This window comes from Sphingobacterium sp. MYb388, assembly GCF_037479535.1.
GTDB classification, from domain to species: domain Bacteria; phylum Bacteroidota; class Bacteroidia; order Sphingobacteriales; family Sphingobacteriaceae; genus Sphingobacterium; species Sphingobacterium anhuiense.
This window is the reverse complement of record NZ_JBBGYV010000002.1, coordinates 519,042-749,727: the sequence shown is the minus strand read 5'-3', so window position 1 is coordinate 749,727 and position 230,686 is coordinate 519,042. Positions and strand designations below refer to the sequence as shown.

General features: G+C 38.3%; 200 protein-coding genes and 4 pseudogenes (2 of these 204 only partly in view). 93 read left to right on the top strand and 111 right to left on the bottom strand.

The window, feature by feature from the left end; translation table 11 throughout:
- The 7 genes from WH188_RS09100 to WH188_RS09070 form a co-directional block, all read right to left on the bottom strand.
- A protein-coding gene (locus WH188_RS09100; RefSeq protein WP_168127337.1) for a beta-carotene 15,15'-monooxygenase crosses the window boundary here: on the bottom strand, positions 1-598 show its start. Its footprint begins 734 nt before the window's first position; the window shows 598 of its 1,332 coding nt (coding positions 1-598); it begins with the start codon at positions 596-598; its stop codon lies off the left edge, out of view.
- An 8-nt stretch (positions 599-606) separates the two neighbouring features.
- Positions 607-1,968, bottom strand: a complete 1,362-nt coding sequence (locus WH188_RS09095) for a RagB/SusD family nutrient uptake outer membrane protein (RefSeq protein ID WP_168127336.1) — start codon at positions 1,966-1,968, stop codon at positions 607-609.
- 24 nt (positions 1,969-1,992) lie between these two features.
- Positions 1,993-5,064: a SusC/RagA family TonB-linked outer membrane protein gene (locus WH188_RS09090; RefSeq protein ID WP_168127335.1), complete on the bottom strand. Its 3,072-nt coding sequence runs from the start codon at positions 5,062-5,064 to the stop codon at positions 1,993-1,995.
- A 782-nt stretch (positions 5,065-5,846) separates the two neighbouring features.
- On the bottom strand, positions 5,847-7,739 hold the full coding sequence (locus WH188_RS09085; protein WP_168127334.1) for a RagB/SusD family nutrient uptake outer membrane protein: 1,893 nt from the start codon (positions 7,737-7,739) through the stop codon (positions 5,847-5,849).
- A gap of 27 nt (positions 7,740-7,766) precedes the next feature.
- Positions 7,767-11,306, bottom strand: a complete 3,540-nt coding sequence (locus WH188_RS09080; RefSeq protein WP_339423876.1) for a TonB-dependent receptor — start codon at positions 11,304-11,306, stop codon at positions 7,767-7,769.
- A 255-nt stretch (positions 11,307-11,561) separates the two neighbouring features.
- Positions 11,562-12,767: a FecR family protein gene (locus WH188_RS09075; protein ID WP_168127333.1), complete on the bottom strand. Its 1,206-nt coding sequence runs from the start codon at positions 12,765-12,767 to the stop codon at positions 11,562-11,564.
- 56 nt (positions 12,768-12,823) lie between these two features.
- On the bottom strand, positions 12,824-13,393 hold the full coding sequence (locus tag WH188_RS09070; RefSeq protein ID WP_168127332.1) for an RNA polymerase sigma factor: 570 nt from the start codon (positions 13,391-13,393) through the stop codon (positions 12,824-12,826).
- 389 nt (positions 13,394-13,782) lie between these two features.
- On the opposite strand from WH188_RS09070, the gene WH188_RS09065 reads away from it, so the two are divergent.
- The 6 genes from WH188_RS09065 (at position 13,783) to WH188_RS09040 (ending at position 17,619) form a co-directional block, all read left to right on the top strand.
- Positions 13,783-14,007: a hypothetical protein gene (locus tag WH188_RS09065; protein ID WP_132770364.1), complete on the top strand. Its 225-nt coding sequence runs from the start codon at positions 13,783-13,785 to the stop codon at positions 14,005-14,007.
- A gap of 21 nt (positions 14,008-14,028) precedes the next feature.
- The gene (locus tag WH188_RS09060; protein WP_021190273.1) at positions 14,029-14,241 is read left to right on the top strand and encodes a PLDc N-terminal domain-containing protein; all 213 of its coding nucleotides are present in this window, start codon (positions 14,029-14,031) and stop codon (positions 14,239-14,241) included.
- Positions 14,242-14,637: 396 nt separating this feature from the next.
- The gene (locus WH188_RS09055; protein WP_339423875.1) at positions 14,638-14,784 is read left to right on the top strand and encodes a hypothetical protein; all 147 of its coding nucleotides are present in this window, start codon (positions 14,638-14,640) and stop codon (positions 14,782-14,784) included.
- A 193-nt stretch (positions 14,785-14,977) separates the two neighbouring features.
- Positions 14,978-16,033 carry a 3-oxoacyl-ACP synthase III family protein gene (locus WH188_RS09050; protein WP_132841875.1) on the top strand — a complete coding sequence of 352 codons (1,056 nt, stop codon included), beginning with the start codon at positions 14,978-14,980 and terminating at the stop codon, positions 16,031-16,033.
- 199 nt (positions 16,034-16,232) lie between these two features.
- Positions 16,233-16,808, top strand: a complete 576-nt coding sequence (locus WH188_RS09045; RefSeq protein ID WP_132841873.1) for a Crp/Fnr family transcriptional regulator — start codon at positions 16,233-16,235, stop codon at positions 16,806-16,808.
- A gap of 115 nt (positions 16,809-16,923) precedes the next feature.
- A complete protein-coding gene (locus tag WH188_RS09040; protein WP_132841871.1) occupies positions 16,924-17,619 on the top strand; it encodes a type 1 glutamine amidotransferase domain-containing protein in 696 nt (231 codons plus the stop codon).
- Between the two features lie 205 nt (positions 17,620-17,824).
- Here WH188_RS09040 and WH188_RS09035 read toward each other — a convergent pair whose 3' ends face one another.
- Positions 17,825-18,283 carry a GNAT family N-acetyltransferase gene (locus tag WH188_RS09035; RefSeq protein WP_206368455.1) on the bottom strand — a complete coding sequence of 153 codons (459 nt, stop codon included), beginning with the start codon at positions 18,281-18,283 and terminating at the stop codon, positions 17,825-17,827.
- A 162-nt stretch (positions 18,284-18,445) separates the two neighbouring features.
- On the opposite strand from WH188_RS09035, the gene WH188_RS09030 reads away from it, so the two are divergent.
- From WH188_RS09030 to WH188_RS09015, 4 genes are all read left to right on the top strand, one after another.
- Entirely contained in the window at positions 18,446-19,207 is a 762-nt protein-coding gene (locus tag WH188_RS09030) for a response regulator transcription factor (protein ID WP_168127331.1), read from the top strand.
- Between the two features lie 301 nt (positions 19,208-19,508).
- Entirely contained in the window at positions 19,509-20,225 is a 717-nt protein-coding gene (locus WH188_RS09025) for a DUF3667 domain-containing protein (RefSeq protein WP_132841867.1), read from the top strand.
- A 4-nt stretch (positions 20,226-20,229) separates the two neighbouring features.
- Positions 20,230-20,421: a hypothetical protein gene (locus WH188_RS09020; RefSeq protein ID WP_132841866.1), complete on the top strand. Its 192-nt coding sequence runs from the start codon at positions 20,230-20,232 to the stop codon at positions 20,419-20,421.
- 1,263 nt (positions 20,422-21,684) lie between these two features.
- The gene (locus WH188_RS09015) at positions 21,685-23,121 is read left to right on the top strand and encodes a glycosyltransferase (RefSeq protein ID WP_021190265.1); all 1,437 of its coding nucleotides are present in this window, start codon (positions 21,685-21,687) and stop codon (positions 23,119-23,121) included.
- Between the two features lie 619 nt (positions 23,122-23,740).
- Here WH188_RS09015 and WH188_RS09010 read toward each other — a convergent pair.
- Positions 23,741-24,262: a hypothetical protein gene (locus WH188_RS09010; RefSeq protein ID WP_021191673.1), complete on the bottom strand. Its 522-nt coding sequence runs from the start codon at positions 24,260-24,262 to the stop codon at positions 23,741-23,743.
- 438 nt (positions 24,263-24,700) lie between these two features.
- Positions 24,701-27,382, bottom strand: a complete 2,682-nt coding sequence (locus WH188_RS09005) for a DUF7133 domain-containing protein (RefSeq protein ID WP_132770374.1) — start codon at positions 27,380-27,382, stop codon at positions 24,701-24,703.
- 202 nt (positions 27,383-27,584) lie between these two features.
- On the opposite strand from WH188_RS09005, the gene WH188_RS09000 reads away from it, so the two are divergent.
- Both WH188_RS09000 and WH188_RS08995 read left to right on the top strand, forming a co-directional pair.
- Positions 27,585-28,724 carry an acyltransferase family protein gene (locus tag WH188_RS09000; RefSeq protein WP_168127330.1) on the top strand — a complete coding sequence of 380 codons (1,140 nt, stop codon included), beginning with the start codon at positions 27,585-27,587 and terminating at the stop codon, positions 28,722-28,724.
- 117 nt (positions 28,725-28,841) lie between these two features.
- Positions 28,842-29,114 carry a redox-active disulfide protein 2 gene (locus WH188_RS08995; protein WP_132841860.1) on the top strand — a complete coding sequence of 91 codons (273 nt, stop codon included), beginning with the start codon at positions 28,842-28,844 and terminating at the stop codon, positions 29,112-29,114.
- Between the two features lie 43 nt (positions 29,115-29,157).
- On the opposite strand, the gene WH188_RS08990 is transcribed toward WH188_RS08995, so the two are convergent.
- Positions 29,158-30,072, bottom strand: coding sequence for an AEC family transporter (locus WH188_RS08990; protein WP_168127329.1), 915 nt, complete (start codon positions 30,070-30,072; stop codon positions 29,158-29,160).
- A gap of 216 nt (positions 30,073-30,288) precedes the next feature.
- Here WH188_RS08990 and WH188_RS08985 point away from each other — a divergent pair, with 216 nt between their 5' ends.
- Positions 30,289-31,128 (top strand): AraC family transcriptional regulator, encoded by an 840-nt coding sequence (locus WH188_RS08985; protein WP_132770380.1) that lies wholly within the window; start codon positions 30,289-30,291, stop codon positions 31,126-31,128.
- 120 nt (positions 31,129-31,248) lie between these two features.
- On the opposite strand, the gene WH188_RS08980 is transcribed toward WH188_RS08985, so the two are convergent.
- The gene (locus WH188_RS08980; protein WP_108158845.1) at positions 31,249-31,401 is read right to left on the bottom strand and encodes a lmo0937 family membrane protein; all 153 of its coding nucleotides are present in this window, start codon (positions 31,399-31,401) and stop codon (positions 31,249-31,251) included.
- Between the two features lie 320 nt (positions 31,402-31,721).
- Here WH188_RS08980 and WH188_RS08975 point away from each other — a divergent pair, with 320 nt between their 5' ends.
- Positions 31,722-33,365, top strand: coding sequence for a DUF3472 domain-containing protein (locus tag WH188_RS08975; protein ID WP_168127328.1), 1,644 nt, complete (start codon positions 31,722-31,724; stop codon positions 33,363-33,365).
- Between the two features lie 209 nt (positions 33,366-33,574).
- Here the strand turns inward: WH188_RS08975 and WH188_RS08970 are convergent, their stop codons facing one another.
- The gene (locus WH188_RS08970; protein WP_168127327.1) at positions 33,575-35,647 is read right to left on the bottom strand and encodes an endonuclease/exonuclease/phosphatase family protein; all 2,073 of its coding nucleotides are present in this window, start codon (positions 35,645-35,647) and stop codon (positions 33,575-33,577) included.
- Positions 35,648-36,028: 381 nt separating this feature from the next.
- The gene (locus WH188_RS08965; RefSeq protein WP_168127326.1) at positions 36,029-36,691 is read right to left on the bottom strand and encodes a metal-dependent transcriptional regulator; all 663 of its coding nucleotides are present in this window, start codon (positions 36,689-36,691) and stop codon (positions 36,029-36,031) included.
- A 109-nt stretch (positions 36,692-36,800) separates the two neighbouring features.
- Between WH188_RS08965 and WH188_RS08960 the strand changes: the two genes are divergently transcribed.
- Positions 36,801-39,086 (top strand): TonB-dependent receptor, encoded by a 2,286-nt coding sequence (locus WH188_RS08960; protein ID WP_168127325.1) that lies wholly within the window; start codon positions 36,801-36,803, stop codon positions 39,084-39,086.
- Between the two features lie 105 nt (positions 39,087-39,191).
- On the opposite strand, the gene atpB is transcribed toward WH188_RS08960, so the two are convergent.
- From atpB to WH188_RS08940, 4 genes are all read right to left on the bottom strand, one after another.
- A complete protein-coding gene (atpB, locus tag WH188_RS08955; protein ID WP_132770388.1) occupies positions 39,192-40,253 on the bottom strand; it encodes a F0F1 ATP synthase subunit A in 1,062 nt (353 codons plus the stop codon).
- A gap of 69 nt (positions 40,254-40,322) precedes the next feature.
- A complete protein-coding gene (locus WH188_RS08950) occupies positions 40,323-41,303 on the bottom strand; it encodes a deoxyhypusine synthase family protein (RefSeq protein ID WP_132770389.1) in 981 nt (326 codons plus the stop codon).
- Positions 41,304-41,556: 253 nt separating this feature from the next.
- On the bottom strand, positions 41,557-42,117 hold the full coding sequence (locus tag WH188_RS08945; protein WP_132770391.1) for a Crp/Fnr family transcriptional regulator: 561 nt from the start codon (positions 42,115-42,117) through the stop codon (positions 41,557-41,559).
- Positions 42,118-42,276: 159 nt separating this feature from the next.
- Complete coding sequence (locus WH188_RS08940; protein ID WP_132770393.1) at positions 42,277-43,431, bottom strand: 2-isopropylmalate synthase; 1,155 nt, start codon at positions 43,429-43,431, stop codon at positions 42,277-42,279.
- A gap of 75 nt (positions 43,432-43,506) precedes the next feature.
- Between WH188_RS08940 and WH188_RS08935 the strand changes: the two genes are divergently transcribed.
- The 5 genes from WH188_RS08935 to WH188_RS08915 all read left to right on the top strand — a co-directional run bounded on the left by WH188_RS08935 (position 43,507) and on the right by WH188_RS08915 (position 48,492).
- Positions 43,507-44,295: a helix-turn-helix domain-containing protein gene (locus tag WH188_RS08935; protein WP_132770394.1), complete on the top strand. Its 789-nt coding sequence runs from the start codon at positions 43,507-43,509 to the stop codon at positions 44,293-44,295.
- Positions 44,296-44,537: 242 nt separating this feature from the next.
- Positions 44,538-45,101, top strand: coding sequence for an AraC family transcriptional regulator (locus WH188_RS08930; protein WP_132770396.1), 564 nt, complete (start codon positions 44,538-44,540; stop codon positions 45,099-45,101).
- Between the two features lie 85 nt (positions 45,102-45,186).
- Positions 45,187-47,601 carry a heavy metal translocating P-type ATPase gene (locus WH188_RS08925; protein ID WP_132770398.1) on the top strand — a complete coding sequence of 805 codons (2,415 nt, stop codon included), beginning with the start codon at positions 45,187-45,189 and terminating at the stop codon, positions 47,599-47,601.
- 43 nt (positions 47,602-47,644) lie between these two features.
- Positions 47,645-48,025 (top strand): hypothetical protein, encoded by a 381-nt coding sequence (locus WH188_RS08920; RefSeq protein WP_132770399.1) that lies wholly within the window; start codon positions 47,645-47,647, stop codon positions 48,023-48,025.
- A gap of 221 nt (positions 48,026-48,246) precedes the next feature.
- Positions 48,247-48,492, top strand: a complete 246-nt coding sequence (locus WH188_RS08915; protein WP_168127324.1) for a heavy-metal-associated domain-containing protein — start codon at positions 48,247-48,249, stop codon at positions 48,490-48,492.
- A gap of 148 nt (positions 48,493-48,640) precedes the next feature.
- Here WH188_RS08915 and WH188_RS08910 read toward each other — a convergent pair whose 3' ends face one another.
- Positions 48,641-48,907: a transposase gene (locus WH188_RS08910; protein WP_132841837.1), complete on the bottom strand. Its 267-nt coding sequence runs from the start codon at positions 48,905-48,907 to the stop codon at positions 48,641-48,643.
- A gap of 224 nt (positions 48,908-49,131) precedes the next feature.
- On the opposite strand from WH188_RS08910, the gene WH188_RS08905 reads away from it, so the two are divergent.
- The 11 genes from WH188_RS08905 to WH188_RS08855 all read left to right on the top strand — a co-directional run bounded on the left by WH188_RS08905 (position 49,132) and on the right by WH188_RS08855 (position 62,302).
- On the top strand, positions 49,132-49,716 hold the full coding sequence (locus tag WH188_RS08905; protein WP_021191689.1) for a helix-turn-helix domain-containing protein: 585 nt from the start codon (positions 49,132-49,134) through the stop codon (positions 49,714-49,716).
- Between the two features lie 265 nt (positions 49,717-49,981).
- Entirely contained in the window at positions 49,982-51,052 is a 1,071-nt protein-coding gene (locus WH188_RS08900; protein WP_168127323.1) for an efflux RND transporter periplasmic adaptor subunit, read from the top strand.
- Between the two features lie 21 nt (positions 51,053-51,073).
- A complete protein-coding gene (locus WH188_RS08895) occupies positions 51,074-54,175 on the top strand; it encodes an efflux RND transporter permease subunit (RefSeq protein WP_132770404.1) in 3,102 nt (1,033 codons plus the stop codon).
- A gap of 212 nt (positions 54,176-54,387) precedes the next feature.
- Positions 54,388-55,737 carry a TolC family protein gene (locus tag WH188_RS08890; protein ID WP_021191691.1) on the top strand — a complete coding sequence of 450 codons (1,350 nt, stop codon included), beginning with the start codon at positions 54,388-54,390 and terminating at the stop codon, positions 55,735-55,737.
- 25 nt (positions 55,738-55,762) lie between these two features.
- Complete coding sequence (locus tag WH188_RS08885; RefSeq protein ID WP_339423874.1) at positions 55,763-57,190, top strand: MFS transporter; 1,428 nt, start codon at positions 55,763-55,765, stop codon at positions 57,188-57,190.
- Positions 57,191-57,203: 13 nt separating this feature from the next.
- Positions 57,204-58,274 carry a flavin reductase family protein gene (locus tag WH188_RS08880; protein ID WP_339423873.1) on the top strand — a complete coding sequence of 357 codons (1,071 nt, stop codon included), beginning with the start codon at positions 57,204-57,206 and terminating at the stop codon, positions 58,272-58,274.
- A gap of 197 nt (positions 58,275-58,471) precedes the next feature.
- Positions 58,472-58,699, top strand: coding sequence for a heavy-metal-associated domain-containing protein (locus tag WH188_RS08875; protein ID WP_021191694.1), 228 nt, complete (start codon positions 58,472-58,474; stop codon positions 58,697-58,699).
- 101 nt (positions 58,700-58,800) lie between these two features.
- On the top strand, positions 58,801-59,658 hold the full coding sequence (locus WH188_RS08870) for a heavy metal-binding domain-containing protein (RefSeq protein ID WP_339423872.1): 858 nt from the start codon (positions 58,801-58,803) through the stop codon (positions 59,656-59,658).
- A gap of 127 nt (positions 59,659-59,785) precedes the next feature.
- A complete protein-coding gene (locus tag WH188_RS08865) occupies positions 59,786-60,229 on the top strand; it encodes a DUF3347 domain-containing protein (protein ID WP_021190746.1) in 444 nt (147 codons plus the stop codon).
- A 142-nt stretch (positions 60,230-60,371) separates the two neighbouring features.
- Entirely contained in the window at positions 60,372-60,677 is a 306-nt protein-coding gene (locus WH188_RS08860; RefSeq protein WP_021190747.1) for a hypothetical protein, read from the top strand.
- Positions 60,678-60,958: 281 nt separating this feature from the next.
- Entirely contained in the window at positions 60,959-62,302 is a 1,344-nt protein-coding gene (locus tag WH188_RS08855; RefSeq protein WP_339423871.1) for a GH1 family beta-glucosidase, read from the top strand.
- A 61-nt stretch (positions 62,303-62,363) separates the two neighbouring features.
- Here the strand turns inward: WH188_RS08855 and WH188_RS08850 are convergent, their stop codons facing one another.
- Both WH188_RS08850 and WH188_RS08845 read right to left on the bottom strand, forming a co-directional pair.
- Positions 62,364-63,116, bottom strand: coding sequence for a DUF72 domain-containing protein (locus WH188_RS08850; protein WP_339423870.1), 753 nt, complete (start codon positions 63,114-63,116; stop codon positions 62,364-62,366).
- A gap of 96 nt (positions 63,117-63,212) precedes the next feature.
- Positions 63,213-64,721, bottom strand: a complete 1,509-nt coding sequence (locus WH188_RS08845; protein WP_339423869.1) for a hypothetical protein — start codon at positions 64,719-64,721, stop codon at positions 63,213-63,215.
- 133 nt (positions 64,722-64,854) lie between these two features.
- Between WH188_RS08845 and yiaA the strand changes: the two genes are divergently transcribed.
- The 3 genes from yiaA (at position 64,855) to WH188_RS08830 (ending at position 67,904) form a co-directional block, all read left to right on the top strand.
- Entirely contained in the window at positions 64,855-65,322 is a 468-nt protein-coding gene (gene yiaA / locus WH188_RS08840) for an inner membrane protein YiaA (protein WP_132770422.1), read from the top strand.
- A 67-nt stretch (positions 65,323-65,389) separates the two neighbouring features.
- Entirely contained in the window at positions 65,390-65,860 is a 471-nt protein-coding gene (locus tag WH188_RS08835) for a hypothetical protein (RefSeq protein ID WP_339423868.1), read from the top strand.
- A gap of 244 nt (positions 65,861-66,104) precedes the next feature.
- Positions 66,105-67,904 (top strand): mechanosensitive ion channel family protein, encoded by a 1,800-nt coding sequence (locus tag WH188_RS08830; RefSeq protein WP_132770425.1) that lies wholly within the window; start codon positions 66,105-66,107, stop codon positions 67,902-67,904.
- A 95-nt stretch (positions 67,905-67,999) separates the two neighbouring features.
- Here WH188_RS08830 and WH188_RS08825 read toward each other — a convergent pair whose 3' ends face one another.
- The 3 genes from WH188_RS08825 to WH188_RS08815 all read right to left on the bottom strand — a co-directional run bounded on the left by WH188_RS08825 (position 68,000) and on the right by WH188_RS08815 (position 70,550).
- Positions 68,000-68,524: a GNAT family N-acetyltransferase gene (locus tag WH188_RS08825; RefSeq protein WP_339423867.1), complete on the bottom strand. Its 525-nt coding sequence runs from the start codon at positions 68,522-68,524 to the stop codon at positions 68,000-68,002.
- Positions 68,525-68,641: 117 nt separating this feature from the next.
- Positions 68,642-69,064 carry a DUF3995 domain-containing protein gene (locus WH188_RS08820; protein WP_339423866.1) on the bottom strand — a complete coding sequence of 141 codons (423 nt, stop codon included), beginning with the start codon at positions 69,062-69,064 and terminating at the stop codon, positions 68,642-68,644.
- A 37-nt stretch (positions 69,065-69,101) separates the two neighbouring features.
- Positions 69,102-70,550 carry an exonuclease domain-containing protein gene (locus tag WH188_RS08815; RefSeq protein ID WP_339423865.1) on the bottom strand — a complete coding sequence of 483 codons (1,449 nt, stop codon included), beginning with the start codon at positions 70,548-70,550 and terminating at the stop codon, positions 69,102-69,104.
- 205 nt (positions 70,551-70,755) lie between these two features.
- Between WH188_RS08815 and WH188_RS08810 the strand changes: the two genes are divergently transcribed.
- On the top strand, positions 70,756-71,562 hold the full coding sequence (locus WH188_RS08810; RefSeq protein WP_339423864.1) for an XRE family transcriptional regulator: 807 nt from the start codon (positions 70,756-70,758) through the stop codon (positions 71,560-71,562).
- Here WH188_RS08810 and WH188_RS08805 read toward each other — a convergent pair.
- The 7 genes and pseudogenes from WH188_RS08805 to WH188_RS08775 form a co-directional block, all read right to left on the bottom strand.
- On the bottom strand, positions 71,559-72,332 hold the full coding sequence (locus tag WH188_RS08805; protein ID WP_339423863.1) for a glucose 1-dehydrogenase: 774 nt from the start codon (positions 72,330-72,332) through the stop codon (positions 71,559-71,561). The genes WH188_RS08810 and WH188_RS08805 overlap by 4 nt on opposite strands.
- A 123-nt stretch (positions 72,333-72,455) precedes the next feature.
- Positions 72,456-72,986 (bottom strand): annotated as a pseudogene (locus tag WH188_RS08800) (hypothetical protein); the annotation flags it as partial.
- A gap of 18 nt (positions 72,987-73,004) precedes the next feature.
- Positions 73,005-73,703: a PQQ-binding-like beta-propeller repeat protein gene (locus tag WH188_RS08795; protein WP_339423862.1), complete on the bottom strand. Its 699-nt coding sequence runs from the start codon at positions 73,701-73,703 to the stop codon at positions 73,005-73,007.
- A 166-nt stretch (positions 73,704-73,869) separates the two neighbouring features.
- Entirely contained in the window at positions 73,870-75,216 is a 1,347-nt protein-coding gene (locus tag WH188_RS08790; RefSeq protein WP_339423861.1) for an anaerobic C4-dicarboxylate transporter, read from the bottom strand.
- Positions 75,213-76,622, bottom strand: coding sequence for an aspartate ammonia-lyase (gene aspA, locus WH188_RS08785; RefSeq protein ID WP_339423860.1), 1,410 nt, complete (start codon positions 76,620-76,622; stop codon positions 75,213-75,215). The genes WH188_RS08790 and aspA overlap by 4 nt, the downstream gene beginning before the upstream one ends.
- Positions 76,623-76,661: 39 nt before the next feature.
- Positions 76,662-77,708 (bottom strand): type II asparaginase, encoded by a 1,047-nt coding sequence (locus WH188_RS08780; protein ID WP_132846082.1) that lies wholly within the window; start codon positions 77,706-77,708, stop codon positions 76,662-76,664.
- A gap of 19 nt (positions 77,709-77,727) precedes the next feature.
- Positions 77,728-78,981, bottom strand: a complete 1,254-nt coding sequence (locus WH188_RS08775; RefSeq protein WP_339423859.1) for a hypothetical protein — start codon at positions 78,979-78,981, stop codon at positions 77,728-77,730.
- Between the two features lie 395 nt (positions 78,982-79,376).
- Between WH188_RS08775 and WH188_RS08770 the strand changes: the two genes are divergently transcribed.
- The 5 genes from WH188_RS08770 (at position 79,377) to WH188_RS08750 (ending at position 84,776) form a co-directional block, all read left to right on the top strand.
- Complete coding sequence (locus WH188_RS08770; RefSeq protein ID WP_168127309.1) at positions 79,377-79,814, top strand: MarR family winged helix-turn-helix transcriptional regulator; 438 nt, start codon at positions 79,377-79,379, stop codon at positions 79,812-79,814.
- Positions 79,815-79,918: 104 nt separating this feature from the next.
- Positions 79,919-80,551, top strand: coding sequence for an NAD(P)H-dependent oxidoreductase (locus WH188_RS08765; protein WP_132846078.1), 633 nt, complete (start codon positions 79,919-79,921; stop codon positions 80,549-80,551).
- A 277-nt stretch (positions 80,552-80,828) separates the two neighbouring features.
- A complete protein-coding gene (locus WH188_RS08760) occupies positions 80,829-81,695 on the top strand; it encodes a helix-turn-helix domain-containing protein (RefSeq protein ID WP_183911782.1) in 867 nt (288 codons plus the stop codon).
- 278 nt (positions 81,696-81,973) lie between these two features.
- The gene (locus WH188_RS08755; RefSeq protein WP_339423858.1) at positions 81,974-83,497 is read left to right on the top strand and encodes an acyl-CoA dehydrogenase family protein; all 1,524 of its coding nucleotides are present in this window, start codon (positions 81,974-81,976) and stop codon (positions 83,495-83,497) included.
- Positions 83,498-84,056: 559 nt separating this feature from the next.
- Positions 84,057-84,776 (top strand): outer membrane beta-barrel protein, encoded by a 720-nt coding sequence (locus WH188_RS08750; RefSeq protein ID WP_021188242.1) that lies wholly within the window; start codon positions 84,057-84,059, stop codon positions 84,774-84,776.
- 96 nt (positions 84,777-84,872) lie between these two features.
- Here WH188_RS08750 and WH188_RS08745 read toward each other — a convergent pair whose 3' ends face one another.
- The 3 genes from WH188_RS08745 to WH188_RS08735 all read right to left on the bottom strand — a co-directional run bounded on the left by WH188_RS08745 (position 84,873) and on the right by WH188_RS08735 (position 87,485).
- Entirely contained in the window at positions 84,873-85,538 is a 666-nt protein-coding gene (locus WH188_RS08745; RefSeq protein ID WP_021188241.1) for a response regulator, read from the bottom strand.
- 14 nt (positions 85,539-85,552) lie between these two features.
- The gene (locus WH188_RS08740; protein ID WP_168127305.1) at positions 85,553-87,238 is read right to left on the bottom strand and encodes a tetratricopeptide repeat-containing sensor histidine kinase; all 1,686 of its coding nucleotides are present in this window, start codon (positions 87,236-87,238) and stop codon (positions 85,553-85,555) included.
- 115 nt (positions 87,239-87,353) lie between these two features.
- Positions 87,354-87,485: a hypothetical protein gene (locus WH188_RS08735; protein ID WP_021188240.1), complete on the bottom strand. Its 132-nt coding sequence runs from the start codon at positions 87,483-87,485 to the stop codon at positions 87,354-87,356.
- Between the two features lie 415 nt (positions 87,486-87,900).
- Between WH188_RS08735 and WH188_RS08730 the strand changes: the two genes are divergently transcribed.
- Positions 87,901-88,962: a hypothetical protein gene (locus tag WH188_RS08730; RefSeq protein WP_339423857.1), complete on the top strand. Its 1,062-nt coding sequence runs from the start codon at positions 87,901-87,903 to the stop codon at positions 88,960-88,962.
- Positions 88,963-88,970: 8 nt separating this feature from the next.
- Here the strand turns inward: WH188_RS08730 and punC are convergent, their stop codons facing one another.
- The 15 genes from punC to WH188_RS08660 all read right to left on the bottom strand — a co-directional run bounded on the left by punC (position 88,971) and on the right by WH188_RS08660 (position 105,383).
- On the bottom strand, positions 88,971-90,179 hold the full coding sequence (gene punC, locus WH188_RS08725; RefSeq protein WP_339423856.1) for a purine nucleoside transporter PunC: 1,209 nt from the start codon (positions 90,177-90,179) through the stop codon (positions 88,971-88,973).
- Between the two features lie 438 nt (positions 90,180-90,617).
- Positions 90,618-91,199 carry a DUF3267 domain-containing protein gene (locus WH188_RS08720; RefSeq protein WP_339423855.1) on the bottom strand — a complete coding sequence of 194 codons (582 nt, stop codon included), beginning with the start codon at positions 91,197-91,199 and terminating at the stop codon, positions 90,618-90,620.
- Positions 91,200-92,137: 938 nt separating this feature from the next.
- On the bottom strand, positions 92,138-95,782 hold the full coding sequence (locus WH188_RS08715; RefSeq protein ID WP_339423854.1) for an ABC transporter permease/M1 family aminopeptidase: 3,645 nt from the start codon (positions 95,780-95,782) through the stop codon (positions 92,138-92,140).
- Positions 95,775-96,659, bottom strand: a complete 885-nt coding sequence (locus WH188_RS08710) for an ABC transporter ATP-binding protein (protein WP_339423853.1) — start codon at positions 96,657-96,659, stop codon at positions 95,775-95,777. Before WH188_RS08710 ends, WH188_RS08715 begins: the two co-directional genes overlap by 8 nt.
- Positions 96,660-97,239: 580 nt before the next feature.
- Positions 97,240-97,683 (bottom strand): CPBP family glutamic-type intramembrane protease, encoded by a 444-nt coding sequence (locus WH188_RS08705; RefSeq protein ID WP_339423852.1) that lies wholly within the window; start codon positions 97,681-97,683, stop codon positions 97,240-97,242.
- Positions 97,684-97,742: 59 nt separating this feature from the next.
- Complete coding sequence (locus tag WH188_RS08700) at positions 97,743-97,898, bottom strand: hypothetical protein (RefSeq protein WP_339423851.1); 156 nt, start codon at positions 97,896-97,898, stop codon at positions 97,743-97,745.
- 49 nt (positions 97,899-97,947) lie between these two features.
- Positions 97,948-98,130 (bottom strand): hypothetical protein, encoded by a 183-nt coding sequence (locus WH188_RS08695; RefSeq protein ID WP_339423850.1) that lies wholly within the window; start codon positions 98,128-98,130, stop codon positions 97,948-97,950.
- A 347-nt stretch (positions 98,131-98,477) separates the two neighbouring features.
- Positions 98,478-98,795 (bottom strand): CPBP family glutamic-type intramembrane protease, encoded by a 318-nt coding sequence (locus WH188_RS26320; protein ID WP_445265589.1) that lies wholly within the window; start codon positions 98,793-98,795, stop codon positions 98,478-98,480.
- Between the two features lie 299 nt (positions 98,796-99,094).
- Positions 99,095-99,721 carry a CPBP family intramembrane glutamic endopeptidase gene (locus tag WH188_RS08690; RefSeq protein WP_170114511.1) on the bottom strand — a complete coding sequence of 209 codons (627 nt, stop codon included), beginning with the start codon at positions 99,719-99,721 and terminating at the stop codon, positions 99,095-99,097.
- Between the two features lie 70 nt (positions 99,722-99,791).
- Positions 99,792-99,965 carry a hypothetical protein gene (locus WH188_RS08685; protein WP_170114510.1) on the bottom strand — a complete coding sequence of 58 codons (174 nt, stop codon included), beginning with the start codon at positions 99,963-99,965 and terminating at the stop codon, positions 99,792-99,794.
- Positions 99,966-99,985: 20 nt separating this feature from the next.
- Entirely contained in the window at positions 99,986-100,159 is a 174-nt protein-coding gene (locus WH188_RS08680; protein ID WP_339423849.1) for a hypothetical protein, read from the bottom strand.
- Between the two features lie 89 nt (positions 100,160-100,248).
- Positions 100,249-100,566 (bottom strand): hypothetical protein, encoded by a 318-nt coding sequence (locus tag WH188_RS08675; RefSeq protein WP_156169493.1) that lies wholly within the window; start codon positions 100,564-100,566, stop codon positions 100,249-100,251.
- Between the two features lie 10 nt (positions 100,567-100,576).
- The gene (locus tag WH188_RS08670) at positions 100,577-101,920 is read right to left on the bottom strand and encodes a TolC family protein (RefSeq protein WP_339423848.1); all 1,344 of its coding nucleotides are present in this window, start codon (positions 101,918-101,920) and stop codon (positions 100,577-100,579) included.
- Positions 101,920-104,082, bottom strand: coding sequence for a peptidase domain-containing ABC transporter (locus tag WH188_RS08665; protein ID WP_339423847.1), 2,163 nt, complete (start codon positions 104,080-104,082; stop codon positions 101,920-101,922). Before WH188_RS08665 ends, WH188_RS08670 begins: the two co-directional genes overlap by 1 nt.
- Before the next feature lie 206 nt (positions 104,083-104,288).
- Positions 104,289-105,383, bottom strand: coding sequence for an HlyD family secretion protein (locus WH188_RS08660; protein WP_021191290.1), 1,095 nt, complete (start codon positions 105,381-105,383; stop codon positions 104,289-104,291).
- Between the two features lie 109 nt (positions 105,384-105,492).
- Here WH188_RS08660 and WH188_RS08655 point away from each other — a divergent pair, with 109 nt between their 5' ends.
- Positions 105,493-106,143 (top strand): rhomboid family intramembrane serine protease, encoded by a 651-nt coding sequence (locus WH188_RS08655; RefSeq protein WP_339423846.1) that lies wholly within the window; start codon positions 105,493-105,495, stop codon positions 106,141-106,143.
- Between the two features lie 4 nt (positions 106,144-106,147).
- On the opposite strand, the gene WH188_RS08650 is transcribed toward WH188_RS08655, so the two are convergent.
- Positions 106,148-106,285 (bottom strand): hypothetical protein, encoded by a 138-nt coding sequence (locus tag WH188_RS08650; protein WP_339423845.1) that lies wholly within the window; start codon positions 106,283-106,285, stop codon positions 106,148-106,150.
- A gap of 155 nt (positions 106,286-106,440) precedes the next feature.
- On the opposite strand from WH188_RS08650, the gene WH188_RS08645 reads away from it, so the two are divergent.
- Positions 106,441-106,737: a helix-turn-helix domain-containing protein gene (locus WH188_RS08645; protein WP_021191287.1), complete on the top strand. Its 297-nt coding sequence runs from the start codon at positions 106,441-106,443 to the stop codon at positions 106,735-106,737.
- A gap of 71 nt (positions 106,738-106,808) precedes the next feature.
- Here WH188_RS08645 and WH188_RS08640 read toward each other — a convergent pair whose 3' ends face one another.
- The 3 genes and pseudogenes from WH188_RS08640 to WH188_RS08635 form a co-directional block, all read right to left on the bottom strand.
- Positions 106,809-107,915 (bottom strand): hypothetical protein, encoded by a 1,107-nt coding sequence (locus WH188_RS08640; RefSeq protein ID WP_339423844.1) that lies wholly within the window; start codon positions 107,913-107,915, stop codon positions 106,809-106,811.
- 248 nt (positions 107,916-108,163) lie between these two features.
- Positions 108,164-108,397, bottom strand: a pseudogene (locus WH188_RS26315) (CPBP family glutamic-type intramembrane protease); the annotation flags it as partial.
- 296 nt (positions 108,398-108,693) lie between these two features.
- The gene (locus WH188_RS08635; RefSeq protein WP_339423843.1) at positions 108,694-109,764 is read right to left on the bottom strand and encodes a hypothetical protein; all 1,071 of its coding nucleotides are present in this window, start codon (positions 109,762-109,764) and stop codon (positions 108,694-108,696) included.
- Between the two features lie 269 nt (positions 109,765-110,033).
- On the opposite strand from WH188_RS08635, the gene WH188_RS08630 reads away from it, so the two are divergent.
- A complete protein-coding gene (locus WH188_RS08630; RefSeq protein ID WP_339423842.1) occupies positions 110,034-110,429 on the top strand; it encodes a hypothetical protein in 396 nt (131 codons plus the stop codon).
- Positions 110,430-110,726: 297 nt separating this feature from the next.
- Here WH188_RS08630 and WH188_RS08625 read toward each other — a convergent pair whose 3' ends face one another.
- The 6 genes from WH188_RS08625 to WH188_RS08600 all read right to left on the bottom strand — a co-directional run bounded on the left by WH188_RS08625 (position 110,727) and on the right by WH188_RS08600 (position 120,145).
- Complete coding sequence (locus WH188_RS08625) at positions 110,727-112,295, bottom strand: M28 family peptidase (protein WP_339423841.1); 1,569 nt, start codon at positions 112,293-112,295, stop codon at positions 110,727-110,729.
- 1,046 nt (positions 112,296-113,341) lie between these two features.
- Positions 113,342-115,030, bottom strand: coding sequence for a dihydroxy-acid dehydratase (ilvD, locus tag WH188_RS08620; RefSeq protein ID WP_339423840.1), 1,689 nt, complete (start codon positions 115,028-115,030; stop codon positions 113,342-113,344).
- 72 nt (positions 115,031-115,102) lie between these two features.
- Positions 115,103-115,666, bottom strand: a complete 564-nt coding sequence (locus WH188_RS08615) for a Crp/Fnr family transcriptional regulator (protein WP_339423839.1) — start codon at positions 115,664-115,666, stop codon at positions 115,103-115,105.
- A gap of 868 nt (positions 115,667-116,534) precedes the next feature.
- Entirely contained in the window at positions 116,535-117,140 is a 606-nt protein-coding gene (locus WH188_RS08610) for a nucleotidyl transferase AbiEii/AbiGii toxin family protein (RefSeq protein WP_339423838.1), read from the bottom strand.
- 40 nt (positions 117,141-117,180) lie between these two features.
- The gene (locus WH188_RS08605; protein ID WP_339423837.1) at positions 117,181-118,035 is read right to left on the bottom strand and encodes a helix-turn-helix transcriptional regulator; all 855 of its coding nucleotides are present in this window, start codon (positions 118,033-118,035) and stop codon (positions 117,181-117,183) included.
- Between the two features lie 280 nt (positions 118,036-118,315).
- Positions 118,316-120,145: a hypothetical protein gene (locus WH188_RS08600; protein ID WP_339423836.1), complete on the bottom strand. Its 1,830-nt coding sequence runs from the start codon at positions 120,143-120,145 to the stop codon at positions 118,316-118,318.
- Positions 120,146-120,349: 204 nt separating this feature from the next.
- On the opposite strand from WH188_RS08600, the gene WH188_RS08595 reads away from it, so the two are divergent.
- Positions 120,350-120,610, top strand: coding sequence for a hypothetical protein (locus WH188_RS08595; RefSeq protein ID WP_339423835.1), 261 nt, complete (start codon positions 120,350-120,352; stop codon positions 120,608-120,610).
- Between the two features lie 88 nt (positions 120,611-120,698).
- Here WH188_RS08595 and WH188_RS08590 read toward each other — a convergent pair whose 3' ends face one another.
- The 10 genes from WH188_RS08590 to WH188_RS08545 all read right to left on the bottom strand — a co-directional run bounded on the left by WH188_RS08590 (position 120,699) and on the right by WH188_RS08545 (position 132,089).
- On the bottom strand, positions 120,699-120,971 hold the full coding sequence (locus WH188_RS08590) for a hypothetical protein (RefSeq protein WP_339423834.1): 273 nt from the start codon (positions 120,969-120,971) through the stop codon (positions 120,699-120,701).
- Positions 120,972-121,112: 141 nt separating this feature from the next.
- Positions 121,113-123,629, bottom strand: coding sequence for a phosphocholine-specific phospholipase C (locus WH188_RS08585; protein WP_339423833.1), 2,517 nt, complete (start codon positions 123,627-123,629; stop codon positions 121,113-121,115).
- Between the two features lie 13 nt (positions 123,630-123,642).
- Positions 123,643-126,807, bottom strand: coding sequence for a TonB-dependent receptor (locus WH188_RS08580; protein WP_339423832.1), 3,165 nt, complete (start codon positions 126,805-126,807; stop codon positions 123,643-123,645).
- A 220-nt stretch (positions 126,808-127,027) separates the two neighbouring features.
- Entirely contained in the window at positions 127,028-127,279 is a 252-nt protein-coding gene (locus tag WH188_RS08575) for a hypothetical protein (RefSeq protein WP_339423831.1), read from the bottom strand.
- 8 nt (positions 127,280-127,287) lie between these two features.
- Positions 127,288-127,959: a hypothetical protein gene (locus tag WH188_RS08570; protein ID WP_339423830.1), complete on the bottom strand. Its 672-nt coding sequence runs from the start codon at positions 127,957-127,959 to the stop codon at positions 127,288-127,290.
- 599 nt (positions 127,960-128,558) lie between these two features.
- Positions 128,559-128,726 carry a hypothetical protein gene (locus WH188_RS08565; protein ID WP_339423829.1) on the bottom strand — a complete coding sequence of 56 codons (168 nt, stop codon included), beginning with the start codon at positions 128,724-128,726 and terminating at the stop codon, positions 128,559-128,561.
- A complete protein-coding gene (locus WH188_RS08560) occupies positions 128,713-128,937 on the bottom strand; it encodes a hypothetical protein (protein WP_339423828.1) in 225 nt (74 codons plus the stop codon). The genes WH188_RS08565 and WH188_RS08560 overlap by 14 nt, the downstream gene beginning before the upstream one ends.
- Before the next feature lie 77 nt (positions 128,938-129,014).
- On the bottom strand, positions 129,015-129,419 hold the full coding sequence (locus WH188_RS08555; protein WP_339423827.1) for a DUF5675 family protein: 405 nt from the start codon (positions 129,417-129,419) through the stop codon (positions 129,015-129,017).
- Between the two features lie 9 nt (positions 129,420-129,428).
- Positions 129,429-130,211 (bottom strand): hypothetical protein, encoded by a 783-nt coding sequence (locus tag WH188_RS08550; protein WP_339423826.1) that lies wholly within the window; start codon positions 130,209-130,211, stop codon positions 129,429-129,431.
- A 798-nt stretch (positions 130,212-131,009) separates the two neighbouring features.
- Entirely contained in the window at positions 131,010-132,089 is a 1,080-nt protein-coding gene (locus WH188_RS08545) for a hypothetical protein (RefSeq protein ID WP_339423825.1), read from the bottom strand.
- Between the two features lie 427 nt (positions 132,090-132,516).
- Here WH188_RS08545 and WH188_RS08540 point away from each other — a divergent pair, with 427 nt between their 5' ends.
- The 4 genes from WH188_RS08540 (at position 132,517) to WH188_RS08525 (ending at position 135,400) form a co-directional block, all read left to right on the top strand.
- Positions 132,517-132,948 (top strand): hypothetical protein, encoded by a 432-nt coding sequence (locus WH188_RS08540; RefSeq protein ID WP_168127278.1) that lies wholly within the window; start codon positions 132,517-132,519, stop codon positions 132,946-132,948.
- A gap of 310 nt (positions 132,949-133,258) precedes the next feature.
- The gene (locus WH188_RS08535) at positions 133,259-133,459 is read left to right on the top strand and encodes a hypothetical protein (RefSeq protein WP_339423824.1); all 201 of its coding nucleotides are present in this window, start codon (positions 133,259-133,261) and stop codon (positions 133,457-133,459) included.
- Between the two features lie 84 nt (positions 133,460-133,543).
- Complete coding sequence (locus WH188_RS08530) at positions 133,544-134,149, top strand: hypothetical protein (RefSeq protein WP_339423823.1); 606 nt, start codon at positions 133,544-133,546, stop codon at positions 134,147-134,149.
- A 1,023-nt stretch (positions 134,150-135,172) separates the two neighbouring features.
- Positions 135,173-135,400, top strand: coding sequence for a hypothetical protein (locus tag WH188_RS08525; RefSeq protein WP_339423822.1), 228 nt, complete (start codon positions 135,173-135,175; stop codon positions 135,398-135,400).
- A 57-nt stretch (positions 135,401-135,457) separates the two neighbouring features.
- On the opposite strand, the gene WH188_RS08520 is transcribed toward WH188_RS08525, so the two are convergent.
- The 4 genes from WH188_RS08520 to WH188_RS08505 all read right to left on the bottom strand — a co-directional run bounded on the left by WH188_RS08520 (position 135,458) and on the right by WH188_RS08505 (position 142,266).
- The gene (locus tag WH188_RS08520) at positions 135,458-136,723 is read right to left on the bottom strand and encodes a TlpA family protein disulfide reductase (RefSeq protein ID WP_339423821.1); all 1,266 of its coding nucleotides are present in this window, start codon (positions 136,721-136,723) and stop codon (positions 135,458-135,460) included.
- 17 nt (positions 136,724-136,740) lie between these two features.
- A complete protein-coding gene (locus WH188_RS08515; RefSeq protein WP_339423820.1) occupies positions 136,741-138,099 on the bottom strand; it encodes a RagB/SusD family nutrient uptake outer membrane protein in 1,359 nt (452 codons plus the stop codon).
- Between the two features lie 11 nt (positions 138,100-138,110).
- Positions 138,111-141,455 carry a SusC/RagA family TonB-linked outer membrane protein gene (locus WH188_RS08510; protein WP_339423819.1) on the bottom strand — a complete coding sequence of 1,115 codons (3,345 nt, stop codon included), beginning with the start codon at positions 141,453-141,455 and terminating at the stop codon, positions 138,111-138,113.
- A 112-nt stretch (positions 141,456-141,567) separates the two neighbouring features.
- Positions 141,568-142,266, bottom strand: coding sequence for a hypothetical protein (locus tag WH188_RS08505; RefSeq protein WP_339423818.1), 699 nt, complete (start codon positions 142,264-142,266; stop codon positions 141,568-141,570).
- 1,000 nt (positions 142,267-143,266) lie between these two features.
- On the opposite strand from WH188_RS08505, the gene WH188_RS08500 reads away from it, so the two are divergent.
- From WH188_RS08500 to WH188_RS08475, 6 genes are all read left to right on the top strand, one after another.
- Complete coding sequence (locus WH188_RS08500) at positions 143,267-143,734, top strand: hypothetical protein (RefSeq protein ID WP_339423817.1); 468 nt, start codon at positions 143,267-143,269, stop codon at positions 143,732-143,734.
- 371 nt (positions 143,735-144,105) lie between these two features.
- Positions 144,106-144,696 carry a hypothetical protein gene (locus WH188_RS08495; RefSeq protein WP_339423816.1) on the top strand — a complete coding sequence of 197 codons (591 nt, stop codon included), beginning with the start codon at positions 144,106-144,108 and terminating at the stop codon, positions 144,694-144,696.
- Between the two features lie 336 nt (positions 144,697-145,032).
- A complete protein-coding gene (locus WH188_RS08490) occupies positions 145,033-145,170 on the top strand; it encodes a hypothetical protein (RefSeq protein ID WP_339423815.1) in 138 nt (45 codons plus the stop codon).
- Positions 145,171-145,196: 26 nt separating this feature from the next.
- Positions 145,197-145,670: a hypothetical protein gene (locus WH188_RS08485; protein WP_339423814.1), complete on the top strand. Its 474-nt coding sequence runs from the start codon at positions 145,197-145,199 to the stop codon at positions 145,668-145,670.
- A gap of 14 nt (positions 145,671-145,684) precedes the next feature.
- The gene (locus WH188_RS08480; RefSeq protein WP_339423813.1) at positions 145,685-146,158 is read left to right on the top strand and encodes a hypothetical protein; all 474 of its coding nucleotides are present in this window, start codon (positions 145,685-145,687) and stop codon (positions 146,156-146,158) included.
- Positions 146,159-146,202: 44 nt separating this feature from the next.
- Positions 146,203-146,784 (top strand): hypothetical protein, encoded by a 582-nt coding sequence (locus WH188_RS08475; RefSeq protein ID WP_168127267.1) that lies wholly within the window; start codon positions 146,203-146,205, stop codon positions 146,782-146,784.
- A gap of 334 nt (positions 146,785-147,118) precedes the next feature.
- Here WH188_RS08475 and WH188_RS08470 read toward each other — a convergent pair whose 3' ends face one another.
- Positions 147,119-147,820, bottom strand: a complete 702-nt coding sequence (locus WH188_RS08470; RefSeq protein WP_339423811.1) for a hypothetical protein — start codon at positions 147,818-147,820, stop codon at positions 147,119-147,121.
- 560 nt (positions 147,821-148,380) lie between these two features.
- Between WH188_RS08470 and WH188_RS08465 the strand changes: the two genes are divergently transcribed.
- The 4 genes from WH188_RS08465 (at position 148,381) to WH188_RS08450 (ending at position 150,090) form a co-directional block, all read left to right on the top strand.
- Positions 148,381-148,800 carry a MauE/DoxX family redox-associated membrane protein gene (locus WH188_RS08465; protein ID WP_339423810.1) on the top strand — a complete coding sequence of 140 codons (420 nt, stop codon included), beginning with the start codon at positions 148,381-148,383 and terminating at the stop codon, positions 148,798-148,800.
- A gap of 40 nt (positions 148,801-148,840) precedes the next feature.
- Positions 148,841-149,098, top strand: a complete 258-nt coding sequence (locus tag WH188_RS08460) for a hypothetical protein (protein ID WP_168127264.1) — start codon at positions 148,841-148,843, stop codon at positions 149,096-149,098.
- Positions 149,099-149,482: 384 nt separating this feature from the next.
- Entirely contained in the window at positions 149,483-149,776 is a 294-nt protein-coding gene (locus WH188_RS08455; RefSeq protein ID WP_339423809.1) for a hypothetical protein, read from the top strand.
- 92 nt (positions 149,777-149,868) lie between these two features.
- Positions 149,869-150,090, top strand: a complete 222-nt coding sequence (locus tag WH188_RS08450) for a hypothetical protein (protein WP_339423808.1) — start codon at positions 149,869-149,871, stop codon at positions 150,088-150,090.
- A gap of 139 nt (positions 150,091-150,229) precedes the next feature.
- Here WH188_RS08450 and WH188_RS08445 read toward each other — a convergent pair whose 3' ends face one another.
- A complete protein-coding gene (locus WH188_RS08445; RefSeq protein WP_339423807.1) occupies positions 150,230-150,499 on the bottom strand; it encodes a hypothetical protein in 270 nt (89 codons plus the stop codon).
- A gap of 74 nt (positions 150,500-150,573) precedes the next feature.
- Between WH188_RS08445 and WH188_RS08440 the strand changes: the two genes are divergently transcribed.
- The 3 genes from WH188_RS08440 (at position 150,574) to WH188_RS08430 (ending at position 152,088) form a co-directional block, all read left to right on the top strand.
- Positions 150,574-150,807, top strand: a complete 234-nt coding sequence (locus WH188_RS08440) for a hypothetical protein (protein WP_339423806.1) — start codon at positions 150,574-150,576, stop codon at positions 150,805-150,807.
- Between the two features lie 435 nt (positions 150,808-151,242).
- Positions 151,243-151,470 (top strand): hypothetical protein, encoded by a 228-nt coding sequence (locus WH188_RS08435; RefSeq protein WP_339423805.1) that lies wholly within the window; start codon positions 151,243-151,245, stop codon positions 151,468-151,470.
- Between the two features lie 387 nt (positions 151,471-151,857).
- Positions 151,858-152,088 (top strand): hypothetical protein, encoded by a 231-nt coding sequence (locus WH188_RS08430; protein WP_339423804.1) that lies wholly within the window; start codon positions 151,858-151,860, stop codon positions 152,086-152,088.
- Positions 152,089-152,258: 170 nt separating this feature from the next.
- On the opposite strand, the gene WH188_RS08425 is transcribed toward WH188_RS08430, so the two are convergent.
- The 7 genes from WH188_RS08425 to WH188_RS08395 all read right to left on the bottom strand — a co-directional run bounded on the left by WH188_RS08425 (position 152,259) and on the right by WH188_RS08395 (position 165,097).
- Positions 152,259-153,602 (bottom strand): TlpA family protein disulfide reductase, encoded by a 1,344-nt coding sequence (locus WH188_RS08425; protein WP_339423803.1) that lies wholly within the window; start codon positions 153,600-153,602, stop codon positions 152,259-152,261.
- A gap of 160 nt (positions 153,603-153,762) precedes the next feature.
- A complete protein-coding gene (locus WH188_RS08420) occupies positions 153,763-154,539 on the bottom strand; it encodes a hypothetical protein (RefSeq protein WP_339423802.1) in 777 nt (258 codons plus the stop codon).
- Between the two features lie 39 nt (positions 154,540-154,578).
- Positions 154,579-155,991, bottom strand: coding sequence for a RagB/SusD family nutrient uptake outer membrane protein (locus WH188_RS08415; RefSeq protein ID WP_339423801.1), 1,413 nt, complete (start codon positions 155,989-155,991; stop codon positions 154,579-154,581).
- Positions 155,992-156,013: 22 nt separating this feature from the next.
- Entirely contained in the window at positions 156,014-159,697 is a 3,684-nt protein-coding gene (locus WH188_RS08410) for a SusC/RagA family TonB-linked outer membrane protein (protein WP_339423800.1), read from the bottom strand.
- 230 nt (positions 159,698-159,927) lie between these two features.
- Complete coding sequence (locus tag WH188_RS08405; protein ID WP_339423799.1) at positions 159,928-162,564, bottom strand: outer membrane beta-barrel protein; 2,637 nt, start codon at positions 162,562-162,564, stop codon at positions 159,928-159,930.
- Between the two features lie 650 nt (positions 162,565-163,214).
- Positions 163,215-164,366: a FecR family protein gene (locus WH188_RS08400; protein ID WP_339423798.1), complete on the bottom strand. Its 1,152-nt coding sequence runs from the start codon at positions 164,364-164,366 to the stop codon at positions 163,215-163,217.
- Between the two features lie 155 nt (positions 164,367-164,521).
- Complete coding sequence (locus WH188_RS08395; protein ID WP_168127252.1) at positions 164,522-165,097, bottom strand: RNA polymerase sigma-70 factor; 576 nt, start codon at positions 165,095-165,097, stop codon at positions 164,522-164,524.
- Positions 165,098-166,229: 1,132 nt separating this feature from the next.
- Between WH188_RS08395 and WH188_RS26310 the strand changes: the two genes are divergently transcribed.
- Positions 166,230-166,718: a DDE-type integrase/transposase/recombinase gene (locus WH188_RS26310; protein ID WP_445265588.1), complete on the top strand. Its 489-nt coding sequence runs from the start codon at positions 166,230-166,232 to the stop codon at positions 166,716-166,718.
- A 36-nt stretch (positions 166,719-166,754) separates the two neighbouring features.
- A complete protein-coding gene (locus tag WH188_RS26305) occupies positions 166,755-167,036 on the top strand; it encodes an integrase core domain-containing protein (protein ID WP_445265587.1) in 282 nt (93 codons plus the stop codon).
- Between the two features lie 162 nt (positions 167,037-167,198).
- Here the strand turns inward: WH188_RS26305 and WH188_RS08385 are convergent, their stop codons facing one another.
- From WH188_RS08385 to WH188_RS08365, 5 genes are all read right to left on the bottom strand, one after another.
- Entirely contained in the window at positions 167,199-167,408 is a 210-nt protein-coding gene (locus WH188_RS08385) for a hypothetical protein (protein ID WP_339423797.1), read from the bottom strand.
- A gap of 3 nt (positions 167,409-167,411) precedes the next feature.
- Positions 167,412-167,585, bottom strand: coding sequence for a hypothetical protein (locus WH188_RS08380; protein WP_339423796.1), 174 nt, complete (start codon positions 167,583-167,585; stop codon positions 167,412-167,414).
- 536 nt (positions 167,586-168,121) lie between these two features.
- Positions 168,122-169,798, bottom strand: a complete 1,677-nt coding sequence (locus tag WH188_RS08375; protein ID WP_339423795.1) for a KGGVGR-motif variant AAA ATPase — start codon at positions 169,796-169,798, stop codon at positions 168,122-168,124.
- A gap of 1 nt (position 169,799) precedes the next feature.
- A complete protein-coding gene (locus WH188_RS08370) occupies positions 169,800-170,315 on the bottom strand; it encodes a helix-turn-helix domain-containing protein (protein WP_339423794.1) in 516 nt (171 codons plus the stop codon).
- A 9-nt stretch (positions 170,316-170,324) separates the two neighbouring features.
- On the bottom strand, positions 170,325-170,690 hold the full coding sequence (locus tag WH188_RS08365; RefSeq protein WP_021191255.1) for a type II toxin-antitoxin system HigB family toxin: 366 nt from the start codon (positions 170,688-170,690) through the stop codon (positions 170,325-170,327).
- A 470-nt stretch (positions 170,691-171,160) separates the two neighbouring features.
- On the opposite strand from WH188_RS08365, the gene WH188_RS08360 reads away from it, so the two are divergent.
- The gene (locus WH188_RS08360; protein WP_339423793.1) at positions 171,161-172,075 is read left to right on the top strand and encodes a helix-turn-helix domain-containing protein; all 915 of its coding nucleotides are present in this window, start codon (positions 171,161-171,163) and stop codon (positions 172,073-172,075) included.
- 185 nt (positions 172,076-172,260) lie between these two features.
- On the top strand, positions 172,261-173,508 hold the full coding sequence (locus WH188_RS08355) for an MFS transporter (RefSeq protein WP_339423792.1): 1,248 nt from the start codon (positions 172,261-172,263) through the stop codon (positions 173,506-173,508).
- A 522-nt stretch (positions 173,509-174,030) separates the two neighbouring features.
- On the opposite strand, the gene WH188_RS08350 is transcribed toward WH188_RS08355, so the two are convergent.
- The 3 genes from WH188_RS08350 to WH188_RS08340 form a co-directional block, all read right to left on the bottom strand.
- A complete protein-coding gene (locus WH188_RS08350) occupies positions 174,031-174,480 on the bottom strand; it encodes a protein-disulfide reductase DsbD N-terminal domain-containing protein (protein ID WP_339423791.1) in 450 nt (149 codons plus the stop codon).
- A gap of 492 nt (positions 174,481-174,972) precedes the next feature.
- Positions 174,973-175,578, bottom strand: coding sequence for an NAD(P)H-dependent oxidoreductase (locus WH188_RS08345; protein ID WP_339423790.1), 606 nt, complete (start codon positions 175,576-175,578; stop codon positions 174,973-174,975).
- A 21-nt stretch (positions 175,579-175,599) separates the two neighbouring features.
- Positions 175,600-176,121: an NAD(P)H-dependent oxidoreductase gene (locus WH188_RS08340; protein WP_339423789.1), complete on the bottom strand. Its 522-nt coding sequence runs from the start codon at positions 176,119-176,121 to the stop codon at positions 175,600-175,602.
- A 239-nt stretch (positions 176,122-176,360) separates the two neighbouring features.
- On the opposite strand from WH188_RS08340, the gene WH188_RS08335 reads away from it, so the two are divergent.
- On the top strand, positions 176,361-177,062 hold the full coding sequence (locus WH188_RS08335; protein ID WP_339423788.1) for a phage integrase SAM-like domain and Arm DNA-binding domain-containing protein: 702 nt from the start codon (positions 176,361-176,363) through the stop codon (positions 177,060-177,062).
- 101 nt (positions 177,063-177,163) lie between these two features.
- Here the strand turns inward: WH188_RS08335 and istB are convergent, their stop codons facing one another.
- Entirely contained in the window at positions 177,164-177,913 is a 750-nt protein-coding gene (gene istB / locus WH188_RS08330) for an IS21-like element helper ATPase IstB (RefSeq protein ID WP_339423787.1), read from the bottom strand.
- 19 nt (positions 177,914-177,932) lie between these two features.
- Positions 177,933-179,462, bottom strand: a complete 1,530-nt coding sequence (gene istA, locus WH188_RS08325; protein WP_339423786.1) for an IS21 family transposase — start codon at positions 179,460-179,462, stop codon at positions 177,933-177,935.
- Here istA and WH188_RS08320 point away from each other — a divergent pair.
- Positions 179,461-179,661 carry a hypothetical protein gene (locus WH188_RS08320; protein ID WP_339423785.1) on the top strand — a complete coding sequence of 67 codons (201 nt, stop codon included), beginning with the start codon at positions 179,461-179,463 and terminating at the stop codon, positions 179,659-179,661. The two genes, istA and WH188_RS08320, sit on opposite strands and share 2 nt — an antisense overlap.
- Positions 179,643-180,140, top strand: a pseudogene (locus WH188_RS08315) (conjugal transfer protein TraG); the annotation flags it as partial. The gene WH188_RS08320 and the pseudogene WH188_RS08315, both read left to right, overlap by 19 nt.
- Before the next feature lie 372 nt (positions 180,141-180,512).
- Here WH188_RS08315 and WH188_RS08310 read toward each other — a convergent pair.
- The gene (locus WH188_RS08310) at positions 180,513-181,409 is read right to left on the bottom strand and encodes a helix-turn-helix domain-containing protein (RefSeq protein WP_339423784.1); all 897 of its coding nucleotides are present in this window, start codon (positions 181,407-181,409) and stop codon (positions 180,513-180,515) included.
- Positions 181,410-181,958: 549 nt separating this feature from the next.
- Here WH188_RS08310 and WH188_RS08305 point away from each other — a divergent pair.
- The 13 genes and pseudogenes from WH188_RS08305 (at position 181,959) to WH188_RS08245 (ending at position 197,872) form a co-directional block, all read left to right on the top strand.
- On the top strand, positions 181,959-182,888 hold the full coding sequence (locus WH188_RS08305; RefSeq protein ID WP_339423783.1) for an aldo/keto reductase: 930 nt from the start codon (positions 181,959-181,961) through the stop codon (positions 182,886-182,888).
- Between the two features lie 93 nt (positions 182,889-182,981).
- Positions 182,982-184,124 (top strand): aldo/keto reductase, encoded by a 1,143-nt coding sequence (locus WH188_RS08300; RefSeq protein WP_339423782.1) that lies wholly within the window; start codon positions 182,982-182,984, stop codon positions 184,122-184,124.
- Positions 184,125-184,202: 78 nt separating this feature from the next.
- Positions 184,203-184,781, top strand: coding sequence for an NAD(P)H-binding protein (locus tag WH188_RS08295; RefSeq protein WP_339423781.1), 579 nt, complete (start codon positions 184,203-184,205; stop codon positions 184,779-184,781).
- Positions 184,747-185,850, top strand: a complete 1,104-nt coding sequence (locus tag WH188_RS08290) for a zinc-binding dehydrogenase (protein WP_339423780.1) — start codon at positions 184,747-184,749, stop codon at positions 185,848-185,850. Before WH188_RS08295 ends, WH188_RS08290 begins: the two co-directional genes overlap by 35 nt.
- A gap of 44 nt (positions 185,851-185,894) precedes the next feature.
- Positions 185,895-186,944, top strand: coding sequence for an NAD(P)-dependent alcohol dehydrogenase (locus WH188_RS08285; RefSeq protein ID WP_339423779.1), 1,050 nt, complete (start codon positions 185,895-185,897; stop codon positions 186,942-186,944).
- 270 nt (positions 186,945-187,214) lie between these two features.
- Entirely contained in the window at positions 187,215-188,060 is an 846-nt protein-coding gene (locus WH188_RS08280; RefSeq protein ID WP_339423778.1) for an aldo/keto reductase, read from the top strand.
- Between the two features lie 23 nt (positions 188,061-188,083).
- Positions 188,084-189,268: pseudogene (locus WH188_RS08275) on the top strand (aldo/keto reductase).
- An 86-nt stretch (positions 189,269-189,354) separates the two neighbouring features.
- Positions 189,355-190,029 (top strand): carboxymuconolactone decarboxylase family protein, encoded by a 675-nt coding sequence (locus WH188_RS08270; protein ID WP_339423777.1) that lies wholly within the window; start codon positions 189,355-189,357, stop codon positions 190,027-190,029.
- A gap of 12 nt (positions 190,030-190,041) precedes the next feature.
- Positions 190,042-190,812 carry an SDR family oxidoreductase gene (locus WH188_RS08265; RefSeq protein WP_339423776.1) on the top strand — a complete coding sequence of 257 codons (771 nt, stop codon included), beginning with the start codon at positions 190,042-190,044 and terminating at the stop codon, positions 190,810-190,812.
- A 49-nt stretch (positions 190,813-190,861) separates the two neighbouring features.
- Positions 190,862-191,845, top strand: coding sequence for an aldo/keto reductase (locus WH188_RS08260; RefSeq protein WP_339423775.1), 984 nt, complete (start codon positions 190,862-190,864; stop codon positions 191,843-191,845).
- A 239-nt stretch (positions 191,846-192,084) separates the two neighbouring features.
- Entirely contained in the window at positions 192,085-193,479 is a 1,395-nt protein-coding gene (locus WH188_RS08255) for a TolC family protein (RefSeq protein ID WP_339423774.1), read from the top strand.
- A 33-nt stretch (positions 193,480-193,512) separates the two neighbouring features.
- A complete protein-coding gene (locus tag WH188_RS08250) occupies positions 193,513-196,737 on the top strand; it encodes an efflux RND transporter permease subunit (RefSeq protein ID WP_339423773.1) in 3,225 nt (1,074 codons plus the stop codon).
- Positions 196,738-196,762: 25 nt separating this feature from the next.
- Complete coding sequence (locus WH188_RS08245) at positions 196,763-197,872, top strand: efflux RND transporter periplasmic adaptor subunit (protein WP_339423772.1); 1,110 nt, start codon at positions 196,763-196,765, stop codon at positions 197,870-197,872.
- A gap of 128 nt (positions 197,873-198,000) precedes the next feature.
- On the opposite strand, the gene WH188_RS08240 is transcribed toward WH188_RS08245, so the two are convergent.
- Both WH188_RS08240 and WH188_RS08235 read right to left on the bottom strand, forming a co-directional pair.
- Positions 198,001-198,177 (bottom strand): SDR family oxidoreductase, encoded by a 177-nt coding sequence (locus tag WH188_RS08240; protein WP_339423771.1) that lies wholly within the window; start codon positions 198,175-198,177, stop codon positions 198,001-198,003.
- Positions 198,178-198,179: 2 nt separating this feature from the next.
- Positions 198,180-198,926, bottom strand: a complete 747-nt coding sequence (locus WH188_RS08235) for an NADPH-dependent F420 reductase (RefSeq protein ID WP_339423770.1) — start codon at positions 198,924-198,926, stop codon at positions 198,180-198,182.
- Between the two features lie 78 nt (positions 198,927-199,004).
- Here WH188_RS08235 and WH188_RS08230 point away from each other — a divergent pair, with 78 nt between their 5' ends.
- A complete protein-coding gene (locus WH188_RS08230; protein WP_339423769.1) occupies positions 199,005-199,358 on the top strand; it encodes a winged helix-turn-helix transcriptional regulator in 354 nt (117 codons plus the stop codon).
- 106 nt (positions 199,359-199,464) lie between these two features.
- Here WH188_RS08230 and WH188_RS08225 read toward each other — a convergent pair whose 3' ends face one another.
- Entirely contained in the window at positions 199,465-200,139 is a 675-nt protein-coding gene (locus tag WH188_RS08225) for a nitroreductase (protein WP_339423768.1), read from the bottom strand.
- A gap of 365 nt (positions 200,140-200,504) precedes the next feature.
- Between WH188_RS08225 and WH188_RS08220 the strand changes: the two genes are divergently transcribed.
- From WH188_RS08220 to WH188_RS08190, 7 genes are all read left to right on the top strand, one after another.
- On the top strand, positions 200,505-201,035 hold the full coding sequence (locus WH188_RS08220) for a sigma-70 family RNA polymerase sigma factor (protein WP_339423767.1): 531 nt from the start codon (positions 200,505-200,507) through the stop codon (positions 201,033-201,035).
- 121 nt (positions 201,036-201,156) lie between these two features.
- On the top strand, positions 201,157-202,152 hold the full coding sequence (locus tag WH188_RS08215) for a FecR family protein (protein WP_339423766.1): 996 nt from the start codon (positions 201,157-201,159) through the stop codon (positions 202,150-202,152).
- A gap of 133 nt (positions 202,153-202,285) precedes the next feature.
- Positions 202,286-205,687, top strand: a complete 3,402-nt coding sequence (locus tag WH188_RS08210; protein WP_339423765.1) for a SusC/RagA family TonB-linked outer membrane protein — start codon at positions 202,286-202,288, stop codon at positions 205,685-205,687.
- A 12-nt stretch (positions 205,688-205,699) separates the two neighbouring features.
- Complete coding sequence (locus WH188_RS08205) at positions 205,700-207,094, top strand: RagB/SusD family nutrient uptake outer membrane protein (protein ID WP_339423764.1); 1,395 nt, start codon at positions 205,700-205,702, stop codon at positions 207,092-207,094.
- A 77-nt stretch (positions 207,095-207,171) separates the two neighbouring features.
- Entirely contained in the window at positions 207,172-208,110 is a 939-nt protein-coding gene (locus tag WH188_RS08200; protein ID WP_339423763.1) for an ABC transporter ATP-binding protein, read from the top strand.
- Positions 208,107-210,392, top strand: coding sequence for a Gldg family protein (locus WH188_RS08195; protein WP_339423762.1), 2,286 nt, complete (start codon positions 208,107-208,109; stop codon positions 210,390-210,392). Before WH188_RS08200 ends, WH188_RS08195 begins: the two co-directional genes overlap by 4 nt.
- A gap of 1 nt (position 210,393) precedes the next feature.
- Positions 210,394-213,183 carry a M16 family metallopeptidase gene (locus WH188_RS08190; protein ID WP_339423761.1) on the top strand — a complete coding sequence of 930 codons (2,790 nt, stop codon included), beginning with the start codon at positions 210,394-210,396 and terminating at the stop codon, positions 213,181-213,183.
- 154 nt (positions 213,184-213,337) lie between these two features.
- Here WH188_RS08190 and WH188_RS08185 read toward each other — a convergent pair whose 3' ends face one another.
- A complete protein-coding gene (locus WH188_RS08185) occupies positions 213,338-214,243 on the bottom strand; it encodes a helix-turn-helix domain-containing protein (RefSeq protein ID WP_339423760.1) in 906 nt (301 codons plus the stop codon).
- Between the two features lie 220 nt (positions 214,244-214,463).
- Between WH188_RS08185 and WH188_RS08180 the strand changes: the two genes are divergently transcribed.
- The 3 genes from WH188_RS08180 to WH188_RS08170 all read left to right on the top strand — a co-directional run bounded on the left by WH188_RS08180 (position 214,464) and on the right by WH188_RS08170 (position 217,186).
- Positions 214,464-215,411 (top strand): aldo/keto reductase, encoded by a 948-nt coding sequence (locus tag WH188_RS08180; RefSeq protein WP_339423759.1) that lies wholly within the window; start codon positions 214,464-214,466, stop codon positions 215,409-215,411.
- A gap of 114 nt (positions 215,412-215,525) precedes the next feature.
- A complete protein-coding gene (locus WH188_RS08175; protein WP_339423758.1) occupies positions 215,526-216,566 on the top strand; it encodes an alpha/beta hydrolase in 1,041 nt (346 codons plus the stop codon).
- A gap of 17 nt (positions 216,567-216,583) precedes the next feature.
- Positions 216,584-217,186, top strand: coding sequence for a flavodoxin family protein (locus WH188_RS08170; RefSeq protein ID WP_339423757.1), 603 nt, complete (start codon positions 216,584-216,586; stop codon positions 217,184-217,186).
- 132 nt (positions 217,187-217,318) lie between these two features.
- Here the strand turns inward: WH188_RS08170 and WH188_RS08165 are convergent, their stop codons facing one another.
- The 14 genes from WH188_RS08165 to WH188_RS08100 form a co-directional block, all read right to left on the bottom strand.
- The gene (locus WH188_RS08165; RefSeq protein WP_339423756.1) at positions 217,319-217,681 is read right to left on the bottom strand and encodes a DUF6122 family protein; all 363 of its coding nucleotides are present in this window, start codon (positions 217,679-217,681) and stop codon (positions 217,319-217,321) included.
- A 53-nt stretch (positions 217,682-217,734) separates the two neighbouring features.
- Positions 217,735-218,736 (bottom strand): zinc-dependent alcohol dehydrogenase family protein, encoded by a 1,002-nt coding sequence (locus WH188_RS08160; protein WP_339423755.1) that lies wholly within the window; start codon positions 218,734-218,736, stop codon positions 217,735-217,737.
- Positions 218,737-218,745: 9 nt separating this feature from the next.
- Positions 218,746-219,387: an NAD(P)H-dependent oxidoreductase gene (locus tag WH188_RS08155; RefSeq protein WP_339423754.1), complete on the bottom strand. Its 642-nt coding sequence runs from the start codon at positions 219,385-219,387 to the stop codon at positions 218,746-218,748.
- 36 nt (positions 219,388-219,423) lie between these two features.
- Positions 219,424-220,116: an NAD(P)H-dependent oxidoreductase gene (locus WH188_RS08150; protein ID WP_339423753.1), complete on the bottom strand. Its 693-nt coding sequence runs from the start codon at positions 220,114-220,116 to the stop codon at positions 219,424-219,426.
- 149 nt (positions 220,117-220,265) lie between these two features.
- Complete coding sequence (locus WH188_RS08145; protein ID WP_339423752.1) at positions 220,266-221,267, bottom strand: alpha/beta hydrolase family protein; 1,002 nt, start codon at positions 221,265-221,267, stop codon at positions 220,266-220,268.
- A gap of 85 nt (positions 221,268-221,352) precedes the next feature.
- Positions 221,353-222,099: a DUF1330 domain-containing protein gene (locus WH188_RS08140; protein ID WP_339423751.1), complete on the bottom strand. Its 747-nt coding sequence runs from the start codon at positions 222,097-222,099 to the stop codon at positions 221,353-221,355.
- Positions 222,100-222,229: 130 nt separating this feature from the next.
- Positions 222,230-223,090 (bottom strand): helix-turn-helix domain-containing protein, encoded by an 861-nt coding sequence (locus WH188_RS08135; RefSeq protein WP_339423750.1) that lies wholly within the window; start codon positions 223,088-223,090, stop codon positions 222,230-222,232.
- Positions 223,091-223,298: 208 nt separating this feature from the next.
- Positions 223,299-223,535, bottom strand: coding sequence for a hypothetical protein (locus WH188_RS08130; RefSeq protein ID WP_339423749.1), 237 nt, complete (start codon positions 223,533-223,535; stop codon positions 223,299-223,301).
- A 132-nt stretch (positions 223,536-223,667) separates the two neighbouring features.
- Positions 223,668-224,525, bottom strand: a complete 858-nt coding sequence (locus WH188_RS08125) for a helix-turn-helix domain-containing protein (protein ID WP_339423748.1) — start codon at positions 224,523-224,525, stop codon at positions 223,668-223,670.
- 19 nt (positions 224,526-224,544) lie between these two features.
- A complete protein-coding gene (locus tag WH188_RS08120; RefSeq protein WP_339423747.1) occupies positions 224,545-224,877 on the bottom strand; it encodes a DUF6122 family protein in 333 nt (110 codons plus the stop codon).
- 115 nt (positions 224,878-224,992) lie between these two features.
- Complete coding sequence (locus WH188_RS08115; RefSeq protein ID WP_339423746.1) at positions 224,993-226,375, bottom strand: TlpA family protein disulfide reductase; 1,383 nt, start codon at positions 226,373-226,375, stop codon at positions 224,993-224,995.
- 3 nt (positions 226,376-226,378) lie between these two features.
- Positions 226,379-227,479, bottom strand: coding sequence for a thioredoxin domain-containing protein (locus WH188_RS08110; RefSeq protein ID WP_339423745.1), 1,101 nt, complete (start codon positions 227,477-227,479; stop codon positions 226,379-226,381).
- 45 nt (positions 227,480-227,524) lie between these two features.
- A complete protein-coding gene (locus tag WH188_RS08105) occupies positions 227,525-228,934 on the bottom strand; it encodes a RagB/SusD family nutrient uptake outer membrane protein (RefSeq protein ID WP_339423744.1) in 1,410 nt (469 codons plus the stop codon).
- Positions 228,935-228,948: 14 nt separating this feature from the next.
- Positions 228,949-230,686: the 3' end of a SusC/RagA family TonB-linked outer membrane protein gene (locus WH188_RS08100; protein WP_339423743.1), read on the bottom strand. It continues 1,850 nt past the right edge of the window; the window shows 1,738 of its 3,588 coding nt (coding positions 1,851-3,588); the start codon falls outside the window, past its right edge — the gene reads right to left on this strand; it ends in the stop codon at positions 228,949-228,951.

The following is a 230,686-nucleotide window of genomic DNA, read 5'->3' as shown; positions in this document are numbered from 1 at the left end:
TGACAATGACAATATTGGCTAAAAGAGCAATTAACACACCTGCCCCTACTGCTACTGTTTTTCGGAATACCAAGAGTACACCCGCAGTTATCTCTAAAACTCCTATGCCCGGAACATACCCAGCTTTAGTGATTGCAGTACTTAAGTAATAAATCTTCCATAATAAAAAATCGCCGTATTCGGTATTATAATCACTAAGCGTTGGAGCTGGAAACTGAACCGGTACCAGCTTAACTATTCCTGAAGCAATAATGGCAAAAGCCAAACGATAACGTAAAAGTACCCTAAGCCAATAGTAGAGCTCATGTTCTTGACTCTTCCGCTTTTTAGTCCATATAACAGCACCAAAAAAAGCAATAACTAAAGCTATGAGCCAATTATAAAATCCCTCAAAATGATTCCCCACATAATCGCTTTCAGCTATAAACGATGTTCTGAAAGTCGCTAACTGATATGCAGATTCAAAGCTGAAGTGCCGAAGAGCGTGATACAAATGAACATCATATGGGAGTGTCAAAATAATAAAAAAGATAAATAAAAGCCGGATGGAGAAACTCTCAGCTGAACTCCATTTTTTAGTTGAAATAGCTATTTCCATAAAAATATTTATTTATATTGAGGATTTTGTTCTAGATTTTTATCGATCAGAATCTGCGCATACGGAATTGGTAAAAGAAGTCGAAAATCTTCATCTATTCCAAGAACTGTTTTTGCACGTCTTGTGCGCACTAGGTCATACCAGCGATGATTTTCAAATGCAAACTCAATCCGGTTCTCCTGTTCTATGGCTAATAATAATGTTGCTTTATCAGCTATATTAAGTTCCTGAATATCGGCACGTTTTCTGATTACATTTAAGTCTGCAAGAGATTTGGCAATATCATTATCCTGCGCATATGCCTCCGCACGGATCAAGTATAGTTCAGCTATTCGGATCAGATATGCTGGATCTGTTCCATTAGTTCTATAATAGAGATTGCCGAACCAATTGTCCACACCATTTAATACTACTTTAGAAATTAAAGATTGACGCGTTCCCGCGATCGATTTATTATTTAATAAATTAACAATTCCCATTGAAGGTCGGATCCAGCCAACACCTCCCTTTGTACTGGGTTGCCATTGATAAGCCTGGGTATTAACGACATTGGTTGTATAATATAATTCCAATATGGATTCATTTGTTCCTGAAGCATTGTCTGCAAAAAATGAAGAGTAAGGTGTTAAAAGATTATAATTACTTTTATCATCAATTAATTTGCTGGCATAAGTAATTGCTTCTTTCCATTCCTCCCGATATAGATGGTAGCGTGCGCGAAGTGCCCAAACTGTTTTACGGGTTGCACGGATACGATTGGTACTATTGGGTAAAAGTTCTTCTGCTTTTATCAAATCTGCCAGTACTTGCCGGTAGGTATCTGCTAAAGAAGATCTTTTTAAATTCTCTAGATTGCTGGAAGAAGATGTTGGGACTAAGACAAGCTGTACCCCACCCCAGGTTCTACCTAGATCAAAGTAAGACAATGCCCGAAGAAAATAGGCTTCTCCGACCAGTTGATTTCTTACCGCATCTGTAAAAGTTGGAGTAACCGATAGGGCCGGTACTTTAGCAATCACATTATTCGCACGGTTGATCGTATTGTATATCGCAGTCCATGCTGTGGCTAAAGCGGGTAAATCTGCTCTTACACTGTGATTGGTTAAAGATTGGTTCACAATCTGGCTTCCTGTATATTCAATATTATCGCCGGAGAAAAAACCGATAGTCTGAAATGTATACCCGTAATATCCGTCTGACTGCAACTGATTGTATATCCCTCTAACGGCAGTGTGTGCAGAATTTTCATCATTGATTGTCACCTGATCAGAGGTAGAAATCCGAGGATCTATTTCCAAAAATTTCTCGCATGAGGACAGTGTAAACGTCACGGCCAAAGTCCATATATAGCTATATTTAAGAATTTTCATCTGTTATTTTTATCTTAGGTGAAATTATAGTGTTAGGTTAAATCCAAGCTGAAAGCTTCTGGGCTGAGGTGGAGTTCCGAATGATCCAAGTCCCTGTGCATTCGGATTTGAGGTAACATTAGATTCAGGATCTCCTGTATATTTTGTCCAAAGGAACAAATTCGAGCCTAGAAAATATATCCGAGCATTACTAATTCCAGCTTTACTCAAGAAAGATTTCGGCAGTGTATACCCTATCGACAATTGTTTAAGCCTTACAAAGGATGCGTCCTCTAAATAACGGCTGTTCTGATCAATGGTATAGTTATTCCCTATCGATGTTAATCTGGGCACATCGGTAATATCACCATCTTTTTGCCAACGGTTTAGCACATTTTCAAATACTCCCCCGCTAGTAGGGTTACGTTCTCTAAAATAGCGCTCCAGATTTAAAGTGTAGTTACCAAATTGATAAGACAGCGCTGCGCTGAGATCAAAGCTTTTATAGCTGAACGAATTATTTAAACCCCCATAAAATTTAGGAGATGCATTATGCATAATTTTGCGGGCATTTACTGGAACTGTTCCATCTTCCAGCTGACCATCAAATATGGCATTTCCGGTTTTAGGATCAACAGATAACTGCTCATAGAGCCAGAATGAATTCAAAGATTGTCCTTCTTTTAAAATCACCCAATCACGTGTATACTGCGTAATTTGGGTCGGTAGTTTTTCTATTTTGTTTTTATTTCCTGAGATATTGAAACTACTTTTCCACGTAAAATTTTGATTTTGAATATTAACACTATTAATAGTCAACTCATAACCTTTGTTACTCACTTCGCCAACATTGGCCCAATACTGGGAAAAACCAGAAGAAGTCTTAATCGGTTGTTGCAGTAAAATATTGGAAGTATATTTATCGTAAACATCCAGGGTAATAGATAATCTATTTTTAAATAACTCTGCATCAAAACCGATATTATACTGTGCTGTTGTCTCCCATTTCAAGTCATCATTACCAAGTTGCTGAGGCCCTATACCTGGTAAAGGAGAACCGATAACATCGGCATACGAACTACCTCCGGACCAAAGTCCCCGTGAAGCGAAATTGCTGATCCCTGACTGATTACCTGTAATTCCATAGGATGTTCTAATTTTCAGGTCATTTAACCAGTTTACATCTTTCAAAAAGTCCTCTTGCTTCAGTCGCCAAGCAAGCGCGAAAGCTGGAAAATATCCCCAACGATTATTTTTTCCAAATTTGGAGGAAGCATCAGCTCTTAATGTCGCTTCTGCAAAATATTTATCGGAATACTGATATCCTGCTCTTCCGAAAAAAGAAGCAATAGAGTAAGCTGTCCAGTCCTGAGATGAAGTACGGGTAGAAGCTGAAGAAATTAATTTATAACTATTGTTGGCAAATCCATTACCTTCTGCGTACAAATAATTCAAAGTATTATGCTGCAAGGTATTGCCCACTAAAGCCGTAATTTTGTGAACGCTATTGAATTGTTTTTGATAGTTTAAGGTCTGCTCATTAATCCAAGTGGTATTTTCAGAAATTCCTGACGTTGCTTGTCCATTGTTAGCTCTTCCAATACTAGTATTGGTATTCCAGTACTGATTTTCATCATATTTGTTGTAATCAGCACTAAAACTGCTCCTGAATTTTAAACCGGGAAGTATATCTGCTTCAGCGAAAACACTTCCGATATAACGTAAACTTAATGTATTGACATCATAATTATCAACTAATACATAAGTATTATCAGATCCTGTAGCCACCCCTTCCTGATCGTGTGTCGCTGTATAGGTAGCCGAAGAAACTGCAGAATTCCACAAACTGACCTGCGGACCGTCACCTGTACGTGCTTGATTTCTTTTTGTTCTAGCAATATTACTTGTAATTCCGATCTTAATGCGTTCATTTAGCTGTTGATCAAAATTAAACTTAAAATTTGCTCGTGAGAAATCGATAACTTTAAAAAATGCTTCTTGATCTGTATACCCAGTACCTATATAATATCGGGACTTATTTCCTCCACCTTGAATACCTAAACTATAATCTTGCACACGTCCATTTCTTAGAATAAAATCTAAACGATCATAGGTCTGCTGCTCCTCAGGTAGGCCACGACCTCCTTCGTTAACCGGTCGAAAAGGTCTGTTAGAAAAGTTTTGATTTAATGATGGTTTATCGATCCCCGAATTAATCCACCATTCATTCGCTAATGCCGCGGTTTCTGGTCCAGATGCCAAATGTGGCAAAGTCGATTTATCCGCTTGAACAAAACCATTGGAAAGATTAAAATCAATTTTTGTTTTTGCACCATAACTTCCCTGCTTAGTCGTTACAATAACAACACCATTAGCTCCCCTAGATCCATAAATTGCTGTTGCTGAAGCGTCTTTTAGTACTTCTATCGATTCAATATCTGCCGGATTTATATCGGCTAATGGGGATGTAGTACGACCTCCTAAATTTGCATTTTGTAAGCTTGTATTGTTTAGAAAGACTCCATCAATAATATAGAGCGGATCACTGCTTGAATTAATAGAAGTCGTACCTCTGACACGGACAAATATACCTTCTCCCGGAACTCCAGAATTGGCTACGACCTGTAATCCAGCTGCCTTCCCCTGTAACTGAGCATCAAAACTGGCTACAGGTATTTTATTGACTTCCCCTGCATTAATCTTTGTGATGGCACCAACTACATCCTGTTTTTTTGTTGTTCCATAACCGATAACGACAACCTCATCCAAATTAGAAGCTGTGGGCAATAATTTTATGATACTTTTGGGTGATGTGATTTCTACAGTTTGCGATTGATAACCCAGAAAAGAAACGATGACTGTAGCTGGTAATTTTTGTCCCGTAATAAATTGAAAATTTCCATGACTATCTGTTTGGACAGAATGTGTCACACCTTGCAGCTTTACAGTCGCCCCCACTATTGGGTTTCCATTAACCTGGTCAACAACTTTCCCTTCAAAAGCCGCATTAACAATAGGAGTAGATTTACTTTGTGCATGGGAATAGGTTGGTTGCCCTAAATGCACAGTTAGGACAAAGAGTACCTGAAAAATCAGATACTTTTGATTTTTTTTCATATTCTTGTAGAAAATTAAGGTAAAAAAAGGTTTCTGACGACAACGCCAATTGGGAATCAGAACCTCATCTAATTTTTAAAATGGGGGAAGCTTGCTTCCCCTTTTTGTTAGTTTGTCGTTTTAACAACAGATTCGAGAATCGTAATCCAGGTATTCGGAATGGAATAGGATGGTGAAAAAATTTAAGGAAGAAATTAAAACATCATCTTCATAATGTCCAAAAAGGTTTGAGTCATCAAGCGTAGAATAATATTTCATACTGCTGTTTTTTAGTTAGGTGATTGATCCTGACTGTCTCTAATCAGGGTTTAGTGTGCTTATTCTTTAAAACACTTTGCAAATATAATTTTTTATTCCAATAAAAACTACTAATCCTATAGATTTTATTACACTCATAAATAAAATAGATTTCACGCTAATAAAAGGGACACTAAAAAACTAAAGTATAGGCTTACTTAGCTTATTTTTATTCTCATACTAATGTTCCTGTTTTATCATACATGAATGATTTTTTCCTCATATTTGCTACGGGCAAAATCTGAAATTTCTATTGATCCTGCTAAAATCGAGAACTGAGTGCTATGATAGTCAAAAGATTAAAAAATAAATCGTTGTTCACAAATTAAAATATTTATCAGTTTAAATAAACCCTCTTTAGTTGGCTGTTACAACGGTAATGTTTGTTTCGTAGTAAGCTCGTAATAAAAAAACATCTGAACATATGTTCAGATGTTTTAAAATTTAGGAATATGTATTTCAGTTTTAATTCTTAAAACAATCTATTACTCCACGTACCCTGGATTTTGTACAAGCAATGGATTTTTCCGAATTTCATCCCGTGATAGCGGAAGAAAATAAACTTGATTTTTCCAAACCCGGTTTTCTTTTGTATTGAATTCTTGCGGTGTGTAGGTATAATTATAAATTGACTCGTCATATTTATAAACATTTGCTAATGACTTACCTGGCTTGAAAGTAGCATCAATTTTAACAATAGTGACCTTTCGTCCTATGGTTTCATTAGCAATAAGCCATCTTCGGGCATCAAAAAAACGTTGCTGTTCATAAGCCATTTCTATACGTCTTTCTTGACGGTATATTGTCCTCAGCGTATTTTGATCTGTGGCAGTGATAGCTGGCATACCTGCTCTAAACCTAATTTTATTCAGCCAGGTTTTTGCTGTTTCTAATTCCCCTAGTTCAATACTTGCTTCCACATAATTAAAAACTGCTTCTGTATATCTAAAATAAGGCCAAGGTACAAACTGTCTTGCTTGAGCATCTACAATATTTGGATCTGGGTCAATAAACTTTTGAATGTAATATCCTGTCCAAGTTCCGTTGTGTGCCTCTTTAGGTCCTTGTTTTGTATCCAATCCTGAAAATTTTGTCAACTTACCGGCTAAAATTAGATCGTAAGCACCTGTTTGTATCTGATTAGCTGGATCGATCGGATTATTTCTCGGTTTCCAATCAGCACCGTCATATAATATGGATGCATAAAAACGAGGATCTCTGTTTTTATAAGGACTGGCTTTATGAATGGGATTGTTCCAGTCAAATTTTGTTCCATCATTCATTTCATAATCATCCACCAAAAGACCTATAGGTTGATTTCCCCCCCAGTTATTATAACCATTGGGACCATTATCTCTAGCATGTGAAGAACTCTGCTCCGTGATAAAATAACGGGCATATAGTATATCTGATGCTGCCGTGATATCCATATCTGGCGCTTTACTTCCCCCTCCCATGGCAATACTTTTGTAATTTAATCTTCCTTGTGCTGGAGTAACAGGTGCTGTAAGATTTAACTTATATCCTGTTCCTGCATCTAGAACCGCTTTTGCTGCTGCTTGTGCCAAACGGTAGCGATCTTGTTGCGATCCTGCGGCATATGCCAATAAGGGTAGTTTTTCAGATAGGTCATTTAGATCTGTTACCTTAGAAGTAAGTTTAGCTCGATCATGTAAATCACTTGCTGCATAAATTAAAGTTCTTGATTTGAGCGCTAAAATAGTTAACGAATTAATCCTGCCTTTTTCAAGTTTACCATCCCCCAAACGCTTGTAAGCCTCATCACAGTCCTTTAAAATCTGATTTGTACAGGCTTCATAAGTTGCCCGTTCTTTTTGATAGATAATCGGGTCTTCAGAGTATGGATAACTATTTAGAATAAGAGGCACACCGCCATAATACCTTAACAATTGGTGATAACAATAAGCACGGATAAAGAAAGCTTGTGCTAATAATTCATTTTTTACTTTTATATCGCTAATACCATTTTTGGTGTCATCTCCCAGTCTTTCTATGGCAATATTACTGAATCTGATATAGGTGTACATACGCTCCCACCATCTTGATGTACCACCCCAGCCTTCATTAGCACCGTTGATCGCTCCTGTGTTCAACAAAAGAAAAGCATCGGTATGGTTCCATAATGATTCGTCAGTTGCAGAAGCCTGCATCTGTTCTGTGAAACCGGAATTACTTGCTTCAAATACGTTGTAAATATCACTAACAAACTTTTCAGCCAACACTGGATCTTGCCATACGGTGGCATCTGAAAAATCATTTCGAGGTGTTACATTTAGAAAATCTGTACTGCATGCTGTCATAAACAATAGCATAACTGCTAGCATATAAAGAATTCTATTTTTGATCAATGTCTTCATTTTATTATTTTATTATTTATGATTTGATTAAAATATAGCCTTTACGCCAAAACTGATAATTTTCGATTGCGGATAGAATTGACCCGTACTATTATCAGATTCAGGATCCCAAATTTTGATTTTATCAAAGGTTAACAGATTAATGCCATTGGTATAAAAACGAATGGAGCTCATCCCTATTCTACTGACCAAATTGCTGGAAAGACTATATCCCAACTCTACATTCTTTAATCTGATATAATTGGTGCTCCGTATCCAGTAGGTATTATCGGTTGTTGTATAATAAGTATCCGAACGGTTGGTAAGTCGAGGATCAACATCACTCGGATTATCAATACTCCAACGGTTATCATAATTCCACTCCAGGTAGTTCCCTATTAATCCCGATTCTGTAGGGCCCATTCGTCGCATACCACCAGTAGCCCCCTGTACCAGTATACTGAAATCAAAACCTTTATAATCACCGCCTAATACAAGACCTCCTGTAAAAGTTGGGGTACCATTTTTGTCCAATCGCACACGATCGTCACTTGTAATTTTACCATCGCCATTATAATCGACATATTTCATATCACCAGGCAATAGCTTGCCATTTTTCAATCCTAAAGCTGTGTAATCTACAGTATTCGCATCAATAGCAGCCTGATCTTTGAAAACACCATCATATTGATACACTAGCCAAGAGTCTGTTACTCTTCCGATCTGTTGCTGATAGGGTAAGGTGTTGACAACATCGCTGGAGTATTGCACATTGTTTTTTGCATAACCACCATTAACGCCTACATTAAAAGAAAGATTACCGATTTTATCGGTATAAGTCAATTTAAACTCATACCCCTTATTGATCAGATTGCCAAGGTTGGCAATTGGCAGATTACCCGAAATACCCGAACTGATAGGTACAACTCCAGGATTCTTTGTCAAAACATTGGTCCGTTTATTATAAAAGAAGTCCAGTTCTAGCGCCAGTTTATGATTTAAAAAAGAAGCATCCAATCCAACATTGCTATTATTAGCTACTTCCCATGTGAAATTAGGGTTAGGAATGGTACTCTCATATAAAGTCTGATAGAGTTTATCACTGAATACCCCCTGCCCGGTATTCATCAATGCTAAGTATTTATATTCTTGAAAAGAACCACCATAATAAGCTTCTGCCCCCATTTGGCCCCAAGATGCTCTCAACTTCAGGTTATTAACAAACCTAACATTATCTTTGAAAAAACCTTCTTCGGATACCCGCCATCCCGCTGAAACTCCAGGGAAGAAACCAAATCTTTTATTAAGTGGAAAAACATAAGAACCGTCCACTCTCCAATTAAATTCAAAAAGATACTTTTCCTGAAAATTATAGTTGACCCTTCCATAGTAGCTTAAACGTGCACGATCGTAAGTATTCTCATTTCCCAAGGTCTGCCGTTCGCGATCACCAAAATTTAACTGTTCTATTAATGTCGAGGCGAAATCCTTACGATCTGCGTAAAAACCATTATTGGTGACAGTCTCACGAGTTAACCCTGCTATCGCGGAGATATTATGCCCTCCTGTTAATGTCTTTTCATAGGATAACAAAGCAGATAAATTGATTGCTAATTGATCCTCCGCCGCTTCACGAAGCTGAGCTTTAGGCTCTATACCTTTTGGTACATACCCTACCAGTGATGGCGTTACTCCATCGGCCTCAAAACTTACCTTATCCCAATCATAAAGAGTCCACGGGGTCTCCCATCTTTTCGATCTTCCCCAATATTTATCAATTGAAGCTGTTCCAGTTAATTTAAGTCCCTCAACACCTGGTATTCTAAAATCAATGGCACCTGTGTTCTGCAAATAATCTCTTGTATTTCTGTCATAGCCCGTTGCACCAGTGGTTATTACAACCGGATTGGCACCATTTTCTAAATCTGGGCCAGGAAGACCATTGGGCCAGGTCGCAATTTCAGTTGGCAGACCGCGAATCAAAGATCTAAAGATCGTGCCCGCTCCGCGTGTAGGGAAATTACGGGATTCTTCACGACCTGTTATGCCAAGTCTAGCGGTAACATATTTGCCCAACTTAAATTCTAGGTTTGCGCGCAAATCGTACTGTTTATAATATGTTGCTGAATTTTTGTAGATCGCATCCTGATTTAAATAACCTAATGAAATCAGATATTTGGTAGTTTCGGTACCTCCATTGATCTGTAAATTATGTCGCTGCTGTGGCGACCAATCTTTTATCGTAGAAGCAAACCAGTCTGTATTTGGATAACGTAAAGGATCTGAACCATCAGCATATTTTTGTCTCTCTTCTGGCGTAAATGCAGCCTCAATCACTCCTGTAGGAGAAGTATATTTTCCATCACCTGTATTTATTGCTTTCCAAATTTCTCCCCACTTATCACTATCTTGGGGATAAACTGTCGTTACCTCGTTTATAATAGAAGTATACTGCTCAGAATTGGCCATTTTAGGTGTACGTGTCGGACGTTGTATACCGTAAGTAAAATCGTAAGAAAACTGCGTTTTACCAACTTTACCCTGCTTCGTTGTAATGAGGATAACACCATTACCTGCACGGGAGCCATAGATGGCTGCTGATGCATCTTTCAGCACCGACACACTCTCTACATCGTTAGGATTAATACGGTCAAAACCTCCTGCGCGCTGTGGAACTCCATCAATTACAATCAATGGGCTCGTATTTCCTCCCGGTAGGGAATTGATACCACGAACACGAATAGAAGAACCATCTCCACCAGGCTCGCCACTACTTTGCATGGCGGTTACTCCAGGCAATCTTCCTGCAAAAGAATTAGAAAGATTGACTGACGATGATTTAGCAAGATCTTCTCCCTTTACAGTAGCAATAGCGCCTGAAACTACAGTTTTCTTCTGAGAACCATATCCCACTACAACTACCTCATCCATCGCCATAATGGTCTGTTCTAGCTTAACCTGTAAAAACTCGTTATTCCCAATTTGGATATCCTTATTTTTGTAACCTACCATGCTAAAATGGAGCAATGTCGCTTCACCACTCACCGAAAGACTAAACGAACCCGTCGCATCGGAGGATGTTTTATTATTTGTACCTACCTCACTTATGGTAACATTGGCCAAAGGTTGATCATTTTGATCCGAAACTTTTCCTTTGATCTGTTTTTGTATCATCTTGTCAACCACTGCAGGAGTACTTTGAACTTTTGCCGTAGTACTTTGACTCAACACAATATTATTATCAATCAATTTGTAAGTAATCTGATATTTTCCCAACAAATCATTAAGTGCTAATTCAAGTGGGATATTTTGAAATTTCACATCTATTTTTCGAATGTGAGCAATCAAAGACTCTTTATATAATATATTATAGCCGCTTTGCTTCTGTATATCCTTCAATAAAGTTTCCAGATTCACATTTTTCTTATTAAGATTGATCTTCTGACCGTAAGAATTAGCACTAACATGAAAACTTGTAGCAAATAGTAGCGGGATCGCAATCGACAACTTCATAGCCAATGGTTTAAGGGAGGAAATCTGTTTAAACTCCATAGGGATTCCCCACCGATTTTTTTTGTATTTTTGCATTCGGTTGATTTAATTTAATTTTTGTAATAAGTTGATTTGTCAGCTGTCTTATAAAGGACAAAAACTTCAGGGGCGGTCGCAACGCTCCTGAAATTTTTTTTAAAAGTTTGTATCGTTATTTTTCCATATATACTTTCCTCCCTTCAATTTTGAAATGTATACCCCTTTCCAATTCTTTTGTATTATTAATGTTCGACTTATACATTCGTCCCTTCAATAGCGATATGTATAGTTCCGATTGGTTATTTTATTACTTTAATTTTTGACATATACCTTTCTTCCTTCAATTTCAAAATGTATACCTCCTACCAATTCGATGGTCTTTAACAGTTTTCGAAAATCTTCGTATCTAGATATTGTGCCTGAAAATTCAAAATTTTCAATTTTAGTATTATAAATGACATCCACATCATACCACCGACTGATGATCCCCATTACATCTTGAATGGAGGTTTTGCTAAAAGCAAATTTCCCATCTTTCCAGGCTGTAAAATAATAGGGATCAACGGTATTTTTAATCACTTTATTTGCTTTGGTATAAAAAATAGACTGTTCCGCTGGTGCTAGATATTGATCATCAAGACGACTGTCCACAAAATTTAGTTTTACTTTACCTTCAACTAAGGTTGTTACAATGTCCTGTCCATAATTTTGAAGGTTAAATTCTGTCCCAAGCACTTCAAGCGCCTGACCACCAGTATGAATAACAAAAGGGATTCGCCGACCATCTTCCTGCTGCGCCATTACATCAAAATATGCTTCTCCCTGCAGATAAATTTCCCGCTTTATTTTATCAAACACAATGGGATACCTAAGGGTGGTCATTGCATTTAACCATACTCTGGTTCCATCTGGTAATTTCAGATTATACTCACCGCCACGGGGAGTAACAATTGTATTGTAGGCAATTTTTTTTTCATTATGATCACCCTTTTTCATGCGATATGAAATTGAACCGTCCGCCAATTTTAGGATTTCGAATGCACCATTATCAATAACCGTATCACCTGTAATTTTATCAAGGTCGATAACCTGACCGTTTTCTAGAATAATTTGAGCTCTTTCTTTTCCAGGAACAACCCAGTCTTTAGTATTACTCACCAGAGTCGGGTTGCTTTTACGATTGATATTCCAAATTAAAAAACTGCCCACAGTTGTGCACAGGATTAAGGATGCGATAGCAATTTTGAAAACTTTTGTGGAAATGAGTTTTTTACGCAGAGGTACTGTCGTTAAATATTCCTTAATTCGGGAATCGAATTTTATTTTATCAAATAATTGATCATCGTCTGGTTCTGAGGATGAAGCACGATCTAATTCATCATCATCGATCAACTGCTCCCATGCTTCTAAGAACTCAGGATCTTCTAAATACTGGGCAAAATGGGCTTTCGAATCCTCGGGGACAGACTTCGCATAAAACTGGCGAATCAAATTTTTATATGCTTCTACTTTGGACATCTTTTATTTCCCTTGCTCTATTATACTAATCGCACTAGGTAGAAAGGATGTACTAGTCAGAAAATAATTTTTATAAAAAAAAGTAGGTAAAGAATCTTATCCAATTTTAATCGTACAAAATTACAAGCTGTAGCTAGATGATTTCGTACTGTATGTTTTGATACACCAATTTCAGCAGCGATTTCCTTATAACTAAGTTCATCAAGTTTATTCATACGAAAAATTTTCTGCTGCTGCGTTGGAAGGTCTTTAATAATAGATTCTAGAATATCGGATAGATCCTTAGTTTCAATGTGGGTTTCCAGGCAGTCATATGCTTCATTAAATTGCGATTGATTTTTTAGCATATATTGTTCCCTTACCACTGCTTTCCTGAAGTAAGATATGGACATCCGCTTTCCAACTATATACAAAAAAGGAAAAATCGATTGAATATCTGGAATCTGCTGTCTTTTTAAGAATAATTGTACAAACACTTCCTGCAATACTTCTTCCACCTCGACATTGGAAGAACAAAATTGGTTAAATTTCCGAAACAGGAAAGGCTTATAAAACACAAATATCTTATGAAATACAGCTTCATCACCCAATTGGAAGCGATTAAACTCTTCTATATTGCAAGGCATTCCCTTCAAGTTCATTGTAGTATTGTGCTTAGGTTTTTCTTAAAAAAGAAATATAATTGAAGATAAATCTATAGAAATATTACAGTATATCAAAATGAAATTATCAAGAAGCCATCTGCATTTTAAGAATCGTAGACTTTTTATCTCGTCTACAGTTAATTTCAGCTTCTTGCTCAGTATATCCTTTTGCATGGGAAAATAGGTTGTTATTCTCTTTAATTATAGAACAGCAATGATGGCAAATCTGAATATACAACAACAATTATTTGCCCTGGTCACATAAATGTTGTAATTTTAGTTAGCTAGAGCGAAAGCTTATCACTCAAAAAAAAACAGGAATACACTTTGTCCCATATAACACCGGAATTAAAACCTAAAGGCGCATTATTATGAAAAAACTAACCTTACTTATATTCCTACTATCAATCACTTCATTTGTTTTTGGACAGGATTTTACAGAAAACACCACACAAATCGTTACTAAATCGGGAATTGGCTTAGGTTCGGTGATAGCAGTTGTTACTTCTTGGGATCGAAACAAATCAATACTCTGGGCCATATTCCATGGTATCTGTAGCTGGTTCTATGTCATATATTTTGCGATCACGCGATAGTAAACGAACATTTTCTACGCTATGAACTTATCATTTATCAATATCGGAACCACAGAAATGCTTTATCTTCTTGTTCCCATTCTTTTGGTCGTGTACACGATTTATCACATCATCACCAATGATAATATACCCGGTGACAAGAGGATACTGTGGATAGTAGCTGTTGTACTATTCAATGTAATTGGATGCATTTTCTATTGGTGGTTTGGAAAAGATAAATCAAATAATATATAAAGAAGATCAGTGCAATCAAAGAGATGAAATGAGTAAGTTTTAGGAAAATCGCTGTTACACTAAGTGAAAAACAACGCAGTTAATCCGATTCTAAAAAATCCATGTACCGCATTTCCAGAAGAAAGCTAGTTTCTATAGAAGCCTCAAACGAAGTTGGAATATGGCAAGAATACGAGTTAAAATTCAAAACCAGAACTGATCCTACGGTAAGCACTATAGACAAAAAACATACGATTACATGATAAATCACTTCCCGGAACACCTGATATCGTCATAAAAAAAATGGAAACTGGCTATTTTTGTCGATGGTGAATTTTGGCACGGCTTTGACTGGAAAAGAACCGAAACCGTATTAAATCTAACCGTTTATTCTGGATACCGAAAATCGAACGTAATATGCAAAAAGACGTACGCACTAATCTTGCTCTTCGTGAACTAGAATATACGATATTCCGGTTCTGGACTCAGGATATCATTAAAAAACTCCCAATTGTAATCAATCAGATTGAATTGTTTATAGAATCCCGAACGTTTTGGAAGTAAATTGACTAAATCTACCTCCTTGCCAGTACAAGAAGTGGATATTCATTTCTTGTCCAAAGTACTGGAGAATTAACTATCGAGGCTTGTTTGAAGCTGGTTGGTCAGTTACAAATAAAATATTTATTCCCTCTTCAATAACTAAGATTTGCTGGTCTCAGTAATTATCGCTAAATTAATTAAGTAATATAAGAAAATGAGTAGCAAAATTATAGGTACTGGACATTATACTCCATCCCACATCGTTAAAAATACATTTTTTCAAGATTCCACATTTTTTGATGAAAATGAACAGCCTCTAAAACAGTCCAATGAGATAATCACACAAAAACTAAAAGAGATTACTGGAATCGAAGAAAGACGATATGCAATGGATGATCAAGTGGCATCCGATCTAGGATTTCAGGCTGCACAAAAGGCGATAACAAATGCGCAGATCGACCCTGAAACTTTGGATTATATCATCTTTGCCCATAATTTCGGCGATGTTAAGCACGGCTCTATCCAATCTGATATGGTACCAAGCCTTGCTTCACGTGTAAAACATCTTTTAAAAATTAAAAATAACTTCTGCGTAGCTTATGATCTGCTTTTTGGTTGTCCAGGATGGGTGGAAGGTGTTATTCAGGCAAACGCCTTTATCAAAGCAGGGCTTGCTAAAAAGTGCCTGATCATAGGTGCTGAAACGCTTTCCCGCGTCATAGATCCTCATGATAGAGATAGTATGATCTATGCGGACGGTGCGGGAGCAGTGATAATGGAATGTAGCGATGATGATTCTGGGCTTAAATCCCATATTTCGGCTTCTTTTACACTCAATGAGATTGATTATTTATATTTTGGCCCCTCCTATTTTAATCAAGATTCTGACACAAAATACTTGAAAATGAAAGGCCGAAAAATATATGAGTTTGCATTGACTAATGTTTCAAAAGCGATGAAAAAATGCTTTGACGAGAGTGGATATGACATAAAAGATCTTGCTAAGATCATCATACACCAAGCTAATGAAAAAATGGATGAAGCTATTGTGCATAGATTCTACCAACTGTACAATACACCACAACCACCCGACATTATGCCTATGATCATTCAGAAATTGGGCAATAATAGCGTTGCAACCATACCAACTTTATTAGCGATGATCCTTCAAGGGGAATTGCCTCAACACAAGATCAACAAAGGAGACATCACGCTATTTGCTTCCGTAGGTGCTGGTATGAATATCAATGCATTTGTTTATAAATTTTAAAGCTTTTAACGAAATGCAAATAAAATTATGAAGATTAATTTCTAATAACTTTCATAACCAAATAGAACTGAATATAACATTACAATAGCAAATAAGATTCAGATCTAAACAAACAATTAGTGATTGAAAATCGCTCCTAATCTTAAATAATAATACTTATTTTTAGGTACTACTTTCTATACAAATCCATACGTTACACATGTCCGATCGTGAAATTCTTAGAAATCATATAGAACAAACTGTCCAGCTTAGCGATGAACAGTTTGATTACTTTTTCTCATTTTTAAAGCCTGTATCCTTTAAAAGAAAACAATCTGTTATAAATATAGGGGATCGTGTATTATGTGAATATTTTGTTCTAAATGGTTGCCTAAAAACTTTTTTTGTCAACGATGAACAAAAGATGCATATTCTACAGTTTGCGACAAAAACCTGGTGGGCATCTGATTATGATGCACTTCATAATAATAAAAAGGCGACTGTCAATCTAGACTGTGTTATCGACACCAATGCTCTTTGCCTATTTAGTGAAGACCGGGAAAAAGTCTGCAAAGAAATTCACGAGATAGAAACATTTCTAAGATGGCGTTCAAATAAAGGATATATAGGTTTACAAAAAAGAATTCTCTCTTTGCTTAACAATGACGCTAGAAGCCGTTATGAGCAACTCATGCAACAATATCCCGATCTTTATAACCTGGTACCAAAGCATTTAATTGCGGCATATCTCGGAGTTTCGCGCGAAACATTAAGCAGACTTTATCAGGTCAAATAATCTGACATATATCACTAAAACAAACTTTCTTTAAAATGTGATGTATATCACATAAAGGTCTAATGATTTATGCCCTATTTTGTGATATCATTTTAAACATTTAAAATTTTCAAAGATGGAAAAAAAGAATTTAAAAGTATTGGTTGTACTGACATCGCATGACCAACTTGGAGATACAGGTAATAAAACAGGATTTTGGGTTGAAGAATTTGCCGCTCCCTATTATGTTTTGGCCGATGCAGGTGTAAATGTAACAATTGCTTCTCCTAAAGGCGGACAACCACCCATAGACCCCAAAAGTGCGCTTCCAGAATTTCAGACAGAAGCAACAAAACGATTTGATGAAGATAAAGAACTGAAAATTAAACTAGCAAACAGCATTCCATTAAAGGAAATAAGTGAGCAAGATTATGATGCCATTTTTTATCCGGGAGGACACGGTCCTCTTTGGGATCTAACAAATGATAAAACGTCTATCGCACTTATTGAAGCATTCTGGAGGAACAATAAACCAGTTGCCGCAGTATGTCATGCTCCTGGAGTATTGCGCTTCGTAAAAGATACTAATGGTTCGTCATTAGTTAAAGGGAAAAAAGTTACAGGATTTTCGAACTCTGAAGAAGAAGCTGTGCAATTGACCAATGTTGTTCCCTTTTTAGTAGAAGATGAACTGGTAAAACTTGGAGGGATATACAGTAAAGGAGAGGACTGGAACAGCTATGTTTTAAAAGATGGTAACCTAATTACTGGACAGAACCCAGGTTCTTCAGAAGAAACAGCGAAAGAATTACTCGCGCTATTAGCGAATTAAAAGTCTTCATAAGAATAATTACAATCAAGGTATACGGACTGGATCTTACTACATCAGTTCGTATACCTTGGTTACCTTAGCTATCCCGACTTTATCTATTAAATATCTGATGTAAAACATTTAATAAGATAAGATTCAAGACAAAAACTTGCACACGATCACTTTTATTAAGTGACATAGCTATAAATTTACAATGTAAAAGGATTTACAAGTCTAAACGCATTTTCAATAAATGGGGTTTAAATCCCGCTTTTAGATAGGCATTTTTAGCAATTACATTTGCATCATAAACATCCAATTTAACTTCCGTTAAGCCACGGCTTTTAGCCCATTCCATAAGTTTTTGTAAAATTACACCGTTAATACCCTGACCTCTAAATGTGGGATTCACATACATAAAACCCAAATACGCGTATTCCTTATGTTTTTGAAACGGTTTCGCCTCCAAAATTTTACCATAGCCTGAACCTACAATTTCATTATTAACAACAGCCACCAATAACGCTGCTCGCTCACTTCGAATGAGATCCATTAAATCATAGTAGTGAATCTCCCCTTCTTTTAAACTGTCATCAAAGGGTCTTTCAGCATCTACTATTCCTTTTTCAAAATTTAATAATATCTCAATATCAGATTCAATCGCATTCCGTATTTCTACCATCATTTAATTAACTAATTTAATCTATGTACAACTAATTTTTACATTTCAAGATACATAAAAATGATCCAAAGTCACATTAAATTTAAGGTTCGATTTTCCTTCATTTTTCATTACTTTGTAAAATAGATTAGGAGATAACCATTTTATACCTACTAACCTTACTTTATGAATATAAATATTGATGATTTTTTTGAGCCCGTACATTTTAAAGATACTCTTAATGAGCTGGATTATAATATAACCAAACCTCTCGTAGATTTTGCGAGATCACTCAGTCAATTAACTTATCAAAGTGTGTATTTGATTGATTATTATAAAAAGGGATTTCTTTTTGTGTCCGACAATCCAATATTTCTTTGTGGTCGTACAGCTGATGAGGTTTTGAAAAATGGTTATCAGCATTATCTTGATAATGTACCTGAAGAAGATCTTCTACTATTAAAAAAAATTAATGATAGTGGCTTTGATTTCCTCAAAAATCTATCGGAAGAAGATCGGATGCAACATTCCATTTCATATGACTTCCACCTTAAGCAACCAATAGGAAAACCAATTCTGATCAATCACAAGCTAAAGCCTCTCCTACTAGACAACTCCTCAAACCTTTGGATAGCACTTTGTTTGGTGTCCATATCGTCTCATGCTAAAGCGGGAAATATTAGAATAAAGAATGAATTTGACAAATCTTATTTCGAATATGATCTGATCAATAATATTTGGTCAGAAAAACCTGCAATATTATTAAAAAAAAGAGAAAAAGATGTTCTAAGATACTCTGCCCAAGGATTAACAATGGAGCAAATAGCTGAAATCCTTTTTGTTTCTATCGATACTATTAAATTCTACAAAAAGCAAATATTCTCCAAGTTAAAAGTAAAAAGTATTACAGAAGCTACAACCATAGCAATTGAACTGTCACTTTTCTAATTCATAATAAGATGCACTTATGCTCATCAATTATAAAAATTAACAATCAATTTCGCAATATCATTCAATAGCTTCTGTATATTCAATTTGATTGCAAAATGAGTATTGATTTTATTCCTACACAAAAGTGTAGATTTAATAGGAACGATGCGTACTAACGATTAAACTTAATACATTTGACTCATGGATAATGACAAACTGTTTCATCCATATACATTTCAATATTTATATCAAAAATGGAAGTTGCTACCGATCTAACCATTTGTAAATAAATACTAGCCAAATTATTAAATGAAGAGAGATGAATTGTAAAAGTTGCAACAACGAAGTATATCAGAATTACTGTCCAAACTGCGGACAACCTTCAAAACTAAAGAGAATAGATGGGCATTATATTGCACACGAGATCGAACATGTATTACATTTTGAAAGAGGTATCCTATATACCATCAAGGAATTAATAACTAGCCCTGGGGACAATGTGAGACGTTATATTTCAGAAAATAGAGCTCGACTTGTAAAACCTATTATTTTTATCATCATCACTTCCCTTCTATATACAATTGTTAACGGATTTTTCCATATTGAGGAAGGTTATGTAAAATATGACGGAATCTCAACCACCACCACAGGCAGAATTTTCAGCTGGGTACAAAGTCACTATGGCTATGCCAACATCATACTGGGAGTATTTACTGCTTTTTGGGTTAAAATATTTTTCAAAAAATATGACTATAATTTTTTTGAAATTTTAATATTACTATGTTTTGTTACAGGTATAGAGATGCTTATATATGCATTTTTTGCTTGCTTATATGGTTTGATACAAATTGACTTAATGCAATTTGGAGGCATGATTGGTATTGCCTATTGTAGTTGGGCTATTGGTCATTTCTTTGACAAAAAGAAGACTATAAACTATTTAAAAGCATTCGCCGCATTCGTGTTAGGAATATTAACTTCTGTAACAATTGCATTAACAATAGGAACACTAATCGACTTACTTATAAAACATTAAAAATATGGAAAATAGAAAACCAATATCATTTGTATTTAGCATTATCGCTATTATACTCGGAGTGACCTTGTTTAAGCAGTTCGACTTTGAAAATTTTACATTTGAAAAACCCGCATTAGCAGCTGTCTATTTTACCGTCTTTGCATTCTCAATATACATCCTTGTAAAAAAACCTAAAAAGCAATCTGAAAAATAAAGTAAGGAAAATCCTATAGACGAGATATAAAGGCCTGGTCGTTTCAATGAAATAACACCCCATCTCAATATGTTGATTTCATATTAAACCTCATACTATACACATTCTTTTTCCCTCATATAAGCAGGGAAAAAGAATAAATACTCTTATCCGCATGCTATTACTGCACCTTACCGGAATCTTTTTTCTGAATAGCCTTTCTCCAGAGGGCTAAGGATCTGCAATTTATTTCTTAAACTGTAGAACAAATATACGACCAATTAGCCACGCAAGACTGACTCCTTTAAGCACTACTTATAAGCACTACTTATACATAAAAAGAAGTAAACACCCGTTCAATATATCAATTTTTCACACCCGTTCATTATTCCTTTACTAAAAATCCATAACAGCAGTGAATATCTAAGCAAGTATGAATCTGTACATAAGACGCATTCATAAATTCGGTAATCCATTCTGTGCGAGCACCACAAAGCGGACAGCAAGCTGGTTTCTTTTCCATAATCAAACTACAAAGTATACTAATATTAATAGTACTAATATAACTATAATTTATTACATCTAAAAATATTAGCATATTATTTTTAGATATTAGAATTCTCCACTATATTAAAAGCAACATCACACCTCTGGAGGTCGATATACTTACTTTTAATAAGCAAATCGTTATTATAGCGGATAGACAAAATCAAGGGTAAAATATTTAAGTTTCATCATTATATAATTGAATTATTTATAATCTATCATCCTTCGAGCAAGATTTGGATTTACGCATATACTCCAAGAAATTAAATTCAACCTTAATTGAATAATTAGTGCCAAAATTTTAACATAGACCCTATCATAACTTCTGTACAAATTTAGTTGCTTAATTTTCCAGATGGTAACAGTAAATCATCAGCCAATGAGATAATTTTGGTTATTTACTGTCTTCAAGTGACAACAAAAAAGAATAAATAACATAGGACAACATGTCCGAAATGTTAAAAAACCTTAAATATCTAATTATCTAACAGATATTTAACAAGTATACCAAAGCATCAAAAAACGACGATAACACCACTATAAATCAGTTGTTTATGATACCAATAATTATATCAAGTTTGTTACAATCAGCAATTAACATATTTTTTAAATGGTTATTAGGGCATGTGTTTTGTAAATAGTCAATCGTAATATTCTTATTACAAAAGATAGTTTATCATTTGATAGCAAAATCAAATGCATTAGCACACACTCATAATAAAGAAGAATATGAATTACATGGAAGAAGTTCTCACTCCCTCATCGGAGGTTAAGATGCAAGTCAAGCCAGCAGTATTTAATTCAAAAGAGCTGGAATCGAAACAACAAAAAAATAATTTGTTACGTAAAACAATGCAATATGGTCTCAAAGAATATAGCATTTGGGGCTTTACATTTTTGATCTTACTAACATCGGTTTTCGGTTTGTATATGCTTCAAACAGAATTTGAAGCATTAAGATTTGAACGATTAAACAGTATAGGTGGAACATTGCTTGTTGGATTTGGTATTTTTTTACTTTTAACTAGCGTAAGCTTTTTAGTTTATCTAATTGTTTTACATATGAAGTATAAACCGATAGCTTCGGTTTCAAATGAGGAGCTGCCTTCATGTACCATTATAGTACCCGCATATAATGAAGGTCATCTGGTATATGATACCTTACACAGTCTCGCTAATAGTGATTACCCAGAAAAGAAACTTCAGATAATTGCTATTGATGATGGAAGTAAAGATGATACGTTTACCTGGATACAGCGTGCCAAAGCAGAATTGGGTGACCGTGTGGAAATCTATAAGCAACCTAAGAATATGGGTAAACGACATGCATTATATCGTGGATTCAAATTAGGAAAAGGCGATGTATTTATTACAGTTGATAGTGATTCTATTGTAAAAAAAGACACTTTGCGTAATATGGTTTCTCCTTTTGTAAAAAATGAGAATTGTGGAGCAGTTGCAGGAAATGTACGTGTTTTAAACAATAAGAAAGCAATTATTCCACGTATGCTCAGTGTTAGTTTTATATTTAGTTTTGAATTTGTACGCTCTGCACAAAGTGTATTAGGTTCAGTAATGTGTACACCTGGAGCCTTATCTGCATACAGAAAAGAATCGGTCATGAATTGTCTTGAAGATTGGATTAACCAGACCTTTATGGATCAACCATCAGATATTGGGGAAGATCGTGCTATGACAAATATGATTCTAAAACAAGGATATCACGTACTATTTCAGTCCAATGCTTATGTATATACTGATACTCCTGTACGATACAAAAATCTATATAAAATGTATATCCGTTGGGAGAGAAGTAATGTACGCGAAAACATCATGATGAGCCGTTTTGCTTTTACCAACTTCCGAGAAGGTAAAAAATTGGGTACGCGTATCTTATTGCTTATGCAGTGGAAAAAAGTCTTACTTTCTTATCCTTTGCTTGTATTAATGCTATGGACAATATTTCATTATCCACTAATGTTTCTGAGTGCTACTTTTGTCGGTATATTGATTTTTTCAAGCGTCCAAGCATTCTTTTTTGCTTCAAAAAGTGATAATAAGAAGGAAGCAATCTGGGCATATACATATAGTATTTTTTACGCACTTTCACTATTCTGGATCACACCTTATGCAATTGCAACTGCGGGAAGAAGTGGTTGGTTAACCAGAGGATAATTTAACGTATAATACTTCCATGTATTAGTTACAGTAAATATAAATGCACTTAATGGGCAAGAACTAAGTAAACTTCACTTAGTTCTTGCCCATTAATCATTACAAGATGCATTAGATTATTCTAGACTTCATTGATAATGCAAATACTTTAGACTTCAATCTTCTCAATTTTCGTAAATTATATAAATTCGGGTACTTACAGCTGTAGTGAATAAGTACGATAATTATTTAAACAATTTATTGCAATACATTGAAATCGATATTCTGTCGGATTACAGGGGTTTCTATTTGTTAGGATAGGAAATTAATCATTCCTATATAGTAAGTATGGTGATCAGCTTAACCTTTATAATTCAACTTAATCTCTTAAAAAATTATTTATATAAACCAAAAAGGATAGAAATAATTTTATAGAGCTATACCTAGATAGACTACATGTCCAGATCATTTAATTAATTTCAAAAATAAAAAACAAGTAATTGCAGAAGTAAGAATCAAAAAAAAAAATCTCATTTTTAAAACATTCAATAACTATTAAAGTATGTTCTAAAAACAAGAAATTAAAATAGTAAGTAATCTTTCTTACAAACTATACGGAACCATTTATAAAATTAAGCTACTATTTTGAAAGTTCAGCAAGCTCAGCTTTTGAGAATGCATGATCTCCCTTAAGATAGCTGTTGGCTTCGCTCAGATATTTATAAATTATTTTTTTTCCTTCCTGACTCGGTAGTTTTTTTAGATTATGCACCAAAAACTCTTTATCATCTATTCGATCTTTACTATAATTGAGAAATGAGGGTGCATGGGTTTGCACAGACCAACGGATAAAACGCAGATCGATATTGTCTTTTTGTTTGACAATAACAGATTCTAATAAGTTTTTACCCTTCTTAAACTGGCTTAATTTGGTAAATGGATTGTTTTTATGTTTTGCCCAAAGAATCTCATATGCGGCAAGATATCCTTTTTCGGTTACTGTATTTGCTCCCTCATCTAAGATTTTAAGATTCGTTTCACAGAGCTTTTTATCTTTTACAGCTAAAGCATAATCTGAGCGCATCTTATCAATATTGATTTGACCAAAACATGTGATCGAGCTTACCACGAAAAAAAGACAGACATAAAAACGTATTCCCATACTCAATTTAATTAAAAAAATGATACTCAATGATATAACCTCAAAAACCTGTTATATATTATATTATTCAACAAAATAGTTCCACAAGTACAACTCATAAGCTGTCTTTGACCGAACATATTTTTATTATATAACAACACAGAACGGCTTTAAGTTTGTTTGTTTTTTACTCTTCTCGATTAGTCTAAGTAGCTGTAGACTATAATCCCGAGCAAATTATAAAAAAACGATCCGTTAAAAATCATGAATCTTTTTCTATATGTTAAATTATCTATTTTATATTATTTTGTCAAGTCCAAATCAAAGATCAATTTTCTTTTCGATTATTATAGCAAAAGATATCCATAAATAATTTATCATTAGGCTGACAAGAAACATAAAAAGGCCGCCAACTTAAATGTAGCTGACGGCCTCTAATGATATAAATGTTAAGACTTCTTATTTTTGTTTTGCTAGAAACGCAACTAGTGAAGCAAATTCTTCAACTGTTAATGAATTTGCCAATCCAGCGGGCATCATCGAGTTACCCATTTCCGTACGTTTTGCAATATTAGCTTTTTTGATTGTCGTAACAGATCCAGCAATATCTCTCAATACAACTTTATCAGCAGTTTCCTGTGTCACAAAACCCATAAAACTCTTTTTGTCTTTAGTGCTGATCAAAACTGTTGCAAATCCTTGAGAAATTGAAGCATTTGGTTTTAAAATTGATTCGGCAATTTGTTCACGATTCATGATTGCACCAATTTGTCCCATAAATGGTCCTTTCATCGTTTCACTTTTACTAAGACTATGACATGCAAAACATCCTTGTTTTGTAAATAGCGCTTTTCCTTTTACCGGATCACCTTTTATTTTAGCTAATGCTAACATAATATCCTCAATGGATGTTTTTCCTACTTGCCCTTTTTGGTTTTTGATTTTTTCTAAATCAACTTTTTTCTCCTTAACTTCTTTTACAGCAACCTCTTTCTTAGCAACATTAAAAGAAGCAATTTCCATACGGAATTTCTCATTCAGATCCGAAAAAAATTGTTTTTTCGTCGCTCCAGCTTTTACGCTCTCTGCCTTCAGGAATTTCTCAATGACCGGTGAAGATTCCCAAACAACTCCTTTATAGTATGGCCCGTGCGAATCAGGACGAGTTCCCCACCACCACGAAGCATCATAAGCATCTTCTTTCTTATATAAGCGAGCTAAGGTTACTAGAATCTTATCTTTAAATTTTTGATCTTTTGATTTTCCATAAGCAGCGATTAAGCCATCAACTGCTCTGGCATCGTGCATATAACGCATAGCCCATAAAGCTAGATCAGGATTTTCTGTTCCCAAAAAACCTACACTTGCATTAACTGCATTTAAGCGAACTAACGCTTTAACCGCTAGATGTGCAGGTATAATGGCGGCATTAGGTTTATCGTGTGGCCCCTCCACTCCTTTAGCGGGAGCAACAAAAGATGCCGGCACCTTTGTCTGCAATAATGCATTAGCAGCTTCTACTCGGCCCAAGCGACCCAAACCAACCATTGAAGCCGTTTGTACACGTACGGAAGCATCTTTCAATCCATCAATGAATGGATCAATTGGCACTTGCTCTAATGATCCCATACGGTCAGCCAAAGCACGTAACGCAAATTCACGGATCTGATCCTCCTTTGTAAGTTCAACCAAAACCGGAATTGCTTTTTCCTTTGCCAACTGTGCATAAGTATATATTGCGGCAACACGAGCACTGAGCCCTAAACTCTTGTCTTTAGCAATACTAATAGCAGCTGCTGTTGCTTCATCTGATGATCTGGAAACAAGTTCTTGTGACGCGTAAAGCCTAGTTGTTGCACTACCCGATTTCAAAAGATTAGTTAACTCGCCAATAGATGCTTTCTTCGTATTAGGAAAAGCTTTGTATGTCCATCCTTTTGGTACTACGCGCGCAACATAACCTTTATCCGGGTTACCTGAGTAACCAGCTCCATCCCAAGCTGCTAGATATAACCTGCCGGAACCATCCACATCTAAATCTGTAATTTGTGGCAATTGGATAAATTCTTCTTCTTTTTGTGTAAAACTTGGTCCATCTGGTGTAACATGATGCATATATAAGAAACTTCTGCCCCAATCCGCCATCATCGGTACCTTATTATATTTTTCAGGCCAAGTATCCTCGTCCATATATAAAGATCCTGTACCCGATCCACCACCTAACATGGCCAAAGCAGGAATAATCTCTTCTGTAAAATTTTGGAATAACAAAGGATAGCCGTACTCTCCAGATTGAATCTGATGCGAAAAACGAATGTCCCAACCGCCACCATCATTGGTATTATCACGGGTAAAGATATTCATATATGGATCAATAGCGACATCATAGATATTACGTAATCCATGTGTATATATTTCCATTTCTTTTCCATCAGGACGCACACGTAAAATTCCTCCCCCCAGCATGGTCAATTTCTTGCCATCTGTACCTGTTGCATTATGAAATCCAAAATCACCAACTGCAATATACATCCAACCATCAATACCCATCCTTATTCCATTAGTAGCATGATCCGTACCACGCTCTTGAATATATTTGGTATTACTTAGACCCACTATAAGTGGTTTAGCTACCCCATCCGCAACCCCATCTTGATTTTTATCTTCAAATACAACTAAATCCATTCCTGTTGCTTTTCCAGTCGATGCATCAAACGTCGTATGCAAAACGAAAACTTGATCACCTAAAACAAAAATACCACGGGGATTATCAACACGTGCAAAATCAGTATGCTTATCCATTTTCCCGTCGTTGTCCGTGTCAACAAATCTGCGGATAAACCCTTTACCCATATCTTTTCCTAAAGATCCGATCATATCAACCCCAACGTAAACTTCACCCGTAGGCGCCACAGCTAAACAAGCTGGACTAGGAGTAAGATCCGCAGCTGTAAAAGAGGTCATAATCAGGTCTGCCGGAGCTCCTGATAAAGTTTTTAAGCTATCCTGAGCATGTAATGTAGCTGTCGTTGAATAATGTACATTTTCATTTTTTACTTTTTGATGTACTGGCTTTTCAATATTATTGGTAAATCCCAATAATATAGGAAAGAGAAATAATAGGTTTAGTTTCCTTTTCATTGTAAGGTATTATAATTGCATAAATATTGAGCAAATTACAACTAATGAATCTAATAACTATAATAATAGCAAAAATATTACGAAAATTGAAAGAAATTTCCATTTTTTAAGATCATAATTATTTCAAAAACTGTAATTAATTCCTATATTCACGGTCTTTTGGCTATTCAATAAAAATATACTACTAATCAAATTTGTCTGCATGCTAAACACACAAACCAATTCGCTCACACACGATCTTAATAAACCACATTACAACGTACTGGATGGACTTCGGGGTGTAGCAGCAATTACTGTGGTATGTTTTCACATTTTTGAAGCATTTGCGACCAGTCATTTGGATCAACGTATCAATCATGGTTACCTAGCTGTTGATTTTTTCTTCATTTTATCTGGATTTGTTATCGGTTATGCTTATGATGATCGCTGGTCAAAAATGTCTACAAAAGATTTTATCAGACGCAGAATCATACGGCTACACCCGATGGTTGTAATGGGAGCTGTTATAGGTGCAATTATGTTTTACTTTCAAGGATGTTCAGTATGGGATGTATCATCCGTAACTGTAATGGCTTTACTTGGAGCAACATTATTAAATGCATTACTTATTCCGGCCATGCCGGGACATGAAGTTAGGGGTCTAGGTGAGATGTTTCCGCTAAACGGACCGAGCTGGTCATTATTCTTTGAATATATTGGAAATATTCTTTATGCCTTAATTATTCGAAAATTTTCAACCAAGATTCTAGCATTATTAGTTTTTATTGCAGGTTGTGGTTTAGCAACATTTGCCATTGCAGGACCGTATGGGGACATTTGTGCCGGTTTCTCGTTAACTGAAATAGAATTTACAGCAGGATTTTTACGCGTTCTATTTTCTTTCTCTGCCGGCTTATTGCTCTCCCGAATTTTCAGACCCGCTAATATTAAGGGAGCCTTTTGGATATGCAGTATCACTATAGTGACCCTATTAGCCCTACCCCGCCTAGGTGGAGCAGAGCACTTATGGATAAATGGGCTATATGACACCATTTGTTGCGTAGTAATATTCCCTATTCTTGTCTATCTAGGCGCTTCAGGCAAAAGCACAGATAAATATACAACTCGATTATGTCGATTCTTAGGAGACATTTCTTACCCATTATATACTGTACATTATCCTTTTATTTATCTTTACTATGCCTGGGTAAAAAATAATAAACTCACTTTCGAGCAATCCTTACCTGGCGCGGCAGCTGTAGTCATAGGAAGTATTATTTTGGCTTATATCTGTTTAAAATTATATGATATTCCTGTTAGAAATTACCTAGCAAAACGATTTGCAAAGTCGAAAAAAGGTTAAGTTTAAAACTTATAAATAACAGATAAAAACAATTAAACTAACCTTTGCTTTTCACTGTAGTAAAATCGACAAAAAATTAGCGATATTAAATTTAAATTATTAAAACGGAACCTATTTATGAATAAGAAACCACTCAGTGAATACAGTAATGAAGAATTGCTGCAAGCAAAAAAAACAACGGCAGTCATAGCCATTACGTTAACCTCAATGTTGGTACTGCTATTAGCAATGGGGATTTATATTTCCATAACCAAAAAGTTCAGTGCCCTTTTAGCGATACCTTTTTCACTATCAACGATCGCAATCATTCTTTTCAAAAAGCTAAAGGAAATTACAGCGGAACTCAAAAATAGAGAAACAAATGAATTCAAAAACAAAACTGAAATCTAACCTTTAAGAATTGTCATACATTAAGATTGAAAATTAAAACTTTTTAAATCATGAAATAATCCATTATTCCATTCCAACATGCAGTCGTTATAAATCCTACTAAAATACTGATCCCTATGATCAGATTCACTAACCGGGCATTTAACCGAAACTGCTCTGCAATAATGCCCGAGGTAATTAATGTTGGCATAGCGGCTTCAAATATACTGATGCGGGCGATATCCCCTTTAATACCCATAATAACCGCAATAAACAGTACCAAAGCAGGAGCAATCATGAGTTTATATAACATCGCCATTGAAAGTTGTGAAATTTGCTGTTTCCACCCTTTAAACTTGAGCTGTAGACCTACAGAAAACAAAGCAAGCGGACCAACAGTAGCTGCTAATTTATTGATAAACGGTTCTGCTACCTGCAAATCGATAAATTTGGACAAAAAAAGAGCGCTAACACAAGCGATAAAAGGAGGAAAAGTAAATAAGCGTTTAATTAATAAAGAAACTTTAACTCCCCCTGTATCGGAAGGATTTCCTTTAACTGCCGCAATAATTCCAATAGTAGACAAAAGAACAAACATCACCTGATCACAAATAATAGCAATACTCAGATCATGTTCTCCAAAATAGGCCGTAATTAAGGGAAATCCAATAAAAGAAGTATTACTATAACCGCTAGATAATTCTAAAGTACTGCGGGTACGTTGCCCATACTTTTTATAACGACAGTAGAATTCCATAAATACCCAACTTCCTGCCCAGACAATAATGGGAGAGATTGCAGGAAAAACCATCTGATTACTCCATGTGATATGTGGAATATACTTAAATGATACAGCTGGTAAAGCTAAATACAATATCCAGATATTAATACCTCTATGTGCATCATGAGGCATGAATTTGGCATGCTGAAAGATCATTCCTGCACTAATACAGAAAGCGATCATTACAAAATTGTCCATGTGAAAATTTGCTATTTTATGACAGCAAAATTATCACCCTGTTAATCCCTATCGCATGTATAAAAACAACATTAGTATGTATATTTGTTTTAAACAAAAAATAAATAAGTTATAATAATGATGGTAATCAACGGTATTTAGAACAATTTTTGAGTATTGGAAGAGATGTATCACGAAGTTTAACAAAGAGAAGTACTACATAAAGCAGCCTCGCATATGACCAAACTCAAGCAATTTGATGCGTTGAAATTATTTGACTTTGAGGAATCCAACTTCCACCTAACCGTTCATGGACAGAACTACTATGAGCTGGTATATATTTATAAAGGGTCGGGAATTCATGAGATCAACAACAACAGCTTAGCCTATAACGCAGGAGATCTCTTTGTAATATCACCTGAAGATGAACATAATTTCAAAATTGAAAAAAGGACAAGGGTAATAGCAATCAAATTCACTGACGATTATTTCAGTAATAGCAATCATTGGACGCAACAGAATCAAACACTAAATAAGCCTATTGCGATCATGAATAATAAAATATTGAAAGAAATAAAACTAGAATTCAATCCAGAGATAAGGAAAATATTAAGGAATACAATAGATAATATCTTACTTTATAATAGTGTTGGATCACTTTCCACATCTCCACTTGTTTTCCATCAGATTCTTTCCATATTCGGGATAATCATAGAAACGATGACAAAAATGTTATTATTTGGAATAAATAATTTCCCGGCAAAGGAACTTCTTGTTTCTTATATTCACCAACATATTTATGAACCAAAGCAAATACAAATTAAACAAATTGCAGCCCACTTTAATATTGCACCTACTTACTTCAGCACCTATTTTAAAAGAAACTTCGACATGGGTTATCGCGACTATCTAACAGCATATAAAATAACATTGATCGATAAACGATTAGCGTCAGGACTTTTTACTTTCAGACAGATTGCTGACGAATTTGGATTCAACGACGAAAGTCATTTCTCTCATTTCTATAAAAATAGCAAAGGCGTCAGTCCATCTGCTTATTCCAGATCAAAAAAGTAGGAATTAGATTACGCATTTGCAACTTATTCAGATCCTGTATAATAAAAAAGAGACTTTTAAAAAGTCTCTTTTCAACCTACCCTCTTGAAATATCCTGAATGTTTATCAGTAAGTTAAAGTTTATGCATTTCCTCTAATAACGCGCAACAATACTACAATAATTGCAATGACTAATAAAGCGTGGATAATACCGCCACTGTAGAAACCTCCTAAAAAACTGATCGCCCAGATAATGACTAAAATGACTGCGATTATATATAATAAATTTCCCATAATATATGTTATTTTAATGTTTTTAATATTTAGCAACTTAATAATATAACAATAGTAACCGAGCATAAGTTTGTTTGTCTAAACAAAAAACTGATGATTTTTTTTTAATCATTTAAACAGCGTTCCGAATAAAACTGAAAATCAACATCTTAAACAACTCACTATCTGTCCCACATTCTTTTATTACACTAAAAATTGCGCAATCGATTTCATTAAAATCAGCTGCTAATTATACAAAGAAAACTTCCTACCTTAATACCATTGCGTCAAGAATACGCAATAATAACCCATTATAAACAGATCCTTTTATAAGAAAATTAATGATTCACAGCGTATTTCTCGCTGCATTGAGCACAATAGCGTGTTCAAAGGAAATTGTAAAATCGGGATTAGAAAAGCCTTCAAATCTAATCTCACAGAGTGACAAAGATTTACTTAACCTCACATTGACAGGTAGTAATGCAGCTCCTTCACAACATCTTGTTTACAATTTCACTTCTGATGCAATATTGAAAATGAGCAAAATAAAGATCACAAATACGGCAAAAACGGAATACTTTTCTGTCCTAAATTATAACGGCGGTTATATGGGACTTCAAGATACACCAGACCTGCGCTATGGCACTTCCAATATTATGCTCGCATCACTGTGGGACAAAAATACTGCAACAAATAATTTAGCGTTTTACTCTTATCTCGATAGCAAAACAATTGCCAGCCGATTTGGTGGTGAAGGCGATGGGCAAAAGACATTAAATCCTTATAATTGGACGCTCAACACTTGGTATAATATGGTCATTCGTTCCTGGAAGGAAAATGGAAAAATATATATTGCCAATTTCGTTCAAGATTTATCTACAGGAAAATGGTTGCATACCTCTACAATTGGCCGTGAAGCAAGCGCAGGATATCTGGGGTCAGGTACTGGAACATTTTTAGAAAATTGGGTCGGAGATAATCCAAATTATGATGGTAGATTTCACCGTAAAGCATTTCTTAAAGACAATTGGAATTTAAGTATCAATAACGTTTGGGAAAAATCAAGTAGCCGATATTTCTCTGCCAATGACAATGATTCAGTACGTAATGGTCAATTTGATCGCGCCTTTAATGTCAAATACAACAGTACAGAAGACGCATATTTCATGGAACACGGTGGTTCCACCACGCCAGATCCAGCCTTTGGTACAGGGCGGGTACTAAATTTACCAGCACAGGCAGGTCAAGGTAATGCACCGGAATTAACGACCATAGAAAACAGCTATAGTACTGTACGTTACCACAACAACAAGCTGATTGTATCCTGGGGAATAAATGAAAACAAATCACCGCAGCTTAGTTATAAACTTGAGCTTTTAAATGCTTCAGGGTCTGTAATACAAACGCAGGAGAAAATTAAACCCGAAAAAAGAGTGGACACGTTATCAAGCAGTTTAACATCAGGAAATTATACAGTCCGCATAACATTAACAGATATTTTTAATCAACAAGCAGCCTCAAAATTAATTCCGCTCACCATTTTCAGTGCGAATGATACCTACAAAATAAAAAATGTAAGCAGCGGTAAATACCTCACTGTTCGCGATAATAGTACCGCTAATGCAGCTCAGATCGTACAGTATAGCAATAGCATAAGTGATTCACAAAAATGGAAAATCGTTGCCGGAAGCGCTGGGTATGCTTTAGTAAACGTTGCTAGTTCCAAATCTATCGATATTCCAGGAAGTATAGATGACATCAACACAGGATTAATTCAATATACCAATTCGACAAACCAAAATCAACAATGGACCATCAATTTTCTGGAAAGCAATAATACAGTTTACATTAAAACCATTCTCAGCAAAGGATACATCATCGACAATCCCGGAAGTAGCACGAGTGATAATACACAACTTGTATTATACAGTATCAATAATAATATTGGGACTAATAATCAAAAATGGGTTCTAGAAAAGCAATAAATTAAAATCTCCAGTAGTAGATCCAATTCTGGTACTACTGGAGATACCTTGAGAAAATCAAATCGCAGATTGATTATTTTTTTTCAAAAACTTTTACTTTTTTGCGCGATACACTGTTCCCGAATTTTGGTTTCAGAACAATTAGTAAAGTATAGATCAAATAAACAATTGCTAATAACTTTAATTCTTCATGAAAGTACGATCGAGATCTATTTATTAATATTTTTACCTAACGTAGTTTCAAAAATCGTCATCACAGCAGCATGATCAGAAGCCCAAACGTCATCAATTTCCGGACTTGTCCTAATGATTTTTGATGAGATCGCCTGAATAGCCCCCTTATAGTAAATAAAATCTATTCTGGCATCAGGCATTTGACCATATATAGGTGCAAAAGTTCCGCCCTGATTACCTAATTCGTCAGGATTAATTTCACGAAAAGAATCCTTAAAACCGTTTTCTATCATAAACTTCGATGTCGGAAATGGTACAGCACCATAACCAAAATGCAGATCTTTAGTTTTCTCTGTCCAGTCCAGGTGACTATAAGAATTGAAATCTCCGCCTATTATAATAGGTTGATCTACAGATTCAACATAAGGATCAACATCCTTTTCTAATAAATTTCTCACATCCACCAAAGAAAGTATAGCGTCTTCTGCAACCCAGGTTTTAGGTTCCATACCAAAGTTTTGATAACCACTTGTATATTCAGGTCGATACGCATATCTAAGCCAGCAGCCATTCACTATAATATCACGTCCATTAGGTAGTTTGATCGTTGCAGGATTAGATTTAAACGGTTCACTTGATTGGATCTTCTTGATAGGATATCTACTGAACAATGCCAGATTGTCCTTTGAAGATTTGGTTTGTAAATAAAATCCCAAAGTTTTTGCGATCGTATCCTGTGCACCATACCCTTCCTGCATGGTAATAATATCCGCATTAGAAGTTTGGATCAAATCAATAATGCGTTCTCGGCCTTTATCTTTACCCAAATGCACTCCACCATGCCAGATATTCCATTGTAGCACTTTAACAAAATTATTCTTGTCTTTAGGAGTAACAAACTGTTTCACCTTTGATTCCTCGATCTCAGGTTTATATTTTTTTCCAGACAAAACGAAATGAGTAATGAGCGCACCCAGTTGATGCCCGACTTCCGCTTTATCTTGAACAGCAGCACTGACGAGAAAATAATTAACACCTGGTTTTAAGTAAAATTTATCCTTTACATCCTTATTCCTAAAAATCATCTTCCCTTCGAGATGCTGTGTACCATCGAAAATAGGCTGTTTAATATTCGATTTAGGATACTGCCCCGTATAATACAATTTTATACCATTGAGATCTTTCAAAGAAGAGTTTTGCGTGAGATCAAGCTTAATTTCGTCCAAGCTAAGCGCTTTTTGATCACCCTGTACCACAATCCTCAATTTTAACAGCTGGCCATCTACAGTACCTTGTTCTAAATCCCACTCATTCTGTACAACGACCGCATTAAACAATTGCTGTTTCTTATTAAAATTCTGAAAAGAAACATTGGTATTTTCTACCGTATATGCCATCGGAAGCTGGCCATAATAGTCACTGCGTCCATTTCTCAAGTGATAAGATAGATGTCCCTTTCCTACCCAGTTTACCGATACCACATCTTTAAAATCATCAAATGTATAATAGCCTACGAGGGCAGAAAACTGGGGATGAGTTCTTTCAACAGATCTATTTTTCCACTTATTGATTACGTTGATAGGAACAGCTTTTGACCAAATTCTAACCTCATCAATCAATCCACCAAAACTTTGTTTTTTCTCGTGGAGACCAATAGCACCCGGTAAAATGGCAACCACTGTGTCTTTACGAGCCACTTCTTTACCATCTAAGTATAAAAAAGTAGACTTCCCATTACAGGAAGCCGCTACATGATGCCAATTATCATCCAATTTCTCTGGAGCAGTAATCCCTGCGCCATTACTATGCAAATAACCATTTTTAACCACTAACGGCATATTATCACAACTATTTAGATCGCTATACTCACCGCCACCAAAGATAGCTTCATACTCCTTCCATATACGATCATCTCCTTTTATCCATGCTTCTATCGTCCATTCATTCCGTAAAACACCCATACCCGTTCTTACATCATTATCATGACCATCTAAACGCAATGCTAGGTTATGGAAAGATTTTTGAGGATAATTTTTAGGTTTTTGTACAGCAAATGAGCACAGGCAAACGATAAGGAGAAAAGATAATAGTTGATATCTTAGGTACATAATTATTGGTTTGAAGTATAACAAAAATGAGCCAAACTTAATTGTCGTCCCTTTTTCATGTGCCATTCATAGGAAAAGCGCATAAAAAACGATAACAATAAATAAGTCAACCTTATTTTTGTATTTCAAATATATAATAATATGCGCAAAAGCCAAGTTGCAAGCCAGATCATCAAGAAGTGTGGTCCACTAGTCCAAACGTCATTAGACTACCGAATCAAACGTTTGCTTATAAAAAAACAGCTCAATGAGCTGTTCCAAAATTGATTTTTAGTACTTAAAATGTTACAAGAAATACGAGAAATACACTTCATCTTGTAGCATTAGAAACTACAATTCTATTCCTATGCTTATTTCCTATATTTATAAATATAGATTAACCTATTTACTGATATGTTCTACGAGCAATTTTTCACACACCATACTACTTAAAACCTCGGTTCCATCACCCGAGTAACTAACAGACATGCTCTTATCAAATAATTCAACAGATTTTATGGTAATCACAGACCCAAGAATCAATTGACGGCTATTTAAAAATTTAAGCAATTCTTCCGAAGAAGGTCTAACAGCCATAAATTTTACGACATCTCCACTTTTACAATCGCTCAATTTAATAAACTCTTTTAATTTTAATTTACCATTTACATCTGGTATGGGAGAACCATGAGGATCCACTTCAGGAAAACCTAAAATTTCATCCATTTTCTCAAAAAATGCTGGAGATTTTATATGTTCAATTTGTTCCGCAATATCATGTACCTCTTCCCAGCCAAAACCCATTTTCTCCACAAGATACATCTCGGTAAGACGATGCTTCCGAATAATCAATGATGCCTCTTTCTTGCCCTTTTCCGTAAGCTTTAATGGTTTATAACTCTCATAAATAACAAAATCCTTTTCACTGAGGCGTTTCATCATACCATTAACGGTAGGCATTTTTATATCCAGCAGTTTACTTAATTCATTTACGCTGGCTTCACCTTTTGTGCTCGTCAAAGCAAATAATGCTTTCAGATAATTTTCTTCAGTCTGTGATATCATTATAACAAAACTACTAATTATTAGCACAATCTAACAATATTGTTATAAATAATTTGTTAGTTCATGCAAACTTTATAGATTTGCATGACTAACAAATAATATTTACATAATGAACATTAACATTTTTTTAATAACAGGAGTCCTCATTTTGATGAGTTTGACTCTTTCTGCCCAAACTGCACGTCTAAAAGGTAAAATAACAGATAGCGAAGGAGAACCTATTGAATGGGCCACAGTAAGCATTCCCCTATTAGGTCTTGCCACAAAAGCAGACAGCACAGGAAATTATGAATTGCAAAATATCCCTGTAGGTTCGCATCAGATCAAAGTAAGTTTCATTGGTTTTGCGACAAAGCTTTTAACGTTAACAATAGCAGATACAAAACTTCAAGTAAGAGATGTAGCATTGACCTCGATCAGCAATCGCTTAAATAGTGTCGTCGTAACCGGTACCCGCACGGCGCGCAAAAGGTCTGAAAGTCCTGTAGCAGTCAATATCCTAGATAGTAGAACATTCAATATTACACAATCCAACACCTTAGCCGACGGATTATGTTTTCAGCCCGGTTTACGTATGGAAACAGACTGTCAGACCTGCAATTATTCTCAATTGCGGATGAATGGATTAGGAGGTTCTTATTCACAGGTTTTAATTAATAGTCGGCCCGTATTTAGTTCATTGATGAGTTTATATGGATTAGAACAGATACCTGCCAACATGATTGATCGTGTTGAAATTGTCAGGGGGGGTGGATCAGTCTTATATGGTTCATCAGCTATAGCCGGAACAGTCAATATTCTGACCAAGCAAGCCCAAAAAAGCTCCTTTACACTTTCAAATAACAGTTCATTAATGGGCAACAAAACCTGGGATCATTTTTTCAATGCCAATCTAACAGCAGTCAATGAAGAGCAAAATGCGGGAGTTTCTTTCTTTGCATCTCACCGCAACCGTAATTCTTACGATGCAAATGGCGATGGTTTTTCCGAAATGCCTATGTTACAAAACAACTCCTTTGGTTTCAATTCATTTTTTAAGTTATCTCCTCAGGATAAACTAGAAATAAATGGTTGGAGTATCAACGAAGAAAGAAAAGGTGGAAATAAATTGGATCTGCAAGCCGACAAAGCCGACCAGTCCGAATATCGGTTACATAATATCTTAGTAGGAGGTTTCAATTATGAACATCAGGCAAAAGATAAAGAAAGCTCATTTAGCGTTTATGGCGCTGCTCAAAACACAAAAAGAACACATTATACAGGTATAGATCAGATCGATGCCTGGGGGCATACAAAAAATCACTCCATTCAAAGCGGAGTCCAATACAACTACATCAGCTCTGATTTTCTGAATGGAAAAAACACCTTCACCACCGGAATTGAAAATCAATATGAATATACTTTCGATGAAATTAAGGCATATGATTATCTCATTGATCAGCATGTAAATCTATTAGGTGCTTTTTTACAAAGTGACTGGGAAGTAACCCGAAAATTAACCGTGCTATCAGGACTACGGTTAAATAAATCCAATCGTATAGATAAACTTGTACTGACCCCTAGGTTAAGTGCATTATATAAATTGGGTAGTGAAACCCAGCTTCGCACATCCTACGCGAGAGGATTTAAAGCACCGCAAGCATTAGAAACCGACATGCATATGGCTTTTGCCGGAGGTGGAGTTTCCGTCATTAGAACAGATGACAACTTGATCGCAGAAACGTCCAATAGCTTTAACGTTTCATTAGATTTCAATAGAGCAAGCGAACATTTTATCTACGGTTTCACGGTAGATGGCTTTTTCACACGACTGTATAATACTTTTGTTTTAGAAGAAATCGGTACCGATCAAAATAACAATCAGCAACTCTTACGAAAAAATGGATCCAGCTCATCCGTAAGAGGAATCACAGCTGAAGGAAGATTCAATTATGATCAGAAAATACAGCTTGAGACGGGTTTAACATTCCAAAAATCAACCTATGATGAAGCTGTATCTTGGTCTTCTACTATTTCAGGAACAAGAAAATATCTGCGTTCGCCCGATCTTTACGGTTATTATACACTCAGTTTTTGGCCCCAGAATCGCTTCAATGCCGTTTTATCAGGAGTTTTGACTGGTCCGATGAAAGTACCTCATTTTGCAGGTGCCCCAGGCATTGATCAGGATGTCCTTAACACCTCACCCACATTTTTAGAAAATAACATCAAATTATCCTATCGATTTACCTTAAAACAAATTAAGCAGGATCTTCAATTCAATATCGGTATTCAGAATATGTTCAATCAATATCAGAAAGATTTTGATATCGGTAAAAATAGAGACAGTAATTATATTTATGGTCCTAGTCGACCAAGAACTTTTTTTATCGGATTGAAATTTGGACTGATGTAAACCTGTCCTTATTAAAAACAACTTCGTACCGCTCCTTTGTTATGAGCGGTACGAAGTTGTTAGGAAAAAAAATATGTCTAAGCTGAAGTTAGCCCCCGTCAAGAATTAATGATGCTCATCCTCTTGCACCGCCAGTCCAATAAAAAGAGAGGAAAGCATTGTAAAGATATAAGCTTGTAAAAATGCCGCCAATAACTTGATAATAAACAAAAAGGACGTCAGTAAAAGTGAAACAACAATACTTCCCCCCAATGTCAATTGATTATTCAATAAGTAAATAATTGCAATAAGCCCCATAATAACAGTGTGACCAGCTACATTATTGGCGAACAGTCGGATCATTAAGGAGAAAGCTTTGGTAAAAATTCCGATAACCTCAATCGGCATCAATGCGATACGAAAAGGAATTGGAACACCTGGCATCCAGAAAATATGCTTCCAATAACTCCTAGATGCCTTCATATTGGTAATGATTAAAGTAAATAAAGCCAAACATAATGTCACCGTAATATTTCCAGTAACATTAAAACCTAAAGGAGTTAACCCAATCAGATTTAAAATCCATATTAAAAAGAAAACAGAAAGAAGATAAGGCAAAAACTCCTGATATCTAGAGCCGATATTAGGCTTAGCCATTTCATCGCGCACATAGATAATAAGAGGCTCTAACACTCGTCCAAATCCCTGTGGCAACTTATTTTTCCGGTATGATCTTGCCAATGCTATAAACATAAAAAACATTAAACCAGCAGTCAAAATCAAACCAACAACATTTTTTGTCATAGACAAATCGATCGGTTTTACAAATTTATTAGCTTCAACTAGCTTATCGCCATTCCCATCAGTTCGATAAATTTTATTATGATCTATACGATAAAACTTATCCCCGATCTTGACAGGACCATCCGTATGGATAAACCTAGATGATGAAAATATGTTAATACCCTCATCTATTAATATCACTGGCAAAGGAAATCCATAAGTGAGGTTATTCTCTTCGTCTTTAAACAACGAAAAATAATAGTCATCCTCCAGATGGTGCTGTATGAAGCGATCTATATTTTCCTTTTGAGAACTCTTTGCATCCGAAGCATTCCCCTTTGATACAGACACAAACAGTGTGAAAAGAAACAAACAGAACCATCTCAGATTTTTGATATCATGCATTATTCAATTATTAAAAATTTTAGATTTATGGTGTGCATCACGAGATGCACACCATAATGAAGAAATATGTTATCGATTTAAAAGATAGGCAAAGATCAAAGGAGCAACTATTGTTGCATCGGACTCAATAACATAACTAGGAGTATCCACGTCCAGTTTACCCCAGGTTATTTTTTCATTCGGGATACATCCGGAATACGAACCAAACGAAGTAGTTGAATCTGTGATCTGACAATAATATCGCCACTTTTTAATATTTTCCATTTCAAGATCCTGCTCCAGCATTGGCGCTACACACATCGCAAAGTCGCCCGCAATTCCACCTCCAATTTGAAAGAAACCGATACCTTGATCAATAGCATGCTTCGCATAGTAGTCAGCTAACCAGACCATATATTCAATACCGCTCTTAACCGTTGATGATTTTAATTCATTTTTTATAACATAGGAAGCAAAGATATTTCCCATAGTCGAATCCTCCCATCCTGGGACCACAATCGGTAGATTCTTTTCCGCTGCGGCAAGCATCCAGGAGTTTTTAGGATCAATTTCATATACATCCTTAAGAACACCACTTAATAAAAGTTTATACATATACTCATGCGGAAAAAATCTTTCACCAGCTTGCTCAGCATCTTTCCAGATTTTCTCAATATGAACCTGTATTTTCCGGAATGCCTCCTCTTCCGGTATACAAGTATCCGTCACGCGGTTATATTTACTTTTAAGAAGATCTAACTCATCTTGAGGAGTTAAGTCCCTATAATTTGGAATTCTTTTATAATGCGAGTGTGCAACCAAATTCATAATATCTTCCTCGAGGTTAGCACCCGTACAGCTTATGATCGCGATTTTATCCTGTCGAATCATTTCTGCCAATGAAATTCCCAGCTCAGCAGTACTCATTGCTCCGGCTAATGAAACCAACATTTTACCCCCCTGCTCCAAATGAGCTTCATAACCTTTCGCTGCGTCAACCAGACTCGCCGCATTAAAATGTAAAAAATTAGCTTCAAGAAACTGCCTAACCGATCCTATCGTTTTTTCCATATCTGAATTTTGTTTATTTAGCAAATCATATTTAATATGGGTGTAAAATTGATAAATCAAAAACAGATAAAAATTTACATATGTTAAATAATACCTACATACAAATAAGTTCTTTCTTAATGAATCCAGCAGTACCAGACCTCCGAACTAAAATAACAAAAAGGTTTTCAGCCAATTGGATGAAAACCCTTTTATAATTACTCCTTGCAGCAAATAAAACGTTCATTATTAAATGCGTTATAATAATATTGCCCTAACTTTTTTTTCTGATCCTACTTAGCGTAACTTGCGTTATCCCCAGGTAAGAGGCCAAATATTTCAATTGTATCCGACGCAATAAACTCGGATTTTTACTCACCAACAACTCATACCTTTCTTTTGCAGATTGTATCTCCCGGGATATCAATTTATTTTCAACTTTTATCAATTCCTTTTCAGCAAGTTTTCGACCCCAATTAGAAATGTAAATATCTTCGTTAAATAAATGTTTTACTGCTTTTATCTCAAGTTCATAAAGTTGACAAGGTTCCATTAATTCTATAAATTCATAACTCCTTTCATTTTCAGCATAGCTTTTCATGGAAAGAATAGTTTCACCTTCCTCACCGAACCAAAAAGTACGTTGTAAACCTTCATGCTCAGCATAAGCTCGAACAATTCCCTTTTTGATAAAATATATCGACTTTTCGATTTTATTAGCTTTAATAATAATATGCCCCTTTGGAAAATGAACTTCTCGAATTAATAGCAGCAACTTCGAAATCGATTCTTCAGGCAATGGATAAATTTCCACTAATATCTTCTTAAGATCCATACTTACTCATTTATAATCAATTCAATTTTATACATCTATTGTAATCAACCTATCATGCGGAGTACAAAATTGACCAAAAGCATTGATTATAAATTTTACATATGTTAAAAAATGATCCTATCATATGCTATGAAGAATCAGGAAATTCAATGCGTCAGCTTATCCCTTATTAATATCACGACATAAATCCACTAGATCAGCATCAGTTACAATAGATTTAGTATCCGCTAACCGCAAAAAACAGTCATAATACAACTCAAATTCCTTTTCTACAAATTGTATATCTAGCGTTTGCATCCTATTTTTCAATGCAGCTCTACCGCTTCGGGCTGTCAGTATAAGATCCGGTAACTCGAAACCGATCATCGCAGGATCGATTATTTCATAATTGCTTCTGTCCTTCAGTACACCATCTTGATGAATTCCCGAAGAATGCGCAAATGCATTTCTCCCAACAATAGCCTTATTCGCCTGAACATCATTCGACATAGCCCTCTCGACCATTTTACTCAACTTACTAATATAGATCGGATTCACAGTCGTATACACTGGTAGATCTTTGATCATAAGCGTCATAATGATTTCCTCCAAAGCGGCATTTCCAGCTCTTTCACCAACACCATTTACAGTGCCTTCCGCTTGGCTAGCGCCAGCCAGCAGACCTGCGATCGTATTTGCAGTTGCCATTCCCAGATCATTATGGCAATGGACAGAGATTTTAGCTTTATGAATATTCGGAACAGTGTCAATCACAAATTTTATCTTTTCATAATATTCAAATGGTGTGCAAAATCCATTTGTATCTGGTAAATTAACAACCTTTGCTCCCGCATCAATTACATTTTCAACCATTTTTGCTAAGAATAAATTATCAGCTCTACCAGCATCCTCAGCAAAAAATTGCACCTCTTCAATTTTTTTTGACGCATACCTCACCATTTTAAATGCTACGGCTAAAATTTCATCTCTGGTACTATTAAATTTATTTTTAATATGAATATCCGAAGTCCCGATACCAAGTTGCACACGAGGGCACACTGCATTTTTGAGGGCATCAACCGCAATGTCAATATCCAGTTCACGAGCTCTTGCCAATGCGCACACTTTAGCATTTTTAATTAATTTTGAAACTTCCTGTACGGCTTTAAAATCGGCAGGAGAACTCACAGGGAAACCGGCTTCTATAATATCAACACCGAGAAATTCAAGCTGTTCGGCTATTTCCAGTTTTGATTGAAGAGTCAGCAAGCACCCAGGTCCCTGCTCGCCATCGCGAAGAGTTGTATCGAAAATATCTATTTTTTTCTTATTCATCCTATTTCTTTTTCCCAAAAATAAAGACAGATTTTATTTTGTTATATTTGAAAATAGAGCAATACTTATCTAATTATGCCAAAAGCTTATATATCAACACTAGATTGTACAAAAGTTATTGAAGATGGAAATATTGAGATCCGGTATTTTGGTCAATTTAATACCGAGATACATGATCATGAAAAAGCACAGCTGATCTCCCCCGAAATGAGCGCCGTATATCTCTACTCGGAAAAGGGAAGTTTTTGTATCCCTGCCCGCCACTACGCTTATGTTGACGCACATATCAAACATAAATTAATATCAAGATCGCCCAATTTAAAACTCAAGACGATCTTTCTTGATTTGAATAAGGAACACTACCCTATTGCACATTGGGGAAATATCGCTATTTTCTCTCCATCAAACTTACTTGATAATCTTCTAGCCTTTGGCGTTCAACATTGGTCCGATAAAGAAATGAAAGAAGTTGGGTTAGCGTCTTTAAAAAAAATGTTATCATATATATTAGTCAGCCCCCTAAAACTTCATGCACAACCACCAAAATCCGAGTCACTCCTAAAAGTTGTTGAATATATTACGCAATCAATCAGTGAACAGATTACAATAACATCCTTATCCAAACACGTAAATATTCCCGAGCGGACATTGTCAAGACAATTTAAAAAAGAAACAGATATAACCATTTTTCAGTTTATAAAATTAAGCCGTATGCAGCTCGCATTAGAATTATTAGAAGATCAATCACTGCATATTAGTGAAATTGTTTACAGAATCGGTTACGACAGTATTCCGACTTTTTCAAACCTATTCAAAGAATTAATAGGAATCAGCCCTCAGAAATATCGGCAAACCTTCCTCTAACTCTAAAAACTTATCCTAGAAAGACAGAATACCCCTAACCGATTCTTATCAAAGAGGAAGTTTAACGAACAATGCATATGTCGATTAGGGGTCGCAGTATGATACCCATTAATCCTTTATAAACAACAAGCATATGCAATTAGGAATAGCGTCAAATTTTTAAAAAATTGATGACCTATAAATATTAATTGTACATTTACCTGTTCGATTTCATACATTATTTTAGCATATAAAGAAAAGATATGGCAACACTATATATAAAAAACATGGTATGCGACCGCTGTATCATGGTGGTACAGAGTGAATTAAAAAAACTTGACATTCAGACAGAAAATGTGACCCTTGGAAAAGTGGCTTTGAAGCAAGAATTATCGGACGATCAAATTAAAATGCTGAATGAAAATCTATTAGCAAGAGGATTTGAAGTCATTGACGATAAAAAAAGTCAAATCATTGAGGGTATCAAAAACGTTATTATTGAGTTGGTACATTACCAAGACAGTGAAACAAAAAATAACCTATCCGATATTTTGAGCAATAAGTTACAACATGATTATAATTATCTTTCAAACCTATTCTCAGAAGTTGAAAGCACGACGATCGAAAAATACTTTATTGCCCAAAAGATTGAAAAAGTCAAAGAACTGTTAGGATACGACGAATTGTCTTTAAGCGAAATTGCTGACAGCCTTAACTATTCCAGTGTTGCATACTTAAGCAACCAGTTCAAAAAAGTAACAGGGCTTACACCAAGTCAGTTCAAGCAGATCAAAGAAGACAAAAGAACACCGTTGGACGAGGTGTAAATCTTACAACTCTTTTCCATTAAAGTGCAATACCCAAAACCTTAATTGTTCTCAACTTTGTATCATAAAATAAAAGATACAAAATATGGCAACGAATAATAGGCAACCAATATTCCTTCCTTTAGAAGATGTAGACAGCGAACATTGTGCTTTGATTATAGATAAAGGATTAGCACAGGTCAAAGGTATTGAAAGCCACAAAGTAGAGCTAAACAATCGACGTGCAACGATAACGGTCAATGATACCGATACCGTGACGGCGGCTGTTAAAGCCATCCAGGATTTAGGTTATGGCGTTACTACTGTAAAACAATCCTTTCCTGTCCTTAATATGACCTGTGCGTCTTGTGCCATCAGTGCAGAAAGCGGTGTTAAATATGCTGACGGCGTCGTCAATGCAGCTGTCAATTTTGCTACAGCAAGACTATCCGTAGAGTATCTTCCCAATATGACCAACCCATTAGCGCTCCAAAAAGCAGTGCAGTCCATCGGATTCGATTTACTCATTGAAGACGAAGCCAAAGAACAGGAGACGTTAGAGGCAATACATGAAAAGAAATTCCGTACACTAAAAAATAAAACCATTTGGGCGATCCTACTTTCACTTCCTGTAGTGACTATCGGTATGTTTTTTATGGATATGCCCTATGGCAATGAAATCATGTGGTTTTTTGCCACACCAGTTGTCCTATGGTTAGGTAAAGATTTTTATATCAATGCATGGAAACAAGCAAAACACCGTTCGGCCAATATGGACACCCTAGTAGCCTTAAGCACAGGTATAGCCTATATATTCAGTGTATTCAATATGATTGCACCCGACTTCTGGCATGCAAGAGGATTACACGCACACGTTTACTTTGAAGCTGCTGCCGTGGTCATCGCATTTATTCTCTTAGGAAAACTACTTGAAGAAAAAGCGAAAGGAAACACCTCGTCGGCTATAAAAAAACTGATGGGATTACAACCTAAAACAGTGATGGTGATACAATCTGACGGTACTGAGAAACAAACAGCAATTGAAGATGTAAATGCAGGCGATGTTATATTAGTAAAGCCGGGAGAAAAAATTGCTGTAGACGGTATAGTAAAATCAGGTAATTCGTATGTGGATGAAAGCATGCTAAGTGGAGAACCTGTTCCTGTGTTGAAAATCGAAAATGAGAAAGTATTTGCAGGAACCATCAATCAGAAGGGAAGTTTCCAATTTACCGCGGTCAAAGTTGGTAAGGAAACAATGCTTGCTCAAATCATCAGAATGGTTCAGGATGCACAAGGAAGCAAAGCTCCTGTACAAAAACTTGTCGATAAAATCGCAGGTATCTTCGTTCCCGTAGTTATTGGCATTGCGCTTATCACTTTTGTGTTATGGATTGTATTAGGTGGAGAAAGCGGTTTAGTACAGGGTCTTCTGGCTGCAGTAACAGTATTAGTGATTGCATGTCCATGTGCTTTGGGATTAGCTACACCTACCGCAATTATGGTCGGTGTTGGTAAGGGAGCAGAAAATGGAATTTTGATTAAAGATGCTGAAAGTCTTGAATTAGCAAAAAAAGTAAATGCGATTGTTTTAGATAAAACTGGAACCATCACTGAAGGAAAACCACAGGTTACCGGTATCAAATGGTTAAATGAGGATGAAACAGTAAAGCAGATTTTATTCAGTTTAGAAAAACAGTCTGAACACCCTTTAGCTGAAGCAGTCGTTAAACATATGGCAGGTACAGCTCCCGTTTCACTAAGCACATTTGAAAGTATAACAGGCAAAGGTGCAAAAGCAGGTTACAATAATGAAAATTATTGGGCAGGTAATAGAAAATTACTCCTTGAAAACAACATCATAATTGCAGATGAACTGCGGCTTCAGGCCGATAAATGGAGTGAACAATCTAAAACGGTCATCTGGTTTGCAGATAGTACACAAGCATTGGCAGTGTTAGCAATCTCAGATAAAATTAAAGAAACCTCTATTGCAGCTATTAAACAATTGCAACGGATGGGTATCGAATTGTATATGCTCACAGGAGATAATGAAGCAACCGCAAAAGCCATCGCACAGCAGACCGGTATAGCGAACTACAAGGCCGAAGTACTACCGCAACATAAAGCTGATTTTGTAAAAAAACTACAACAAGAAGGTAAAACAGTAGCAATGGTAGGCGATGGTATTAATGACAGTACCGCACTAGCTACGGCAGATGTCAGTATTGCCATGGGTAAGGGAAGTGATATAGCAATGGATGTCGCCAAAATGACTATTATTTCATCCGACTTGTCAAAAATCTCACAGGCTATACGTCTTTCGAAACAGACTGTAGCAACAATTAAGCAAAACCTGTTCTGGGCATTTATCTATAATCTTATCGGCATTCCCATTGCTGCAGGAATTCTTTTTCCGATCAATGGTTTCTTGCTCAATCCCATGTTTGCTGGAGCAGCAATGGCCCTAAGCAGTGTAAGTGTGGTAAGCAATAGCTTGCGGTTAAAATGGAAAAAATAACCCAATAAGAGCTAGAAGATGATAAACTATTAATCGTAACAATATGAAAATAAACAAATTTATAATAGCGATACTGACCTTGGCAATTGCATTTTTATCAGCTTGTGCCAGCGATAACACAAGTGCAAAAAAAGGACATGATCATCAAGATGGAGATACTCCCAATCATACGGAAGTTGCTCAGAATAATGGGGCAACAAAAAGAGTAAACAAGTACGAAAATGAACTCGGTCACGCACTTGATAAAAATGGTAATTTTATTACAGGTTGTCCATCACATAAGGAGATGATCGGTATAGAAGGAGACCAATGTCCGAAATGCGGCTATATGACCATGCTTCCTATTACATGGTCTTTGGAAGGGATCGATACGATAAGAGTAACGAATCTTCCCGGCTACACACCTATTGCAAAAAAACAGTAACTATAATTTCGACTTTAAATAAAAAGCACAATATTTAAATCGGCGGTTCCATCATTAAGGGCCGCCTTTTCTATTGAACCACCTTCATCAATTACAGAGAACAGTCTCGACTTCGACACAATACACCATTCCATCAGTAAATATCGCAAATCAAATAGGAAAAAGTGTAATATAGGATTCAATAACTATCCGGTAATTTGCTATATCAAAATTAGTTAAAAATGAAAAAAATAGAATTGAGTATACCAGACATGCAGAGTGCTCATTGCCAAACAAGAGTGAACAGTGCTGTGCAAGGTATCGCAGGCATTACAATCGAAAAAATTGAAAGTGGCAAGTTGTTCATCAACTATGAAGATGACAATGAAAAAAAGGAGGTAATTGAAACGATTGAAAAAGCGGGTTATAAAGTCGCTGATAACATCACACAAGACTCAAATTGCGCAACAGGTTGTTGTGGCAATTAAAAGATTTTAAATCTCAGGGATACCTTAAAACACAATAAAGTATCCCTGAAATTATGTTTAGATTATAGCTGATTAATAATAACACCCTGTTTACACCTACTTTATTGAACACTTTTTCCCGACAGATACTACTTATCGGATATTTCATTTAGAAATCCTCTTTTAATACATCTTTCAGTTTACGATATTGCAAACTTAAATCAGCATACATCGTTTTCAACCTATAATTTTCGTCATGTAGATCTATAAACTCTTTCAAGATATCTGTCCCTAAGTCCTTATATTTTTTCTTCAGTTCAAAAATATTTGTCCCTGATACACCATATTTAGCAAACAGCTCCGAACCACTTTTTCCTGATTCATAATCTTTAAGCACATTTAAAATTTGATCTTCCGTATTTTGTCTATTTTTCATTTTTTTTGCGTTTTTACTTCATACAAAAATCTGCATGATTGATCGTAAATTATTGCTGCTTTTACTTGTTTAGTTTGTAATTTTTAATGCTAATAAATTTGTCGATTATTTTCATGATTCTTAAAATTTCATAAAATAAACAAGAAATAACGTAATATTTTATTACTGATAAAAACGCAATTTTGATCACATAACACAATCAATATTAAACATTTATTTTATCCATGAAACTATTAATCAAAGGAATGGTGTGCGATAGGTGCATATACATTCTGTCAGAAGAATTACCAAAGCTTGGTCTGGAGATTTCCGACATACGCTTAGGTGAAGTAATTCTAAAAGTAAGGGATAAAATCCTTGAAGAGCAAGTTATCAAAACCATGTTGCAGAAGTATGGTTTTGATTTACTATATAACAAAGATCAGAGACTCATCTCGCAGATTAAAAGCGCTGTAGAAAAAGGCATTCAAAAACAATTAGACACTGGCGAACGCATTAAATTCTCAACACTTATCCGCGACGAATTACGTAAAGATTATGATTCATTAAGTGCACTATTCTCATCCTCAGAAGGATGGACACTTGAAAAATTCATTATCTCAAGGAAGATAGAGAAAGTAAAAGAACTGTTATTTTATACACAACTCTCCTTATCTGAAATTGCCTATAGTCTAGGGTACAGTAGTCCTGCACACCTGTCAAACCAGTTGAAGAAATACACAGGTTTTACATCTTCCCATTATAAAAGAATGAAACGCAATAAACTAGCAATTATAGAAGAGCAATCAAAAAATAAAAACCAAGTTTAGAAAACTGCTAAAGAAAATTAGCGGTAATAGACCGCATTAATTAATTCAAATATTTATTCGAACTCCTGTTTATATACATAAACAGGAGTTCCTATTTTTTGCCAAGATGTTAAGCGATTCCACTCACGCCATTCAGCAAAAAACGATATAAAACATCAAAATAAATATCATAACTCTTATCTGTAATTCTGTAAAAGTACGGTCGCATTTGTATCTAATTTTGGCAATGAAATTTAATCGATTGTTAAAAATAAAACATCAAAACATGTTATACAAATACACAATACAAAGATTAGGAATTTTAATTCCCATACTAAGCATCTTACTTGTTTCTTGTGAAAATAAACAAGAAAAAACGTCAGAAAAAGCACCAACACCATCCGCAGATGCCAGTAAATTACCCGTAGATATCATCATCGCACAGGAAGAGCAACTCGATCAAAAAGAAGCCGTCGTCGGCACCATGATGCCTTATCGAGAAGTTTCCATAGTTGGCGAGCTCCCTCAGAAGATTACTCAGGTATCTTTTAAAGACGGTAGTTATATCAGTCAAGGAACCGTACTTTACAAACTCAATGATGCCGATATCAGATCCCGTTTGAAACAAGTAGGTGCCGAATTGAATCTCGCTAAATTGAATAAAGAAAGACTTGGCAATCTATTAAAAACCGAAACCGTAAAACCGCAAGAATATGATGAGGCCGTTATGCGATTCGAATCTTTAAACGCACTAGAACAGCTGCTTCGAGTAGATTTAGAAAAGACCATAATCCGGGCGCCATTCTCCGGGAAAATTGGTATTTCAAAAGTACATCTCGGAGCCTATGTATCTCCCGGAGAGACACTCGTGACCTTACAGGATCAAAGCGCTATTAAGATCAACTTCTCTGTCCCAGAAAAATACTTACCATTAATAAAGACAGGAAGCAAAATTAAGTTTACATCCGAATTATCCGATACCGAATATTTCGCTACAATAACAGCTACAGAACCAGGGCTTGAAGCACAAAGCAGAAGCTTACAGGTACAAGCAATAACAAATAATGCTGACGGACAATTCCGGGCAGGTCTATCGGCTAAAGTGTACTTCCAAGTAAATAATCAAGGTGCAAAAGGAATAACAGTTCCAACTGAGGCTTTAGCACCAGGTGAAAAAGGCTATGCTGTTTTTGTTATCAAAAATGGGGTTGCAAAACCAATGGCAGTCACCGTAAGTAACAGAACAGAAAAGGACGCAATCATAACGTCTGGTATCATGCCAAACGACAGCATCATTGTTTCCAATATGCTGCGCTTAGGAGACGGTACCCCTGTAAAAGCAGTCCTGTCAAATTAATTAATTTCAAATCTTAGCTTCATGAGTATATCAGATTTAAGTATAAAAAAACCCGTCTTGGCCGGGGTATTTTCTCTCCTTATCGTCATATTAGGAATAATAGGATGGAAACAATTAGGTATCCGCGAATTCCCGTTAACAGAACCACCCGTCATTACGGTCATTACCTTCTATCCTGGTGCAAGTCCAGATGTAATTGCATCTAAACTGACCAGACCGATGGAAGAATCCATTGCCGAATCAAGTGGCATACGGACCATATCATCCGAATCGCGAGAACAGGTAAGTGTTATTTCCATCGAATTTAATCGGGAAATTGACATTGAGGATGCGCTGAACGATGTTAGAGACAAAGTCTCCAAATCTCGTAAACAGCTCCCGAGCGATGTCGATCCACCAATCGTACAAAAGGCATCATCACCAGACAATCTGGTGGCATTCCTGGAAGTGGAAAGCGACACCAAAAATATAAAAGAAGTAAGTCACCTTGCTTCTACGACTATCAAAGATAGAATGCAGTCTATCCCTGGTATTAATAATGTAGCCATCGTAGGCGAGCATAAGTATGCTATGCGATTGCGCTTTGAACCAGCAAAACTTGCGGCATATCAACTTACTCCTGCCGATATAAGACAAGCATTACTCCGCGAGAATATTGACTTGCCGGCAGGTCGAATCGAAGGAAACAACAGTGAGCTTAGCATCCGGACGATGGGACGCCTAACTTCTGTAAAAGATTTTGAAGAAATGCTCATTAAGCAAGTTGACAATACCATCATAAGATTAAAAGATATTGGATCAGCCGAATTAGGAGAAGAGAATGAACGTACAGCCATCATCAACGAAACAGGAAATCTGAACCGTATCGGTGTCGGTGTTGCTATTCAGATACAACGTGGAGCAAATGCCATAGAAGTAGTCGATGAGTTTTACAGAAGGTTAGATCAATTAAGAAAAGAAGTTCCTTCAGAATATCGTTTGATCGTAGGGTTCGACTATACGCGCTCCGTACGCGAATCCATTAAAGAGGTCGAAGAAACGTTATTCATAGCATTCGGACTCGTGGTCTTGATTATCTTTCTATTCCTGAGAGACTGGAGATCTACTATTATTCCCGTTCTTGCCATTCCGGTATCCATTCTTTCCGGATTTTTCATTATGTATATTGCCGGTTTCACGATCAATATCTTGACACTTCTTGGATTGGTACTTGCCATTGGACTGGTCGTAGATGATGCGATTGTCGTGTTAGAAAATATTTATAAAAAAATTGAAGAGGGTATGTCCCCTATTCAGGCGGCATTTAAAGGTACAAGAGAGATTTATTTTGCGGTTATTTCCACGACAATTACGTTAGCAGCCGTATTTTTACCCATTATTTTTATGGGTGGAATCAGTGGACAACTTTTCAAAGAATTTGCCATTGTCGTATCAGGATCAGTATTGGTCTCAGCATTTGTAGCGCTTACACTGACCCCTATGCTAAGTGCATACTTTTTGAAGAAAAAAGAAAAACCGAGTTGGTTCTATCGCGTCACCGAACCCTTTTTCGTTAGTCTAAACAATGGCTACGCATATTTACTGATTGCATTTATGCGCGTTCGATGGTTAGCTTGGGTCTTCTTAACTGGCACTACCCTGCTTATTTATGCTATAGGTAAGCAACTTCCTTCAGAACTAGCTCCGGTAGAAGATCGTTCCAACATGAACCTCATCGCTATAGCTCCTGAAGGTGTCTCTTTTGATTATATGAAAAAACACATGACCGAAGTTGGAAAGTATGTAAATGACTCGACCGAGGGATTGTACCAAACCTACTCCATGGTCGCTATTTCATTCATTCCGGCCCCAGCACCGGTCAACGTAGCTGTGCAGAGTATCTATCTTAAAGATCCAAAGGAAAGAAAATCCAGCATTCAGGATCTATATAACCAATATGGAGCAGCTGCGGGTAAATTTAGAGGCTTTCTGCTCTTCCCTTATTTACCTCCAACAATCGGAACCCGTTATGGTGGTGGTATGCCTATTCAATATGTTCTTCAGGCTCCGAACTTAGATAGTCTGACTACCGTGCTTCCAAAATTCCTGGCTGCTGCACGCCAAAGTAAAAAACTGCTATTCATTGACGCTGATCTTAAGATCAACAAACCTGAGGTGAAAGTAAATATCGATCGTGCAAAAGCTTCTATGATGGGCGTATCCATCGAAGAAATAGCCCATACCTTACAACTCTCGTTCTCAGGACAGCGTTACGGATATTTCTTACGTAACGACCGTCAGTACGAAGTGATCGGACAATTAGACCGCCAGTACAGAAATGATAAAAGCGACCTGAATACGATTTATGTCCGTTCAACTTCAGGACAGATGATTCCACTTAATAACCTGATAACAATGGAAGAAGCCGTTAGTCCGGCGGCCATTTATCGCTATGATCAGTATACATCAGCAACTGTATCTGCGGCAACAGCGCCAGGAGTAAGTCTCGCAGAAGGTATACAGGAAATCGAAAAAATAAAAAAAGAAGTACTGGGCGAAACATTCAAAAGTTCACTTGCCGGTCAGTCCAGAGATTATACCGAAAGTCAAGGCAATATCACCTTTACGCTCATCCTGGCACTCGTACTTATTTATATGATTCTGGCAGCACAATTTGGAAGCATGCGCGATCCACTTACCATTATGCTTACCGTACCCATGGCAATTGCTGGAGCAGTGCTTAGTCTTTACTGGTATGAGCAGAGTTTAAATGTATTTAGCCAGATCGGGATTATCACATTAGTAGGACTGATTACTAAGAACGGAATTCTGATCGTTGAATTTGCCAACCACCTCAAGGAAACAGGCCTTTCGAAATACGATGCTGCGATTCAAGCTGCAGAGCAGCGTTTTAGACCGATCCTTATGACGTCTCTTGCCATGATATTTGGTGCATTACCCATTGCACTGACAGCCAATAGCCGCCAGTCATTAGGAATCGTGATTGCCGGAGGACTTGTCTTTTCAGGTATCCTCACCCTATTTATCATTCCGGCAGTTTACTCGTATTTATCAAGTAAGAAAACTCCAAAAGCTGTTGTTGAGGAACCAACTGAAGAGCGCGCTATCGAAATACAACATTAAGTTAAACTGAAACAGATCATGAGCATACCCACACAAAAAAAACGATGAAGCGATCGAAAAATCTTGAATAGGGTTACAAATAAATCTAAAAGGGAAAAAATATGCTCATGATGGTTTCATTTCCTCCGCAATAAGCAGCGATTTGCTTAGCAAAAAATAAAGGAAAAGCATGTATACCGTAACAAGTGAACATCACCACAAATTATAATTCAATGAAAACAAATATCCTATATATCGTTACCCTACTGCTACTCATTGGTAGCAGTAAACCATTGCATGCCCAGAAAAAAATGCTGGCACTCAAAGATGCTTTGGAAATGGCAAAACAGGGAAATAAAGCAATACAGGTGCAAATACTGGAAGAAATCCATGCACGAGAAATAACCAATGAAGTCAAAGGTGGATTACTTCCGAGTATCTCGGCTAATGCTGCATACTCACGCTATTTTGACAGACAGGTTATCTTCCTCCCGGGTTCATTTGCAGGTACTGATAAAGCAGTACAAGATGTGGCTGTCGGTGGTAAAAATGTCTATCATGTTTTTGCTACCCTCAACCAGCCCATTCTTGCACCTGGTACGCATCATCTGACAAAAGCTTCAAAGATTAATGAATCGATTCAAAATGAAAAAACAGCTGACCTCAAAAGCCAGATTGCCCTTTTGGTCTCTACACGTTATCTTGATATGTTGATGATGAACAGTCAGCTTGATCTACTAGAACAAAGTCTTCAGAGAAATAAAAAAGCACTGCAAGATTCCCGTTCATTATTAGCCCAAGGCAGAGGTTTAAAATCAGATACATTAAGAAGCTTCGTTGCTGTCGCAAATTTGGAATCATCCGTTTCTTACTTAAAAAATAATGTAACGGTAGCAGGCATTGAACTCAAAAGACTGATCGGACTAGAAGATCCTGCAGAAATTGAGCTATCTGATAATCTAGAACTGAACATCGAAACAAGTCAGCATGAGTTTCATCAAGTTGATGCCGCATTGGCTATTGCCGAAAAAAACAGAAAAGATCTCAATATTCAAGAACTTACCATAGAACTGCAACAGAAAAATATGAAGGTGATCCAAGCTGAGCTATTGCCACAGCTTTCTCTAATCGGTCAGTATCAGCTGCAGGCACAAGCGGATAATTTTAAGTTTGGTCAATATGCATTACCCAGAACATCCTTCTTAGGGCTCCAGCTTACAGTATCTGTTTTCAATGGCAACCGTACCAAGTCCAAAATCAACCAGTCCAAAATCAAAATGAGACAGGAAGAAATACGATTAAGCGATTTAAAAGATGAAGTTAAAACCGAGCTGGCAACGTTGATCAGTCAGTGGAAGGAAGCAGTTAACCAATTAAACATCCAAGAAAAAACGGTGCAGTCTGCCACATTAAACCATCAGATGGTAGATGACCGTTTCAAAAACAGTCTGGGGTCAAGACTTGAGTTGACAGATGCTGAACTGGCATTGACACAAGCAAAGATCAACAACCTCAATGCGATATATAAGATACAGGTTCTACATGTAAAATTAAAACATGCTGTTGGGCAGCTAAGCCTATAATTACTTACCATTAATTAAATAAAAAATGAATAAAAATAAAACAGGTACCATAAATCCAACTGCTCCGTACAGTAAACGCTGGGCAGCACTATTTTTACTATGTACCGCACAATTTATTGTGATCATGGACACTTCTATTATTGGCGTGGCATTACCGGCAATAAAAGCCGATCTTGGCTACTCACAAAGTGGCTTACAATGGATTTTTAATGCCTATGTAATTCTATTTGGAGGTTTCTTATTGCTAGGAGGACGTTTATCCGATCTCTTTGGCGCACGTAAGATTTTCATGTGGGGGTTTGCCATTCTCTCAGGAGCGTCACTTTTAGCGGGTGTGGCCTGGTCAGAGGCCGCCCTCAATACCGGAAGAGCTTTACAGGGCTTAGGCTCTGCACTTATAGCCCCTGCAGCACTTACCTTAGTACTGTCCAAATTTACCGATCCCAAAGAACTCAATAAAGCATTAGGTTTCTGGGGGGCTTCTGCTGCTGCAGGTGGTTCAGCCGGTGTATTCCTTGGTGGAGCCATAACCGAATGGCTCTCGTGGCATTGGTTATTCTTAATTAATATTCCAGTAGGACTTGCTGTATTATTTTTCAGTCAAAAACTACTGTTCAAAGGAACTACCCGTAAAGGAAAAGTAGATATCGTCGGTGCAATTTTAGCAACGGTAGCCCTTATTGTGATGGTATATGCTATTATATCTGCAGAAAATGCCGGTTGGATATCAGTCCAAACCATTGGATTACTGGGCTTATCATTGTTGCTGTTCATTATTTTCATTATCATACAGAAACAGAAAAGGGAGCCTTTAATTCCTCTTGCTATTTTTAAAGTCCCTAATCTTTTATCAGGTAACGTGGTGATGGCATTATTAGCGGCAGCATGGATACCCTTATGGTTTTTTCTCAATCTTTACCTGCAGCAAACCCTGCATTACACAGCTTTCAATAGTGGACTTGCTCTTTTACCGATGACAATTGCGATCATGTTTCTGATGGTTGGTCTTACAGGTAAATTAGTCGCTCGATTTGGCTTCAAAGCAAATATGGTAGCAGGTCTGCTTGCCCTAGCAGGTTCACTCCTTCTTTTTAGCACAATCCCTCCTGATGGTACATTTATAATCAATGTATTGCCAGCATCTTTATTAGGCGCTTTAGGTATGTCACTAACGTATATACCTGGCACTATCGCTTCGATGTCAGGTGCCAAACCTGAGGAAACCGGCCTTGCTTCCGGTCTGGTAAATACCAGCTATCAAATCGGTTCAGCTCTAGGACTGGCTATAATAGTTGCCATTTCCGCGGCAAAAACCAATACTATAAAAGCAACAGGAGCCACAGAAGCTACCGCTTTGAACACAGGTTTTCAAACCGGTTTTTTTGCAGCTTCCATCATATGTCTCATTGCAGCAGTCATGGCTGTAATTTTCATTAAGACACTTAAAAAGTAAACGTTAAAACCATATGAAAAAATATAAATGGACCACGCATCAGGTTATACAGGAGACTAAAGATGCTGTAACCATATTTTTCAGTACTGACCAGGATACGATTGAATATCAGCCTGGTCAGTATCTTAATATTTCCTGTATTGTTAACGGAGAACCCCTACAGAGATCCTATTCCTTTAGCTCCGCACCTGCCGATAAATTTCCGTCCATTACAGTTAAACGAGTTGCTGGTGGAAAAATGAGCAATTATCTAGTGGACAATGCAAAAAATATTAGCGAGTGGGATATCGATGCACCTATAGGCAACTTTATCTTGAAGAAACATATTATCCTTGATTCAGAACTTGTTTTTCTTGCAGGTGGAAGTGGAATATCACCCTTGTTCTCTATGCTAAAAAGTCTTATTAAAACAGCTTGTCCCCCTCTGTTGCTATATTCTACCAGCAGCCCGGAGGATACCATATTCAAATTCCAACTGGAAGAAATGGAAAAGAACAAGCAGTTGCGTATTTTTCATTCATTTACGCGTCTTAATAAAGAGATTAAAGGCATTAACAGTATCTCCGGTCGATTTTCTCAACCGATCATTAAAAGCTTGATCGGACAGTATATAAAGCAAAAAAATAAAGCTCATTACTTCATATGTGGTCCAGTAGAACTGATGCAGTTGTATCGTGAGACACTGCGCGCTTTACAGATACCCGAATCAAATATCCATACCGAATATTTTGATCCGGTCATAACCGATAAGATCATCGTTATCGAGAACGAAGAGCACAGAGAAATACTGGTCAGCTACTTTGAGACTCATTACAGAGACAATGAAGAACAGACCTACGAGTGTACTTCTCTCATTGATGTACAACCAGGACAATCCCTTTTAGAAGCCATTAGTGCCCATGCCATTCAGGTGCCCAGTTCATGTAAAAAAGGCACCTGCGGTTCTTGCTGGGCAATACAAGAAAATGGCCAGATCAAAATGGTAAACAATTATGCCCTCTCGGATGAAGAAGTCACTGAAGGTAAAATTCTACTTTGCCAGAGCTATCCTTTAGATCAGTCTGTTTCCATTGTCATCGCATAATAGTATGATGCCGTCTAAACACTATCCGGGATACTATTGAGAGCAAGATTACACATGACACGATAATAAAAACAGCATAATCAATAGCATGACTATAATCAGTAAATATTACAAATCAAATAGCAAATAACGTAAAGTGCCACCGTATTTTTTTACTGAAATTTGTACTATAAACAAACGCTAAAAAATAAAATAAAATGGAAAGCAATAATCAAAATTTTCAATTCAAGACCAATATTAACTGCAGTGGCTGTGTAACCAAAGTAACTCCTTTTCTAACTGATAAAACGGGTATTAACCATTGGGAAGTAGACGTTGCTAGTAGAGATAAAGTACTTACAGTTAAGACAGATGGGATATCGGAACAGGAAGTTATCGAGATCGTAGAGAAATCAGGTTTTAAAATCGAACCTTTAAAATCTTAAAAAAGAATTAAACAGATTCTTTAAACACTAAGAATTTTGGGTTAAGTAATTGCGGAAGCATATCGAAATTCCGCAATTACACCCAAAGCAAATCTTCAGATATGGAAAACCACCGCCATGCACCTCAGATGAGCATATACACCTGTCCTATGCCCCCCGAAGTAAACGGGACTCAAGGCAACAGCTGTTCTACATGTGGAATGGATCTGAGATCTGTTCAACAGGAAAATCCAGATCAATATCAGGTACAATTAACAACTTTACCACAGATTATTGAAGCAGGACATCCCGTTAGACTACTATTTGCAATCAAAAAAAACCAAAAACAAGTAGCATTGGACATTTCTGATGAAATGAACATTCATGTCATGGTCATTAGTGAAGATCTTAATTGGTTTAGACACATCCATCCAGTGCTGCAGCAAGACGGTAGCTATGCTGTAACACAGACTTTTCATAACGGTGGAAAATACCATTTGTTCACCTATTTTAAACCTCTTGGCAAAGAACATGTCTTAAACATGTTAGAAATCGAAGTGAAAGGGTACTATATGACTTCTCGTGAGGTCACTTCAAAAAAACCGATATGTTACATAGATGACTATACAATTAACCTTGAAAATACCGATAATTTTAAAACCGGCAACATACAACGTATAAAGATAGCCATCGAAAAATGCGAAAAGAAACTGTATAACAGTAGTTTGGAACAGTATTTGGGAACATCAGCTCATATTGTAATGATCAATAAGACGGATAAAGAATTTTTACAGATCCGGCCCATACCACATGTACAATACCCGATATACGCAGAAACAAACATTACAAAGGCTGGTAAATACAAGATGTGGGTGCAGTTTAAAATACATGGAAAAGTCCATACAGCAGACTTTAATATTGACATAAGATCAATAAAGGAAAGCGAAAAGGAAGTACAGCTTCGTCAGCATCAGGTATAGCAAAATGTGAAGCCGAGTTTTGAAAGACACAGAATACAGAACCTCTGCTTTAGAAATCGAGAAAATAACGAAGCAGTTCAAAAGTAAAATTTTAAAACTATCTTTAAATGATTAACGGAAAATAGATATGAAAAAGAACTTATTGATATTGGCAATTTCACTATTTGGACATGTGGCACTTGCCCAAAATACAGAAACACTATTAAGTAAATATTATGGTGTAAAAAATGCATTGGTAAGCAGTGATGAGAAAAAGGCTTCCGAATCCATTCAAGCACTTCAGAAGGTGGTAAAAGCAGAAAGCGCTTTCAAACTGAAAGATAACTTAACCCTTGAAGTAGATAAATTAGCAAAAGCAGGCAATCTTGAAAAACAGCGTGCATCATTCAATGAAGTTTCAACGATCATGTGGCAAATCGTAAAAAGCAGTGATAAGGTCAGCCAACCAGTGTACTATCAATATTGCCCGATGAAAAAAGGCTATTGGTTAAGCAATGAAACGGCGATTAAAAATCCTTACTATGGATCTGCGATGCTTACCTGTGGTAAAGTTACTGAAACTAAGAAGTAACCCGTGAAAAGCTGAGCATTCGATTCAAGTAAAAACTCCGAACGAACAATATCCAATTGTTCGTTCGGAGTTTTTACTTTCCATAGCATCAAATTCATTATCTTCGAATACATAAACCAGTATTCATTCATAAAGATACCCCATGATAGCTATAAAAGTGACTTATACCATCAAAGAAGACTATGTTGATGCGAACAAAGAAAACATTCAGATTTTTCTTGATGAGTTTAAAGAATTGGACAATCATCAATTTGTATATACGATATTCCAGGTTAATGGCAGCAACACCTTTATCCATATGTCACAATATAAAAATGAGGCCATTCAAAAAGAATTATTAAATATGCCCGCTTTCTTAGAATTCCAAAAACAACGCGATCTCCATCTGCTCTCTGAACCAACTATTGAATCCTTAACACAGATCGGTATATCAAAAAATATATGGTGATGAAATAGTTAAAAAAACAAGAGCCCTGACAATACTCAAAAACTTCATAATCAATTCATACACAGTTAACATATGCTTTGTAAATTTATATAAGCAAATTAATGTAAACAGTGGTTTAAAACATTTGAATTATGAAAACGATCACACATTTCTTCCAAAGGGTATTATTTCGTATCTTTCTAGTGCAGTTTAGTTCATTCTATTCTCCTCTTAGATTTCACAAATATTAAAACAACTTAAATAAGTGATATTTGCACCACTTGAGAAAATAAATTCCGTAAATGATTTTAACTAAAGATTCCTTTGGCGAAGATTTTATTTGGGGAGTTTCTACAGCCGCCTACCAAATTGAAGGAGCTCATGATATACATGGAAAAGGCCTTTCTATTTGGGATACTTTTGTAAAAAAAAAGAATAAGATCTTTAAAAACCAGCACGGAGATATTGCTTGCGATTTCTATAATCGCTACATAGCAGATCTCCATTTGATGCACAGCTTAAATATTAGGAACTACAGGTTTTCCATTGCCTGGAGCCGTATTCTACCGCAAGGTACAGGAGAAGCCAATCCATCAGGCATTGACTTCTATAATAAACTCATCGATCTTTCTTTAGAATTAGGGATTACACCTTGGATAACACTCTATCACTGGGATCTGCCGCATGCCCTGGAACAAAGAGGTGGATGGATCAACAGGGAAGTCACCGATTGGTTTGCTGATTATGTAGCACTCTGTGTCAAACACTTTGGCGATCGGGTAAAAAACTGGATGGTTTTAAATGAACCTGCGGTATTTAGTGCCGCTGGATACTTCTTTGGCGTACATGCACCTGGAAAAAAAGGAATCGATTACTTTTTAGCAGCTGCACATCATGCATCACTAGCACAGGCTAAAGGTGCAAGAATTATTAAATCACTACAACCAGACAGTACCGTTGGAACCACTTTCTCCTGTTCGCATATTGAACCGTTCACCGGAAGAGAAAAAGATATCCTTGCTGCTAAAAAAGCAGATGTATTACTCAATAGGTTTTTCATAGAGCCCCTGCTAGGTATGGGCTATCCTACAGATGAGATCAAAATTCTAAGAAGAATTGAAAAATATATCAAGCACAATGATGAAAACGAGCTAAAGTTTGATATGGATTTTATCGGAGTACAAAATTATACCCGCGAAATCATCCGTCATTCCTTATTCGTCCCCTACCTACGCGCAAAAATTGTAAGTGCAAAATCGCGCAAGGTCGAACTCACGGCCATGAATTGGGAAGTATTTCCTGAATCCATGTACCATGTTTTGAAAAAATTCAGTGCCTATCCCAACATACCGCCACTGATTGTCACTGAAAATGGAGCAGCTTTTCCAGATGAGGTGGTTAACAATCAAGTCGATGACCCGAAAAGAGTGCAGTATTTACAGTCGACCATTGCCCAAGTACTTAGGGCCAAACAAGAAGGAGTTCAGGTCAACGGGTATTTTGCATGGACTTTTCTCGACAACTTTGAGTGGGCAGAAGGTTATCATCCCAGATTTGGTTTAGTATATGTTGATTTTGAAACGCAACAACGCATCGTTAAATCTTCGGGACATTGGTATGCTGATCTTCTGAAGCAGAAGATATAGGTTCAAGCTATTCGAAATTAGCTAAGTGGTATTGATTATAAAATCGATACCACTTACCATATTAATACCTATCATTCACATATTCCGACAGTAACTTCAAGTTCTGAATCGCGTCGCCCATTGTATTGTTAAAGTAAGTGAAAACCTCTTTCCCTTCAGCTAACCATTCCCGAATATATGAACTATATTCCTGTAGAAAATCATCTTCATAACTACCCCGGTAATTACCATTGGGACCATGAAATCGCAGATAAATAAAATCTGTTTCACTATAGGACAATTGCATACCATTACTGTTCTTGTCGTGCAGCACAAGACTGGCTCCGTACGAATTTAACAGGCTAAATGTATCTTCACAATGCCAAGATGGATTCCGAAACTCGACGCATACCCGCCATCCCTTTATATGCTCATCATTAACAACAGTCTCTAGCAAAAGATTGACATGCACAGCAGCATTAAACGTAACAGAGGGAGGAAACTGAATCAGTAAACAACCTTTCTTCTCGCCTGCTTCGGCAATCACCTTCAAAAAATGAGCAACATCATTCGGGTCAAAGATCAAACCTTTTGCGTGAGTAATTCCCCTCCATAATTTAAAGGTGAAACGAAATCCATCCGGTACTTCATCTGCCCATCGTTTCACAGTTTCTTCACGTGGTATTTTATAGAATGAACTGTTTACCTCCAACGAATTGAATAATAAAGCATAGACCGCAAGCCTGCTTTTCTCCTGAAGATTTTCGGGATAAAAACTTTTATTTTTATAAGGCAGTAAAATACCGCTCGTACCAGAAAAATACAAAGACTCCATAACCATACAACAAGCACCTCGGAGAGAAGTTATTTTTAATCCTAAATATTAAGATTACATCAGGCAAAAATTAATCTGGATTCCATATTGAACCATCTAAATATTTTCGGATGTATGTCGACTGGACAAATGCTGAAGTACGATTTGATAGGCCGACTTTTTCTCCCACTTAGCGATCAGCCATGAAATAAAACAAATATGAAAAATATCCGCATGTTCTTTATTCTTTAACAGATCGACCGCAGTTTTTTGAAATACAGGATTAAACACGATATCAGGCTTATTGAAATATTTCTCCACAAGACTCACAAAATGTAATACCCTTTCTTCATGAGTTTCTGTAAGAAAACCACTGTATCGACGTTTGAAACTACTTAACCTTGAAACAGCAAGTTCGATATGCCCGAACTGTGCATGAACCAAAACCTCCATCAGATTTTTACGAATGGTCCAAAGCATACCCATTTTTTTCTCGTACCATTGATCAGTATGCTGAAACAAAGCAAGATGGCGTAAGCAAGATCTTTCATCCTGCAACGATAAAAACATCGTTAAACATATCCTTAAATCTTCTATGTCCTCCTGTTTTGTCTTTTTTGTTGTCATTTCCAAAGCCTTCATCAATACAGCTATTCCTTCTCCACCCATTCCAGTAAAATATAGATTCAGAGCCGATAACAACTGATGCCGTGGATAAAATTGAGATGCATGAAAACGGTGCTGTTCCATTTGGTTCTTCATCTCAGAAAGATACTCCGCACTCTTTTCAAAGCTTCTGTTGCGTAAATGAAAGTTTGCCAAAAAATAAAGGACATGCAACTGATAAAATAAGTGCGATTCATCCGCTTTCTTCTTTCCCTGAATAAAATGTTGGATGCGCTGGATATAACGTTCTATAAAACTATAATCCTGATGAATAGCCGCATATTCATTGGCTATAAAAAGTATCTGATAAATAGACTTATAATTCATTAAATCTTTGACTGCAATCTGATATTTTCGTATGGTCCCGAGCATCAGTGCGGCCAAGTTGACCACTTTACCTTTCAGATTTACCTCACGCATTTCCTGACGCAGAAAAGCATATGCCAGATTCAATTTTGCCTCCCGTTGCATATGTTGCTGGTTGACCATAAAACGTGTTGTTAAGTCTTCTAAATTTTCTGAAGCTTCACTATGCGCATAATTTATTTTAAGAAGCAATATATCGTTCAATAAATTATAATGTTCCAGTTTTGTTGCGATTTGCTCGGCTTTCACCAAGCACTTGAAAGCAGTTTTATCCACATCATTTTCCAAAAGAAAACGGCTTACAACGATTAAACGCATCACTTCCGAAGCCTGACTGTTATTGCTTTCAAATGTCTTCTGAGATAGAAATAAAAGTAGGTTATCGTGCAGTCTTTTACGCAAAGCATGGTAAGAATCCCTGCTTTTTGTTTTTTTTAACAGCTTTTCTAAGCCATTTATATCGTCAGTATTTAGCAATTCAAATAATAGAATATTTTTAACATCGTGACGCTTATTCTTCTTGCGCATAAATGCCTTAAAATCCTTTTTATCCTGATCACCAAGTAAATTTATTAATGTCGCAAGCGCATCCATAATAGGTTAATTTTAAAAACAAACCTACTAAAAAATTAATTTATATCATCAGTATTTTCAAATATCTCATTTGTGCATCTAGCGACAACAGCGGACATTTGCTTCCATAATAACACATAAAAAAACAAAAATTATGGAACCGCTAAAACACAAAACAGAGGAGAACACTCCACTTACAAAAAACGAAGAAAAAACAAAAAATCCATTCAAACCTACAGGTGCATTCATCGGCGCATCCTGGTTTGCTTTACTAACCGGCTCCATGGGATACTGCATCGGGCTTTGGAACGCTACCATGGAGCTCAATGAAAAAGGATATTATTTCACGATCCTATTATTCGGTTTATTTGCCGTAATCTCCGTACAGAAAAGTGTGCGAGACAGAGCAGAAGGCATTGCCGTAACCGATCTTTATTATGGCCTTAGCTGGTTTGCAACAATTGCTGCAATGGTACTGCTTACCGTAGGGCTCTGGAACGCCGATCTGCTGCTTAGTGAAAAAGGATTTTATGCCATGTCATTCTGCTTAAGTATATTTTCAGCCATCGCTGTACAAAAAAATACCCGCGACGCCAAGATGTTTGAGGAAAACGAATTGTAACTTAGCGGTTGCCACCCGCAGTGACTTGCACAGCAAGCCTGCGGGTTTATTTAATAAATACTGATAAATGAAAAAAAGTAAACTTAAATTATTGAGCAGTACAGCTTTTGTTGCGATGTCACTATTTGCATTTACTTTTATTCAAACATATTGGTCGATGGGAAAATTAGCAGATCAAACATCAAGTGGCTGTCTAGACTGTAGTTTCATATACGATGCATGCTTGATTTCTTTATGCAACGCCATTATCCTAACCCTACTATTTCTTTTAATAGCGAAGATCAAGAGAAACCGATATCAAATCGCAGTAGAATTCGTGCTATTGACCAGCTTTTGGTTCTTTTGGAATTACAGTATTTTTGTAGATCGAGAATCCTCCTGGAGTACCTATAGTTTCGATGAAGAAATCTATTATACGGTTTATTTATCCCTACTACCAGTATTGGTAACAGCAACTCTTACCCTCATGACCATCCATCATCAGGTCATTCGTTCAAAATTTAGAGGGCAAAAAAAAGTGACCAGCACCACTCCATAAAAGATAAATCACTTATTTCGCTTCTATGATCATTAACAAATAATCCGAACCGCCCCATGGAACTTAATCATATTCTGGGGCTTTTTTTTAAAAAAAGATGCCCAGATCGTACAATGTATCGTTTCATAGCAGAATATCTAAGAGCCGCATTGTGTAATACAAGCAAAATTATCTATGTTTGGTCTACTAAATCTACCATAAGTACATTCGTCATATGGCTTAGAATCAAAAAATAGCTTGCAATATGAAAAGACTTTACATTTGTTTCCTTACTGCTTTATTATGCTTTTCAGCCGTCCTTCAGCTCCCGGCTCAGGAGACAGATTCAGTTAATACAAAAGAACTTGGACTGAGCTCCCTATTAAATGGGATCAGGCAGCAACAGATTAACGACTCTTTAGAACGTGTTAAGCTTCAAAATGAAATCACAAATCTAAAGACACAAAATAGCGCAAAGAAAGAAGACCTAAAACAACAGCTCACTAACTTTGATGAAGAAAATATCATCCGAAATCAGCAGTTAAAAATAAAAGTTGATTCAATCAAAAAAAACACCAAACGTTATGCTGTCGCTCCATTTAACGATACGCTGTTTTACATATACAATAAACTCGGTTCATCTTTAGCAAAAGACCGAGCTGACAATGTCGTCACCCGCATTCAAAACTTATACGAAGATGATTTCGTAAAGGTCGATTCCTTCAAAATTGAAAACAATGAAATCAGTTCAGACATTGTATATAAAGACCTCATTATCACTTCAGTTACTGAGTTAGACGCACTACTTGAAGGAAAAAGTAAAGAAGAAATCGCAAAACAATATCTAAAAAGTATTCAGGAAACCATTAACCGAGAAAAAGAAGAAAACAGTATTTCAAAATTATTGATCCGCATCGGGCTTATCGCGCTCATCTTTATTGTTTTTTACTTATTGATACTATTGATCAATAAAATTAAAGATTACAGTGTGCAGCGGATCATGACCGAACGCACACAGCTGATCAAAGATGTTAAAATCAAGAATTATGTTTTAGTCAGTTCCGTTCAAAAAACCCGCATCCTGATCAATAGCATCAACATGTTGCGCTGGGCACTTATCATATTAATGGCCTTTATCATGTTGCCTATTGTATTCAGTGTCTTCCCCTTTACACAAAGTTGGGCCAATAGTTTGATCGGCCTATTTACCAAACCTCTAAAAAAGGCATTTTTAGCGATCTGGGATTATATTCCCAACCTCATCACGGTATTTGTTATCCTATTTGTCATGCGTTATGCCGTCCGATTGGTAAAATACATCTTTACGGAGATTGACAAAGGAAAACTAGAAGTGAATGGTTTCCATCGTGAATTTGCGATGCCGACATTTACCATTGTCCGCTTTCTATTGCAAGCATTTACCCTCGTCCTGATATTCCCTTATCTACCAGGATCTAACTCGGATATTTTCAAAGGTATATCCGTATTTATTGGGGTGCTATTTTCATTAGGTTCATCTTCAGCAATATCCAACATTATTGCAGGTCTTGTGATTACCTATATGCGGCCTTTCCGAATCGGAGACCGCATCACGATAGCTGATAAAACTGGCGTCGTGATTGAAAAATCACCGCTTGTAACAAGACTGAGGACCATTAAAAATGAGGAGATAACCATCCCTAATTCATCTATCTTGTCAGGTAACACCGTGAACTATTCCACCTTTTCAGATCAGGGAATTTGTTTTCAGGTCGAATTAACAGTAGGCTATGAAGAACCTTGGGAACGCATCCATGAAATGCTCTTAAACATACCTCCGCGGGTAGCACGGGTCAATACCACGCCAGCACCTTTTGTCTTACAGAAGAAACTAGATGACTTTTATGTCCTCTATGAACTAAATGTCTACATTTCGCAGTCTGCTGAAATCGCACTGGCGCAGTCCGAGATCTTTCAGTTGATTCTGAACGATTTTCTAGCCGCAGGCATTGAAATGAATGCCCCTCATATTTTCGCTAAAGTGGACCATACTCCACAATATAAAGCAGGAATAGATCACATCTAAAAGTACGTCAAAACACGTTAATTACACCAAAAAATTGCGACCAACTCGGTTTCTCCGAATTGGTCGCAATCAATATCTATTTTGAGCTTAAGCTTCTATTTGTTACCCTTATCTGCTGCAGGCAAATAAGCAAGTACGTCAAAAACGGTATCCCTAAATACAAAACTGCCAACTTTTGCAATACCTATTTTTTCATGAGCACGTAAAGATGGTATGTTGTCTTTTCTAATAAATAAAATCCCTTCTCGATTTGGCACCTGCTTTATAAGTTCGCTGAACATCAATTGTGCCACCCCTTTTCCGCGCTGATCCTTATTTACACAAATTGGACCATACACGTACGAATCTAAAGCGCCACTGTAAGCACTAAACATAGCATCAAGAATCGGTACAGGATGCTTTTTATAAACCATTTTAGATGTAGATAATAAATATCCAACAACTTGATCGTCAGAGATAGCCACTACTTGAGGCATATCTTGCATCATGGCTACAATTTGCTCCCGCCCAAGTTCACCTGACAATGTACCACCTTGTGCAGGCTGGTTTTCAAATTGTAACGCAAGTATTCCTTCCAAATCCGCTCCAGATGCGATTTTAATTTTAATATCCGCTTTCATCTTATAAAAATGACTACACCTATTCTAACAGACACCCTACTTATATCGTTGCAAAAGTATCCTCAAACCCTATTACTCAAATATTGAATCCCCTACATCAAATACTTCTAGCATGTACTAGTCAATGACGAGCACAACATGAGAAACAAACAGAAATAAGCATAAAGGACTAAAGAAATAAGTATCTTTCTGAGCAAAGACAGATTTCCGAAATCTCTTAGTTATTCCAACATATTTAAAATCCCCTATAAATCGAAGTAGAAATATTGCAGCAATAATCCACATACCATAAACAACATAGGAGGGTGCTATTGGTACCTGAACAAGGCCATCAAAAACCATATTGAGCACCGCAAACAGAAACAACCCAATAGCGACGATAAAGGTTCCAAACCGACTGGGGGTAAAAACTCTTTTCCCATTCAACTTTGTTGGGATAGTGGCCGCAATTCCTAACTGCCCATTGCATACCCAATACAGATGCATCGCGGCAAGAAACAAGAAAACAACAATATTTATTTTTGAAAGTATAAACTCCATTCGTTTATTTTTTATTTTAAATCAATAATAAGGATACTTAAAACAAGATCAAAGATTCTTCATCCGAATCTCCAGTTAATTCAGGTAATACGACAGCTTTCTGACAATCGTTCACATAAGTTACCTTTCTCGGATACTTTGCGATGTACGCATTGATCAGTTGCATCATATAATGATTACCGGGATATCGCTGTAAACTAGATCGGATATCTTCCATCGACTCCAATTGCGTATATTCATCCAGATAACCCATGGCATAAAAATTCCCTTGCTCTACCCAGACATAACTTTTCTCCTCCGGCGTTCTTCCTTTATCAACAATTACAAAAGTTGGTTGCTGTTCCAGGAGATGATCTACAGCCAGTTCTACTTGCGCATTATGTTTTTCAACTTCCGGTAATTCCGGTTGATCAGCACAGCCTCTGCTTGCATAAGGTATTTCCGTAGCACCAAATGTACACATACGATGATCGAGCTCAAAGTTGACCATCAACTGCCGCAAGACCTGTACCCCATCATATTCCAGATTAAAAACCTGAATGCACTGGCAGTGCTTTTTCAATTTACCGACCGCAAGATATAGATAGCCGTTCTGTGCTTCATATTTAAACAAACCAAATTTAGGCTCAAAACGTTTCAATGCACGATTATAAGCTGGCCATAACTTCTTTATTTCTGTACATTCCAGTAATAGCGCCATGAGTTCCGTCGCGCACACCTCAAATGTGATATGATAGATCTCTTTTAAAAAATGCTGTCTTTGTTTATTGATATTGTGCCCTGTAAAATGAGATGCAACACGCTTCTTCAGATTTATGGCTTTTCCAACATAGATAACCTTCCCGTACTGGTTCATAAAATAATAGACGCCCGGATGCTGCGATAAGGCTTCAAAATCCTCCGGTGCCAAATTAGGCGGGAGTCGTTGATCCGGAGCAGCTTTCTTCAGCATATCATCCAGCACACCTTCCGTATCCCACTGCAGTAAAGAAGAAAACAAAATCGCGGTAGCTTCTGCATCTCCTCCGGCACGATGGCGATTTGAAATAGGAATGGCTAAACTGTCGCAAAGCTTTCCTAAACTGTAAGATCGAAAACCCGGTTTTATTTTACGGCTCAGTCGTACTGTACATAGTTTTCGTGCCGTCCATCTATACCCCTGTTCTTCCAGTTGATGACGAATAAATGAATAATCAAAGTTGACATTATGAGCAACAAAAATACGCCCATCCAGCATATCGAAAACCTTTTGCGCAATATCACCAAATACAGGCGCATCTGCCACCAGCTCGTTATCAATTCCCGTCAGTGCAAAAATAGCCAATGGAATATGCTGTTCCGGATTAATCAACGATTCCCATCGATCAATGACTTTCTCTCCGTCATGAATCACAATCGCAATTTCTGTCATACGGCTGCCCCGGGCATTTCCACCCGTAGTTTCAATATCCACGATGGCATACGTTATGTTTTTCAACTTGTTCACCTCAATCAATTTAACAAAGTTTGCAACTCATTATTCTATATCTTACAGGAACTAACTAACGTTCTTCCGATCAACTTTCCATAATTTTCTATTTACAAAAATAAATCCAAATCGTCAGCTGTCACGATAATGCCCTACAAATAATCAATATATTACACTACATTTGTTTCCAATAGAAACAATTCAATGTTTCTAATAATAGCAAATGGAAAATAAAGAACCAAAAATATTTTTTACCAATAACCTAAAGTTCCTCCGGGAGCGTAAAAAAGTCAGTCAGGCAGTGCTCTCCGAAGCCATCAATGTAACACGGGTAAAACTTGCATTGATTGAAATTGGCAAAACAAAAGCCATGGAACCACATTTTATGTTATCCATCTCCAATTATTTTAAGATCAGTTTAGATACCTTAATGACCGTTGACATCAGTAAGCTAGGTGAGTTAAAGATTCGAGATCTGGAAGCTGGGAACGATATTTATATCAAAGGCGGAAATCTTAGAGTTCTGGCGATCAGTGTTGACAAATCCGATCAGGAACATGTTGATTATGTGCCCATAAAAGGACGAGCTGGCTATGTATCTGGAGGGTATGCTGATCCGGACTATATTTCAGAGCTACCAAAATATCATATCCCCAATCTTTCTAAGCACCGAACCTATCGTACCTTTCCTGTAGTTGGAGACTCCATGCTGCCCTTTCCACAAAATATGGATATAACAGGAAAATTTATTGAAGACTGGAGCCAAATAAAACCCGAATCACTCGCGCTTGTCGTCTTAAAGGGGCAGGATATTATATTCAAAGCCATCACACTGCTTCAAGACGGAATGTTACAGTGTCGTTCTTTAAATCCTATTTACGACTTGTATACCGTTCCACTTGAAGAAATTTTAGAAATATGGGAGTTTCATAGTTACCATACAACAGAATTGCCCGAAACAACAGCAACTATTGCAACAGTACTCCAAAGTTTAGATGACATAAAAAAAATGATTATTCAGAAACCCTAATCCAAGGTCTGCACTCCGCCTCCATTCACAAATAACACCTGTCCACTTGTCCAGCTAGAGATCGGAGCCGCAAAATAAAGCACCGCACCAGCAATATCTTCTGGCTCCCCCAAGCGTTGCAAGGGCGTATGTTTCAGCATACTGCGTTCTATTTCCGGCGTTAATACTGTACTCAGTGCATGTGTTCGAACCGCTCCAGGACCCACCGCATTCACGCGGATTTCCGGTCCGTAATCGAAGGCCAAATTTTTAGTCATATGATTTACCGCAGCCTTAGAAGAAGCGTAAGCACTAATTGCAGGACTGGTATTGATAGAAGCCATTGATGACATGTTGATTATACTTCCATAACCTGCAGATTTCATATGGGGCGCTACCAATTGACATAGCCGCCACATACTAAAAACATTCATTTCAAATACCTTGGCAAATTGTGAAACAGCGATCTGATCAGGACTTTCTTTCCCTGCTCCACCTCCACCCACATTATTTACTAAAATATGTATTCCTCCATACTTGGAGACGGCGGCATCAACCAGGTTAACCAACGCTTCATCTTTTGTCACATCGCATTCAATTGCCAATGCATTTCCACCATCTTGATTAATTTCATCTGCTGTTTGCTGCGCGGCAGAAAAGTTATAATCAGCGACCACGACATACGCGCCATAAGCAGCCAGCATCTGACAACAAGCCCTACCTATACCCGCTGCTCCACCTGTAATAATAGCTGTTTTACCACTTAAATCAAATAATTTAGAAATATCCATGCCTGTTCTGTTATAATCAATAATAAAAGCAAACAAGAACCTTCAAGACATCATTGCTCGCAATTTTTAAACAAACAAGGAGCATAATAGTTTCTCTAAAAACAAATCACATGCCTTACAAGCCTATTCAAGCGCATACACAGCGCCATCTGCGGAGTTAAAATACAGTGATTGACCATCAATCCAGACCGTAGAAAAAATACTGCCCATCTGCAGGTATCCCGTAAACAATTTATGGATATCATGTGCATATTTTTCATCCAGTCCAGTTCGTAAATTATTTTTTTCATCAAAAAAATTTGACCGGTTTAGTTTACTGGATGCCGTTTGAAAAACACTTGAAACCGTACCTTTCGAAAGATCTAACTTATAAAGCACACCATCCAATGCACCAAAATAAGCAGCAGAATCTGTGATCGAAGCACTGCTAAACGTATTTAATGGAATCCGTGGTTCATAAAGTTTCCCTCCATAAACCTTATCCAAAGCGAGCACACTATAAGAATCCGACATGGTCAGCAGCAACTGTTTTCCAGCAAGACTAGGTACACTGATCCAGCTTCCGGGCTGATGGTAAACCCAATGTCCAGTACCATCTTTAATTTTTAAAGCATAGCTATTAAAATCCCGGGCTCCAAAATAAACAGAACTGTCCGCCGCAACAGCATGAAACTACACCTCTCCCTTCGGAAAATAATGCTCACCAACCGTTTTAAATTTCCAGCGTAAATCACCATTTTTCTCTAAACAGTAAAAATAACCATCAAAACTACCGATCAAGATTTCATGGGCTGTCACAGTAGGCGAAGCATGTACAATACCTGCTGTTTTATATTTCCAGATTTCTTTTCCATTTTTGGCATCAAGCGCATAAATATGTCCATCTCCAGATCCAAAATACACGATTCCCGATTCTACAGCTGCCGAAGAATGAAAATAATCCCAGCTATCATAAGATCTTTCCCCGCCAGTTTTAAATCTCCACAATTGCTTTCCGGTATGGACATCTAGCGCATAAAAATAGCCATCAGCACTTAAAAAATAAACAACCTGTTGATCCACCGCCACAGTAGCCCTTACCTCCCCACCTGTCTTGTATTTCCAGAATACGCTTCCATCAGCTTTATTTAAAGCATAAAGATTACTGTCACAGGATCCAATAATAATTTTGTCGGCATATAAAACGGGAGAAGAATAAACCTGACCTTCGGTTTGAAAACGCCACTTCACCTGAGGCCGTTCCTGAATCAAGGCACCGGAAGTATAATTATGACGATCGGCTGTTCTAGCCAACTGTTGCGCGTATAAATTCGTTTCTAAAAAAAAGAAAGCAAGCACAAAGCAGTAAAAATATTTTTTAAAATAAGGCATACAGATTCCAGCGTTTTAAAATGGATCAATTATTTATTAGGTTCTAATATCGCATCAATAGAGCATTGATACCAATCAAAGATATCAAAATTAACCTTAAAAGAAGACATCCTTTGCTGAAGAAAGGATGTCTCTCAAAACTTTCAGAACCTGCGGATTACACAAGCTAAAGCAGTATACCACTTAAGATAAAACCGACAAAAATGGTGACGGCGATTGCAACCAGACCCGGAATCATAAAACTATGGTTAACGACAAATTTTCCAATTTTCGTACTTCCCGTTCGATCAAAATCTATTGCAGCGACCAATGTCGGGTAACCAGGAAGCAGAAAATCACCATTTACAGCCGGAAACATCGCTAATAAATGTGGACTTGTAATACCCAGTGCCAAACCCATTGGCATAATTGTCCTTGTTGTCGCTGCCTGACTAAAAGTCAAAGCACCCATCAAAAATAAAGCGATCGCAAAAGTCCAGGGATATACCGTTACAATATCCTTAAAAGTATGTTCAATAACTGCCTCATTGGCCAGCATAAACGTAGCACTCATCCATACCACACCCAACACCGAAACAACAGCCGTCGCCATCGATGTAAATAAACTCATCTTAGCGACTTTTACAGCAGAGGTTTTTGTTATCAGCATGATAAATGCTGAAGCCGACAAGGTGATCATGATGATCAAACTAGTCAGATTAATCGTACCATCCGCATTTACACTGAAACTAGGACCTCCACCCACATGTGGAACAAAAGCAGGAAAAGCGCCAAAAAATATAATCAGCAGAATTGCAAATCCAAATATGGCAACTGCGATTTTAGCTCCAGGAGCTGGTTTATATTGAGTCGTTCCATTTTCCATATGACTAGGATCCATTGATCTCGCAAATTCTGGATCCTTCATTTTCTCCAGAAATATCGGATCTTTATCCAGTTCCAATCCCTTCTTTCGTACAGCTAATATACTGGCAAATATACCACAGAGCGCGGCCGGAATACAGATTTTCATGATATCGATAGAAGCCGAAGAATAAGCCAGTATCGCAACTAAAGAGGCACTTGCAGCACTCATCGGGCTACCCGTAATGGCTAGATGTGAAGCAATGACCGATACCGAAAGTGGTCTCTCCGGACGAATACGCTGTTTAGCCGAAACCTCTGCAATAATGGGCAAAAGCGAGTAAACAATATGAGCCGTCCCTGCAAACAAGCAAAGAAAATAGGTCGTAAATGGCGCAATAAAGGTGATCTGACTCGGATTCTTACGGATTATACCTTCCGCTATACTCACCAGATAATCCAAACCACCTGCGGCCTGAAGAGTCGCCGCCGTCGTTACAATAGCAAGGATAATCAGTAAGACCGATATGGGCGGATCCGCCGGTGTCATTTTAAAAAACAGCACAAAGATAAACAGTCCGATCATTCCCATGACACCCAGACCGATTCCTTTCATACGTGATCCGATTAAGATCATCGCCAACAGAATCACAAATTGCACAAATATCATTTCGATATAAATTTAGGATGAATCAAATTTTCGATCGAATAAATCTCATCCCACTTCGCCTGCGTAATCAATTTACGCTCCACGACCACAATTTCGTGAATAGATTTAGCCGTTTTTAAAGCTTCTTTTGCTATAGAGGCAGATTCTTCATATCCTAAGATCGGATTCAGTTGTGTTACGATCCCGATGCTCTGCATCACCAGATTTTTACTATGTTCAACATTTGCGGTAATACCAACGATACATTTATCTTTCAAGGTACCACAAGCTTTGGTCAGGTACTGCAAAGAAGTAAACAAAGCCATGCCAATGACAGGTTCCATTACATTCAGTTGCAACTGACCAGCTTCTGCCGCCATCGTAATTGTAAGATCCGCACCGATAACATAAAAACAGGTCTGGTTCACCACCTCAGGAATAACCGGATTAACCTTTCCAGGCATAATCGAAGAACCCGGTTGCATAGCCGGTAAATTTATTTCATTTAGACCGCAACGAGGGCCGCTGCTCAACAGACGAAGATCATTACAGATCTTACTCAATTTTATCGCATTACGCTTCAGCGTTCCGCTCAACTGGACCAAAGCTCCAGTATCGTAAGTCGCCTCGATCAGATCGGCGGCAAGCGTAACAGGAACCTGGCTTATTTCGGCTAGGTATTTTACACATAACTGTGCATATCCCTCAGGCGCATTCACGCCGGTACCGATTGCTGTAGCTCCCATGTTCACCTCTGTAATTAACTGCGAAGCCTCCCGAATACGCAGCACATCTTCGCCCAGCGTGGTTGCAAAAGCATTAAACTCCTGTCCCAAAGTCATCGGCACAGCGTCCTGCAACTGCGTACGCCCCATTTTTAAAATGCCGTCAAATTCCTTCCCTTTATTAAAAAAGGCGCCTTGCAGATCCTCCAAAGCGTGGGAGAAAGCTCCAATTTTAAGAAAAACTGCAATTCGAAAAGCAGAAGGATAAGCATCGTTTGTACTCTGCGACAAGTTAACATCGTTATTCGGGTGCAAATATTTATATTCTCCTTTTTGGTGCCCCAGATATTCAAGTCCCAGGTTGGCAATCACTTCATTGGCATTCATGTTACAAGAAGTACCAGCACCGCCCTGAATCAGATCGCTGATAAACTGATCCGTAAACTCACCTGCGATCAAACGGTCGCAGGCATACGCGATCGCTTCGGCTTTCTTTGCATCCAGAATACCCAGATCCCTATTCGCCAATGCCGCCGCTTTTTTCACAAAACCAAATGCCTTTATAAAAAGAGGCTCACTACCGATCGGAATTCCAGTAATATCAAAATTTTCCTTTGCGCGTAACGTCTGTACACCGTAATAGCAGTCGTTGCTAATTTCTTTTTCACCTAAAAAATCGTGTTCAATTCGAGAAGATGTCATAATCTTAATTATTTAAAATGATAATCGTTTATAATGCTATTAATAACGCAAGAAATAACCTTGCAATGTTTCTTTATCATGTGTATTTAACAAGCCCAGCATCAGCAGTATCCGGGCTTTCTGTGGATTTAGATCATCGGATACCAACGTTCCTAATTCATCATCATTCACTTCTCCATCTTCGACGACCCGACCCGATACACATCTGCTTCCACGACACACCATGATGCCTGTTTTTACAGCCTGTTTGACCTGTTCAGTAAAAGCTTTCGAAAAATTCCCATTCCCTACCCCCGCGATTACAATACCCGCGGCCTTTTCTTTTACCAGCAGGTTGAGGTAAGCTGGTGAAGCATCGGCATACATGTATGCAATTTCAACCTTTGGGAAGACCGTATTAGCATCTATTTTAAAAGGAGCCAAAGGTTTCACCTGACGGTCTGAAGATTTGTAGAATTCCACTTTTCCGTCAAAAACCTGACCGATTGCACCACTATTAGGTGAACCAAATGCATTGACCTTTGTCGTACTCAATTTGGTCACATCCCTTGAACTAAAAATGGATTCATTAAAAGATACCAGCACCCCTCTGCCCTTGCTTTTCGCATCAGCCGCCAAGGTTATGGCATCAAATAAATTCTTAGGGCCATCAGCACTGATAGCGGTAGAGGCACGCATAGCGCCAGTCAAAACAACAGGACTATCGTAAGCCACCACCAGATCCAGAAAATAAGCCGTTTCCTCCTGCGTATCAGTACCGTGTGTAATCACAATTCCGTCGGCTTCCTTTTTACTGAAAATCTCATTAATGCGAACCGCTAACTTTTTCCAGATATCCAAACTCATATCCTGGCTGCCAACAGAAGAAATCTGTTCACCGCTCACCTCCGCGATTTCGTTGATCGATGGAATACTCCCGATCAAATCAGATACCGGAATCTTTCCTGCAGTATACCCTGCACGATTTGCCGAAGCCCCCTGTCCAGCTATGGTTCCACCCGTGGCCAATATGATGATCTTAGGCTTTTGTCCATAGGCCAACTGCAGAAACAGCAGCAGGGTTAGAGATATCAGTAGTCTTTTCATTGTATTATAATTTGATTGGTTAAAAATTAAATAGCATTCCAAAATTCATCCGCATTGCATTTTTCCCTTTTGTAAGCCCTTCATCAAATTCCAGCTGTTTATAACCGAACTGCGGTTCTAATCCCAGCATCAGATTTTCTAGAACATTGTATGAAAGATTTAAGGTAAACTGATAATTATTCATTTTATTCCAAGGACTTAGCGTATTTTCTCCGCCCGAAAAATGATTATAGGAAGTCATAAGCATCGTATGGAATTTAGGTGTCCAAAAGCGCTGATACGATATAAATCCCGCAGTTACATCCAATAAATTGAGCAGCCCGGGCTGTTCTTCATGAGCGAAGCCATCCAGTCCCGAACCTCCGATAGCCAAAAAATAATCAGCGATACCCCGACCCATATTCCATTGTGCCTGCAGGTTGTTGACCAATCCTGATTTTTTATTAAAAAAAATACTGGCCATCCCTGTCAGCCCCCAGCCATTGGCTGTCCTGTACCTGTAGTCCGTATCCCCAGTTAATACTTCTTTCGAATCGTAAGCAATATTGCGGTAAACCCCTGCTACCTTCAAGAAGCTTCCTCCATCGTAATCATAGCGCAGTGCACCGATGACGTCAGGAATTCGTCGCGGTGCATAATCTACCCCACGATCTGTATTGATGGTATAATCATACAATCTGCGGGGTTCCATTTGCTCTATCGCAAGTTCATAACCAGCACCGCCCTTTTCCGTAAATTTGTTTTTATAATTCAATTGGATGCGGCGACTCAGAACCATCCCGGTAGGACCATCCCAGTCCAGCAAACTTGCCGGCCACAGATCCGGATCTCCAAAGGTGGACCAATTCTGTCCCAAAGTAAAGTGATCATACTTAATCCAGGCATGGCGCAGTCTGAACAGTGAAGTCCGGTTAGGTCCCCCCTCGAAATCACCTTCCAACATCGCACTGATCTCCTTGCCATTCTTCAGCTGCGTCGTGGAAGCAAAACGTATTTGACTCTGTCGCATGTCAACCCAGAATGCCGGTCTATCACGGCCATAAACATCATTTTCGTGGATTAAAAAAGAACTGTTGCCATGCAGGTTACCCTTGATATCGTAGATTCCGTTTAATTTCAAACGGCCGATTAAGAAAGAAGTCATTTTAGGTTTCCCATTCAGCGAATCCTTTGTCTCATAACGTATGAGTTGCGCACAAAGGGGTTGCACAAACAGTAAACAACAAGACATTAATATTGCTAATCGGTATTTAGTAGTAATTGGTCTATTCATAAAGACTCTAATCTAAGACAACAGTAAGTAATCAGTATCCTTTACTCTCAGTTAAACCAATGCCTTCGTTAAAATGTTTTGCAAATTTTCAAATAAACCACAACATACTTAAAAACAATTAATTACCACCAGTAATCATAAATACAATTTATTTAGATCATATTTCAGTTAATTCTAACCTAATTCAACCACACCGTATTTTATATATTTTCTTAAGACACAAGTCTAACAGGAAAATTATTAAAAAAAGATAGCAAGACAACTTTATAAAGAATATTGCTATCCCCATCTATGCCATATCATTGTCAACAAACACATTAAAAAGCCCTATTTTTTAAATTGCACACAACTTAATTGCAAATAATATTTATATTTGTACCGCAAACAAAATTGACATGAAAGATCTTTTAAAGTTGGACAATCAGCTCTGTTTTCCCCTCTATGCACTGAGCCGGGAAATCATTCAGCGCTACCGCCCTCATCTCGATGAGATCGGACTGACCTATCCACAGTACCTGGTATTGATGGTTCTTTGGGAAAAAGACCAACAGACCGTCAATCAGATCGGTCATAAACTGTTTTTAGATAGCGGTACACTGACACCGTTACTAAAACGTCTCGAACAAAAACATCTGCTCGTGCGAAAACGGAGTACGGTTGATGAGCGGGTTGTCGAAATCTTCCTGACAACAGCTGGAAAAGACCTGAAAAAAGAGGCCAAGTGCATACCGCAGAAGTTAATAGAAGAACTGGAGATCAGTGCTGAAGAGATTGAAAGTATGCGCAACATTGCTAATAAAATATTAAAAAGTAAAATAGTAACAGAAGTATAACCTTGATATCAGGAGTATCTGACAATTGAAAACACCTAAAAGAACAAATCTTTTAATATCAAAATTGCACGCTCCGTTATCAACATATCATTAAAATTAAAACAATGGCATTAATTGAAGATTTACAGTGGCGCCATGCTACAAAAGCATACGATCCCACAAAAAAAGTAAGTAAAGAAGACATCGAAAAAATTGTAGAAGCGGCACGTTTAGCGCCCACTTCTTCAGGATTGCAACCTTTTAGAATTATCGTTGTCGAAAGTCAAGAAGTACGCGAAAGATTAGTTGCTGGAGCTTTAAATCCAGAGTGTATGCGCGACTGTTCTCATTTATTGGTATTTGCTGCATGGGACAAGTATACCGAAGAACGCATCGATACCATCTACAACCGTACAACAGAAGAGCGTGAATTGCCTGAAGGACGATTCAATAGTTATACAGATATGATCAAAAAGCTATACGCTTCTCAGACTGAAGAACAGCATTTTGTACATACCGCAAAACAATCTTATATTGGTTTAGGGCTGGCATTGGCACAGGCAGCGGAATTGCGTGTTGACACTACTCCTGCTGAAGGCTTTAACAATCAGATTGTAGATGAAGTACTTGACTTAGCAAGCTTAGGTTTAAAAAGCGTATCATTAATGTACGTGGGCTACCGTGATGCTGAAAAAGATTGGTTAGCACCAATGAAGAAAGTAAGAAATCCGATGGAAGAATTTGCTATCTACAAATAATAAAAAGCAGGATTAGTAAAATAATACCATATCCTGCAATCTATTGGCTAATAATAAAGAAAGGGTTATGTTTTACACATAGCCCTTTTCTGTATAGAAACATTGCCATGCTAAGGCAGTCTCGGTCTCAATATGATGGAGAAAGATGTATAAAGGTGATTATTGGCACAAGATTAGTATAAAATTGCTATCATTTCAATGCGTAACTTTGGTACAGAAAAGAAACATCTTTTTAGCTTTGGCGGTAAGTACCAGAAATATTATATTAGGATCAAGAATGGAAAAACAAGTAAATGCGAACGAATTTGTCGAACGGTTTATGTCCGGCAGTCTGGAACATCTAAAATACATGCAATCGTCAGTCAAAATATTTCGATTGAGCGAAATTGCGCCCTATATTAAATTTCCGACACCGCCTATTTTTTTGGGTTACAATTTACTTGTTCATATAACCGAAGGCTATTTTAAACACCAGATCGGCCCCAAAGAATACGTGGTTCAGGCGCCGGCGATCCTCATGAGCAACTATGGTAATATATCTGTGATCAGATCGGTTGATAAATCAGCCAAGGGACATTGTATTCTGGTCAATGATGCAGCCATGACCTCCATTTTCAGAGAGCAGGAAATTTTAAATATTTTCACCATATCACCGCTTCACAATCTCTCTGCAGCAGATGATCACGATCTGCACCAGCTATTTAGATTGCTTTACAAAGAGTTGCATACGGCATCTCCGTATAAAGAACTATTTGAAAGCTTGCTTAAATCAGCGCTATTAAAAATCATCAAGCTTTCCAACACTAACAACATGCTCAATCGCAGTCAGGAGATTGCGATGATGTTTAAACAACTTGTGCACAAAAATTACCTGAAACAGAAGGAAATCGGCTTTTATGCAGATAAATTAGCCGTATCGCCCAATTATCTCAATAGATGTGTCTCCGCTGTTTTTAAAAAATCATCAAAGGAACTTATTCTGGAAGTTCTGGTTATGCACAGCCAGCTCCTGCTATTCGAATCCACAAAAAGCATTGCCGACATATGTTATGAATTGGATTTCTCCGATCCGTCCTATTTCTCACGCATCTTTAAGAAAATTGTAGGCATGTCACCAACCTCTTATCGAAATAAAGCGAGGTAGTTTCGCGTCACACATGCACGATTTGTCCTAATCTTTATACTAAATAAAACAAAGAGATTGCGTTTTTAGGTTTATTTTTGTACAAAGCGATGGTGAATATGCAATCACTTTTATAAAACTCATGTTAAACCAGAAAAAAATGTATTTTTTGACAACAAGTTTTTTGTTACCTTACTTCAGTACTCACTTCTCATCAGAAAAGTTAGGAGACACTGAACAAGAATGGTATCTGCATAAACCCCTTCGTTATTGTTCATCATTTAATCCTACATTTTAAGATGCTTAACTTTTTAGAACAATCAACCATGACGCAAGATTTTGATATTTACATTTCCTCATTTAAGGAAAGATTATCCAGCTTATTTAATCAGGAATATGACTATAATAACCTTAGTCTATCGCGCGATTTACCGCCTGATTTTTTAAGCAAAATCATGGACATGACACCGCTTGCGGTTGCTATTCCAGAAAGCCATGGTGGTCGTGGAGTACATGTTAAAGAGTGTTTGGGAGTACTAGCAGCCGCTTCTTACGAATCGTTATCGCTGTCCCTTATTTTCGGAATCAACATTGCCCTTTTTCTAGAACCATTAGCGAAGTATGGTAATATCACCGTTCAGGAAAAAGTATTCAAACAGTTTTTGGAAAACCAGGCAATGGGTGGGTTGATGATCACAGAGCCTGACTTTGGCAGCGATGCGCTCAATATGCGTACTTCTTATGAGCAGGTAGGAGATCATTACAGCATACAGGGCCAGAAACATTGGCAAGGTCTTACAGGAGCTGCCGATTACTGGTTGGTGACTGCACGTAAGAGAAATGAAAACGGCGATCTGACCCGTGATATTGATTTCTTTTTAACGGAAGACGCAGCCGCAGAACAAAAAATTGAAGTTGAAAGACGTTACAACAGTCTTGGTCTATATGCTATTCCTTATGGAATCAATAATATTGACATCAAAGTACCCGCAGCACAGCGATTGGTTCCAGAAAGTACCGGGATAAAATTAATGCTGGATACACTGCACCGTAGCAGACTGCAGTTTCCGGGTATGGGTATGGGCTTTATCAAGCGTATGCTGGATGAAGCGATGCAACATTGTCATGAAAGACGTGTTACAGGCATCCGCCTTAATGAAATGGACTCCGTTAAATTTCAGTTATCACGTCTACAGGCAGCCTTTACCCTATGTTCGGCAATGTGTGCATACAGCACCACAGTAAGCTCAATCAGCAATGACTTATCTAGTCATGGTGTAGATGCCAATAGTGTAAAAGCATTCGTGACAGATCTGATGCAGGAAGCATCACAGATATGCTTGCAATTGTCAGGAGCAAATGGTTACCGCTTAGACCATATTGCCGGCAGAGGTGTTGTAGACAGTAGACCATTTCAGATTTTTGAAGGATCTAATGAAATGTTATATACACAGATTGCTGAAGCAATTGCCAAACTGATGCGCAAAAGCAAAGAAAACAATCTTCTGGCATTCTTAAAACAATATAAAGGGACTGAACTTGCAGCACCATTCTTCAGTGAAATTCTTAATTTCAATCTTCCAGATCAGCCAAAACAACGCGAAATGATGACTTTGGGAAGAATGATCGCACGCGTTGTTTGTTATCAATATGTATTGTTGATCAACAATGCAGGGTTTAACGATAAGATGACCGAAATAACACGTCAGCATATCAAGATGGATCTGGCTATGTTTGCAGGTCAGTTACATAGCAACAACACAGCAGATCCATTAATGGATTATGAAGAAAATGCGGACTGGATGAAATTCGCATCGTTATAATGAATTAGGACTGCAGTTTCAAAGCATATAGAAAAGACACATCGTCGTACGATGTGTCTTTTTCTGTTTAGGACTGATTTTAATCGGGTTCATCATCGCAACATAGTCAAGCCTCCCTCCCCCAATGAGCATGTTACCAAATGAATAAGCATAGTGGAATTCATATTTTTAAAAAATATTTTTAAAAAAAATATAGCCCTATTGGATTTAAAAACAATAAATAATGCAGAAATGTCATAAAATCTTAATTTTACGGGAAACCGTAAAATCCCGTTATTAGGAATTTTAACTTTGTATCATTCACATTAAAGGTAGGTGCGAATTTTTATTTACAACGTTTGCAGTTGCATGCAGTTTATCCCTAAAATGCTGTATCGACTGCAAACAAATTGATTACTTAGTAATTTTTAAGAAATGGTTAGCGTACAGGTCCTACGTTAACCATTTTTTATTTAAAATAAAATTCTTAATGGGGTTTATTGCTATGATTTACCTAAATTTAAACATAATATAAGGAGCAAATGTTTCTTTGTTATGAAATAATTTAAAAATTCCATTTATGTTGAAGAAAATCATTCTAGCAAGCTTATTCACATGCAGTATTCCGATTCTTGCATTTTCCCAATCACATGAATTGCGGGTAGGTGTTACTTCAGGTTCTTCCAATTTTACAGGACCAGGAAGCGATTCTAGATCATTCCTGAACGGTTCTAGCCCACAGGACTATTATACCAACAATCCTTTTGGAGTAAAGTATGGTATTAACCTGGGCGGAGCGATCAACTACCGCTACGTATTTAGCAACAATTTCTTACTGGGTGTAGAAGGTGCATTTGAACGTTTACAGACTAAAATATATCTTCAAAGCTTAGAAAACACGAATAACATCATAGGCATGACCAAGCTGAACCAGCAGTTTTTAAATTTTAATCCTTTCATTGGCTATCGTTTTTCATTTGAACCTATTACTTTGGATATGCAGTTGGGCGTTGATATCGCCAACACGCTTCAGATAAAAGAAAAAGGAAGTATTGAAGACAATAAAGGCAATGAAACCGAATTTGAAAAAGACAGAGGCAAGGATCTCATGAAAATGGATCTTAGACCCCGCCTACAGTTCAACGTCAATTATAACCGTTATACGGTATTTGCGGGTTACGCCTGGGGTACTAAAAACTATAAAGGGGAGATGGATGGCGCATCCTCATCAGATGCGACCCGTTTAAATGTCTTCCGTCTGGGGCTACAGTTTCAACTCTTAAGACCTTCTTTACAATAATAAAAAGTACGTGCTAAATAGACAGGGATTCGCTTTCTGAATATAAATTCAGAAGCCCTGTATAACTGGTTCGGCAAGGATAGAATATCGGTTTATTTAAATTAAACCGATATCTTTTGAATAAGCAATAAGCTGTTCATTCTTGGAGAATTCTAGCACTTCTTTCATCAGGTTCAATCTTTTCTCGACACTGCTCAGTCCTGATGGCTTTATCTGTTGTTGCTGCAGATGTTGTGGAATATCCTTCTGCAGTATTCCTTTTGCCAGTAGGGCAATGATATGAATATCGAGCGTAGTAAATTCATGTGAATTCTTTTCCCGGATAGACTGTTTAATTTCAGGGGACTGATAAAGTTTATCCTGATGTGCGGCCTGTAAAGCCTCTTTCAGATATTGCGCATCGCGTCTTGCTTTACGCACATAACCATCAATGGCTCTGCTTTTAAACAGTTCATCAATAACAGCAGTCCGACTTTCCGCTGATAACACAATGATCTTTAGTTGGGATTGGATCTCTTTAACTGCCTGAATAAGTGCCAGACCTCCCGATAAACGTTGCGGATTATGATCTTCTTCGAAAGTCAGATCGGTAATCAACAGATCGTAGGGTTCACCATCCCGCTGTGCATTTTTAACCCAGGTAAATGCATCATCACAATAATAGACATATTTTGCTGTCTGGATCCCCAGCTCCTGAAGTGTTTTCTGAACCGAAATATTGGCAATTTCATGATCTTCGGCTATAAGTACTTTTTTAAACATATAATAAGATCTTTTTAAAAAATAGGGATGGACACTTCAACCTTTAGCCCTTTCCCTGCATTATTGACAAAGGTAATCTTACCATCCAAATTAGAAATACGGTTTCCCGTACTGGTAAGACCATTACCTTTTACCTGCGATTCGGGCATTCCTACACCATTATCACTGTAAAAGATACGCAATAGCCCAGGAGACCAGTCAAAACGGATCACCACATCGGTTGCTTGGCTATGCTTGCGCATATTAACCATCAGTTCCTGTAGCACATGATGAACTTCATGCTTGATATGTGCCGTAACCCCCTCCCATTGCTCAGCATCATTTCCGGCAATAATGACCTTTCTATTTTCAGTCACAAAAGATTTCAAAAGTTCAGCAATTTGTTTCTGACAATCCGGCTCCGCATCTGGCGTTATTTCGGTTTCGTAAGAAATATCACGAGATTTCTCATACATCATTTCCAAGCGGTCGAGGATCCCTTCCCTGTCAATATCTTCCCTATTCTCGATTTCTGTCATGACGCGGTAAAGGCCATTGGCTACCACATCGTGAATCTTACGTGAGATAGTGAGCTGATTGGCTTTGATTCTATTTTGTGCCTCAAACTGCATACGTTCTTTGCGTCTCTTATACCATAAAGTACCGCCTACAATAACCGTAACACATAATAAGGAAACGCAGAATGTCCAAATGCGCTGCCTTACGATATTGAATTCTTTCTCCGCATTATCCTTCTGCAGGCTCAAGTTATCTGCCTTATTTTTTTCCACCTCATAGCGAATCATAGTAAACTGATTTTTTGCAACGAGACGTGCTTCCTGAATACTATCGTTCAGAACATTATAAATTTTAAAATAATATTTTGAGGAGTCACTGGGGCTCAATTGAATCAATGTTTTCAGTGCTTTAATTTGATCGTCTGGACTAGCAATTTTTTTAGCAATATCATAACGTTTTTTAGCATAAAACAAAGCTGAATCAGGTTTTTGATCTTCATAATATTCTGTTATATGCAGGAAACTAGAATTTTGCCCACGCAGATCATGCTCTTGTTGCCTAATTTTTAATGCTTTTTGGTAGTCATTTATTGCAGGGTAAGTTGCATCCTGCTTCCATTTCACTCTTGTCAGATTGGAAAGCACACGCGCATATTCAACCGCATTTTTATGTGTACCACCGATGATACCATCATATATCTCACGAGCTTTTTTATAATCCCTATTATAAAGATAGGCATTCGCTAAATTATTCCGGTAGATCAGTGTATTTTGCGCATCGTCAGAATATTTAATTGCTAATTCATAGAAGAGAATAGCCTTTGGATAATCATAAAGTTCATCTGTAGAAAGTCCAAGAGCATTGAAATTCATACTGAGAAAACTATGATGTTCAGGTTTATTTTCATCCAGAAAAGGAACAGCCTGCAATGCTGTTTCCTGAGATCCAAAATAGTCTCCCTGCTCCTTTTGGGTAATCGCCATATTGATTAAACACTTGGCTACTTGCAGACTATCTCCTTTTTCCAAAAAGATCTGTTTTGCCGCATTAAAATAGAAGAAAGAACTATCTGCTTTCCCCATTTCGAGATACTCGAATGCCTTATCATAAGCCGGATTATCAATAGGAATTTCCTTTTGAATAACTGCTTGTTGACAGGAATAAAAAAAGACAATAAGTATGTATAAGCTAAAGCGTTTCAATAAAGAACTTATTTTGTTCGAATTTATCGAAATTTTACTGGAAAAACAACCAGACGCTTAAAAACAAAATAAGGCAACCTTGTGTTGCCTTATTTTAACTGATATTTATTTATCCTTATTTACCAGGACGAACAGGACCAGTATTTCCTTCATTGTCCACATCCTGCACAGAGGATAATGCTTGAGGGTGATTTGTATCTGTATTTGAAGGATTGCCAAATAAAAGTGCTAAAATGAAATACCACATTTTTCAAAAAATTAAAAGTCAAAAACCTGGTAGTCCCGCGGGCTTCATGCCCGGGGTTACTACAATGTTTTCAGAAGGCCTTCTGAATTTTTTGGGAAGTGAGTGAGCTTCAATCGCGGGAACCAATAACTGCTTCCCAAACCGGTTAAAAACGACCGCGATATCCACTCCTTATGAAATCTTTTCGTCGCTTTCCTAGAAAGAACTAGTCGATTGATCAACTGATTTCGAAATCAAAATTAACGCAGATAAAAAGCTAAACATCAAAGGATTCCGATCTTTCCAACCTTTCCGTTATTATTCCAGAAATTCCGATAGAATTCCGAAAATTCCAGTGCAAAAAAGTGCGTAAAGAGTCTATTATTTTACGGTTTTCCGTAAAATCGGGTGCTAGGGTTACTTTAATTTTGGGACAATGTTTGAGTTTGAAGAATTTAAAAAAGAGGTGATAAGTAACTTTAGGGAGTTGCTTTCCCAACATGAGTTAGATCTAAAACTTGAGAATCCCACACCCGGGAATCTAAGAGATTTGAGTTTAAAATTATTTGCAAATGGACTATCGAAAGAAGATACACAGGTATTTCAGGATTTCTTTAATCCGATCAAACGATATGATGATCTGGAGACCAGCATCCGTCGATTTCCGTTAGATAAACTGAAACCGCTTAAAAATTTTATCACAGCTAAAACGAGCAATCCCGACGAAAACATCGTCAAACTACTTGCCATACTCACACAGTTTGGCCCAAGACCATTCCATAAATGGCGGGAATTGCGCCATTCAAAAAAACGAACACCTGAATTTTGCGATCCTGATGATCATGAGAAAACGATCGTACCTAAAGCAAGTACAATAGCAATTGATCAAGAGAGTCAAGAACAGGAAAATCACACAGCAGAAGAGGAAATAATCGAAAATGAAGAGGTGGAAATAGCTTCTGGGGATAATTCGAGCGATGGGGAAGTTATCTTTAAAAATAAAGACAAAAAAAAAGGGCGGCTTTCCCGCGAGGAAACCCCCAGGGAAAAACCGCCCTCAAAAAGAACGTCTATGAAAGTGCATGTTACTTTCTCTAATTTTCAGTTGAAGCAACTGATTTATTTTATGGGTATGATCGCTGGTCTGTTCTTCCTTTATGCTGTATCCCATTTCTTGATCGCAAAACAAAGGATGTGCTTGATCGAGGTACAATATGTTTCTGGTGATGATACAACGCAACAGCCATATTCAGAAATTATTACACTAGATCCTGATCATCCAAATTATATCAAAATAAAAACAAATCCCGATACCTTAACAGAAAAAACAATCTACCCCGTACAGATCTCTAAAACAAACAATCATGTTGAATTTTCAACTGCCCCAGACGCATCAGCTTTACAGGATCTCAAATTATTAAAGGATCCCAATCATTATATCATACTGCTCTACCCGGGAGAATTTTCCGTCGGAGAAAGCATGAGGCGGGGACCGTAAAACGATCATTATTTACCTTTTAACGTCAACCTATAAGCGATTAACATAAATGGAATTGTCCCTACCATGACGATTGCCGTAGCCAATAGTGCATCTTTTGAAAAAACAGAAACGATGGCACTCGCTATAAAACAGATTCCAAGCTGAATTGCATTTTGTAAGCCCGCGGCTTTACCCAGATTATTTGGAAAAACACGTAGTGCCTGAGCAACTACAATTGGGTAACATGCACCGTTTGCTAATGCCATACCGCAGAACGGGATCAGTAATAATGTCAATGTAGGTGTCGTCATCACACTCATAGCATATATCGCTAGAAGAGACACGGAATATAAAATCAGTAAAACCGGCATCAGTTTTTTGGTCTCAATACGGTTTGCCAGCGCACGATAGCCATATCCGCCCAGCATAAATGCAATGGTCTGCGGAACAAAGCTCAATCCGATCTGACTTTCGTCATAACCCAGTTCTTTGAGAAAGAATGGAGAACCGGTTAACCAGGCAAAAAATGAACCCGAGCAGAATGCATAGAGCAGCACATTGCCAACATACGCTTTAGATTTTAAAAGTGAAAAATAAGACTGTTCCGTTTTTTCAACAGCTTTTGTATCATCCAAAGCATCCGACTTTTGTTTACGCATTAAAGTCAAGGTATACAGCATCAGTAGCACGGCTATACCAGCCAGCGTAATAAAAATGGATCTCCATCCAAAATGTTGCAACAGATATACACCCAGCAAAGGAGCCAGAGCCGGAGATAAAGCCACCATGGGCATGATCGTCGCGAAAATTTTATTGGTCTGAGATGCCGGATAATATTCAACAACCAGAGCCTGCCAGCTTACCGCAGCAGCACAGACACCGATTGCCTGCAGCAAACGTAAAACAAGTAACGAAAGGACATCGTTGGTAAAAAAGATACACAAAGAAGCGAGCGTAAACAATGATAGTCCGATGAGGATGGTTTTGGGTTTCCCGATCTTATCGGCTATTGGCCCCCAGACCAGCTGTGCAAGAGCATAACCAGCTAAAAATAAACTTAAACTCGCGCTGATACTACTCTTATCTGTCGAAAGATCCAGTCGCATCATATCAAATGCCGGCAGATACATATCCGTTGCCAAAAAACCAATAATACTCAGTCCAACCAAGTAAATCAAAAACAAAAAACTATTCTTTTTCCTATCCAACATATCGTTTTCACTAAATTTCTGCAAAGGTAACAATTTTAATGAAACGTTTAGCAGGAGATGGTCACTGTTTAATTTTGTGAAAAATTAAGTAATTTAAAAAGCCCCACTGCATTCCCATGTAACATTGGAACACCGGACTGATTATATATAGGAATAACCTTCCCCTAAAAAAAGATGGTAGAAAGCTCTTTCTAATTTTTATCAGTCCGAATCCTAATTTTTTGTTCCCAGGTATATGCTAGTAGGTTTTTGTAGCAAGAACAATCACTAGTCTATTTTGGAAATATTATTTGAAAAGTTTTAGAGGAATTAATAAAGTAATTTAAATGGCGCAGAAGCTTATCAAGAAAAAGTATATCATGTATCCTTTTTCGATATACATTTTTTTATTACTACAGCTATTGGAAGTGTTTGTTCTGGCGCATTCTTATAAATTCTGACAAGCGTAGGGTGAGGTGTTGATTATATTTTTTTGAAAATAAAACAGCCTGCCTCTGATGGATGATCTAAGACCATCGTATCTTTATCTTCTTTCCATATCAGGTTGATGATCATAAAATCACCAGCTGCGGCTCCCGTAAAAAATATAGCAAATATTAACAAGAACACATTACCTGTAAAAATTGCAATAATGCCTGGCAATAATCCTAAAATAATGGCTGGCATAATAGCTCCTACTATATATTCTTTAACTCTTAAAGGTTCTTTACAATGGCAATAGGGAGTTAACATCTTTAATAAGATTCCAAACTTTATGGATTTAAAACCATGCTTAGCGAAAAGGGCAAAAGTAGCTCCGTGAATTAATTCATGTACAACTATACCGGCAAGTAGAACGATTACAATAGCTATTGAAAAGAGCGGGTTTTCTTTAAAGCTCTCCACAAATAATCCAATAAAATCCAGTTCACCCCATATCAAATAAAAGGGAAGACCATATACTAAAATGATGGGTATGAATAAGAGCAGAGAAAAAATATTTGCCTTGGCTAGATCAATAGTTCGAATCTCCTTTATATAATTTTCTAATAAATTTTGTTCCATATACTTACTCAATAACGTAATTTCATTTATAGAAGTTTAAATAAAAGTCCACCACAGTAATACCCAATTTTATAAATTGTAAATACTGAAATTGTTGCTATTATAATGAATCTTTTATTCTTTACGTATAGCTGTAAAATATTATTTAATCCCATAAATGTGTCCTATTATTTATTTTGCAATCAACTACATCCCATTTCATCTTTTACTCCTTAGAAAGTTAATGCTATTGAACGAACTGAAATACGTAAGTAATGATAAAATAAATTAATATTCCTACTATTGCTGCTAGCAAATAATAAATCTTTTTATTCATAAATTTAAATTGACATAAATAAAGCGATTATTCAGAGAATTCGACCATCAACTTGAGTCATCTCATAAGTATCCAATTCTTGAACATCGATTGATTTTAATTCTAAGTTATTCATTTTTATCTTTATAAAAAAATTATTCATACTCTATTTCTAAGGTTATTTTCGTAATTATTGTTTTCCTGGGGGTCGAAACTATCCTCTCTTTGTGCTAGATGGTTGGCTAACTGCTTTGTTGATTGGCAATACTAAATTACAATTGCTCAATGCTCAAAAAAAGCATTGGCGATATTTTCTGAAAGTTAACATTGTTCTGCCGAAATATGTCTGATCTTTCCTTTCCAACATACCTGAAGTCTTGACCTTTCCATGTTCTTTACCAAAGATTATATTCTTAACAATATGTGTTGGCAATAATATGGGTATTTACATTTTGGAAAAACTCATGTTATCATAACTCATGAGAAATAACACGGAGCTATATGATCACAAATAAGTAAAGCCACATCTCTCAACGTGGCTTTACTGCACATATATAATAATTAAACAGTAAACAGTTCTTTTCAGATTAAAATACATTGCAAGCGCATGTGCTGATTCCGATCCTTGCCATTTTTTTGTTGATCAGATATCCTTCCGGTTATCATCCGAATCCATGTCAATCAACTTATTATACGGATCGATTCCAACCTGAAGAGGCAACTCGTCGACCACAAGTGTTATTTTATTATTGATCTGATCGATCCTATGTTTTTTCAGATACAATTCCTGTGTTGAACGTCCACCTTTCTTGTTTGTTTTTGCAAACACACCGATCTCAATGTAATCCCTTAAGGGCAATGACTCCACAGTTTCTTTATCCGATTTCTTAAATGAAATGGGGTTGTTTCCTTTATCATGATAACTTTTCTTTCCATTTTCATCCACACGATATTTGGCAACCTCAAATTCAATATCGACCTGATACTTACCATTTTTCATTTTTTTAGCAGTAACTTTTTCAACCTTATTATTATATAAAGTGATGGTCTCAAACATATCTTTAATCAGGTACTGCAATGAATCGGGTGTCGCTTGTTTAAAGTGCTCCACAAACTCCAATGATGTTGTGTAGGGTGGGTTTTGAAAAGCCGTATGTTCCAGATAGGTCTTAGCAGTCTTATTGAAAACATCCTCACCCAGATAATCACTTAAAGCGTACAGTACCAAGGAACCTTTCTGGTAGTGGATATACATTTGATTCTCATTGAACATGAGCGGCCTCTCCCCCAATTTCTCAGCGCTTCGTCCTGTTAGATACCCGTCCAATGCATCTTTTAGAAATTTGCGCATCTGCCCCTTACCATAACGTTTTTCCAACACTTTCAACGAAGAATACTCCGACATACTTTCCGATAGCAATGTAGCTCCCTGTACATTCGCTCCTACGACTTGATGAGCCCACCATTGATGTGCAATCTCATGCGCGGTGACTGCATAAGGATAATCCACCGCATCTTCATTTTTCTCCTTTACATCGGCGATAAACCCGATAGCTTCTGAAAAAGGAATAGTATTGGCAAATGACTGGGCAAAGGTTCCATCGGTAAGCGGAAACTCGACAATACGCAACTGACGGTGCGGATAAGCACTGTATTCTCGGCTATAATAAGCCAGAGATGCCTTACTGGATGCCATCATGCGGTCCAGATTGAACGTATGTCCTTTATGATAATATACTTCCAGATTCACGCCATTCCAGCTGTCTTTCTTTACTTCATATCGCGCAGAATTAAAGGCGTAGAAATTGAGAATCTCCGTATCCATCTTGTAGTGGTAATATTTACGTCCACCCTTTTCCCATTCCTTAGTCAAGTAACCCGGTGCTATGGCCAACTGATCCAAATCTGTACTCACAATAGCCTCAAAACGAATCCAATCGGCATCATTCGAAATATAATTGTTTTGCAACGCTTTCTGATCTGTTGGTGGTGCCATCCGATTTCGATGTGGCAGTCCGTATTTCTTTCGGATATCGTTCTCGACCAATTCCCCTCTATCCAAATATCCAATATTTGGGAATTGCATATTGTTGATAAAAGTACCATTGCCTTTGACAGGAGATCGTTCATTCACCCAAGTATTGAGCGGACTTTGGGTACTGAAATTCAAAGTAATGGAATCACCTGGAGCAAGCGGTTGCTGTAATTTATAGATGTTAAAATTGTACTTATCATCTTCCGAAACCAGTGTATTGGGCACACTAAACGAGAACTTGTAATCGTAATCATTATAATTGACAAAAATCGAATCAATGGCTACCCCGGTCTTATTTTTCAATACATAAGCTACCTGTGCCTTAAAGCTTCGCTCTTTTGGGTAGATATCCATATTGAATTTAACATCCACAACCCTAGGCTGTGGCCGGTATTGATATTTTTTGTATTTCTTTTCCCATTCAACAGCCTGTTTTTCATGATCTAAACTGGTATAATACGGTTTTTTAATATTATTTTCATAATATATACCAGCTCCCATAGCAATAAATCCGACAAGACTGACCGTGATTATCGCAGTAATAGTAGGATTTAAATTACTTTTAAGGATCAGCCATCTTTCCTTAATTCCTGAGAACAAACCTCTTCGCCATAGTAACAACGAAATGGTCAAGAAGAAAACCGAAAATAAAAGCCAATATACCCTATAGGTCAAGAACGGCAACACATAACCGAACCCATCCATATCCGAATAATCAAGCCCAGGCCCTTGGTTAAATTTGTAAATATTCTGTTCCACTCCCATTGCTGAAAGAAAGGGCAATGCGATAAACAAGAGCAAGAGCACAAAAAATCCCGTCAGATAATTTTTGAACAAAGTATGGACAAACACAGAGATAAACAGCCAAGCTATATTGGACAGCATGCCATACACCATGAGATTCATCACATATTGTCCGATCTCAAAAGTATAATACCCATGATATACCTGAAAGGCCATACAAGTCACGATAACAACCAGTAACAAGGCCAGTTGCATTTTGACAATAGCAATTAAAGTTGATAAAAGTAAAACCCAGTTCGGGACAGGACTTGCATCAATCAATCCCCCCATACGGGTAATGCTCCCTCGATGAATCAGCAAACCTGTAAACAGGAAAGTCAATATCAACAGAAAAAACTTAAATGTGGATCCAGGTATCATCAGCATTTTCCAAGTAACAGGATAAGTCGATGTTCCCGAAATAGAACCGATGGTACTTGCCATTAAGATAACAAAGAGGATCCCTACCAATGTCAAAATCATAAATACAGGATTTTTGACAATGTAGCTGAAGTTGTATCTCGCCAATGCCCATGAAGTTTTAAAATAGTGAAAAGCTGAAAAATTATATTTTACCACCGGCAGATCCATTCTAAAAATACTTTCAAAATTATTCTTAGTCACGCGTTTACCAATTTTACTCGTTTTAAACGTAAAAGCTTGTTGAGAAAACGAAAAGAACAAGTAAAAACCACCAATAAAAAGTGCAGATACGGCTAGCCATATCAATCGGTTATAGATCACCGCTCCAGTAAAAGGAAGATTTCTGATATCTTTTTCTGCTGGAGACCAATATTGTGTATAGTAGGAAATGGCACTATCCCCAAATGGATCGATCAATGCACCCAGGTATCGGTTATCCATATCAGCTGTAGTACTTTGCACCACCGCTTGCAGCAGAAGTAAAATCAGTACCGCAACAAAACCCACATATACATTTCTAGTCAGTGTCACCAATACAAAAATAATGGAACTGAAAATTATCAGGTTGGGGATGACCTGAATAAGATAGGTCTGAAAATAGGCGAATACATGCACCGGACCCAATAAACTTTGGTTAATACCGGGAACATACTGCGCAACTATAATCCCTAGTGTAGAAGCCAATACGATGATTAAGACTACTGAAAGTGAACCAAAAAATTTACCCAGTAAATAATCAGTCTTGGTAAAGGGATAGCTAAACAGAATGCTATGCACATTGTATTGAAAGTCCCGATAGACAGAAGCCCCCACAATGGTTGGGATCAGAAAATAAATTAGATTAGACATCCCGTTGATCATTTCGCTGATCGCCAGAGGTGAGTTCATGATTGTATTGGAAGATGTCGTCGCGGTAATACCATCAAAGATACCAAGTGCAGACAGCATGATGAACAGTGCTAGCACAAAGAACAGCAACATGTAGATATAGATGGTACTATTCTTAAACCAGCGGGTGAACTCAAATTTAAAAATAGTGCTAAACATGGTGTTGATCTTTTTTAAGGGAGACAAAATAAACATCTTCCAGTTGCCCATCAGCAGGAACAAAAGATTCATCGGGACATAGATTGCTATACACGCGAATATTTAAGGTATTATCCTGATTATAGTTGGTCGATATCACATTATATTTTTGGGTGTACTCATCCAGTTGTTCCCGGGTGATGATACGTACCCAAATCTTCCCGGACAGTTCATCTATTGTTTCTTTCGGAGTTCCCCTTAATAAGATCTTACCTCCATTTAGGATGGCCATTTCATGACACAGTTCACGTACATCATCTACGATATGCGTAGAAAATATAACCGTATGATCCGTGCCGATCTCGCGCAGTACATTGAGAAAACGGTGTCTTTCTGCAGGATCAAGTCCGGCAGTAGGTTCATCCACAATAATCAATTTGGGATCGTTCAATAGCAGTTGAGCAATACCAAAGCGCTGTTTCATCCCTCCAGAATATCCACTGACACTTTTATGGCGCACATCCCACAGATTGGTTACTTCAAGAACACGGTTGATGATTTTTTGGCGATCAGCACCTGAAGAAATACCTTTAAGACGAGCAAAATATTGTAATAGATCGACAGCCGAAAGTTTGGGATAGACTCCAAATTCTTGAGGGAGGTAACCCAGTACTTTCCTTAAGTCCATCTGATTGTTCAGCACATCAATCTGGTCAAAAGTAATTGTACCACTATCCGGTCTTTGAAGTGTCGCGATAGTTCGCATTAAAGAAGATTTACCAGCTCCATTTGGCCCTAAGAGACCAAACATACCTGGTTTAATTTCAAGAGTTACATCATCTAAGGCTTTTACACCATTCGGATAGATTTTACTGAGGTTTGTTATAGATAAATTCATAAATAAGTTAACTGATAATAATCGATTAGTCGATTGAATAAAAAAATTGTTACAACAATATAAAAAGAATATCTCAAATTAAGTTTTCGACGAACCATCAGAAAGATTTATTTAATACTCTTTTTACTCAATAAAACCTAGTGGATCTGACTTAATAACTGATACCTGATTTCCCCTAGTCCATGTCCTATTTTATAAATTATGTATCAAGAAAACGGACAATAAGATTGATTTTTGAAGTCTATTGTAAATAGCTAAAATTTGACAGGTGTTCATAAACAACTAAATTAAAGTTGCTCAATGCTCAAAAAAAGCACTGGAGATATTATTTGATAAATAATACTTCCCTGCAGAAATAGGTCTAATCTATTTCAGATCGAGTTTTGGATATTGGCCTTGATTTGATTTCGGTATGATTTTTAACACATTAAGTAAAGTGATTGGGTTTATATCATCATCAAGAGAACTTGTGATATCTGATCGAAGTCCACCAATAATGCTTATGATCATTTAAACCTAAATTCAAAATGATCATAATTTTTAAATAAAAAAAATTAAAAATACATATCAAAAATTTATGCTATTTGTTTAAACTCATAATATCAATAAAATAGATGCACATATTTGAAATAAAGTGAATTAAAAAAGTTAATAACGTTGCCTTTACTAAAGATGTTTTATAAAGTAGAAAATTATAATTCAATAATACACCTGCGACAAAAGTTATAAGTACAAATTGCCAACTTGAAAAATGAACAAGACCGAAAATCAAACTTGCTGCAATAATAATTACTGTAGTATTCAGTTTAGGAAAAAACCTTAATATCAAATAAATAAAGAGCAAATTAAGAATTAATGTCTCTACCATTGCTCCAATAAAAAAAAACATGATCATCTCCGGAATAGTAGATTTAAACAGATCTTGTGATTGGTAAGCATTGTCAATTGTTATCAATCTACTTCCAACGATTGAATATAAAATAAGAAAAATTAAAATTAAAATTGATTTTAGATAATTATTCATCTCTAATTATTAAAAAGTTTAATAAGCTCTTTGAAATATCAAAGAGCTTATTAACTAAACTATCCAGCCGAATGCATTTGATTCCCCTGACCAGCTTCGTTAAGATATTCAATTGCAGATCTTACACCATACGCTACCCAATACCAAGCGGATTCACCACCATTAATTAATGACAACTCTTGTTCATTAATTTCTATCAAATTACAGTTATTCATAATTATTTTCAAGTTTTTTTAAAAAATTATTAAGGTATGACTTCTCTAATTAATACCTTGGATTTCCTTTACCTCCATCTTCCCAACCTTCTCTAATATCACCCCAATTGTCAATAGCAGAAATCAATAAATCTTTTGCAATGCCCCACCAATCTTTACCTCCATCAATGTTTACCATCTCATTAGTATCCAATTCCTGAACACCAATTGATTTTAATTCTAAGTTATTCATATTTTTGTTTATAAAAAACTATTCCTACTCTATTGCTAAGCCTTTTCGGATAATTGCTTCGTTGATCAACAATACTAAATTACAGTTGCTCAATGCTCAAAAAAAGCATTGGAGATATTATTTGATAAATAATACTTCCCTGCAGAAATAGGTCTAATCTATTTCAGATCGAGTTTTGGAGATCGGACCTGATTTGATATCAAAATGATTTTTAACACTTTAAGTAAAGTAATTGGGTTTATATCATCATCAAGAGAACTTGTGATATCTGATCGAAAGCCCACCAATAATGCTTATGATCATTTAAACCTAAGTTCAAAATGATCATAAGTTAAGTATACTAGGAATTACAAGTTAAAAATATGATTATGAATGAATACAACCAAATTAATCAGAGCATGTAAAATGGTGACAAACACAATTTTGTTAATCTTCCCCTGTTCCCTCAAACTTGCATAATAATATGCTAATACGAATCCCGTTCCAATTGCCAAAAGAATATAAATAAAACTGTACGAATGGGACAGCCCAAATAATAGTGCGGAAATGACTATCGCACTTCTCATTCTAATTTTAAATTTTAAAAGGATTTCAATAACTGCTGTTTGATAAATTAAGGTTTCAAAAATTGGAGCTACCACGACTAACATAAAAAACACGAACATTAAATTCTTTTCTTTACTCATAGAAGTCTCCAATAGAGACGGATCAAACAAATTAGAAATTGAAGAAGTGGTAACGGTATAAATAAATAGAATAAAGAAAAATAAAATTAAAAATTTAAAATTCTTATTTTGAGGTATCTTAATTAGAGAAATCATTAAAGCAAAAAGATAAAATCCTAGAAAATTATAATTAAAAATAAACCTTAAACTATATAAAAAAAACCTCGTCGTACGATGTTAAATCTAATAAATATGATGTAAGAGATTAGCTAAATAAATTCATTGAAGCTGCCAAAAGATTAATGAAGACGACTTGATTCACGCTGTCTATATTGATAGTAGAAAAAAATCAATGATATCAATATAAATCTAAGAATGAAACTATATAAACCTGCTTCTAAACCGTAATCAGCTCCAAATAAAAATGGATTTTCAGGAAGAGAAACATAAAAAAAACTCTGTTTAACAACGCCACTCATTGGTTGGGAATATAATATTTGAAGATAATTCCACCCAAAATGCAATCCTATACATAAAAAAATATTTTTACTTTTGATAAAAGCAAAAATATACACCCAACTTCCTATTAAATGAGATATAAAAGAAAGATAAGTAGCATGATCATTTCCTAAATGAAGGGTTGCAAAAATTATACTCGTAATAAAAATTGACAAGCCTAATTTAAAATATCTTGAGAAAAATCTAAATAAAAAGTAACTAAAAAATAATTCTTCAAATATTGCTCCAAAAAGGCAAACGAATAGGAGGTTAACTTGTGGTAAGATTGCGACATCATTAAAAATTCGAAATGTTGAAAATATTTCGAAAAATATAGTTAGTACAACAGCCGATAATACACTTCCAAAAAAGAAATTCTTTACGTTTTCTTTGAAATAATGATACTTTAGATCTATTTTACTGTACACAAGGAAATTTGTTATATATAGTAGGTCATAATCAAATCAACTTTGATTATGACCTATTAAAAATTTATATTTATCCGTGATTAGCTGTTGGACCTCCAATTGATCCATCTAAATCCCGTTGTTGAGCATGAAAAAATCTACCAAGGTAATAAAAAAAACCTCTTGTTAAATCATCGCCACCAGTAATTTCTATCTCTTCTGCTACAGTAAGAGTAGAAACATTTAATTTATTTAATTCTCCCATTGTCATCATGATTTAAAAAATTAATTTCCGTTAAACCCCTCTTTAAATGCTTCAACATTTTCGTTCCAATCTCCAACAATATTATATAAAAATGTTGCAGCTGCTGCGGGCCAAAACCATCCACCATCAAGATTTACCATCTCATTAGTATCCAATTCCTGAACACCCATTGATTTTAATTCTAAGTTATTCATATTTTTGTTTATAAAAAACTATTCCTACTCTATTGCTAAGCCTTTTCGGATAACTGCTTCGTTGATCAACAATACTAAATTACAGTTGCTCAATGCTCAAAAAAAGCATTGGAAATATTTTTTGAAAAATAATAAGTTCCTGCTGAAATATGTCTGATCTGTTGATAATTAAGCTGCTGAATATCAACCTTGATTTGAATAGAATATTCTTCTTCATAATAATAGGTATTTCGTGATCGATCGTATTCCAGCGGAGCACCTATCCCTTTCAAATACTCAATAATACGTGCAAGCCGTGAGACGGAAAGTCCAAGACGATTTGCAAATTCGGTTTGTGTACCTGTTCTTCCTTGACGGATCAGTTGATCCATTAAGTTGATCCGTTCAATATATTTAAATAGTTGCATAAACTGTGATTTAATGTATATGATTAGAAAATTTAATATCTCCTGACACATGATAGTGCAGCATCAAAAGGCTAAATAAAGTGCTGTAACGAGCCCGAATCATATCGGCCTCCGATTTAATTAAATTATTTTTACTCGTATTAATATCATAAATGGATGCTTTACCGGCCATAAAACTCAGTCTAGAATATTCCAATGATTCCTTTGTCGCGGCAAATGCTTCAGTCGAAATATCATATTGCTGTTTGCTTTCAATCCAGTCGAGATTCAGTTTTTCTAAAATTTGTACCTGCTGCAATTTTTCATAATCACTTAATAACTCGATTTCCTGTTTCCGGAATGTAATCTGTTGCAATTGTCTTTTCGTTTTCCCTTTATTAAAAATGGGAACTGTGACTGCTATAGCGAGTTGTTGAGCAAAATTATCTTTGCTCTGAACAAATACAGGACGTTCACCAGGAGATTTAAAAGCATTAAAATAAGTAGTTCCCAAGCTCGCCGAACCTTTAACCAAGGGATAGTCTGTCGCCTTGATCAGCTTGGTTTCTACATCCAATCCGAGAAGCTGATTTTCAAGTTTTGCAAGAATGGGATTGTTATCAAAGGCGGTTTGAATAAGGTCCGATTGACTTTTAACAATACTCGTTTTAAAAATTTCAGTTTCTAAAAGTGGATCGTATATGATCAAACTTTGATAATCCGTAAAATTCATATATTGAGCTAAAGCTAATTTTGCCTGTTGCGCTTCTTTATGATATTGTTGGAATTGCTGTTTCTCCCGGGCTAAGTTCGCCTTAGCCTCAAAAACTACCGCCGGTGCAGTTGCTCCGATTGCAGTACTTTTCTCTGCTTTATCAAGCAATTGCAAAGAAAAGTTTATTGCAGAATCCTGTGCATGTACTAGCGCTTGGGAAAGCAATACCTCCAAATAGCTTTGTACTACTTTAAGTGTTAAGTCTCTTCTTAAAATTCCTTTTTCCAACTCCTCCTGCTCAGCTTGCAACGTTGCCTTCTTAGCCTGATTGCGCAGGTAGTTGTATTGGTAAAGCGTTACCTCCGCATTGATACCCACATTGCTATTGAAGTTATCGTTGCGACGAATCGTCCCAAAGACATCTTGAGAATGACCAAATGTGCTGTATCCATTAAAATACCCACCTACTGCAGGTAATTGATCTCGTCGAGCCATTTCCTGATCAAGATTTTTGATAGCCACCAAAATGTCTTGGCGTTTTATAGGTAAATTATGATCGGTTGCATAGGTTACACAATCTGCCAAAGACCATTGCTTCTGAGCCACCGTCATTTGTGTTCCTAAAATGAACACAAGAGTGATAAGTATTATATATTTCATTATTCAAGCACTACAGATTGTTTTTTCCACATCTCTTTATAAGCAGACTCCATCGATAGCAGTTGCTCATGACTTCCCTGTTCTATAATTTGTCCATCTTTCATCACGATAATGATATCAGCCCCAGCTATCGTGCTCAAACGGTGAGCAATTACAAGCATTGTCTTTCCTGCATCCCGAAATCGGTCAAATGCACGCTGTATGATCAGCTCCGTTTGAGTATCCAGAGCAGAAGTGGCTTCATCCAGAATCAAGATGTCAGGATCCCGGTATAATGCCCGTGCAATAGCGATACGCTGCCGCTGTCCACCAGAAAGCATAGAGCCGTTCTCTCCCAGATAAGTTTCAAAACCCGAAGGCAACTTTTCAATGAACGACATCATATCCAATTGTTTCACAACCTCCATCATCCGTTGAAAATTAGGAACCTGCTCTCCCGCGGCTATATTGTCGATCACATTTCCAGAGAAAAGATCTATCTGCTGTGGCACGACAGCAATGCGTTCGCGAAGGGATTGTTTAGAGATATACTGAAGATCGTATTGACCGATATGGATCTTACCCGATTGGACAGGATATAATTGCTGTATAAGAGCTCCTAATGTTGTTTTACCACTTCCGCTTTCACCTATAATGGCAGTCATCTTGCCTTTTTCAAATCTGCAACTAAAATCTTTGAACACCTCAACCCGGGATCCGTAGGAAAAACGGATGTTCTCAAAAACAATATCGCCAACCTGACTGCTTGGTAAGTCCAATTTCCCTTCATTTTCTTCTCTTTCAAGATCCATTATTTCAAACAAACGATCTGCAGCAATCAGTGCATTTTGTAATGTTTTGTTCATACCTATCAACTGGCTTACAGGCCCCGTTAAATAACCGATCAATGCATAGAAGGATAGTAGCTCTCCTGGCGTGATCGTTCGGTCAATGACATAATATGATCCAGCCCATAGCAAGATAATGGTAAACAGACGCGAAAGAAACTCACTTGATGTCGCTGAGAAAAGACCATTCAAAACTGATGAATAAATTGTTTTCAACAAGTGACTAAACTTCTGATCTGTACCACTATTGAAATACGTCTCCATACCAAACTGTTTGATCGTCTTAACAGAATTGAGCGATTCAACCAGATGCGATTCCAGTTCAGCTCCTTGCTCCATCAGCCGACGCTCCACTTTTTTATTTAATTTGTTGGTCAACCAATAGACAAAGAAATAAAATGGTATCACCAGTAAAATAATCAGCGCCAGTTTCCAGAAATAGGAAAACATCAATGCAAATGAGAATACCACAATTAAAACATTGACAACAGCCTGTATAGCCACATCATTGATAAATGCCCGGATCTTGACGGCATCATTGACTCTAGAGATAATCTCACCAACTTTCATCGTATCAAAAAAACGCTGTGGAAGACTCAACAAATGCTGATAATAGCCTAAGATTAAATAGCGGTCTATACGTTGCCCAGTTTGTAGCACCATGACACTTTTAAGCGTACCGATGATCAATTGAATTAACAAAATCACCAACATGGCTACAGATAGTAAATTAAGCAAACGCACATTACCATCCACTAATACATAATCAGTTATTTTCTGAATGTAAAATGAAGATGACAATCCAAGTAAAGTATAAATAACAGCACCTACCAAAGCCTGCAGAACAATCGATTTATGAGGTTTAATCAAGTTCCAGAATCGATTATAAACGCCTGTCTTTTCATTCCGCTGTTTAAAATACTCATTAGGTTCTAAAAGGATTAATACCCCTGTCCAGATCTTCTGAAACTCCTCCATACTGTATTGTTGCACTTTTCCTGGACCAGGATCCATTACGGTGATCTGATTTTTCTGAACTTTATAGATCACGATACAGTGCTGCAACTGATTATTTAATACAACATGTGCGATCGCAGGAAGTGGAATCTGGGGGATAGCGTCTATAGCGCCCTTCACACCCTTGGCTGTAAATCCCAATTCTTGTAATCCCTGGATCATACCCAATACATTCGTGCCTCGGGTATCTGTATGACAATGCTGTCTTATTTTTGCAATTGGAATATCTAATCCATAGTAACTTGCAACAGAAGCCAGACAAGCAGCTCCACAATCACGAACATCATGTTGCTTAACACGGACAGGAGATTTCTTCATTTTTATTTTAATCTATTTTATCATGTGAAAGAGTTCCAATGCTATTTATAGGCACCCTTTACTTGCTTTAGTATGTTATTATTTAGTGAATTGGAGTAGTTGACACTATGCTCTTGAGTTTATGACCATAAAGTAAGCTGAAGCCACAATCCGTTTTTAGACCTTACCAGATCACAACTCCTGTCGATACAATCGAACAAAAAATGCTAAGACTCTTTACTACCCAAATTGGGATTAAAAAGATCATCTGCGCGATCGAACAATAATTGCCATAGCGTACGGTCTACGAGATAAAAACGGGCATTAAAAGTATTTCCTTTACCTACTGTGACTTTGTTACCATTTGGCAAACTCAGAAAATTAGCATCCATTTGGCAGCGCACTTTAAAAAATGCAGTATTTTTCTGATCGGAAACCAGATTATAATCGATGTCTTTAACAGATCCCGTTAAGAAACCCCATTGATTATAATTATAAGTATCCATCTGAAATTTGACAACTTGCTTATCTTTGATATAACCAATAGCATTTGCCGGCACCATACATTCTGCTACCAAGTTATCTTCTGGTGAGATTTCTAAGATATCTTGGCCCTGTATAATTTGACTACCTTTTTGAAAACCTTTTAGATTGATCACTGTACCCGTTAATGGCGCTCTGACGATATAATTCTCACCATCGATTTGAATAGCATTTCGCTCAGAAGACGTAGATTGATGTTTTTGCTTCAATTCAATCAACTTAGCACTCCATTGTGCCATCTGCTGTTTTTCAATAGATGAAACTTGATTTTCCAATTGCTCATAAGAATACCTACTTTTATCAAATTCAGCCTGTGCTATTATTCCTTGATTAAACAGAAGTTCATTACGATCCAATTCACGTTTTGCTAGTGTCAATTGCGATTGCACCTCAGACATCCTGTGCTGCATGGAGACGAGCTCCATGTAATACAACCCACTTTGCAGACCCTTATAATTGCGGGATAATAGGAGCGTCAAATCTGCGATCTGTTGCGCATACTCCGATCCTAGGTGCTGATTTAGTTCCAATTTATTTTGCAAATCTTTCGAAACAATAACAAATAAAGTATCCCCAGCCATCACTTTCTGATTGTTCCCAAGTATTCGGCTCTCGACGACACGGCCACTGACAAGCGATATGATTTTACTATTTTCTGTTTGTGGTCTAATCACTCCAGGAGCAGAGATTGAAATCGGGACTTGTATAAATGGTAAAGCAGTAAGCGTGCAAACAATCGCTATAAGCAATAAAATATAGATAATATTAGTTTTTCGCATAATGACAATTAATTACTCAAATTTGTCAAATAAGAACTTATCACACCACAACTACAGGTTGTATTTTATTTTTTTTACTATCTTGAAATAAAAATAATTTTAATTGTAGATGCAATTTTTCGACGTATTCCCAACTTTTAAAGAGGCACCATACTCGTACATTATCGTTCCCATTATACTAATTAGCAGTATCATTGGCTTTTACAATAAATCCTATTTTCACGCACTGATCTTACATCCTTATGAAATAATGAGAGGTAAGCGTATCCATAGCCTACTTACCTCTGCATTTATTCATAGAAATTGGTTGCATTTATTATTTAATGCACTAATCGTTTATGGATTGGGGTATGATATGTTCGGAAACATCCAACAGATATACGGGGCTCTAGTGGCGTATATACTAACACCTCTATTGTTTGTATTACTAATTACGCTGCCCAATCTGATCCAGACCTACCAGAAAAAAAAAGATTTCTTTTTCACTTCTATCGGTTCATCTGGTCTAAGTTTTGGCCTCTATGGTTTCTCTACATTATTTTTCCCCTTACAACCCATGAAAAGTAGTATTTTTCAATTCATAAGTAATGCCATGCATAGTTGGATTTGTGGATTACTAATCTTATTACTTTTAGCTCAATTGAAAAAAAGTTATATCAATAAATATTTGCATGTATCTGCATATATTACTGGAGGTATATTAGCCCTACTAACTAGACCCAAATCTGTATTAGAAATCTTTAATTATATCTTTAATTAAACAACTACCCTTGAAACAAATTCCATAACTTCTCAAACAGCTCACTACGTTTATCTTGATCTCTTTCACTGCCCGCATTTATTTGTATTTTCTCTTCCAAGCTTAGTTCAATGACATTGCTATTGTTTAATTTCTCTTTCATGATATCTATTTTATTTATTTTCAAAACTCATTAAATAGAGAGCGCTACACCACAACCCTAGGTTATAAATCACAACCTAGAGTTTTAACATTTATAAATTTTATAACCTCAGGTTATATTGTTAAATTTGTCAAGCAATAAATTAAGAGTTAGTTATGTCAAAAGCGGAGATTGGAACTTTTATTCGACAGAAAAGAGAAAATCTAAAAATATCACAAGAAGCAGTTGCTTATCATCTAGAAATGTCTCAAGCTGCATATTCAAAAATTGAGCGTAATGAAACAAAAGTAAAAGTTGATCAGGTTTACAAAATTGCCGAGTATTTTGGTGTAAGTATCTATGAACTTTTACCTCCATCACTAGCGAGTGATATTATGGGAGAAAACGTATTTGGTTTAGCTTATCACTATATTGTTGTTGGAATAAAAAAAATCAAACTTATTTTTAGATAAACTAAAAATAAGTTTGATCGGTCAATAAAAAACTTAAATCAAAGTTTCATTCAGATAATCAACACTACTGATTAATGTACTAATTTAAGATTTTGATACAGTTGGTTTAACAAACCGTTGTTAATAGGTGGAATATCATATTGATCCAAATTTTTCCAAAATTCATTTGAATATTTACTTTTATTTGGTGATTTATAGCTATTTGATGACAATTGTTTTTTCATTTTCTTAAAATTGTCAGAGGACATAAAATTTCGATCTAAAATATAAAATTCAGATAATATTTCATATGGCAAATGGCCAAACTCAGCTTTACGTTTTATAGTAGCAACTTCATGTTGATATATGTTCAAAAGATGATACAGATTGGCTTTTTCGATTTCTAACGATGAATAATTTTCGACTTGTACTTTTTGTTTTGTGTTGATTTCAAGTCTAAAAATTTTATCCTTCAATATAGAGTCTGGTAAAACCTGATCAATAAAGATCTGCATACTTTCGCTGTCCTTATTAAAAGATATAGTCCCTGCTTGTTTTTCATTTTTCATGATGTACGAAAGGTTGGGCTGTTTCTTTTCTATTGAATATATCTTTGAGTTTTTTAGAATATGCTTAAAAGGAATTTCTACGATATGACTAACAAGAAAGAAGCTTCCCATTTTTTCATCATAATCTCTCACTATAACCGAATCGCAAAATACCCTATAATCGAGAAGGCGAAAGCGAGATTTTTGTCCATTGGAAGGAATGTAGTACTCCATGAGGCCCTCTATAAAATACTTATTTTTCTTATTAAAAGTTTCCAAAGATCTAAAATAGCCCCTTAAAACGATTACATCGGCATTTTTAGGACTTATAATTACTTCCTGAAGTTTTGTAGAACGGGGATTAAGTAAAACCGTAAATTTTTTCTTTAAAGAAAGGATATTGATATTCTTTGTCTGATAAGAAATATGCTGTGCGACGAGTCCTACTAAATCCTGATCTTCCAATTGAATACCATCTAACAAATCAAACTGACCATCTATATTGCTAAATCCAATTAAGTTTCCATACCTCGTATAAATATTTACCCCTGAAATCGGAGTATGATCTGCACTATCAACAAAAAATATTTGACCAACAACTGGCATTGACAGTATTACATAAAAGAAAAGAAGAAGATATTTTTGAATCATAAATTTTAAAATACACAATTTCATTAAAATTAATGGGATGCTAAATAAGAAATTAGTTCCTCACTTATAAAAATTAAATTCTAAAACTGGTTTTTAACCCAATTTACAGCATCACATATTGCTTCATAAATTGCCGTAATTAATCCTGGAAATTTTATGCCACCTTCGATATTTACCATTTCTTATCAAAGAATATTTTGAGGTTTCATTAAATTGAATGCAAAGGGATCTATATTACCTAGAAAAATCTACTGAGAAAGCGACAAAATTATTTTCCCGCTTCGATATATGTGAAAAAGTAAAAGAGTAAAAAAACCTGAAAAAACAATAACTAAAAAATATGCAAGCTTATAATAGTGTATAGAAGCAAAAAGTATGGTAGATAAAAAAATAATCAAAGAATCTTTAAGATTAAATTTTCTTGCGACAGAAAAAATCAGTGATTGAAATATTAAAGTTTCGATAAAAGGAGCAAATAGAACTGATACAAAAAAACTACGTAGTTATAACTTTCTTCAATAGGATTGCTCAAGAGCTTCTCATCTATTGAGGTTAATACGAAGGATAAAACCTTGTTGTCAATAATTTATTCAAAGCTAACTGACAAAATAATTTTGGCAGGTTTACTGTTTAAAAAAAATATTCCATTTTAAAATTCATCATTAACATCAAATATAAGTGATAGCAACAAAACTCTCCGATTCATTTTTGCAATGTGGTTGTTCCCAGATTTCTGCACATGCGTCAATTTGGATGTTACACTAGATGAAGAGAAAACTCAGTCATCAATCGTTTCAATACGATCCTCCAGCTTACTTTCATCCAGTTGTTGCAAATATGCCTCTTTCCAGAAATTAGTATAATTTTTATCCTTCATCCGGCGACTTATCTGGAGTAATAAATCCAATTTTTGCGAGTCAGTAACAACCTCTAGTCCCATTCTTACCTGTTCATACAGAGCCACAACTTCAATACGGTTCGCCTTTTTAGGAACCTCATCAATCTGTTGATTTTCCTTTAACAGAACACGATAGTCAGGCTTCTCCAGAACATACAGCATGTTGATATAACTGTTTTGATTGATCTTTATCACCCAAGGATTATTTAAAATGGTATCATCAAAATTAAGCAGCGCCCATTTTTCACCGTTTACAAAATAACCGAACGTAACTGTTCCTGTCTTTTCAAAGAAAACCACTTTCCATAGCGGAATATCGCCTCTAAGAGGTCTTTTAAAATTTTCAAAATAATACTCAAATAAAAATTTCTTCATCCTGGTTTCTTTCCATAATGCTAAATACCGATCTTCTTGATCGATCTCGCTGATTTCAGCATCGGTTGATAAATCATCTTCTGACGGTGGCTCCTCTTCATTCGGAATCGTTAAACCGCCTATCCCGGCAAATCCAAGTAATAACACGAAGTCAGGTTTAAGAAACAGGAAAATCAGATAAAACAATACCGGAATAAAAAATAACAAAAAATCATTTTTAAAATAATCAAGTGTAAAGAATGTTCCTTGGTCGCGCTGCGTTAAGAGTATATCCAAAAGCAGCAAATGGATAGAAAGAACTATTCCCAAACAAAGAATTATAAATATAATACCTTTTAGAAATCCCGTTAGCTTTACAAAGCGATATGATTTAAAAAAAAGGTAAGCATATATCTGTTGGACCAGAAAGATATAAGCATATACCAGCACGATAGTCGCTAACACTACCCGTTGAAATAAAGGTTTATTTAATCGGCTAATCAAATCATCAAAAGCACTACCGAGATTTATCATTAAAGCAAATAATACAATTCCGATCAGATAAAAAACATGCTTTTGCAAAGTTTTATTCATCATAGTAGAAAGATCTTATCCAGTTATGGTTAGGTTAATATTACACCAATTATTATTCTAATAACGGATGTAATATTAACCAAAAATTTTCAAAATGAAAAATATATTCCCTATAGTATATTAATACACCCAATTACACTAAGTAATTTTCTTTGTACATTTTCCTAAAAACATGTACACTTTTTGTACATTTTCGGAAAACCGGTGATTTTCACTCCATATTACGTACAAAAATCCCGAATTTTAATAATAAAACTAATAGAAGTACATGAATGAAAAAGATTTTTAACAATGCAGGAGTTGCTGCCTTTCAAAACGAACTGCTACACCTAAGCTCTACTGAACAACAATTACTAATTGCACAAATCCGAGCGGACTTTGCACAGTTTATGATGGATCATTTTGATCTACACACCAATCAAATTACACAGATTAACAACATGACTACCACCTTTAAAACGATGTTAGCAGAAGGCATTGCAAGCACTTGGGAAAGTGGCTATGCCATCACTTTTCAAAAAGATACCGTTGCCGAAGATGATAAACCTACTGTAAAAGATGTTATCATTGGCGGTTCATCTGTTCCTGATCCGAATAATCCAAATGTCACAAGTATGAGTCTGGATTTTCCATTCAGTGTATGGATCTGCTATCGTACAACGATTTAATGAGTTACCCTCTTAATCTAAACTTTTATTAACCGGTTTAATGTTTTATAACCTATTTATAAAATAAATTATGAGAGATTATAAGTGTCGAATTATTAAACAATACATCGAAAAAAACATACAGAGCAGCACCGAACGACGATACTTACTGATCGAGCGGGTGCTACCGTGATGTCTCATTTAAAAGGCGATCAAAAACCAATACCTAAAATCGCTGGGACCAGCATTAGAAGGTTGTTAAAAAGAAAATCAACAATAAGCAATCCGATGACGACGACCAGCTCTAACCCAATATAATTACTTGTCGATCTTCTTATCCACGATAGGTCTAGTAGGTGCATTTGCCAGTTCCCAGGCGGTGTAAAAAATCAATTGTGCCCTTTTGCAGAGCAGTTCAAAATCGATCTTATCAAATTCGTCGCTAGGCCTATGATAGTCGCCATGAAAACCGCCAAAGTAAAAAGTAACAGGTATGCCCTGCTTGGCAAAATTATAGTGATCCGAGCGGTAATACAATTGGAAAGGATCATTACGTACATTGTAGCGTTCATCCAATTCTAACTTTGTATAGTCCGAATTTGTTTGTTTCACAACCCGATCCAGATCATTGCTCAGCCGGTCAGCGCCGATAATATAGATATAATTTATATCCGGATGTGGCAACGTATCCGCACGGCCGATCATATCCACATTGAGGTTGGCGATGGTTTTATCCAGAGGCATCACCGGATGGTTGACATACCAGGACGAACCCAGCAGTCCCTTTTCTTCCCCCGTCGCTGCCATAAATAAGATACTGCGCTTAGGGCCTTTCCCTGCTTTGATAGCCTCCATGAAAGCATCCGCTATCAGTAACATGCCGCTCGTGCCCGATCCGTTATCGTCCGCACCATTATTGATACTATCGCCTGCTGTATAGTGGTTTATACCCAGGTGATCATAATGAGCACTTAGCAGCAGTACCTCATCTTTCAATACCGGATCCGTGCCCGCAATATAGCCCAGTACATTTATCGGGTTTACCGTCTGCAATACACGAGAAGCTTGAGCCGAAAAATTAGTTTTAAACAGAAAAGGAAAAGGCTTATTACTATCCATCAATTTCTTTCTTAATGCTACCACATCTGTTTTGGCAGTATTCAAAAGAGCATCAGCAACTTTTTGACCGATATAAATAATCGGCATGCCCTGGATCATCTTATCCATGGAGGCAAGCTCTTGCGAACCTTCCAGCATCATTGGAGTGCCTGAAAGATGCAGCATCAGCCCATCCGATTTATGATCGACGACTGGCTCTACCAGCAGCACCGCTTTGGCTTTATGAAATGCCAGGTAACTGATCTTTTGCTGAAAAGAAAAAGCGGCATCGCGAGGTCCAGCCCCTAGGAGCATGACCACTTTGCCCGTAACCTCATGATCCTGAAAATCATTGTACGGTTGCAACCCTTCGTCAATGACTCCAAAACCAGCAAACAGGATGCTATCAGCTTTTATATCATATCCGGACAAAGACACCGATGCGGGCATATTAAAAAAATCGACTACCGGTTTAAAAGACATACCACCTACTTTGACAGATTCATTCAGTAACACACGTTTGGCTGTTACTGTCTGGATATAAGCGCCATTGACAGCACCTTTTACCCCTATTTTTTTATAATAATCGGCTATATATTGTGCGGCTTTATCCCCATCAGCTGTACCGGCCTCTCTACCCCGCAATTCATCCGAGGCTAAAAATGAAAGATGAGATTTGGCATTGACCGTATTGATCACTTTTGCGGAGGCTATAGCATCTTTATTTTGTGCAAAAGATGAGCTACATAGCAACAAGAAAATAAAGAGTAAAGATTGTTTGTGTTTCATAAAAGATGGATAGCTTATTCGTAAAATCCGTTTATCATATGCATCAAATTGACAGATGCATAAGTAGGTTCCCACCCATAAGCTTTTCCCTAATAGAATATAAAAACATTTAAATAATGCGGTCAAACAACAACATGATCATGACATTACCTGCTACCCTTATCTAGCAACATTTCTCCTTGGTACAAGTTCAATGCCATTTTAGAAGCAACATATAACAAATTTCCTGACAACAAGATGTTTACGCAAAAAAACTGCATATAAATATTGTTTTACAATCCCGAAGGGAAGACTAAAAACTCAGATTTACAAAATGGTATCAGCGAAATAAAGAAAAGGAACCAAAGAGGTATTCTTTAAAACTATAAAGGATGCTATATCTTTTATTACCGCACTAAAATTTGATGGACCAGGACTGGTATTAGAAATAAAGTTAGAGGAATTTGAATCTCCTTATCATCCTTTAAGTTTACACAGTGATGGAGTAGTAACACATACCTTAATGGTTGCAGAACCCGCCTATCGTTGTATTATGCAAAATTCACATTCAGGAAAGACGCAATTAAAAAAAGTCGTGGTGTCATGATGATTGATAAACTTAACCTTCACTTACCTCCTACTTGACACTTTAACACTAAGTAATACATTTTGCAATAAGATTAATCCATTTTATTATGGAATGCTGAATGACATAAAAATCTGACCATTGCCTATTATCAATTAGCCATTTCTAAAGCATTAACACACCCTATAGTAGTCATATCCTCTCAAAAACAATAACCTCTATTACACCTCAAGAATAAGTATCAGTAATCAAACTCAGGCAACCCCATTTATCTAAAATCCCAACATAAGTGAATATTCTGGAGAAAGTGGTTCTTCACCACATTTGGTGAAAACTATAATTTTTAATATCATTGGGCTCAGTACGCTAGTTTTTTAAGCGACCTACTTGCTAATCAGAATAACTATTTAATACTGACCGCTTAGTTCTTCGCCAAAATTGACGAAGAACTAGTTTGACCGAGACTTCTAATTAATCAAGATTATAAGTCTGATTTCAAGACAGCTCCGTTGCTTGCATTGGTAACCAAAGCCCTATATTGACCAAGCCACTTTGATTGTAATGGTTTTTTAATAGGCACAAACGTCGCTTTCCGTCTGGCAATTTCCTCATCATCCAGATTAACAGATAAGATGTAATTATCAACGTCGATATGGATTTCGTCACCGTTCTTAAGTAAGCCAATCATGCCACCCTCGGCTGCTTCTGGCGATACGTGGCCGATTGAGGCTCCTCTTGTTGCCCCACTAAATCTTCCATCTGTAATCAGTGCAACCGAACTTCCTAATCCCATGCCCATGATCAAACTTGTCGGAGTTAACATTTCCTGCATACCTGGTCCGCCCTTAGGACCTTCATATCTAATTACCACGACATCACCCGCCTTTACTTCTTTCATCAGTATACCTGTAATAGCTTCATCTTGTCCATCGTAACATACAGCGTTACCGGTAAATACCCTTGCGCCGGTAAGGCCAGCTGTTTTTACAACAGCACCTTCCTCAGCAAGATTGCCATAAAGAATGGCTAATCCGCCTACCGGACTGTAAGGATTGTCAATAGTTCGGATGATATTTTCATCTTTGATCTCTGCATTCGCAATTTTTTCCAGTAATGTTTCCCCGCTGATTGTCAAATTGTCCAATAAAACTGTATTACCCCTTTTTGTCATTTCCTTCATCACTGCATTTACACCACCAGCCTTATTAATGTCTTCCATGTGGACGGTTGATAAACTAGGTGATATCTTCGCGATATGAGCAACTTTTTTAGAAATCTCATTGATGTCTTTGAGTTGAAAATTAACATCTGCTTCATTAGCAATAGCCAGCAAATGTAAAACCGTGTTTGAGCTTCCGCCCATTGCCATATCCACAGCAAAAGCATTCCTGACGGCATTTTCATTCAAAATGTTTTTTAACTTAAAGCGCTCACCAGCAGCCTCGTCCTTTGCTATTTCACAAATTCTTTTCGCAGCACTTCTGTATAATGCCTCACGTTCACTCGTTTGGGCCAGTATTGTTCCGTTTCCGGGTAGCGCAATACCCATAGCTTCCATTAAAGTATTCATTGAATTTGCGGTAAACATGCCCGAACAGCTACCTCCGCTAGGGCAGGCATTACATTCAATATCCAGAAGTTCTTCATCACTGATCTTTCCTGCTTCGTGTTTCCCGACAGCTTCAAAAGCAGAGGCTAGATCAATTGGGGTCCCATCTTTTTTATATCCTTTGGCCATTGGACCACCGCTCACAAAAATTGTTGGCACATTCACTCTAAGAGCACCCATGATCATTCCCGGAACTATCTTGTCACAGTTGGGTATCGCTATCATTGCGTCAAGTTTGTGCGCATTCATCACGGTTTCTATTGAGCTTGCAATAAGTTCTCTGCTTGGTAGTGAAAACAGCATCCCATCATGTCCCATAGCAATGCCATCATCGACACCGATTGTATTAAACTCGAATGGAACACATCCATTGGCCCTGATCTCATCTTTTATGATCTCAGCTACTTTATTCAGAAAAAAATGTCCTGGAATTATTTCTATAAATGAGTTTGCTACACCGATAAATGGCTTTGCAAAATCTTCATCTTTTAGTCCTGTAGCTCGGAACAATGATCTATGTGGTGTTCTCTGATTCCCCTTTTTTACCTCGTCACTTCTCATATTGAAAATTTATTTGTACCTGCAGATTTTAACAGGATAGGTGATATATAATAGTTCTGGTTCATGTAGCTACTATATCTGAGACTTTAGCCTGCTGAGTGTTTCCGGCGATACATTCAGGTAGGCAGCAAGATTGGAGTTGGACAACCTTTGTATAAGTTCAGGATTGTTTTTAAGCAGATTGCGATAACGTTCGGTAGCACTCTGTGTAAGTAGATTACCTAATTTGGAAGTAATGACCGTTAATCCGTATTCCAGTATATAAATATACATCTTGTCCCATTCAGGTATAGTTTTTCTTAAATAAGAAAAGTCCTCGTATGTAATAACTAAAAGTTCTGATGCTTCCACTGCCTGAATATATTCTGTCGAAGGCTCTCTGGAAATAAAGCTTACAATAGAAGTTAGGAACGTATTTTCAAATGCCATGAACCTTGTAATGATACTTTGATCATCATTAGAATAATACAATCGAAGACAGCCCTTGTTAATAAAAAAGAGTCGGTTTGCTACTGTGCCATACTCAAGCAACTGTTCGTTTTTCTTTGCTTCAACAGGTTTAAAGTATGAAATGACAGTGGTTAACTGCTTCTCATTGAGCATTGTTATCTTTTGAATTAAGTCTGCAAGTATCATTGTAATCGTAGATATAACATTATTGAAAGTCAAAGTTGCAACAAAAATATTTAAGAAACATTGACGAAGGTCAAAATCGAACCAGTAGTGATTTGTATTTCAGAACAACTGGTTCTCCATCACTTTTGAGATGGGATTTAACTCCATCCAACTTTTACATTCAGCAACATAAAATACCTTTAAATTCTTTAAACTGCAATTAAATCAATAATCTCAATATCGGAATAACCTTCTACATCATAATTACCGAGAATATAATCTATTTCGATTTTAAATCTAAAAAAATAAGTTATAATTCACTTATAATCAACCAACTGTTAACACAATACCCATAAAGTCTATAATTAATTTTATAGATATTGTTTTCAATAGAATCGTACCCTACCTACATTTTCTGATAGCATTTGTAAATGCTGAGATAATATAAATTCAAAATAACCATTCATATAATTTGGTTTATTTACCTTTCTTAATAACATGATTATCTATTTAAAAAATAGCTTCAATAAACTCTGATAAATGCAATCATCAAAACATTATCGACACTTTTCCTTGATTCCAGATATTTCTTTGAAATACTTACTGACCGGAGCTGGATTATAGTGGAGTATTATTTCGACTGTGTAAAAGCGATCTGTCTATCCCTGAAAACAGTTTATGAACAATATGCCGGTACTGACTTTAAGGGCAGAATCAAATAAGATTTAAACCTTTGACGGCCTGCAATAGCCATTCAAGTAGTTAGGACCATCATTAGTAGAAAGTTTAAGTATGCTTAAAAGAATGATTGCCTTCGTTCGGAGATTTGATCAGGTTTTATTATTACAATATTAAAAGCCCTGTACCTCATAAGTCAAACAAACTTACACTAAAGAGCCTCCCTTCTAAACGTGTCTTCTAAATCTTCTTTTATGAATACCCACTCATTTCCTCTTAAACAAACTGGGTCTAAATCATGATCTGCTGAATCAAAACTTAAAAAATTGTCCAAGATCAGAGCACGGTCATGTGTCCATTCATACCTCAATCGATGTAATTCAATCATATCTGAAATCGTATATTGATTCATCAATGCATGTATATCCCAAAAATCTTTTTTCCGGCCTGTCCGCTGCACGACATCTATCTTCATAGCAATAATTTCTTCCACTGTTGCCATCCGAATATGATCTTCAATTAATGGTGCTTGCATAAATTTCTCCATCGAATAATACACATCCAATTTAACTGTTGCTGTAGCATCTAAAATATCATCAGTTATAAAATATGATTTCCCCATGCCTGGTATAGCGTTCCCAGTATGCTGGACATCTTCGAAATGATTTTCTAGAAACCCATCGATTTCATTGAAATCAATGGTTCCATGATCTGCATCCGTAAACAGATCTATATCAACTGACAATCGATGACCAATTTGTAAGCTTAAGGAAGTACCTCCTACCAATCGAAATGAATCAAAAATCGGTGTCTGCATAAGAAGGTTTAAAGCTGATCTAAGATGAGGATTTACAGTGTTATAATGCATCACTTTCTATTTTATCATCTTTATACGTAAAATTCTTTACCCAATGTGTAAACAGAAACTTCAGGTTTTCACCACGCAATTCATTAAAATCACATGTGTTTTTAATATCGCGTTGATTTTCTGATAAAAGACCTAAAGTAGCATGTTCTTTCATCGATCTGTGAGATTTAATTGCAGAGTAATGGCATTCGTTTTTCTTTGTGAAATTTTTACTGTAGAATTTTTCTTCTTCTTTTAATTGAATTATAAAATTTTGCCAATCAAATCGGCTTTTTGAAATATCGTTCAATTTAGAAATTTGAAACCCATTAAAATCAATACTGTTTTTACAATTTAATTCCTCAAATTGAGTAAAATATTTAGATTTTTTGATGATTTCAAAAATATTCACATATTGAATGAAATAATTTTTAATAATTTCTTCTCCGTAAAAGTTATATATGACTTCTTTTTCCTGTTCATTTCCTCTTTCTAGTATACGATCAATAACACCTTTTATCTGAGTTTTAAAATCTATACTTTCAATTTCAGTATCCCAAAATACAACTGACCTGATCTGATCAAGATCAGGATGGTATTCTGACATTTTCTTTTTAGCTTTCTTAATCTCAAAATAAGTTTGAAGTTCAGCAAATGTTCCTTCAGGATATCCAAGAGCAGTATCAATACGCAATGAAAGCTCTATCGGAAGTTTCCTCTTTCCTTTTAAAATTTCATTTAAAGTTTGAGGGTATGTTCCTATACTACGCGCAAATTCAGCTTTTTTTGTACCGGTAGGTTCCAAAATCCTACTCAATACTTTACCAGGATGAATTCCTTTGTATTTTTCAAATGATTTTTCCATACTCAAATATAACCAATTTTGTTTATAAATTTAATCAATCATGTTTTATCCAGAGTTCAATCTATAAGTTTTACGTTATCCTAACAAATTACATAGCAATTCATTATCAGCTTACTCTTATTATCCCAAAATATAGAGCCAGTTTACAGAAGCACACTGTAATACAACCTCCTATTCTTTAACCCACCTATCTCAATAGCGGGTTAAAAATCATCCTTACGGGCTAAAAAAGCCGCAATATTACCCTTAGATGATTCATACAAATGTACATATGACTGCATCAATAATCCTTTAGTGACTCCTTTGGCAATTTATAGGTATCTCCTGCTCGAATAAATGCCTTAACGCACAGCATAAAAGTTCCTCTACTCATCTGTTCTTCCATCCTGAATCGGACTTTGATGAGTTTAGATGCCAAATTCACGAAAACTTCCCTACTTTGACTAATTCTCCATTCGACTGCATGCTTTCCATCTATGGCAGATTCATAAACTTGCACCAGACCAAATAGCCGATCTTTACGTAACATGAGATCCTGTTCATGAAGGTCGCTATTCCTTTCTTTCATAGCCAGTAACCACCAGTATATTTTTTCAAAAGTTTGCTTATCGACATATTGCACGTCCTTTGAAAAATGTTCAATTTCGACCAATAACATCGGAATAACATCGTTTAAGTCATAAGCAAAATCCAGAATCCGGATCAGGTCGCTTTTTTTGATTCCGCCGTCATCGGTTATGGTAAATTCATCTGGCAAATTTTGGATGAGCGTCTGGTAAAGTTCGGTCACTTCTTTGGGTTTATCTTTTTCCCCTTCATCCATAAAATACGAGATCGGCTTCAAGCCAAATTGCTCTTTCATATATTCCGAAAATATCGCTTTAGATTCTGGGGAGCCATCCAGCTTAGGTACATTCAGGTCATTTTCGGATATAACCTTCGCTAATAGCGCGCTTATTTTATCCAGATCCATATTTTGGTAATAGGATTTTTTGGCCCATTTGTGATAGAGTTCTAGACAAGCAGGAGATGGCAGACGAAGTTGGAATGATTGATCACAGACAAATACAATAGCTTCGGTCACTATTTTTATCTCCTGGTCATCCAAAGGATACTTTTTGTATTGTTTATCGAGACATTCAGCTATCGCAAAATAAAAATCTGCTACAATATCAATCGTATCGCCCATAATCAGGGTATAGCGAGATTTTATTTTATCCAGGAGTTTTTGACAGGCTGCTATATTTTTCTTATGTTCAAAATAGGCAAGTCTTTCTTCGTAAAATTTGTTTTTCACTTCTACTTCTGTCAACATCTGCAAGCTGTCAACAAGTTTTTGTAGCTCTTCTGTATAAAAGTAACTGGGGTTAGGATGGGACTGGGATCCATGTGTGCTTTCATCTAGCAAATAATAATCATCTGCGGATATTGCGTCATCAGGTATCGGTTCAACGGTTACAACGACACCCATACAGCGCAACAGTAAACATTCGATGAGATGCTGAAAGCGTTGCGTGCTCACCGCATAATCCTGCAGTTCATCCAACAGCTGGTCCACCAGATCGTCGACATCGTTGTTACTTTGTGATACAAAAAAATCTAAGTTTCCAGATGGGCTTGTTTTTACTTCCATCGCCATTTCTCTCAAAATGGGATATCGATCTGCCATTTCTAAAAAATGATCGGGTCTAAAAAACAGATCCAGATGGTTGCAGGTCCCGTCCGGCAATTCATAGATGACAGTTTCTTTGTTTTGCCAGAATAACCGGGTTTGGTCCGCCATCCACAGACTCTGGTTAGGGTCATCGGAAAAACGGCTGAAATGGTCATCCATCATCTGCAAATGAAAAGTAACGACAGGTTCATCGGGGGTAGAGTATAGTTTTTTCTCACTCTCTGAAGCACAGGTAGTCATGCGCATGGATAGGTCTTTACCATAAAAAGAGAAGATCGACAAGCCACCATCTGTTAAAGTAATATTATCTAATTCAAAAAAGATCAAGGCGGGATCTCGCGACTGATTCAAATTCCTCAGCCATGGACGCGGTTCTGGTTTATCACTTACAAATACCTGCAGCAAGGATTGCTGTTCATTTAATCTGTGGTTCATATATATAAAGATTTAATACAGATAAAAAAACAGTTGACAACAAACTTAAGACTATTGGTCTCTCGCTTGCATCAAGCCTGCAGGATGCATAACTATTTTTATATCTACTATATTCGTTGTTAAAACGTGGTTTATCAGTATTGAGCCGTTGGTAAGGGTGCTATAATAAAAAAGTTCAGGTGTTGATCATTTTAAAATAGTTATATGCGCAAGCCCATCTTTGAAATAGAGGTGGACATCCTTAAGCACATACATCAAGTTAAAATTAGCGATTTATTTACAATAAAAAAATCTTTTTTATTTTTAAACGAAATAAAAAAAAGGATTGAACAGCAAGAGCTATTCACACGGCAGAATAAAGATGTTTTTAAGAAATTATCAGAATTCATATTATTTATTGAGCTCTCTCCAATCTGCTATGAAAAAAAATTGCAAACTCTTTTTTTTAGGGTAAAAGAAAAGTAACCGCAGGAAGAGACTGCAGGCAGTAAATTAAATTCGTTCGAACCAATTTTCAATTTTAAGGTTTTGAATAAACCTAAAATCTTTGATATTATCTGTCACTAAGGTTAGTTGGTGAGCAGCAGCAGTAACTCCTATTATAAAATTCATCATGCATAGGTGTACCATTTTTTCTAAGGAAGACTTTTGTTTTGGCGTAATGCTTTACTGAGGTCATAATTGGAATAATGGATAATCCTTTTACAAATTTATCTACCGCATCAAGTGATTTTTTCGGATTGTCACTATTTTCAGCGCCATACATAAGCTCAAAAACTGTAAGTTCAGAGATAAAGCAATTCTCAATCCCTTTATCTCTGATCATTTCATCGAGATGCAGTTTTCCTCTAAGAAAAAATACATAAATATTGGTATCGAGTAAATAATTGAAGAATATAAAAAAATCATCCCTCCATCAGAAATGATGCAGAGATGATCATTATAGTGAATATTACGTTTTTTTTACTTAAACAGAATAAATTCCTCCCATTAGCGGATCCGTTTTGGAAACTTTACCCGTTTCAACATGGCCAGCAAAGCGTTCAAACCAATTTAAGAATCCATCCACTTCGACAATAAGATCATACCATCCATGACTGTTAGCCAGATCTATAACTATTGTTTTTTGTTCATTAGGAAGTAAGCTTAATGATTTTGATCCTTGACCATAGCTCATATCTTTAATACTCAACATTCTTGATTGAGCACTATTATTATGAAAAGCAATTATAACATTTCCAGTTAAATGAATAATTCTTACCTTTTCATAATCACATCTAACACTGATTGCAGGATGCTTACTTGCCCCGCGAAATTCTCTATAAAAACCATTGGGAGCATAAGCTTTTAAATGATAATTACTATTTTCAAATGCATCTAGATTCCAGCTGTCATTTAATGAGTCTCCTGCAGTAACCGCATATTCCCATGTACGCAATATCTCCTTTTCAAAAGGTTCGGCAGCATATACTAAAAATGGAGCTCCATTGGATTTTGAACCGTGAATCTGATTTCCTGCCCGAAACTGAATACTATAATTATTATTTTTTTCATTATACATACCATCAGCATACAGTTCATATGGAATTGGGCATGACTGCTTGATTCCTTTTTCTTGCACAGGAAAAAGATCAAAATCCTGAGGTTTAGTATTAACGAGTTTAATTTCCGCACCATTTAGAGGACGGTAATTTTTGGGGATATCCTTATATCTAGAATTGTAGATATCTGCAATAAAAGCTTCCTTGTCTATAAGTTCTACACCATCTGTTTTATCTTTATTAAACGGTCGAAAAATTGAAGTTAGATCTCCGCAAATGCTCCGACGCCATTGCGTGATATTTTCTTCTTCAATACTTTTACCAAACTTCCGTGATAAAAAATTCTCCAAAAAACGAATTGATGAAGTATGGTCAAACAACTCCGAATTAACAAAACCACCTCTAGTCCAGGGCGAGGCAATCACAAGAGGAACACGATATCCAAGACCGATGGAACTTTCTCTAATACGATCGTCCATAGCAGATGGATTAGTCTGTTGATCTTTCAATACCCATTCCATTTTTGCATCTATATTTGAAGACACTTTACCAGATCCTACTTTATAAGGATTTGGCACTGCATAAGGGGGTACATGATCGAAAAAACCATCATTTTCATCATAAGTAAGGATGAAAATTGTTTTTTTCCAGACCTCTGGATTTTTCAACAATATTTCCATCACCTCATTGACATACCATGAGCCAAACCAGGGTCTACCCGGATGATCCGAGAAATTTGCGGGTGTCATTAACCATGATACTGTCGGTAGTTTATTATTTTCAACATCATCACGGAATTGATGAAGGACATCTCCTTTCGGAATTTGCATCTCACGCTGCACACCGCCGTCCTTATAGGGTAAAGATGTCAGCGAATGAAAATTTGGATCATTGCTATTAATGGTAAAAGCCCTTTCATTAAGCGATTTATCACGAGTAGAAAGTTTATCGAAATTCTCACGAGTGTAAATTCGTAAACTTTCATCGATCATACTCATCACTTTTTCAGCGGCCTGTAGTCTACGCTTATCAGAATCTTCAATCGGATTTTTTCCTATCCGGTCAATCTCTTGTTGTACTACTTTTTTGCGTTGCGCCAAGTTGGTAACATTTCCAGGATGCAACCTCACATTATAGGCCTTGAAGTATTCCATGACATTTGTACCGAAATTTCCAAGCCAATTGCTTTCCTCTCCACTTAGACCAGCACCTATTGTCAATTCATTCTGGTAAATTCGCCAAGCTATCCCCTGTTCTTCTAAACGTTCTGGAAAGGTCTTCCAGTTAAGCGTCGGTTTATTATAATCACTGATATTCCATAGGTGAGCTTTAGCTTCCGGTCTATTTTCTTCACGAACTGTTCCCGTCATCCAGTACCATCTGTTTGGATGTGTACCTGTTATACTTGAACAAAAATGCTGATCACACACTGTAAAAGCATCAGCCAAAGAATAATAGAAAGGAAAATCAGATCTGTCGCAATATCCTAAAGTCAAAGGTACAGCTGCATATTCTTTATTATAAGGTTTTTTTACATTTAACCACTTATCGTATTTACCCCCATTACGAGCATCCGTTTGGTCAGCCCATCCATGTGGTGTTGATCCCATCCACGGAGCCTTTGTATTCTTTACATTCAACCGGAATGGTATAAACGTATTTCCTTCCATATTAGACTGAGCCCACACGCTATTCCCGTTCGGCAGCTTTATTGCCCTCGGATCATTAAAGCCGCGAACACCTTTAAGAGTACCATAAAGATGATCAAAAGAGCGATTCTCCTGCATCAAAAAAACGATATGTTCCGCATCATAAAATGTACTTCCTGCTTCAGGACTGATCGCTAAAGCTCTTTGTATCGTACTTGGCAACATACCCGCTAAAGTAGCACTCCCAGAAAGGAGTGCTGCTTTTTTTATAAAATCTCTTCTTGAATTATTCATATCCTATAGCAACTTAAAAACTATAACGCACCCCTAATTGAATCTGGTATGGATTACCAGAAAACCCCTTAACTCCGGCATTTGGATTTACTTGATAAATATACTGACCTGTTTCTTTATTAAATCCACGAATAGTTGTCAAATTTTGTTTTCCGAGTGAATGATCTACTCCCCACTCCTTATTCAATAGATTAGCAAAATTGAAAATATCAGCAGACACTTCTACAGCATGAGTGCGGAAAAGATTAAACTTCTTACTCGCCCGGATATCCCATACACCATAAAAACCATTCTCTACTCCATTACGTTCAGCAATCTGTCCCAAATGACCACTTAAGTATTCTTTAAAGCGCTTATCCGCTTCTGGGTTATCCATTATTCCTTGAATACCTTCACGTATCGCAGCACTATTGTTATTATTATTCGGATCGAAAATAAAAGCAAGATCATTACTATTAACAAAATCGCCATTTACATTTCCATTAACAGCAACAGAATAGCGTGTTCCGCCAATCCCCGAATAACGTACCCCAAAACTAACACCGTAAAAACTTGGAAGCGTTCCGTAAAGAACAACTTTATTGCGGAAATGACTATCCGAATAAGCCATATTCTGCAAGTTACGTGGATCATCAGCAACCATCAGATTGAGCGTAGCTGAATTCGCTACATTTCCGTTATATGAGGTATTGTCTTTAGTATTGTTCCAGGTATAACTCACCGTAAATTGACCGTCCTTATAATATCTCGCTGTCGCATCCACTACCAAAGCATATTGATTCACTTTTCCCTCACTCACAAGTTCAAGTACCCGGCTCACATCTTTACTTTTTCTACCTGTAGTCCAATCTGCAGCTCCATTCGTAGCATTAATTCCACTCATTGGGACATAAACACCACGATCTGCTTCATTTGCAAGACGAAATACAGGATTATCGACCATATTACGGTCCACGTACATGTAATTATTACGAGCCAAAGCCATTGAAAATGTTGCTCCCATCCGGAATCTATCAGAAAAGAAACGATTATAAGAAATATTGGCTTTGTACAAGGTCGGTACTTTGATATCCTTACTGTTCATATTGATCGTACTTACTTTTTCGACACCGGGCAGATCAAATAATTCCTTTCCCGGTGCTGTTAGAGGATCATTACGATATCCATTGAAATCAGGTCGCGGAACCAGGTCTCCAGAAATATCAACAGATGCAACTTTTGAACCGTCGTTAAGCATATTATTTACCATCGAATAATTATTCAGATTCGATCCAAAAATACCAGCACCGATACGCAAGATATCAGTCTGTTTTTCTCCAATATCCCAGGTCAATTGGAATCTAGGCTGAACCTGAAAAGTACTAACACCATTATCCGTACGAAGATCTAATGCATTGAAAACAGCTTCATTAAGGATTGGTTTATCAAAATAATGCGTATAGTCAGCACGTACGCCAACCGTCAGATCCATACCGGAGCCCAGATTGGATTGCGCCTGTGCATATAAACCACCGTTTAGCACACTTTGTTTAATCGTTGGATCATCCACCAAAGCCACTTCTCTGGCATAGCGAAAAGGAGTTTGATTGTTGAAATTGTCCATCCCACTAAAATAAAACCGTCCGTTCATTTCACTAGTCGCAAGTGAACTAAGCTTTGTATACATTAAATCAGTACCAAAAGTATAATTGATTTTATTTTTTGTCCAGTATAGATTGTCCACCAACTGAAGAACATGATTCTTAAATACTTCAGGCAAATAGCGCTGTCCCCCCAATTGGATTGTTGTATTTACAGGTTTACCTCCAATCGTTGATTCTACATTTTGAACAATAGCTCGGGGTATATTAGAAGATGGTAATTGACTATTTGGACTAGCATCATCCACAGTATAAAGGTATTGAACTTTTAGTTCATTCGTTACTTTTGGAGCAAGAGAGGTACGTAAAGATGCCATGAGGCTATTGTCTTTTGATAAGTGTGATCCATATACCTCATACAGGTTTATTGCACTATTATCAGACACCCCGTAGTTGTTCATATCACGCACAAAGTTATTGCGTACCGTTAACAAATTCTTTTGGTCAAGCTGCCAATCCACCCGAGCAAAAACTGTCGTAGTCGGTCGCTTCCTATCAAATGCCCCCGTCTGCTGTGATCCAGCTACACCATACTTACTGCGGGCTATTCCCAAAAATTGATCTAATGTCGATTGTGTAATACCTAAACGTGTTTCATCTTCAGCCGTTCGGATATCAGCAATATAAAATGGTCTAGAATCTGCCTGTTGATCAAGTGCGACAAAAAAATGAGCTTTATCCTTAACAATTGGACCACCAAGCGAAAAACCGAATTGATAGGTTGAATATTCCTGATCGATCTTATTTCCTCTAATATCGTAAGGACTCGACAATCCAGCGGTTCTACCGTAGGTAAATACACTACCGGTAAACGTATTGGTACCTGATTTTGTCGCTGTACTAATCGTTCCACCACCCGCTCTACCGTAGGTAACATCATACTGATTGGTCGCAATCTCGAATTCTCTAATGGCCTCCATAGAAACTGAATATGGGCCTCGGTTTGTCGTCCCTCCAGATAGTGGACCGCGAGAGCTCATACCATCTATAGTAAAATTTGTTGATGATGCAATCTGACCGGACAACTGGCTACCGTTGCTCAATGGCGATAGATTGATCAATGATGTAAAATTTCTACCATTAACAGGTAGGCGTTCCAGATCTCTGGCTGTGACAGCAGTTGAAGCTCCCAAATTGCGGATTGCATTTTTTAGATTTGCAGTACCTTTTACTTCTACCGTTTCTAATGTTGTGCTCTTTTCTCTTAGTGTAAAGTTTAGACGGAGCTGATCCCCCTGATTTAATGCTTGACCATCTTCTACTACTTCCCCAAACACCATATGTTTCACTTTCACGGAGTATGGTTTACCGAGCGGTAATTGCTGAAAAAGGTATTCCCCACTTGAATTGGTTGTAGTTGTGGTCGTAAAGCCTGTAGATTCATTACGGACAGTTACAGTAGCACCCGCTACTAATTTATTATTACTGTCACTTATTATTCCCGCTATACTGGCATTTGTTGCCTGCGCATAACCTTCCGATATATTCACAAAAGAGCATACTGCTGCAATTGGCAAAACTGATAAAAATTTGTGCATTTTAAATGATCGATAATATAATTTAAATCTGCGATGATCTCGTATCGCATAACTTGTTTTGAATACCTTAGACTCACTGGGGATATTATTTTATTCATGATTTTAAATCTGACCAGACAGAAAACATGAAAAAATAAAGGGAGTAATTTAAGAGCTTCGAAAAAACGGACAGTACACAGATTTGATATACTGTCCGAATAAATGATGTCAAACAGGAATATCAATTATTCCCATAAAGGTTACGGATATCTCCAGGTTCGGCTTGAGCCTCCATAAGAATATCTCTTGGATCCGTTATCTCCATTAGATCTTTAAACTTTTTAAGTGATCCTCTTGATAACTGTAAGATACTTCTTGCCAACTGATCTTTTCCCACACCCCATTCCTGTTCAAATATTAGTTGTATGCCAACTTGAATGATTCCTTGTGTTACTGTAGGAAAATCTCTAGCTATAATATTATTGATATCCATAACGTATTTTAATTCTTAACAAACTGATGTAGAGATGAATTCCATTCAAAACCCAAGCTATCCAATACCGCTACTTCCATACCTGTTGTCGTTTTCTCTCCATTAACACCATTTCTATAAATATTACGAAGATCAGCTGGATCAGATATAAAACGAATAACATCACCGCGGTTCGCAGTCTCGATTACCCAGTTTTTATTAGCCTCCCAAGTCCAGTCAGATAGATTTAGAATATTAAGACCGCTCAGATTGACACCTGTTCCGTATAATTTGTTTGGCCCCTGTACAAATACTTTTGTACCATAGCCGTGTATCATATCATTGAAACGACCGAAAATAGCCACTGTATTATTTTCAGGTGCGTCAATATTTCCTCCAAATCCATGATAAATAAATGTAAGTTTGCTATTCGCAATAAAAGCTACCAATGAATCTAAGTCATTATACATATTGATACGACCGTTTATTGTATCCGAAGTCAGTCCTTCAGACAATAAACTTTGATATTGCGATTGTACATTAGGTGATAATCCTAAGGAATTGACCTGATTGAGGTTTAATTTTGCTGTTTTGGCAAGCGATTTTTCTGCATTTAAATTACTGGTTTCTGCAAGTTCTGATTTTGAACATCCAAATAGTACCCCAATGAGAAGGGTTACAAATAATAGATTTTTTTTCATGTTTAAATTGTTTTGCTTTGTTTTTGTGGTGATTTTAAAACAATACAAGTTTAGGTTCCTTGTTTAAACACATTGTTAATTCAGAAAAAACATTCCATTAAATGTAAACAAGACAAATATTACCTCATTGTTAATTTAAACATAGAAGAGTATCAAATTCTTTAGAAAAAAAATAAAAGATTTTTTTATAATTATTGTCAAAAACAAGAAATCCTTATGGGTTAGATTTCTTTGTCATCTTATAGAACCTAATATTGTTTTATTTTTTTTATTAAATTAGCTCTAATTATAGCAATCTAATCTATTATGGTTGGTTTTAGTAGGTAAAACATATTTTCAAAACTTGTAAGAGCATAGCTTTAACCGCATCAAGATTACTCCGGAATAAAAACTACAATAGACAAAGCACTATACTTATTTACTCAAGAAAATGATCATAAAGCAACTGATGGAAGGAAATTACTATTTTGATAGCTCGAAATAATATTCAACTCAAAAAAAACACTAATTATTAACTTCATACAAATTAGTAAGAATCGAAATAAAGTGGCCAACAAGCTTTTTCGCCGTGGCCACTTTCAACTAGAATTAGTGACTTTTTATTTTTTATGTCTCCGATGAGCTAATATTCTACTAGTTGCATAACTCACCACTGTTCCCAATGCAGCCGTCAACACGGTCTGCAATACATCTCCGAAAGAAAATGAAACCCATATCGAACACAACGTACCACCTATCGTACCGATACGGATATCATTCAGTTTCATCTGGCACCTCCCTTTCTTTATTAGGCGACACCTGATCTGGTGGTGCCTCCTCCTCTCCTTTTTTCACTTTATCATCTAGAACTGTCTCTACCACACCAAGCCCCAGAGCAATGTATTTAATAATATTTAGTGCCTTTCCCGGCAGCTTGACTGGTGCAAGCAAAATCACCTGCAATACCTGACTGATTTTGCTTATTACTTTTTTCATCATGATAAAAATTAAATGCTATAAACAGAAAGCCTAGAAAAATTAATAAGAAGTACTATTTTTTCCAGGCCTTCCGTTCTTTAGTGAATATTCAGATACACTTCATCACCCATATCCCAAAGGCTGTAAACAAGTGCCTTCAGTTTTGCCAAAGCCTTTCCGCTTGCAGTACCCGTTCCTTCTCCTGTTAAGGTCGTGATGGGTGCGATACAACCCAATAACTCACGCTGTGCATCGTTAGCGGCATGAATCAATATCGCTTCACGGCCAAGGACATGTGGAATACCGATCTGCTCGCCATGTTTCGGATACCGCTTTTTTTCCAGCTTGTATTGCCCTATCGGAATACAACTTATCCGAGGGATATTATTGCGGTCTGGCAGTTCGATCGTATGACAGATATGCTCACCATTGTAGGTAAGTGTTCCATTCGTTCCTTGAGCTCCATATTTCCGTTGAAGCTTGAGGATCTGTCTGTTTTTCATCACTTTTCATTAAGGAATATCCACCGCCACAATAGTCATTGCGTTGTATGGATTGTTTTTTAATGGATAGAACTCATTATTGACCTCTTGGTACATGGAAATTCCCACGATCACGTACACCACTTTAGTGTCGTCCACAGTCAAAGGAGCTTCTAACAAATCACCAGGATATTGCCCTATTAACGGGATGTAGGCCGATTTCACAACTTCTGGACGGGGCGGAATATCAGCTGTACTCAACTCGGCAACAGCCAGTGTAAACTGCATATGTGTCGCTCCCGGCAACAGCATCACATCAATCTGTGGATTGAAGGCAGGAACAGTGAGGTTAGCTTGCCCATCAAGTCTGTCAAAATAAGCGTCCAAATTTACTCCGATCAACATTTTAAGGCTACTGGCCTGATTAAATTCAAACCCCTTAAGCAACTGACTGTTCTCCTCCAAAAACGTGCGTTCACCCCTACCATTGATAACATCAGCTTTTTGAATGCGGTGTACCAGAGACGTCATTCTGTTTCGTAAGCTACTGTCCCCAAATGTGCGTAGCAGATTATTTAACTGTACACGCAGGAGTTTTGCCATTTTTGCTGCATTACCAAATTCAGCCATATTTTCGCGCGTTCGCTGAAAATTGGGATCCGTCTGGATCCGTGCCTTGTCCACACCGCCTTTCATACGAACTTCGTATCCTCGACTGCGATGTTTGCTAAAAGAAAGGTCCCCGACCTTACCTCTAAACTTGATTAAACTTTCTTGTTTTGCCATGATATTATTGTTTTGATAGCAATACAAATATGGAGCAGGCAAAAACAATCACGGTCCAAAATGGCTTAATACGACCATCATAACAGCAAATGGCAGTATATGGCACAATCTGTCCATCATTAAATGCAAGAAAAGGTACGGGGAGTGTACTGTTAATGCACGGAAAAGGTACTAACCCAATACTAAAAAGGTACTGGAGAGCTACTAAAGAGCTACTAAACAGTTACTATAGACAGTAGGTAATCCATCAGAAACAGTATACCCAATTGTGGAAAATAACACACACTCCAGTGCTGGGATGATGCAGGTATAAAATACAACAAAATAGGAATCTAGAAACCTGAAATAACACATCAGAACAGCATTAACAATTAGTAAAACAAATAATTAAAACAAAACAACAAGAGTATCGGTTAAAAGTTAATTAGTAATTTTCTTATGAAAGGGCTGTCCATCTTACTGTAATAAACAGTACGAGGAACAGAGAGGTATCTAGCTGACAGGAGAATCAGGTAATCACCCCAGATTGTCCGGTACATGCCACAGCTATGTCCACCGGCAATCCCCAGATCAGTTTATCATGTCAAAAAAACACCGTCTGTGCATCAGCGCAAAAGACGTAGCCAATATACTAGACCTCAGTCCACGCCAGGCTCAACGAAAATATCAGCAGGCCAAAGATGCATACAGCAAGGCAAAACATCAGCATCTTACGGTTGGTGAGTTTGCAGCTTATTACGGTTTACCACTGACGGAGGTAGTGGAACGATTATAGAACATCGAAAACTACTATCGGAGCATCCTTCCCAGCCCCGATAGTTAGTTCTATTGTCGTTCAGGCATTAATTTAGTCCATTCCGCACGTGTTTTTAACAGTTTCTTATACACATCTACCTGCAGCTTATATTTTTCTTGCGTCGCTCCGTAAAAAACTATAAAATACATATCTCCCTCTTTCAATAAAGTTCTGATGGCCAAATGCATAATTAACAATCCCCTTCCTGCCCGGAACAGTAAATTTGGCCATAATTTTTCTATTTTAGCAAGTGACTCCAAATCTACTTTACCTTCGCGCCCGTCCAATAACAATACATCGACAAGCTTAAAACGGGAAGACCCTTCTTTTAGATGGAAATAAGCTATCTGCGGTATTCGAACATATTCATTTTCTGCTCCTATTATTACCAAAACCTCGTCGCTAAGTTCTTTAAGACATATTTTCAACCGCATTTCGTCCATACTCAACAATTCATGGCTGCTTCTAAGGTGTTGTTTCCTTGCGCGTAATTCCTGCAGATCATCCTCATAAAATTTAATCAGTTTATCCCGTTCCACAGATAATTCATCAAGTTGTTTCTCGTGAAGAATTCTTAAACTCTCCTGTTGCGCACGTGATTCTTTCAATTCTTGTAAAAGTAAAACTTTACCACTACCGATCTCATCTATAGACTCTTCACGATGCAACAGCCACATTTTCATAATCTGATTTCTCTTGAACGTATAAGCGCTCACCTTTCGTTCTTTCCGGATGAAATAGTAAACCTGTACCATGATCAAGCAGAATATAACGACAACAAAGTCTCGTTCAAAATACTCAGCCTTTTGGAGATCTACTCCGAATAACGCTAAATATAGCTCATATACCACCCTTAGTGCAAGAGCGCCCATTAGCATAACTAATAACAAAAATTGAATCAAATACCGCAGCAGTTCATGTTGCCTCATAAAACTATCAGTATCCAGTCGATATACAACATAGCCAGTAGGAAATATAGCCAACACCATCAGTATAAAACTGAAAAGAAATATCAGCATATGTTTTCTTAATGTGAGACTCCAAGGAACAGAAAGTTCCGTGGTATAAAAAGTGATCAAAAAAGATGAAATGGCAGCAAGTAAAAACATCGACCATAGGTTTCCATACCACGATCTAAAGAAAAACCGAAGAGCAATCATATTTAGGTGATTATTATATTTACCCCTAAGTTAATTAAATTCGTGCAAATTACTTGTAACGCTTTCTTTACAAAACCAGTTTAACAAAATTAATTTTCCAATTCGCCGATACAAAACCTCCTTTAAATACAATAAAGCCAATTTTAAAAAGTATTTAACGGACAAGATTAATGATTCACAGATTTTGAAACCTATTTACTTCTCTTAACAAGAGATACCTAATATCTTCGTATATCGATCGAAGCAACAAACAAATTAAATGAATCAAGTCTCATATTACCTAAAGCAATAACCTGTCTCAAAGCATGCTGTTACAGTTTATTTTTTTTAAGAAAATCACGAGGAAATTGAAAAAAAATCACAAATTTTTAAACAAATGAAAAAACATCCATTCAATAATAAAGGAGTCATCGAATGGCTCGCCGCACTTTACAGTGCTACCATAAACTACCAAATGATGGAACAGGACCTTATCCTGATGTGCCTTCGTAGCTGGCTGATATCCAGGTTTGACCTTTCTGAAGATCAGATCGCCTATATCAATACCCTGTCAGAAGATTTCAAGAGCAATCTTGCGCAAGAGCTTGTCTTTGCGATCAATAATCAATCGCAGATCACATTGGATAAGCAGACTGATGAGAAACGTTCAAGTACATTGTCACGTGATTCGGTCAAGGTAACAGAATACGAATCGAAAAAGACTCAATCAGATGCCTCTGACATTCCTATCCGATCTGAAGGCGATACGCATTTTAACCTTCAGTTAGCTGGACATTTAATTATTCGGATTTATTATAAGCTCTTATAAAACACCACCTACCCGATGCATTGCCATGGGCCATACCTCTCCCATGGCATTTGCTATTTCTTAAACTGATTATTTCAAAATTTCAAAAATGGATCGTTTTATCAAGCATTTAGATATTCATTTTAGGAAAGATGACCCCTGCCGTAAGCATCTACTTGAGCACTCCAAGTAAATTTTAAAGTTATGGCATGGTTTCCATTCACGGGCTCAGACTGTACAAAAAATGTACATTTTATAAAATACTGATTTTAAGTTCTTGACTCGTCCTATAAAAGTGTCGAATTTTATACAATAAAACTTAAAAAAAAGTATGATGAAAAAAATCTTGAACAATGCGGGACTTGCTGCATCTCAAACCGAATTATTTCAACTTACCTTAGCGCAACGACAAGTGTTGATCGCAGATATCCGAACCGGTTTCGCCCAATTTATGAATACCCATTTCGATCTGCATTTCATTTATCCCTATATGATCTGGATCAGGCACAGTATTGAAGACCAACAGGAATAGGTATAAAAATAGCGATTCTAATTAACCTAATAAACCAATTTAATAGCGGATCCCTCCCGTGATTCACAATAATATATAACCATTATGCAAGATTTTAAACACAAAGTGATTAAACAGTACATTGAAACCAAGCTCAACCTGACGACAGAAAAACAAGATTTGCTTTTACAACGTGTCACACCCATGTGCCAGATCCAGAAAACCATCAAATACCAAGATGTCGAATCGCCCGGCCCTGCCCACGAAGGCCGCCTATGGCTTTCGACCCAGGCCATGGTACACAGTTACCATTACAACAAAGTCAGAGGTGCCAATTATGGCACCCAGATCTGGAAGAAAAATGAAATTATTCTATTTGCTTCAAGCCTGCTGTTCGGCGAAGATCGAACCAATCATATCCAGATGCTGGAATCCGGCATTGTGCTATCGCTGAGTTACCGCGATGCGCTGACTTTGCGGGAAGAATTTCCAGAAGTAACAGCACATATCGAGCAGATCATTGTGCAGAATGAGCAGGCCTCACAACATCGGATATTGCTGCTCAACGAACCATCCTGCGATCGGATTGTGAAGTTTGAAGCCGAAAATCCCTTGTTCTGCACCATTGCATCGGTCGGCACCAAAGCCATGCATGTCGGACTGACCCGTCAGGGTTACACGGTCCTGAAGAAAAAACTCATGGGAAGATAAAAATTAAGAAACTGTCAAAGATTTTACATACAAACTGTAAAGTATTTGACAGTTTATCTGACATTATTTTTTCAAAATATTTGTCTACACAAAGACAGTAAAACTGTCACTCTTGTGCTAACCTCCGAATCACATTTCTCTCGAACTTAGTATAGCCAACGAGTTCACGGGGAACAGCAATTCATACTCCTGTTTCAGAATGGACCATACTATACAATTTAAGGAGGTTGCCGAAAATCCTATAACAGAGTAGGCACTTATTAAAGTTTAGGCTTTTTGATCTATAAAAGCATCACGTTTATGCCTTGGTATTCATTTACTCCAATGCCACCTTCTTACAATCTCTTGACTTATTCCACCACCTTATCCGCTCCAGGTTTATTAATCTCTTATCAAAGATACACACCGATGCCCTTCGTTTTCCCTTTACCTTAGTCTTAGTTAGTTTACAGTTTAAAACTACCATTATGATTACGACTGTTTTTATATATGCTACACACGATATGGCAATCATCGGCCGCATTGTAAAAGAAATCTGTAAGTGCATTCTATAAAGGCCAATGACCATCACAAAAAACCGGACATCATCTGTGATATGGAAGCTGAGATCTGCTGTGCACTTGAAAACCAGACCAGCATTACCCATGTGCTGCTGAAAGGGATCAAAATGTGATCATGATTGCGATAGATTATTGAGTCCTGCTGCAGTGCATAGTTAAAGTTTTCAACAAATAAACCAGTAGGCAAGGATAGGCATCAGCTTGGAAAAAGCATATTGCACGGTAGCAATTACAAAAAATAACACCTATGAAAAACAACCACATCGGTATCAAAAAATACCGTTGCATATTTGCAGTATTTCCCGCAGGGTGTATGATTATTAAAGTCCACTTTAATATAGTAGCCTCCCATGTGCGGAAGCTTCTATGTGGCCAACCTGTTATACACAGGTAGTTCGATCTTTAACGATATGAATATATTAAATATTGATATCAATTGTTGAAAAATATAAATTTTAAAGCCATGGCAACACAATGGTTTACCTACAGTGGTACGGATCCAGCTGACCCGACCAATTACACAGCTGAAGGAACTTCAGCTCCTACATGTTCAGGAACTCCACAACAATTATGTGCAATACATACCGAAAATAATGGTGGTGAACCTGATCTGGAATCAATTGCATTAGAAATGGTACAAGCATTGCAAAATCAAGTGAATACCACTAATGTGAAATTAAAATCACGTTAAAAATAACCGTTGACATTTTAGTAAAAAGTAAAGGGTATGCACGCATACCCTTTACTTTTATTCATTAATTTCCTCGATCACTAAAATATTTATTTCTTCAAGTTTTATTTTAGCATTCATCCCATATGCAGCGAGCTGTAAATTCAATTCATGCAGAGTATCATACTTTCCGATTTCTATAGGTATAGCCTTGTTGACATGATCTATTAATGGTGGAAATTTCAAAGAAATATCGGTAAAAATTGCAAATGTCGCAGTACTATTATACTTCATCGGGTTAATCAAAGTACCACTATATGGTACTACAGGGCAACTTTCTAAAACAAGACAGTTCATCTTTTTTTTTCCTTCATAAGCTTTCAGACCATAAAAACTAAGAAAATCAGCTAAGATCAAGCGGGCCTGCAAGGAATCTGTTTTTTCCTTTATGTCATACCGTTCATAAGATATTGCATGATCCACCAACCATTTATCAGTCTTATTTTCAAAATTATGGTATTTTGTTGAATCTTTGACCTTCCACTGCACCCGATCCATTCTAGGGATATATTTGCTGTCCTTTATTTGTGCTCTTGCAGTTAAACTCAATAGAGCACTATATAGCGAAGTATTATAAATCGAGCTTTTAAACAATCCCGTTAGGCTATCCTTTTTGAATGTCCAAGCCTGGTAAGGAACACCATCTTGATAGCCTGAGAAAATAGCCCCCGCTTTTATCACTCGGTTACTATCATGTATTTGACTAACTAAGTTGCCCCTTCCGTAATCATCCTTCAACGGTAACGCTATCGTTTTATCTGTATAGAGTTTCAATATATTATTTTCATCAATTGATCCACTACCCGTTATTGCCTGTACTTTACCCTGGTACAAAAGTACTTCATGCGGTTCAGAGCTATGCGGAAAAACTGAATGAAAATAGCTGTCTTCATAAATAACAGGCAAATTCACCTGATGCTCTTTAAGGTATTTGTTATTTTTGAAGAACTTTTCCAAAGTTACTTTATCATGTGCGGTCACCACAATTACCTTAAATTTATCGGGATGTTTTTGTTCCAGTTCCTGCAGATGGGGCATGATCTGGATACAAGTACCACATGAAGTAGAGAAAAAATCTAAGAGAACGACTTTATCCTGCAATGCTTCCCAGTCAATAGTTTTATCTTTCCCCCGCATCAGTTTTACCTTCGTTGGTGGTACGAAATCAGCACCGATTTTCAATGCTTTAGAAAGATCAACATGCCGGTTTTTCTGGGCATAGATACTGTTGTGTAAAAATAAAATGCAACTAAATAATAATATAGACTTGATGTAATTTTTCATGTTATTCAATGTTAGGGTTAGCGCTTATTTTGTGGAACTTTTGCCAATTCAATCACCGTTTCCGATAATCGAAAGGCATATTTGTTACTAGTAGGTTCAAGAGTATAAACCTTATCTCCCATCGTTCTCGTTAATGTTTTCTTAAAACGGGAATCAAGATTCAATCTTTTCAAATCTACCCATCGTCTACCACGAAAGATGAGCTCCTTCCTCCTTTCGGCTAAAATAATTTCCAATAATTGGTTTGGATCTGTTTCAGTACACCCTACATAAGGAACTTGATGGTTCCATCTTGTTTTCAGAAGTTTATTAAGCGCAACAAGTGATTCAGAAACCTTATTTACCCGACAGGCAGCTTCAGCTTTTATCAAATAAACTTCACTACTCGTAATGCCAAAAAACAATGAATTACTTTTATCATAGCTACCTTTAAAATAATAAGAACCTTTTGGATTATTATTTACTCTAAAAAAGATATTTTTCCGAAGATCATTTTCAACATAAGATCTGATCAAAGTTGTGTCGATTAAGGCAGTAGTTGCATTCATAGGTATCGCCGCTGCAGTCAAAGCAGGAAATAATACCTCTACATTAAATTTAGGGATCGGATATGTATCTGTAGCTTTTAAGGTATTAAAATCTAACAATTCCGGCTTCAACTGCAAGCAGGAATCAGCATATAGATAAGCTTCTTGATATGCTGCCATATTCAAATAAGCCCGAGCCAGACCGGCATAAGCAGATGCTTTCGACGGTCTTCCGTTAACGACTTCTACGGTAGGAAGATTGTTGATCGCTTCCTTAAAATCACTGATGATCTGTTGATACGTATCTTTTAAAGAAGCGCGAACTGATCGGTCATCTACTCCTGTGTTTGACCGAAGAGGAATTCCTAATTCCTGTGATGCAGTACTTTCCAAATAAGCTGGACAATGTACCTCTACAAGTGATTGCATCGCAAAAGCTCGAATAAAATAAGCTCCACCCTGAACACGGTTATATTCTTCTTTATTCTTCTGACTATCTAATCCCTCATGGACTTCCATAACCTGATTAGCAATATATACTGTCTTATAAGACCGCTGCCATTGAACAACATCACTATAGGGCTCATCAGCCCAGATGTAAGCATTGCGGTGATCAATATTTGACACTCCTTGCCAACGTTCTTGGGTCAAATAATAGTCATCCGACCCCATTTCACCATACGTTGGATAACCGCCATTTAGTGTTGCGTAATCATTGAGCAACAAGTTGGCATCTGCTAAAGTTCTGGGAATTGCCATTTTAATATCCGGTTTTTTATCCAAAAACTTATCACAGGAAATAGCGGTTAGCAAAAATATCGCTAATCCTATTTTAAAAAAATTTTTCATGTCCGTAAAGATTATAAGTTAAAATTTAGACCAACTGAACACATCAATGGATCGGGCACCCAGCTACCATACTCAGGATCAATGCCTTTTTTATTGCCGCGCCAGACAGTGCCCACATTCTGGATATAACCATATATGCGCAGATTCTTAAGTCCATAACTCGCCAGTTGCGGCAATTGTAAACTGATTTGTATATCACGCAATTTAATCTGACCCGCATTTTCGACCATTATGGAAGAACTTTTATAAACTTCGCTTCCAGTCCCATTATTTGGATAAGTAAATGCAGGCACATCGGTGAGCAATTCATCTCCTGTTTTTTTCCAACGATTTACATATTCGGGATGCCCTACTCTCATGTCTAAAAAAGTATTATTATAAAATGAATTCCGCATAAATTTATGTCCCAACTGATAAGATAAGTTCCATGAAATTTCCAAATTTTTAAAGCGGATACTATTTCGATAGGATCCAAAATACAAGGGCATATGCGTTCCGTGGTTCTCCAGTTCTATCACTTTGGAACTGCTAATAGCAAAGTAATCTTTGGACACCTCTCCATTCAGATAAGCGCGCGGAGTACCATCCTCCGGATCGAGGCCTGCCCACTTATAGGTCAATAAGCTATATAGATTCATTCCTTCTATAGGTGTAGCCTGAAATGAAAGCGGTCTACTTACATGTGTACTTGCTCGGTCTGTGGCTAAAAAAGATTTGGTGACCATAGTTTTCGAATAAGCAAAAACGAGATTACTGTTCCACTCCCAATTTCCGTTATCAACTGGTCTCATATTAATAGCCACATCCCACCCTTTCGTGTCCAGATTAGCGGTATTGATGGTCATTGAAGAAAATCCAGTCGATGGATCAATCTGTCCCGGGGCAACCAGGTGTTTTGGTGTCTTATGATAGTACTCCACACTACCACTCAACAAATTGCTTTTAAGTGCAAAATCAAGCCCTAGATTGAGGTTACCCACACGTTCCCACCGTAATTTCGGATTAGGTGGAGTACTGATCTGTGCATAATTTTGTCCGGTTATGCTATTCGGATTAGTAGCGACATTCATAATCGGATAAGCTGATACTCCGGTATTGACATTACCGTTATAACCATACGTAGCACGTATTTTTAATAAAGAAAATAAAGACTGATCTAAAAAAGGCTCGTTTGATAAAATCCAAGCGCCGCCCATAGACCAAAATGGCTGTCCTCTATCATTTGTCTTTACACCAAACAGATTTGAAGCGTCTTTACGAAAACTAGCACTCAAAATATAGCGATTATCAAAAGTATAAGAGCCATTCCCATAATATGAAACAAAACGGTTATATAACTCCTGATAAAAATTATTGTCCGGTAACGTATTTTCTCCCGACATACCATTCAGGTATTTCACAACTTTTCCGGCATGCATCGTCTGAAATGTTCCGTTTTCAGGATCAAAGCCATAATATTGGGCTACACGAAAATCTTTCACCATGGAACGGATGTCATATCCTCCCAACAAACTAATATGATGCTTGCCCCATTTCCGATTATACTCCGCTGTAAGCCGTCCTTGATGCGTATAACTATTCCAGGTATAGTCTTTATAAAAATCTCCAACTGGATAGTTCCAATACATCTGTTTATCATCCCAACTTGCATACATATTAATTTGATCCCTCTGCACAAAGGTGTTTATACTTCGCCACTCCGTAATTGGATTCAAATTTCGTTGGTAAGCATAAAGACCATTCACAGACAGCCCAAAAGGAAGGCTATATTGCGCTGAAATGTTTGCGAGCATGTCTCTGTTGACTTGTGATTGTTCGGATTCATACAGCTCATTTAAAGGCGAATACCCCCAGTCCAACAGTCGTCCATTTGCAACAGTATCTCTAAAACTTGGGCTAAAACCAGTAATATCAACAGGCAACGAATTGCCTTTCTCATCTGCCAATTGCATATAGGGAAAATTTGAAACTCCTTTAGCAAGCCCATTATAATCAATAGGGATAAAACTTTTAACTTTTTTAGACTCCGTATAGGTGAGTCCAACATTAATCAAAAGATTTTTCATTGGTTTAATTTGTGTATTGGACTGAAGATTAAAACGATTATAGCTGGAAGTCACAAGCTCCTCCAAGTTTTTATCATAACCAAGACCTATAGAAGTATTGACCATCTCTCCTCCTGCATTTATCCGTACGCTATATTGCTGATTTATGGATTTTCTATAAATATATTTCATAAAATCATCGCGTATATCAATGGCCCGTAATCGATCTAATTGTCTATTTAATTCTTCTTCGGTTATTTTACCATCATGTTGGTCTTTCATTAACCAGACAATAGGTTCAGGATTACTCGCCCAATACTCCAAATCACTGTTATACCGTCCCTTATTGAAAAGTTCTCTGGTCAAATCAATATAATCTGTCGTAGGCATTTGAGGATAATAGTAGAGATCAGGTCTATCCTTAATGCTCACATTTGCATTTACAGCGACATTAACTTTTTCATTAAATTTAGCACGCTTAGTCGTAATGACAATGACTCCATTACCAGCCTTAGCTCCCCAGATTGAAGAAGCGGCAGCATCTTTCAATACAGTAACATTCTCAATATCGTTGGGATTAATGTTGTTAAAGGCTGCAAAACCATAATCACCAAGTTTACTTTCATATGGAACTCCATCAATAACTATTAGTGGTGCTTTTTCGGATCTTAATGTACTTGCACCTCTAATATTAAAACCGAAGTAATCGCCACGGAGGTTAGCATTTGTCTTAGATGCAGAAAATCCCGGCACCACATCCTCTAGCCTACTCACAAAGTCTGTAGATACTTTTCGATTAAAAAGCTTATTATCGACAAACTCAAAACTACCGGTAGCGCGTTCTTTCGGAATCTTCTGGTATCCAGTCGACACAACTTCTACTTCATCTAGTTTATTATCATCAGGTATCAATTTTACAATAATTGATACTCCTGAGGTATAATTGATTTCTTGACTTTTGTAGCCGACATAAGTGAATTTGACCAGACCTTTCAGATTCTCTACCGAAAGGCTGAAAGTTCCATCTTTCTTGGTGGAGGTTCTCCCCTTTTCTGCTTCGACTCGGACCGATACCCCTTCCAATGGTTTGTTATCTACAGCAGATACAACAGTTCCGCGCAACACATGATTCATAGGCCCATCAGCCCCGCTGTCCTTGCGGGGCGTCTGAGCACTACTCAACATATGAAAGGTCATGAATAAGCACATTAAAAGCACCTTACTGATCAGCAGTATATCTGCACCTCGTGGCTTAAGAAGCTTCCGGAGATATCCCCAGAGCTTGTTTATATATATTATATATGTGTTCATTGTTGTTAATTTTTGGATAAAGCTTCGCCTTTCACCGTTTCTTTGCCGAGGGTTGACCAGGTCGTCAATGTATCCCTCGGAAGAATCGGCGTCACAGGTAGTGAAACTTTATTTAATTCTTTTCTAATATAAATTCTTGATTCTTTTCTACTGCAGCTTTAGCTTTTATGATCAGCATCAGCTGTTCTTCCCAGATCAGTTCGACAGACTCACCAGCCGTATTAAATACTCTTCTGCTGTCTTTCACTACGGAAAGATTCTCTACTTTCACATCTAACTGAAAGTGCACATTCAGATCATTCAATACCTGTTGTTGATAGTCTTCTATACTTGTACCGCTAGGAACAGTGAGTTCATAGTCGAATAGCAGTTTTTCACAGTACTGGCAAGTTCGACAGGGGATATATCGGGCCCGATCGTGACCATGAACGATGATCTGCTCACTCGGAAAGTTAGCGGGCAGACCAAGAGCAAACAGGTAGCACTCATAGATCGCCATATTGACCATTGTAATCCGTATTACATCATTGCGTGCATCGCGTACAACAGTAATGAATGGACTAATATCTTTTTCCGATGGAATCAATAAAGAATAATAAGATTCCTTCGCTCTTTTTTCTAAGATAGCCTTAGGCACATAAGGCTGGCGACCTTTAGATCGCATTCGTCTAGCATTTTTCAATGTTCTTGTGGGTAAGAGTGTTATCATAGTTCGTTTTTTGATAACGGGGACGCACTTTTCACTCAAATACGAAAACATTTCTTCCTCTCGGGATAGCGCATAGCCGTCCCCTTTGCAAGTTTTTTGCATTATTTTAAGGTTTAAATTGGCTCCCTTAAACCCTACCCGATTGGACATAACTTGGGCATTAAGGAAACCAGGTTAAAAAAATAAATCGAGAAAATGCAATTATATAGTCTTCGTCAATTGGTTATTTGTAGTCTCCGCTATTGCATAATTTGGATTAAAGAACAAAACCGACTTTTATAATATTAATGTATTACGATAAAATATTAACGAACATCATTTGCTTTACTAAAGGAAAGATTGTACTTTTAAAGTGGAAAAAGAAAAGTAGGCCTCCGATCCTCTTTTTGTTGGAGCATATAATTGTGTACCAATAAAATAAAAGTCGGTAACATAAAACCATTCAGGGATGGTAAGAAGCTGATAATAACCTATCAAGAGCTCGCATTTTTTAGTATCAGGCATGGTCAACACACCATGCTTTCTACTATCTGCGCACATTTTGATTTGGTACTAGTTTCCCCTAACCTATTTGGCGTTATGATTAATGTAACGCTTATTCTGGCGCGCAGAAAATGTTCTTTATTAATTTGAAATTGGCGAACCGATAACCGTGATCCTCGATCAGGTTGGTGTTGGTTCTTGTGGTGGTTTTAATTCGTTCTATCATAATTTTTTTGGTTATGAAAACGATATACACTGTTGAAGCTAGGGAATTCCTTATTGGTTATAAAAACCAATAAGGCGGAACTCAATGCTTTTGAAACTGGTACCGTCAAGACCCCTCAAACCGAGATTTGAGTTTCACAAAAGACTAACATGAGCTCCGCCCTATTGAATTAATATCACGAAGATAACAAAACTCAATAGATATGGCGAACTCACGATCAGCTCATGTGAAATTTGACGGTTTCGTTTCATGAGTGACATCGTTTAGAAAAGCTTAACAAGTATGCTCCTCCTTGATTCACGCGATATACTACACAAATATAGGTAGTTATAAATAATAAAGCAACTACAGTTGCAATTAAATTCAAAACAAACTGATAAACAGATATATAAAATGAATTTCAAAAGATATTTAATGAAAGTTATCCCTGACTTTGAAGAGAAACTAAAAGATAAGTTTGATAAAAATGTGCTTGATGACCTATTGAATAAACAGTTATCAAAAATAAAAGGAAAGCCTTTCTATAATATCATGATATTATTAACATCAGAATTTGATTTTATTACGAAAGATACTTTTACTTTAATTATTGAAGATGCAAAAGCATCGATCTTAGATAAAAAAAATAGAGCTAACACAGAAGAAAAACAACGAAATAATATTCAGAAATTTATTGACCAATTTATTACCCTACAAACAGATATTGCCGATTCTGCATACATAGGTGAAACACGATTAAGTAAAATCCTAAGTTTAAAAATTGATGACTTTTATGCATGGGAGGTCGTTTCAATAGCAAATTCACAAAATTATTCGCGCTTAAAAGCCTTTGAAGATCTCTATAAAAATGATTCCGTTTAACATACCAATAAGAAGAGATACAAATAAATGGAATAAGTATAATAGCGAATATGTTTGGAGAGTGATAAATAGTGTGACGAATAACAGTACGGAATTTTATTAGACTAGAATAAATATCATGAGGTCATTACTACTTTTTGTATTCCTACTGTCAATGAGTACTATCACCTTTGGGCAGGAAGCCAAAAATATGTCAAAACAATCACCCAATCAGGTATAAGTTTAGAGGCGATCATTGCAGTAGTTGCATCATGCGACCGCAATATATAAAAAGGATATGAAATCCTTCATGAATTTTCAGTTGGTTTTACTTTATTTCTTCGCCATTACCAATTGGATGACTGATTATAAAACATAGATAATAATTAGATATGGATGACCTTATTAAATCACTAAAAAAAAGTCTTTTAGGGCTTAATAAAGAAAGCATTAAGAGGGAGCTAACAGCAAAAGAAAAGAAACAAAAGGAATATCTAAAGTATGAAATCTACTGGACTAAATTCAAGAAATTTAAAGCAGATTTTGAGAGACTAATCCTCCCTGATGTAGAAAAACTAGTGAGTAGTTTAAAAAAACCTCTTTGGGAAAAAAAAATTGTGATAAGAACCGAATCGCATATAAAAAATAGCACTAGGTTTTTTGACCCTGATCTTCCTTTTTATATGATCGTATCGATTAGTAATAAATCCAAAAGCCTAGTTAATCGTTGGGAAAAATCTCCTTTTCTTTTAATAAAAGGCAATCATAAAAATGATACAGTTGAGCTTTTTGATGTGAATCAAGACCTAACATATGTGTCTAGTTTTATTAAAAAAAATGTATGGAATAGTCCAATAGAGCAGTTTAAAATAGATGAATATAAGTTTACTTTATTTAAACCGCATTTTGAAATGTGGTTAAATAGGAATTTCGACAGAACTCATAACATCAAGGCTTACAAAATGAATAATAAGATTGTTTGATCTGAAAGCTATGACCCGGAATCAAACCAAGAGTAACAAGTGTTAGCACATCAAACTTAAGATTATGAACAAATTAACTATCATTCTTTTAGTAACTATAAACCTATTGATAGGTTCTATCTTACTATTTACCGCAGCAGTTAAAGAATTTGAGCTTTCTCAAATTAATGTACTGACTTACATATTAGGTGGTATAATAATCAGCTCGATTAGCATTATTACTATCATCTATTCTACACAAAAAAGGAACAAAAGTGGTTATAGATTTATTCACTCCACTGTGGTGAGCCGTGATCGATATCATAAATTTTCTAACAAATAGAATACTCACTAATTATGAAAAAATTAGCACTACTCGCATTCATGCTAACAATGACTACCGTTGTTTTTGGACAGGACTTTACAGAAAACGCAAAGATTGTTACAACATCAGGAATTGGTTTAGGATCAGTTATCGATATTATGGCCTCATAGGGTAGAAAAAAATAAGAAACATAGATATGAATAGCCAATTTACATTACCCAACTTTCCAGACTCGACTTTTGAAATGAAATATTCAACTTGGTTTGGTGTACAATCTTTATACAAAGACGATCAACTAGTTGAAAGATCAACAGAAAAAGGTAAGCCATTTTTAATTCCCTCTAAAACAGGAGAAATTTTAAAAGCATATCCAAAAGCTGGTTTTCCGAATATAATACAAGCGTTAGAAATCAATAATATCCAACACAATATTGTCGAAAAACTGAAGTGGTATGATTTTGCTATTGCACTACTTCCCCTCTGTTTGGTTTTTATTTTTAATGGGACAGGTATAATCATCGGAATTGCACTTGCTGCATTTCTAACCAATTTGGATATCATCAGAAATAGTAACACTAAAAAAAATAAGTATCTAAAAGTAATCGGCGTAACAGTGGCGGTCGCTGCATTTTATTTTTTAGCAGTGCAACTTTTAGAATGGAATAAATAAAAAATTGGCATATTATGAACCACCAATTTACACTACCAGATTTCCCAGATTCTAACTTTGAAATAGAAGTTTCATTTTGGACAGGTAAGCAAACATTATACAAAGATGAAGTTCTCGTGGAGCGATCCAGTGAAAAAGGAAAACCTTTTCTAATACCAGATAATAACGGAGATATTGTGAAAGCATTTCCAAAATCTGCATTTCCTGACATCATACCTGTATTACAAATCAATAACCTTAAATATAATATAGTAGAAAAACTAAAGTGGTATCAAGCAGTCTTAGCTGTAATGCCCTTTTCCATAGTATTTATTGGTGGTGGCGCACTAGGCGGGGGCATTGGGGCAGTTGCATTTATGCTCAATCTACAATTATTAAGAAATGACGATAACGGCAACCTTAAATATTTAAAAGCAATCGGTGTTATTATTGCTGCATTTGCAATTTATTTTTTGCTTAGCGCGGTGATCTGGGGATGGATTAATTAGAAAACGAGAAAAAATTTGGGATAAAAACAAAATATTAGAATGATATGGATGACCTTATTAAATCACTGGAAAAAAGTCTTTTAGCATTTGATGAAGAAATCATTAAAAGAAAGTTAACAGTAAAAGAAAAGAAACAGAAAGAAAATATAAAGTATGAAATCTACTGGGTTAAATTCAAGAAATTTAAAGCAGATTTCGAGAGCTTAATATTCAATGATGTTAAAGAACTAGCAAATAGTTTGGAAACTCCTCTTCTGGAAAAAAATATCGTGCTAAAAAACGAAACGCATATAAAAAATAGCCGCAGGTATTTTAGCCCAGATCTTCCGATTTATATGATTTTGTCGATTAGTAATAAATCGCTCAGCACGAATTATCGTTGGCAAAATGCACCTTTTCTATTATTCAAAGGTAATCATGAAAACGATACAATTGAGCTCTATTATTGCAATCAAAAACTAAGAAGTGTACATGATTTTATCGATAATAATGTATTTGGTAATCCAGTAGTACAGCTTAAAATAGATAAGTATAAGTTTAATTTGCTGAAACCACATATTAAAAAATGGCTAAATAGGTCTGTGGACAGGATTATTAAAAATGGAGATTTCGTCACGAATAATTAAATTGGTACTCTTTAATTCTTTCTCAATATCGTCCGAATTTACAAAATAGCCAGTATAATACTGGCTACCGATCTGCTTAAATATTATTGATTTTCCAGAACCATTAAGTCCTGGAAAAGACTCTTAGCCTTATCTGCGAGTTTTTCGAAGCCATAACCATCCTCGACCATCTGAATAGGTAACCATGGAAAAGGCTGTCGAGACAATAGTTTACCAAAACTAACATGCAGGCCTTGATTTTGAAAATAAGCAGGTTACTGTAGGGCTGCTATTGAACGCAAACACAATACTATTTCCGCCACATTGCCCTCTCAAACTACTTATCTAAAGCGGGTTACAATTTCACACTGGCTTTGCCATCAACACAGACTACGTTTTTAGAAGGGTTGGGATTAACTGCCGGACAGTCCATTCCTTCGGTCAACCGTACCTTAGCGGTATTCAAAGCGCTGTATTGCTGTTCCATTTCTGCAAAAGATCTAAAGTTAGGTGTATCGGTGATCGCGATAGGTACAAATTCGCAGTCTTTTCGTAAATTGATTACACCCCATTTGCTCGCGTCGGTACAGGGCGTGTCTTTGAAGAAATCTCGAACTTTAGGGAATAGCACTTCCAATCTTTGGTTAATCTCTACTAGCTCAAGATCTGTAGCCAATGCTACGATCATCTTACCATCCTTGCAGCGCACACCAAAGTGCGGAGGTAGCACAACCGGTGAAGTATCATAAACAAGCGTACCGTTTTTGCCTGGTTTGTACGCTTTATCAGCTTGTTCAGATAGCTTTCTGTATTCTTCAACCAATTTATTATACTCTTTTTCAAAACCTGGATGTACAGCGACATAACGGTAGGAAAACGTGTCAATACGCCATTCTTCTGCAGGCTTGCAAGGTTGATTTTCTGCTAACTTAATCGCTTCCTGCAATTTCATGTCCGCAAGCTGGGTTAACTCTTCATACTTATTGTCTTTTTTGCAGGCGTAAAACAGAGTCATTACAGCCAACAGACTGCATAATAAAAGGTAAGTTTTCTTCATAATTCAGATTATTTAGTATTTATAGTTAATATAACGGTTGTAAGGCATAAATCGCGACACCACTTTTAAAAGAATTTCAGACAGAGAGCCAGTACTACCCTACTCTTTCTGCCAATGAGCAACGCTTACGTTCATTATTTTTCACCTTATAGAGGCATAACTCCAGTTTTGACTTTTTTGTTGTCCTATAAATGGTCTGGAACTGAGTATTGAGAGAACAACTGCCAAAGTATTCCGAAACTGGATCATTTTACCAAGAAAAAAATCAGTTTTTTTGGTGTTTTTCAATTTTCATGCAGAATTCCATTAGGCCACAAGTTCAATGCCATTTTAGATGCAAAATACAATAAATTTCCTACAGGCAAGAAATTATTATTGCGTCATAACAAAACAACATCGTTTCACAATAAAAAATGCTAATTATTAACAATATAAATGTCACAAAATGAGCATTTTAATTGTTAAGCGCTTAACAAAAAAAGTGGCATAAATGTGCTACCGTTGCCCTTCGTTTTCCCTTTACCTTAGTCTTAGTTAGTTCACAGTTTAAAACTACGATTATGATTGCGACTATTATTACATATGCTATTGTCCTGTTATTTGTCCTGCTTTGGGCTTACACAGCAATACCAAAATTTTTTAAGATGAAATACTTCTACGATATATTAGGTTCACAGGCAATCCCCAAATGGAGCGTACCGATTCTGACTTTGCTGATACCGCTGCTGGAGCTTTCGGTTGTTTTCATGCTGCTTTTCCCGGAGACGAGATTATTAGGCCTCTACTTTTCGTTCGCACTGATGTTGATCTTCACGGTCTATGTCTCCGGGATTATTTTTCAAGTCTACGACCGTTACCCCTGCCCTTGTGGAGGTATGTTCAGAAGGATGGGATGGAAAAAACATTTAAAAGTCAATATGTGGTTGACTGCTGTTGCCCTAGTTGGCGTATTGTTAATGCAGTTCAACTTATTTAAATAACTAAAGTTTACGCTTTTTGATTTATAAAAGCAACCCGATTATGCCTTGGTATACATTCACCCCCTGCTGTTCAAAGGATGGTAATCCGAAAGACGAAAACCAGTACACGCTTTATGGCAATCATCCGCCATACTGTGAGGGCCACCTGATGGTCTGTGCGATACAGGCCATGGATCACCACAAAAAACCGATTATCACCTGCGATCTGGAAGCCGAGATCTGCTGTGCACTGGAAAATCAGACCAGCACGACCAATGTGTTGCTCAAAGGGAGCAAATGTGATCATGATTGCGATTAAGTTGAAACCATGCCGTAGTTGATAATTTGAATTGTTAAAATTTAGGTTTATGATGTAGGCCCGTACCAATGCCAGAAAAGCAAATGCTGGTACGGTGCCTCACATCAGATCAAAAGCACAGCATGTTAAATATAAAAGGTGAAGCGCTAAATATCCTGTCAACGAATAAAAAAGATAGGAATTTAGGATCACGCATCGTACGATGTTCATAGTGTCTGATTGAGGTGCATGTTATAGGCCCGGCCACTTGCCCAGAAGAGTAAATGCTGGTGCGGGCCTAGCATCACCTGATAACACAGATGTTAAAAAACAAAAGGGCGAAGCTGAAAACCCTGTAAACGAGTAAGCAAGATAGGAATTTAGGTTCATTCAAAGCAAAGCAAGATGAGAATATGGTATCTCTTTACACCCAGACAAGGTACACGGTTTGATCCTACCGATCCCGCACAGTACACACGTTATGTGGTCGGTAAAAAATCGCCCTGCACTCAGGGCTGTACAGATAAGATCTACGCCATCAATGCCTGCTTTGATGCAACCGGAAAGCCCATTATTGATGAATCACTTCAAAAAGAAATGGCAGCAGCAGTACGCTGTGGTCATGATAGTGAAAACATCATCCTGAGACAGGAATATTTCCTGCAAGAAGGTACCAATAAGGTTTGGTACCATTTATAAAAAAAGAATAAAGGAGCATGTCGAAAATCCTTTAAAGAGTAGACAAAAGAAATTAAAGTTTATGCTTTTTGATCTATAAAAGCGCTACGATTATGCCTTGGTATAAATATAATGGTGGTGACATTGGTAATCCAAACAATTACACGAACGTGGGAAACACTCCTCCATCCTGTCCAAATCCTAACATTCGCCTCTGCGCAATACAAGCTGCGGATAATATGGGACAACCTATTATAACAGCTGCACTAATTATGGAAATATCAAATGCTTTGAATAATAGAGTAGAAACCACCAATGTGTTACTCTGTCCGTAATGCAAAGCATTAAGTTAAATTAAACTGAAGAGAAATAAATAATAAGGAGCAGGTCGAAAATCCTATAACAGAGTAGACAATAAAGAAATTAAAGTTTAAGCTTTTTGATGTATAAAAGCGCTACAATTATGCCTTGGTATCAATTTACACCTGCATTTCCTCCAGGAAATCCCTGCGACCCAAATGAATATACATTGGTGGGAAATGCTCCGCCGTCATGTCCTAATCCAAACAATTTTATTTGTGCTATACAGGCCATTAACAATTTTGGACAACCAATTATTACTGCGGCGCTAGTCTGCGAAATAAATGCAGCTTTGGAAAATAGGACAGAAAGTGTGAATGTATTACTGAAACCAACACCATAGTTGAAGGTTAAAGAAACACGTTTATCGAAAAAAAGGAGCATGTCGAAAATCCTATAACAGAGTAGACGAAAGAAATTAAAGTTTAGGCTTTTTGATCTATAAAAGCAAACAGATTATGCCTTGGTATGCATTTACACCTGCTGGGATCCCAAAAAATCCCTGTGATCCTAATAGTTATATACTAATAGGAAGCACACCACCATCATGTCCAAATCCTAACAATTTTTTATGTGCCATACAGGCATTTGATAATATGGGAGCACCGATTATGACATTCGCACTTCAATGTGAGATCGCAATAGCGCTTCAAAATAGAACCGATACGACCAATGTATTATTAAAACCTTAATGTTTGAGGTTAAGATTTAAAAGATATTAATAAAAGGAGCATGTCGAAAATCCTAAAACAGAGTAGACTAGAAAGAAATTAAAGTTTAAGCTTTTTGAACTATAAAAGCCCTACAATTATGCCTTGGTATAGATACAATTCCGGAGATATTTGCAACCCAAATAGTTACAGCCCTGCTTCAACACCACCAAACTGTCCAAATCCGAACAATTTTCTTTGTGCAATACAGTCCATTGATAATATGGGTCATCCAATAATTACAATGAGTTTAATATGCGAGATCGCTAATGCAGTAAACAGTAGGACTGAAAGTACTAATGTACTATTAAGGCCAACACCTTAAAAAAATTTAGGACAACGTCGAAAATCCTATAACAGAGTAGACAATAAAAAAATTAAAGTTTAAGCTTTTTGAACTATAAAAGCGCTACAATTATGCCATGGTATTCATATATCGGAGGAAATATCTGTAGTCCTAACAGTTATACAATTGTTGGAAGTACACCTCCACCTTGTCCAAATCCAAACAATTTCTTGTGTGCGATACAGGCTAGTGATAATTCGGGTTCTCCTATTATTACACTTGCTTTAATATGTGAGATAGCTAATGCGGTGAACAGTAGGACTGAAAGTACAAATGTGCTTTTAAGGCCAACTCCATAAAGTAAGCATGATAGAAATGGATAATATGGACAACGAATTTTGACTTTCGAGCTCATCTGTGAAATAGCAAGAGCTTTGGAGAGCAAAACAAATACAGTCAATGTGTTTCTAAAAACATAAAAAAGTGAAAACACATGACAAGAAGCATGACACTTTTCTCACACGCGCGTGAATAAAAATAAGTGTAGCTAGGTTGGCAAATTGTAAAGACGTAAAAACTTACTAAAAAAAGACGTAAAACACAATTTATATACCTAAGCAACCATTAAAACGGAAGGTGCCGAAAATCCACAATCGAGTAGGCAAAGGGCGAAGCTGAAAACCCTATCAATAGAGTAAGCAACCAATTAAAGTTTATGCTTTTTGATTTATAAAAGCACTACCATTATGCCTTGGTATTCATATAATAATCCCGGTAGTATTGGAGATCCTAACAGCTACAATCTTGAAGGAAATACACCTCCAAGCTGTCCAAACCCCAACAATTTCATATGTGCTATTCAGGCCAATGACAACTTGGGGAAACCTATTCTTACATTCGGGTTAGTTGTGGCAATTGCAGATGCGCTTCAAACAAGAACAGAAAGTACTAATGTATTGCTAAAACCAACTCCATAAAGAAGAGTTGAAATATATTATTATTTGTGTAAAAACAAATTAATGAAGCGTTTCTAAAAACGCTTCTAACATTCCGGTTTAGCCGTACTGCCCGCGAGCAGCTTAAAGAAAGAGACCCTGCAAATTATATTTTGCAGGGTCTCTTGTGTATCCCAGTAGCAACCGTGTTATTATTGGACATCCGTGATCACCAGAACCTCGATTTCACGCTCGTCCTCTATCAGATCCAAGCCATGACGTTGCATCTCCTTGCGTAAGCCAGCTATAGTACCATCATCTGGCATCATATCAAACTCTACATCAGGAGTTAAGCCTGTTTCATCAATCGCTGGTGGATATTTTTGTGTATAATCCAATTTCATCATCACCAAAGCGGGGATTGACATACCATCTTGCCCTTTTGGCAAAGTATCAGTAAGAGGTTTATCGGTTTTCACAAAAACCAAACATTTAACCTTGCGCTTTTCATATCGTCCATTCAGACCAAATTTATTGTTCAAATCTATCAAAGCTTGTTTTGCCAATGCTTGTTTGTCGACCAGCCCTTGCTTTTCCATTTCATAACAGAAATGATTTTTACTTTCCCAGATCACTTGATCCTCTTGGTGAACGTTATGAAAACGAGAAACATCCTTAACCTCTAATATGCTCCTAGCAGGATGTGGAAGATAAGGTATTTTAGCCGCATCCTTTTTCATTTCTTCCTCTGTTGCGTATGGTTTTGTTGCATACAGTAAAATTTGATAAATTGAAGAAAGGTCTTGATTAAAAAAGGCCAAGCGACTACTGTTTCTTGCGGTATCTTGTTTAAAAAAAAGTCCGCCTAATCCAATCTGCATCGAAGTGGACATTCCTGTTAAGACCGAATAACCATAATAAGGCGAATCACGCACTTCTGTCGACAAACCATCCAAGCGCATGAGGGAGTACATGGGGTCAAAGCTATCGTTCTTCAAGGGCCAATTCACGGTTTTCCCGTCCAATACTTCCTGAATATTAGCATTCGTAATATGCTCATATCCTGTAATGGCTATCACCTTACCTTTATAGATCCAAATGACATGCGGGTTAGTTTGATAGCGAAAATAAGAGCGTAAAACCCGATCATCAACAGCAGAAGCACGGTGTACAGGTGGATGATATTCTTTTAAGAACCGATTTTTATTGAAAAAATCAATAATCTTATCTTCTGGTTCCCAGGTTACGGACAACAATTTGATCTGGTTTCCAAATATACGCTGTAAAGAATCCAGTTTGGGCATGCTGGCGATACAGGTACCGCAACTCCGCTCCCAGAAATCAAGTACCAATAACCGATCTTTATAATCCGAAGTGCGGATGCTACGCTGATCATCATTGATAATATTGTCAATCAAAATATCAGGCACTTGATCACCAATTTTCAGCTCGGTAATTCCTGACACCAAAGGTGGCCGACCATATTTATCTTTTTCCTGCGCCTGTGTAATACTTGTTAATAATAAAAGAAAACAAATGACTGTTGTTAATTTCATAATAGAATCTTAAATGTAAGTTTATATAAGGTTCCTGAAGCGGAGTGCTTCCCTAGTTCTTGAGATGAAAAATCTTCTTATAGAGTAATACTGCCTACGAGTAGATTAAGAAAAAACCCTGCAACATATAAATTGCAGGGTTTGATGTCTTTTTGATATGCTATTGATAGAGAACAGCTACTACGCGATAGTTGTCTACAGCAGGAAGTCCAGATGTATTATACATGCCTATCATCACTATTGCTACAGATTTAAAGCGAAAAAAATTTGCATTAAAGTTATGGGTCGCAATCAACGTTTTATCGGCTGAATTCCGGATCTGAAAAGAGATCGTATTTGTGCCGGTCCGAGCAGGATAAGTTTTGAAATCCGTAAATTGCTGATAACCCAGATCACTTGCTTCCAATCTCGTGCTATTAACAATATTAATGTCCACTTTCGGACCGGATGACGACAGATTAACAAAACGGATATTGACAATGCTGTCTGCTGAAGGGGTGGGTTTTCCTGCATCGCGGATCACATAATCTGGAAAGTTGCTTTCTTCCTGAAATTTTGTCTTTAAATCTGTCGGCGTACCCGATAAGTACAGGGTATAAATCTTTCCTGCACCCAGCTGAGCACTTTGATAGTACCACATATTTGTAGTATCACTAAGAGGTACAACCTGAAAAACTGTACGGTGATCTGTCGGAACAATAAACATTCTGTTTACCATAGATCCACCCAAAGCTTGATTATCAGGAATACTGCTCCAGTTCATCTCCTTTTCAGCGACATTAACCTTGGCATTCCCACCTGTCACGACGGCATTGATCACATTAACTTTGGCAATGCCCGCTTCAGCTTGCCACACTGTATCCTTTTGGCAGGAGTATAAAAATAATCCACAGAAAAAAATCAGGAAAAATCTTATTATTCTAAATATAATTTTCATAATATTCATTTCTTTTTAATGAAAGCATTTCAACCATTATTACCTCGGATTCTGCTCCATACCGGTTAAGTCGATGACTTCCCGAGTCGGAATTAAAAAGGTGTAGCGCAGATCATTAGGTTGCAGTGGTGTATACGGTATGGTATTCATATTCCGACGGAGCGTAACCGCAAATTGTGGGTCTTTGTTCAAGCGTCGCAAATCGGTCCAGCGCAAGGTTCGAAAGACCAACTCTTTCCTTCGCTCTTCCAAAATCTGAACTACTGCATTGTTGGCGCTTGATGCTGTCCGGTTGACATACGGCGGTATCATGCGTTTTGCCATTAAGGTATTCAAATCATTCATGGCGAGTGCCGTGTTACCTGTACGGGCATAGCATTCCGCTCGGATCAGGTAAATTTCATTCGTCGCTAATCCCATAAACAAAACAGGGTTCTCCGTTCCGTCATAATTACCCCGGAAACCAATGATTCCATTAGGCTCTCCCCACCATTCCATTCCTTCTCCGAAAAAGACTGTTTTTCTTCTGTCACTTTCCGCATAAGAATCATACAAAGCAGGATTGATTTGGACCATCCCCTGAGCAAGTGTACCTGAAATTGTAACAGCCTGAAAAATCACTTCGGCATTAAAACGTAGAAAAGCTGGTCCTGTGGAAGCATTCCTAACCGTCGTAGCAGTTGGCGTTGTGCTTGTTGCATTATAATCAATCAACGTAGGTTGCAATTTTAGGCATTCATCTGCCATCTTCCCGGCATTGGTATAGTCCTCCATGGCTAGAAGAACCCGTGCCAATGCGCCATAAGCGGCTGCTTTAGAAGGACGTGATTTGACATGAACCTCGACGGGCAACAAGGATACAGCTTCATTCAAATCTGCCGTGATCCGGTCATAAACCTGCTTTACCGTTTCTCTGCTCGATACTTCTTGTGGATTTGGAGTCAAGCGCAGTGGGATACCTGGATCTGTTCCTGCTGTTGTGGCGATATAAGGTTTACAGAAGAGCTGTGCCAGATTGTATAAAGCAAAGGCACGAAAAAACAAAGCAGAGCCCTTTACGGCTTTATAATTGAGTTCATTTGCAGAAAACTCTTCGAGTGTACTCAGCACCAGGTTTGCACTGTAAACCACCTGATAGCTCTGAAGCCATTGCGACACATGCTCCCCCTGAGGATGCCAGCTATAATTATTTTTATTTTCCGGTGAATTGTTCGCATCAGAAAGACTATTATATACAGCATCGGTAAAATAATAGCTATCCGATGCCGCCTCGCCATGGTCCGGATAAGCGGCATTCATACGGGAATAATCATCCAATAGTGCCTGGCAATCGGCCACAGTAACGGGAATAGCCTGCGATAGATTCGGTCGCTGATCCAGAAAATCTTTTTTACATCCTGTCTGCAAAAAGAGCAACGGGATGAGTATGAATATTAATTTTTGCTTCATCATAATTTATCTACATTAATTCCTGCTAAAAACTCGCATTAAGACCTAAAGTAATTGCTCTAGGTGTCGGAGGTTGCATCAATGATTCCGGATCAATTCCAAATTTGTTTGCTCGCCAGATAATCCCCAGGTTATTCATACTACAATAGACCTGCAGACTGCGCAAAACTTTTCCTGTGTAAGGGATCCGATAATCCAAACGGAGATCTTCCAAACGGATATGATCGCCTGAAAACACGCGTGCAGAGGATAATTGATAAAATTTATCCCGATGCGCATCCGTTTCTCCTGGTCGAATGGAAGGTCCCACGTCTCGTTTGGTTTCATCACCCGGTTTCTGCCATCGATTTGCATACTCAACAAATGGAGTCATTGGATTCTGGAATAATCCAGCGGTTCCAACACCATTAGTACTGACAGGACGAAGCAATTTATACTTCAAACTATAGCGTATATTGGCCGAGAGCGAGAAAGATTTCCATTGTAGCGTATTGCGGAATGCCCCGTTATAGAGTGGAATAATCGAACCGTGGTTTTCCAAATCCTGAACTTTTGAATTTTCAATTATATCGATATAATCCTTCGTAATATGATGATTTCTATCATAACCCAGCGGATCACCGTTCCTCGAATCCAGACCTGCATAGCGATAAGTATACAAAGTAAAGGGGTCAAATCCTTCCCGATAAGCATTAGCTTGAGGATCACCAGTGGGACTGAATACATAACGATAAGCATTATCGGGAAAAGGCAAAAGATATTTGGTTACCACATTTCGCGTATAGGCGAACAGTAAATTGCTGCTCCATCTAAAATCTTTAATTTGCAGGTTGATGGATTGCAGATTGAGCTCAAAACCATTCGTCTTCATATGTGCAGAATTCATCATGATAGATTGATAACCTGTACTGTTATCTACTGGTGTGGGAGCAATTAAATTGGTCGAACGCTTCTGATACCATTCCAAAGTACCTGATAGCCGATTGTTGCGCAAACTAAAATCTAACCCAAGGTTCACCATGCCCGTACGTTCGGGTGCTAAATAGGGATTTGGAGCCTGGCCTACCTGCGCATAATTGAGACCCGTGGTGCCATCTGGAGATGGATTATACATTATCGTAGGATAAGCGGCAATCGTATTGTTGATGTTGCCCATGTAACCATAAGTCCCTCTGAACTTCAAGGTCTGTAGCAGACCGAATGCAAAGAAAGCTTCTTCGTGCAGGTTCCATGCCCCACCGATGGACCAGTTTGGTTTGACCCGGTCACTTGCTGCTATACCATAAATATTAGCTGCATCGTTTCTACCGCTCAATGTCAGTGCATAGCGCTTATGGTAACTATACGAGGCATTCATAAAGATTGAAGTCTTCCGATCAATAAAGGTGGTTTGTAGAAATATAGGTAAACGAATAATATTAGTTCCTCCATCACCATTTACATACGGGATTGGAGTACCATAAGATAAAGGCGAGAACATCATCGGATCCGAATTATATCCATATAACCTATTGACATATGGACCACCATCGATCTTGGCTTCACTACGTTCAAAACCAATGATAGCATTAACTTCATGCAGCTGATGGAAGGTCTGGTCAAAATTCAACTGTGCCCGTAAGGTATTGGAGCTACGCTGTAAAGCTTGTTGCATAATTCCATCGCCAATGGGTACATTGAAAGAGGCTGGTAGCGTTAGGTCGGTGGTGCTGTAGGTCGCGTAAGAATTGATAAATTCCCGCATGTACCAGGAATCGCGACTAAGAAATCGACTGGTTTCATCCGTACTTTTACCATACTGATAATTGATACTCGCATTTAGGGTTGGGATGATGGTATAATTGGCTCCAAAATTCATCAAGATGTCTTGCGTATTGCTCTCGCCATAATTCGTCTGAATGTCGTTGAGGGGGAAATAACGCCAGTCCAATAAGCGATCATTTCCGGCCACCCAGCGATAAGTATGATTTGGAACGGAGGCATTTCTTGGATTGATTACTTCCAGCGGATTTCTGTTATCGTCTGCCAATCGTAGATAAGGTTCAAGTGGAAGTTTGTCAATAACTCTATGTGACCCATCCCATATTGCAGGAGTATGATACAGTCCATTGGTATAACGAATACTGGCACTCAGTTCCAGCTTATTGATCGGTTTAAAAGTCATGCTACTCCGTAAGTTTTTTCTGCGGTAATAAACATTCACTTCACTATCGGTATTATGATCATAGCCACCAGAGAAAAAATAAGAAAATTGCCGACCACCGCCTGAAAGATTGGCAGAATACTGCTGTAAAACAGCACGGCGATACAGATATTTCGAAATGTCTTTCCTTCGATCGTAATTTCGATAAGCACCAATCTGCGTATCAATAGTTGCCCGACCAGTCGCATCACTCACAGGTAAGGCACGCTGTTGCGCCAATAAAGCGATTACTGGAGATATCGGCATGTACCATGCTGATGGATCGTCAACATACCAGTCGTAATTCCCGTTATTAAAATTAAACTTCTCGATATCGATATAATCCGAACTGTTCATAAATGGGCCATAAAATAAATCAGGTCGTTCTTTGATAGTCACATTACTATTGACCGCGATGCGGAGCGGTTGCTCCAGCTTTCCTCTTTTGGTGGTTATGACAATGACCCCATTACTGGAACGGCTTCCCCAAATGGAGGCTGCTGCCGCATCTTTCAGAACCGTAACACTCTCCACATCATTCGGATTAATATTATTGATATCTCCCTCATAAGGAAAATTATCCAAAATCACCAAAGGAATCCTTCCAGGTGTACCCGCATCAAAAGGTGTAGCCATCTCTAAGGTACTAATACCCCTGACCTGCAACTGACCTATAACATTAATCTTTCTGCTTCCTAATACGGTATTTACTGCAGGAAATGTATATTGTGGTGCCTTGTCCACAGATCCAAAAATAGTACTGACCGTCAGCCCTTTCAACCGGCTAATGACATCTGGACCTACATTCCGGTTGAACAGTTCATTGTCCACATGTTCAAATGATCCTGTAGCGCGCTCTTTGGGTAAGGTATAATATCCCGTACTCAAAACATTGGCTTCTTCTAGTTTGTTTTCAGACATGCGCAAGATGATCTCGGTAGATCCCTTAACGGTTGCAACTTTAATCGTACGGGTATCGTAGCCCATGTAGCTGATCCTGAGAGTTGCATCGGCAGCTACATTGGTTAAGGTAAACATGCCAAATACATCTGTTTGTATACTCTGATTGGTTCCTTCCACAGATACCGAGGCACTTCCTAAAGGTTTTCGGTTTTCGTCCAGTACTTTACCTTGAATATTGCGCTGTTGTTCATCATCATTCCTATCATTATTCGAATTAATGACAACAGTTCGATCGCTGATCGCATAGCTAAAGCTTTCATCGCCAAACAAACGATTTAAAACCAGGGAAAGCTCCTGATTTTTCGCTTCAATCGTGATCTTTCTGGTATCGGTATGCAGGTCGGCACCATACAGAAAATCATAGCCTGTCTGTTGCTTCAATAAGCTGATGACCCGCTCCAGCGAAACATTCCGCTCGGAGAGGGTTACTTTTTGCCCATAGGTATTGGCGCTTGCATGCACGCAGCCAATGAGCAGTAGAAATGTCGTTATTTTCATAACAAGCATAATATGGGGCGAAATCCAGCGATGCCGAACCCCTTGTTTAAAATAAAAATAATCCATACTTTTGGGTTAGTTGGGTTAAATAGGTAAATTTCAAATAGTTTGCTGCTGTGAACCCGGCTATTGAGCCATGCCTATGCGCGAACATAGCGTGGCTTCTTTTGCCTACAGACCATCAGTCCGATCGGAAAATTGGTGGTTGCTCCATTTTTAGTTTATTTTTAAATATTGGTTAGTATAGGTAGGTTCCATCTGAGCTTCTTATCCCTAGTTGAGCTGCATAATTTTTTCTACAACTTCCCCCCAAAGCGGGACAAGCTGTATTTAGCCGTCAATAATACATAACGCCCGATCCGACTTGAAGTACGCTGCGTGATGCTGTTATCCATCAACATCAGGTTGACAGATTGTTGCTGATCCAAAAGGTCGTACCCCTGCAATCGCAGACTAAAGTCTTTATTCGGCAACAGAAATAGTTCCGTATAGGCGTTGATCAAAATGGGATTTCTAACCGGGATGCTGTACCCGCCATTGATCCGATAACTGGCATCTGCGCCAATGACGAGCCGTGGACTGATGGTCCAGCGGGCATCAGTACCCATCTCCCAGCTGTAGGTACGTCTACTTAAATCGCTATTCAACTCATATTGGCTGTTGGCATGACCATAACTGAGCTTTACGGTACCCCGAATTGTTTTCCTATTGAGCGCTAGACTGAGAGACTGGCGCAGGGCAATGGTACTATTTGCTCCTTTTTGCCCACCAATAAAAACCATCGATCGGTTCTTGCTACCATACGTACCCCAGCGTAATTGGTAATCCTTTGCAAATGGTAAGGTCATATCATAGCTGGCGCTCAGTTGATAAGCGCCATTGGCATTGACATAATGGGTCTCCTGCCTGAAACTGTTGAGTGTGTCGGGAAATAGCAGGACATTGCTCACGACCTGATCCTCTACAACGGATCCATTTAATGCAAAACTGTAGGTATACCCTTTCGCAGGGTTGACATGTCCCAGATCTAAACTAAGCCGATGCACCTGCGTAGGTTTCAGATCGGGATTGCCAACAGTGATCTGCTGCAGGTTGCGGACATCCTGCAAGGGCATCAATTGTTGAATTGACGGAGCCGAAGCAGTTCCTGTATAATTCAGCTGCATGCTGTTTTTTGGTGATGGTGTGTAGCGCAGGCTCGCAACAGGAAAGATATGGAATAGGCTATAACCTACGCCCTTCTGCTGCATGCCTTCAATAGCATCCATACTGGCCGGCAATAACAGTAGCCCTAAGCTATACCCTAACTTGGGTGCGGCTACGCGATAACTCAGCTCCAGCTGATGGGTGCTGAAGTGCGAGCGGAAATCGGTGCTCAATGAATCGATACGCTGTAATACCCCCACTTGACCGCTGTTTGTTTCCATAACCTGATCAATGTTCCTGAGCGCATAACTATAACCGATATCCAAACTGCGCTTCGTATCGGTTGCAGCATGATCGTTGAGCGGTTCGGCATATTTTACACTAAGCGCAAGCGTGGACTCCCCTCGGTCTGCATTCAGCAGGCGCATATTGACCGAATCTTTCACGGGCTCGCCTGTTGCGTGATCGTAGAAACGCAACTGATCGTGGATCGTGCTCAGCTCTTGACCGCCCTGTACACTTCCAGAAATGCTGGTACTCAAACTGCGGCCCTGTTTGCCCATATTCCGGCTCCAGGATAGGGATAAGTTTCCGCTTTTATTTTTCGAATCGCCCAGCACCGTATTGTCCAGATCCTGCACGATGGCACCAGTCTGTTTGGATACCATATGGGAGGCATCTTCAGCGGTGGAAGTCTGCCCCGACAATTGAAAATTCCAAAAGTTTTTTTTACTGCTAGACTGCATATTAAACTGCACTTGCTGATTTTGATTCTGATTGGTATTGCTGTTCTGCATCCGGTTGTACAGGATGCCGTTACTAGTACCGCTCTCGCTGTAGCTTTCAGAATCTCCTGTTCGCTGGTTCGTATTATAGCCATAATTCCCGTAGACATTGCTCTTGTCCATGTAACGTCTATAATTGGCCCCGATACTTATCGTTTGCTGGTTCCCGCCCTCGATACGCGTTTTTTGCTGATTGGCATAAGCACTGAGCTGATGGACATCGAGCCAGAGATTGCCCTGCAGACCTCCCCCGAAAAGCCCTTGCGTACTTGCAGAGGCCTCAGCATCGCCGAAGATGCCTTTATTTTGTCCATCTTTAATAACCAGATTTAGCATTTTCTGAGGTTTTCCTACTTTGATCCCTGTAAAATTGGCCTGATCGCCATAATCATCGATCACCTGAAGCTTGGCAATGATACCTGCAGGCAGCTGCTTCAAAAAATCTTTGACATTATTGGTAAAAAAATCCTTGCCATTGACCCGCAGTTTGGTCATGGACTCGCCCATCGCCGTCACATTTCCAGAAGCATCGATCCTTACACCAGGTAGCTGTCGTAACAGATCTTCTAGGCGGTCCTTTTCGCCCACTGCATACGCTGACGCATTGAACTCGATTGTATCCTTGGCAACACGAATGGCACCTGGGGCTTTTACCGCTACTTCTTGTAAACGCTGGGTCTTGGTCTGAACAATAATCGGTGGTAATTTAAAGACAGGCTCATCGCCGGCATACACCATATTTTGTTGGTAAGTCTGATACCCCAAGCTACTAACGAGAAGTCTCATATTTCCTCTTTTCAATGAACGAAAAGAAAAAAAACCATCTTTATCAGTTCCAGTACTTATACTGTCGTTTTCCATATAAACGCGAACTGATATACCTGTAAGACCTTTTTGAAGGGAATCTACTACACGGCCACGTAGTTCGAAATTTTGTGCTACAACCGAGCTAACAAAACCAAAATGGAATAAGAAAAAGTAAAACAACAGGTATTTGTTCATTTTCATATAAAAAAAACCGCAAAGCGATTATACTTTACGGCTTCGTAAAAATTAAAAATCTACTCTTTATTGTTCTTGTTCATTCTTTATAATAGGGTACCTAAAAACGTTAAACTGGTATAAGTTTCTTATCATCTTTTTCAGCAGTGTTAAGAAGTGGTCTATTTGCTTGAATAAAAACCTAACTTTTTTCGTAGGATATCAAAATCTTAGGCACCGGATCACCAATCTTTAGCTCAGCAATACCTGGCACCAACGGTGGTCTGCCTTACTTATCTTTTTCCTGTGCCTGCGAAAACGCTGTAATGAATAGTAAAAAACAAAAGAGAGCTGTAAATTTCATAGTGGAATCCTTAATGAAAGTTTATATACAAATAGGTTCCTTAACAGAAACACTTCCCTAGCTGTTTAGCTAAAAATCTTCTCAGTTTTAAAAGTTTTATTGACTATGACTAAACAGTAAATGCATAAAAAAACCGTAAGTACCTCGCGCACCTACGGTCCATTAAAAAAGCTACATTCAAACAGTATCTTTGAGCAAAAGCAGCATCATAACCTTTCTTTTTATAGAAACCGCAAAAGGCGTCCCCTTTACGGTCATAAAAACGCTACCTATTAGCATTCTTTTTATTCATTATCAGTGTTTATTTTCACGGTTTCATAATAACCAGATTGTCTCCTTCGCGCCTGAAACTGACCAGACCGGTCTGCTCCAGCTTGCTCAACAAGGTGGAAAGATGCTCAAATCGGGACACCGAACCATTGAGCCGTACATCTTGTACAGGATCCTGAAATACAACCTTAATTTTATACCAGCGTGCTATCTGCTGCATCACGGAAAGCATCCTTTCATTATTGAACGTAAATTTGCCGTCTTTCCACAGATCCATATTGGCTTCATCTAAGGTCTTCACCTGAATGCCTGTTCCCGATAGCTGTGCCTGTTGTCCCGCCCGAAGCATGACTTCTTCTTTGGACAGCCTGTCGGTCAGCTTGACCTTCCCTTCCAAAAGCGTGGTCTTAACCGTAGCATCTTCGGTATAGGCACTGACATTGAAATGGGTACCCAGTACCTCCAACTGCTGCCGCCCGGATGAAACAATAAAGGGTTGCTCGGTATCGGGACTGACTTCAAAATAGGCCTCACCATAGCTTAGCTGTACTTCCCGGCGCCCTGTCTTCGGAAAGGATGTGGGATAACGAAAGGAGGAAGCGGCATTGAGCCAAACATGGGTGCCGTCTGGCAATACTACTTGATACTGTCCGCCTTGAGGTGTTTCAATCGTATGATAAGAAACAACACCTTTGGGATCAGCTTTTGCGCTAGTGCTGACATGGTAGATCAATTGTCCGTCGGCTGTCTTGGATATGACTACCCCTCCCTGATCGGCGAGTTGATCATTGTGTCCGACATCCGATAATTGAACACGTCTACCATCGGAAAGGGTCAAGGTTGCCTGGTCCGTGCCTGGTGGTAGATCTTGTGTACTGCTATTAGTAATTACTAATTCCTGGTCATTATTGCTGTACAGATAGATTCCTGCGCAGATGTTCAAAACTACAAATGCAGCCGCCACCGTACGCAACCACCGGCCGCTTCTCCTTTTTTTATGTATGTTTCTGTCTATGACCTGATAGATCCGGTCACGGAGCTCTTCTTCCGTTTTTGCGTATTTTCCGTGAATAAAGACTGGATTTTCCAGTCCCTCACGATACCATTGATTGAACTCGAGGCCCTCCTCGGAGCTGATGGTATTGTTCAACCATTTATGAGCTAGATACTCGATGCGTTTATTTTTCATATCAATTTTATAGTTGCACGGCGTTCGCTGTTATGTTCTCCTCGGTTCGGTTATCCCTAGTGCAACAGTTAAAAAATACCTTAATCTATCTGATCGTTTGAACTCTTTTCTTATTTTTTTTTCCTGTTATATCCTGCTATAATCCTCTAAAGAAATCACAGTGTAAGAAAAAACATTTTTAGACCTGTGCGGATAAATTTCAGCGCTTTGGTGATATAGTACTCGATGGTTTTCTCAGAGAGGTCCAGGGTGGATGCAATCTCTTTATGACTGCGTCCTTCCACACGGCTCATCTCGAACACCAGGCGGCATTTTTCGGGCAATGCCTCGACCAGATACTGCAATCTTTCATTAACCTCATTGAACTCGAGCCATTGCTGGGTGGAGTCGTCCGATAGTTCGGAAAGGACCTCCTCTGTTGCGTTATCACTTAAATACTTATGCTTGAACCGCGCATTGAGACATTTGAGCACCCGGTATTTTACCGCAACAGCTAGGTACGAACCTAAAGAAGAATGAACTTCAAGCTCTTCCCTCCGGTTCCAGATGCTGATAAAGATCTGCTGTACGATATCTTCGGCCTCTTCGAGACAATTCAGCTTATTGGCAGCTGTGGTAAACAGCTTTTTCCAGTAGCGATCGTACAACACAGTAAACGCCTGATTGCTGCTAGCCTGCAGCATGTGTAGAAGTTCCTCATCCGAAAGGGTGCTTATCTTAACGTCTATCATAGATCAATAACTAATTCATTATCAATACCATTAACATAAATCCACAAATAATGGTACCATAAAAATAAATTCCTGGCTTGCAATGCTTTTCTTCTCTTTGGCTAAAAGCTAAAGAGGAAAAAAAGCAACTTAAGCGTACGAACAACGAAAAGCTTATAATAATGGTAGACCTTCATAAAAAAGAATCATCAATACTTTATTCCATTGTATCATTAAAACTGCAGACCGGGCTGCATAAAGGAATAATCTTTCCCAAAAAAAAGCGTATAAAGCTCTTTCTAAATTTATATCGGTCTGAAGCCTAATTTTTTGTTCACAGGTATATGCTAGTAGGTTCCTGCCAGAACGGGAATCCCTAATCTATTTTGGAAATATTATTTGAAAGAGCTGTGTAAAAAGAAATATTCCATAAACAACACGGAATTACTGTCATTATTAACTCCGTAAATAAATTATGGACCGAACTTAAGCCGGCGTCTCTATGCTTTTAGCTGGGCTACTAATCGAATTATGGGTTAAAGTCGGAAAATCTGGATATAATACATAGTAACATTGACTTCCACCACATTAACTTAAGTAGATATCTAAATGGATAGTAAGGCAATATTGTCAACGACAATGGCCATCATGATCTGGTAGGATATAAGAGTGGAAATCCAAAAAATCGCCAATATTATCAAGAAATCAATTAATTTGGCACAAAAAATGTATTATTAAATTAGGTTAATAATTGGTTAGATTAAAAACGCTTGAGTTTCCCAGACTCAAGCGTTTTTTTATATTACTATATAGATGCATTGAATGTAAATTATCCATCTTTATTACAATTGTTTACATAAAGATATAGCTAAAGTTCATTACTTATTTTCTTAAATATTTTATTTTTATTAATAAATAGCTAAGCTTTCTTTACTGCTTCTATGATTTTGCCTGATAATTATCTGTCCACAATATTTGATCTCAGCAGTATTAAAAAAACTAAGCGTAGCGTCTCATGAATCCCATTAAAAACAGACAATAATGAATAAAAGTATTGAAGCCTTTCCAGCGTCGTAAAATAGTCAAAGGCTTGATTTCCGATTATCGAGTCTCCTTAAGCAGGGCCTGCCAGATCTCACTTTTGAACAGATCCATGTGGTATTACAAAAGTTGTAAGCGTGCAGATACTTCCCTACGTTTAAGAATACGAGATATTGCGGAGACTCGAGTACGTTATGGGCTTTGGCGGATTTATATACTTTTACGGCGTGAGGGATGGCCAGATAATCATAAAAGGATTTATCGCATCTATAAAGAAGAAGGGTTGAAATTGAGAAGTAAACGGCCCAGACGCTGTCGGGCTGCTTCGCATCGCTCTAAAAGACCTTTATTTTCCAATTTACATGACTGCTGGAGCATGGACTTTGTCTCCGACGCACTGTTTGATGGGAAGAAAATCCGTTGCTTAACTATAGTGGATAATTATAGCCGTAAATGCATTGCAATCCATGTTGGACAGGGTATAAAGGGCTATCAGGTTGTAGAAGTTCTCGAAGAACTAAGGTTGTTTAAAGGAGCTAAGCCAAAGAAAATTCAAGTGGATAATGGATCAGAACTGCAAAGCAATCATGAACTCCAATAAAGAAAAGACATAAGTGAATAATTTATCTCAAAAGAAATGGACAGATGGGCCTGCGAACAAAAAGTTGAGCTCGTTTTCTCCAGACCTGGAAAACCAACGGATAATGCGTATATTGAGTCGTTCAACGGAAGCTTCCGAGACGAATGTTTAAATACCAATTTGTTCCTTTCATTGGAGGATGCCAAGCAGAAAATTGAAGACTGGAGACACGAATATAATACCTTCAGACCCCATAGCTGTTTAGGGGATTTAACGCCTGAAATGTTTATTGAAAATCAGGTCAAAACAGCAAATTTTTCTACTTTACAATGCTCCTAAAATTGGGAGGAGATCAGACTCCATGTTGATTCCTATCACAATTAAAAACATACCTAATAAAGTTCTCATATTTGGAAGTTATTACATATGTATTATCCATTATTCTAAATTACTGGTCGAGATATTCCAAAAAATTATCTCGACCAATTTTTAATTCAAAATTTAACTCGTATGACACTCCCTGCTGCAATAATAGCAACCATTTATTTTCCTATAAGGAAATCTTCGTTTTGCTTCTACAACAGCAGACTGACAACCCCAAAATTCTCCCATAAAAGTATAATCTTGGGTAGGGAAAAACCCACATCCTTGAGCATGAACTTCATAATCCCCGTTTACCTGTATATTATTATTGATATAATACTTTTTCATAATCTACTTTTCCTTTCTAACACCTTTAAATTTACCTCCAGATGTTTTGACATCCATAAATTGTCCTGTTTGCGTATCACGCTTGGTCCATAATCCTGTTACTGGATTTTGAGATTGGCTACGTTCTCCCACGTAACCATGACGGCGATTGTCGCCTATTTTGCCATTACCTGCCATTGAATTAACTTTAAAATTTTGAACATAATCTCCCATCAGCTATGATAATGTCGGTTTTTTCCAAAATGGAAAGCCCACAACATTGCCAAAGCATCTTGTTAAGATTTTTACTATTAATCTGTGATCTAATTTTTCGTAAAGGACATGGGGAGGTCAAGACCCAGGTTACACTGGAAAGGAAAGAGTATAATTACGGGAAACCAGAATTTTATTTTTTTTTTCGTAACAAAATCCGTTATTTCGCGTTTAATTAAAAACAACAACTCTATTCTACCTTTCAGGTACGGATGATATTTTGAGCTAAGTGTTACCAGCACTTGGCTCATATTTTAAAATATCATCTTCCTATTTTCTTATATTTTATCTAATCAAATTTCCTTCCTACTAATTATTTTACTATCAATACAACAATTAAAACAAAAATACTAAATTTTAAATCATATTTATCTAGAAAGAATTTGGAAATTTTCCACATCCATTTCTTCTACTTACCTCGTTATAAGTTAATAAAGAATTGGGCCTTAGCTTTCAATTCGTCAAATATTTTTTTGAGCCCCTTTCCACTTAACATCAATTTTATATTTATCTAAGATTTTTTTAAAATTTTCATCATTCATAAAGTAAAGATAAAACTCATCTTCATCTATCATTTGTTGAAAATCTTTATTAGTTAGTCCCAAAGAAAAAGCCAAATCTAAATTTTTATAAAACTCACGATAATTACCAATACTCCCATTCAACTCTGCTAATGTGGTATTTGCTAATATGTGTTGCGGATTCAGTTCTAAAGATTTATAAACAGCCTCAAAACCTTCATTATACCTCTTTAAAACACGTAAGCTGTTTGCATAACCATTCCAAAGGCTTGGATTTTCAGGGTCTTGATCAACTGCTTGTTGATAATACATTAACGACTTTTCATAATCCTTTTTCCTATAACTGATAATCCCAAGCATCGATAAAGATCCAATCACATTGGATTCAACCTCCATTTGATGCTCAAATAAATTTATAGCAACATCAAGCTTTCCTTGTTTCACAAAAGCATGTCCTTTGAAATATTCAGCATTATCAGCTAATTGCGGGTTTAGTGTCTCTGCTATCTCCAAATTCGCTATTGCTTCTGTACATAGATCAGCTTCAAGATATACAATGCCCAAATATAGATATGCAAAAGAAAATCGAGGATATAATTGAATTGCTTCTTTTAATAATGATATTTGATCTTCTCTGACTTTGCTTTTTTGAGCTTTTTCTACAAGCATATTTGCTCTCATAAAATTATCAAGCTCATCTACTTCTTGGCTATCAACCGCCACATCATGCGTGAGTTCCTGAAATAACTCCAAATAGTCTGCAGAGGTAACCGATTGACCTAATAAATCATCATTCCTGTGATGCATTCGAATCTCTTCTCGCATCTCTAATTCAGGTTCAGAATGAACAACAAATATTTTTTCAACTACGAAGTCCTTTATCTTCTTATGCTCTAATTTTTCATTCAAAATCCTTAATGCTGTACTTTTTGCATTCGCTTCCCTTGGTTTATCCTTAGCTTTAGTAAAATAAGGAATTCTAGAAAGCACAATGTTAATCTTAGGTACGGTATTTCTTAATGAATTTGAAGGTACAGCTAGTGAACAAAGCACCTGACCTATTCCATCAAGGTTTTCTGTATTATTCGCAGCAAACAACACAACTTCATCTGCCATAATAGACATGGTAACACCAGCGATATCTGTAATCCCTGTTCGAGAGTCAATCAATAAAACATCTGGCGACAGTTGGTTTTCGATCTGAAATTTCAGATTGAAAAAGAAATCTACTCCTAAACTATCTTTTTCGTAAAAAAGCTTCGTCCAGTTAATATGGGATAGTTTTTTCCAATATTCTTCGCGCGTCGTATTACCAGCAGCAATTAAAGAAACCGTTCCTCCACCCTCATTGAAGGAATTAACTTCAGTGACATAATCTAAAATATTCTCTGGAACAATATTTTCCGTAGTAAACTTGTGGATATAATCTACCAAGCCACCTTTTATCCCGCTTTTCCCTATACTATCACTAAACTTGATATGTAAACCCGGAGCCTCGAGGTCAAAATCAAGCATACAAACCTTTTTGCCAAACTCTGCCAATCTATTGGCAATATTGGCCAATGCTAAGGAACGTCCTACCCCGCCTTTGTACGAATAAAAAGTTATTGTTTTCATATTAACAACCTATAGCAAATAGTGCTCCTTTTTCAGAGACTCTTTTTTTAAATAATGCAGTTTGAGCAGTATTGATATATTCAAAAAGCACACTTTCTGTAAATACAGTCAATGAGCTCTGTTTTTTTTCTTTTGAATTAGAAACTAATAGGTCATACTTCACGTTGAGTAAGTCTTGGTCCAAATGCAAAAACTCAGATAACTCGCGAATCATATTTTTTGAAAGCGCTCTCTTTTTATTCATAACCTCAGAAACGATTCCACTGCTCCCGATATAGGGTTGTAGATCTTTCTGTTTAAGTCCCATATAGCTCATCTTAAGCTTAATGATCTCAACAGGATTACCTATGTTAATGTCTGTTACATCATTTTCGTAGGCTTCTATCCAATCTGAAAGCTGTTCAAATTGTTTGATGAGATCTTCGTTTTCTCCGAAATCTGAGCGATCACCGATTTCTTCCAACTTGGCAACTGCCAGGTTGTATTCCTCCTCATTTTTAAACATTTTCTTTTTCATCACTTTCATTTAAAACATTTCTACTGTGTACTGATTGTTCAGATTACAAAGTCTAGTATATTCGGCATGGGTACCAATCCATTTTATATAGATAACCCCATTTTTAAGCTTTTCGTGAAACTGATATTTTACTATAATCCGTAAATTATTACCTCGAATATCAATAACAGCCCGCTCGCTATTAGGGGTATCAGCTTTTGCATCAGCCTTTCCCAAAATATCCACCGCTTTTGCTCCAAAGGATTCTACAATATCTTGAGGTTTCCCCCAAGTTTGGGATTTTACAATCGACACCCAAGCTTCAAGAGCTTTCTTCTCTCTGGGATTAGTTTTGATATAACTATCAATAGAAGTAATTTTTATAATTCTCACCATACTGAAATACAGATCAATGGTCTTGCTCTTGAAGACAAAGGTAATAATAAAAAACTCTCAAAAAGAGAGTTTTTTATAAATTTACAATTTTATTTTAATAATGTTATAAGATATTACAATGTTGAGGGGTCTCATGCCAATTTTAAGAGCATGATAAAATTAATAAAGCTACTCACAAAGGAGGAAAATGCTCAAGGGGAATGAACTTTTAGATATATTTTAAGGATGAACATGAGCCTGCTTGGTAATTGAATATTCAGATAAATTATTCGAGGAACTAGTAATGGGTTTTAAAGGATTCAAGCCTACGGATATGGAAACTACAGAGTAATCACTCATTACAGGGCGGATATAAACATAAGATTTAGCTGGAGATTCCAAATTTTATGACATGTAGCCTATATCTGCTATATTTTTTACTGGAAATAAAAATATTGTCTATGATCGTTTCAATTTCATAATTTTGTACTATGAGTAGAAAGGAAAGTGTATCCGAGTTTTATAGCCGACATGGACGTATCGATAGGGAAGCTCGCGGTTTTAATGTATATAATCGAGCGAATTTTTCTTGCGATAGCACCTCTCTCCCACCCAACCGCAGAGATTTTTATAAAATATCCATCATTACAAAGGGCACGGGAATTTTAAGTTATGCCGATAAATCCATTAGGATTGACAAACCATCTATTACATTTTTTAATCCGATGATCCCATACTCCTGGGAACCAACCTCGGAAAATCAGGGCGGTTATTTCTGTCTTTTTACTGAAGATTTTATTACCCGCAACTTCAGAAATGAAAGTCTAGCCCAGTCCCCCCTCTTTAAAGTCGGCGGGGAGCATCTATTTTTTCCAAACACAGAGAATATTCATGTATTAAAAGGGCATTTTGAAAATATGATTCGCGAAATCCATTCCGATTATACACATAAATATGATCTTTTACGAAGCTATGTGCAGATCATTATGCATGAAGCTATGAAAATGCAACCGCCAGAAACGTTTTACCAACCTGCGAACGCGTCCGAACGCATTACAAAACTATTTGTGGAATTATTAGAATTGCAGTTTCCAATCGATTCGCCAAGCCAGGCATTGAAATTAAATACCGCAAACGAATTTTCTGCTCAGCTAAATGTTCATACAAATACCTTGAACCGCGCTTTGAAGGAATATACAGGCAAAACAACTACGGAGTGGATCACGGAAAGGATACTTCAGGAGGCAAAAGCATTGTTACAATTTAGTAGTTGGGACATCTCTCAGATAGCATTCAGCTTAGGTTTTGAACATTCATCTAACTTTATCTTTTTCTTTAAAAAGCAAACCGCTGTTACTCCTTTACAATTTCGGAAAAACACGGGATCAGTATATATTAAAAAATAAAATAGCAATATAAAACTCATTGTAATTTTCTATTTAAAACAGCACTTTCGGATCATATATATATGTTTACAAATGAAAACAGTTAGGGTTGATATTGCTGTTTGTATTTCATTACGATCTGTTTGATTGTCATAACTTTTCATAGTTATTAAAAACGAGATTTGATCCATAATAAATTTGTTTTTATGGATAGTTTAAATTTAGGTAACAACAAATGTAAAGTTGTTACAAGGATAGATGCAGCTCCCTCAGGCTCCAATAATGGAGGACCGACCGCACCAGCATGGACTGCAGTGTTTTCCCTAACAATGGGCGTTTTTGGATTGTTGACGTCTGAGTATTTACCGGCGAGTCTCCTAACCCCTATGGCTTCGGAGCTCGGGGTGTCTGAAGCTGTTGCAGGCCAAACGGTTACTGTTACAGCAGTTGCGGCATTATGTTCGGGGTTAATCTTACCAGGTCTGACACGGTCTTTGGACAGACGATGGGTATTACTTGCGTTTTCATTTTTAATGGTTATTTCTAATTTATTGGTCGCTTTTTCTTCCAGTTTAATAGTACTGCTCGTCATGCGAACATTATTAGGTGTTGCTCTGGGAGGTTTTTGGGCGATGGCGGCGGCAGTTGCAATGCGTTTAGTACCTGCGGCACTTGTCCCAAGAGCTCTTTCTATAATTTTTAGTGGCATAGCCGTTGGAACAGTGGTGTCTGTACCCTTGGGAAGCTACTTAGGCGGGATCTTGGGGTGGAGAAGTGCCTTCTATGCTGCTGCTGTAATAGGGGTAATCACACTGGTTTTCCAATGGTTCACCCTGCCTCGACTAAGACCCCATAAAACAGCAACCTCGGGTACAGTGTCCAGTGTACTTTTACGGCCAGGAATAGCTATAGGAATGGTAGGCTGTGTATTAGCACACATGGGGCATTATGCACTGTTTACCTACATACGTCCGTTTTTAGAAAGCACTATTTCGATAGGGCCTAATGGTTTAGCACTCATGCTTCTGGGATTTGGAGTAGCTAATTTTGCAGGGACGTTATTAGCCGGTAAACTACTGGAAAGAAGTTTACGTAGAACACTGGTACTGATGCCAATGATCGTAGGTATCATAGCATTGCTTTTGGTAATGATTCCATCTTCTTTTGTAGGACATGCGCTATTAATTGCGATTTGGGGAATGGCTTTTGGCGGGGTTCCTGTAGCATGGTCAAATTGGGTTGCAAGAGCCGTTCCTGACCAAGCCGAAAGTGCCGGAGGCATGGTTGTGGCAGCCGTACAGGGGGCTATTGCAGCTGGCGCAGCCGCAGGGGGAATGTTATTTAACTTTACGGGAATTGTTGGTGTGTTTGTTACTGCCGGCGTCTCTATGCTTTTAGCTGGGCTACTAATCGAATTATGGGTTAAAGTCGGAAAATCTGGACATAACACATAGTAACATTGACTTCCACCACATTAACTTAAGTAGATATCTAAATGGATAGTAAGGCAATATTGTCAACGACAATGGCCATCATGATCTGGTAGGATATAAGAGTGGAAATCCAAAAAATCGCCAATATTATCAAGAAATCAATTAATTTGGCACAAAAAATGTATTATTAAATTAGGTTAATAATTGGTTAGATTAAAAACGCTTGAGTTTCCCAGACTCAAGCGTTTTTTTATATTACGATATAGATTCATTGAATGTAAATTATCCATCTTTATTACAATTATTTACATAAAGATATGGCTAAAGTTCATTACTTATTTTTTGGATTTAAAACCTTTTATTTTTTTCTGGTTCTGCTTTTTAAATATAATAAAAGACCTGCCATAACAAAAAAAGAGGTTAAGCTATTCCAATAACAAAAATCTTCGTTTAAGAATAGTACTGAGCTACATAACTGCTATACTATTTATAAATACCATTAAAAAATAGTTATAAGAAAAGGTGATTTTCACCTTTTCTTATTTATTTAATAGTCACAGTAAAGCTGTATTCGTCTGGAGGGAGACATTGGGAAGCATCGCATGCTTGCCACTCCACAGTGCCTTTTACTGTAGCTGTTCCTTTTTTAAGGCTTACTTTTTGTTGAAAAATAACTTCATTAGTAAAATAACCGACATCCATCTTGAAAACTTCTTCATGTTTTACTTTAGATTTTGGTTCTGCAGTTTTACCTGTCAACGCATAATCTGCAGCTTGAGCAAATTGAAAAGAGGTGGGAATAGGTCCTCCATCTTTTACGTTTTGAGAATAAATATGCCAACCGTTCTGAATAGTGGCTTTAATAAATACAACAGCTTCTTTGCTATTCAATTTTTTACTTGCTACAGTCCATTTCACCGGTTTGTGAATTTGAGCAAATGCGCCAGTTACCATACATACAACAGCGGTAATCATTAATACTATTTTTTTCATTTTATAATTATTTGATTCGATTTATAGTGACGTTTTTTATGCTTTTTTCAATAGTACACTTTGCTTTATTTTCCATGCAAAGTTGTATAAGCGTCTGATTAAAAATATACTGGAAAAAACTGTTTTATAATGAACAACATTAATTAAAGCAATATTCAATATAAACCTTTTAAAATGCAAGGATATCATTTATAGCAGTAAATTTTATTGAAATTGGCAGAAATTCAATAATACTTACAATAAAACAATTCATTTTCTTATGTTAATTATACTATTTATTGTTTCGGATATTTGATTAAGGATATTTTACCTATGTTAAGTATGGTTTGAGACAAAAAGTAATGTAACAAATTGCAGTTCTCATTATAGCAAATCCTCTTAAATAATGAGATATAACATTGAATATGTAAAACAATTTTAAAGCGCTATGCTATACTCTCTATCTATACCTATTTATTTCATTGGACTTATTTAGTTGATCAATATGTTAAATTAAATTCCGAATACCTTGGACAGATGAGATGGATAATTTAAAAGATCGCCAGCAATATCCCCATCTTTGAAGATATCAAAACAGTTATAATCTGAGACGACCTCGACTCCACAGAAACGATAGTTGCTGGTAATGTGCAATAAATAATCCTGTGTACTTATACCGCTGAAAAGCTTTTGATTGACATCGTTAAAACTCTCTTCGGGTGCGTTCCATGTGCTACAGACCATAAACTTTTTGCCCCGCATATTGCCACCTGTACCATATTGTCTGGTGGGATCTTCTCTTGTCCGTCCATCACCTGAAAGAAATTTGGCACTGTGCAGTCCGCTATTAAACACTTCGTCTACATATTTCTTATAGATCCATGGAGCTCCGAACCAGTTTATAGGTGTTTGTAGAATAATGATATCTGCTTCCAAATGTTTTTCTACTTCCTCTTCGGCATCATATTCTTTTTCAACTATTGTTTCTAATATCTCGTATCCCTTTGATAGAAAAAAGTCTTTGGCCACCTGTGTAAAAGAACTGTTCAAGGTTCCTTCTGACCAATTGGGATAGGTTAAGTGTGCATTGATTAAGAGCACTTTTTTAGATGAATTCATTGTGATTTCTATTGAATGTTTTTATTTGATTTTAAACACTTTTTGTAAATATGCAGGATAGTTTTCTATATATTCTTTAATGTGTTTGTTGTGGTAAACATCGTAGCAATAATGCCCTTGAACGACGTCAAAGCCGGTGAACAGGTAGTTTGCAGCAATATTAAACAGAGCATCATCCGCAGTTTTTCCTTTCCAAAGAGGGTTTTCAGGATTGTTAAAACTCTCTCTTGGGGCATTCCAAGTGGCAGAAATCATAAATTTTTTTCCCTGCATTTTTCCACCCATACCGTATTGTTTAAACCCTTCCGCTTCCGAACGTCCATCACCTGACAAAAACTTTTTGCTTTTCAATGCACTATTAAAAACCTCATCTACATATTTTTTGTATATCCAAGGGGCATTTTCCCAATTTACAGGCGTTTGCAAAATGATAATATCTGCCTGAAGATGCTTTTCAACTTCGTCATCAGCATTGTAACCATCTTCAACTTTCGTTTCTAAAACTTTGTAGTTTTTTAAATAAAAAAGATTAATAAAAAGCAAAAGTAAGCAAAACGATTAAAACCTTTGCTATACAATGTTTTATAAAATAGTAGTCGTAGTTTGGAACTCGGTGTCTGATAAGTTTTAGGCTTAAAATGACAAGGTTAGGTTACTAATTCGTTACTGATTGACAAAAGCAATGATATAGCCTAACTGGTTATATTTCAGTATTTTGCTCTACTATCTCCATTTCCTTGTAACTCAGTATAATTTAATTTTAAACATTAAACATTTGAGTTATGGAGCAGACAAAAAAATCGACGTTCAAACTGCTTTTCTATTTGAAAAAGAACGAACTGAAAAAGAACGGTAATGCACCGATTATGGCACGTATTACCATTGATGGAACAGCTAAGACTTTGGGTACAAAGTTAGAAATTAATCCTAATAATTGGGATTTAAAGTATGGAAGAGTTGAAGGCAAAAGTGCCGTTGCATTGAACATTAACCAGAAACTGGATAACATACGTGGTCGTATCGACAAGATATACGAAGATATGCAGAAACACGAAGGTTTTGCCACAGCACAGAAAGTAAAGCTTTCTTTTCTTGGTGTCGGTGTAATGGATGATGCAATACTAAAAGTATTCAACGACCAAAATCAAGATTTTAAAAGACTGGTTGAAAAAGAAGAACGTTCACAAAGCACCTATAACAAGTATATCACGGTTTACAACCATCTAACCAATTTTATTAAAGAACGCTATCATCGTGCTGATATGGCATTCCGGGAATTAACTACCGATTTCATCCGTGAATTTGATTTTTATCTCCGATACGATTTGCAATCAGCTCATAATACAGTTTGGGTGTACACGATGCCGGTGTTAAGTCTCGCTGAATTGGCTATCAAAAAAGGCTTGATACGTGATAATCCTTTTCAAGATTATGAGATAAATATGCAGGAAACCGACAGAGGTTGTAGATTTCGGAGAAACTGACCATGTAATTCCGTGGCAAATTGACCACCTAATTCGCTGGCGAACGAACGTTGCAAATGCTATAGAAGCGTTAACAAAAGTAGTGATTTAAAAGTTGTGTTTTATTGGAAGCTATTTTCTTGCACAGGCATCCTTTTCTTTCGCATTGATTCTCCCTTGAGTTCAATACGGTGTGCATCATGAACAATCCTATCCAATATTGCGTCAGCAATGGTTTTTTCACCGATCACTTCATGCCATTTGCTTACCGGCAGCTGTGAGGTAATGATAAGTGAGGTCTTTGAATGGCGATCCTCGATGATCTCCATCAAAGCCGCCCTGCTCTGGGCATCGAAGGGCTGTATGCCGAAATCATCTAGGATCAATAGCTGCTGTTTTTCAATTTTTGCAACCTCTTTGATATAGGAGCCATCGGCCTTGGCCATTTTCAGTTTGGCAAAAAGCTTTGGCGTACTGGCATATAATACCCTGTAGCCCAGCATACATGCCTGATGTCCGATTGCCGAGGCGAGGTAGCTTTTTCCGATCCCCGTACTTCTGGTAATGAGCAGGTTTTCAAACCTGTCGATAAAAGTACAGTCTGCCAACCTCATCACCTGGTTTCTATCAATGCTCCGATCCACATGGTAGTGGAGCTCCTCTATGGAAGCTTTATAACGGAATCTGGCATACAGTATCTGGTGTTCGATCCGCCGGTTCTGGCGGTAATCCCATTCGGAATCGATAAGGTGCGCCAATAGCTCATCGGAGGTGTACTGGTCGGTCTGTCCGGTTTCGATGCTGCTCTTAAAGGCATGGAACATGCCGTAGAACTTCAGTTTCTGTAATTTGTCAAGTGTGCTCGTGTTCATTTTTTATCTATTTTAAGGGTTATTGGTAATAGTCTTCGCCACGGATATTGTCATGGCTGGGCATAGGGAGTTCATCGGCAAAGAGGCTTTCGGGGTACTGGTCCATATTCTTCTCCAATATCATCTGTATGGTCTTATAGGAGTAGATACCAAAGCCCAGCGCCCTTCTACAGGCATTGATCAAACGTTCGTTGCCGGCTTTTTTGGCAAAGCCAAGGATACCCACGCATGATCTGTAGGCCTGCTCTGGATGTTGCTTGCGCTCCAGTACCTTTAAGATATAGAGCCTCACGTCGTCATGGATGCTGGTGGCCCATTCCAGAAAACGCTCTGGTGTCCAATCAGTAACGAACCTATGGGTGGTGGCCATATGCTCCCTGTCGGTGGTATAGTTGTAGGGGCTTTTCATCCGCTTGTGCATGGCGATGCGTTCATAATGATAGAATACCTCCACATTTGAGCTGCTGTACATTATCTTGACCTTTTTACCGATAAAGCGGAATGGTACGCTGTAATAATGTTTGTCCACTCCTAGGTTCACGTGCCCGTTCTTCATAACGGTGGCATAGTGCTGCTTTTTGAAGGCATAGCGCAGTACCGGAAGAGGATTCAGTGCCTCTTTTTCGATCTCTTCGAACTGCAGCCTCCTGCTGTAGTTGCGACCTTTCAAAAGTTGTGTGTTATGGGATTCCAGCGCCTCCAGTATGGCCGAATTGAGCTCGGACAGCGAATGGAATACCTTTTTGTTCAACGGGGCATAGATGCGGCTATAGGCTATCTTTACCGCTCCCTCCACCAGTGCCTTATCCCTTGGGCGGTATGCCCTGCCCGGCAGGATCGTTGTTCCATAGTGGTCTGCGAAATCGGCAAAGGTATCGTTTAGGGTAGGCTCGTAGCGGTTGCTCTTGGTAACCGCTGCCCTGAGGTTATCAGGTACGATGGCTGCCGGAACACCGCCAAGATAATGGAGCGTGTTCTCGCAGGCCGAGATAAAGTCCTCTTTCTGTTGGCTCATGACCGCTTCAACATAGGTGAGCTGGCTGGCGGCCAAGATGGCAACGAAGACCTCCACCTGGGTTACCTCGCCCGTATTCTTGTCTACGATGGCGAGTTTCTGTCCCGCAAAATCGATAAAAAGTTTATCGCCCGCTTTATGGTCCAAGTGCATCACGGGGTTCACCCTGTTCTTCCACTGGTTGTAGTAGAAACAGAACTGGGTATATTGGAAGCCATCCGGAAACTCCTTCATATAGGCCTCCCATAGCATCATAAGACTAACCCCGGTCCGCTTTAGTTCACGGTCAATGCGGGGAAAACAACGTTGAAGCGATATTAACCGGTTATTGGGAGCTTGTTCACGGCTCTTGCCAAAGAAATCATCCAGTTCCTTATCGTTAAGTGAATCAATCTGCTCAAAACTACAGCCGCTGGAACTGAAGGCCCTTAAATAAACTTTGACCGTATTACGGGAAACACCAGTATGGGTAGCGATGGAAAGCTTGCTACGCCCTTGGGAATACATTCTGAGTATCTGTCTGATCTTGCTCATGCTAATAGTGGAATTGGCCATTTCGATGGATTATATATCCATCAAAAGTAGGCTGGCCGCTATAGCATTCACGCATTATTCGAACTGGTCAATTTCCCCCGAAATCGGGTGGTCAATTTCAAGCGGAATAGGTGGTCAGTTTAAACCGAAATCGGGTGGTCAGTTTCAGCGAAATCTCCAGACAAAGAAGCAAAGGTAATTCAGAATACTGTTGGTAATATATTCAGTGGGCAGGTTGTGGGCGAAACGGCAAAAAGCCTTTCGGAACGTTTCGGAAAAGTATTGCAGAAACGCCAAAGTATGACCATCAACCGCAATGACAAATCAACTTCCATATCCACGCAGTTAGACAGCCTCATTCCTGCGTCTAAAATTTCAACGCTTACGCAGGGTATGTTCGTGGGTTCCGTGTCAGATAACTTTGACGAGCGTATCGAGCAAAAAATCTTTCACGCTGAAATCGGGGTGGATAATGACAAGGTAGCAGCCGAAACCAAAGCCTATCAGAAGATACCACAGATTTTATCTTTTGTAGATGAGCAGGGCGAGGATAAAATGAAACAAAAGATTGAAAGCAATTATCGTCAGATAAAGTCAGATGTTATGAATATTATTGTCAATGAAATGGAGCGTATTAAGAACGACCCGAACTTGCAGCATTTGGTGCAGGAAGGCTAGAAAAATTATTACTATCCATTCAAATTAAACTGCGAATTTTGCAGTAAATCTTCATTCGCCGTACCACAAGATAATTTTTTAAATATCATGCTCTAATCCAAAGTGGAAAAATAAAGAAATTTAAGGTAATAAATAACCCACCTTCCGAAGTGAGAATTATTTAGCTAAAATGAACGGTTGGTAAAAATTGATTGAAACGGCATAAATCAAAACTGGGTTTTAAGGATTTGATATGTTATCAAATGAGAGTGTGATGATATTTGTCACTACACTCTTTTCGATTTAAATACTTCATACCGATCTTTTCAAAAATCTTGGTAAATCACAGAAACACACCCTTTCTTCAACCAAATATAGTGTTCATTACATCTATTAGTTCAGTGTCACCCTATATTCATTGGGTGTAAGACCGGTACGAGATTTGAACACCCTTGTAAAATGCTGGGGATATTTAAAGCCCAGCTCATAAGCGATTTCATTAATCGTTTTATCCGTTCCAAAGATTCTGTTTTTCGCTTCCTCAATGATTTTGTTCTGAATATACTCCTTTGCCGTCTTTCCGGTTTCCTTTTTAATCAGATCACCAAAATAGTTTGGAGAAAGATTCAGTTTGTCAGCGCAATAGGCAACAGAAGGAAGTCCTATTGTCAACGGTTCGTCCGAAGAGAAATAAGTCAGCATCAGTTCTTCAAACTTTTCCAGTATCCCCTTATTGATATGCTCCCGTGTAATAAACTGCCTGTCATAGAAGCGGTCGCAATAATTGAGCAAGAGTTCTATATTGGAAGAAACGACTTTCCGACTATGTTTGTCTATAGACTGGTTCAGCTCAGAAGTGATCATCTGGAAACATTCCTGCACAATTTTTTTCTCCTTGTCAGATATATGTAACCCCTCGTTTGTGTTATAAGAAAAGAAACCGTATTCATTGATTTTTTTGCCCAGCGAAGTATTGTGAATCAGATCTGGATGGAATACAAGTGCTGTTCCTGTAGGTTGATAAAACGCCTCATTACTGTTTCCTGCGATCTGTCCTGGAGCGAAAAATACCAATGTTCCCTCCTGATAGTCATAGATACTATTACCATAAGTTAGATCCCCACAATTTGTCTTTTTAAGTACAACACAGTAAAGGTTAAAGTACATCTTGTATCCCAATCGGGGTTCCGCTTTTGACAGATCAACTATACTTACCAATGGGTGCAAGGTCTCATTTTTATTGAACTTACTATAGTCACTTACCGTATTAAAATTTATTACCCTATCCATATCCATATCCACTAAATTTAATGATACAAAATTACACATTTCACAGTTTCTGCCGACCTCTTGGAATATAATCAGTAAAAATGGTAGTTAATAAGTAATATGTATACCTATTAAAGACTTTCAGACTTTAAAACACTTAAGATTCATTTTAAAAAATCAGTCGCAATAATGAATATCCTTACACAATTGAATACTCACGGTTTGCTATGTTCTTTATGTCCCTTTTACATATTTTAAAACGATGAGGTTGATCCTCGTGCTCATTTTGTATCGTATTCCATGACCTGTTAAAATGCAGAATCTTCCATTGTAACGGTTTTCATTTGAGTACATTATCCGTAAAAATGGTAGAGGATTCAGTAATCTATATACCATTTATGGATGAAGTATTGCTGAACTTTGCATAGTAAACTAAGCAATGCAGGACATCGTTGAGTTTCGGAAAAATTTATCGAATACTTTACAATACAATCACTTGTTTGTGGTTGTTCAACAGATAATAATATGGAAAAAAGAAAATTAGGTAACCTTGAAGTTTCCGCTATCGGCATGGGTTGCATGAATTTAAATTTTGGTACAGGATCTGGGGTTAGCCGAGAGGAAGGGCTTCAGACAATACGGTACGCCTTTGAAAAGGGGATCACTTTTTTTGATACCGCCGAAGCATATGGTCCCTTTACAAACGAAGAGCTTGTGGGAGAAGCATTAGCACCCATCCGCAAGGAAGTTGTGCTGGCAACCAAGTTCGGTATGATTTCAGAGGAAGGCGGATTGAACAGCCGTCCCGAACATATCCGAAAAGTAGCGGAGGCTTCGTTGAAAAGACTGAAAACAGATTATATCGACTTGTTCTATCAGCACAGGGTTGACCCCAATGTCCCGATCGAAGATGTAGCTGGCACGATAAAAGACCTGATACAGGAAGGAAAGGTGAAACATTTTGGGCTGTCCGAAGCCGGTGCCGGAACAATCCGCCGGGCACATGCGGTACAGGCTCTAACCGCAGTACAGAACCAGTACTCCCTGTGGTCCAGAGAGCCAGAGCTATCGGTGCTGTCCACATGTGAAGAACTGGGTATCGGCTTTGTCCCTTGGGGGCCCATAGGTACAGGATTTTTGACTGGAAAGATTACTGCCGATACGAAATTTGACAGTGCTACCGATCTGCGGGCCATATTTCCAAGGTTTACTCCTGAGGCCATCACAGCGAATATGCCTTTGATCGAACTGCTTACAAAAATCGCCAAGCGTAAAAATGCAACACCGGTACAGATCGCGTTAGCATGGCTTCTGGCGCAAAAGCCGTTCATTGTTCCTATTCCGGGTATGGATAAAACAGCGTACATAGACGATAACCTGAAATCAGTCGATGTTGAGATGACATCAGCTGATCTGGCAGAGATGGAGGAGACTTTATCAGGAATACAGATACAGGGAGAACGTCTGAACAAAGATCTGTTAGAATTATCGGAAGAATAAGATAAATAAAAGAACATACTGCTTTACGGTAAAAAGTTCTTGGTGCTATTGGTTTTATAGTAACTGGTTGGTTTTACATTAAAAAATATTGACATGGAAGATAATGGATTTAACAGACGGAAATTTTTAGCATCCGGTGCAATGGCAACATCGGCTATTGTGCTGGGGCAACTGGGATTTGCACAGGGTAGCACTAATCCGCTGAGTAATACGAACAAGGGTGAGCTAGCAGGGCATGCAACCGGAAAAGGAACACTCCCTACACGAAAATTGGGCGCTCTTGAAGTAACCGGAATAGGGCTCGGGTGTATGAGCATGACCAGCAACAGCTATAATCCCCCAAGGAAGAAAGAGGATATGGTGAAATTGATCCGCAGGGCTTACGAGCAGGGTGTCACTTTCTTTGATACCGCTGAGGTTTACGGGGCTTACACCAGTGAAGAATATGTAGGAGAAGCGTTGAAGCCCATCCGTGACAAAGTGGTTATCGGCTCAAAATTTGGATTTGTGATCGACAAAGATGGCAAAAGCATAGGTCGTGATTCTAGTCCGGGCAGTATCCGCAAAGCGGTAGAGGGTTCACTGAAACGCTTGCAGACCGACCGTATCGACCTGCTTTACCTACACCGCGTGGATCCAAATGTGCCGATAGAGGATGTCGCCGGAACGGTAAAGGATCTGATCAAGGAAGGGAAAGCTTTACATTTCGGCCTGTCCGAACCTTCCCTGGAAAACATCCGGAAGGCGCATGCGGTGCAGCCCGTAGCTGCTCTTCAGAACGAGTATTCCATCATGGAACGGGTTCACGAATATAAAACCCTGGATCTCTGTGAAGAACTGGGGATCGGGTTTGTACCCTGGTGTCCTGTTGTCAGGGGAATGATGGGCGACAAATTCAACGAGTATATCCGTTTTGCTCCCGAATCACGTTTTGTTGCCGTGCCCTACATGAGTCCTGAAGCGCTCCAGAACAATATGGGCCTGCTTGATCTGGTCCGTGAATGGGCCGACCGCAAGGGCGCAACTCCTATCCAGATCTCGCTGGCCTGGCTATTGGCGCAGAAGCCCTTCATTGTTCCTATACCCGGGACGACGAAACTTCACCATTTAAAAGAAAATCTTGGTGCATTCGACGTATCGTTTACACAGGCTGAGCTGAATGAGTTCCGCTCTCAAATCGACAAGATCAATCTGATAGGTTTTAGGGAAAGAGAGTCTGTACTTAAGGATGTGTAATTTAAAAGGATATCATAATTTTCATAACGTTGTTCAAATTCAGGGGCATCTTAATGTACCCTATAGTCTAATAAATAAATGAAAAAAGTAATTGTAATAGGTGCCACAGGAAGTCTGGCATGGTATGTCATCGCAGACCTGAAAAGATTAGAGAATGTTGAACTTACCTTGTTTGCCCGCAATATCAATAGTTTAGCAGATGGGCTTGGCGATGGCTGCCACCTGATTCAGGGAGATGCTACCGTATACGGTAATTTGTTGTCGGCCATTGAAGGTAAGGACATCGTCTATATGAACCTTGCCGGAGATCTGGAGGCCATGGCAAGGAACATTACCCTGGCGATGCGGGAGACTGGCGTGAAAAGGATAATTGCGATCAGTTCGATCGGTATATACGAGACGCCCCTCAAGCCGGTACTGGTTCCTTACAGAAAGTTGGCCGATGTCATTGAATTGTCGGGTCTGGATTACACGATCCTTCGTCCCGACTGGTTCACCGATTCGGATGAAGTGGATTATGCGATCACAAGAAAAGGTGAGCAGGAATCCGGGCAGGCTATTTCCAGAAAGAGCATTGCGGCATTTGTAACTAATATCATCGAAGATCCCGAACTGCATAAAAATGAAAACCTGGGTATCAGTAAACCGGGTAAATAAGATAAAAGATATGAAAGGTTATATTTTAAAAGAAAAAGGAAAAGCACTATGGGAAGAACTTCCCGCCCCTGAAATAGGTCCATATGACGCATTGGTGCGTCCTACGGCCGTGGCGACGTGCACAACCGATGTGCATCTCATTGAAACTGCCGCCTGGCCAAATGCTGTTGGCAAAGTTATCGGTCATGAAGGCGTGGGTATCGTAGAAAAGGTCGGTGAGCTGGTGAAGGACTTCAAGCCCGGAGACCGTGTGGTCATTCCCAGTGCCGGATCGAACTGGAGACATCCCAAGGCACAACGTGGCGAAGCTAAATACCATCAGGACCTGAACCCCTACTTTTCAAAAGATCCAGGACTGGGAGGAAACTTTTCAGAGTTGGTAAAGGCTGTAGATGCCGATAGCCGCTTGGCACATATTCCTGAAAGCGTAACAGATATACAGGCGGTAATGATACCGGATATGATCGGCACGGGTTTTACCGGCGTCGAGCGTATGCAAATTGGTTTTGGCGATACCGTTCTGATCATGGGCATTGGCCCCGTTGGCCTGATGGCGGTTGCCGCTGCTGCTCTGCGGGGTGCAGGACGTATCATTGCCGTTGGATCGAGACCCAATACAGTGGAGCTGGCCAAGCAATATGGTGCAACCGATATCATCGATTACAAGGATGGGGATATATTGGAGCAGGTCATGGCATTGACAGCGAACCAGCCAGTAGATAGCGTACTGATTGCCAGTGGTGGTGACGCCAGTGAATCGTTCACGACAGCATTAAAAGCGGTTAAGTTTGGCGGACATGTAGCCTGTGTATCCATCTTTTTCCAGGAAAATGTGACCATACCATTGAGTGTCTGGGAATATGGCGGCATGGAGAAGTTCCTGACCGGAGTACTCATCCAGGATGGAAGGGAGTATTTTGAAAGACTTTTACAACTGATTGCCCATAAAAGACTGGATCCTACCCCGTTGGTCACACATGTGCTGAAGGGCTGGGATAAGCTGGATGAGGGATTACAGCTCATGAGGGAACGAAATCCCGATGTGATCAAAGCGGTCATCATTCCGTGATATTTCAAGGAAGTAAACAACAATTAAAATTAAAATAGATAGATATGGATATCAGACAGGTAAAAGCATATGGAGCGGCATCGGCCAGCGCACCGCTGGAGGAAATCACCATCAACAGGCGGGCAGTACAGCCGCATGATGTGGAGTTCGAAATTTTATATTGTGGCATCTGCCATTCCGATCTACACCAGGTAAAAGACGATTTTGGTGGAACCATGTGGCCTATTGTACCCGGCCATGAGCTATTGGGAAGGGTGACCATGGTTGGAAATCACGTCAAGGACTTCAAGCCTGGCGATCTGGTGGGTGTCGGTTGTATCGTGGACAGTTGCGGACATTGTGAATACTGCGATGAGGGTATCGAGCAGTTTTGTGAGGAAGGCGTAACCTTCTCCTTCAACAGTGTAGATCAGGTTTTGGGAGGTCATACGTACGGAGGTTTTTCGAAAACATACGTCTGCGATGAAAAATATGTATTGAGAATGCCTGCTTTTGAGGATCTGGCAGCCGCCGCCCCTCTGCTCTGCGCAGGTATCACCGTATATTCGCCGCTGAAACATTGGGGAGCAGGCCCCGGTAAAAAGGTGGGTATCTTAGGGATCGGCGGATTGGGACACCTGGCCATCAAGATTGCAAAGGCAATGGGTGCAGAAGTGACCGTGTTCACCACTTCACCGGCTAAAGTTGACGATGCAAAACGATTGGGAGCCGACCACGCCGTATTATCATCCGATGAAGAGCAGATAGCAACTTATAACCGTCAGCTGCATTTTATTATCGACACGGTATCAGCAAAGCACGACGTCAACATGTATCTGAATTTACTGCGTCACGACGGTACAGTGGTTCTGGTAGGGCTCCCTCCGCAACCCTTGGAAATAGGCGCCTTCAATGTGGTTATGGGCAGAAGAAGTTTTGCAGGTTCCAACATCGGTGGTATTGCAGAAACCCAGGAGATGCTGGACTTCTGTTTTCAGCATGGTATCACCGCCGACAGTGAGATCATACCTATCCAGGATGTAAATGATGCATTTGAACTATTGGAGAAAGGCGATGTAAAATATCGGTTTGTCATAGATATGTCGAGTTTATAGTGTTCACGATCAGTAAAAATATAATAAGAAAATCCAGAGGCGTTTCCGTATCTGGATTTTTGCCTTTAATGCTGTGATAAGTAAAAATGGTAGTATAATCCGTAATCGATATACCACGTAAGGATTTCATTTTGGGGAACTTTGTATCAGATGCGACGATGGTAGATTTATATTAAAACTGAAATACGGACATAGCAAAACGGATCACGTATCCCGACAAAACGCTTACAGAATTATAACAGTTAGATTAAAAACATAAAATACAAGAATATGGAATATGTAAAATTAAATAACGGAATTGAAATGCCCATTTTGGGCTACGGTGTATACCAGGTTACAGCGGAAGAGTGTGAACAATGTGTTACGGATGCCATTGGTGCCGGCTATCGTTCTATCGACACCGCACAGGCCTATGGAAACGAAGAAGGTGTGGGCAATGCCATGATCAAAAGTGGCATCGCCCGTGAAGAATTCTTCATTACCACCAAAGTATGGATTTCCAATGCCGGATATGAAAAAGCAAAGACATCTATCGAAGAATCGCTCGAAAAACTACAGTCGTCCTACATTGACCTATTGCTGATCCACCAGCCCTTCGGCGATTATTATGGCAGCTACCGTGCAATGGAGGAAGCTTACAGGGAAGGAAAGGTTAGGGCCATCGGCGTAAGCAATTTCTATCCCGACCGCTTTATCGATATTGCCGAAAATGTAGAAATCAAACCGGCAGTAAACCAGGTGGAAACGCACGTTTTCAACCAGCAGGTAAAGCCGCAGGAGATCATGAAAAAACACGGGACACAATTAATGTCATGGGGACCATTTGCGGAGGGGAAAAATGATTTCTTCAATAATGAAACATTGCAGACCATTGGCGATAAGTATGGCAAGTCCGTGGCACAGGTAGCCCTTCGTTACCTGATCCAGCGCAATATCGTGGTCATCCCTAAGACAGTCAGCAAAGACCGTATGGTACAGAATATGGAAGTTTTCGATTTTTCACTCACACACGCCGATATGGATGAAATACTGAAACTGGATCAGGGAGAAAGCCTGTTCTTTTCACACTATGATCCGGCAACCGTTGAATTCCTTGTGGGATTGGGCAAAAAATAGCAAGTACCGTAAATGAAAATCATATGGAAAACAGCAATAATTTCAACCGTCGAAAATTCATTGCCACCGGAGCCCTGGCAGCCGCGGCAATGGCAGTACCCAACACCGGTTTTTCGCATCCCAAAAGCCAGCATAAGATGGGTAAGATCACTAGTGCGTTACCAACGCGCAAACTGGGCAGTCTGGAAGTGACCGCACTGGGATTTGGTGAAATGAATTTTGTCCATGCTTATGGTACTCCGATAATGAACAGGGATGTATCCATTAAGACCATCAGGCACGCCTACGACCGGGGTGTCCGTTTCTTTGATACGGCCGAGGTATATGGTCCTTTTAAGAGTGAGGAACTGGTCGGTGAAGCATTGAAGGCTGTTCGCAAAGATGTGGTGATCAGTACGAAGTTCGGGTTTGATATAACAGCTGATGGCAGGACACTGGGCAAAAACAGCCGCCCCGAACATATCAAACGGGTTTGTGAGGAGTCGCTGAGGAGGCTGAAGACAGATTATATAGACCTCTATTACCAGCACCGTATAGATCCAGAGGTTCCGATTGAAGAAGTAGCCGGAGCGGTAAGGGAACTGATCGCTGAAGGAAAGGTGAACCATTTCGGACTCTCAGGAGCAGGTGAAGCAACCATCCGCCGGGCAAATGCCGTTCAGCAGATCACGGCAGTTCAGAACCATTATGCATTTTGGTCAAGACAACCGGAGGTGGAAGTCCTGCAGACCTGCGAAGAACTGTGAATCGGCTTTGTGCCCTGGTCTCCACTTGGCATGGGGTATCTTACCGGTACGATTGCTGCCGAAACACAGTACCTGCCAGGAGATCTGAGAAATACGGGAGGATTTCCAAGGTTTACTGTTGAAGCCCGAAGGGCCAACTGGGCTGTAATTAACCTCTTAAACAGGGTCGGAAGGGAAAAAGGCGCAACTGCTGCCCAGGTATCATTGGCGTGGTTACTATCCCGGGGACCATCGATCGTTCCGATTCCGGGTACGACCAAAATCGCACATCTGGACGAGAACCTAGGTGCTCTTGATCTGGTACTTGACAAACAGGATCTGAAAATGCTGGAGGAAGGTTTTGCCAGTATTAAAATACAGGGCGCATTTTCTGGCGAAGCCCAGATGGCTGCAATGGACGTTGGCGAACGGGAAGGAACATCTTCCAAAGGCAGCCACGGTCTATCACCCCTGCCCAGATGAACATACTGAACGGCTTACGATGGATATTGATTGCCGTATGCCGACAGTGAAAAACAAAATTGTGGAATTAAACAAAAGAACAATCTATGATAGACGACATAAAAGATCAGAACTGGTTGAAGCAGGTAATTACCATATCTGCCTATACGACGATTGGTCGTTTGGACAAACTAACAGCAGCTCTACATAAGGCGCTGGATTTTGGTGTTACAGTCAATGAGATAAAGGAAGTTTTTATTCATCTCTATTCTTATGCAGGATCGCCACGCAGTGTAAGGGGAATCAATACGCTGATTGCAGTGCTGAATGATAGAAAAGAAAGAGGGATAGCTGATGATTTGGGAAAAGAGTCTGGCCTCATTGGGGATGCATCGGACAAATATGAAAATGGTGAGGCCGTACAGATGAAAATAACAGGCATGAGTGCATCAGCGCTTAAAAGTACAGGCTATGCGACGCTTGTCCCGACCATCGATGTATTTCTCAAGGAACATCTTTTCTTCGATATATTCGGACGGGATCTGTTAAGCTATAACACCAGGGAGATCATCACTATAGCTACCTTGATCAGTATGGGCGGTGTGGAGCCAATTATACAGTCACATTATATCGCTGCATCGCAGTTGGGCGTTCCGCAGGAAAATATCTGGCTAATCATTGATGTACTGGAAGATGAGCTGGGAACAGAAAAAGTTGCCAGTGCACGTGAGATCGCGTCAAAGGTTTTTGCGGATCTTGAAAATGCAAAAATGCAGATTTAAAAGGTAATAATTATGGAGAATTTTTTAAAAGGAAAGATAGCACTGGTGACCGGAGGTAGTTCCGGTTTAGGTTTTGCTGCGGCAGAATTGCTGGCGCAGCACGGTGCACATGTGTACATTACAGGGCGCCGCGCCGATGCACTCGAAGCAGCGAAAAAGCGGATAGGTAAGAATATTTCAGCAATCAGTGCCGACGTTACCAGCCTTACCGAAATGAAACAGGTACAGGAAATTATTAAGGGAGCACACGGGAGTCTTGATATCATATTTGCAAATGCAGGCGGTGGAAAATACAAAGAACTTGATCAGATCACCGAAGAATTTTACAATCAAACCTTCGATGTTAATGTCAAGGGCACACTTTTTACCGTACAGGCGATGCTTCCCATCTTGAACAATGGAAGTTCGATCATTATAAATTCGTCCATTACGGCAGATATGGGACTACCTGCTTTCAGCATGTATGCCGCTACCAAAGCAGCAGTCCGCTCTTTTGCCAAAAGCTGGTCCAGTGATCTCAAAGACCGGGGTATCAGGGTCAACTCCCTAAGCCCGGGCACAGTACCTACAGAGGGATACGAACACGAAATCGGCATGACCCCTCAACAGGTTGACGATTACATCGCACGTGTTACCCCATCGATTCCGTTGGGCCGTGTGGGAACTCCACGGGAGGTTGCAGAAGCATTATTGTTTCTGGCATCGGACCGGAGCAGTTTTATTACCGGCATCGACCTGGTTGTCGACGGTGGACAGACACAGATCTATGCAGGCAGGAATTAACAGATATCCATTTAATAAAATTTGTAATAAATAGAAAGATATGAGTAACATGGAAAAAAGAAAACTTGGAAACGGAGGTTTATCGGTTTCTGCATTAGGATTGGGATGTATGGGGCTGACATTTGGATATGGCCCGGCAACGGATGAAAAAGAAGCAATTGAATTGATCAGGAATGCGTACGATTCAGGAATTACCTTTTTTGACACCGCCGAGGCCTATAGCCAGGGAGGAAATGAAACCTTGTTGGGAAAAGCGCTCCAGCCTTTTCGTGATAAAGTCGTTATAGCTACCAAATTTGGCTTCAAAGAAGGAGATTCATCCAAAGGAACGGACAGCCGTCCCGAACGAATCCGTCAGGTAGCGGAAAACTCCCTGAGATACCTCAAAACGGATTGCATCGACCTGTTCTACCAGCACAGGGTAGATCCGAATGTGCCGATCGAGGATGTAGCGGGAACGATCCAGCAATTGAAGCAGGAAGGCAAGATCAAACATTGGGGGCTTTCCGAAGCAGGAGCACAAACCATCCGTAAAGCACATGCCATCGAACCTTTGGCGGCTTTGCAGAGCGAATACTCCCTGTTTTTCCGTGAACCCGAGGATGAAATCATTCCAACATTGGAAGAACTGGGCATTGGATTTGTACCGTTCAGCCCATTGGGTAAAGGTTTTTTAACAGGTAACATCAACGAACAGACTGCTTTTGACCCGACCGACTTTAGAAATAAGCTTCCTCGCTTTAGTGAAGAAAACCGTAAGGCCAACCAGTCACTGGTAGATCTGGTAAAAACTATAGCAACTGAAAAGAATGCCACTCCGGCGCAGGTTGCCTTATCATGGCTGTTGGCCCAAAAACCGTTTATCGTTCCGATTCCGGGCACTACAAAGCTGCACCGTTTACAGGAAAACGTCGGTGCGGTCGCTGTAACTCTTACGGACAAAGACCTGGCAACAATACAACAGGCTCTGGCACATATCCAGATCATTGGTGAACGTTATCCCGAAGCCCTTCGGAGTATGGTAGGAAAATAATTTTTATAAACTTTTCGAAAAGCCAATACAATCTGTATTGGCTTTTTCGAAAAGTTTATATGTTAAGTAGCTGGCCTTGCTAAACAGTAATATTGGTAAGAGAAACCGTAATATATATAAATCCCCCGTGGAAATCATTCGCAACTTTGTATCTCAGTTTAGGTTAGGATCATTCTGTCGTAAAAGATGGGTAGCGTTACCATCAATCCAAACTGTAAAATATTAGAATTAAAGATAGTATGCATATAATTTTCAAACGCCTTTTGACAGGCTTAATTTTCTCATGTATTTTCCCCACTTGGGTCAATGCCCAATCCACCATTTCACTGAAAGAGGCCTTAAATATGGCAGAGCAACAATACCCTTCCATTAAAGCGAAACAGCTACAGATCCGCTCATCTGAACAGGTGGTAAAGGGTACGGTAATGGAACGGCTGCCCAACTTCAATCTGGGGGTACAGCAATCTTATGGTACAATTAATGGCATAAGCGGACCTATGTCCGGACTTGAAGGCGCCATTGCTTCCTCCGGGCCGCCATTGGCTGAGCAGAGCTGGAATGCGGCTTTTGGTGCCCTATATGTGGCGGGCATCAATTGGGAATTCTTCACTTTTGGCAGAAACATGCAAAGGACACGGGTCGCCAAACAGGAGCAGGTGCGCAGTACGCGGGATTATCAGCAGACCCTGTTTGAGCACAAGGTCAAGGTCGCTGCGGCATATCTAAACTTGATCGCAAGCCAGCAGATCGCTTTATCGTACGAAGAAAATCTTACACGTGCAGATTCCCTGCGCACATTTATCATTGCACGTGTCAAAAGTGGAATGGTGGCCGGCGTAGACTCCACATTTGCTAACGCCGAACTATCCAATGCACGTATGCTTTTTACCAACGCCAGGAACAGGGAATTGGAACAGAGGAATATATTGGCCCAATTAATCGGTCAGGAAGATAGTAATTTCGTTGTTATGGGGGATTTTGTCGACACTGTTCCCCTTACACCTGATTATTCTCAAATGGATTTTTTCACTCATCCTCGTTTAAATTATTACAGAAGTATTATTTCCGTGGGAGAAGAGCAGACAAAACTTTTGAAAAAGCAATATTATCCGCGGATCGCTCTGTTCGGTATGTTCCAGGGGCGGGGATCGGGATTTTCGCCCAATTACATTTCGGATCAAACGGCCTACTCAAACAGCTACTGGTCTGGAGTGGATCCTGTCCGTACCAACTATCTCGTTGGTATTGGAATCAACTGGAATCTGACCACAGTTTTCCGTCTAAACAAGCAAATTTCAGCACAACGCTATTCCGTAGCGGCCATGCAGGAGGATTATAAAGAAGCCGAGCTATCCGTAAAAACCCAGGTGCGTGTAGCGGATGACAGGTTCGATGCCGCCATGACCAATTACCGTGAGGCTCCTATACAAGTTGCAGCTGCAAGAGAAGCTTTTAACCAAAAAGCGGTACTGTACAGGAATGGTCTGGCCAATATGGTGGAGGTCATGCAGGCAACCAATACGCTTATCCGTGCAGAAACCGACAGGAATATTGCCAACAACAATGTTTGGCAGGCCCTGCTGCTGAAGGCAGCCTCGACAGGAGATTTTAGCCTTTTTGAGCATCAACTCTGATACATCCCAACTATTTAGCATAAAAGATAACGAATGAACCTAATACGTTTTGCCCTTAGGAAACCGATTTCCATCATGGTAGTCGTTGCCGCCCTTTTCTTCTTCGGAATAAAGGCGGTCAATACAATAAAAATTGATCTATTTCCAAAATTAGATCTACCGGTCATCTATATATCCCATCCGTTCGGGGGCTATACGCCCGAGCAGATGGAGGCCTATTTCGGTAAGCAGTACATCGGTGCACTACTGATGGTGAACGGTATTAAGAATATCGAGACCAAGAACATCCAGGGACTTACTTTTATCAAGATCAGTTTCTATCCCGGAACAGATATGGCCCAGGCGGCGGCCGAGGTCACTGCTTTTTCCAACCGTTCACAGGTCGCCTTTCCTCCCGGTTCCGCTCCGCCTTTTATTATACGTTTTGATGCTTCTACCTTACCCGTAGGCCAACTGGTATTAAGTAGCGAAAAGCGTAACAACAACGAATTGCTTGATCTTGCAAATGTATATGTACGTTCTTCTTTTACGGCCATACCTGGTCTGGTTGGTTCGGTTCCCTTTGGAGGAAACGTCCGTACAGTGGTCATCAAGGCCAATCCTGAGCTGATGCGCGGCCATAATCTTACGCCTGATCAACTGGTTGCTGCATTACGGATCAACAATCAGCCCTCACCGGCCGGAAATGTACGGATCGGGGACAAAAATTATTTGAGTCCGGCAAACACCATCGTGGGAAGCATCAAGGATTTCGAAAACATACCCATTCTGGCAGGAACGGGCGCTTCCAATGTTTACCTGAGGGACGTTGCTACCGTGGAAGATGCCGCAGATATCAATGCCGGCTATGCGCTGATCAACGGACGAAGATCCGTTTATCTCAACATTGCCAAATCAGCTGATGCTTCTACATGGGAGGTTGTCCAGAACCTTAAAAAGAACCTGCCCAAAATCCAGTCGCAACTCCCCGAAGATGTCAAACTGAGCTATGAGTTTGACCAGTCTGCCTATGTCATGAATTCGGTGAAAGGGCTGATTCATGAAGGTATAATCGGAGCAATACTGACGGGTTTGATGGTTTTCTTGTTCCTGCGTGATGTACGGGGTGCACTGATTGTTATTCTGACCATTCCAACCTCTATTATAACCGGAGTACTCTTTTTAGACCTGTTTGGGCAGACCATCAACATCATGACGCTGAGCGGCCTTGCACTGGCCATCGGCATCCTGGTCGATGAAAGTACCGTTACCATTGAAAATATCCACCAGCATCTGGATATGGGCAAGTCCAAAGCAATAGCCATATGGGAAGGCTGTAAGGAAATTGCCCTGCCCAAACTATTGATCCTGTTCTGTATACTTGCCGTGTTTGCACCTGCATTTACAATGGGCGGCATTCCCGGCTCCCTGTTCCTGCCATTGGCCTTGGCTATTGGATTCAGCATGGTAGCTTCTTATTTTCTTTCGCAGACTTTTGTCCCCGTAATGGCCAACTGGATCATGAAGGAGAAACATGGCGGACCAACCATAGCCGTATCATCAGATGAAGATACCTCCCTGCAAAAAGAACATTTATTGCAGGGAAACAGTGGGGCAAAACAGGATTATTTCGAAAAGTTCAGAAGCCGCTATATGCGGTTTATTAACCGTATTCTGCCTTATCGCAAAAGCATGATCTACGGATACATTATCGTCATTGGAGGCATTGCGGCATTGCTGTTTATTACTATCGGGCGTGATGTGCTGCCAAAGGTGGACAGCGGACAATTTCAGGTGCGCATGAAGATTGCCGACGGTACACGGATTGAAAAAACGGAACTCAAGGCGGTCGAACTACTTGACATCATCAACGATATAGCGGGGAAGGATAATATTTCGGTTACTTCGACCTTTGTCGGCAACCACCCGCAGCTCTATTCCACGGCATCACTTTTCCTTTTTATGGGTGGACCACACGAATCCGTCGTGCAGGTAGCACTGAAACCCGGCTCGGACCTGAAACTGGAACCGCTCAAGGATGAAATCCGAAAGCGAGTGAGAACAGCCATTCCGGAAGCCAAGCTTTCGTTTGAACCGATAGAGCTTACGGACAAGATCCTGAGCCAGGGTTCTCCAACGCCTATTGAAGTACGTCTTTCAGGACGCGTGAAAGCAGTCAATGAGGAATATGCGATGAAGGTGATCGAAAAATTGAAACTGATCCCATACCTGCGGGATATACAGCTAGGCCAGTCCATCAGATATCCGCAACTGGATATCAACATTGACCGGGAGCGTGCGGTGCAGCTTGGAACGGACATTGGTGCAATCTCACGTTCGCTCACCGTATCGACTTCTTCCTCACGGATGACCGAAAAGAATATCTGGATCGATCCGGCAAGCAGCCAGACCTACAGCGTGCAGATCCAGGTTCCCGAAAGTGAGATGAAAAGTAAAAATGACATCGGCAATATACCACTGGTAGCCAATGCTGCCCGTCCCTCTATTGCTGATGTAGCAAAAATTTCGGAAAGCACGGCCTATGGTGAAGCTTACAATCTGGGAACTGTACCTATGCTTACCGTTACCGCCAATATTCACAACAAAGATCTGGGGACCGCTTCAAAAGCCGTACAAAAAGCTATTGCTGAAATTGGAGAACTTCCCCGTGGACTGGACGTACAGACGATCGGATTGAGCCAGACGTTGGACGATACCATGGGAAGTCTGGAAAACGGTTTGATGGTGGCCATTGTGGTTATCTTTTTGATGCTGGCTGCCAATTTCCAATCCTTCAAGGTCTCTTTTATTGTTTTGGCAACCGTACCTGCTGTGCTTGTCGGTTCACTGGGACTGCTGATGCTGACCGGCTCTACACTCAACCTGCAATCCTATATGGGAATGATCATGTCGGTTGGGGTATCTATTTCCAATGCCGTCCTTTTGATCACCAATGCCGAGCAGATACGCAGGCATAACGGTAATGCCTTACTTTCAGCAAAAGAGGCCGCCGCATTACGTCTTAGACCTATCCTGATGACAGCGCTGGCAATGATCATGGGAATGATCCCCATGGCATTGGGCATCGGAGAAGCAGGTGATCAGTCGGCTCCATTGGGAAGAGCGGTAATCGGAGGATTGATCGCTTCTACGTTTGCCACCCTTTTCATCCTTCCGCTGGTATTTGCATGGGGACAGGGGAAATCAACAACACAAAGTCCTTCACTTGATCCCGAAGACGAAGAAAGCAAAAATTACAGGCATCTAACAGTTGAATAATACATCAAAATTGATTAACATAATTATGAAAGGACTTAATAAAAGCTTACTATATAGCACGCTGGTCATGGTGGCACTGGGACTGCTGGGCTGCAATGGTTCCAATGCAGAAAAGGAAATAAAAGAAGAAATCCCTTCGGTCAATGCTTTTCTATTGCAACGGGAGGCATTGACAGACACTTTGGTTATTTCAGGAGAATTGCAGGCATTTCTACAGGTTGATCTTTACGCAAAGGTCAACAGCTTTGTAAGGCAGTTGAATGTGGATGTGGGGTCGAGGGTATCCAAAGGTCAGCTGCTTGCGGTGATGGATGCTCCCGAGATGAATGCACAGCAGGATGCTGTCTCATCAAGGCTGCAATCGCAGGAAGCAATTTACATGGCCAGTAAAGCGACGTATGACCGTCTTTTTGAAACCAGCAAAACACCCGGCACCATCTCGCAAAATGATCTGGAGCAGGCTCAGGCACGAAAAAATGCAGATTATGCACAACTCCAGGCATTAAAGGCGATGCTCCGTGAATCTAAAAACAACAGGGATTACCTCGAAATCAGGGCTCCCTTTTCCGGAATCATCACCAGCAGGAATGTAAGCCCGGGCGCTTTTGTTGGCGCGGGAGCGGGAGCCGCTCCATTATTTACCTTACAGGAGCAGGATAAACTGCGTCTGATCATTCATATTCCTGAAAGCAATGCGGGGTCAATCCGGTTGGGACAGTCGGTAGATTTTACGGTGAGGTCTATTCCAGGTCAGGTATTTAGTTCAAAGGCAGCCAGACTTTCCGGTGCCCTGGATAATACGCTCCGTGCCCAGCGTATTGAAATGGACGTAGCAAATAAAGATAATAAATTACTGCCCGGTATGATTCCTGAAGTACAGCTCGCACTTCAGTCTTCGGGGGATGATACTTTCGTTATACCCCAATCGGCACTGCTACGTTCCAGCCTGGGAACTTTTGTCATCAAGGTACAGCAAGGCAAGACAATCTGGGTTCCTGTCCAAACGGGAATTTCGTCTGGTGACAGAATAGGTGTTTTCGGTTCGCTATCATTGCAAGACACACTTATTTCAACAGTTACAGAAGAGATAAGGGACGGAGCAGTGCTTAAAGGACAATTAAAGATCGGAAAATAATTCTGACAAAAAATTGATCATGTTTCCCTTCAATATATATGGTAAAAATAGACCTGCCCATTGAGCAGGTCTATTTTCATTTTGATCAGATTTGCGAGATCCTTGAAGATGCCGTTGGTTTTGCAATTTTAATCTTTTAATATATCTGTATTGCCTGAAGCGGTATTTAAAAAGGCGACCACCCCGCCATCGAGCAGGATGTCAGCACCACTAAGGAAACTTTCTGCCGGACTGATTATAAATTCTATCATAGCGACAATATCTTCTGCGGTACCTACGCGTTTTACCGGCGTATTCTCGGTCATACTTAGATGCCAGTTTTATACAAACCTCTTAGTACGGATCTTGACTCATTAGCAGGGTCTTTCAGCTCCATGACCATTTTAAGCCCGAGACCACGGAGATCGGGCAACTTTGATTTCTCTACAGTTTGCAACAACCTGAGAACCTCTTCTTTATTGTGGTCTGTACAGTAAACCGGACTTCCGGGCTGCTGTTTCCATGATTCTGATAAGGAACCGCCGTCAACTGCATCGAAACCGATCTCATTGATCAATGTCATGATTTCGGTTTTTGATTCGATACTGTCTCCAGCTACTGGTAGGGCAATCCGGTTCGGATCTCCTAAGGGTACGCTGTTTTTTGCCAATGATGTTGCTCCTATGTTATTGAAAGCTTTTAGCACAGGGCGGTGAAGATGTGCCGACACCCATTCGGTTTCCGGCATTCCGTTCTCTATAGCCTCAATCTTTGTTTCCCTATATTCGGGATAATAGTTCCCCGTGTCTACTATAATTAGGTCTCCGGGAGTTTCCGCAAACAGGTTAGCAGGAAGGTCCTTTATACTTTTAAATGGAATAGATACAATAACGATATCCACATCTTCCACCGCCTGTTCCAAGGTAACAGCTGTAACGTTTGCTTCAATAGCAAGCTCCTTCAAGCTTTCCGGTCCCCTGGAGTTTGCAATCCTAACCGCATGTCCTGCCTGACTAAATTTTTTGGCAAGTGTAGCTCCAATCTGGCCGGCACCAATAATTCCTATTCTTTTCATTTATCTTAATTTTTTGATAGCGTAAATTTAATGTAAATTTGCTATCAAAAAAATAGCACTTACATTTAGGATAGCAGAATGAAAGAAAAGAAAGGCACTACAAACTATAAGGAATGCGTACACAACCTTTATCCACTAAGGGATGCCATTGAGGTTCTGGGGCCAAAATGGAGGATACAGATCCTGATTGCCATTACATATGGCAATGAAAGCTTTACTGCGATCCAAAAAGCACTTGAAACCATTTCTCCGCGAATTTTATCGAAAGAGCTGAAAACCCTGGAAGAAAATAAGCTGATCATACGGGAAGTGTCCCACACTTACCCTATAGCCATCAGGTATAAATGGACGGAACATACCAAAACCATTGTTCCCCTCATAACCTTCCTAAAAGATTGGGGACAGACACACAGGGACTATATATTTAAGTAAGTATGCAGTCACTTTCCGTTGGCCAGAATCATGTGGATAGGCTGAATTTTATCTTTGTAGTCTTTTCTGTAAGTATTTCAATAGCTAGCAAAGTCCGGATGACACATTATTGATGAAAAGTTACATTTTCGCCAATTGCATCCCTTTCCATCCTGATGGTATTGGCCACGGCATCCCCGTCTTCGTACCCGAATGAAATGCCGAATAGCAGCTTAAAGTCATCCGAAATTCCCAAATGTTCCCGAACCACATCTGCGAAAAACCCAAGGACAGTCTGTGGTACCCCTGCCAGGCCGTGGTCGGTCAGCGACAGCAGAAATGTCTGGGCATACATGCCGATATCTCCTGCAATCCTCACGTTATCGCCGGTCGAAGGCATGAACAGAAATGCCACATGCGGGGCATTATAGAACCTGTAATTAAGTATATTGGCTTGTTTACGGCCTTCAGTATCTTCCCTGACCACACCCAATGCTTCATAATAAATTTTCCCCTGTGCAAACTGACGTTCCTTATAACGTCCATGGAAATCCCCGATATCAAAACTAAAGTCTGGAGAGAAGCATTCCTGCTCGGCTGCTGCTATGAGTTTTTCTGATAGTTCCTGTTGTTTCAGACCGGAAACAATATGTACGTTCCAGGGTTGTGTATTACAGTTTGAAGGAGAAAGCTGGGCATCCTCTAAAACTTGGATGAGCATATCGGCAGGTATTTCCCTTGAAAGGAATGCACGGCAGGAATGCCTGTCCCTTAGTACATCGTAAAACGTTTTTTTTTCCATAGTGTAAAGATTAATTAGCTGAGATCATTTATCTTAGTTAAAGCCCATTCTACTTATATCATCCACTAAAATTAGGAATTTTATAAATCGCATGCTATGTTATCTACGTTTATCAGTAAAATTGGTAAGTAATACCGTAATTTGTATACATTTAATTTGGTAACTTATAGTGAAATTCATGTTGTAGTTTTAACAGTTTACAGAGTGATAGAACATTGCTGTCAGAATGGTCATATTTTTTAAACTGGATGTGATTGTTTAGTTTATTATATTTTTCGGAGAAGATTATATATATTTACACATTTTAGCCCCAAAAATACTTGAATCCGCTTGTTAATAGATCTGACGAAGAGCTGTTCCTTTTAATGAAAGAGAATAAGCAACAAGCATTTTCTATTCTTTACGACCGGTATTGGCTTTCATCGGTAAAAAGGTCTCTCCATAAGCTTGTTGACCAAAACGATGCAGAAGAAGTGGTTCAGAATGTATTTGTATCCATATGGCGCTTAAGAGACAAGATAGACCTGAAGGGACAGTTCGTACATTATCTAAATGCAGCGCTCCGTTATGAAATACTCAGGTTTCTGAGTAATCGTCTTAAAAAATCTTCCCACCTTCATTTTGAAGATGTTTTACCTACTCATGTTCCCTTTCATGATGGCGATATGCTGCGTTTGGAGTTGCAGGAGCTACAGTCTGGAATCGATACAATCATAGATGGCTTACCCGAAAAATGCCGCCTTATCTTTCTCATGAGCCGAGACGAGGGAATGAGTGCCAAGCAAATCGCAAATAAGTTAGACATCTCACATCGCACAGTTGAAACGCAACTCAGTAAAGCCATACGCATATTAAAAAATGCCATTCATCGGCTTAATATATTATTACTTTTGTAATAAAATTAACCGATTTCCTTTTAAAATTTTATAAAAAACTTAAAAAGATTAAAAAAAATATCTTTAGCGTACGTAGTGTTGCCATTTTTATACTCTATATTATAAAGAAGACATTAGTACAATGCAGAATATACCTGAAAACATTAAAAATTTGATTCAAAAATGGCAAACTAGATCACTCTCAGTAGAGGAACGAGCATTGTTGAACAAATGGTACAATGAAGAACTTCCAGAAGAAATGTACTGGTATGGCGATGAGGAACACGGATTAAAAGACCGTCTTTTCGAGGGTATTAATTTGGAGCTGGGTTCTAATATTACTAACCGCACTACGAATCGTTCGGTTCAACATACAATAATAGCGCTTTCTGCAATTGCAGCAGCATTTGTGATATTCTTTGCTGTTAATCGGACCTTATGGTATAGTCCGGCTAAGATCGAAATAATATCCGTAGAACATAATTCCACTTCTGAAGTTAGAAGGATTATTTTACCTGACCAAAGTATTGTATGGCTCAAAGGAAAAAGTAAACTTTTTTATCCAAAAACATTTATGGATAATATGCGAGAAGTGGAACTTACAGGTGAAGGTTTATTTGAGATAACGAAAGATGCCAACAGACCTTTCGTTATAAGGGCAGGACACTATACCACACAGGTGCTCGGTACTAGCTTTAACCTAAAGGTCGATGAGCGTAGCGGTACAGTGGAGTTAGCTGTACTTACAGGAGCCGTAGAGGTATCAAAAAGGGACGGCATAATTGGCAGGGGTAAGAGTATTAAAATTTTAGCAAATGAATCATTTCGGGCAACTGATCAAGAATGGACTAAACCCATTCGAGCTACTCCCGTAGAGAATATTTCAGCTCTGACTGCAGGCACACAATATGACATGAAATTTATATCCGTCCCTGTTGAAGAGATCATGAACCGTTTTGAAGCAAAATACAATGTAACATTTGAAGGATACACAGGTGAATATAGGTCATGTCTAGTGACCGCCGACCTGACAGATCAATCCATGGAAACATCTTTAAAATTACTGAGTTTGGCCATCAATGCAAATTTCACGATAAAAGATAAAAAAATAAAACTGACAGGAGGAGGCTGTTTTTAACTAACTAACTAACTAATCTCATCTACCAATATGATTATATAGACGAATAACATAAATAAATGCGAAGGTGTTGCCACACCTTCGCAAATGTTACTCTAATTAATTTTTTACTCAATCAAAATTAACCAATCAAATGTATAAAAAAAATTTGACATGGGTTGCTCTTGCCTTTTCAAAAAGTGAGAAGTCAAAGTTTAAAAAGGTGATAAACAAAGCCTTACCTATATATAAACCAATTTTGTTATTTTCATTTTTTATTCTGTTTTCACTCGTGGTGAATGGACAGGTATTACAAGAAAAAGTGAAAATAAAATTTGAAAATTCTACTTTAAAAAATGTACTTCAGAAATTAGAACAAGAAATAAACATACGCTTTGTTTTTAATGATACGCATATAAAGTCATCATTGCGTACGACCGGTACTTTTGACGAAACATTAGGGACCATTCTGAAAAATATATTGGAAACGTACGAGCTCGATTATGATTTCGTTGACAATCAATACATTGTATTGAAACAGCGTAAGTCGCATTCTTCTAATACAACCCGCGCGATGGGCTTATCAAGCAACGTAAATCAAAACGGTTTTGTACAATCGGGTATCGTTGTCGATGAGAGTGGTTATGCTATTAGTGGTGTTACTGTGAGCGTTATAAATGCAAGTAATGTCGTGCTTAGCGATGAAAAGGGTTTTTTTAGCATTGGAGTAATCGACGACAGTTATTCGATACGCTTTCATCATCTCGGTTATAAAACCGTTGAACAGAAAAGCATGCGAAATGCCATTATGAGAATTAAATTAGAGGCTGATCCGTCAAAATTGGACGAAGTCTTAGTTATTGGTTATGGTACAACTACCAGACGTAATACAACTGGATCGTCAGCAGGAATCACTGCCAAAGAAATTCAGAACACACCTACAACGAATTTATTGAATTCTTTACAAGGCCGTATCCCTGGAATCTATGTTAACCAGTCGAACGGCTTACCAGGCAGCACGATGAATATCAGCATCAGGGGTACCAACTCTGTTCCCCAACCTGGCAGCGAAATAAACAGGAATATACCACTCTTTATCGTGGACGGAGTCCCTTTTAATCCAGATGCGCTTAGCGGAGGAATGAGCGGTGCTAACGGAGCTACCAGTCCTTTGAATATTATTAATCCTATGGATATTGAAAGTATCGATATTCTGAAAGATGCAGATGCAACGGCCATTTACGGTTCAAGGGCAGCAAATGGGGTTATTTTGATAACGACAAAACGAGGTAAAGTTGGGAAGACACAGTTTGATGTCATGTTCCGCACAGGTGTGGCGAAGGTTTCTCAATTTGTGGAAACCCTAAACACAGAGCAGTATCTGAATATCCGTCGGAAGGGCTTTGAAAATGTTGCAGTTACAAATCCCCGAGTCACACCGGAATCCTATAACGCATTTGATCTTACCCAATGGGACCAGACTGCGTATACGGATTTTCAAAAGCTCCTGATCGGAAATACGGCTAAGACCACAGACGCCAATCTCTCGGTAAGTGGGGGTGATGTACGAACCAATTTCCGTTTGAGTGGAACTTATCATAAAGAGGGAAACGTCTTTGTAGGAGATCAGGGATATACAAGATCAGCCTTGAACTTTAATTTGCAGCACAAAGCGCTCAATGATAGATTTACGATTGGTTTTTCGGGAATATATTCAGCAGACAATAATGATGTGTCGGTCCTTGACCAGACCTCTATTGCCTATAATCTTCCACCCAACTACCCCCTATACAATGAAGATGGAAGCTTGTATTGGAGCGGTTTAAGTTTTGGAGTTCCTGCCAATCCTTTGGGCCAATTGAACCAAACAGTTAAAAATAAAGGGACGAATCTTGTTACAAACCTTAATTTGGCATTTCAGCTTTGGAAAGGATTGACCCTGAAAACGAACTTGGGTTACGGTAGGTCAGATTCTGATGAGAAACGTCTGGTCCCGCGCTCCTCTATGGATCCGAACATATCTACAAATGTTGCCAATAGTATCTTTGGGTATCGGGTTTCTGACAATTACACGATAGAACCACAATTGGATTATGTTACCGAAATCGGTCAGGGTAAATTTAGTACGATGATCGGAGGTACATGGCAACACAGTGCATTTCGCCAGCCATTTTCAATCATGGCACGTGATTTTCCGTCGGATGACTTCCTTGAAAATATAGCTTCGGCGGGGTCTACTACTGTAACGAGAGGATCAAGTGAATATAAATATGCTTCGGTGTTTGGACGGATTAATTATAATTTCCTCAGCAGATATATTCTCAATATAAATTTCCGTCGCGATGGATCTTCTAGATTTGCAGAAAATTCACGCTACGGAAACTTCGGCTCTTTTGGAGCAGCGTGGATATTGAGCGAGGAACCTTTTCTGAAGTCCATTCCTACGATCAGTTTTGCAAAACTACGTTCAAGCTACGGTTGGGTGGGTAACGATAAGATTGGTGACTATATGTATTACGATTCTTACCAGTCCGTTACCTATCTCTACAACGGTGTACCAGGAATTATTCCAGCTCGTTTAGCAAACAGTGATTTTCAATGGGAATCTACAAGAAAATTTGAGTTAGCACTGGATCTTGGGATTTTGAAAGACAAGCTTTCCTTCTCTGCTGCTTTCTACCGTAATACTTCTGGCAATCAGCTTATAAACTATACGTTAAGTCCACAGGCTGGTTTTTCCAGTTACCAAGCTAATTTTCCTGCAGTGGTGCAAAACAAAGGTTGGGAATTTACTCTTAGCACACAAAATATCAATAGTACAAATTTTAGGTGGACAACTGACGCGAATCTATCCATCAATAGAAATAAACTCTTGGAATTCCCGAACATTCAAGGTTCATCATACTATACGCAATACGTGGTAGGAAAACCGCTAAGCAGCTACTACGCATACGAGTTTACTGGTTTTGATGCAACAACAGGACTTCCGACTGTGGGTGACTTGAACGGAGATGGACGGATCAGTTCCGGATACTACGAAACAGGCCGGGGTGATCGCTCATATAGAGGAACAGGACAGCCTTCTTATTACGGAGGTATCACCAACACACTCACTTATAAAAAATTAACATTTGATTTTCTTTTCCAATTCGTTAAACGCGAAGGACGCTCAATCTTGACAAGTTCTTTCTATCCGCCGGGTTATGATATGACCAATTATGCCGCGAAGCCTATTATGGAATATATCAATGCGGGTATTCCTTCACTACCGCAGATTACTGCCGCTTTCACTCCTGCCTATACGGCTTACTCGAACTATGTCGCCTCGAATGCTACAGTTGTCGATGCATCATTTATCCGTCTGAAAAATGTAAGTCTTTCCTACGATGTGAGTGGAGCATTTACGGAAAGGCTGAAAATAAAAAATCTGCGCTTACAGCTTCAGGGGCATAACCTATTTACCATTACAGATTATTTTGGTTTTGATCCAGAATCTCAAGGATTATCCTTACCTCCCTTACGTACTATTGTTGGAACTGTTCAATTAACCTTCTAAAAAACGAGAAACATGAAGTATAATAATAAATATATCTATGCCTGTTTGCTCTTTACAGCGCTGTTTACAAGCTGTGATAAGCTATTGGAAATCGATGATCCTTTAAACGAGCAGCCATCAGAAGTTGTTTTCCGTTCCCCAGAGACCGCAAAGATGGCTCTTTCGGGAGCATACGGACAATTATCGTTAAACAGTACATTCACTTTTCAATTTACCTCTTTTAATGGTTTGGCGGCAGACGAGCTTCTTTACACGTCGCCTGCCCAATTTGGTGATGTCATGACAAATACCTACGATCCGATCACGACCTTGGGTTTATATAGCATTTGGGGTGATGTATATACCTCCATCTATCGCTTTAATAGTATTATTGACGGGGTTACAGGCAATACATTACTACCTGTATCTTTGACGAATCAGATGCTTGGGGAAGCAAAAACGATGCGGGCTTATTGCTACTACCATTTGGTCAACATGTTTGGTGATATACCCTTGGTTGTAAGTACAGATGCTAATATTACAGCAATGCAGCCCCGGGCTTCAGTTTCATCAATTTATGAACTGCTCATTTCAGATCTGGAAGAGGCAAAGACGCTATTGGCAGAAGACTATAGTTCCGGTAGTCGCCAACAAGTTAATAGAGGTGCAGCTACAGCATTATTATCACGTATTTATCTTCATGTAGAGGACTATCCGAGAGCTTTATCCAATTCTTCGGATGTCATAAGCCAAACTGGACGGTATAGCCTATTGCCAGCAGATCAGTTGGATCGTGTTTTTCTTCAGAATTCTAGTGAGGCTATACTGCAACTGGGTCCAGATCTGCAAGGGGATAACGGTTATACGAGGGAGGGTGCAACATTTTTACCAGCACTAGCAACTTCGGTTCCTAATTATGCACTTTCTTCCTCCCAGGTTTCAGCATTTGAACCAGGGGATCTTCGTGCAGACGTATGGGTATTACCGTGGAAGGTAAATAATATCGATTACTTCCTGCCTTATAAATATCAGAACCATAGTCAGGAGGTGGCTATGACCAATAACAGGCAGGAGACTCCTATGGTACTTCGTTTAGCTGAACAATATCTGATACGTGCCGAGGCACGAATGCGTACCGGAGATGAAGACGGTGCAAGATCAGATATCAACATAATTCGCAACCGCGCAGGTTTGGGAAATTTATCCAGCAGTATAAATCTAATGGATGCAATCTTGCAGGAGCGTCATGCTGAACTTTTCTGCGAACTCGGTAATCGCTGGCACACGATAAAGCGGATGGACCGTGTCGATGATATCATGGGAGCATTGCGTCCGGTAACGTGGCAACCATTTGCCAATCTCTATCCCATACCACAGACAGCGAGGGACTCAAATCCCAATTTGACACAGAACGAAGGTTACAGATAATTAAAGACAACACAAAAAAAACTTTTATACCGGGGAGTGCGGACTCGTACTATCACCGATTGACTAATTTGTAATACATGGAAAATACTATTGTAAAGATATCCCATTTATGGCACCGATATGGCGACGCATGGGCCATTCAGGATATCGATTTTGAGATCAACTCCTTTGGGGTTCTGGGTCTTCTAGGATCAAATGGAGCAGGAAAATCAACCACTATGAACATCATGTGCGGTGTTCTGAACCAATTGAAAGGAGATGTTGTGATTGGTGGATTTGATATTCGTAAAAATCCAATTGAAGCGAAAAAACTCATTGGATTTCTACCACAGAATGCACCTCTTTATTTAGATCTGACCGTTTCCGAATATTTGACGCAGTGTGCCCATTTGCGATTGATTCCAAAAACAGATATTAAAAACGCCGTCGATAAGGCAATGGCAAAATGTGGAGTTTCTCATTTTCGAAACCGTCTTATATCGAATCTTTCGGGTGGATACAAACAGCGTGTCGGCATTGCACAGGCTATTATCCACGAACCAAAGCTTGTTGTGCTCGATGAGCCAACTAATGGATTGGACCCGAATCAGATTACAGAAGTACGAAAACTGATCAAAGAAATAGGTGAAGAGAAATCGGTGATTTTTTCATCCCATATATTGTCTGAGGTGCAAGCAACCTGCGAACAGGTGAAAATGATTGAGAATGGTATCATGGTTTTTGAAAATAGTATGGATGCTTTCAATAATCATATTGAGCCCGATAGCCTATTGATGACCATGGCAAATCCACCTATTCCAGAAGTACTAAAATCCGTTAAAGGGGTATCCGATGTGGAAAGGTTATCTCACCAGCAGTTTCGTGTTCGTTTTGCCGATGCAACCGATATCAGCGAGCGCTTGATCGAGGCGAGCGTACAGGCTGGTTGGAGATTGAAAGAGCTGACGCTGGAAAAAAGTTCTCTGGATCAAATTTTTGCTCAACTGTCTAATAAAACTCCCAATAAAGAATCATGAAAACTACTCTACGTATAGCTAAGATAGAATTAAGCCAGCTATTTTATTCGCCAGTGGCTTGGATTGTGCTGATTGTCCTCATCGTACAATCCGGATGGCAATACCATAATACATTGGAACGTATTTACCAAGCTCAGGAAATGGGATCCATTATGCCTGGTTCAACATTTCGTATTTTTGCCGGTTTCCGTTCTTTATTTCCGCAAATGCAAGAATACCTGTATTTATATATCCCGCTTTTAACGATGGGATTAATAAGTCGTGAAACCAATAGCGGCTCCATCAAATTGCTTTATTCCTCCCCGATAAAAGTAAGTGAAATTATTTTGGGAAAGTATCTGGCAATTATGATTTATTGTTTGATTTTGATTTCTGTGCTTTTGGGATTAGGTATTTTAACTCTATATACGATAAAAAATGCTGAATTTACATTGATCTTATCGGGTGTTATAGGGCTGTACTTACTGATCTGTGCTTATGCGGCGATCGGTTTATTTATGTCAAGTCTGACCACCTACCAAGTTGTTGCGGCCATCAGCACTTTGGTGGTTCTGGCAGCATTGAATTTTGTGGGGGGGCTATGGCAGGATATTGAGTTTGTAAGGGACATTACCTATTTTCTATCGATGTCTGGCCGTGTAGAAGAGTCCATCAACGGGTTGCTCAGCAGTAACGATATCTTCTATTTCATTATCGTAATTGTTTTATTCCTGGGACTAACGTATCTAAAATTGCAGTTCGAGCGTCAAACGATAAGTTGGATGAACAAGGCTTTACGTTATACAGGTTTTATTGCTGTTATGTTGCTGACGGGCTATGTAAGCTCCCTACCACAGTTTATCTTTTATAAGGATATGACAGCCAATAAAAATAGGACATTGACTGTTGGTAGTCAAGCTATTATTCAGCAATTTGACGAACCGGTGCATATAACTACCTATGTGAATTTGTTAGATGAAAACTATTCTTCCGGACTTCCTTCTGGACATAACATCGATAAGAAACGTTTTGACATGTATCTTCGCTATATGCCACATTTAAAGATGGACTATATATATTATTGGGATCACAGCACAAATGAACGTCTGTACAAAGAAAATCCTGGAATGAACGACGAAGCAATTGCCAGAAAAATGGCTAAAATCAATGACATTCCATTTGAAAAATTTCTTACACCTTCCCAAATAAAAAAGCAAGTTGATTTAATGCCTGAACGAAACCGCTTCGTAAGAAAATTGTCCTATAAAAATAAAGAAGTTTTTTTACGCGTGTATGATGATATGTTCAGACATCCAAATGAAAAGGAAACTTCTGCAGCTTTTAAGCGACTCCTTGTTCAAGTTCCAAAAGTAGGTTTTGTGACGGGACATAATGAACGCAGCATACAACGAACAGGTGATCGGGACTATCAAATGGCTACGAAGGAAATAGCTTTTCGTTATGCATTGATCAATCAGGGATTTGACGTTTTAGCTGTCGACTTAAAGATGTTAAACCAAGAAAACAAGGTCAATATTTTAGTTATAGCAGACCCTATGCGACCTTTCAGTGCGGAAGAATTGGAAAGTGTCAAGCAGTATCTTGAACAAGGTGGGAATATGATGATATTGGCGGAGCCGGAAAATAAATTATATGTGGAACCCATTCTGCGCTTCCTAGATGTACAAATGGACGACGGTATGCTTATACAAAAAAGTGAAAATTATGAACGTGATTTTATCTTGGCGAATGTTTCTAAAACGAATTGGCTAAAGACCATTGGTGAAAGTAGTTTCTTGAATCAAGATAGCGTACTTGTATCAATGCCATCTGCAGCGACACTTTCAGTACTTCCAAATGCACGCTTTGCGGCAAAGCCACTTTTGGTGACACAGGCAGTCAACACGTGGAAGCAGGCAGAACTTAGCTTTGATAGAAGTAAGGAATTAAAAGATATCAGAAGCAATCAAGAGAAGAAATCTTTTCCAGTTGCCTTGGCTTTGACACGACCAGTGAAAAACAAGGAACAACGGATTCTGGTGGTTGCCGATGCCGATTTCATGAGTAATTCAGAACTTATGCGCCAATCGCCGCGTACTGCAAATTTTTCTATCATGACTGATTTTTTCCGTTGGTTCAGTCATAATGAATTTCCTATAGACACTACCCGTCCAGAACCCACGGATGTGAGCAATGTTAATGCGACCAAACTGGATTTTATAAAATGGGGATGGTTGATTCTGCTTCCACTATTTATTGCAGGTAGCGTTACCTGGTTATTACTAAGGAGAAAAAGACGATAATATGAAATTAAAACATTTGATCGTAGGAGTCTTCGCGCTTCTATTTGGTGCAAAGAATTTGAAGAGCCAAGAGTTGATGGTAGATCCTTCCGTTAAGATTGGGCAATTACCAAACGGATTCCGCTATTATATAAAGTCGAATACATATCCAGAAAAGCGTGCCGTGTTGTATCTGGTAAACAAAGTAGGTTCCATATTGGAAGAAGAGAATGAACGAGGGATCGCACATTTTATCGAGCACATGAACTTTAAGGGTACAACTCATTTTCCAAAAAACCAATTGATTGATTATTTGGAAAGAGCAGGTGTGAAATTTGGTGCCGATCTCAATGCTTACACTTCTTTTGATGAAACTGTTTATCAACTTCCTCTTCCTACCGATGATGCGGAGTTATGGAAAAATGGCATGCTGATTATGCGTGACTGGGCTTCAGAAGCCATTTTGGACAAAGGTGAGTTCGAAAAGGAACGAGGCGTTATCCTAGAAGAGAAACGTTTGAAGCAAAATGCAACAGGTCGTACACGTGATCAATATATGCCCATGGTATACAATTTCTCACGGTATGCTGATCGTTCGCCGATCGGGTTGGATCACGTTATTTCCAAAGGTGACATCCAGGTATTGCAGGATTTTTACAAACGATGGTACCGTCCAGATTTACAGGCCCTGATTATCGTGGGTGATATCGACATAAATGAAGTTGAAACACAGATCAAAAATCTCTTTTCGAATCTGAAACCTAATGAAAAAGCACCTGTAAGACCAAGTTATGCCATGTCATTAATTGATAGTACACGTTTTGTTCAGGTAAAAGATAAGGAACTTTCAAACTATCAAATTGACATCATCTTGAAAAGAAAAAGTACTGCCGTTGTCGATAGTCAAGGTTTTCGTCAATCAATTATAGAAGATCTAACGAATAATCTGTCCGCAAATCGTTTACAGGAAATATTTCGTGAGAGCAGCAAAACCTATTTAGGACTTAGTATGAAATCGGGCCCATTTTTGGCTGGTTTAGAGTCGATGCACATAAGCGCATCTCTGTCTCCCCAGCAGTGGAAGGATGGGTTTAAATCGGCTTGGATGGAGATCGAACGCATAAAAAGGCATGGCTTCACGCTTGAGGAATTAAACGATGTGAAAGAAATGTTGCTCACTCGTATCTCCCTACAGGAGAAAGAGAAGGAAAAGATTCCTTCTCAATATTTTGTTGAGAATTACTTGGATCATTTTCTTACAGGTACGGTGTATCTTTCTATTGATGAACGGATTTCACTTACCAGACAGATGTTAAAAACAATCAGTGTGGATGAGGTAAGCTCCTTTATCAAATCATACCTAATGGCACAAGATCGTGTAATTCTAGTGATGGGAGCTGATAAAGATTCTGTAAATGTTCCTGAAAAATCCGAAGTATTACTTTGGATGGAAGAAGTGGACAAAATGGACATTTCGGTGTATCATCAGGAACGTCATGAGATCTTCTTATTAGATAGCATAACGAATACAGGGAAGATAGTTTCCCAAGAGAGTAACCCGATGATGGGTCTAACACAGTGGACCTTGAGCAATGGTGTTAAGGTATACGCTAAACCTACGGACTTTAAGAACGATGAAATTTTTTTCACAGCCTTCAGCCCTGGCGGCAGCTCCCTTTATAATGATAGGGATTACTATTCAGCAATGAATGCATCAACTTTTATCTTGAACAGCGGACTGGGCAGACTTAACGCCAGCGAACTCAGCAGATTTCTAAATGCTAAAACAATTCAAGTTCAGCCCTATATCGGCGACCGTGAAGAGGGAATTAGTGGTTCGAGCATTAATCGTGATCTGGAAACAGCACTAGGGATGGTCCATCTTTATATGACTGATGTGAAGTTAGATACTGCACGTTTTAATAGTATCGTTGATCGTTCTAAATCTGCTATGCGAAACCGTTCTGATGATCCCAACCGTGCTTTTGCAGACACTGTAGGAAATATCTTGGGCAATTATCATTTCCGGAGACAGCCGAGTTCTTTAGCCAACATTGAGCAGATTCGTGCCGATCGATTAGAGTCAATTTTCAGAGAGCGTTTTGCAAATGCCGCAGATTTCACTTTTCTATTTGTTGGTAGTTTCGATGTAGACTCGTTAAAAATCTTAACGGAGAAGTTTCTTGGCTCGCTACCTGCTTCTGATATACGTGAAAAGGCTATTGATTTGAAAATTCGCGTTCCGGAAGGAAAAGTACGTAAGGATCTCTACATGGGACAAGGAGACAAAAGTACCGTTCAAATTGTTTATAGTGGAAAGTATAGGTTCGGAATGTTGAATAACCAGCATCTGGACGCTTTGAAAGCAATCATGGATTTTCGCTTGACTGAGCGGTTGCGAAAGCAAGAAGGTGGCGTCTATTCGCCCAGTGTACAACTGACCAAAGCAAAGGATCCGCTTGGTTTCTATGCATTTGTTATTTCGTTCAATTGCGATCCAGAAAGAAGAGATAATCTTATTGCAGCGGTAAGGGAAGAACTTTCGAAGATTCAGCGTGAAGGTGTTATGCAGAAAGAATTGGACAAATTTACTGCCGAGCAGATCCGAATGTATGAATTACAGGTAAAATCAAATCAGTTTTGGCTATCCTATCTTAAAGGACAATTGGACAGAAAGGAATCTATTGAAGAGGTCCTTGAATATATGCAGGGATGGAAAACTCTTAATCTAAAGAGCTTCAATAAACGTTTGGGAACGTTTATGACTTTAGACAATGAGGTGATTGTAACCCTCAGTCCTGGTAAAAAATAATATCAAGAGTCTCGGTACCAGCCCTGGTATCATTGTTTAGTTAAGTAATGAAGGCTGCATTCCCGTGCAGCCTTCCATTTTATTGATAAATTACCTGATGTGCGCATGATGACTTCCAAACTGCTTAAACTATTTCCATCACCACGGTATGGGACTAATTTTCTAAAATCATCTGTCTGAATTCTTTTGGGCTAGTTCCGGCATGTTGTTTAAAAAATCTGGTGAAATGCTGTGGATACCTAAACCCCAGATCGTACGAGATCTCACCAAGTGAAAGGTTGAGGTTATGTATTCTTTCCTTAGCCACCTCAATGATCCTAGCATGTATGTATTCCAATGCAGATTTTCCCGTGTCTCTTTTTATAAGATCCCCAAAATAATTGGCTGATAGATGCAGCTGGTCGGCAAAATAGGCAACCGAAGGCAGTCCAATTTCTTTGGACTTACCGGACCTGAAATAATCATACAAAAGATTCTCAAAGTTTGCAAGGATACCGCGGTTGACATTTTCCCTTGTAATGAACTGGCGATCGTAGAAACGGATACAATAATTTAAAAAAAGCTCGATGTTGGAAACGATGATCTCCCGGCTATGCTTATCGATAGACTGCTGGAGCTCATATTCGATCTTGGAGAAGCAGTCCAGGATCAGTTTTCGCTCTTTGGCAGAAAGGTGCAGTGCCTCATTGGAACGATAACTGAAAAAATGGTACCGTTCCATTTTTTTTGCAAGGGATGTGCCGAGTATCAGATCAGGATGGAATACCAGTCCATGGCCCTTTGGCTGGTAATAGGTGCCATCGTTCTCGACGTTGACAACCTGTCCCGGAGCAAAGAATACAAGCGTGCGATCCTGATAATCGTAGATTTCACGCCCATATTTTAGGTCCCCACAGTCCACTTCCTTTAGAAAGATGGCGTATATCCCGAAATTCATCCGGCTGCCCATCCTTGGGCCGGCTTTTGAAAAATCGAGTACACTTACCATCGGGTGCAGGGTTTCATGATTATTGAAATCATTATATTCATGTACCGTACTGAAGTTGAATGTATTTTCCATATCATCTTATATTTATTGTACAAATTTAGCAATTTTGCCCCAGGCTGTATATGTGATATAGCCATATCAGTTAAATTGGTAAGTAATACCGTAATCCGTATAACTCGGGACCGGAAACTTAACCCGAAATTTGCATTATAAATTAACCGGAAAAACTGCCGGTCGGTACAGATAATAAAAAAGTACAATTATGAAATACATTAAAATTGGGGACCTGGAAGTGTCCCGCTTAGGACTCGGAGCCATGTCCATGTCAGGCTTTTACGATATCGGTTCAGGAAGTGACGAGGAATCTACCCGTACCATTCATCGGGCATTGGAACTGGGTATAACACACATTGACACAGCTGAAATTTACGGACCGTACATCAATGAGGAACTTGTTGGAAAAGCGATCAAAGGTCGACGTGACCAAGTCGTACTTGCAACCAAATTTGGTTTCATATCCCATGCAGGTGGCGGCGTAGGCATCATAGATAGCAGTCCGGCAAATATCCGCACAGCGGTTGAAGGTTCTTTAAAAAGATTGGGTACTGATTATATCGACCTTTACTACCAGCATAGGGTTGATCCCAAAACTCCTATTGAAGATACCATAAGTACCTTATCCGAGCTTGTCAAAGAAGGGAAGATAAAATACATCGGCCTTTCCGAAGCCGGCGTTGATACTATCCGCAGGGCACATGCGGTACACCCGATCACGGCACTTCAGACAGAATATTCATTATGGACCCGTGACCCCGAAGCCGAAATTCTTCCGCTGTTGCGTGAGCTGAACATTGGTTTTGTTCCCTATTCGCCATTGGGGCACGGTTTCCTTACAGGCCAGATTACTTCGCCTGATCAGATTGCAGACAATGATTGGCGTAAGAATAACCCACGTTTTATGGGAGAGAATTTCCAACGTAATCTGGGTATCGTCGCAGAAGTAAAGGCTATTGCCGATGAAGTGGGGGCAACAACGGCACAGATCGCTCTAGCATGGCTTCTTGCACAGGGCAATGATATTGCGCCTATACCAGGCACAAGACGAGTAGAACGTGTGGAAGAGAATACAGCTGCCGATGGTATAGATCTAAGCGCTTCCCAGTTGGAACGCCTGAACAATCTTACGCCAGCTTCCGGTGAACGCCACAATGAGGCGAGCATGGCTGCAATTGACCGTTAATGCTGTTGATTTAAAGAACTATTGTCACTGCCCTTTAAACCAAGGGCGGGAACAATACTTACCGGACAGCTTTACGCAAACAATTGATGTATGTAAACAAAAAAATAGAAAGAAATGAAAAATATAAAGATAAGATCGTTAGGTATCTGCATGATGCTGTTAGGTACTTTTCCAATGGCGGAAGCACAAACGAAAACAGGTACAAAGAAAGTCACAAACACTTCAGATGTGAGATCGACTACGACAACTATGGAAAGGGTAACTTTCCCCAATAGAGATATTACGATAGTGGGAAACCTATATCTGCCAAAAGATTTTGATAAGAACAAAAAATACCATGCAATTGTAGTAGGGCATCCGAATGGTGGAGTAAAAGAACAGACAGCAGGTCTGTATGCACAGAAATTGGCTGAAAAGGGATTTGTAACATTGGCTTTTGACGCTTCCTATCAAGGTGAAAGCGGTGGCGAGCCACGATTTTTGGATGACCCCGAAGTACGTACCGAAGATTTCCGTGCCGCTGCCGATTATATTACCATACAGGACTATATAGACCCTGAAAAAGTAGGCTTGCTTGGAATTTGCGCAGGTGGGGGCTACGTTATCCACGCAGCACAAACTGAACATCGCTATAAAGCAATAGCAACCATCAGTATGGTGGACGGTGGCGACCTTAGAAGAAATGGCATGAATGGGTCTTTGACATCTAGTATCCAACAAAGACTGAATGAGGTAGGAAAACAAAGAACTATCGAAGCGAATGGTGGGGAAATAAAATACAGTAATTATGTGGCAAATACCAAAGATGACCTGCCGGCTAACGCCAATAAAATGTACATCGAGGGTTATGAGTATTACAGAGTAACACACAAACAGGAATCAGCACCCAATAAATATCTCTTCACAAGTTTGGACAAACTGATCAATTTTACTGCATTAGACCACGTTGAATTGATTTCGCCACGACCACTGCTCCTTATTGCCGGAAGCGTCGCAGATAGTTATTATTTCAGTGAGCGTGCCTACAATTTAGCAAAAGAACCAAAAGAGCTGTATAAAATAGAGGGTGCTACGCATATAGATTTATATTGGAAACAGGAATATGTTGCACCGATCGTAGAGAAGCTGACCGACTTCTACGGAAATAACCTTTAAATATTTAAAGCAGTGATATGAGAATAGCTTTTTTAATTCCCGCATTGGTACTGATGTTCCTTTCATCAGGCTGTGCACAGGCACAAAAACCCGCTTCAGAAAAGAAGATACTGATCGTGTACCTTTCTAGAACGAACAACACAAAGGCTGTTGCCAATTTAATCCATAAAAATGTTGGCGGAAAATTGGTAGCCCTGGAACTGGAAAAACCTTATCCCGAAGATTATAAAGCAACCGTAGATCAGGTGTCCATGGAGCAGAAGACTGGATTTTCACCTCCTTTAAAAACAAAGATAGACAGCATCGACAGTTATGATATTATATTTGTTGGATTCCCGACATGGGGTATGAAGCTGCCACCTCCAATGCGTAGTTTCTTGAATCAGTACGATCTGAGCGGAAAGACCGTAATCCCGTTCAACACAAATGCGGGCTATGGTGTGGGCAGCACGTTCGATACGGTAAAGGAACTTTGTCCAGAGAGTACCGTTCTGGAAGGATTTACGATACTGGGCGGTAAGGAAAAAGATGGTATTCTGCTTGCGATAAAAGACAAAAAGGAAATAGAGGCAGATAAACTGGTAAAGACCTGGCTTAGAAAAATAAATCTGTTGGAATAGTGCTATCATACAGATCTATTTCGCAAGGAAGCCAAAAAATCTATAATTACTTTACCAATAGCACAAAAGAGGGTTCCGTATCGGAACCCTCTTTTATATTTATCTCATATACGCTAGCTTTTTATTTTGAGACTACCGTTTGTATCCACCACATAGGATTGAAATCAGATCTGGCCAATAACAATCCTGCCAGTCGGTAAAAATGTGAAACAAAAGTCCTACTGCAATGATCCTTGTTCTTTTGAACAGCAGTAATACAAAGTAAACTGCAATTGCATAATAGCTGTGTAAGGGATGAAACCCAACACTGCAACGATTGGGGTCAAAAATCGGTGTGGCCAGTAGGTGATCCAGATCAATCAACATTGTTGCAAGCATGATCAGCCACGCCCGCTTCCATTGCGACCGGAAAAAGAAGTATGAAAGTAGCCCTGGTGCTAAAAAATGCAAGCTATAATGTACCAGAGTCTGTATCAATTTTAAATTTTCATCCATTTACAAATTCAGTTCAATCTGAGAACTGACAAATTACGTTTAATATTCGTTGATTAAAACTGAACAATCACTTTCCCAATATGCTTTCCCTCATCAAAATGGCGGAAAGCTTCATTAGAATGAGACAATGGAAATACCTTGTCAATTACAGGTTTGATATGATTGTTCTCTATAAATTGGTTCATGGCTTCAAACGAAGCTTTTGAGCCGGCTTGTACTCCGGTTATGGAAATGCTTTTCAACATCACATCCAGTACGGATATTTCAGCACTGATACCGCCAAGCATACCAACAACAGCAATTTTGCCGCCAAATTTTGTAGCCTTTAAGGTTTGGGCAATTCCTGTCCAGGACATTTCCAGAGCAAGGTCTACTCCTAAACCGGCAGTTGCATCCAGCACTTTCCCGGCCCATTCCGGTTCAGAAACATAGTTAATGGTCACATCTGCTCCCAGTTCTTTTGCCGTTTTCAATTTTTTATCACTACCCGAAAGGATCACAACTTTAGCTCCTTTTGCCTTTGCAAATTGCAGGGCGAAGATGGAAACACCACCGGTACCTTGCAACAGAACGGTTTGACCTGCCGTGAGTTCTCCGACATTTGAAATGGCTTCCCAAGCGGTTACACCCGCTAAAGGCATAGCAGCAACCTCCTCAAAGGTGAGTTTGGATGGTGCGTTAACCAGAAATTCTTCTGGTACTGCAATGTATTCCGAAAATACGCCACGCTGCTCAATACCCAGACGTGTTTTCAAGTCTTCGGGTTTTAACTCTCCTTTTTGCCAGCCCTGTATGTAGTGTGTGGATACACGATCGCCCGTTTTAAAGGCCGTAACCTCGCTGCCGATTTGCTCCACAACTCCTACAGCGTCTGAACCCAGAATATGTGGTAGCGGTTTCTCAAAAGCTCCCTTGGCTAGCATCAGGTCTAGCTGGTTCAATGATACAGCTACTACTTTGACAAGTACTTCACGCTCATTGATTGATGGGATATCCTGCTCTAACAGTGAGATTCTCTCAACCCCGTAACCTCCATTTACAACTATTGATTTCATTCAGATTATTTATTGATTTATAATTTGTTCGGAATTTACCGTTTCTTCTATCCCAAAAACATTTGATAAATGAGATGGGTAATCTTGTAAACTTCTTTTGATATCGCCATCTTTGAAGATGTCAAAACAGTTGTAGTCGTCCACAATATTAACACCACAAAAACGGTAGTTACTGGTAAACTGTTTAAAGAAACCGGCAGTGGTTTCCCCTTCGAACAGCTTCTGTGAAGGATCTCCAAACGATTCTTCAGGAGCATTCCAAGTCGCACTGACCATAAATTTTTTGCCCTGCATTTTACCACCTGTTCCATATTGTCTGCTTGCATCTTCTTTGGTGCGTCCATCACCCGCAAGGAATTTTGCACTGTGTAGACCGCTATTGAAGACTTCATCTACGTATTTTTTGTAGATCCAAGGTGCTCCAAACCAATTGATAGGCGTCTGTAGTATAATGATATCAGCCTTTAGGTGCTTTTCCATCTCTTCATCTGGAGCATACCCATTTTCAATGGTAGTTTCTACAACCTGATATCCCTTTGAAAGGAAAAAATCTTTTGCTGCTTCGATGAATGAGCGGTTTAGGGTTCCTTCCGACCAGTTTGGATAGGTAAGATGTGCATTGATCAGCAGTACGTTTTTTATTGTCTCCATGTATTAAATCTTTGATTGTTCTTTTTAAATTCTAGTTTAAAGCCCAAGTACCTTTTTAAGGTGGGCCGGATAGTTATCCAGGTCGTCTTTGATACGCTTGCTATGGAATATATCGAAGCAGTTATATCCTTCAAGGATATCGAAACCGGAGAAACGATAATTCGTAGTAATGTTATAGAAAACATCCGCAGGTCCCTTTCCCTGGAAAAGATATTGTGATTTGTCATTGAAATCCTTTTCAGCGGCATTCCAAGTTGCTGAAATCATGAATTTCTTGCCCTGCATTTTTCCACCAGTGCCATAATGCTTGCTGGGGTCTCCTGCGACACGGCCGTCACCCGCAAGGAATTTCTTGCTGTGCAACCCGCTGTTGAAGACTTCATCCACATATTTTTTATAGATCCAAGGCGTACTTATCCAGTTAACAGGCGTTTGCAGAATCACGATATCTGCCTGCAAATGCTTTTCAACTTCTTCATCAGGATTGTATCCATCTTCAATCTTGGTTTCCAAAACTTTGTAGGATTGGGAGACAAAGAACTCCTTTGCCTTATCGACGAAAGATCTGTTGAGCGTACCCTCGGACCATCCCGGATAGGTCAGGTGTGCATTGATAATCAGTACCGTCTTTTGTTTGACAGTATTACTATTGTTCTGATTTTGTGCAACCACTTTCGTGCTGATTGAAAACAGCATGATAGCCATTATAAAAAAAATCCGTTGTCTCATTATTTCTATATTTTTAATTTGATAAAATTAAAAGGTATAACTGACCAATAAGGAAACAGATTACCACTAAAAAAGAAACAAATTACATATAATAAAAAAACGCCGTGATGGCGTTCTTTGTTAGATGAAGATTTCACTGAAATATGGCTTTAACCCATGTGTTTCTGTAGCCAGTCCAATATCAGTTGCGGGTTTTTACCGAAATAATTATACCCCTGGAAACGTTGATCGGTTCCTTCAATCCAAAATAGTGTTTTGTCTTTTGCAGACATCTTATCATATATCTCCTGCACGTTTGATTGTTTTGTTGACAAGTCATTCTTAACCTGTGCAACAAATGTTGGCAGGGTCACTGCGCTGGAATAATCGATTGGCCATACGTCAGCAATATGAAAGCCTGTTTTAACATGGAATGCTGCATCGAACAGTTCCATCCCATTGGCAATTTTTTGGTTTTCCACAGCTTTTTGAACAAATACAGCAGGTGTTACAGGTTGCAAAGCGATCATTCCTTTAACATGTTTGAATTCTTCGGGATGTTTCTTCATGCCTACAATTGTCGCATTGGCACCAAGACAGCGGCTATATAGTGCCACCTTCATTTTTTTTGTATCCGGACGGGATTTGGCATAGCGTAGTGAACCGATTACATCGCGATACTCTAACAGTCCGTGACCATTGATACCTCCACTTCCTATACCGCTTCGACCGTGATTACGCATATCGTAGGTCAGGATGTTGTATCCCGCATCATGAAGGATCTTGTATTCGGGAAGAAAATTCACTTCAAAGCCACCAAAGTTTTTCCATGGATCAAGATGACCGGGATATCCGTAACGATTGCAGGGCATCGGGTGGTTGAAGATGAGCAGCTTGTCGGAGTTGCCTGGTATGAACCATCCTTCAATCGTTACCCCGTCCATAGCCTGAAAGAAGATTTCCTCATGCTCCATGCCATATTCATCGGGCGTCCTCAATATAGGCGTACGGGTAGAATGTGCCATCATTTCCGCCATTCCATTGATGAAATCATCCGAACTTTGACCTGGATTATTTTCCATTGGTGTGCTATCAACTGTCTTTGCGGAAGCTGAAAGCCATGATAATGGTCCTAAAGCAAGACCGGCTCCAATCAATGTAGTTCTGCTCATAAAACTTCGGCGGTTCAGACCGCCATCCTGTTTTTCCACTGAAGTATTTTTATTACTGTCTTTCATGTAATGTTCTTTTTAATTATTATTTGGATAGTGAACTCGCCAGCACGGTTATGCTGTTCTCTGTTGAGGCAATACGGAATTTCTTAGCGGCAGTATATTCGGGTGAATTGTAGAACTGTTCTGCATCGGCAGGTGAAGGAAATTCTGCTACACCAAATATATTACCTGGTGTTCCTTCAAGTGCTTTACTGTTCATATCAAAAATCGGAACACCGCCTCCAAATTTTGGACTAAGCGGTCCTGACGCATCCATGTATTTTTGAAATGTCGCCTTGTCATTGATGGTATAGTTTACAATCTGATAACCGTGAGGCTGTCCTTCGATGCCTTTTATTCCTTGGGCGGGAGGGATTGAAGTTGCTAGAAGTAACCAGCCTTTGGTCGAAGCATTACGTATCTTTTTTAAGGGGGCATAATCCTGCGAGTTGTAAAACTTTTCTGCATCGGATACAGTTGGAAATTCGGTAACCTCAATGACAGGATTTGGGTCTCCTTCCAGTGTTTTTACATTTGCATCGTAAATGACGGTTTTGCCATTGTACTTTGCAAGAATCGGCTCCGAAGCTTTTCTGTATTGGAGATAGCCTTCCTGATCGATGATCGTGTAGTTGCCGACTAGATAACCATGCGCCTGTTCGGTCACAGGTGTAGCGGAAGAACTTGTGGCGGTTTTATCTTGTTGGGAAACTTGGCCACAGGATGTGGCTAAAAAAACAACCGCCGTTCCAAGAATGGTAGACAGTATTGATTTGCTGTTATTTTTCATTTTGCCTAATCGTTTTGTAAGTTAAACTGAGTCAGACAAAATTAGAACGGAATTCTAAAAGCTTAGGAAACAAAATACTACTAAAAAAGAAACAAACTACTGATAGTTAAAGATTACTGTTTAGAGAACTCTATTTTTTTATTATAGCCTGTTGTCGATATTCCTTAGGCGTCATGTTGACTTGCTTTTTAAAGAATTTTGAAAAATAGTTAGGGTATTCAAATCCCAGATCATAAGCTACTTCCGTGGTATTCATTTCTATATTCTGCTCCAATAGTTCTTTAGCTTTTTTAATCACAAACTCGTGGATATTTTCAAGGGCAGTCTTCTTGGTAAAATGCTTCACGATGTCGCCCAAATAATTCGATGTCAGTCCCAATTTGTCGGCAAAATACTGAACGCTTGGAAGTTGGGAAACTGGCTGGGTGTAATAATTGATTAACTCGTGCTGAAAATCGGTTATGATACGGTTGTATATTTTGGGGTCGGTAGAAAATTGCCGTTTATAAAATGCCTCCACCAATGAAATAAGTAGATTAACATAAGACAGTAACACCGTGAAATTTCTGTTTTCCCTTTCGTAGTATTTGATCATCAACTGAAATACGGTACTAATTTCTTCTACCTCATCGTTGGTCAGATACAATGCTTCGTGCTGTCCGTAGTCGAGATAGGTTTTGAAAAGATTACGATTCTCTTCGATTATTTTTTTTGAAAGTTGCACGTACATACCTGTGTAGGTTGGAACTACATCCCAACCGACAGCAATTTCCGGACTGTTGAAGAATACTGCATTCAAAGGCTTAGCTTCGGGGTCAAATTTATTTATATACCCCATTTTTATAGAAATCCTGTAAAAATCAACTATGATTGGTTCTGATTTTAGTAGCATTTTTTCAGGAGCGTAATAGCCTACGTCGATATCATTGTTCAGCGGGCTATCTAAACCAAGATATTGATTGTATGAAGTGAAGTCTACAAATTTTTTCATTACACAAATTTACAAAATTCATCTTTTGTAATGATGCCGTAGCCAAATAGTTTATTTTGGTTAAAGAATAAAATAATCTTTGAAGTTCGTTACGCTTGTTATTTTTTGTATTTTTGAAGCTGAGTTTACAAGGTGAATTGAAGAAATTGAATGCAAAGAGCACCATTACTAAATCGTTACCTATTACGATTTCATGTCTTTTAAACCTCTATAAATAAGCTGCTTTATCAATTATTGATTTTTTTGAGATAAAAAATTCCTTTGCCACATTGTAAAATGAAGCATTTAGTTTTCCTTCTGACCAACCTGGGTAGGTTAAATGAGTATTAATCAGTAAAACCGTTTTGTTTGTAGAATTCGGTTTAGATGGCGTGTTTTGAGCCAATAATTTGCTTCCGAATGATAACAGCATGATCAAGGTTATCAAAGTTATTTTTGCTTTCATACTTTTGTTTTAAAATGATAATACAAAATTAGAAGCTTGAAATGCAACCAATGGAAACAGACTACTAAAAAAAAAGAAACAGATTACTGATAAAAAAAACTTCGTAAGAAGGCATTGCATAAATGTACTCTCTCAATTTTTGGTGAACTGTAATCGGTACTCTTTTGGAGATAAACGGACTTGCTTTTTGAAAAATTTTGAAAAATAATTTGGGTATTCAAATCCTAACTGATAAGCTACTTCTGCTGTATTCATTTGCTGGTTTTGCTCCAATAATTCTTTTGCCCGCTTAATTACAAATTCGTGAATATTTTCAAGAGCAGACTTCTTTGTAAAATGCTTTATTATATCACCCAAATAATTCGATGTCAACCCTAATTTGTCTGCAAAATACTGAACGCCAGGAAGTTGTTTCACAGGGTGCTTATAATAGTCTATTAAACTCTGCTGAAAGTCTGAAACGATGCGGTTGTACTGCTTTGGATCGGTGGAAAACTGTCTGATATAAAATGCTTCTACCAAAGATATCAGCACATTAACATAAGACAGCAGAACATTAAAATTTCGCTTTCCCCTTTCGTAATATTTAATCATCAATTGAAAAACGGCACTGATTTCTTCCACCTCCTCATCAGTCAGATACAAAGCCTCGTGCTGTCCATAGTCAAGGTAAGTTCTGAATAGATACCGGTTCTGGTCGATTACTTTCTTTGAAAGCTGTACGTACATCCCGGTATATGTTGGATCGACATCCCAACCAACTGCAATTTCAGGACTATTGAAAAATACAGCATTCAAAGGTATTGCATTGGGGTCAAATTTATTGCTATATCCCATCTTGATAGAAATCCTGTAAAAATCTACTATGATAGGATCTGACTTCAATAGCATTTCTTTTGGTGAATAATATCCAACATCAATATCATTGTCGAACGGAGCAACCAAGCCAAGATATTGATTGTATGAACTGAAATCTTCAAATTTTTCCATATATCACAAATTTAGCTTTTTATTTCATCAGATAAGACCATTGACAGTCCTGCCAGTCGGTAAACATATGGAAGAGTAAACCTACTGCTATGATTCTTGTTTTTGGAAATAATACCAATAAAATATAAATGCCGATTGCATAGTAAGAATGAAGAGGATGAAACCCTATACTGCATCGCCCGGGATCAAAAATAGGAGTGGCGAGTAAATGATCAAGATCGACTAACATAGTGGCAATCATAATGATCCAAGCCCGCTTCCACTGGTTTTTAAAAAAAACAAATGCTATTAATCCTGGCGCTAGAAGATGAAGAGTATAGTGTACTATCGGCTGTAAAATTTCGATATTCATAGTGGACAATATTAAAAGCAAAGGGTTTAGTAAAAAAATAGTTAATTTAATTAAAACAAAAATAACAGGAAATCCCTAGGGCTAGTTAGGGAAATTCCTGTTATTTGTGTACGCATTACTTACGTTTAATGTATTCTATAATTGCAGAAAGTTCCGAGACCAATGTATCGTCGCCCCCATCAAAACCTGCTCCACGGTAACGAATAAAACCCTGAGGATCTATAACAAATTTTGCAGGTATGCCATCTACTCCAAATTGAGATATGGCAGGATTTACCCTAGTCTTATCGTCTTTTAGATCCATATAAAGATCAAACGTATAATTGTTCTCTCTCAAATATGTGACAGCGTCTTCAATTGGATTTTTTGAACGCTCCCAAGTATGTATGAATAAAAACTTAACATCAGTATCCTTCTCAAATTTGTTTACTGCCTGTTGCATTGCTGGAAAAGACTTTTTACATGGTCCACACCACGTCGCCCAAAAATCCAAGATCAAGTATTTACCCTTGAAATCAGCTAAACGGTAGGACTTACCTTTAGCATCTGTAATTAGAAAATCAGGAGCCTTTTCTTTGATGATATCCTTTGCAATATCCTTTGTTATCTGCATCTTAAGCTTCGACTGGATACCTTGCAAATAGTGCTCAACGTCATTTGATGGAAAAAGTTGATTAAACGATATTGTCAATTCATTCTTTAATTCTTCATTACCTTTTCCTTTACGTATTAAACTATCAACTATGACAAAAGATTTTTCGTACTGCTTGTTTAAAGATAATAGGTTAGCATACTTCTGCAATAAATCGTCACTTTTTTCCTGTCGGAATAAAAACACACGTTCGATCTCATTTAGTGCTTTAGGGTAATCCTTTAACTCCATATAGATATCAGAATAGATTTCTAATAGATCATAATATTCCTTTAGGTTATCCTTTTCGATATTAAACTCTGAAAGCTTCTTGTCAAAGAGAATTTTCATACGATTAGGATCACGTTGTATCAACATCGGACCGCAAAGTTTCAATATCATATCTTTCGTCCTGGTATCTTGAATTTTACCCCAATATTTAATAAAATGCTCTAGACTCCTACTTTTTGCAGCTCTGTCGGCCATAACTGGATAAAGGTTAATCACCTGCTGGTTGTCGAACTTTTTAACAAACTCATCAAATAGCCTTTCTACCTCAACCATATCAGATTGCTGATGAAGATGCAGTGTCGCTTGTATCGCTGCTGCCTCACCTCGCGGATATTTTCTTGAAATTATATCCGTGACGCTATTGACCTTAGCAATATCCTGTTTAATTCGATAATATTGCAATACAGAATTTGCATCCTCTTCAGAACCATTCAGTAACGAATCTACAGCGCGATCTATATTGACCGCACTTTTTGTCGCTAAAAGAATTACCGTACCAGGCTTCATTTGTTGTGAGTAACAATATTCCTTACTACAAAGAACTAACATGAGGAGTACAACTAAATTTTTAATCATCTGCTATAATTTAGATTTATACTCTGCTAACTTCTTTTTATAATCTTCTATAGTATAGTCAAAAATACGCCCTACAAAACTCTCATCTTTCAATTCTTCCTGACCTTTGGCAATAGCCCTTTCCATCGAATTTACAGCCATTTGATAATTGCCCATTTTGCTATAAGTAAGCGCTAATTTTTCTAAAAGCATAGATACTTTATTTGAATCGTTCTCGAAAATTTCACTAGCTAATGCGTAGCTTTCTTTTGAAAGACCGTCCTTGTCTGTAATGGTCACAGCGAGCATCGTTGCATAACTATCACGATCTTCTTTCAATAATTCATCGGCATACTTCATTGCCTCTGATTCAGTCTTGTTATCAAGTAAAATTTTAAACTTCTGAAATTTCAGTGCATATTTCATTACAGGCAACTCAATTGCACCTTCGTCAGTAAGTTTAAACGCTAAGTCGAAATCTTTTGCTTCAGCTGCGGTAGTAATTGCTTTGAAAATGCGGCTAATCTTATCGCGTTGTTCCTGTTCTTTTGAATTTTCCTTTTCATGCTTTTTCTGATAGGCGATCGGATCAAAAGATCCATCGATAATTTCATTAATCACCTCTTCAATTTTCATAGGATGACCAATCCATTGGATAATATTGTTTTTAACTATAAATGTTACCGGAATTCCTGCTTGACCGGCAGGAGCAAGCCATGTTTTTGAAATGTCTTGGGCGTTATTGTCTGCAATAACATTGTAAGACATACGATCACCGCTTGAATTAACAAACCTTTCAACCGCAGGCAGAGATGATTCATAAGGCCTATCGCCCACTTTCTCCCAAACATTGGCACCTATAAAAGTTGCCTTTCCATCATATTTTTTCGCCAATTCGGAAAGATGGGGCATGGCAGCGATACAAGGTCCACACCAGGTGGCCCAAAATTCGAAAACATAGACGTGGTTTTCTTTAAACTCCTTGATTTCTGTGCCCTTAATCCATTTTGCATAACGTAAAGGAGGGATTTTAGAACCAATACCCAGTTTTGTTTTTTCCTGCGCTTGCACACTTGTAAAAAGTAAAAGTGCAACAACAATAAACTTCAATTTTAAAATGTTCATTTTTTTAGAATTATTTTTCATATTAATTTCTTTAATTTTAGTTATTTAATAGTTTTGTTGTAACGTCGGGTTAAAATTTGTTGCACTCTGTGGAAAAGGAAAGATCCACATGGGCGATGACGGAGATAAGGTATATGTTGTTCCGTTTATTGTCCTTTGGGTTAATACAGTATATATGCCCTCTTTGTTCCAACGCTTGATATCCACAAAATTTCTCCAGGTAAATAAAAATTCAATCCTATTCGTTTTCTGTAGTAATCCCATTGCTTGAGCTTCCGTTGAAGCTGAAATAGGTGTGTAGGGATAAACGCGTCTAATACGGATCTGATTGACAATGTCCATCCCTTCGGAAATCTGTCCCTGACGGATAAGTGCTTCGGCCTTAACGAGACTTAGGTCTGATGTGGTCATTCCCGCAGCATTTTGTTGATAAGAAAAGGCGAAAAACATAGGTATATCAGGAAGCCCATAAAGAATCTGACCATATACATAGTCATATGTGGGCGTATGATCTTTCAATATATTACCTGTCTCATAGTAATTATTTAAAATCTCATAAGTTGGAGCAAAGGTATTTGGCCATGCTTTACCAAAATAGGCATAAAGTAAATTATCTGGTGCTGTAAGCCCATCGCGAGCAACTACCAAACCCGACCCTCCACTACCCGCAGGGAGGAAAGGACGATGATCTTCTAAAACGTTATTATATTGCAAGCCAGCATCTGATGCCTCTAAAGCACCTTCATAATCACGCATTGACAGTAGTATGCGTGCTTTGACAGCGAATGCAAATGCTTTACCCACCCGCATGTTATTTTTAGGTTTATCAGGTAAAGATTCTAATTCAAGAGCGGCATTCACATCGGCCACCATCTTTTCATATACTTCCTGCACTGTATTTTTGGAATTCACATCGTTAAGTACGATATCGTCAACATACGGAATGCCCCCATCCGTAGCCGCCGATGCGGGGTCATATGCCTTTGCATAAATATTGACCAGGATATAATGCAAATAAGCTCTGATAATAAGTGCTTCAGCCTTTAACTGTTTTATCAAATTTGGATCGCCACTTGCATTATCAGCTTGCGTCAATACGATGTTGGATACACGTGAGATAATTTCATACAAACCTTCATAAGGACCATCGGTACCAGTCAGGTCTGCCCTGTTAATCGTCTCATCATAAGTTAGCAAAGCGTAATTGAGACTTTTCACATTACCACTGATAAGATTTGGAACATTGGTAACCTGGGGATACATATCGTTTATTAATACAGACTGCTTAAGTGTATTAAATCCATTACCTGAATAATTGACATTCATTAATAAATCCAAATCATTTGCGCTGGCGAGCAGGTTTTTACCCTTTGGTGAAATATCTGTATATTTTTCACAGCTGCTCAAAAATAAAAGCACTGCAACGATGGATACTAAATTTCTGAAACTTTTCATACTCTGTTTTTCTATTAAAAATTAGCACTGATACCCATCACATAAGAGGTCGGAAGTGGCAATCCTAATGTCTCTGGGTCTATTTTTAGATCATTCTTTTTTGTCCATATCGTAGCAGGATTATTTAGCTGAAAGCGAAACTTAATGTTGCTAGCTTTCATTTTTGAGACCAACGATTGTGGAAGGCTGTAACCAAAGACGATGTTTCGGATCTTTATAAAATCGGCAGAGCGAACGCCTCTATCCGCAAATTCATATTGATTTGTTGAAGATGTTTCCCTATAATATTCACCACTTCCAGGTACATAAGTATTGGTATTCTCAGGTGTCCAACTCGCTAATAGATAGTTTGGCAATGCTCTGTTAAATGGTCCCTGCATAAGTTCAGGAACAGGATAAGGCTGATTTCTAAAATAATGACCTCCATAATAGACAGCAAAAATACTAACTGAGAATCCCTTGTAATTTAAATCATTATTTAATCCTAGATTAATTTTGGGATCAGTCCCTCCGGAAAATACCATAGCATCAATATCAGCAGCACTTAATGACTGCGTAGTAGCACCACCTGTCCCATTATACCACTGCGGCAATCCTTGTTCATTTAAACCTGCAAAAGGGAAAGAAAAAAGAGATCGTACAGGGTATCCCTCTTTAAATCCATCACCCATTGCAAGTTCAAAAGGTGCTCTTGTAACTTGATCAACATAGGTAATTTTATTCCTATTATAGGATGCTATGAGGTTAGTAGACCAGAACAAGTCTTCGTTTGATTTCGGTTGAAACCACTCATAACCTAGACTACCTTCAATTCCATTATTTAGCATACTTGCGTTGTTAATAACCATGGAAGAAAAACCATCAGATGGATCCATTCTTCTATTAGCCAAAAGATCAGTACCTCGTCTCCTGTACCAGTCTATTGTACCTTTAATCTTATTTCTGAACAAATAAAAATCAATTCCGAAGTTGATGGTTTCTGTTTTTTCCCATCGAAGAAATGGATTAGGAGGCGTTGTAACCGAAGCATTTGGTTGTCTTGTTTCTTCATTGACTCCAGTCGTTGCGGCTAAAATAGCCGGTGTCGTAGGATCCATATTACCTGTAAGACCATAAGAAGTTCTTACTTTTAAAAAGTTAATGAATGAATATTGACTAAGGAAATTTTCCTTTGAAGCGATCCAGGATGCTCCTACAGACCATAGCGGTCTCCCACGATATTTCTTATCTCCACCAAATAGATCGGCATAGTCTTTTCGCACAGAACCAAATGCATTGTATTTCCCGTCATATGTATATGTTAGATTTGAATAGGCTGATGCAAATTTGTGCCAATCCTCGACAATGATGCCTATATTATCTGCAAAAGTTGAATAATCAAACTGTTGCGGATTATAGCCTGGTATCAGAAAACTAGATGTCATCTGATATAATTGGCCAAAATTCACATTAGCTGTACTGTGGATCTGTAATTGCTCATCGTACCCCAAGAGAAGTCCTTTTGTACCGCCATATCGTGTTTCACGGAATTCTACACCTGCCAATGCATTTAGGGAATGCTTACCGAATTCTTTAACATAATCTGCCTGTGCTCTTGTGGTATAACTAGCACCTTTGGCATGTCTGGTTGCAAGCATACCACCTTGAGGTAGTAAATTTGTATATTCAAATCCTCCTCCTGCCGAAGATTGCTGCGTATAGACATTTTGGAGCCAACGCATACGGTAGCTATTAGCTTCTGCATAAGCTGAG

Bases quoted from the DNA above. Each gene is read 5' to 3' on its own strand.
- WH188_RS09095 (WP_168127336.1), bottom strand. From the start codon at position 1,968: ATGAAAATTCTTAAATATAGCTATATATGGACTTTGGCCGTGACGTTT.
- WH188_RS09090 (WP_168127335.1), bottom strand. From the start codon at position 5,064: ATGAAAAAAAATCAAAAGTATCTGATTTTTCAGGTACTCTTTGTCCTA.
- WH188_RS09085 (WP_168127334.1), bottom strand. From the start codon at position 7,739: ATGAAGACATTGATCAAAAATAGAATTCTTTATATGCTAGCAGTTATG.
- WH188_RS09080 (WP_339423876.1), bottom strand. From the start codon at position 11,306: ATGCAAAAATACAAAAAAAATCGGTGGGGAATCCCTATGGAGTTTAAA.
- WH188_RS09075 (WP_168127333.1), bottom strand. From the start codon at position 12,767: ATGTCCAAAGTAGAAGCATATAAAAATTTGATTCGCCAGTTTTATGCG.
- WH188_RS09070 (WP_168127332.1), bottom strand. From the start codon at position 13,393: ATGCCTTGCAATATAGAAGAGTTTAATCGCTTCCAATTGGGTGATGAA.
- WH188_RS09065 (WP_132770364.1), top strand. From the start codon at position 13,783: ATGAAAAAACTAACCTTACTTATATTCCTACTATCAATCACTTCATTT.
- WH188_RS09060 (WP_021190273.1), top strand. From the start codon at position 14,029: ATGAACTTATCATTTATCAATATCGGAACCACAGAAATGCTTTATCTT.
- WH188_RS09055 (WP_339423875.1), top strand. From the start codon at position 14,638: ATGCAAAAAGACGTACGCACTAATCTTGCTCTTCGTGAACTAGAATAT.
- WH188_RS09050 (WP_132841875.1), top strand. From the start codon at position 14,978: ATGAGTAGCAAAATTATAGGTACTGGACATTATACTCCATCCCACATC.
- WH188_RS09045 (WP_132841873.1), top strand. From the start codon at position 16,233: ATGTCCGATCGTGAAATTCTTAGAAATCATATAGAACAAACTGTCCAG.
- WH188_RS09040 (WP_132841871.1), top strand. From the start codon at position 16,924: ATGGAAAAAAAGAATTTAAAAGTATTGGTTGTACTGACATCGCATGAC.
- WH188_RS09035 (WP_206368455.1), bottom strand. From the start codon at position 18,283: ATGATGGTAGAAATACGGAATGCGATTGAATCTGATATTGAGATATTA.
- WH188_RS09030 (WP_168127331.1), top strand. From the start codon at position 18,446: ATGAATATAAATATTGATGATTTTTTTGAGCCCGTACATTTTAAAGAT.
- WH188_RS09025 (WP_132841867.1), top strand. From the start codon at position 19,509: ATGAATTGTAAAAGTTGCAACAACGAAGTATATCAGAATTACTGTCCA.
- WH188_RS09020 (WP_132841866.1), top strand. From the start codon at position 20,230: ATGGAAAATAGAAAACCAATATCATTTGTATTTAGCATTATCGCTATT.
- WH188_RS09015 (WP_021190265.1), top strand. From the start codon at position 21,685: ATGGAAGAAGTTCTCACTCCCTCATCGGAGGTTAAGATGCAAGTCAAG.
- WH188_RS09010 (WP_021191673.1), bottom strand. From the start codon at position 24,262: ATGGGAATACGTTTTTATGTCTGTCTTTTTTTCGTGGTAAGCTCGATC.
- WH188_RS09005 (WP_132770374.1), bottom strand. From the start codon at position 27,382: ATGAAAAGGAAACTAAACCTATTATTTCTCTTTCCTATATTATTGGGA.
- WH188_RS09000 (WP_168127330.1), top strand. From the start codon at position 27,585: ATGCTAAACACACAAACCAATTCGCTCACACACGATCTTAATAAACCA.
- WH188_RS08995 (WP_132841860.1), top strand. From the start codon at position 28,842: ATGAATAAGAAACCACTCAGTGAATACAGTAATGAAGAATTGCTGCAA.
- WH188_RS08990 (WP_168127329.1), bottom strand. From the start codon at position 30,072: ATGGACAATTTTGTAATGATCGCTTTCTGTATTAGTGCAGGAATGATC.
- WH188_RS08985 (WP_132770380.1), top strand. From the start codon at position 30,289: ATGACCAAACTCAAGCAATTTGATGCGTTGAAATTATTTGACTTTGAG.
- WH188_RS08980 (WP_108158845.1), bottom strand. From the start codon at position 31,401: ATGGGAAATTTATTATATATAATCGCAGTCATTTTAGTCATTATCTGG.
- WH188_RS08975 (WP_168127328.1), top strand. From the start codon at position 31,722: ATGATTCACAGCGTATTTCTCGCTGCATTGAGCACAATAGCGTGTTCA.
- WH188_RS08970 (WP_168127327.1), bottom strand. From the start codon at position 35,647: ATGTACCTAAGATATCAACTATTATCTTTTCTCCTTATCGTTTGCCTG.
- WH188_RS08965 (WP_168127326.1), bottom strand. From the start codon at position 36,691: ATGATATCACAGACTGAAGAAAATTATCTGAAAGCATTATTTGCTTTG.
- WH188_RS08960 (WP_168127325.1), top strand. From the start codon at position 36,801: ATGAACATTAACATTTTTTTAATAACAGGAGTCCTCATTTTGATGAGT.
- atpB (WP_132770388.1), bottom strand. From the start codon at position 40,253: ATGCATGATATCAAAAATCTGAGATGGTTCTGTTTGTTTCTTTTCACA.
- WH188_RS08950 (WP_132770389.1), bottom strand. From the start codon at position 41,303: ATGGAAAAAACGATAGGATCGGTTAGGCAGTTTCTTGAAGCTAATTTT.
- WH188_RS08945 (WP_132770391.1), bottom strand. From the start codon at position 42,117: ATGGATCTTAAGAAGATATTAGTGGAAATTTATCCATTGCCTGAAGAA.
- WH188_RS08940 (WP_132770393.1), bottom strand. From the start codon at position 43,431: ATGAATAAGAAAAAAATAGATATTTTCGATACAACTCTTCGCGATGGC.
- WH188_RS08935 (WP_132770394.1), top strand. From the start codon at position 43,507: ATGCCAAAAGCTTATATATCAACACTAGATTGTACAAAAGTTATTGAA.
- WH188_RS08930 (WP_132770396.1), top strand. From the start codon at position 44,538: ATGGCAACACTATATATAAAAAACATGGTATGCGACCGCTGTATCATG.
- WH188_RS08925 (WP_132770398.1), top strand. From the start codon at position 45,187: ATGGCAACGAATAATAGGCAACCAATATTCCTTCCTTTAGAAGATGTA.
- WH188_RS08920 (WP_132770399.1), top strand. From the start codon at position 47,645: ATGAAAATAAACAAATTTATAATAGCGATACTGACCTTGGCAATTGCA.
- WH188_RS08915 (WP_168127324.1), top strand. From the start codon at position 48,247: ATGAAAAAAATAGAATTGAGTATACCAGACATGCAGAGTGCTCATTGC.
- WH188_RS08910 (WP_132841837.1), bottom strand. From the start codon at position 48,907: ATGAAAAATAGACAAAATACGGAAGATCAAATTTTAAATGTGCTTAAA.
- WH188_RS08905 (WP_021191689.1), top strand. From the start codon at position 49,132: ATGAAACTATTAATCAAAGGAATGGTGTGCGATAGGTGCATATACATT.
- WH188_RS08900 (WP_168127323.1), top strand. From the start codon at position 49,982: ATGTTATACAAATACACAATACAAAGATTAGGAATTTTAATTCCCATA.
- WH188_RS08895 (WP_132770404.1), top strand. From the start codon at position 51,074: ATGAGTATATCAGATTTAAGTATAAAAAAACCCGTCTTGGCCGGGGTA.
- WH188_RS08890 (WP_021191691.1), top strand. From the start codon at position 54,388: ATGAAAACAAATATCCTATATATCGTTACCCTACTGCTACTCATTGGT.
- WH188_RS08885 (WP_339423874.1), top strand. From the start codon at position 55,763: ATGAATAAAAATAAAACAGGTACCATAAATCCAACTGCTCCGTACAGT.
- WH188_RS08880 (WP_339423873.1), top strand. From the start codon at position 57,204: ATGAAAAAATATAAATGGACCACGCATCAGGTTATACAGGAGACTAAA.
- WH188_RS08875 (WP_021191694.1), top strand. From the start codon at position 58,472: ATGGAAAGCAATAATCAAAATTTTCAATTCAAGACCAATATTAACTGC.
- WH188_RS08870 (WP_339423872.1), top strand. From the start codon at position 58,801: ATGGAAAACCACCGCCATGCACCTCAGATGAGCATATACACCTGTCCT.
- WH188_RS08865 (WP_021190746.1), top strand. From the start codon at position 59,786: ATGAAAAAGAACTTATTGATATTGGCAATTTCACTATTTGGACATGTG.
- WH188_RS08860 (WP_021190747.1), top strand. From the start codon at position 60,372: ATGATAGCTATAAAAGTGACTTATACCATCAAAGAAGACTATGTTGAT.
- WH188_RS08855 (WP_339423871.1), top strand. From the start codon at position 60,959: ATGATTTTAACTAAAGATTCCTTTGGCGAAGATTTTATTTGGGGAGTT.
- WH188_RS08850 (WP_339423870.1), bottom strand. From the start codon at position 63,116: ATGGAGTCTTTGTATTTTTCTGGTACGAGCGGTATTTTACTGCCTTAT.
- WH188_RS08845 (WP_339423869.1), bottom strand. From the start codon at position 64,721: ATGGATGCGCTTGCGACATTAATAAATTTACTTGGTGATCAGGATAAA.
- yiaA (WP_132770422.1), top strand. From the start codon at position 64,855: ATGGAACCGCTAAAACACAAAACAGAGGAGAACACTCCACTTACAAAA.
- WH188_RS08835 (WP_339423868.1), top strand. From the start codon at position 65,390: ATGAAAAAAAGTAAACTTAAATTATTGAGCAGTACAGCTTTTGTTGCG.
- WH188_RS08830 (WP_132770425.1), top strand. From the start codon at position 66,105: ATGAAAAGACTTTACATTTGTTTCCTTACTGCTTTATTATGCTTTTCA.
- WH188_RS08825 (WP_339423867.1), bottom strand. From the start codon at position 68,524: ATGAAAGCGGATATTAAAATTAAAATCGCATCTGGAGCGGATTTGGAA.
- WH188_RS08820 (WP_339423866.1), bottom strand. From the start codon at position 69,064: ATGGAGTTTATACTTTCAAAAATAAATATTGTTGTTTTCTTGTTTCTT.
- WH188_RS08810 (WP_339423864.1), top strand. From the start codon at position 70,756: ATGGAAAATAAAGAACCAAAAATATTTTTTACCAATAACCTAAAGTTC.
- WH188_RS08805 (WP_339423863.1), bottom strand. From the start codon at position 72,332: ATGGATATTTCTAAATTATTTGATTTAAGTGGTAAAACAGCTATTATT.
- WH188_RS08795 (WP_339423862.1), bottom strand. From the start codon at position 73,703: ATGCCTTATTTTAAAAAATATTTTTACTGCTTTGTGCTTGCTTTCTTT.
- WH188_RS08790 (WP_339423861.1), bottom strand. From the start codon at position 75,216: ATGATATTTGTGCAATTTGTGATTCTGTTGGCGATGATCTTAATCGGA.
- aspA (WP_339423860.1), bottom strand. From the start codon at position 76,622: ATGACATCTTCTCGAATTGAACACGATTTTTTAGGTGAAAAAGAAATT.
- WH188_RS08780 (WP_132846082.1), bottom strand. From the start codon at position 77,708: ATGAAAAGACTACTGATATCTCTAACCCTGCTGCTGTTTCTGCAGTTG.
- WH188_RS08775 (WP_339423859.1), bottom strand. From the start codon at position 78,981: ATGAATAGACCAATTACTACTAAATACCGATTAGCAATATTAATGTCT.
- WH188_RS08770 (WP_168127309.1), top strand. From the start codon at position 79,377: ATGAAAGATCTTTTAAAGTTGGACAATCAGCTCTGTTTTCCCCTCTAT.
- WH188_RS08765 (WP_132846078.1), top strand. From the start codon at position 79,919: ATGGCATTAATTGAAGATTTACAGTGGCGCCATGCTACAAAAGCATAC.
- WH188_RS08760 (WP_183911782.1), top strand. From the start codon at position 80,829: ATGGAAAAACAAGTAAATGCGAACGAATTTGTCGAACGGTTTATGTCC.
- WH188_RS08755 (WP_339423858.1), top strand. From the start codon at position 81,974: ATGCTTAACTTTTTAGAACAATCAACCATGACGCAAGATTTTGATATT.
- WH188_RS08750 (WP_021188242.1), top strand. From the start codon at position 84,057: ATGTTGAAGAAAATCATTCTAGCAAGCTTATTCACATGCAGTATTCCG.
- WH188_RS08745 (WP_021188241.1), bottom strand. From the start codon at position 85,538: ATGTTTAAAAAAGTACTTATAGCCGAAGATCATGAAATTGCCAATATT.
- WH188_RS08735 (WP_021188240.1), bottom strand. From the start codon at position 87,485: ATGTGGTATTTCATTTTAGCACTTTTATTTGGCAATCCTTCAAATACA.
- WH188_RS08730 (WP_339423857.1), top strand. From the start codon at position 87,901: ATGTTTGAGTTTGAAGAATTTAAAAAAGAGGTGATAAGTAACTTTAGG.
- WH188_RS08720 (WP_339423855.1), bottom strand. From the start codon at position 91,199: ATGGAACAAAATTTATTAGAAAATTATATAAAGGAGATTCGAACTATT.
- WH188_RS08715 (WP_339423854.1), bottom strand. From the start codon at position 95,782: ATGTTTAGCACTATTTTTAAATTTGAGTTCACCCGCTGGTTTAAGAAT.
- WH188_RS08710 (WP_339423853.1), bottom strand. From the start codon at position 96,659: ATGAATTTATCTATAACAAACCTCAGTAAAATCTATCCGAATGGTGTA.
- WH188_RS08705 (WP_339423852.1), bottom strand. From the start codon at position 97,683: ATGAATAATTATCTAAAATCAATTTTAATTTTAATTTTTCTTATTTTA.
- WH188_RS08700 (WP_339423851.1), bottom strand. From the start codon at position 97,898: ATGAATAACTGTAATTTGATAGAAATTAATGAACAAGAGTTGTCATTA.
- WH188_RS08695 (WP_339423850.1), bottom strand. From the start codon at position 98,130: ATGAATAACTTAGAATTAAAATCAATTGGTGTTCAGGAATTGGATACT.
- WH188_RS26320 (WP_445265589.1), bottom strand. From the start codon at position 98,795: ATGTTCGTGTTTTTTATGTTAGTCGTGGTAGCTCCAATTTTTGAAACC.
- WH188_RS08685 (WP_170114510.1), bottom strand. From the start codon at position 99,965: ATGGGAGAATTAAATAAATTAAATGTTTCTACTCTTACTGTAGCAGAA.
- WH188_RS08680 (WP_339423849.1), bottom strand. From the start codon at position 100,159: ATGAATAACTTAGAATTAAAATCAATGGGTGTTCAGGAATTGGATACT.
- WH188_RS08675 (WP_156169493.1), bottom strand. From the start codon at position 100,566: ATGCAACTATTTAAATATATTGAACGGATCAACTTAATGGATCAACTG.
- WH188_RS08670 (WP_339423848.1), bottom strand. From the start codon at position 101,920: ATGAAATATATAATACTTATCACTCTTGTGTTCATTTTAGGAACACAA.
- WH188_RS08665 (WP_339423847.1), bottom strand. From the start codon at position 104,082: ATGAAGAAATCTCCTGTCCGTGTTAAGCAACATGATGTTCGTGATTGT.
- WH188_RS08660 (WP_021191290.1), bottom strand. From the start codon at position 105,383: ATGCGAAAAACTAATATTATCTATATTTTATTGCTTATAGCGATTGTT.
- WH188_RS08655 (WP_339423846.1), top strand. From the start codon at position 105,493: ATGCAATTTTTCGACGTATTCCCAACTTTTAAAGAGGCACCATACTCG.
- WH188_RS08650 (WP_339423845.1), bottom strand. From the start codon at position 106,285: ATGAAAGAGAAATTAAACAATAGCAATGTCATTGAACTAAGCTTGGAA.
- WH188_RS08645 (WP_021191287.1), top strand. From the start codon at position 106,441: ATGTCAAAAGCGGAGATTGGAACTTTTATTCGACAGAAAAGAGAAAAT.
- WH188_RS08640 (WP_339423844.1), bottom strand. From the start codon at position 107,915: ATGATTCAAAAATATCTTCTTCTTTTCTTTTATGTAATACTGTCAATG.
- WH188_RS08635 (WP_339423843.1), bottom strand. From the start codon at position 109,764: ATGATGAATAAAACTTTGCAAAAGCATGTTTTTTATCTGATCGGAATT.
- WH188_RS08630 (WP_339423842.1), top strand. From the start codon at position 110,034: ATGAAAAAGATTTTTAACAATGCAGGAGTTGCTGCCTTTCAAAACGAA.
- WH188_RS08625 (WP_339423841.1), bottom strand. From the start codon at position 112,295: ATGAAACACAAACAATCTTTACTCTTTATTTTCTTGTTGCTATGTAGC.
- ilvD (WP_339423840.1), bottom strand. From the start codon at position 115,030: ATGAGAAGTGACGAGGTAAAAAAGGGGAATCAGAGAACACCACATAGA.
- WH188_RS08615 (WP_339423839.1), bottom strand. From the start codon at position 115,666: ATGATACTTGCAGACTTAATTCAAAAGATAACAATGCTCAATGAGAAG.
- WH188_RS08610 (WP_339423838.1), bottom strand. From the start codon at position 117,140: ATGCAGACACCGATTTTTGATTCATTTCGATTGGTAGGAGGTACTTCC.
- WH188_RS08605 (WP_339423837.1), bottom strand. From the start codon at position 118,035: ATGGAAAAATCATTTGAAAAATACAAAGGAATTCATCCTGGTAAAGTA.
- WH188_RS08600 (WP_339423836.1), bottom strand. From the start codon at position 120,145: ATGAACCACAGATTAAATGAACAGCAATCCTTGCTGCAGGTATTTGTA.
- WH188_RS08595 (WP_339423835.1), top strand. From the start codon at position 120,350: ATGCGCAAGCCCATCTTTGAAATAGAGGTGGACATCCTTAAGCACATA.
- WH188_RS08590 (WP_339423834.1), bottom strand. From the start codon at position 120,971: ATGATCAGAGATAAAGGGATTGAGAATTGCTTTATCTCTGAACTTACA.
- WH188_RS08585 (WP_339423833.1), bottom strand. From the start codon at position 123,629: ATGAATAATTCAAGAAGAGATTTTATAAAAAAAGCAGCACTCCTTTCT.
- WH188_RS08580 (WP_339423832.1), bottom strand. From the start codon at position 126,807: ATGCACAAATTTTTATCAGTTTTGCCAATTGCAGCAGTATGCTCTTTT.
- WH188_RS08575 (WP_339423831.1), bottom strand. From the start codon at position 127,279: ATGGATATCAATAATATTATAGCTAGAGATTTTCCTACAGTAACACAA.
- WH188_RS08570 (WP_339423830.1), bottom strand. From the start codon at position 127,959: ATGAAAAAAAATCTATTATTTGTAACCCTTCTCATTGGGGTACTATTT.
- WH188_RS08565 (WP_339423829.1), bottom strand. From the start codon at position 128,726: ATGAAACTGAATGATATCCGTATCGGTACGATAGGTGGTACGTTGTGT.
- WH188_RS08560 (WP_339423828.1), bottom strand. From the start codon at position 128,937: ATGATGAAAAAAGTAATAAGCAAAATCAGTCAGGTATTGCAGGTGATT.
- WH188_RS08555 (WP_339423827.1), bottom strand. From the start codon at position 129,419: ATGAAAAACAGACAGATCCTCAAGCTTCAACGGAAATATGGAGCTCAA.
- WH188_RS08545 (WP_339423825.1), bottom strand. From the start codon at position 132,089: ATGTTTTTACTTGCTGCCATTTCATCTTTTTTGATCACTTTTTATACC.
- WH188_RS08540 (WP_168127278.1), top strand. From the start codon at position 132,517: ATGAAAAAACATCCATTCAATAATAAAGGAGTCATCGAATGGCTCGCC.
- WH188_RS08535 (WP_339423824.1), top strand. From the start codon at position 133,259: ATGATGAAAAAAATCTTGAACAATGCGGGACTTGCTGCATCTCAAACC.
- WH188_RS08530 (WP_339423823.1), top strand. From the start codon at position 133,544: ATGCAAGATTTTAAACACAAAGTGATTAAACAGTACATTGAAACCAAG.
- WH188_RS08525 (WP_339423822.1), top strand. From the start codon at position 135,173: ATGGCAACACAATGGTTTACCTACAGTGGTACGGATCCAGCTGACCCG.
- WH188_RS08520 (WP_339423821.1), bottom strand. From the start codon at position 136,723: ATGAAAAATTACATCAAGTCTATATTATTATTTAGTTGCATTTTATTT.
- WH188_RS08515 (WP_339423820.1), bottom strand. From the start codon at position 138,099: ATGAAAAATTTTTTTAAAATAGGATTAGCGATATTTTTGCTAACCGCT.
- WH188_RS08510 (WP_339423819.1), bottom strand. From the start codon at position 141,455: ATGAACACATATATAATATATATAAACAAGCTCTGGGGATATCTCCGG.
- WH188_RS08505 (WP_339423818.1), bottom strand. From the start codon at position 142,266: ATGCAAAAAACTTGCAAAGGGGACGGCTATGCGCTATCCCGAGAGGAA.
- WH188_RS08500 (WP_339423817.1), top strand. From the start codon at position 143,267: ATGAATTTCAAAAGATATTTAATGAAAGTTATCCCTGACTTTGAAGAG.
- WH188_RS08495 (WP_339423816.1), top strand. From the start codon at position 144,106: ATGGATGACCTTATTAAATCACTAAAAAAAAGTCTTTTAGGGCTTAAT.
- WH188_RS08490 (WP_339423815.1), top strand. From the start codon at position 145,033: ATGAAAAAATTAGCACTACTCGCATTCATGCTAACAATGACTACCGTT.
- WH188_RS08485 (WP_339423814.1), top strand. From the start codon at position 145,197: ATGAATAGCCAATTTACATTACCCAACTTTCCAGACTCGACTTTTGAA.
- WH188_RS08480 (WP_339423813.1), top strand. From the start codon at position 145,685: ATGAACCACCAATTTACACTACCAGATTTCCCAGATTCTAACTTTGAA.
- WH188_RS08475 (WP_168127267.1), top strand. From the start codon at position 146,203: ATGGATGACCTTATTAAATCACTGGAAAAAAGTCTTTTAGCATTTGAT.
- WH188_RS08470 (WP_339423811.1), bottom strand. From the start codon at position 147,820: ATGAAGAAAACTTACCTTTTATTATGCAGTCTGTTGGCTGTAATGACT.
- WH188_RS08465 (WP_339423810.1), top strand. From the start codon at position 148,381: ATGATTGCGACTATTATTACATATGCTATTGTCCTGTTATTTGTCCTG.
- WH188_RS08460 (WP_168127264.1), top strand. From the start codon at position 148,841: ATGCCTTGGTATACATTCACCCCCTGCTGTTCAAAGGATGGTAATCCG.
- WH188_RS08455 (WP_339423809.1), top strand. From the start codon at position 149,483: ATGAGAATATGGTATCTCTTTACACCCAGACAAGGTACACGGTTTGAT.
- WH188_RS08450 (WP_339423808.1), top strand. From the start codon at position 149,869: ATGCCTTGGTATAAATATAATGGTGGTGACATTGGTAATCCAAACAAT.
- WH188_RS08445 (WP_339423807.1), bottom strand. From the start codon at position 150,499: ATGCTCCTTTTTTTCGATAAACGTGTTTCTTTAACCTTCAACTATGGT.
- WH188_RS08440 (WP_339423806.1), top strand. From the start codon at position 150,574: ATGCCTTGGTATGCATTTACACCTGCTGGGATCCCAAAAAATCCCTGT.
- WH188_RS08435 (WP_339423805.1), top strand. From the start codon at position 151,243: ATGCCATGGTATTCATATATCGGAGGAAATATCTGTAGTCCTAACAGT.
- WH188_RS08430 (WP_339423804.1), top strand. From the start codon at position 151,858: ATGCCTTGGTATTCATATAATAATCCCGGTAGTATTGGAGATCCTAAC.
- WH188_RS08425 (WP_339423803.1), bottom strand. From the start codon at position 153,602: ATGAAATTAACAACAGTCATTTGTTTTCTTTTATTATTAACAAGTATT.
- WH188_RS08420 (WP_339423802.1), bottom strand. From the start codon at position 154,539: ATGAAAATTATATTTAGAATAATAAGATTTTTCCTGATTTTTTTCTGT.
- WH188_RS08415 (WP_339423801.1), bottom strand. From the start codon at position 155,991: ATGATGAAGCAAAAATTAATATTCATACTCATCCCGTTGCTCTTTTTG.
- WH188_RS08410 (WP_339423800.1), bottom strand. From the start codon at position 159,697: ATGGATTATTTTTATTTTAAACAAGGGGTTCGGCATCGCTGGATTTCG.
- WH188_RS08405 (WP_339423799.1), bottom strand. From the start codon at position 162,564: ATGAACAAATACCTGTTGTTTTACTTTTTCTTATTCCATTTTGGTTTT.
- WH188_RS08400 (WP_339423798.1), bottom strand. From the start codon at position 164,366: ATGAAAAATAAACGCATCGAGTATCTAGCTCATAAATGGTTGAACAAT.
- WH188_RS08395 (WP_168127252.1), bottom strand. From the start codon at position 165,097: ATGATAGACGTTAAGATAAGCACCCTTTCGGATGAGGAACTTCTACAC.
- WH188_RS26310 (WP_445265588.1), top strand. From the start codon at position 166,230: ATGTGGTATTACAAAAGTTGTAAGCGTGCAGATACTTCCCTACGTTTA.
- WH188_RS26305 (WP_445265587.1), top strand. From the start codon at position 166,755: ATGGACAGATGGGCCTGCGAACAAAAAGTTGAGCTCGTTTTCTCCAGA.
- WH188_RS08385 (WP_339423797.1), bottom strand. From the start codon at position 167,408: ATGAAAAAGTATTATATCAATAATAATATACAGGTAAACGGGGATTAT.
- WH188_RS08380 (WP_339423796.1), bottom strand. From the start codon at position 167,585: ATGGCAGGTAATGGCAAAATAGGCGACAATCGCCGTCATGGTTACGTG.
- WH188_RS08375 (WP_339423795.1), bottom strand. From the start codon at position 169,798: ATGAAAACAATAACTTTTTATTCGTACAAAGGCGGGGTAGGACGTTCC.
- WH188_RS08370 (WP_339423794.1), bottom strand. From the start codon at position 170,315: ATGAAAAAGAAAATGTTTAAAAATGAGGAGGAATACAACCTGGCAGTT.
- WH188_RS08365 (WP_021191255.1), bottom strand. From the start codon at position 170,690: ATGGTGAGAATTATAAAAATTACTTCTATTGATAGTTATATCAAAACT.
- WH188_RS08360 (WP_339423793.1), top strand. From the start codon at position 171,161: ATGAGTAGAAAGGAAAGTGTATCCGAGTTTTATAGCCGACATGGACGT.
- WH188_RS08355 (WP_339423792.1), top strand. From the start codon at position 172,261: ATGGATAGTTTAAATTTAGGTAACAACAAATGTAAAGTTGTTACAAGG.
- WH188_RS08350 (WP_339423791.1), bottom strand. From the start codon at position 174,480: ATGAAAAAAATAGTATTAATGATTACCGCTGTTGTATGTATGGTAACT.
- WH188_RS08345 (WP_339423790.1), bottom strand. From the start codon at position 175,578: ATGAATTCATCTAAAAAAGTGCTCTTAATCAATGCACACTTAACCTAT.
- WH188_RS08335 (WP_339423788.1), top strand. From the start codon at position 176,361: ATGGAGCAGACAAAAAAATCGACGTTCAAACTGCTTTTCTATTTGAAA.
- istB (WP_339423787.1), bottom strand. From the start codon at position 177,913: ATGAACACGAGCACACTTGACAAATTACAGAAACTGAAGTTCTACGGC.
- WH188_RS08320 (WP_339423785.1), top strand. From the start codon at position 179,461: ATGCTAATAGTGGAATTGGCCATTTCGATGGATTATATATCCATCAAA.
- istA (WP_339423786.1), bottom strand. From the start codon at position 179,462: ATGAGCAAGATCAGACAGATACTCAGAATGTATTCCCAAGGGCGTAGC.
- WH188_RS08310 (WP_339423784.1), bottom strand. From the start codon at position 181,409: ATGGATAGGGTAATAAATTTTAATACGGTAAGTGACTATAGTAAGTTC.
- WH188_RS08305 (WP_339423783.1), top strand. From the start codon at position 181,959: ATGGGTTGCATGAATTTAAATTTTGGTACAGGATCTGGGGTTAGCCGA.
- WH188_RS08300 (WP_339423782.1), top strand. From the start codon at position 182,982: ATGGAAGATAATGGATTTAACAGACGGAAATTTTTAGCATCCGGTGCA.
- WH188_RS08295 (WP_339423781.1), top strand. From the start codon at position 184,203: ATGAAAAAAGTAATTGTAATAGGTGCCACAGGAAGTCTGGCATGGTAT.
- WH188_RS08290 (WP_339423780.1), top strand. From the start codon at position 184,747: ATGAAAACCTGGGTATCAGTAAACCGGGTAAATAAGATAAAAGATATG.
- WH188_RS08285 (WP_339423779.1), top strand. From the start codon at position 185,895: ATGGATATCAGACAGGTAAAAGCATATGGAGCGGCATCGGCCAGCGCA.
- WH188_RS08280 (WP_339423778.1), top strand. From the start codon at position 187,215: ATGGAATATGTAAAATTAAATAACGGAATTGAAATGCCCATTTTGGGC.
- WH188_RS08270 (WP_339423777.1), top strand. From the start codon at position 189,355: ATGATAGACGACATAAAAGATCAGAACTGGTTGAAGCAGGTAATTACC.
- WH188_RS08265 (WP_339423776.1), top strand. From the start codon at position 190,042: ATGGAGAATTTTTTAAAAGGAAAGATAGCACTGGTGACCGGAGGTAGT.
- WH188_RS08260 (WP_339423775.1), top strand. From the start codon at position 190,862: ATGGAAAAAAGAAAACTTGGAAACGGAGGTTTATCGGTTTCTGCATTA.
- WH188_RS08255 (WP_339423774.1), top strand. From the start codon at position 192,085: ATGCATATAATTTTCAAACGCCTTTTGACAGGCTTAATTTTCTCATGT.
- WH188_RS08250 (WP_339423773.1), top strand. From the start codon at position 193,513: ATGAACCTAATACGTTTTGCCCTTAGGAAACCGATTTCCATCATGGTA.
- WH188_RS08245 (WP_339423772.1), top strand. From the start codon at position 196,763: ATGAAAGGACTTAATAAAAGCTTACTATATAGCACGCTGGTCATGGTG.
- WH188_RS08240 (WP_339423771.1), bottom strand. From the start codon at position 198,177: ATGACCGAGAATACGCCGGTAAAACGCGTAGGTACCGCAGAAGATATT.
- WH188_RS08235 (WP_339423770.1), bottom strand. From the start codon at position 198,926: ATGAAAAGAATAGGAATTATTGGTGCCGGCCAGATTGGAGCTACACTT.
- WH188_RS08230 (WP_339423769.1), top strand. From the start codon at position 199,005: ATGAAAGAAAAGAAAGGCACTACAAACTATAAGGAATGCGTACACAAC.
- WH188_RS08225 (WP_339423768.1), bottom strand. From the start codon at position 200,139: ATGGAAAAAAAAACGTTTTACGATGTACTAAGGGACAGGCATTCCTGC.
- WH188_RS08220 (WP_339423767.1), top strand. From the start codon at position 200,505: ATGAAAGAGAATAAGCAACAAGCATTTTCTATTCTTTACGACCGGTAT.
- WH188_RS08215 (WP_339423766.1), top strand. From the start codon at position 201,157: ATGCAGAATATACCTGAAAACATTAAAAATTTGATTCAAAAATGGCAA.
- WH188_RS08210 (WP_339423765.1), top strand. From the start codon at position 202,286: ATGTATAAAAAAAATTTGACATGGGTTGCTCTTGCCTTTTCAAAAAGT.
- WH188_RS08205 (WP_339423764.1), top strand. From the start codon at position 205,700: ATGAAGTATAATAATAAATATATCTATGCCTGTTTGCTCTTTACAGCG.
- WH188_RS08200 (WP_339423763.1), top strand. From the start codon at position 207,172: ATGGAAAATACTATTGTAAAGATATCCCATTTATGGCACCGATATGGC.
- WH188_RS08195 (WP_339423762.1), top strand. From the start codon at position 208,107: ATGAAAACTACTCTACGTATAGCTAAGATAGAATTAAGCCAGCTATTT.
- WH188_RS08190 (WP_339423761.1), top strand. From the start codon at position 210,394: ATGAAATTAAAACATTTGATCGTAGGAGTCTTCGCGCTTCTATTTGGT.
- WH188_RS08185 (WP_339423760.1), bottom strand. From the start codon at position 214,243: ATGGAAAATACATTCAACTTCAGTACGGTACATGAATATAATGATTTC.
- WH188_RS08175 (WP_339423758.1), top strand. From the start codon at position 215,526: ATGAAAAATATAAAGATAAGATCGTTAGGTATCTGCATGATGCTGTTA.
- WH188_RS08170 (WP_339423757.1), top strand. From the start codon at position 216,584: ATGAGAATAGCTTTTTTAATTCCCGCATTGGTACTGATGTTCCTTTCA.
- WH188_RS08165 (WP_339423756.1), bottom strand. From the start codon at position 217,681: ATGGATGAAAATTTAAAATTGATACAGACTCTGGTACATTATAGCTTG.
- WH188_RS08160 (WP_339423755.1), bottom strand. From the start codon at position 218,736: ATGAAATCAATAGTTGTAAATGGAGGTTACGGGGTTGAGAGAATCTCA.
- WH188_RS08155 (WP_339423754.1), bottom strand. From the start codon at position 219,387: ATGGAGACAATAAAAAACGTACTGCTGATCAATGCACATCTTACCTAT.
- WH188_RS08150 (WP_339423753.1), bottom strand. From the start codon at position 220,116: ATGAGACAACGGATTTTTTTTATAATGGCTATCATGCTGTTTTCAATC.
- WH188_RS08145 (WP_339423752.1), bottom strand. From the start codon at position 221,267: ATGAGCAGAACTACATTGATTGGAGCCGGTCTTGCTTTAGGACCATTA.
- WH188_RS08140 (WP_339423751.1), bottom strand. From the start codon at position 222,099: ATGAAAAATAACAGCAAATCAATACTGTCTACCATTCTTGGAACGGCG.
- WH188_RS08135 (WP_339423750.1), bottom strand. From the start codon at position 223,090: ATGAAAAAATTTGTAGACTTCACTTCATACAATCAATATCTTGGTTTA.
- WH188_RS08130 (WP_339423749.1), bottom strand. From the start codon at position 223,535: ATGAAAGCAAAAATAACTTTGATAACCTTGATCATGCTGTTATCATTC.
- WH188_RS08125 (WP_339423748.1), bottom strand. From the start codon at position 224,525: ATGGAAAAATTTGAAGATTTCAGTTCATACAATCAATATCTTGGCTTG.
- WH188_RS08120 (WP_339423747.1), bottom strand. From the start codon at position 224,877: ATGAATATCGAAATTTTACAGCCGATAGTACACTATACTCTTCATCTT.
- WH188_RS08115 (WP_339423746.1), bottom strand. From the start codon at position 226,375: ATGATTAAAAATTTAGTTGTACTCCTCATGTTAGTTCTTTGTAGTAAG.
- WH188_RS08110 (WP_339423745.1), bottom strand. From the start codon at position 227,479: ATGAACATTTTAAAATTGAAGTTTATTGTTGTTGCACTTTTACTTTTT.
- WH188_RS08105 (WP_339423744.1), bottom strand. From the start codon at position 228,934: ATGAAAAGTTTCAGAAATTTAGTATCCATCGTTGCAGTGCTTTTATTT.